General features: G+C 73.0%; 201 protein-coding genes, 12 pseudogenes and 1 riboswitch (1 of these 214 cut by a window edge). Of the genes and pseudogenes, 101 read left to right on the top strand and 112 right to left on the bottom strand.

The window, feature by feature from the left end:
• Window positions 1–625 carry the 5' portion of a hypothetical protein gene (locus tag ACQY0Z_RS29480; protein WP_254586849.1) on the bottom strand. Its footprint begins 221 nt before the window's first position, so only the first 625 of its 846 coding nucleotides appear in the window; its start codon is at window positions 623–625; the stop codon falls past the left edge of the window.
• A 152-nt stretch (window positions 626–777) separates the two neighbouring features.
• Here ACQY0Z_RS29480 and ACQY0Z_RS29475 point away from each other — a divergent pair, with 152 nt between their 5' ends.
• Entirely contained in the window at window positions 778–1,644 is an 867-nt protein-coding gene (locus ACQY0Z_RS29475; protein WP_254586850.1) for an alpha/beta fold hydrolase, read from the top strand.
• Between the two features lie 7 nt (window positions 1,645–1,651).
• Here ACQY0Z_RS29475 and fxsT read toward each other — a convergent pair whose 3' ends face one another.
• The 5 genes from fxsT to ACQY0Z_RS29450 form a co-directional block, all read right to left on the bottom strand.
• Window positions 1,652–5,575, bottom strand: a complete 3,924-nt coding sequence (gene fxsT / locus ACQY0Z_RS29470; RefSeq protein ID WP_439813099.1) for an FxSxx-COOH system tetratricopeptide repeat protein — start codon at window positions 5,573–5,575, stop codon at window positions 1,652–1,654.
• A complete protein-coding gene (locus tag ACQY0Z_RS29465) occupies window positions 5,572–6,903 on the bottom strand; it encodes a TIR-like protein FxsC (protein ID WP_439813098.1) in 1,332 nt (443 codons plus the stop codon). Before ACQY0Z_RS29465 ends, fxsT begins: the two co-directional genes overlap by 4 nt.
• An 89-nt stretch (window positions 6,904–6,992) precedes the next feature.
• Window positions 6,993–7,700 (bottom strand): AAC(3) family N-acetyltransferase, encoded by a 708-nt coding sequence (locus ACQY0Z_RS29460; RefSeq protein WP_189900185.1) that lies wholly within the window; start codon window positions 7,698–7,700, stop codon window positions 6,993–6,995.
• Between the two features lie 58 nt (window positions 7,701–7,758).
• Window positions 7,759–9,906, bottom strand: coding sequence for a radical SAM/SPASM protein FxsBH, inactivated beta-hydroxylase extension form (fxsBH, locus tag ACQY0Z_RS29455; protein ID WP_381726645.1), 2,148 nt, complete (start codon window positions 9,904–9,906; stop codon window positions 7,759–7,761).
• A 186-nt stretch (window positions 9,907–10,092) separates the two neighbouring features.
• Window positions 10,093–10,254: a hypothetical protein gene (locus ACQY0Z_RS29450; protein WP_439813097.1), complete on the bottom strand. Its 162-nt coding sequence runs from the start codon at window positions 10,252–10,254 to the stop codon at window positions 10,093–10,095.
• A 230-nt stretch (window positions 10,255–10,484) separates the two neighbouring features.
• Here ACQY0Z_RS29450 and ACQY0Z_RS29445 point away from each other — a divergent pair, with 230 nt between their 5' ends.
• On the top strand, window positions 10,485–11,369 hold the full coding sequence (locus ACQY0Z_RS29445; protein ID WP_347226024.1) for a DUF4231 domain-containing protein: 885 nt from the start codon (window positions 10,485–10,487) through the stop codon (window positions 11,367–11,369).
• A 15-nt stretch (window positions 11,370–11,384) separates the two neighbouring features.
• On the opposite strand, the gene ACQY0Z_RS29440 is transcribed toward ACQY0Z_RS29445, so the two are convergent.
• The 5 genes and pseudogenes from ACQY0Z_RS29440 to ACQY0Z_RS29420 form a co-directional block, all read right to left on the bottom strand.
• On the bottom strand, window positions 11,385–11,918 hold the full coding sequence (locus tag ACQY0Z_RS29440; RefSeq protein ID WP_189900499.1) for a hypothetical protein: 534 nt from the start codon (window positions 11,916–11,918) through the stop codon (window positions 11,385–11,387).
• A gap of 160 nt (window positions 11,919–12,078) precedes the next feature.
• Window positions 12,079–12,654, bottom strand: a complete 576-nt coding sequence (locus ACQY0Z_RS29435; protein WP_189900193.1) for a dihydrofolate reductase family protein — start codon at window positions 12,652–12,654, stop codon at window positions 12,079–12,081.
• Between the two features lie 129 nt (window positions 12,655–12,783).
• Complete coding sequence (locus ACQY0Z_RS29430) at window positions 12,784–13,194, bottom strand: endonuclease/exonuclease/phosphatase family protein (protein ID WP_337662787.1); 411 nt, start codon at window positions 13,192–13,194, stop codon at window positions 12,784–12,786.
• 58 nt (window positions 13,195–13,252) lie between these two features.
• Window positions 13,253–13,492: pseudogene (locus ACQY0Z_RS29425) on the bottom strand (winged helix-turn-helix domain-containing protein); the annotation flags it as partial.
• Between the two features lie 78 nt (window positions 13,493–13,570).
• Window positions 13,571–13,738 carry a hypothetical protein gene (locus ACQY0Z_RS29420; protein ID WP_189900195.1) on the bottom strand — a complete coding sequence of 56 codons (168 nt, stop codon included), beginning with the start codon at window positions 13,736–13,738 and terminating at the stop codon, window positions 13,571–13,573.
• 219 nt (window positions 13,739–13,957) lie between these two features.
• Here ACQY0Z_RS29420 and ACQY0Z_RS29415 point away from each other — a divergent pair, with 219 nt between their 5' ends.
• Window positions 13,958–14,383: a Zn-ribbon domain-containing OB-fold protein gene (locus tag ACQY0Z_RS29415; RefSeq protein WP_189900197.1), complete on the top strand. Its 426-nt coding sequence runs from the start codon at window positions 13,958–13,960 to the stop codon at window positions 14,381–14,383.
• A 31-nt stretch (window positions 14,384–14,414) separates the two neighbouring features.
• Here the strand turns inward: ACQY0Z_RS29415 and ACQY0Z_RS29410 are convergent, their stop codons facing one another.
• The 3 genes from ACQY0Z_RS29410 to ACQY0Z_RS29400 form a co-directional block, all read right to left on the bottom strand.
• Complete coding sequence (locus ACQY0Z_RS29410; RefSeq protein WP_189900199.1) at window positions 14,415–14,795, bottom strand: PPOX class F420-dependent oxidoreductase; 381 nt, start codon at window positions 14,793–14,795, stop codon at window positions 14,415–14,417.
• 83 nt (window positions 14,796–14,878) lie between these two features.
• On the bottom strand, window positions 14,879–15,604 hold the full coding sequence (locus ACQY0Z_RS29405; protein WP_439813096.1) for a class I SAM-dependent methyltransferase: 726 nt from the start codon (window positions 15,602–15,604) through the stop codon (window positions 14,879–14,881).
• The gene (locus ACQY0Z_RS29400) at window positions 15,597–16,796 is read right to left on the bottom strand and encodes a MalY/PatB family protein (protein WP_439813095.1); all 1,200 of its coding nucleotides are present in this window, start codon (window positions 16,794–16,796) and stop codon (window positions 15,597–15,599) included. The genes ACQY0Z_RS29405 and ACQY0Z_RS29400 overlap by 8 nt, the downstream gene beginning before the upstream one ends.
• A 24-nt stretch (window positions 16,797–16,820) precedes the next feature.
• Here ACQY0Z_RS29400 and ACQY0Z_RS29395 point away from each other — a divergent pair, with 24 nt between their 5' ends.
• Both ACQY0Z_RS29395 and ACQY0Z_RS29390 read left to right on the top strand, forming a co-directional pair.
• Window positions 16,821–17,849, top strand: coding sequence for a hypothetical protein (locus ACQY0Z_RS29395; protein WP_439813094.1), 1,029 nt, complete (start codon window positions 16,821–16,823; stop codon window positions 17,847–17,849).
• A 123-nt stretch (window positions 17,850–17,972) separates the two neighbouring features.
• Window positions 17,973–19,355 carry a S1 family peptidase gene (locus ACQY0Z_RS29390; RefSeq protein ID WP_254586859.1) on the top strand — a complete coding sequence of 461 codons (1,383 nt, stop codon included), beginning with the start codon at window positions 17,973–17,975 and terminating at the stop codon, window positions 19,353–19,355.
• 57 nt (window positions 19,356–19,412) lie between these two features.
• On the opposite strand, the gene ACQY0Z_RS29385 is transcribed toward ACQY0Z_RS29390, so the two are convergent.
• The 6 genes from ACQY0Z_RS29385 to ACQY0Z_RS29360 form a co-directional block, all read right to left on the bottom strand.
• A complete protein-coding gene (locus ACQY0Z_RS29385) occupies window positions 19,413–19,601 on the bottom strand; it encodes a hypothetical protein (protein ID WP_019527206.1) in 189 nt (62 codons plus the stop codon).
• Window positions 19,602–19,756: 155 nt separating this feature from the next.
• Window positions 19,757–20,452, bottom strand: coding sequence for a L,D-transpeptidase family protein (locus ACQY0Z_RS29380; protein ID WP_254586860.1), 696 nt, complete (start codon window positions 20,450–20,452; stop codon window positions 19,757–19,759).
• 202 nt (window positions 20,453–20,654) lie between these two features.
• On the bottom strand, window positions 20,655–21,452 hold the full coding sequence (locus ACQY0Z_RS29375) for an SDR family oxidoreductase (RefSeq protein WP_189900210.1): 798 nt from the start codon (window positions 21,450–21,452) through the stop codon (window positions 20,655–20,657).
• A gap of 63 nt (window positions 21,453–21,515) precedes the next feature.
• Window positions 21,516–22,430 (bottom strand): SDR family oxidoreductase, encoded by a 915-nt coding sequence (locus tag ACQY0Z_RS29370; protein WP_189900211.1) that lies wholly within the window; start codon window positions 22,428–22,430, stop codon window positions 21,516–21,518.
• A gap of 134 nt (window positions 22,431–22,564) precedes the next feature.
• Window positions 22,565–23,194, bottom strand: a complete 630-nt coding sequence (locus ACQY0Z_RS29365) for an MBL fold metallo-hydrolase (protein ID WP_189900213.1) — start codon at window positions 23,192–23,194, stop codon at window positions 22,565–22,567.
• Complete coding sequence (locus ACQY0Z_RS29360) at window positions 23,194–24,279, bottom strand: S-(hydroxymethyl)mycothiol dehydrogenase (RefSeq protein WP_189900215.1); 1,086 nt, start codon at window positions 24,277–24,279, stop codon at window positions 23,194–23,196. Before ACQY0Z_RS29360 ends, ACQY0Z_RS29365 begins: the two co-directional genes overlap by 1 nt.
• A gap of 138 nt (window positions 24,280–24,417) precedes the next feature.
• Here ACQY0Z_RS29360 and ACQY0Z_RS29355 point away from each other — a divergent pair, with 138 nt between their 5' ends.
• A complete protein-coding gene (locus ACQY0Z_RS29355; RefSeq protein ID WP_189900217.1) occupies window positions 24,418–26,172 on the top strand; it encodes an ABC transporter ATP-binding protein in 1,755 nt (584 codons plus the stop codon).
• Between the two features lie 171 nt (window positions 26,173–26,343).
• Complete coding sequence (locus ACQY0Z_RS29350; protein ID WP_019527199.1) at window positions 26,344–26,709, top strand: nuclear transport factor 2 family protein; 366 nt, start codon at window positions 26,344–26,346, stop codon at window positions 26,707–26,709.
• Here ACQY0Z_RS29350 and ACQY0Z_RS29345 read toward each other — a convergent pair.
• Entirely contained in the window at window positions 26,672–27,598 is a 927-nt protein-coding gene (locus ACQY0Z_RS29345; RefSeq protein WP_347226031.1) for a LysR family transcriptional regulator, read from the bottom strand. The genes ACQY0Z_RS29350 and ACQY0Z_RS29345 overlap by 38 nt on opposite strands.
• 162 nt (window positions 27,599–27,760) lie before the next feature.
• Between ACQY0Z_RS29345 and ACQY0Z_RS29340 the strand changes: the two genes are divergently transcribed.
• The 3 genes from ACQY0Z_RS29340 to ACQY0Z_RS29330 are packed head-to-tail and all read left to right on the top strand — an operon-like array spanning window position 27,761 to window position 30,105.
• Window positions 27,761–28,774 carry an alcohol dehydrogenase catalytic domain-containing protein gene (locus tag ACQY0Z_RS29340; protein WP_347226032.1) on the top strand — a complete coding sequence of 338 codons (1,014 nt, stop codon included), beginning with the start codon at window positions 27,761–27,763 and terminating at the stop codon, window positions 28,772–28,774.
• A gap of 27 nt (window positions 28,775–28,801) precedes the next feature.
• Window positions 28,802–29,707: an SDR family oxidoreductase gene (locus ACQY0Z_RS29335; RefSeq protein WP_439813093.1), complete on the top strand. Its 906-nt coding sequence runs from the start codon at window positions 28,802–28,804 to the stop codon at window positions 29,705–29,707.
• Window positions 29,708–29,730: 23 nt separating this feature from the next.
• The gene (locus ACQY0Z_RS29330; protein WP_189900221.1) at window positions 29,731–30,105 is read left to right on the top strand and encodes a nuclear transport factor 2 family protein; all 375 of its coding nucleotides are present in this window, start codon (window positions 29,731–29,733) and stop codon (window positions 30,103–30,105) included.
• Window positions 30,106–30,297: 192 nt separating this feature from the next.
• On the opposite strand, the gene ACQY0Z_RS29325 is transcribed toward ACQY0Z_RS29330, so the two are convergent.
• Window positions 30,298–31,011 carry a TetR/AcrR family transcriptional regulator gene (locus ACQY0Z_RS29325; RefSeq protein ID WP_439813092.1) on the bottom strand — a complete coding sequence of 238 codons (714 nt, stop codon included), beginning with the start codon at window positions 31,009–31,011 and terminating at the stop codon, window positions 30,298–30,300.
• 174 nt (window positions 31,012–31,185) lie between these two features.
• On the opposite strand from ACQY0Z_RS29325, the gene ACQY0Z_RS29320 reads away from it, so the two are divergent.
• Window positions 31,186–32,457, top strand: a complete 1,272-nt coding sequence (locus tag ACQY0Z_RS29320) for a YncE family protein (protein WP_189900223.1) — start codon at window positions 31,186–31,188, stop codon at window positions 32,455–32,457.
• A gap of 49 nt (window positions 32,458–32,506) precedes the next feature.
• Here the strand turns inward: ACQY0Z_RS29320 and ACQY0Z_RS29315 are convergent, their stop codons facing one another.
• The gene (locus ACQY0Z_RS29315; RefSeq protein ID WP_439813091.1) at window positions 32,507–34,480 is read right to left on the bottom strand and encodes a GTP-binding protein; all 1,974 of its coding nucleotides are present in this window, start codon (window positions 34,478–34,480) and stop codon (window positions 32,507–32,509) included.
• A 250-nt stretch (window positions 34,481–34,730) separates the two neighbouring features.
• Between ACQY0Z_RS29315 and ACQY0Z_RS29310 the strand changes: the two genes are divergently transcribed.
• The 7 genes from ACQY0Z_RS29310 to ACQY0Z_RS29280 are packed head-to-tail and all read left to right on the top strand — an operon-like array spanning window position 34,731 to window position 42,334.
• The gene (locus tag ACQY0Z_RS29310) at window positions 34,731–35,204 is read left to right on the top strand and encodes a (2Fe-2S)-binding protein (RefSeq protein ID WP_381730823.1); all 474 of its coding nucleotides are present in this window, start codon (window positions 34,731–34,733) and stop codon (window positions 35,202–35,204) included.
• The gene (locus ACQY0Z_RS29305; RefSeq protein WP_439813090.1) at window positions 35,201–37,570 is read left to right on the top strand and encodes a xanthine dehydrogenase family protein molybdopterin-binding subunit; all 2,370 of its coding nucleotides are present in this window, start codon (window positions 35,201–35,203) and stop codon (window positions 37,568–37,570) included. Before ACQY0Z_RS29310 ends, ACQY0Z_RS29305 begins: the two co-directional genes overlap by 4 nt.
• Window positions 37,567–38,421 carry an FAD binding domain-containing protein gene (locus tag ACQY0Z_RS29300; RefSeq protein WP_439813089.1) on the top strand — a complete coding sequence of 285 codons (855 nt, stop codon included), beginning with the start codon at window positions 37,567–37,569 and terminating at the stop codon, window positions 38,419–38,421. Before ACQY0Z_RS29305 ends, ACQY0Z_RS29300 begins: the two co-directional genes overlap by 4 nt.
• Before the next feature lie 43 nt (window positions 38,422–38,464).
• Window positions 38,465–39,319, top strand: coding sequence for an AAA family ATPase (locus ACQY0Z_RS29295; RefSeq protein ID WP_189900233.1), 855 nt, complete (start codon window positions 38,465–38,467; stop codon window positions 39,317–39,319).
• Window positions 39,316–40,485 (top strand): vWA domain-containing protein, encoded by a 1,170-nt coding sequence (locus tag ACQY0Z_RS29290; protein ID WP_347226037.1) that lies wholly within the window; start codon window positions 39,316–39,318, stop codon window positions 40,483–40,485. The genes ACQY0Z_RS29295 and ACQY0Z_RS29290 overlap by 4 nt, the downstream gene beginning before the upstream one ends.
• A complete protein-coding gene (locus tag ACQY0Z_RS29285; protein ID WP_439813088.1) occupies window positions 40,478–41,620 on the top strand; it encodes an XdhC family protein in 1,143 nt (380 codons plus the stop codon). The genes ACQY0Z_RS29290 and ACQY0Z_RS29285 overlap by 8 nt, the downstream gene beginning before the upstream one ends.
• Before the next feature lie 12 nt (window positions 41,621–41,632).
• Window positions 41,633–42,334: an SRPBCC family protein gene (locus tag ACQY0Z_RS29280; RefSeq protein WP_439813087.1), complete on the top strand. Its 702-nt coding sequence runs from the start codon at window positions 41,633–41,635 to the stop codon at window positions 42,332–42,334.
• 121 nt (window positions 42,335–42,455) lie between these two features.
• On the opposite strand, the gene ACQY0Z_RS29275 is transcribed toward ACQY0Z_RS29280, so the two are convergent.
• From ACQY0Z_RS29275 to ACQY0Z_RS29260, 4 genes are all read right to left on the bottom strand, one after another.
• The gene (locus ACQY0Z_RS29275) at window positions 42,456–42,956 is read right to left on the bottom strand and encodes a metallophosphoesterase family protein (protein WP_381726660.1); all 501 of its coding nucleotides are present in this window, start codon (window positions 42,954–42,956) and stop codon (window positions 42,456–42,458) included.
• 113 nt (window positions 42,957–43,069) lie between these two features.
• Complete coding sequence (locus ACQY0Z_RS29270; protein ID WP_189900243.1) at window positions 43,070–43,249, bottom strand: hypothetical protein; 180 nt, start codon at window positions 43,247–43,249, stop codon at window positions 43,070–43,072.
• 109 nt (window positions 43,250–43,358) lie between these two features.
• Window positions 43,359–43,778, bottom strand: a complete 420-nt coding sequence (locus tag ACQY0Z_RS29265; RefSeq protein WP_189900245.1) for a CBS domain-containing protein — start codon at window positions 43,776–43,778, stop codon at window positions 43,359–43,361.
• 84 nt (window positions 43,779–43,862) lie between these two features.
• Window positions 43,863–46,310: a SpoIIE family protein phosphatase gene (locus tag ACQY0Z_RS29260; RefSeq protein WP_439813086.1), complete on the bottom strand. Its 2,448-nt coding sequence runs from the start codon at window positions 46,308–46,310 to the stop codon at window positions 43,863–43,865.
• Between the two features lie 340 nt (window positions 46,311–46,650).
• Here ACQY0Z_RS29260 and ACQY0Z_RS29255 point away from each other — a divergent pair, with 340 nt between their 5' ends.
• On the top strand, window positions 46,651–48,780 hold the full coding sequence (locus tag ACQY0Z_RS29255; RefSeq protein ID WP_254586153.1) for a SpoIIE family protein phosphatase: 2,130 nt from the start codon (window positions 46,651–46,653) through the stop codon (window positions 48,778–48,780).
• A gap of 333 nt (window positions 48,781–49,113) precedes the next feature.
• Here the strand turns inward: ACQY0Z_RS29255 and ACQY0Z_RS29250 are convergent, their stop codons facing one another.
• On the bottom strand, window positions 49,114–50,490 hold the full coding sequence (locus ACQY0Z_RS29250) for a S1 family peptidase (protein ID WP_381728690.1): 1,377 nt from the start codon (window positions 50,488–50,490) through the stop codon (window positions 49,114–49,116).
• Window positions 50,491–51,062: 572 nt separating this feature from the next.
• Between ACQY0Z_RS29250 and ACQY0Z_RS29245 the strand changes: the two genes are divergently transcribed.
• From ACQY0Z_RS29245 to ACQY0Z_RS29230, 4 genes are all read left to right on the top strand, one after another.
• Window positions 51,063–51,278 carry a hypothetical protein gene (locus tag ACQY0Z_RS29245; protein ID WP_019527181.1) on the top strand — a complete coding sequence of 72 codons (216 nt, stop codon included), beginning with the start codon at window positions 51,063–51,065 and terminating at the stop codon, window positions 51,276–51,278.
• Window positions 51,279–51,398: 120 nt separating this feature from the next.
• Window positions 51,399–52,205, top strand: coding sequence for an HlyD family efflux transporter periplasmic adaptor subunit (locus tag ACQY0Z_RS29240; protein ID WP_189900253.1), 807 nt, complete (start codon window positions 51,399–51,401; stop codon window positions 52,203–52,205).
• A complete protein-coding gene (locus ACQY0Z_RS29235; RefSeq protein WP_189900255.1) occupies window positions 52,202–54,424 on the top strand; it encodes an NHLP family bacteriocin export ABC transporter peptidase/permease/ATPase subunit in 2,223 nt (740 codons plus the stop codon). Before ACQY0Z_RS29240 ends, ACQY0Z_RS29235 begins: the two co-directional genes overlap by 4 nt.
• Window position 54,425: 1 nt before the next feature.
• A complete protein-coding gene (locus tag ACQY0Z_RS29230) occupies window positions 54,426–57,251 on the top strand; it encodes an NHLP bacteriocin export ABC transporter permease/ATPase subunit (protein WP_189900257.1) in 2,826 nt (941 codons plus the stop codon).
• A 4-nt stretch (window positions 57,252–57,255) separates the two neighbouring features.
• Here the strand turns inward: ACQY0Z_RS29230 and ACQY0Z_RS29225 are convergent, their stop codons facing one another.
• Window positions 57,256–57,786 carry an SRPBCC family protein gene (locus ACQY0Z_RS29225; protein WP_189900259.1) on the bottom strand — a complete coding sequence of 177 codons (531 nt, stop codon included), beginning with the start codon at window positions 57,784–57,786 and terminating at the stop codon, window positions 57,256–57,258.
• Window positions 57,787–57,791: 5 nt separating this feature from the next.
• Window positions 57,792–58,130 (bottom strand): ArsR/SmtB family transcription factor, encoded by a 339-nt coding sequence (locus tag ACQY0Z_RS29220; protein ID WP_381728695.1) that lies wholly within the window; start codon window positions 58,128–58,130, stop codon window positions 57,792–57,794.
• A gap of 117 nt (window positions 58,131–58,247) precedes the next feature.
• On the opposite strand from ACQY0Z_RS29220, the gene ACQY0Z_RS29215 reads away from it, so the two are divergent.
• Both ACQY0Z_RS29215 and ACQY0Z_RS29210 read left to right on the top strand, forming a co-directional pair.
• Window positions 58,248–59,258: a Ppx/GppA phosphatase family protein gene (locus ACQY0Z_RS29215; protein ID WP_439813085.1), complete on the top strand. Its 1,011-nt coding sequence runs from the start codon at window positions 58,248–58,250 to the stop codon at window positions 59,256–59,258.
• Between the two features lie 39 nt (window positions 59,259–59,297).
• Entirely contained in the window at window positions 59,298–59,477 is a 180-nt protein-coding gene (locus ACQY0Z_RS29210) for a hypothetical protein (RefSeq protein WP_189900264.1), read from the top strand.
• A 449-nt stretch (window positions 59,478–59,926) separates the two neighbouring features.
• On the opposite strand, the gene ACQY0Z_RS29205 is transcribed toward ACQY0Z_RS29210, so the two are convergent.
• Complete coding sequence (locus ACQY0Z_RS29205) at window positions 59,927–60,535, bottom strand: NAD(P)H-dependent oxidoreductase (RefSeq protein WP_189900266.1); 609 nt, start codon at window positions 60,533–60,535, stop codon at window positions 59,927–59,929.
• A gap of 79 nt (window positions 60,536–60,614) precedes the next feature.
• Between ACQY0Z_RS29205 and ACQY0Z_RS29200 the strand changes: the two genes are divergently transcribed.
• The 3 genes from ACQY0Z_RS29200 to ACQY0Z_RS29190 are packed head-to-tail and all read left to right on the top strand — an operon-like array spanning window position 60,615 to window position 62,503.
• The gene (locus ACQY0Z_RS29200; protein WP_254586150.1) at window positions 60,615–61,628 is read left to right on the top strand and encodes an iron-containing redox enzyme family protein; all 1,014 of its coding nucleotides are present in this window, start codon (window positions 60,615–60,617) and stop codon (window positions 61,626–61,628) included.
• A 46-nt stretch (window positions 61,629–61,674) separates the two neighbouring features.
• Window positions 61,675–62,304: a HemK2/MTQ2 family protein methyltransferase gene (locus tag ACQY0Z_RS29195; RefSeq protein ID WP_439813084.1), complete on the top strand. Its 630-nt coding sequence runs from the start codon at window positions 61,675–61,677 to the stop codon at window positions 62,302–62,304.
• Window positions 62,285–62,503 carry a CDGSH iron-sulfur domain-containing protein gene (locus tag ACQY0Z_RS29190; RefSeq protein WP_439813083.1) on the top strand — a complete coding sequence of 73 codons (219 nt, stop codon included), beginning with the start codon at window positions 62,285–62,287 and terminating at the stop codon, window positions 62,501–62,503. Before ACQY0Z_RS29195 ends, ACQY0Z_RS29190 begins: the two co-directional genes overlap by 20 nt.
• Window positions 62,504–62,842: 339 nt before the next feature.
• Here the strand turns inward: ACQY0Z_RS29190 and ACQY0Z_RS29185 are convergent, their stop codons facing one another.
• Window positions 62,843–63,277: a subtilase-type protease inhibitor gene (locus ACQY0Z_RS29185; protein ID WP_189900274.1), complete on the bottom strand. Its 435-nt coding sequence runs from the start codon at window positions 63,275–63,277 to the stop codon at window positions 62,843–62,845.
• A gap of 456 nt (window positions 63,278–63,733) precedes the next feature.
• Here ACQY0Z_RS29185 and ACQY0Z_RS29180 point away from each other — a divergent pair, with 456 nt between their 5' ends.
• Window positions 63,734–64,903 (top strand): lactate 2-monooxygenase, encoded by a 1,170-nt coding sequence (locus ACQY0Z_RS29180; RefSeq protein WP_439813082.1) that lies wholly within the window; start codon window positions 63,734–63,736, stop codon window positions 64,901–64,903.
• Between the two features lie 54 nt (window positions 64,904–64,957).
• On the opposite strand, the gene ACQY0Z_RS29175 is transcribed toward ACQY0Z_RS29180, so the two are convergent.
• The 4 genes from ACQY0Z_RS29175 to ACQY0Z_RS29160 form a co-directional block, all read right to left on the bottom strand.
• Window positions 64,958–66,592 carry an RICIN domain-containing protein gene (locus ACQY0Z_RS29175; RefSeq protein WP_439813081.1) on the bottom strand — a complete coding sequence of 545 codons (1,635 nt, stop codon included), beginning with the start codon at window positions 66,590–66,592 and terminating at the stop codon, window positions 64,958–64,960.
• A 600-nt stretch (window positions 66,593–67,192) separates the two neighbouring features.
• On the bottom strand, window positions 67,193–67,570 hold the full coding sequence (locus ACQY0Z_RS29170) for a toxin Doc (RefSeq protein WP_033275292.1): 378 nt from the start codon (window positions 67,568–67,570) through the stop codon (window positions 67,193–67,195).
• A gap of 3 nt (window positions 67,571–67,573) precedes the next feature.
• Window positions 67,574–67,819, bottom strand: coding sequence for a hypothetical protein (locus tag ACQY0Z_RS29165; RefSeq protein ID WP_026243285.1), 246 nt, complete (start codon window positions 67,817–67,819; stop codon window positions 67,574–67,576).
• A gap of 130 nt (window positions 67,820–67,949) precedes the next feature.
• Window positions 67,950–70,193, bottom strand: coding sequence for a glycoside hydrolase family 9 protein (locus ACQY0Z_RS29160; protein ID WP_439813080.1), 2,244 nt, complete (start codon window positions 70,191–70,193; stop codon window positions 67,950–67,952).
• Window positions 70,194–70,437: 244 nt separating this feature from the next.
• On the opposite strand from ACQY0Z_RS29160, the gene ACQY0Z_RS29155 reads away from it, so the two are divergent.
• Window positions 70,438–72,816 (top strand): SpoIIE family protein phosphatase, encoded by a 2,379-nt coding sequence (locus ACQY0Z_RS29155; RefSeq protein WP_189900282.1) that lies wholly within the window; start codon window positions 70,438–70,440, stop codon window positions 72,814–72,816.
• A gap of 55 nt (window positions 72,817–72,871) precedes the next feature.
• Here the strand turns inward: ACQY0Z_RS29155 and ACQY0Z_RS29150 are convergent, their stop codons facing one another.
• Entirely contained in the window at window positions 72,872–73,840 is a 969-nt protein-coding gene (locus ACQY0Z_RS29150; protein WP_254586146.1) for an aldo/keto reductase, read from the bottom strand.
• Between the two features lie 82 nt (window positions 73,841–73,922).
• Window positions 73,923–74,447: a flavoprotein gene (locus ACQY0Z_RS29145; RefSeq protein WP_347225189.1), complete on the bottom strand. Its 525-nt coding sequence runs from the start codon at window positions 74,445–74,447 to the stop codon at window positions 73,923–73,925.
• A gap of 165 nt (window positions 74,448–74,612) precedes the next feature.
• Between ACQY0Z_RS29145 and ACQY0Z_RS29140 the strand changes: the two genes are divergently transcribed.
• On the top strand, window positions 74,613–75,245 hold the full coding sequence (locus ACQY0Z_RS29140) for a LysE family transporter (RefSeq protein ID WP_254586145.1): 633 nt from the start codon (window positions 74,613–74,615) through the stop codon (window positions 75,243–75,245).
• Between the two features lie 218 nt (window positions 75,246–75,463).
• On the opposite strand, the gene ACQY0Z_RS29135 is transcribed toward ACQY0Z_RS29140, so the two are convergent.
• Complete coding sequence (locus tag ACQY0Z_RS29135) at window positions 75,464–77,188, bottom strand: SpoIIE family protein phosphatase (RefSeq protein WP_439813079.1); 1,725 nt, start codon at window positions 77,186–77,188, stop codon at window positions 75,464–75,466.
• A 276-nt stretch (window positions 77,189–77,464) separates the two neighbouring features.
• Here ACQY0Z_RS29135 and ACQY0Z_RS29130 point away from each other — a divergent pair, with 276 nt between their 5' ends.
• Window positions 77,465–77,908 carry a nitroreductase family deazaflavin-dependent oxidoreductase gene (locus tag ACQY0Z_RS29130; RefSeq protein WP_189900503.1) on the top strand — a complete coding sequence of 148 codons (444 nt, stop codon included), beginning with the start codon at window positions 77,465–77,467 and terminating at the stop codon, window positions 77,906–77,908.
• A gap of 76 nt (window positions 77,909–77,984) precedes the next feature.
• On the opposite strand, the gene ACQY0Z_RS29125 is transcribed toward ACQY0Z_RS29130, so the two are convergent.
• Window positions 77,985–78,896 carry a cation diffusion facilitator family transporter gene (locus ACQY0Z_RS29125; RefSeq protein WP_337662813.1) on the bottom strand — a complete coding sequence of 304 codons (912 nt, stop codon included), beginning with the start codon at window positions 78,894–78,896 and terminating at the stop codon, window positions 77,985–77,987.
• Window positions 78,897–79,047: 151 nt separating this feature from the next.
• Here ACQY0Z_RS29125 and ACQY0Z_RS29120 point away from each other — a divergent pair, with 151 nt between their 5' ends.
• Both ACQY0Z_RS29120 and ACQY0Z_RS29115 read left to right on the top strand, forming a co-directional pair.
• The gene (locus ACQY0Z_RS29120) at window positions 79,048–80,076 is read left to right on the top strand and encodes a glutathione S-transferase family protein (RefSeq protein WP_439813078.1); all 1,029 of its coding nucleotides are present in this window, start codon (window positions 79,048–79,050) and stop codon (window positions 80,074–80,076) included.
• A 49-nt stretch (window positions 80,077–80,125) separates the two neighbouring features.
• The gene (locus ACQY0Z_RS29115) at window positions 80,126–80,437 is read left to right on the top strand and encodes a DUF4235 domain-containing protein (protein WP_189900291.1); all 312 of its coding nucleotides are present in this window, start codon (window positions 80,126–80,128) and stop codon (window positions 80,435–80,437) included.
• Window positions 80,438–80,571: 134 nt separating this feature from the next.
• Here ACQY0Z_RS29115 and ACQY0Z_RS29110 read toward each other — a convergent pair whose 3' ends face one another.
• Complete coding sequence (locus ACQY0Z_RS29110) at window positions 80,572–80,964, bottom strand: VOC family protein (RefSeq protein WP_254588140.1); 393 nt, start codon at window positions 80,962–80,964, stop codon at window positions 80,572–80,574.
• 249 nt (window positions 80,965–81,213) lie between these two features.
• Here ACQY0Z_RS29110 and ACQY0Z_RS29105 point away from each other — a divergent pair.
• The 3 genes and pseudogenes from ACQY0Z_RS29105 to ACQY0Z_RS29095 form a co-directional block, all read left to right on the top strand.
• A pseudogene (locus tag ACQY0Z_RS29105) lies at window positions 81,214–81,585 on the top strand (STAS domain-containing protein); the annotation flags it as partial.
• 127 nt (window positions 81,586–81,712) lie between these two features.
• On the top strand, window positions 81,713–82,375 hold the full coding sequence (locus ACQY0Z_RS29100) for a DUF4230 domain-containing protein (RefSeq protein ID WP_189900295.1): 663 nt from the start codon (window positions 81,713–81,715) through the stop codon (window positions 82,373–82,375).
• A 70-nt stretch (window positions 82,376–82,445) separates the two neighbouring features.
• The gene (locus ACQY0Z_RS29095) at window positions 82,446–82,922 is read left to right on the top strand and encodes a VanZ family protein (RefSeq protein WP_189900297.1); all 477 of its coding nucleotides are present in this window, start codon (window positions 82,446–82,448) and stop codon (window positions 82,920–82,922) included.
• A gap of 58 nt (window positions 82,923–82,980) precedes the next feature.
• Here ACQY0Z_RS29095 and ACQY0Z_RS29090 read toward each other — a convergent pair whose 3' ends face one another.
• Window positions 82,981–83,256 (bottom strand): hypothetical protein, encoded by a 276-nt coding sequence (locus tag ACQY0Z_RS29090; RefSeq protein ID WP_189900299.1) that lies wholly within the window; start codon window positions 83,254–83,256, stop codon window positions 82,981–82,983.
• Between the two features lie 62 nt (window positions 83,257–83,318).
• Window positions 83,319–84,128: an SDR family oxidoreductase gene (locus ACQY0Z_RS29085; RefSeq protein ID WP_189900301.1), complete on the bottom strand. Its 810-nt coding sequence runs from the start codon at window positions 84,126–84,128 to the stop codon at window positions 83,319–83,321.
• A gap of 126 nt (window positions 84,129–84,254) precedes the next feature.
• Between ACQY0Z_RS29085 and ACQY0Z_RS29080 the strand changes: the two genes are divergently transcribed.
• From ACQY0Z_RS29080 to ACQY0Z_RS29060, 5 genes are all read left to right on the top strand, one after another.
• Window positions 84,255–85,340, top strand: a complete 1,086-nt coding sequence (locus ACQY0Z_RS29080; protein WP_439813077.1) for a PHP domain-containing protein — start codon at window positions 84,255–84,257, stop codon at window positions 85,338–85,340.
• A complete protein-coding gene (locus tag ACQY0Z_RS29075; RefSeq protein ID WP_439813076.1) occupies window positions 85,337–85,993 on the top strand; it encodes an HAD family hydrolase in 657 nt (218 codons plus the stop codon). The genes ACQY0Z_RS29080 and ACQY0Z_RS29075 overlap by 4 nt, the downstream gene beginning before the upstream one ends.
• Before the next feature lie 46 nt (window positions 85,994–86,039).
• Window positions 86,040–87,248 (top strand): FUSC family protein, encoded by a 1,209-nt coding sequence (locus tag ACQY0Z_RS29070; protein WP_254587066.1) that lies wholly within the window; start codon window positions 86,040–86,042, stop codon window positions 87,246–87,248.
• A 311-nt stretch (window positions 87,249–87,559) separates the two neighbouring features.
• A complete protein-coding gene (locus tag ACQY0Z_RS29065; protein ID WP_439813075.1) occupies window positions 87,560–88,591 on the top strand; it encodes an SDR family oxidoreductase in 1,032 nt (343 codons plus the stop codon).
• Between the two features lie 63 nt (window positions 88,592–88,654).
• The gene (locus tag ACQY0Z_RS29060) at window positions 88,655–88,927 is read left to right on the top strand and encodes a hypothetical protein (protein WP_189900309.1); all 273 of its coding nucleotides are present in this window, start codon (window positions 88,655–88,657) and stop codon (window positions 88,925–88,927) included.
• 314 nt (window positions 88,928–89,241) lie between these two features.
• Here the strand turns inward: ACQY0Z_RS29060 and ACQY0Z_RS29055 are convergent, their stop codons facing one another.
• Both ACQY0Z_RS29055 and ACQY0Z_RS29050 read right to left on the bottom strand, forming a co-directional pair.
• A complete protein-coding gene (locus tag ACQY0Z_RS29055; RefSeq protein WP_381725157.1) occupies window positions 89,242–90,528 on the bottom strand; it encodes an ROK family transcriptional regulator in 1,287 nt (428 codons plus the stop codon).
• Between the two features lie 82 nt (window positions 90,529–90,610).
• A complete protein-coding gene (locus tag ACQY0Z_RS29050; RefSeq protein WP_439813074.1) occupies window positions 90,611–91,606 on the bottom strand; it encodes a phosphotransferase family protein in 996 nt (331 codons plus the stop codon).
• A 188-nt stretch (window positions 91,607–91,794) separates the two neighbouring features.
• On the opposite strand from ACQY0Z_RS29050, the gene ACQY0Z_RS29045 reads away from it, so the two are divergent.
• The 3 genes from ACQY0Z_RS29045 (at window position 91,795) to ACQY0Z_RS29035 (ending at window position 95,176) form a co-directional block, all read left to right on the top strand.
• Window positions 91,795–92,283 (top strand): FBP domain-containing protein, encoded by a 489-nt coding sequence (locus ACQY0Z_RS29045; RefSeq protein ID WP_189900315.1) that lies wholly within the window; start codon window positions 91,795–91,797, stop codon window positions 92,281–92,283.
• 100 nt (window positions 92,284–92,383) lie between these two features.
• Window positions 92,384–93,652, top strand: coding sequence for an FUSC family protein (locus tag ACQY0Z_RS29040; RefSeq protein WP_189900316.1), 1,269 nt, complete (start codon window positions 92,384–92,386; stop codon window positions 93,650–93,652).
• Between the two features lie 321 nt (window positions 93,653–93,973).
• Window positions 93,974–95,176: a lactonase family protein gene (locus ACQY0Z_RS29035; protein ID WP_439813073.1), complete on the top strand. Its 1,203-nt coding sequence runs from the start codon at window positions 93,974–93,976 to the stop codon at window positions 95,174–95,176.
• On the opposite strand, the gene ACQY0Z_RS29030 is transcribed toward ACQY0Z_RS29035, so the two are convergent.
• Window positions 95,144–95,872 (bottom strand): DUF2470 domain-containing protein, encoded by a 729-nt coding sequence (locus ACQY0Z_RS29030; protein WP_189900320.1) that lies wholly within the window; start codon window positions 95,870–95,872, stop codon window positions 95,144–95,146. The genes ACQY0Z_RS29035 and ACQY0Z_RS29030 overlap by 33 nt on opposite strands.
• A 96-nt stretch (window positions 95,873–95,968) precedes the next feature.
• Window positions 95,969–96,577: a TetR/AcrR family transcriptional regulator gene (locus tag ACQY0Z_RS29025; protein ID WP_189900322.1), complete on the bottom strand. Its 609-nt coding sequence runs from the start codon at window positions 96,575–96,577 to the stop codon at window positions 95,969–95,971.
• A gap of 111 nt (window positions 96,578–96,688) precedes the next feature.
• Between ACQY0Z_RS29025 and ACQY0Z_RS29020 the strand changes: the two genes are divergently transcribed.
• The 3 genes from ACQY0Z_RS29020 to ACQY0Z_RS29010 are packed head-to-tail and all read left to right on the top strand — an operon-like array spanning window position 96,689 to window position 100,489.
• Window positions 96,689–98,173, top strand: a complete 1,485-nt coding sequence (locus tag ACQY0Z_RS29020) for a cytochrome P450 (protein ID WP_254587062.1) — start codon at window positions 96,689–96,691, stop codon at window positions 98,171–98,173.
• 42 nt (window positions 98,174–98,215) lie between these two features.
• Window positions 98,216–99,628, top strand: coding sequence for a proline--tRNA ligase (proS, locus tag ACQY0Z_RS29015; RefSeq protein ID WP_189900326.1), 1,413 nt, complete (start codon window positions 98,216–98,218; stop codon window positions 99,626–99,628).
• Window positions 99,629–99,658: 30 nt separating this feature from the next.
• On the top strand, window positions 99,659–100,489 hold the full coding sequence (locus ACQY0Z_RS29010; RefSeq protein WP_189900328.1) for a phosphotransferase: 831 nt from the start codon (window positions 99,659–99,661) through the stop codon (window positions 100,487–100,489).
• On the opposite strand, the gene ACQY0Z_RS29005 is transcribed toward ACQY0Z_RS29010, so the two are convergent.
• The 10 genes from ACQY0Z_RS29005 to ACQY0Z_RS28960 form a co-directional block, all read right to left on the bottom strand.
• Window positions 100,458–101,240, bottom strand: a complete 783-nt coding sequence (locus ACQY0Z_RS29005; protein WP_439813072.1) for an MBL fold metallo-hydrolase — start codon at window positions 101,238–101,240, stop codon at window positions 100,458–100,460. The genes ACQY0Z_RS29010 and ACQY0Z_RS29005 overlap by 32 nt on opposite strands.
• Window positions 101,233–102,141 (bottom strand): RNA polymerase sigma factor SigJ, encoded by a 909-nt coding sequence (sigJ, locus tag ACQY0Z_RS29000; protein ID WP_439813071.1) that lies wholly within the window; start codon window positions 102,139–102,141, stop codon window positions 101,233–101,235. The genes ACQY0Z_RS29005 and sigJ overlap by 8 nt, the downstream gene beginning before the upstream one ends.
• A gap of 5 nt (window positions 102,142–102,146) precedes the next feature.
• Window positions 102,147–102,890 (bottom strand): PIG-L deacetylase family protein, encoded by a 744-nt coding sequence (locus ACQY0Z_RS28995; RefSeq protein ID WP_347225197.1) that lies wholly within the window; start codon window positions 102,888–102,890, stop codon window positions 102,147–102,149.
• A gap of 104 nt (window positions 102,891–102,994) precedes the next feature.
• Window positions 102,995–104,296, bottom strand: coding sequence for an alpha/beta fold hydrolase (locus ACQY0Z_RS28990; RefSeq protein WP_439813070.1), 1,302 nt, complete (start codon window positions 104,294–104,296; stop codon window positions 102,995–102,997).
• A gap of 101 nt (window positions 104,297–104,397) precedes the next feature.
• On the bottom strand, window positions 104,398–105,417 hold the full coding sequence (locus tag ACQY0Z_RS28985) for a LacI family DNA-binding transcriptional regulator (RefSeq protein WP_189900338.1): 1,020 nt from the start codon (window positions 105,415–105,417) through the stop codon (window positions 104,398–104,400).
• 111 nt (window positions 105,418–105,528) lie between these two features.
• Entirely contained in the window at window positions 105,529–105,849 is a 321-nt protein-coding gene (locus ACQY0Z_RS28980) for an L-rhamnose mutarotase (RefSeq protein WP_439813069.1), read from the bottom strand.
• A 33-nt stretch (window positions 105,850–105,882) separates the two neighbouring features.
• The gene (rhaS, locus tag ACQY0Z_RS28975; RefSeq protein WP_439813068.1) at window positions 105,883–106,965 is read right to left on the bottom strand and encodes a rhamnose ABC transporter substrate-binding protein; all 1,083 of its coding nucleotides are present in this window, start codon (window positions 106,963–106,965) and stop codon (window positions 105,883–105,885) included.
• A 27-nt stretch (window positions 106,966–106,992) separates the two neighbouring features.
• Entirely contained in the window at window positions 106,993–108,003 is a 1,011-nt protein-coding gene (locus tag ACQY0Z_RS28970) for an ABC transporter permease (RefSeq protein ID WP_439813067.1), read from the bottom strand.
• Window positions 107,996–109,036 carry an ABC transporter permease gene (locus ACQY0Z_RS28965; RefSeq protein ID WP_347225200.1) on the bottom strand — a complete coding sequence of 347 codons (1,041 nt, stop codon included), beginning with the start codon at window positions 109,034–109,036 and terminating at the stop codon, window positions 107,996–107,998. Before ACQY0Z_RS28965 ends, ACQY0Z_RS28970 begins: the two co-directional genes overlap by 8 nt.
• 91 nt (window positions 109,037–109,127) lie before the next feature.
• The gene (locus tag ACQY0Z_RS28960) at window positions 109,128–110,642 is read right to left on the bottom strand and encodes a sugar ABC transporter ATP-binding protein (RefSeq protein ID WP_439813066.1); all 1,515 of its coding nucleotides are present in this window, start codon (window positions 110,640–110,642) and stop codon (window positions 109,128–109,130) included.
• Window positions 110,643–110,902: 260 nt separating this feature from the next.
• Here ACQY0Z_RS28960 and rhaI point away from each other — a divergent pair, with 260 nt between their 5' ends.
• From rhaI to ACQY0Z_RS28910, 10 genes are all read left to right on the top strand, one after another.
• Complete coding sequence (rhaI, locus tag ACQY0Z_RS28955) at window positions 110,903–112,063, top strand: L-rhamnose isomerase (protein ID WP_189900349.1); 1,161 nt, start codon at window positions 110,903–110,905, stop codon at window positions 112,061–112,063.
• A gap of 144 nt (window positions 112,064–112,207) precedes the next feature.
• A complete protein-coding gene (locus ACQY0Z_RS28950) occupies window positions 112,208–114,244 on the top strand; it encodes a bifunctional aldolase/short-chain dehydrogenase (protein WP_439813065.1) in 2,037 nt (678 codons plus the stop codon).
• Entirely contained in the window at window positions 114,241–115,689 is a 1,449-nt protein-coding gene (locus ACQY0Z_RS28945) for a rhamnulokinase (protein ID WP_439813064.1), read from the top strand. Before ACQY0Z_RS28950 ends, ACQY0Z_RS28945 begins: the two co-directional genes overlap by 4 nt.
• Before the next feature lie 75 nt (window positions 115,690–115,764).
• Complete coding sequence (locus ACQY0Z_RS28940) at window positions 115,765–116,520, top strand: (Fe-S)-binding protein (RefSeq protein ID WP_189900355.1); 756 nt, start codon at window positions 115,765–115,767, stop codon at window positions 116,518–116,520.
• Complete coding sequence (locus tag ACQY0Z_RS28935) at window positions 116,517–117,995, top strand: lactate utilization protein B (RefSeq protein ID WP_439813063.1); 1,479 nt, start codon at window positions 116,517–116,519, stop codon at window positions 117,993–117,995. Before ACQY0Z_RS28940 ends, ACQY0Z_RS28935 begins: the two co-directional genes overlap by 4 nt.
• On the top strand, window positions 117,992–118,624 hold the full coding sequence (locus ACQY0Z_RS28930; RefSeq protein ID WP_189900359.1) for a LutC/YkgG family protein: 633 nt from the start codon (window positions 117,992–117,994) through the stop codon (window positions 118,622–118,624). The genes ACQY0Z_RS28935 and ACQY0Z_RS28930 overlap by 4 nt, the downstream gene beginning before the upstream one ends.
• 117 nt (window positions 118,625–118,741) lie before the next feature.
• Window positions 118,742–119,533, top strand: a complete 792-nt coding sequence (locus ACQY0Z_RS28925; RefSeq protein WP_439813062.1) for an ABC transporter ATP-binding protein — start codon at window positions 118,742–118,744, stop codon at window positions 119,531–119,533.
• Window positions 119,534–119,536: 3 nt separating this feature from the next.
• Complete coding sequence (locus ACQY0Z_RS28920; RefSeq protein WP_439813061.1) at window positions 119,537–120,847, top strand: FtsX-like permease family protein; 1,311 nt, start codon at window positions 119,537–119,539, stop codon at window positions 120,845–120,847.
• Window positions 120,848–120,972: 125 nt separating this feature from the next.
• Complete coding sequence (locus tag ACQY0Z_RS28915; RefSeq protein ID WP_439813060.1) at window positions 120,973–121,830, top strand: AAA family ATPase; 858 nt, start codon at window positions 120,973–120,975, stop codon at window positions 121,828–121,830.
• Window positions 121,827–123,212, top strand: coding sequence for a vWA domain-containing protein (locus ACQY0Z_RS28910; protein ID WP_439813059.1), 1,386 nt, complete (start codon window positions 121,827–121,829; stop codon window positions 123,210–123,212). The genes ACQY0Z_RS28915 and ACQY0Z_RS28910 overlap by 4 nt, the downstream gene beginning before the upstream one ends.
• Before the next feature lie 31 nt (window positions 123,213–123,243).
• Here the strand turns inward: ACQY0Z_RS28910 and ACQY0Z_RS28905 are convergent.
• Both ACQY0Z_RS28905 and ACQY0Z_RS28900 read right to left on the bottom strand, forming a co-directional pair.
• A pseudogene (locus ACQY0Z_RS28905) lies at window positions 123,244–123,705 on the bottom strand (DUF6624 domain-containing protein); the annotation flags it as partial.
• 178 nt (window positions 123,706–123,883) lie between these two features.
• Complete coding sequence (locus ACQY0Z_RS28900) at window positions 123,884–125,188, bottom strand: ricin-type beta-trefoil lectin domain protein (protein WP_189900368.1); 1,305 nt, start codon at window positions 125,186–125,188, stop codon at window positions 123,884–123,886.
• Between the two features lie 113 nt (window positions 125,189–125,301).
• Here ACQY0Z_RS28900 and ACQY0Z_RS28895 point away from each other — a divergent pair, with 113 nt between their 5' ends.
• Window positions 125,302–125,706 carry a VOC family protein gene (locus ACQY0Z_RS28895; protein WP_381725196.1) on the top strand — a complete coding sequence of 135 codons (405 nt, stop codon included), beginning with the start codon at window positions 125,302–125,304 and terminating at the stop codon, window positions 125,704–125,706.
• Between the two features lie 10 nt (window positions 125,707–125,716).
• On the opposite strand, the gene ACQY0Z_RS28890 is transcribed toward ACQY0Z_RS28895, so the two are convergent.
• Window positions 125,717–126,076: a cupin domain-containing protein gene (locus ACQY0Z_RS28890; protein WP_189900373.1), complete on the bottom strand. Its 360-nt coding sequence runs from the start codon at window positions 126,074–126,076 to the stop codon at window positions 125,717–125,719.
• A gap of 108 nt (window positions 126,077–126,184) precedes the next feature.
• On the bottom strand, window positions 126,185–127,162 hold the full coding sequence (locus ACQY0Z_RS28885; protein ID WP_189900375.1) for a pyridoxal-phosphate dependent enzyme: 978 nt from the start codon (window positions 127,160–127,162) through the stop codon (window positions 126,185–126,187).
• A gap of 134 nt (window positions 127,163–127,296) precedes the next feature.
• Between ACQY0Z_RS28885 and ACQY0Z_RS28880 the strand changes: the two genes are divergently transcribed.
• Window positions 127,297–127,644, top strand: coding sequence for a tetratricopeptide repeat protein (locus ACQY0Z_RS28880; RefSeq protein WP_189900377.1), 348 nt, complete (start codon window positions 127,297–127,299; stop codon window positions 127,642–127,644).
• 55 nt (window positions 127,645–127,699) lie between these two features.
• Here the strand turns inward: ACQY0Z_RS28880 and ACQY0Z_RS28875 are convergent, their stop codons facing one another.
• Window positions 127,700–129,100, bottom strand: a complete 1,401-nt coding sequence (locus ACQY0Z_RS28875) for a PepSY-associated TM helix domain-containing protein (protein ID WP_189900379.1) — start codon at window positions 129,098–129,100, stop codon at window positions 127,700–127,702.
• 132 nt (window positions 129,101–129,232) lie between these two features.
• Here ACQY0Z_RS28875 and ACQY0Z_RS28870 point away from each other — a divergent pair, with 132 nt between their 5' ends.
• Window positions 129,233–129,877 carry a peptide deformylase gene (locus ACQY0Z_RS28870; RefSeq protein WP_439813058.1) on the top strand — a complete coding sequence of 215 codons (645 nt, stop codon included), beginning with the start codon at window positions 129,233–129,235 and terminating at the stop codon, window positions 129,875–129,877.
• A gap of 39 nt (window positions 129,878–129,916) precedes the next feature.
• Here the strand turns inward: ACQY0Z_RS28870 and ACQY0Z_RS28865 are convergent, their stop codons facing one another.
• Window positions 129,917–131,362: an FAD-dependent oxidoreductase gene (locus ACQY0Z_RS28865; protein WP_189900382.1), complete on the bottom strand. Its 1,446-nt coding sequence runs from the start codon at window positions 131,360–131,362 to the stop codon at window positions 129,917–129,919.
• Between the two features lie 116 nt (window positions 131,363–131,478).
• Between ACQY0Z_RS28865 and trxA the strand changes: the two genes are divergently transcribed.
• Window positions 131,479–131,868, top strand: a complete 390-nt coding sequence (gene trxA, locus ACQY0Z_RS28860; protein ID WP_189900384.1) for a thioredoxin — start codon at window positions 131,479–131,481, stop codon at window positions 131,866–131,868.
• A 255-nt stretch (window positions 131,869–132,123) separates the two neighbouring features.
• Here trxA and ACQY0Z_RS28855 read toward each other — a convergent pair whose 3' ends face one another.
• Together ACQY0Z_RS28855 and ACQY0Z_RS28850 are read right to left on the bottom strand one after the other, a co-directional pair.
• Window positions 132,124–133,161 (bottom strand): LacI family DNA-binding transcriptional regulator, encoded by a 1,038-nt coding sequence (locus ACQY0Z_RS28855; RefSeq protein WP_439813057.1) that lies wholly within the window; start codon window positions 133,159–133,161, stop codon window positions 132,124–132,126.
• An 82-nt stretch (window positions 133,162–133,243) separates the two neighbouring features.
• On the bottom strand, window positions 133,244–133,900 hold the full coding sequence (locus tag ACQY0Z_RS28850) for a TetR/AcrR family transcriptional regulator (protein WP_439813056.1): 657 nt from the start codon (window positions 133,898–133,900) through the stop codon (window positions 133,244–133,246).
• Between the two features lie 122 nt (window positions 133,901–134,022).
• Between ACQY0Z_RS28850 and ACQY0Z_RS28845 the strand changes: the two genes are divergently transcribed.
• Window positions 134,023–134,589, top strand: coding sequence for an NAD(P)H-dependent oxidoreductase (locus ACQY0Z_RS28845; RefSeq protein WP_254587908.1), 567 nt, complete (start codon window positions 134,023–134,025; stop codon window positions 134,587–134,589).
• Window positions 134,590–134,691: 102 nt separating this feature from the next.
• Here ACQY0Z_RS28845 and ACQY0Z_RS28840 read toward each other — a convergent pair whose 3' ends face one another.
• From ACQY0Z_RS28840 to ACQY0Z_RS28825, 4 genes are read right to left on the bottom strand one after another with little or no spacing between them, the layout of a single operon-like run.
• Window positions 134,692–135,831 (bottom strand): XdhC family protein, encoded by a 1,140-nt coding sequence (locus ACQY0Z_RS28840; protein ID WP_439813055.1) that lies wholly within the window; start codon window positions 135,829–135,831, stop codon window positions 134,692–134,694.
• Entirely contained in the window at window positions 135,824–137,956 is a 2,133-nt protein-coding gene (locus ACQY0Z_RS28835) for a xanthine dehydrogenase family protein molybdopterin-binding subunit (protein WP_439813054.1), read from the bottom strand. Before ACQY0Z_RS28835 ends, ACQY0Z_RS28840 begins: the two co-directional genes overlap by 8 nt.
• The gene (locus ACQY0Z_RS28830) at window positions 137,953–138,945 is read right to left on the bottom strand and encodes an FAD binding domain-containing protein (RefSeq protein ID WP_189900395.1); all 993 of its coding nucleotides are present in this window, start codon (window positions 138,943–138,945) and stop codon (window positions 137,953–137,955) included. Before ACQY0Z_RS28830 ends, ACQY0Z_RS28835 begins: the two co-directional genes overlap by 4 nt.
• Entirely contained in the window at window positions 138,942–139,508 is a 567-nt protein-coding gene (locus ACQY0Z_RS28825; RefSeq protein WP_254587904.1) for a 2Fe-2S iron-sulfur cluster-binding protein, read from the bottom strand. Before ACQY0Z_RS28825 ends, ACQY0Z_RS28830 begins: the two co-directional genes overlap by 4 nt.
• Before the next feature lie 280 nt (window positions 139,509–139,788).
• On the opposite strand from ACQY0Z_RS28825, the gene ACQY0Z_RS28820 reads away from it, so the two are divergent.
• Complete coding sequence (locus ACQY0Z_RS28820; protein WP_439813053.1) at window positions 139,789–140,403, top strand: TetR/AcrR family transcriptional regulator; 615 nt, start codon at window positions 139,789–139,791, stop codon at window positions 140,401–140,403.
• Window positions 140,404–140,421: 18 nt separating this feature from the next.
• On the opposite strand, the gene ACQY0Z_RS28815 is transcribed toward ACQY0Z_RS28820, so the two are convergent.
• Window positions 140,422–141,327, bottom strand: a complete 906-nt coding sequence (locus ACQY0Z_RS28815) for a LysR family transcriptional regulator (RefSeq protein WP_439813052.1) — start codon at window positions 141,325–141,327, stop codon at window positions 140,422–140,424.
• Window positions 141,328–141,461: 134 nt separating this feature from the next.
• On the opposite strand from ACQY0Z_RS28815, the gene ACQY0Z_RS28810 reads away from it, so the two are divergent.
• Entirely contained in the window at window positions 141,462–141,695 is a 234-nt protein-coding gene (locus ACQY0Z_RS28810) for a hypothetical protein (RefSeq protein WP_347225210.1), read from the top strand.
• 106 nt (window positions 141,696–141,801) lie between these two features.
• Entirely contained in the window at window positions 141,802–142,992 is a 1,191-nt protein-coding gene (locus tag ACQY0Z_RS28805; protein WP_439813051.1) for a CaiB/BaiF CoA transferase family protein, read from the top strand.
• A gap of 12 nt (window positions 142,993–143,004) precedes the next feature.
• Here ACQY0Z_RS28805 and ACQY0Z_RS28800 read toward each other — a convergent pair whose 3' ends face one another.
• Window positions 143,005–143,652: a phosphoribosyltransferase gene (locus tag ACQY0Z_RS28800; protein WP_439813050.1), complete on the bottom strand. Its 648-nt coding sequence runs from the start codon at window positions 143,650–143,652 to the stop codon at window positions 143,005–143,007.
• 115 nt (window positions 143,653–143,767) lie between these two features.
• Between ACQY0Z_RS28800 and ACQY0Z_RS28795 the strand changes: the two genes are divergently transcribed.
• Entirely contained in the window at window positions 143,768–144,223 is a 456-nt protein-coding gene (locus tag ACQY0Z_RS28795) for an archease (RefSeq protein ID WP_189900410.1), read from the top strand.
• A 51-nt stretch (window positions 144,224–144,274) separates the two neighbouring features.
• On the opposite strand, the gene ACQY0Z_RS28790 is transcribed toward ACQY0Z_RS28795, so the two are convergent.
• Window positions 144,275–144,700 (bottom strand): CBS domain-containing protein, encoded by a 426-nt coding sequence (locus ACQY0Z_RS28790; RefSeq protein ID WP_019521333.1) that lies wholly within the window; start codon window positions 144,698–144,700, stop codon window positions 144,275–144,277.
• A 194-nt stretch (window positions 144,701–144,894) separates the two neighbouring features.
• Here ACQY0Z_RS28790 and ACQY0Z_RS28785 point away from each other — a divergent pair, with 194 nt between their 5' ends.
• Window positions 144,895–146,145 carry an MFS transporter gene (locus tag ACQY0Z_RS28785; protein ID WP_439813390.1) on the top strand — a complete coding sequence of 417 codons (1,251 nt, stop codon included), beginning with the start codon at window positions 144,895–144,897 and terminating at the stop codon, window positions 146,143–146,145.
• A 133-nt stretch (window positions 146,146–146,278) separates the two neighbouring features.
• Here ACQY0Z_RS28785 and ACQY0Z_RS28780 read toward each other — a convergent pair.
• The 5 genes and pseudogenes from ACQY0Z_RS28780 to ACQY0Z_RS28760 form a co-directional block, all read right to left on the bottom strand.
• Window positions 146,279–146,554, bottom strand: a pseudogene (locus ACQY0Z_RS28780) (DUF7507 domain-containing protein); the annotation flags it as partial.
• Between the two features lie 81 nt (window positions 146,555–146,635).
• Window positions 146,636–148,123 (bottom strand): annotated as a pseudogene (locus ACQY0Z_RS28775) (exo-alpha-sialidase); the annotation flags it as partial.
• Window positions 148,124–148,548: 425 nt separating this feature from the next.
• Window positions 148,549–148,896: a VOC family protein gene (locus ACQY0Z_RS28770; RefSeq protein ID WP_439813049.1), complete on the bottom strand. Its 348-nt coding sequence runs from the start codon at window positions 148,894–148,896 to the stop codon at window positions 148,549–148,551.
• 88 nt (window positions 148,897–148,984) lie between these two features.
• Window positions 148,985–149,797 (bottom strand): aminoglycoside adenylyltransferase domain-containing protein, encoded by an 813-nt coding sequence (locus tag ACQY0Z_RS28765; RefSeq protein WP_439813048.1) that lies wholly within the window; start codon window positions 149,795–149,797, stop codon window positions 148,985–148,987.
• Window positions 149,798–149,834: 37 nt separating this feature from the next.
• Entirely contained in the window at window positions 149,835–150,371 is a 537-nt protein-coding gene (locus tag ACQY0Z_RS28760; protein ID WP_189900415.1) for an isochorismatase family cysteine hydrolase, read from the bottom strand.
• A gap of 152 nt (window positions 150,372–150,523) precedes the next feature.
• On the opposite strand from ACQY0Z_RS28760, the gene ACQY0Z_RS28755 reads away from it, so the two are divergent.
• Window positions 150,524–150,946, top strand: coding sequence for a pyridoxamine 5'-phosphate oxidase family protein (locus ACQY0Z_RS28755; RefSeq protein WP_439813047.1), 423 nt, complete (start codon window positions 150,524–150,526; stop codon window positions 150,944–150,946).
• 94 nt (window positions 150,947–151,040) lie between these two features.
• Window positions 151,041–151,487, top strand: coding sequence for a type II toxin-antitoxin system PemK/MazF family toxin (locus tag ACQY0Z_RS28750; RefSeq protein WP_189900417.1), 447 nt, complete (start codon window positions 151,041–151,043; stop codon window positions 151,485–151,487).
• On the opposite strand, the gene ACQY0Z_RS28745 is transcribed toward ACQY0Z_RS28750, so the two are convergent.
• On the bottom strand, window positions 151,462–152,358 hold the full coding sequence (locus ACQY0Z_RS28745; protein WP_439813046.1) for a TIGR02452 family protein: 897 nt from the start codon (window positions 152,356–152,358) through the stop codon (window positions 151,462–151,464). The two genes, ACQY0Z_RS28750 and ACQY0Z_RS28745, sit on opposite strands and share 26 nt — an antisense overlap.
• A 309-nt stretch (window positions 152,359–152,667) precedes the next feature.
• Between ACQY0Z_RS28745 and egtA the strand changes: the two genes are divergently transcribed.
• The 4 genes from egtA to egtD are packed head-to-tail and all read left to right on the top strand — an operon-like array spanning window position 152,668 to window position 157,041.
• Window positions 152,668–154,011 carry an ergothioneine biosynthesis glutamate--cysteine ligase EgtA gene (gene egtA / locus ACQY0Z_RS28740; protein WP_254587353.1) on the top strand — a complete coding sequence of 448 codons (1,344 nt, stop codon included), beginning with the start codon at window positions 152,668–152,670 and terminating at the stop codon, window positions 154,009–154,011.
• Entirely contained in the window at window positions 154,008–155,327 is a 1,320-nt protein-coding gene (gene egtB / locus ACQY0Z_RS28735; protein WP_439813045.1) for an ergothioneine biosynthesis protein EgtB, read from the top strand. The genes egtA and egtB overlap by 4 nt, the downstream gene beginning before the upstream one ends.
• Window positions 155,327–156,082 (top strand): ergothioneine biosynthesis protein EgtC, encoded by a 756-nt coding sequence (gene egtC / locus ACQY0Z_RS28730; RefSeq protein ID WP_439813044.1) that lies wholly within the window; start codon window positions 155,327–155,329, stop codon window positions 156,080–156,082. Before egtB ends, egtC begins: the two co-directional genes overlap by 1 nt.
• Complete coding sequence (gene egtD, locus ACQY0Z_RS28725) at window positions 156,079–157,041, top strand: L-histidine N(alpha)-methyltransferase (RefSeq protein ID WP_347225217.1); 963 nt, start codon at window positions 156,079–156,081, stop codon at window positions 157,039–157,041. Before egtC ends, egtD begins: the two co-directional genes overlap by 4 nt.
• Before the next feature lie 30 nt (window positions 157,042–157,071).
• Here the strand turns inward: egtD and ACQY0Z_RS28720 are convergent, their stop codons facing one another.
• Window positions 157,072–158,322 (bottom strand): extracellular solute-binding protein, encoded by a 1,251-nt coding sequence (locus ACQY0Z_RS28720; RefSeq protein WP_439813043.1) that lies wholly within the window; start codon window positions 158,320–158,322, stop codon window positions 157,072–157,074.
• 212 nt (window positions 158,323–158,534) lie between these two features.
• On the opposite strand from ACQY0Z_RS28720, the gene ACQY0Z_RS28715 reads away from it, so the two are divergent.
• Window positions 158,535–158,750, top strand: coding sequence for a dodecin (locus ACQY0Z_RS28715; protein WP_019521348.1), 216 nt, complete (start codon window positions 158,535–158,537; stop codon window positions 158,748–158,750).
• 13 nt (window positions 158,751–158,763) lie between these two features.
• On the opposite strand, the gene ACQY0Z_RS28710 is transcribed toward ACQY0Z_RS28715, so the two are convergent.
• Window positions 158,764–159,264: a phosphatase domain-containing protein gene (locus ACQY0Z_RS28710; protein WP_381725226.1), complete on the bottom strand. Its 501-nt coding sequence runs from the start codon at window positions 159,262–159,264 to the stop codon at window positions 158,764–158,766.
• Window positions 159,265–159,323: 59 nt separating this feature from the next.
• On the opposite strand from ACQY0Z_RS28710, the gene ACQY0Z_RS28705 reads away from it, so the two are divergent.
• Entirely contained in the window at window positions 159,324–160,343 is a 1,020-nt protein-coding gene (locus ACQY0Z_RS28705; RefSeq protein ID WP_189900432.1) for an MsnO8 family LLM class oxidoreductase, read from the top strand.
• 38 nt (window positions 160,344–160,381) lie between these two features.
• On the opposite strand, the gene ACQY0Z_RS28700 is transcribed toward ACQY0Z_RS28705, so the two are convergent.
• From ACQY0Z_RS28700 to ACQY0Z_RS28685, 4 genes are all read right to left on the bottom strand, one after another.
• Window positions 160,382–161,416: a DUF2382 domain-containing protein gene (locus ACQY0Z_RS28700; protein WP_189900434.1), complete on the bottom strand. Its 1,035-nt coding sequence runs from the start codon at window positions 161,414–161,416 to the stop codon at window positions 160,382–160,384.
• 209 nt (window positions 161,417–161,625) lie between these two features.
• Entirely contained in the window at window positions 161,626–162,375 is a 750-nt protein-coding gene (locus ACQY0Z_RS28695) for a succinate dehydrogenase/fumarate reductase iron-sulfur subunit (RefSeq protein WP_189900436.1), read from the bottom strand.
• Complete coding sequence (locus tag ACQY0Z_RS28690) at window positions 162,372–164,321, bottom strand: fumarate reductase/succinate dehydrogenase flavoprotein subunit (RefSeq protein ID WP_254587348.1); 1,950 nt, start codon at window positions 164,319–164,321, stop codon at window positions 162,372–162,374. Before ACQY0Z_RS28690 ends, ACQY0Z_RS28695 begins: the two co-directional genes overlap by 4 nt.
• 2 nt (window positions 164,322–164,323) lie before the next feature.
• On the bottom strand, window positions 164,324–164,995 hold the full coding sequence (locus tag ACQY0Z_RS28685; protein WP_189900440.1) for a succinate dehydrogenase: 672 nt from the start codon (window positions 164,993–164,995) through the stop codon (window positions 164,324–164,326).
• Window positions 164,996–165,115: 120 nt separating this feature from the next.
• Here ACQY0Z_RS28685 and ACQY0Z_RS28680 point away from each other — a divergent pair, with 120 nt between their 5' ends.
• Complete coding sequence (locus ACQY0Z_RS28680; RefSeq protein ID WP_189900442.1) at window positions 165,116–166,000, top strand: LysR substrate-binding domain-containing protein; 885 nt, start codon at window positions 165,116–165,118, stop codon at window positions 165,998–166,000.
• A gap of 24 nt (window positions 166,001–166,024) precedes the next feature.
• On the opposite strand, the gene ACQY0Z_RS28675 is transcribed toward ACQY0Z_RS28680, so the two are convergent.
• From ACQY0Z_RS28675 to ACQY0Z_RS28655, 5 genes are all read right to left on the bottom strand, one after another.
• Window positions 166,025–166,972 (bottom strand): asparaginase, encoded by a 948-nt coding sequence (locus ACQY0Z_RS28675; RefSeq protein ID WP_189900443.1) that lies wholly within the window; start codon window positions 166,970–166,972, stop codon window positions 166,025–166,027.
• 71 nt (window positions 166,973–167,043) lie between these two features.
• The gene (locus ACQY0Z_RS28670) at window positions 167,044–167,433 is read right to left on the bottom strand and encodes a nuclear transport factor 2 family protein (RefSeq protein ID WP_254587347.1); all 390 of its coding nucleotides are present in this window, start codon (window positions 167,431–167,433) and stop codon (window positions 167,044–167,046) included.
• Window positions 167,434–167,443: 10 nt separating this feature from the next.
• A complete protein-coding gene (locus ACQY0Z_RS28665) occupies window positions 167,444–169,585 on the bottom strand; it encodes a putative bifunctional diguanylate cyclase/phosphodiesterase (protein ID WP_439813042.1) in 2,142 nt (713 codons plus the stop codon).
• Window positions 169,582–170,394, bottom strand: a complete 813-nt coding sequence (locus ACQY0Z_RS28660; protein ID WP_254587345.1) for an SAM-dependent methyltransferase — start codon at window positions 170,392–170,394, stop codon at window positions 169,582–169,584. Before ACQY0Z_RS28660 ends, ACQY0Z_RS28665 begins: the two co-directional genes overlap by 4 nt.
• 280 nt (window positions 170,395–170,674) lie before the next feature.
• Window positions 170,675–171,601, bottom strand: a complete 927-nt coding sequence (locus ACQY0Z_RS28655) for an SCO0930 family lipoprotein (RefSeq protein WP_189900512.1) — start codon at window positions 171,599–171,601, stop codon at window positions 170,675–170,677.
• A 484-nt stretch (window positions 171,602–172,085) separates the two neighbouring features.
• Between ACQY0Z_RS28655 and ACQY0Z_RS28650 the strand changes: the two genes are divergently transcribed.
• Together ACQY0Z_RS28650 and ACQY0Z_RS28645 are read left to right on the top strand one after the other, a co-directional pair.
• Window positions 172,086–172,406 (top strand): hypothetical protein, encoded by a 321-nt coding sequence (locus ACQY0Z_RS28650; RefSeq protein ID WP_439813041.1) that lies wholly within the window; start codon window positions 172,086–172,088, stop codon window positions 172,404–172,406.
• A 46-nt stretch (window positions 172,407–172,452) separates the two neighbouring features.
• A pseudogene (locus tag ACQY0Z_RS28645) lies at window positions 172,453–173,216 on the top strand (DUF4239 domain-containing protein).
• Window positions 173,217–173,687: 471 nt separating this feature from the next.
• On the opposite strand, the gene ACQY0Z_RS28640 reads toward ACQY0Z_RS28645, so the two are convergent.
• Window positions 173,688–174,185, bottom strand: coding sequence for a hypothetical protein (locus tag ACQY0Z_RS28640; protein WP_189900446.1), 498 nt, complete (start codon window positions 174,183–174,185; stop codon window positions 173,688–173,690).
• 336 nt (window positions 174,186–174,521) lie between these two features.
• Between ACQY0Z_RS28640 and ACQY0Z_RS28635 the strand changes: the two genes are divergently transcribed.
• Complete coding sequence (locus ACQY0Z_RS28635) at window positions 174,522–175,187, top strand: class F sortase (RefSeq protein WP_189900448.1); 666 nt, start codon at window positions 174,522–174,524, stop codon at window positions 175,185–175,187.
• A 55-nt stretch (window positions 175,188–175,242) separates the two neighbouring features.
• On the opposite strand, the gene ACQY0Z_RS28630 is transcribed toward ACQY0Z_RS28635, so the two are convergent.
• A complete protein-coding gene (locus ACQY0Z_RS28630; protein ID WP_347225226.1) occupies window positions 175,243–176,082 on the bottom strand; it encodes a polysaccharide deacetylase family protein in 840 nt (279 codons plus the stop codon).
• 147 nt (window positions 176,083–176,229) lie between these two features.
• On the opposite strand from ACQY0Z_RS28630, the gene ACQY0Z_RS28625 reads away from it, so the two are divergent.
• From ACQY0Z_RS28625 to ACQY0Z_RS28615, 3 genes are all read left to right on the top strand, one after another.
• Window positions 176,230–176,691 (top strand): universal stress protein, encoded by a 462-nt coding sequence (locus tag ACQY0Z_RS28625; protein WP_189900451.1) that lies wholly within the window; start codon window positions 176,230–176,232, stop codon window positions 176,689–176,691.
• Window positions 176,692–176,799: 108 nt separating this feature from the next.
• On the top strand, window positions 176,800–178,221 hold the full coding sequence (locus tag ACQY0Z_RS28620; protein ID WP_254588657.1) for an amino acid permease: 1,422 nt from the start codon (window positions 176,800–176,802) through the stop codon (window positions 178,219–178,221).
• A gap of 233 nt (window positions 178,222–178,454) precedes the next feature.
• Window positions 178,455–178,865 carry a PGPGW domain-containing protein gene (locus tag ACQY0Z_RS28615; protein ID WP_189900455.1) on the top strand — a complete coding sequence of 137 codons (411 nt, stop codon included), beginning with the start codon at window positions 178,455–178,457 and terminating at the stop codon, window positions 178,863–178,865.
• On the opposite strand, the gene ACQY0Z_RS28610 is transcribed toward ACQY0Z_RS28615, so the two are convergent.
• Window positions 178,826–179,692: an alpha/beta fold hydrolase gene (locus ACQY0Z_RS28610; RefSeq protein WP_254588658.1), complete on the bottom strand. Its 867-nt coding sequence runs from the start codon at window positions 179,690–179,692 to the stop codon at window positions 178,826–178,828. The genes ACQY0Z_RS28615 and ACQY0Z_RS28610 overlap by 40 nt on opposite strands.
• 57 nt (window positions 179,693–179,749) lie before the next feature.
• Here ACQY0Z_RS28610 and ACQY0Z_RS28605 point away from each other — a divergent pair, with 57 nt between their 5' ends.
• Window positions 179,750–180,223: a MarR family winged helix-turn-helix transcriptional regulator gene (locus ACQY0Z_RS28605; RefSeq protein ID WP_254588659.1), complete on the top strand. Its 474-nt coding sequence runs from the start codon at window positions 179,750–179,752 to the stop codon at window positions 180,221–180,223.
• 265 nt (window positions 180,224–180,488) lie between these two features.
• Here the strand turns inward: ACQY0Z_RS28605 and ACQY0Z_RS28600 are convergent, their stop codons facing one another.
• A complete protein-coding gene (locus ACQY0Z_RS28600; RefSeq protein WP_439813040.1) occupies window positions 180,489–181,652 on the bottom strand; it encodes a CapA family protein in 1,164 nt (387 codons plus the stop codon).
• A gap of 211 nt (window positions 181,653–181,863) precedes the next feature.
• Here ACQY0Z_RS28600 and ACQY0Z_RS28595 point away from each other — a divergent pair, with 211 nt between their 5' ends.
• The 3 genes from ACQY0Z_RS28595 to ACQY0Z_RS28585 all read left to right on the top strand — a co-directional run bounded on the left by ACQY0Z_RS28595 (window position 181,864) and on the right by ACQY0Z_RS28585 (window position 183,885).
• Complete coding sequence (locus ACQY0Z_RS28595) at window positions 181,864–182,409, top strand: sigma-70 family RNA polymerase sigma factor (RefSeq protein WP_189900462.1); 546 nt, start codon at window positions 181,864–181,866, stop codon at window positions 182,407–182,409.
• A 133-nt stretch (window positions 182,410–182,542) separates the two neighbouring features.
• Window positions 182,543–183,055 carry a hypothetical protein gene (locus tag ACQY0Z_RS28590; protein ID WP_189900464.1) on the top strand — a complete coding sequence of 171 codons (513 nt, stop codon included), beginning with the start codon at window positions 182,543–182,545 and terminating at the stop codon, window positions 183,053–183,055.
• Window positions 183,056–183,228: 173 nt separating this feature from the next.
• Window positions 183,229–183,885, top strand: coding sequence for a zf-HC2 domain-containing protein (locus ACQY0Z_RS28585; protein ID WP_347225230.1), 657 nt, complete (start codon window positions 183,229–183,231; stop codon window positions 183,883–183,885).
• A gap of 18 nt (window positions 183,886–183,903) precedes the next feature.
• On the opposite strand, the gene ACQY0Z_RS28580 is transcribed toward ACQY0Z_RS28585, so the two are convergent.
• Together ACQY0Z_RS28580 and ACQY0Z_RS28575 are read right to left on the bottom strand one after the other, a co-directional pair.
• Window positions 183,904–184,767 (bottom strand): Fpg/Nei family DNA glycosylase, encoded by an 864-nt coding sequence (locus tag ACQY0Z_RS28580; protein WP_254587498.1) that lies wholly within the window; start codon window positions 184,765–184,767, stop codon window positions 183,904–183,906.
• 31 nt (window positions 184,768–184,798) lie between these two features.
• Window positions 184,799–186,934 carry a SpoIIE family protein phosphatase gene (locus tag ACQY0Z_RS28575; RefSeq protein WP_254587497.1) on the bottom strand — a complete coding sequence of 712 codons (2,136 nt, stop codon included), beginning with the start codon at window positions 186,932–186,934 and terminating at the stop codon, window positions 184,799–184,801.
• A gap of 166 nt (window positions 186,935–187,100) precedes the next feature.
• On the opposite strand from ACQY0Z_RS28575, the gene ACQY0Z_RS28570 reads away from it, so the two are divergent.
• On the top strand, window positions 187,101–188,522 hold the full coding sequence (locus ACQY0Z_RS28570) for a lipase maturation factor family protein (RefSeq protein WP_254587496.1): 1,422 nt from the start codon (window positions 187,101–187,103) through the stop codon (window positions 188,520–188,522).
• A 4-nt stretch (window positions 188,523–188,526) separates the two neighbouring features.
• On the opposite strand, the gene ACQY0Z_RS28565 is transcribed toward ACQY0Z_RS28570, so the two are convergent.
• The 3 genes from ACQY0Z_RS28565 to ACQY0Z_RS28555 all read right to left on the bottom strand — a co-directional run bounded on the left by ACQY0Z_RS28565 (window position 188,527) and on the right by ACQY0Z_RS28555 (window position 193,209).
• The gene (locus ACQY0Z_RS28565) at window positions 188,527–189,519 is read right to left on the bottom strand and encodes an aldo/keto reductase (RefSeq protein ID WP_347225232.1); all 993 of its coding nucleotides are present in this window, start codon (window positions 189,517–189,519) and stop codon (window positions 188,527–188,529) included.
• Between the two features lie 114 nt (window positions 189,520–189,633).
• Window positions 189,634–192,648 carry an alpha-mannosidase gene (locus ACQY0Z_RS28560; RefSeq protein WP_254587494.1) on the bottom strand — a complete coding sequence of 1,005 codons (3,015 nt, stop codon included), beginning with the start codon at window positions 192,646–192,648 and terminating at the stop codon, window positions 189,634–189,636.
• Window positions 192,649–192,777: 129 nt separating this feature from the next.
• Entirely contained in the window at window positions 192,778–193,209 is a 432-nt protein-coding gene (locus ACQY0Z_RS28555; protein WP_439813039.1) for a DUF3291 domain-containing protein, read from the bottom strand.
• Between the two features lie 324 nt (window positions 193,210–193,533).
• Between ACQY0Z_RS28555 and ACQY0Z_RS28550 the strand changes: the two genes are divergently transcribed.
• A complete protein-coding gene (locus ACQY0Z_RS28550; RefSeq protein ID WP_439813038.1) occupies window positions 193,534–193,929 on the top strand; it encodes a VOC family protein in 396 nt (131 codons plus the stop codon).
• 12 nt (window positions 193,930–193,941) lie between these two features.
• Here the strand turns inward: ACQY0Z_RS28550 and ACQY0Z_RS28545 are convergent, their stop codons facing one another.
• The 8 genes from ACQY0Z_RS28545 to ACQY0Z_RS28510 form a co-directional block, all read right to left on the bottom strand.
• Window positions 193,942–194,424 (bottom strand): GNAT family N-acetyltransferase, encoded by a 483-nt coding sequence (locus tag ACQY0Z_RS28545; protein ID WP_189900480.1) that lies wholly within the window; start codon window positions 194,422–194,424, stop codon window positions 193,942–193,944.
• 52 nt (window positions 194,425–194,476) lie between these two features.
• On the bottom strand, window positions 194,477–194,650 hold the full coding sequence (locus ACQY0Z_RS28540) for a hypothetical protein (RefSeq protein WP_189900482.1): 174 nt from the start codon (window positions 194,648–194,650) through the stop codon (window positions 194,477–194,479).
• Between the two features lie 437 nt (window positions 194,651–195,087).
• Window positions 195,088–196,581 (bottom strand): SDR family NAD(P)-dependent oxidoreductase, encoded by a 1,494-nt coding sequence (locus ACQY0Z_RS28535; protein WP_254587493.1) that lies wholly within the window; start codon window positions 196,579–196,581, stop codon window positions 195,088–195,090.
• Between the two features lie 104 nt (window positions 196,582–196,685).
• Window positions 196,686–198,113, bottom strand: coding sequence for a wax ester/triacylglycerol synthase family O-acyltransferase (locus ACQY0Z_RS28530; RefSeq protein WP_189900486.1), 1,428 nt, complete (start codon window positions 198,111–198,113; stop codon window positions 196,686–196,688).
• A 250-nt stretch (window positions 198,114–198,363) separates the two neighbouring features.
• Window positions 198,364–200,982 (bottom strand): PA14 domain-containing protein, encoded by a 2,619-nt coding sequence (locus ACQY0Z_RS28525; RefSeq protein WP_254587501.1) that lies wholly within the window; start codon window positions 200,980–200,982, stop codon window positions 198,364–198,366.
• Between the two features lie 191 nt (window positions 200,983–201,173).
• Window positions 201,174–202,394 carry a glucose-1-phosphate adenylyltransferase gene (gene glgC / locus ACQY0Z_RS28520; protein WP_189900488.1) on the bottom strand — a complete coding sequence of 407 codons (1,221 nt, stop codon included), beginning with the start codon at window positions 202,392–202,394 and terminating at the stop codon, window positions 201,174–201,176.
• 51 nt (window positions 202,395–202,445) lie between these two features.
• Window positions 202,446–203,597 (bottom strand): glycogen synthase, encoded by a 1,152-nt coding sequence (gene glgA / locus ACQY0Z_RS28515; RefSeq protein WP_189900490.1) that lies wholly within the window; start codon window positions 203,595–203,597, stop codon window positions 202,446–202,448.
• Between the two features lie 37 nt (window positions 203,598–203,634).
• Complete coding sequence (locus ACQY0Z_RS28510) at window positions 203,635–204,372, bottom strand: (2Fe-2S)-binding protein (RefSeq protein ID WP_189900516.1); 738 nt, start codon at window positions 204,370–204,372, stop codon at window positions 203,635–203,637.
• A gap of 228 nt (window positions 204,373–204,600) precedes the next feature.
• Here ACQY0Z_RS28510 and ACQY0Z_RS28505 point away from each other — a divergent pair, with 228 nt between their 5' ends.
• Window positions 204,601–205,740 (top strand): DMT family transporter, encoded by a 1,140-nt coding sequence (locus ACQY0Z_RS28505; RefSeq protein WP_189900492.1) that lies wholly within the window; start codon window positions 204,601–204,603, stop codon window positions 205,738–205,740.
• Window positions 205,741–205,768: 28 nt separating this feature from the next.
• On the opposite strand, the gene ACQY0Z_RS28500 is transcribed toward ACQY0Z_RS28505, so the two are convergent.
• Window positions 205,769–207,034: a transglycosylase family protein gene (locus tag ACQY0Z_RS28500; protein ID WP_254588649.1), complete on the bottom strand. Its 1,266-nt coding sequence runs from the start codon at window positions 207,032–207,034 to the stop codon at window positions 205,769–205,771.
• 429 nt (window positions 207,035–207,463) lie between these two features.
• Here ACQY0Z_RS28500 and gndA point away from each other — a divergent pair, with 429 nt between their 5' ends.
• A complete protein-coding gene (gndA, locus tag ACQY0Z_RS28495) occupies window positions 207,464–208,903 on the top strand; it encodes an NADP-dependent phosphogluconate dehydrogenase (protein WP_189900495.1) in 1,440 nt (479 codons plus the stop codon).
• Between the two features lie 746 nt (window positions 208,904–209,649).
• Here gndA and ACQY0Z_RS28490 read toward each other — a convergent pair.
• Together ACQY0Z_RS28490 and panD are read right to left on the bottom strand one after the other, a co-directional pair.
• The gene (locus ACQY0Z_RS28490) at window positions 209,650–209,994 is read right to left on the bottom strand and encodes a GNAT family N-acetyltransferase (protein ID WP_189907150.1); all 345 of its coding nucleotides are present in this window, start codon (window positions 209,992–209,994) and stop codon (window positions 209,650–209,652) included.
• Between the two features lie 40 nt (window positions 209,995–210,034).
• Window positions 210,035–210,463: an aspartate 1-decarboxylase gene (gene panD, locus ACQY0Z_RS28485; protein WP_189907151.1), complete on the bottom strand. Its 429-nt coding sequence runs from the start codon at window positions 210,461–210,463 to the stop codon at window positions 210,035–210,037.
• A gap of 561 nt (window positions 210,464–211,024) precedes the next feature.
• On the opposite strand from panD, the pseudogene ACQY0Z_RS28480 reads away from it, so the two are divergent.
• The 3 pseudogenes from ACQY0Z_RS28480 to ACQY0Z_RS28470 all read left to right on the top strand — a co-directional run.
• Window positions 211,025–212,249: pseudogene (locus tag ACQY0Z_RS28480) on the top strand (IS110 family transposase).
• A gap of 113 nt (window positions 212,250–212,362) precedes the next feature.
• Window positions 212,363–213,386, top strand: a pseudogene (locus tag ACQY0Z_RS28475) (CoA transferase); the annotation flags it as partial.
• Window positions 213,353–213,750, top strand: a pseudogene (locus ACQY0Z_RS28470) (AMP-binding enzyme); the annotation flags it as partial. The pseudogenes ACQY0Z_RS28475 and ACQY0Z_RS28470, both read left to right, overlap by 34 nt.
• Window positions 213,751–213,814: 64 nt before the next feature.
• Here the strand turns inward: ACQY0Z_RS28470 and ACQY0Z_RS28465 are convergent.
• A complete protein-coding gene (locus ACQY0Z_RS28465; RefSeq protein ID WP_189907142.1) occupies window positions 213,815–214,159 on the bottom strand; it encodes a hypothetical protein in 345 nt (114 codons plus the stop codon).
• Window positions 214,160–214,357: 198 nt separating this feature from the next.
• On the bottom strand, window positions 214,358–214,999 hold the full coding sequence (locus tag ACQY0Z_RS28460; RefSeq protein WP_189907144.1) for a superoxide dismutase: 642 nt from the start codon (window positions 214,997–214,999) through the stop codon (window positions 214,358–214,360).
• 592 nt (window positions 215,000–215,591) lie between these two features.
• Between ACQY0Z_RS28460 and ACQY0Z_RS28455 the strand changes: the two are divergent.
• The 7 genes and pseudogenes from ACQY0Z_RS28455 to ACQY0Z_RS28425 all read left to right on the top strand — a co-directional run bounded on the left by ACQY0Z_RS28455 (window position 215,592) and on the right by ACQY0Z_RS28425 (window position 221,077).
• Window positions 215,592–216,019: pseudogene (locus tag ACQY0Z_RS28455) on the top strand (hypothetical protein).
• Window positions 216,019–216,590 (top strand): annotated as a pseudogene (locus ACQY0Z_RS28450) (GNAT family N-acetyltransferase). Before ACQY0Z_RS28455 ends, ACQY0Z_RS28450 begins: the two co-directional pseudogenes overlap by 1 nt.
• Window positions 216,591–216,863: 273 nt before the next feature.
• A pseudogene (locus ACQY0Z_RS28445) lies at window positions 216,864–217,106 on the top strand (5-methyltetrahydropteroyltriglutamate--homocysteine S-methyltransferase); the annotation flags it as partial.
• A gap of 359 nt (window positions 217,107–217,465) precedes the next feature.
• Window positions 217,466–217,897 (top strand): class I SAM-dependent methyltransferase, encoded by a 432-nt coding sequence (locus ACQY0Z_RS28440; protein WP_189907089.1) that lies wholly within the window; start codon window positions 217,466–217,468, stop codon window positions 217,895–217,897.
• Between the two features lie 54 nt (window positions 217,898–217,951).
• Window positions 217,952–218,129, top strand: a riboswitch (cobalamin riboswitch).
• Window positions 218,130–218,157: 28 nt separating this feature from the next.
• Window positions 218,158–219,183: an ABC transporter substrate-binding protein gene (locus ACQY0Z_RS28435; protein ID WP_439813037.1), complete on the top strand. Its 1,026-nt coding sequence runs from the start codon at window positions 218,158–218,160 to the stop codon at window positions 219,181–219,183.
• Window positions 219,180–220,295, top strand: a complete 1,116-nt coding sequence (locus ACQY0Z_RS28430; RefSeq protein ID WP_189907086.1) for a FecCD family ABC transporter permease — start codon at window positions 219,180–219,182, stop codon at window positions 220,293–220,295. The genes ACQY0Z_RS28435 and ACQY0Z_RS28430 overlap by 4 nt, the downstream gene beginning before the upstream one ends.
• Window positions 220,292–221,077, top strand: a complete 786-nt coding sequence (locus ACQY0Z_RS28425) for an ABC transporter ATP-binding protein (RefSeq protein ID WP_189907084.1) — start codon at window positions 220,292–220,294, stop codon at window positions 221,075–221,077. The genes ACQY0Z_RS28430 and ACQY0Z_RS28425 overlap by 4 nt, the downstream gene beginning before the upstream one ends.
• 340 nt (window positions 221,078–221,417) lie before the next feature.
• On the opposite strand, the gene ACQY0Z_RS28420 is transcribed toward ACQY0Z_RS28425, so the two are convergent.
• Entirely contained in the window at window positions 221,418–221,696 is a 279-nt protein-coding gene (locus ACQY0Z_RS28420) for a hypothetical protein (protein WP_381728070.1), read from the bottom strand.
• Window positions 221,697–222,178 lie beyond the last annotated feature (482 nt).

Raw genomic sequence — 222,178 nt, 5'->3', positions numbered from 1 at the left:
AGTCCAGGTCGGCGGGGGTGGGCCGGTAGGGCTCGAGCCGCCAGCGCGCGGCGGGGTCGGGGGCGTGGAGGGCGTACTGGAAGTCGTGGTCGACGAAGTAGAACGAGACCTCGTAGGCGAAGTCCACGTACGGCTGCACGAGGACGTCGCCGTCGACGGGGGCGGACGCCTCGGCGGCGGGGACGATCCGCAGCCCGTGCGAGTCGGCGCCGAGCCGCGGCTTGACGACGTACCGCTCCGCACGGGGCAGCCGGTGCAGGTCCTCGGGCCGGCCCACGGTGGGGATGACCGGCATCCCGGCGTCGGTCAGGTCCAGCAGATACTGCTTGCCGGCCATGTCCCCGCGCCCGGTCAGCGGGTTGTAGACGGGCACCCCGCCGGCGAGCGCCCGCGCGCGGAACTCCTCGTAGGCGTCGAGATACCCGAGCACGGGCCCGCTGTTGCGCACGACGACCGCGTCGAACCCGCCCATCAGCGCGGCGGCGTCCCGCGGATGGCAGAGCGCGAGGTCGAAGTCCTCGCGCAGCCGGGAGGTGAGAAAGACGTCCTCGTCGCAGTACCGCCGCCCCCGGGCCGGGTAGGCCAGATCGGTGACGTACAGGATGCGGGGGCGGGTGGCGGGCATCGGGGCTCCTCGGGGCGACGTGTGTCGATCATAGGAACGGCTCCGCGGGCCCGGTCGCCGCCCCCTCCCCGTCGTTTCGGCGGTGCGGGGCCCGGGCAGAGTCCGGGCAGCCGGGTCCTGAACCGCGGATCCGGGGAGGGGGAGCTGCTGCGGTGCCCGACCATGTGCGGACGGCGGACGGACGGCGGTTACGGATCGAGGTCTCGGGGGATCCGCGCGGGCGCCCCGTCTTCCTGCTGCACGGCATGCCGGGCAGCCGGGTCGGTCCCAGACCCCGGTCCCTCTTCCTGTACCAGCGGGGCGCGCGGCTCATCAGCTACGACCGTCCCGGCTACGGCGGCTCCGACCGCCGGCCCGGGCGGCGGGTCGCGGATGTCGCCGAGGACGTCGCCCATGTCGCCGACGCCCTGGGCCTGGACCGCTTCGCGGTCGTCGGCCGCTCCGGCGGCGGCCCGCACGCCCTGGCCTGCGCGGCGCTGCTGCCTGACCGGGTGACGAGGGCCGCCGCGATGGTGGGGCTCGCACCGCGCGACGCGCGGGGGCTGAACTGGTTCGCGGGCATGGCGCCGTCGAACGTCACCGAGTTCCGGACGGCCCTCCGCGATCCGGAACGGTTCGCCGCCGACATGATCCCTCGTTCCACGCGCATACGGGAGAACCCCGCACGGCTGCTCGAAGAACTGCGTGAGGATCTCACCGCCGACGACCGGATGATCGTCTCCGACAACACCGTCCGCTCGATGCTGCTGCGCAACTACCGCGAGGCGCTGGGCACTTCGCCCTACGGCTGGATCGACGACGTGCTCGCCCTGACCGGGTCGTGGGGCTTCGACCCCGCGTCGATCAGAGTGCCCGTGCTGTTGTGGCACGGGCAGATGGACGTCTTCTCCCCGGCGTCGCACGCGGCGTGGCTGGCGGAACGCATCCCGCGCGCCACGGCCGTCCTCGAGCCCGCGGCGGCCCATTTCGCCTCGCTCCGGGCTCTCCCCCAGGTTCTCGACTGGCTGCTCTCCGACTGATCCGCCGTCACACCCCGAGGGGCTCGAGGTCCCGGTAGATGCGCTGTTCCCTCGTGGCCAGCCGGGTGATGCCGTTGTCCTCACCGAGCAGCCGGCGCAGCTCCGACAGCGCCTCGTCCCGCAGCGCCCGGGCCTGCGTGTCACGGCCCGACGCCCGCAGGGTGAGGGAGAGGTTGGCGGTCACCGCCAGGGTCTCGGGGTGGTGCTCGCCCAGGACGACGCGCAGCACGGTCAGCGCCTTCTCCTCCCGCGCCAGGGTCTCCTCGACCAGCCCCTTGTCGAACAGCACGTTGGAGTAGTTGACGCTCGCGAACACCGTGTGGGGGTGCTCCTCGCCGAGCACCTCCGTCATCCGGGTCAGCACCTTCAGGAACACGGCCTGGGCCTCCTCCAGATCGCCGCAACCCCAGTGGTAGATGCCGAGGTTGTTGAAAGCGGCCTGGGTGTAGGGGTGGGCCTCGCCCGGCACCTTCACGTACTCGGCGAGCGCTTCGAGGGCCGCCTCGCGTGCGGCCTCCCGCTCGTCCGCCGCGAACAGGTCGGCCGCCATGTTCAGATCGCAGGCCAGGGAGTCGGGCGTCGGAGACTCGTACTGGGCCCGGTACTGCTCCCGGGTCGCGGTGGTGAGCCGCCGGGCGTCCTCGAGCTGACCGTTCCTGCGCAGGGACACCGCCAGAGACTTGGCGCACCGCAGCGTTCCCGGGAACTCCTTGCCCAGGAGGCGCTTGTGCGCGTCGTAGGCGCGCGCCAGCATCGCCACGGACTCCGTGTACTGGCCCACCTCTCTGAGGTCACGGCCGAGACGTTCCATGGATGCCAGGGTGTAGGGGTGCTCCGGGCCGAGGACGTCCATGCGACGGTCCAGGGTGTCCTGGTCGATCTTTCGCGACTCGCCGTACTCGCCGATCATGTGCAGGGCGAGGGCGTAGTTGTTGGCCGCGCTGAGGGTACGCCGGTGCGACTCGTGGAAGATCTGGCCGAAGCCGCGGTGCGCCTGTCGGGCGAGCTCCACCGCCCTGTGGTAATCGCCGAGGGCCGCGAGGTCGATGGCGAGCGACGACATGGTGACGTAGGTGTGCGGGTGGGTGGGTCCGAGAACCCGGGTCTGCTTCTCCAGCAGCTCTTCGTCGATCTCCAGCGCCTCCACGTAACGCCCCTGGGACCGCCGGATGTTGGCGAGCTGGCAGCGCAGGTACAGGTACTGGATGTCGTCCTCGCCCAGCGTCGTCCGCCAGTGGTCGAGCACGTCCTCGGCGAGCCGCCTGGCGGCGGGGAAGTCGCCGCGCTTCCACAGGTAACGGACGCGGTCGATGAGCAGTCTGCGGGTCTCCGTCACCTCGCTGCTGCGGGCCTCGGAGGCCGCGAGGTGCGGCCAGATGAGGGTGAACCGGGTCCAGGTCTCGGGGTCGTCGATGGGTTCGTCGCCGTCGGGACGTGCGCCGGCCAGCACCTGGTGCACCACGCGGCGGGCCTCCCGCTGCTCCTCCTCCGACATCTGCGAGCGGATGACCGCCTGCACCAGGCGGTGCACCTGGATGCTGTTGGTCTTCTGGTCGACCTTGGCGAGGGCGAACCGGCCGATCTCGCGGATGATCCGGCCGAGCAGCAGGCTTTCCTGGAGCGCGGGGTCGTACGGCTTGAGTGCGTCGATCATCTCCTTGCTGTACAGCAGCTTCGAGGAGATGGGTTCGGGGCCGAGGAAGGCGCACAGCTGGAGGAGACGCACAGCCGCGCGGGAGCGCCCCTGCATCTGGGTGATCGAGATGTTCCAGGTGGCGGCGACCGTCTCGTGGTAGTCGGCCGGCTGGTTCATCGCGAGCACCGCGGTGGTCTGCCGGGACAGCTGCTCCAGGTACTGGTCGATGGGGGTGGCGGTCTCGGCGAGCCAGGCCGCCGCCTGTTCCACCGCGAGCGGCAGGTCGCCGACGGCCTCCGCCACCCGCTCGGCCTCCTCGGCCGACAGTCCCCCGTCGGTCCGGCGGATCAGGTGCTCGACGCTCTCCTCGCGCAGGAAGACGTCGATCTGCTCGGCCAGGCCCTGCTGGGCCCAGCCCTGGTTGCGGGAGGTGACGAGGATGTGGCCGCCTCCGCCCTTGGGGAAGTAACGGGCCAGCTGCTCCGGTGAGTCGGCGTTGTCGAAGACCAGCATCCAGCGTTTCGTGGGCAGTCCGCGGGACAGGCGCTGCACGGTCTCCTGGCAGGCCAGGGTGATGTCGTCACCACCGGGGACGCCTATCTGCGCCCCCAGTTCGGCCAGCGAGGCGACGACGTCGTCGATGTGCTCGGCGGACGTCCACCACACCAGGTCGTAGTCGGCCATGAAGCGGTGCACGTACTCGACGGCCAGCTGGGTCTTGCCCACTCCCCCGAGTCCCCACAGGGCCTGGGGCTGGGGCGGTCCGCCGGTGCCGCCGAGCTGGTTGCGCACCCGCTCCAGGATCGCGTTGCGTCCGGTGAAGGTGGCGCTGCGCTGCGGCGCGTTCCAGATGGCCGGCGTGTTCCCGGGGAAGCGGGGTGCGGAGGATGCCGACTCGACGGGCTGGAGGGGCAGGTCGAGTGCGCGCAGCAGGGCGGTCACGCACTCCTCCTCGTCGAGGCGGAGGAGGTCGACGAAGCTCTCCGGGAGGTGCTGGACCTCGTCCACCCGCACCGTGACGACCGGCGGGCGGCCGGTGTCGTCCTGTCGGCCGGTGAGGGCGTGCCGTGCGGAGTCGGCGTGCCGGGACGTCTCGAACACCTTCGACAGCAGCACCACGGTGCGGACGGACGGGTCGGGTGGCGTCACGGGACCGGTCGATATGTCGTGCAGTGTGACGTCGCAGCCCGCCCTGCGCAGCAGATGACGGGCCCAGTCGGCCCAGGTGCGGTTCTCGGCGGCGTAGGCGACGAGGAAACCGGCGGCCGCCGCGTGCGGCCGCCGTCGCACGTAGGCGTCGCGGCAGCGCAGGCGCGTGGACTCGGGGAGCGGCGGCAGGGAGGTGACCTCGCGGTCGGTGACGACGGCGGTCAGGCGCTCGAAGGCGGACAGCAGGGAGTTGGCGATGCCGCTCTCGTCGCCGACCGTGGCGAGGGTCTCCTCGTAGGCGTAGTAGGGGCGGTAGGGGATCTCGACGTTGCCCCAGTAGGCGCTCAGCTCCTGGGCACTGAGTTCGCGGCCGCCGGGCCCCTTGGGCAGGCCCTCGAACCGGGCCCGGGCGAGCGCCCGGCCCGCGTCGACCTTTTCCTTCTCGCCCTCGTCGATGCGCATCGGCACGGGCAGCACCCGGATGCGCCGTGGCCGGTAGCCCTCCTCGATGTTCCGGGCGACGGCGGCGGCGCCTTCGAGGGACTGGTCGCTGAGGGTGAAGCAGTCCACCAGGACGTCGGGCATCTGGATGGTGCAGATGTCGGCGTTGTCGGACAGGCCGGTGCGGCTGTCGATCAGGACGTAGTCGTAGGTCGCCTTCATGTCCGCGCGCAGGGCGTCGAGGAACTTGCCGCCGCCGAGGCGCTCGTAGAAGTTGTCCCATTCGAAGGACGTCACCGTGGTCGAGTACGCCCGGTCCTGCCGTCCCGCGGAGAGGAAGTCCAGCGAGCCGCCGTCCGGGAAGGTCAGGTCGAAGCGTTCGGGGTTCACGGACAGCGCGTGCTGTTCGACGCTCGCATAGGACAGGTGCCAGTCGTCGGGCCGTTCGCTCGGGCCCGTGGTCGCGGCCCAGGCGTAGTCCTCGATGATGTTGATGACGCCCGGGGTGGCCGCCAGCGCCTTGAGGTCCATGAACGGGTGGAAGAAGCGGTGGAGTCCGGGCGCCTCCAGGTCCCAGTCGACCGCCAGGACGCGTTTGCCGTTGGCGGCGAGGATCCACGCCGTGTTGGCCAGGGCCATGGTCCGCCCGGTGCCGCCCTTGTACGAGTAGAACGTGATGATGCGTCCGTCCCGCGCGGCCGTCATGCTTCTCCTTCGTCGTCGGGTTCGCCTGCCGGGTACGGCGGCTGGACGGGCCCCAGGAGCCGTGGCCTCGGTACGTGCGGGCCGGGCGGCGGATGGGCCTCGGCGTGCTTGAGGTACTGCCGGGTGGAGTGCGCCACGACGGCCGGGAGCACGTCGGTGAACGCCTTGAGCGTGGGGACGCCGTTGACCGCGATACGGCAGTCGGTGCGTCTGCCGCGTTCCAGGATGTGCGGCAGCGTCTCCTCCAGGGTCGCGGCCAGTTGCTTCCCCTGCTCGCTGTGGCACTGCAGGTCCGCCCGGTTCCAGGGCACGATAGCGCTGGTCCAGGGGCGCGACGCCCGGTCGAAGTCCCGCAGCCGGCGGCGTCGTTCGTCGTCGGTGAGGGCCCAGCGGTCGACCAGCAGGATGCCGGGACGGGCCTGAGCCTTGCCGTCCGGGCCCGGCCCGGTCTCCCCGGGGACGGTGTCGGTGTCCTCGTCGTCGAAGGAGGAGACGGTGATCCGGTAGTCCAGCGAGCGGATGAGCTCCTGGGCGATCGCGGGCAGCGGCCGGGTCGACTCCGAGTGGTACGGGTTCCAGTCCTGGGCGTCGTCGCCGTAGGGCCCGGGGTCGCGGTTCTCCGGGAGGCTGTGGCGGGTGGGCGCGGCCACGGTGAGATGGATGCGCCGGGGTCCTTCGCCGCGTGGCCGGAAGGCGCTGGGGGTGTGTTCGTAGTCGCGGGGTCTGCTCGGCGGGAGCGCGGTCTGCTCGGCCACCTGGACGATGCGCTGGGCGAGCGTGTAGACGGTCTCCTCGTACTCGTCGCGCAGCCGTCTCAGCTTCATCAGACCGTAGATGCCGTTGGTCGCGTACCGGTCGCCGAAGGAGGAGTGGTCGAGGTGGATGTGGCGTACGGAGTCCGGCAGTTGTGTGTGGTCGATGCCGGTCCACAGGGCGGGCACGATGGCGGACACCTCCCTACCGTCGACGGCCTGGACCCGCAGTTGCCGCTCGTGGAACGCGTACCACTCCCGGCCGCACATCTCGCTGGCGAAGTAGCGCCGGGACAGCAGGGGCACGAACACCCGGCATCGTGCGAGGTTCTCACTCAGGACCTGTGGCCAGCCGTCACCGGAGCTCATCTCGCGGTCCATGAATCCGGCGGGCACGTGCGCGGGCAGGTCGGTGAGCACCATGATGGTGTTGCAGAGGTCCCGGTAGAAGTTGCGCACCCAATGGTCGGGGTCACCGCCGCCGTTGCCCACACGGGGTGTGTGCGCGTAACTGAGGAAGAAATAGGGCTGCTCGTCCCAAGCCCGGCTCCGTTCCCCTCCGGGTACGCTCAACACTTCCCCCCACCCGTTGCCGCCCCCGCCATCCGGGCACCGACCGAGGCCAACAAATGTGCCCCACAACTACCCCCTGCGGACCGCCTGTTTCACGCCAATCGTGCGGTACGGCAAGAGAGTTGGCGAACCGCTTCGTCGACGACGGGACGCATGCGGAACTGGACCACGGGTCGTCCCGACCATTCCCGCCGTACGAGGAGTTCCTTCGGCAGCCGCTCGCCGAGGCGTGCGAAGTCGCTGTCGTCCAGGGCTGCGTCCTCGTACTCGATCCAGTTGCCCTTGTCCTCGACCACGCACCGGTAGGTCCGGCGGGGAGGCGGCGGGGTCGTCCGGTACTCGGCGAGGTGGAGGGCGCTGCACACCTCGAATCCGACGCGCAGCAGGAGGACGCGGGCGTCCGCCGCGTACAGCCGGGCGAGCGGGGAACGATCGCCGAGGTGGCAGTGCGGATGATGACCGTCGAGCAGCTCGGGCGCGCGCGGGCCGAGTCCGGCCAGGGAGGTCTGCGGGTGGGCGCTGCGCACGGAGCCGGGTGTGGTCCGTACGCACTCGGCGAGGGCGCCCATCGTGGGGCACGGGGTGGTGTCCGGATCGTAGGGCGGCATGGCGGCCCGGAACTCCCGGATCTCCTGTTCGTCCAGTCCCGCGATGAGCTGCTGGTGGGCGCGGGAGGTGTCGGAGTTCTCCGGGGTGAAGGCGGGCACCACCAGCGTTCCGCCGGGGCCGAGGGCGTCGAGCAGTGCGTCGCGCACGGTCTCGGGGGCCGCGCCGGTGCCGCTCAGGGACGCGTGCACCATGAGCACACCGCCTCGGGGGACGCCCGCGTTCTCGAGCAGGGTCCGTAACGCCGCCCGGTCAGTCACGCAACAGCCCCGCCTCCGCTCGCAGTTCCTCGACCAGGGCGGCACCGGTCCCGGTCAGGTCCCGGGCCGCAGGACCGTCCAGCTCCTCCAGAGCGGACTCCGCACGGGCGCGGACCCCTCTCGCCAGCGCTTCGACGGCGTCGGTCAGCAGGCTGCCGGCGCGGGTGCCCGGCACATGGAGGTCGGTGGCCCGCCGGAGGGCGGCCAGGCGGGCGAGACGGCCCAGCCGGGGCAGTGCGTCGGCGACGGCGGCCGGTTCGGCGTCGAGTGCCACACCGAGGGCGCCGGTCCCGTCGGCGTCGAGCCGCACTCCGGCGCCGGGGGCGAGCGGGGTGACGGTGTCGGCTCGCAGGGCGTTGGGCCCGTCGGCCCAGGTGGGGTCCTGCCTGGACAGGATGCGGTGGGCCTTGCGCAGTAGTTCCGCGAAGGCGGCCAGTGCGGAGAGGTCCAAGGGCTCGGCCACCTCGGCCTGGAAGCGGTCGCGCCAGGGGTCGGCGTCGTCGACGAGCAACTGCCCGAGTACCGGCACGTCCACGTGGACCGACGGCCGCCACCGGGGGGCGGGAGCATCGCCCTTCACCCTGATCCGCTTGCCGTCCGGCTGGGTGACGGTGAGCGATGCGCCGTCCACCTCCGCCTGGATGCGTGTCGGGGCGGACAGGGTCAGCGTGCCGAGCGTCGGCAGGTGCAGCACGTCGGCGTGGTGCAGCCAGGACAGGCGCAGGGACGAGCGGGCGTGGACGGCGGCCGCCAGCGCTGCCGTCGCGACGCGGGCGGTGATCCCGGCGCCGGCCGGGGCGTGCGCCAGCGAGGCGCGTACATGGCTGTGGGCCAGCACCCGGTCGAGGTGATCGGCGGTCCGTTCGTCGGCGTCCAGGTGGAGCAGGCTCTGCCAGATCGCGTCCCAGTCGGCGTCGCCCGCGAGGCGTTCGTTGAGGTGGGCGAGGAGTTCGCGGTCCCGTTCGAGCTGGGCGAGGCGCAGTTCACCGGCGTCGGTGACGCCCGGGAACAAGGCCCGCTCGGTGATGCGTTCCGCGATGCCGTCGACGAGAGCGCGCAGGTCGGCGCAGAAGACGGACGGATTGTCGAACAGGCGGTCGCTGCTGTAGCGGTGGGCGTACAGGCCGCCCCCGCAGGACTGCACGACGGGGCATCGCCGGCACGTCTCGGAGACGCCCGCGATGCCGAGCCGGCGGGCCTGGACCCCGGGGTGCCGGACGAACTCGTCGAAGCCGTGTCGGAAGACGTCGTACCCGGTGGCCGGGGCGCCGTCGTAGGCGACCTTGAGGGAGTCGGCCTGCTCGAAGGCGCCGTCCGTCTCGACGACGGCCAGGTCGGAGGGAGCCAGTCCCATGGCCTCGGTCAGGCTGGGTCCTCCGCGCAGGGTGCTGAGCACGGAGTCGAAGGTCCTGACCGGCACCTTCTGCCCCTGCTCCAGCCAGCGGTCGAAGACGGCGAGCAGCCAGTCGGCGTACGGCGTCGGGGAGCCGGAGGAACCGCGCGGGGGCGGGGTGTCCCACGTGGAGTGAGGCAGGAGGTAGTCGATGCGGGGCGGGTCGAGCGCGGTGAGCGCCTCGTGGACGGCGAGGGGGTCGTTCTCCACGTCGACGGTGCAGAGCAGCCCGCCGAACAGGTGGCGGTACTCGGGTGCCTGTAACAGCCGGACGGCGGCCAGGACCCGGTCGTAGCTGCTGCGGCCCCGGCGGTCGAGGCGGTGCCTGTCGTTGGCGGCACGGTCGCCGTCGAGCGAGATGCCGACGCGGACGTCGAACTCCTTGAACACGTCCAGGTGACGTCGGCTCAACTGCACGCCGTTGGTGTGGATGGCGAGGTCCAGATCGGTGACCGCACCCACCGTGGAGCGCAGTTCGGCGCAGACGGCACGGAGGCGGGCGGGGCCCGCGAGGAGGGGCTCCCCGCCGTGCAGGATCACGCTGACGGATTCGAGCTGGTGCGACCGCGCGTAGTCGGCGAGCCTGCGGGCGGTCCGTGCGGCCGTTTCCTCGGCCATCACCTTGGGCCGTGCTTCCCAGCTGCGGTCCGCGTGCTCGTAGACGTAGCAGTGATCACATGCCAGATCACAGCGACTGTGGATCTTGAGCACGAGTTGGCGGAGCGGAACGCCCGCGAGGACCGTCATCACGACAGATTATCGCGGTCCCAGGTGTGCGGCGCGCCAAATGCCCTGCTGTCAAACGATGTTGACCCGAACAGCGGCGGCGCGCCGTCCGGGGTCGGCAACGGGCCGCGCCCGGCGGCGAACCGGGCGGGACCCCACCGCTGACGACGGTACCGCTCAGTCGTCGTCTCCGAGGTCCGAGCGGGCTCAGACTCCGGAGTTGAACGTGACCGGCCTGGTCTGCTGCCGGCCGTCGCCGCTCTGGACCCGGGCGGCCGTCCTCGCGGCGGCGCGCGGGTCGATCCCCGCGAGCGGAGTGAGGCGTCGACGGGACACTGAGATGCGCTCGGCGATCATTGGTTCGTTCATCGTTCCGATGTCTCCTTCCATGGGCGCCGGCTTGTCCCCGGTCCAGGGGGGACCTGAGGCCGGTGCCATGGTGGTCCTCGGACAACTGCTGTGGGGACAGCACGGTTCGAGGCGGACCCTACCCCAGGCGCTAGCCATAGGTCGGCCGCCACCGCATACTCGTAAGCCCTCAGCGCGGCCGAAGACTTCGGGGGTGGTCGATGAGCGCCGCTGTTCCTGGGCCCAGCACCATGGTCAGCGACAGAGACCTGCCGCCGTTGTTCCAATCAAGTGATCAATGGGCGATCGCCCGTCGGAGTGAATCCTTTCGCGTCGTACGGACGCAGCTGTTCGTGCTGCTGGCCGCCACCACGGCCGCCATGCTCGCCGAACGTCTCGACAGCCGCGCCCCCGCCGTGGTCGCGGCGGTTCTGTACGCCGCGAGCATCGCCCTTGGCCTGCACATCTCCCGGCGCCGCGCCCGCACCCGCTGGCAGGCGCACCGGGCCGCGGCCGAGCTGCTGAAGTCGCTGGCGTGGCAGTACATGGTCCACGGCGGCCCCTTCCACTCCCGGGTGTACCACCCCGAAGCGCTGTTCGAGGAGCGCCTGGAGGCGCGGCTGCGTGAGCTGCGCAAGGTCGGCTGGCAGGACCCCCGCAACGGGCCCGCCGCCCGGGGCGCGGGACAGATCACGGCCACCATGCGGGCGGTGCGGTCCAAACCGTTCGAGGTGCGCCGGGACATCTACCTCCGTGACCGGCTGCTCGAACAGCAGCTCTGGTACAAGCGCCGCGCTTCCCAGTCCCACCGTGCCGCGGCGCTCTGGTCGTCGGTCACCGCCCTCCTGACCCTGCTCGCCCTCACGGCCGCCGTGCTGCGGGCCCTCGGCCTCCTCGAAGGCTGGGATCTGACAGGCCTGTTCAGTACGGCCGCGGCGGCGGGCGTGGCGTGGCAGGAGCTGCGCCGGCACCGGCCGCTCACCTACGCGCACTCGCTCGTCGAACAGGATCTGGACACCCTGCGGGTCGCCATGACGACGACGGTGACCGAGAGCGGCTGGGCGGAAGCGGTGGCCGAGGCGGAGCGGCTGGTCTCCCCGCAGCACTCGGACTGGCTGGGCACGTTCGGACGGTGACGGCGCCGGGCGCGGTCAGTCGCGCAGGACGCCCGGCTCCCACAGCACGGTGAACGGAACCCCGCAGCGGTGCGCGTACGCGACCACGTCGCCGGTGCCGCCGAGTCCGCGCGCGGGGCGGCCGTCCCACACGGCGACCAGGTGGTCGGCGTGGTCGACGATCCACCGGCCCGCCGCGAAGTACGCCTCCTCGTGCGTCGGCTCGTACGGCAGCTGCACCCGCTCGGTGCAGGCCCGCAGGATGCGCCGGTAGTCGTGCACGGTGGCGGCGTCGCCCAGGTGGGTTTCGTAGTCCATGCCGGGGATCACGGCCGTCACCGGCACCCCGTGCGCCAGGGCGATGTCGGCGAAGAGCTGGTCGGCCCCGGCGGCGAGGCTGGTCAGCGCCTCCAGCTGCACGTCGTCTCCGTGGCCGTCGAACAGCGCGTGCAGTCGTGCCCGCACCGCGGGCAGCGCGGCGGCCGGGATCGAGCGGTGGCCGGTGACGCCGATCCGGGTGACGCCCGTGTTCGGCACGAAGCGTGTCGCCCGGTCGGGGTGGCGAAGGATCGCCTGGGTCGCGGGTGCGGTTCCGGTCACGGCAGGTCCCCTCCCGCGTGCTGGCAGTGACGCCCACTGTAACTCCGGGCCGTACGCGGATGGAGGGGGCCGTACGGGTCGTTGGGCGGTCCGGCGCGCGCCGCTGAGGCTCCTGCCGCGCTCCGGGGCGTCAGTGCGGCGTCGGCCGGTAGACCAGTTCCTGGATGCGGTCGTCCAGGGTGCGGGACTCCAGGAGTTCGAGATCGAAGTCGGCCGCTCCCTCGAAGATGCGGTCCAGGCCCGTGCGGCCGGTGACGACCGGGAAGACCGTCACCTGGAGGCGGTCGACCAGGCCGGCGGCCATCAGGGCGCGGTTCATCGACAGGCTGCCGTGCGAGCGCAGCGGTACGTCGGACTCCTCCTTGAGGCGGGCCACCACGTCGACCGCGTCGCCCTTGGCGAGCGTGGCGTCCGGCCAGTCCAGCGGCTCCTGGAGCGTGTTGGAGACCACGATCGTCGGCAGGGTGCGCATGCGGGTGACCCAGGGGTCGCGGACGTCCGACTCGTCGGTGCTCTCGGCCATCATCTGGGCGAAGGCCCGGTAGGTGTTCGCGCCGAGGACCATGCGCTGCTCCCCCGCGTGCTGGGCGAGCCGGTGGTCGAGGAGCTGCGGGCCCTGCTTGCCCCAGTAGCCGGTCCAGTCGCCGCTCGCGGCGCCGTAGCCGTCGAGGCTGGAGAAGACGTCGAAGGTGTAGGTCGCGGTCATGCGGATCTCCTCGGGAGGTGCGGCGGGGCCGGTCCGGTGGCGGGCGCGGCATGCAGGGGCTGACCCCGTCGCCGTGCGAAGTTCATCGCTCTGCCCGCCACCGTTCCGCAGGTCGTCCGTCTCCGCACGTCAGAAGGTGATCGTCGCCGCCACCGGGAGGTGGTCGCTCCGGGCGGCCGGCAGGGTCCGGGCCGACGTGGCCCGTACTCCGTCGACGAGGATGCGGTCGATGCGGACCACCGGGAAGCCCGACGGCCAGGTGAACCCGAACCCCGCGCCAGCCGTCGCCTGCGCCGAGGTGAAGCGGGAGGTGAACGGGCGCAGGGCACGGTCGTCGGCGGAGTCGTTGAAGTCGCCCGGCAGCAGCGAACGGGGGCGTCCTCCGACCGGATGTGGGTCGTGAGGCGGCGCAGTGCCTCGTCGCGGGCGGCTGTCGCGAAGCCGGCCGTGGGGTTCACCCGTACCGACGGAAGGCGGGCCACGTAGACGGTGAGGGGGCCGTGGCGCGTCTGGGCGGTGGCGCGCAGGTCCCGGGACCACGGCATGATCGCCAGGCTGCGCGCGTGGCGCAGCGGATACACACTTCAGATGCCGACCGTCACCTGGTGGAAGTGGTGGCGGTAGGCGGGCGCCAGGGCACGCTCGTACGCCGGTGCCGTCTCGGGGCTCGGTTCCTCCGCTGCACGCACAGGTCGACCACGCGGGAGTCGCCGTCCCAGCCGTAGTCCCACACGTTGCGCAGCAGGGTCTGGCGGTCCGGCACGATGCCGGGGTGCTCGGCGAACTCCAGGAGCAGCCTCAGCTCGGTCGGGGCGAGGGGGACCTGCTCGCCGGCCCGGTACGAGAGCGTCGCAGCGGCCGGACCGACCGGGGGCCCGGCAGCGCTCACGCCACCGGGCCCCTGGCCGAAGACGGGTCAGCGTCTGCGGGGCCGGTTCGCCCCGATGCCGGCGACGTGCAGAGCGAGGGCCGTCAGCCCCAGCAGCATCACGTTCACCGAGGAGAACACGTCGTTGGTCGCGATGTCCGCCGCGTTGATGAGGAAAGCGATGAAGAACAGCACCGCCGCCACTATGCCGAGCATGAACGAGCTCCTTCCGTAGGGGTGTTGCCCGTATGCCCGGCCTTCGCCGGTGCAGACCCATCACCTTGCCCTCCACAGAAGAGGGTACTGAGTGCCTTTACGCGTGGCACTCAGTGCCATACTCTGTGACCGTGCGCGGTGGCACGGCCACCGGGCAGGCGCGCGTGTCCGGTCCACCGGACACGCGGAAGTCCGGCCGAGTGCAGGGAGTTGACCAGCGTGTACCACTTCTCAGGGAGCGTCGCTCAGCAGGCAGCCGGCTCCACGCGCCTGCTCGAACCGCAGGGCCCCGCAGGGCGCGGCTCCGACCAGGAGGCCATGCTCTTCCAGCGCTGCACCTGGTGCGGCACGGCGATGTACCACCGGCTGCTGTGCCCGGTCTGTCAGGGCAGCGACCTGCGCACGGAACGCAGCGCGGGCTTCGGCACGGTGCGCCACTCGACGGTGCTGCACCGCAACACCCCGGCGGCGCGCAACGTGTCGCTGATAGAGATGGCCGAGGGGTTCGTGGTGCGGGGCCGCGTCATGGGCCCGCCGATCGGCATCCACAGCGGCGACCGGGTACGGCTGTCGACCGCCGAGGACCCGGTGCGGGGCGAGCCTGTGTTCCAGCTCGTCGACGAGCCGTTGCGGGCCTGGACCTGACAGCCCCGACGTCCGGCGGAACGGGCCGAGTTCAGAGGGTGATCCGGATGCCCACCGTGCCGTCCACGCCCCGGCGCAGCCGGCTGCCCAGCAGGGTGAGGCGGCCCATCAGCCCGTACTTGCGCGCGATGAGCTGCCGGTAGCGAGCGGTCGTGGCCGTGTCGCAGATCTCCGCGGTGGCCGGGACCTGGTCGCCGGTCGGATTGCCCCGCAGGTCGCAGGGCCCCACGAGGACGTCCCCGCGGGCGCGGATCCGCTTGACCTTCCACGAGTCGGCGGCGGTCCACACACCGAGCGCGTCACCGTCGCGCACCACCCACACCGGGGTGGCGACGGGCGTGCCGTTCTTCCGGTAGCTGGTGAGCAGCAGGTACTTCCCCGCCCCGAGCCGGTCCCGCAACGCGTCGTCCATGCGTCAAGTCTAGGCCTACTCCGGCATGTCCCGCCGGGAGTTGTCCGCGCGCCACGGCCGGCACGCCGTACTCCGCGGCCCCTCTACGGCCGCCGCGCCACGAACACGAACTCCCGGCCGGGCCGGTCGGGCGCGTCCCGTACGTCCTCCAGCACGTAGCCGTGGTCCGCGAGGTCCGCCTCGACCTCCTCGCGTTCCCGGAACCGCAGCGTCGAGTCCGAGGTCAGCGCCTTCCCCTCCGACGCGAACACGAACGTCGTGCGGAACGAGACCAACGGGCCGTCCACGGCGGTCACTTCGTGCCAGCTCTCCACTTCGCCGACCCCGGGCACGTCGGCGCGCAGGTACGAGTGCTCCCGCGTCCAGCTCTCCCAGGCGCGCCGGGCCGGGTCGCGGGTCTCGAAGACCAGGCGGCCGCCGGGGCGCAGGGCCGCGTGAACACCGCGCAGGGTGGCCCGCCAGGTGGCGGGGTCCGCGATGGCCTGGGCGACGTTGGCCGTCATGGTGGCCAGGTCGACCGTCAGGGGCGGCAGGCCGGTCGCGTCGCCCTCGATCCAGCGGACGCGCCCGGCGCCCGGCTTGGCTCGGGCGACGTCGAGGGAGGCGCCCGCCGGGTCGACGCCCACGACGTCGATGCCCTCGTCGGCGAGGAGCAGCGCGAACACGCCCGTGCCGCAGCCGATGTCCAGCACCCGGCGGGCTCGGAACTCCCGCGCCGTGCGCAGATACCCGTCGAGGTCGCTGCGGTCGGGGTCGAGCGGGTCGTAGAGGGCGGCGAGCCGGGGGTGGGCGAAGGCGGAGTCAGCCACGGGCGCCACCCGCCGGGCGCACGGCGTCCGCCATGCGCCGCACCGCCTCGGTGAGCACCTCGGGCGAGGTGGCGAGGTTCAGCCGGGCGTGGCCCGCGCCGCCCGTGCCGAAGGGCAGGCCGCCGGTGAGCGCCACCCGGCCGTGGTCGAGGAACACCTGGGCGGGGTCGTCGCCCAGGCCGAGGTCGCGGCAGTCCAGCCAGGCGAGGTAGGTGGCGTCGCCGGGGCGGTACCGGACGGCGGGCAGGTGCTCGGCGAGGAGGTCGGTGAGCAGTCGGCGGTTGGCGTCGAGGCCGTCGAGCAGGGCGTCCAGCCAGCCGGTGGCGTCGCGCAGGGCGGCGGTGTGGGCGAGGATGCCGACGTGGCTCGGGCCGTGGCCGACCACCTCCGGCATTCGGGCCAGGTCGTCGCCCGCGCCGGGCCCGGCGACCGCGAGGGCCGCCTTGAGACCGGCCAGGTTCCACGCCTTGGACGCCGACATCAGCGACAGCCCGCGCTCGCCGCCGGGCACGCTCAGGTACGGCACGAAGCGCGCACCCTCGAAGACCAGGGGCGCGTGGATCTCGTCGGCGACGACCCGTACGCCGTGCCGCTCGGCGAGCGCGGCCACCGCGGTCAGCTCCTCGGCGGTGTGGACGGTGCCGGTGGGGTTGTGCGGGCTGCACAGCAGGTACGCGGCCCGGCCCCCGGCCTCGGTCGCACCGCGGAAGGCGCGCTCCAGGACGTCCAGGTCGAGCCGTCCGTCGTCGCCGAGCGGCGCCTCGACGATGCGGCGGTCCGCGTGGCGTACGAAGTCGTGGAAGGGCGGGTAGACCGGCGGGTTCACCACGACCGGGTCGCCCGGTCCGGTGACCAGCCGGAGCATCTCGACCACGCCCAGCATCACGTCCGGCACGATCGCGGTGCGCTCCACGGCGAGCCCGGACCAGCCCCACCGCTTGTCGGCGAAGGCGGCCAGCGCCTCGGCGTAGGCGGTCCCGGCGGGATACCCGGTGTCGCCGGACTCCATCGCCTCGGTGACCGCCCGCACGACCGGCGCGGGCGGCGCCACGTCCATCTCCGCCACCCACACCGGGAGGACGTCCTCCGGGTAGGTCCGCCATTTCATGCTGGTGCGGCGGCGCAACTGGTCGAGGGAGAAGGCCTTGAGGGGATTCGGTTCACCGGACGTATCGTGCGGGATCCTGGTCATGAAGCACACGATAGGGGCCGTGGTGTGGACCCACATCAGGATTTCGGGGCGCCGCCCGGCGACGGCGACGGGGCGGTGCGGGAGATCGCCTGCGACGAGTCGGGGTCGGACGGCGAGAACCTGACCGGCGGGAACACCGACGTGTTCGCGCACGCCGGTGTCCACGTCCCCGCGGCGGACGCGGCCCGCGCGCTGGAAGAGATCCGCGACCGGATCCGCTCCCCCGCCACCGAGTACAAGGCGGCCCATCTGCTGCGCGAGAAGCACCGGGCGGTGCTGGAGTGGTTCCTCGCGCCCGGCGGGCCGCTGCACGGCGCCGCGCGGGTGCACCTCACCGAGAAGTCGTTCTTCGTGGTGGACCGGCTGGCCGGCATGCTGCTCGACGACCCGGGCGCGGCGGCGGAGCTGTACCGGGCGGTACGGGAGGTGCTGGGAGCGGAGGCCCGGCAGCGGTTCCTGTCCAGGGCGAACCAGCTGCTGCGCACCCGTAACGGGGCGGAGCCGGGGTCCTCCGTGCCGTGGTTCTTCGAGACCCTGGACGGGCTGCGCCGGGCGCACTCCGGTACGGACGCGGGTCCGGCGCTGGAGCGGCTGGCGGAGGGGCGCGGGCGGGCCGAGGCGTACCGGGCGGGGCTGCTCGACGGCCCGGCGGTGCGTATCCCGGTCCTCAACCCGCTGCTCCCGGCGATCGTCGCCACGGCCGCGTACTGGAGCGGGCCGGAACGGCGGCCGGTGCGGCTGGTGCACGACCGGCAGAACCTGCTGACGCCGGAGCGCGTCGCGTGGATCGAGGAGACCGCACGGCGGTCCGGTGTCGCCCTCGCGGAGCTGCGCCTGGTCGTCGCGCGGGACGATCCGCGGGTGCAGCTGGCGGACTTCCTCGCCGGGATCGCCCGCAAGGCGGCCGGCGACGCCCTGCGCGGCGACGGCGACCCGGACCTCACGGCGCTGCTGCGTCCCTACGTCGACCCGGCGTCGGTGTGGGGCGACGGCCGAACGGCGGCCACGCTGGGCCTGTCGGTGACCCACTCCTCGGTGCGGGAGGGCGGCTGAGGCGGACCCGGTCCCGCCCGCGGTGAACACGGCGGGCTCCGGAGCCGTATGGACGAGGGGCGCTCTGCTCGAGGGAGGCCCCCGCGGTGCGCGCACCGCGCTGTCGAGGTTCTGGAGCCATGCATGAGGCACGCACGACGACGGGTGGTCCGGCGAGTGACACGGCTGGCGGCTGTCGGCGGACTCCTGCTGGGCGGCACGATGGTCACGCACGCCGTGGCGAGTGAGCCCGGCACGCCCGACGCCGTCCCGTTCTCCACCGCCTCCCCCGCGGACGCGGACACGGCCGGTCCGGGCGCGGGCCTGGTCCAGCGGCTCGGCACGTCCCGCACGGCGGGCAGCTGGGTCGGCGAGGACGGCAGGACGGTCGTCGCGGTCACCGACGAGGAGGCGGCGGCCGAGGTGCGGGCGGCGGGCGCCGAGCCGAAGATGGTGCGGCACAGCATGGACGACTTCGACTCCGCGACCAAGACGCTGAGTTCGGCGCCGCGGGTGCCCGGAACGGCCTGGATGAAGGACTACCGGTCGAACCAGGTGGTGGTGCGCGGCGACAGCACGGTGTCCGGGGACGACTGGTCGTCGCTCACCGAAGTGGCCGACGGGATCGGAGACTTCGTCCGCATGGAGCGGGTCGAGGGCACCTTCACCACCCGGCTGGCCGGCGGGCTGCCGGTGCTGTCGACGGCGGGCCGCTGCTCGGCCGGGTTCAACGTCACCGACGGGCGGCGGGAGTTCATCCTCACCGCCGGGCACTGCGGTCCGCAGGGGTCGGTGTGGTTCTCCGACGACGGGGGCCGGCGGAAGGTCGGCACCACCGTCGGCGGCAGCTTCCCCGGCGACGACTACTCGCTGATCGCGTACGACGGCGGCAAGGCGGGTGAGAACGCCGGGGTGGTCGCGGTGGGCGGCGGCAAGGGCGTGCGGATCACCGGCGTGGCCGAACCGACCGTGGGGCAGCGGATCTTCCGGAGCGGAAGCACCAGCGGGCTGCGCGACGGGGAGGTGACCGCGCTCGACGTGACGGTCAACTACCCGGAGGGCACCGTGGGCGGGCTCATCGAGTCGGACGTGTGCGCGGAGCCCGGGGACAGCGGCGGGCCGATGTTCTCCGAGGGGATCGCGCTGGGCGTCACCTCGGGCGGCAGCGGGGACTGCCGGTCGGGCGGCATCACGTACTTCCAGCCGGTGACGAAGGCGCTGGCGGACCTGGGCCTGAAGCTGATCGTGGCGCCCGAGGCCGACGGCGGCGGGAATCCCTCCCCCGCGCCGTCGCAGGCGCAGGGCGTGGCGGCGCCGGACGCGGCCACGCCGGGGTCGTCGACGTCGGTGCGGGGCATCCTTCCGGACCCGTCGACGCTGGTGTCGCGGCTGGCCGACCCTCGGAACGTGGGTCCGGGGCTGCTGGTGATCGGCGGGAGCCTGGTGGCGCTGGTGGCGTCGCGGTGGATCAGGACCGAGCAGGACCGCAAGGCGTACCGGAGGCAGTACTCGGCGATGTGGGGGTGAGACCGGAAGGGCACCCGTGCGGTCACGGGTGCCCGGTCGTCATGCCGAGGCCGGCCGTCAGGCCGCCTCCGCGGCTGCCTGCGGGAGGGCCGAGGCCCACTCCTGGACCAGGCGCTGGTACTCCTCGCGCTGTTCGACGCTGAGTGTCCCGCCCGACCGGAGCCACAGGGCCCGGATCTCCTCGTTGACCTCGGCAGCCGATCGCTCGGAGGAGGGTTCAACAGTGGTGGACATACCGTGAAGCATACGTCCCGCGACGTGAAGACGCTGTGAGTAATCGCACGCCCATCGGGCAATTCGGACGTGTTGCTGATCACGTCCATCTGCCCTGCGAGGTGGGCGAGTTCACACTCTCGGGCGGGCGGGAGCGCCCGGCCCGCAGACCGGGCACGGGAGGGGACTCAGGTGCCCGGCTTGCGGCCGTACACGTAGACGTCGTCGCCCTTCTTCAGCAGCGACCAGTACTTCTTGGCCGCGGTCTTGGTCATGTTGACGCAGCCGTGGGAGCCGGGCGGGTTCCACATGCTGACGCCGACCGAGTGGAACGCCTGGCCGCCGTCGAAGAACTGGCTGTACGGCATCGGCACGTCGTAGATGGTCGAGACGTGGTTCTTGTTCCGCCAGTAGACCTTCTTCAGGCCGGTGCGGGTCTCGTAGCCGTCGCGTCCGGTGCGCACCGCGACGGGCCCGTAGACGAGCTTCTTGCCGTCCTGGATCCAGCTCAGCTGGAGGGTGAGGTTGACGCAGGCGATGCGGCCCTTGTTGGTGGGGCATTTGCCCGCCTTGTTCGGGTTCTTGCCGACGGCCCTCTGCTTGGTCATCAGGTCCATCACGCCCCAGGTCACGGGGCCGGCGTACCCGATGTTGGGCCGGATGCCGTGCTTGTTCTGGAAGGCGCGGATGGCCTTGCAGTCGGCGGCGGACTGCTTGCCGTCGACCGGGCGGCCGAGGAACTTCTCGACCTTCTTCTGGTACGGCCCCGCCGACGTGGTGCAGCTGGCCGCCTGGGCCGGCGTGGCACCGATCGCGAGCGTGAGCGGAGCCACCAGAGCGGTGACCCCCAGGGCGACGACACCCCGTTTCCTCAAGTCCCCCATGGTCGTTCTGCCTCTCCCGCGGGAACGTGCGCTGGACCGCGCACTCTGCCAGGTAGACGGCGGACGGGGGAAATCGGTTGTACGCGCGACCGGACCGTTGTGTCCGGCACGGCGGGCACGTCGGTATGAGTCGTGTCACGCGGAAGCACGCGGGGCGTGGGGCCGGTCACCGTCCGGCCGGGGCGCGGGGCGCGGGGCCCGGTCATCGCGCCGTGTGGTCCATGACCCGGTGGAAAGCCGGGTTGACGGCCGTGATGCCGCCGTCGACGGCGAGGGTGGTGCCGGTGATCCAGGCCGCGTCACGGGAGGCGAGGAATGTCACGGCCGCCGCGATGTCCTCCGGCTCGCCGACCCGGCGCAGCGGGTAGACCTCGGAGACCGCCGCCAGGTCGTCGTCCCGGCCGTCCCAGGCGCGGGTGCGGACCGTGCCCGGCGCGACGAGGTTGACCCGGACGCCCCGGGGTCCCGCGTGGCCGGCGAGGGTGCGGGTGAGGGAGATCAGGCCGGCCTTGGCGGCGCTGTAGGCGTGGTTGCCGAAGTCCTGGAGCCCGTTGACCGAGCCGACGGTGACGATCGCGCCCCGCCCTGACGCCTCCAGGTGCGGCAGGGCGGCGCGGCAGCAGCGGTAGGCGCCGGTGAGGGTGACGTCCAGGTCCGCCGCCCACTCCTCCTCCGGCTCGTCCTCGAAGCGGGGCGCGTCGGGGGTGCAGTGGGCGGCGTTGTTCACCAGGACGTCGAGCGAGCCGAAGCCGCGTACGGCACGGTCCACCGCCGCGTCGACGGACGCCCGGTCCCGCACGTCGCAGGCGACGGCCTCCACCGTGAGTCCGCGGTCGCGCAGCGCCGCCGCCGTGTGCTCCCCCGCCTCCGGGTCGGCGTCGGCGATCAGGACGCGCGCGCCCTCCTCGGCGAACCGTGTCGCGGTGGCGGCGCCGATGCCGCGCGCCGCCCCGGTGATGAGAACCCCGTACCCAGCGAAGCGCCCTGTGTCCGTCGTCATGGGGGGACGGTAGCGGCTCGGACGATCACCGCGCCCGGCATTTCCGCCTTGCGTCCGGACGGGTCAGCGGTAGCCGGTGACGTCGGCCGGGCGGCCGGGGTCCTGCACCTCGACGAGGTAGCGCCAGGCGTCGGGGCGGCTGCCGTCGAGGTCGGTGAAGCCGTACTCCTGGGCGAGTCCCCCGCTGGACAGGGACGCTCCGTTGAAGCGGGCCACGTCGGGGTCGGCGGCCAGCGCGGCGACGGCGCGGCCCACGTAGCGCGGGGTCTCGGAGATGGCGAAGTGCGGCACCTTCTCCAGCGCGTCACGCCAGTTGTCCTCCCGCACCCCGAAGTGGTCGAGCATGATCTCCGAGCGCAGCCAGCCGGGGGTGAGCGCGACGGCGGTGGCGCCGCGCGGGCCGAGTTCGTGGCCGAGGGCGAACGCCATGCGCAGCACGGAGGACTTGGCGAGGTCGTAGAAGAAGGACACCCGGTAGTGGTCGCGGTTGTAGTCCGCCGTGCCGTCGGTCATCTCGACGACGAGTCCGCCGGGCTGGCGCAGCAGCAGCGGCAGGGCGTGGTGGCTGGTGATCGCGTGGGTCTCCACCGCGAGGCGCAGCAGGCGCAGTCCCTTGTCGAGGTCGTGCTCCCAGACGGGCGCTTCCCAGTCGAAGAGGGTCTCGCCGCCCCAGATGTCGTTGACGAGGACGTCGAGGCGGCCCTGTTCGGCGGCGATCCGGTCGACGAGGGTCTTCACCTGCGCCGGGTCCAGGTGGTCGGTGGGCACGGCGATGCCCCGGCCGCCCGCCTCGGTGACCAGGTCGGCGGTGTCCTCGATGGTCTCGGGCCGGTCGTACTCGGAGCGGCGGGCGCGGGTGGTGCGGCCGGTCACGTACACCGTGGCGCCCGCCGCGCCGAGTTCCACGGCGATTCCGCGTCCCGCTCCCCGGGTCGCCCCGGCCACCAGTGCGACCTTGTCCCGCAACGGCTGTGTCATGCATGGCCTCCCGTGCCTCGGTCCGTCGTACGTCGACGAGCCTGACGGGTAAGCCGGACATCCTCTGTCGCCTTTTCCGCGGTTCCGGCCGTGGGGTCACCCGGACGCGGGAACGTCCGGGTGACCGGGGCGGCTCAGTGGCCGCGGGCGATCCATTCGTCCAGGTGCGGGGCCTCGGCGCCGATGGTGGTCGGGTCGCCGTGGCCGGTGAGCACCTTCGTCTCGGGCGGCAGGGTGAGCAGCCGGTCCCGGATGGAGTCGATGATCGTCGGGAAGTGCGAGAAGGAGCGTCCGGTGGCGCCGGGGCCGCCCTGGAAGAGGGTGTCGCCCGTGAACACCGTGCCCAGGCCGGGGTCGTGGAGGCAGACCGCGCCCGGGGCGTGGCCGGGGGTGTGCAGCACGGTGAGGTCGGCGCCGCCGGCCTCGATGACCAGCCCGTCGGCCAGCCAGGCGTCGGGGTCGCGCTCCGGGTGGGTCTGCTTCCACAGCGGGAGGTCGTCGGGGTGCAGCCAGATCGTGGCGCCGGTGCGCTCGGCGAGGGCGGGGGCGGCGTCGATGTGGTCGTTGTGGGCGTGGGTGCACACGATGGCGGTCAGGCGTCGGTCGCCCACCGCCTCGGCGATGGCGTCGGCGTCGTGGGCCGCGTCGATGACGACGGCCTCGTGGTCGTCGCCGACGATCCACACGTTGTTGTCGACGTCCCAGGTGCCGCCGTCGAGGCTGAACTGGCCGGAGGTGACGAGGCGTTCGATGCGGGCGGTCATCACAGCACCACCACCGAGCGCAGCACGTCGCCGCGGTGCATCCGCTCGAACGCCTTCTCCACCTCGTCCAGGGCGATGGTCTCGGTGACGAACGCGCCGAGGTCCAGGCGGCCCTGGAGGTGCAGGTCGATCAGCATCGGGAAGTCGCGTGACGGCAGACAGTCGCCGTACCAGGAGGACTTGAGGGCGCCGCCGCGGCCGAAGACGTCGAGCAGCGGCAGTTCGATCTTCATGTCCGGGGTGGGCACGCCGACCAGGACGACCGTGCCGGCCAGGTCGCGGGCGTAGAACGCCTGCTTGTAGGTCTCGGGGCGGCCGACGGCCTCGATGACGACGTCGGCGCCGAAGCCGCCGGTGAGGTCGCGGATCGCCTCGACTGGGTCCGTCGTACGGGAGTTGACGGTGTGGGTGGCGCCCATGGAGCGGGCGGTCTCCAGCTTGCGGTCGTCGATGTCCACGGCGATGATCTTCGCCGCGCCGGCCAGCCGGGAGCCGGCGATCGCCGCGTCGCCGACGCCGCCGCAGCCGATGACGGCGACCGAGTCGCCGCGGCCCACGTTGCCGGTGTTGATCGCGGCGCCGATGCCGGCCATCACACCGCAGCCGAGCAGTCCGGCGACCTCCGGCGCCACGGCCGGGTCGACCTTGGTGCACTGTCCGGCGGCGACCAGGGTCTTCTCGGCGAAGGCTCCGATGCCGAGCGCCGGGGAGAGCTCCGTACCGTCGGTCAGGGTCATCTTCTGCGTCGCGTTGTGCGTGTCGAAGCAGTACCAGGGGCGTCCGCGCAGACAGGCGCGGCAATGGCCGCACACGGCACGCCAGTTGAGGATCACGAAGTCCCCGGGCTGCACGTCGGTGACGTCGTCGCCCACCGACTCGACGACGCCCGCGGCCTCGTGGCCGAGGAGGAAGGGGAAGTCGTCGTTGATGCCGCCCTGTTTGTAGTGCAGGTCCGTGTGGCACACCCCGCAGGCCTGGACGCGTACGACCGCCTCGCCGGGTCCCGGATCGGGTACGACGATCGTCTCGATCCGTACCGGCTCGTCCTTGCCGGGTGCGATCACGCCGCGTACTTCCTGCGCCATGCTGCTGACTCCTTCGTCTGTCCGTCTCCCCCGTCGTCTCCCGACCCTACGCGGGAATGATCGGCTCCGCCGCCCACCGTGCGGTGCGTCCGCCCGGGCGACGTAGCCTGAACATCCGTCCGACGCCGAGGGGGGCATGTGAGCATCGCCGGGGATCCGTCCGGCCCGCCGGCCTGGCGGCTGCTGCTGTCGTACGTCCGGCCGCACCGCTGGGGGCTGCTGGGCGGCGCCCTGCTGTCGCTGGTGACCGGCGCGACGGGGCTTGCGCTGCCGCTGGTGGCGCGGGAGCTGATCGACGACCTGGCGCACGACCGGGCGGTGACCTGGGCGCTGTTGCTGATGTCGGCGCTGGTGATCGGAAACACGGTGCTGGGCGCGGTGGGTTCGTACGTGCTGCGGCGCGCGGCGGAGTCGGTGGTGCTGGGGGCGCGGCGCACGCTGTCGTCGTATCTGCTGCGGCTGCGGATCGCGGCCGTGGACCGGACCGAGCCGGGTGATCTGATGGCCCGGATCACCTCCGACACCACGCTGCTGCGGGAGGTGACCACCGACTCGCTGATCGGGCTGGGCACGGGCGGGCTCACACTGCTCGCCACGGTGGCGCTGATGGGCTGGGTGGAGCCGGTGCTGCTCGCGGTCACGCTGGGCGTGCTCGCGGTGGCGGGGACGCTGCTCGGGGTGGTCGTGCCGCGGATCCGGCGGGCGTCGAAGCGGGCGCAGGAGGCGGTGGGCGTGATGGGGGCGTCGCTGGAGCGGGTGCTGGGCGCGCTGCGCACCGTGAAGGCGTCCGGCGCCGAGCCCCGGGAGGAGCGGACGCTGCACGACGCGGCGCGCGAGTCGTGGCGGATGAGCGTGCGGGCCGCCAAGTGGTCGGCCGCGGCGGGCAACACGGCGGGGCTCGCCATGCAGCTCGCGTTCATCACGGTGCTGGCGGTGGGCGGGGCGCGGGTGGCGACCGGGGCCATCGACATCGGGACACTGGTGGCGTTCCTGCTGTTCGTGTTCTATCTGATGGCGCCGATCTCGCAGGTCGTGGGCGCCGTCACGCAGTACCAGGCGGGCAGTGCCGCGCTCGCCCGCATCCAGGAGGCGCTGCGGCTCCCCGCCGAACCGGCCGCGCCGCCCGCCGCGTTGCCCTCCCCCGGCGCCGCGCCGGCGGCCGTCGCCTTCGAGGACGTGCGGTTCCGCTACGCCGAGGATCTGCCGTACGTCCACCACGGGGTGACCTTCTCCGTGCCCCCGCAGGGCCTGACGGCGTTCGTCGGCCCGTCCGGCGCGGGCAAGACGACGGTGTTCTCCCTCATCGAGCGGTTCTACGACCCCGAGTCCGGCGTGATCACGGTGGACGGCCGCGACGTCGCGGACTGGGCCCTGCCGGAGCTGCGGGCGGCGATCGGGTACGTCGAGCAGGACGCGCCCGTGCTGTCGGGTTCCCTGCGCGACAACCTGCTGCTGGGCAACCCGGACGCGGACGAGGACGCGCTGACGCGGGTGCTGAAGACCACGCGGCTCGACGGGCTGGTCGCCCGCCTCCCCCAGGGGCTCGACACCCTCGTCGGCCATCGCGGCACCAGGCTGTCCGGCGGCGAACGCCAGCGGGTCGCCATCGCCCGCGCCCTGCTCCGCCGCCCCCGCCTGCTCCTCCTCGACGAGGCGACGTCCCAGCTGGACGCGGTGAACGAGGCGGCCCTGCGCGACACGGTCGCGGACGTCGCCCGCACGACGACGGTCCTGGTGGTCGCCCACCGCCTCTCCACGGTGACGGCGGCGGACCGCATCGTGGTGATGGACGCGGGCCGCGTCCGCGCGGTCGGCACCCACAGGGAACTCGTCATGTCGGACCCGCTGTACGGGGAGCTGGCGGCCACGCAGTTCTTGGCCACGGCGGGCTGAAGAGGGAAACCGCACCTGGGCGCCCGGCACCGGAGGGGGTGCGGCCACCCGTCCCCCACCCCCCGCCGGCCAGGCGTCGCGCTTGCCCCGGCCCGTCCCGGGGAGGACGCTCGTAGGTGAGGCCTACGTGGCCTGATTCCGGGCCCGGGACCTCCGAGGAGGTGGGTCATCATGACGACCGCGGCACAGCCCGTGTTCGGTACCGACACCCTGCGGCGGGGCGTCGAGGCGGACACGCCCGACATGCTGAAGTCGCTCTACGCGGACGACGCGGAGCTGCGCGTCGTGGATCACGTCAGCGGGCCGAGCCACCCGAAGGTGCTGCACGGCAAGGACGAGATCGCCGCGATGCTGGACGACGTCTACAGCCGCGACATGACGCACGCGCTGGAGGCGTGCGTCGTGCAGGGCGATCACGCCGCCTACTGCGAGAGCTGCCTCTACCCGGACGGTGTGCGGGTGCTCTCGGAGTCGATGCTGACGTTGCGCGACGGCAAGATCACGGGGCAGGTGCTGATCCAGGCGTGGGACGAGTGACACCGGGCGCCGTCGTCCTCGTCGCGTCGACGAAGGTCTCGACGAGCGGGGACGGACGGTCGCCGTCCCAGGCGAGGGCGACCGTGCCGGGCGGTACGTCCGCGAGCGGGACGTAGGCGATGTCGGGGCGCGGGAAGACAGCCGCGACCCACTCCGGCACCATCACGACGCCGCTGCCGGCCCGGACGTACGCCAGGATCTCCTCCATGTCGTGCACGTCCGGGCCGCGCAGCCACCGGGTGCCGTCGGGGCGCGGGTCGGCGTTCCAGACGGCGGACCACGCCGGGGACGCGCCCGCGTAGCGCAGCAGAGGTTCGTCGGCGAGGGCGCGCAGCCCGACCGTGTCCTCGCCGGCCAGGGGGTGCCGTACGGGAAGGACGAGGCAGAGCCCCTCCTGGTAGAGCGGCAGCACCCGCAGCCGCTCCGCGTCGACGGGCAGGCGTACGAAGCCGACGTCGGCGGTGCCGTCGAGGAGGTCGGCGGACTGGCTCCACCACCGCAGCCGGACCAGTTCGATCCGCACCTGCGGCTCCCGCGCGGAGAACGCGTGCAGCGGCGCGGTGATGTCGGAGCTGAGCATGAAGCCGACCTTGAGCACGCCCTCGCCCGCCGCGATCCGCCGGACGCGGTTCTGCGCGGCGCGGGCGACGGCCAGCAGTTCCCGTGAGTCCTGCAGGAACTGCTCGCCCGCGGGTGTGAGGGCGACCTCCCGGCTGCTGCGGCGGAACAGCGTCACGCCGAGGTCGTGCTCCAGCTGCTGGATCTGCCGGGACAGCGCGGGCTGGGTGACGTGCAGGGCGGCCGCGGCCTGCCCGAAGTGCAGCCGCTCGGCGACGGCCACGAAGGAGCGCAGCCGGCGCAGGTCCAGATCCGTCCGTCCGCCGTCCATGCCGCCTTCTCCCCTGCCGCCTGCACCGATGCGCCCACGTCATCGTAGGCACCGAAGGAAGCATTGGACCTCCGGGAAACCCCAGGTCACGCTGGTTACGTACTGCGGGGGGCATCGATCCCCCGTCCGCCTCCCCCTCCCCCTTCTTCTGGAGTGTTCGCCATGATGCGTGCCGCCGTCGCCGTCGGGGCAGGCGCCCCGCTCGCCCTGCAGGACCTGGAAGTGCCCGAACCCGGTCCGGGCGAGGTGCTCGTCAAGGTCACCGCGTGCGGGGTCTGCTTCACCGACCTGAACCTGCTGCGCGGCCACTATCCGTTCGCCCGTTTCCCGGTCGTGCCGGGCCACGAGATCACCGGCGTGGTCACGGCCGTCGGCCCCGGCGTCATCTTCCCCGAGGTCGGCGCCGCGGTGGGCGGGCAGTTCCTGTACGACTCGTGCGGTCACTGCGACTACTGCGTCCGCGGCGACCAGATCCTCTGCCCCCGCAAGGTGATCACCGGCATCGTCGCCGACGGCGGCTACGCCCCGTATGCGGTGATGAAGGCCGGCTTCGTCACCCCGCTGCCGGACGGGCTCGACCCGGTGGCCGCCGCGCCGCTGATGTGCGCCGGGCTGACCGCGTTCAACGGGCTGCGCCAGGGCGGGATCCGGCCCGGCTCGCGGGTCGCCGTGGTGGGCGCGGGCGGCGTGGGCGCGCTGGCCGTGCGGTACGCCGTCGCCATGGGGGCGCGGGTCGCCGTGGTCGGCCGGTCCCGGCGCGGTGAGGACGCGGCGAAGGCACTGGGCGCGGAACTGTTCGTCGCGGCGCAGGAGTCGGACCCGGCGAAGGCGCTGAAGGAGTGGGACGGCGGCGCGGACCTCGTGCTGAACGCCTCCCCGTCGACCGAGGCGGCGACGGCGACGCTGGGCGGGCTCGCCCCGGACGGCACGCTGATGCTGTGCGGGTACGGTCCCGAGCCGCTGGTGCTGCCGACCCAGCCGATGATCCTCAACCGGCTGCGGGTGGGCGCCTCCCCGTCCGGCTCGCCGCACGACCTGCGCGACACCCTGGCCTTCTCGGTCTCGCACGACATCCTCCCGGACGTCACCCCGATCGGCCTGGACGAGGCCCCGGCCGTGCTGGACGCGATGGACGCGGGCACCGCGCGCGGCCGCAGCGTCATCGTCTTTCCCTGACCTCCCCTCCTTGTGACGGAGCACCTCATGTCCTCCCACGTCGTTCTGATCACCGGCGCGTCCAGCGGTTTCGGCGCGTTGACCGCCCGCGCCCTGGCCGACGCCGGGCACACCGTCCACGCCGGGATGCGGCAGACCACCGGCCGCAACGCCCCGGCGGTCGCCGACGCCCGCGCCTACGCCGACGAACACGGCGTCGAGTTGCGCACCGTCGAACTCGACGTCTCCCGGCAGGAGTCGGTGGACGCGGCCGTCGCGGCGGTCACCGAGGAGGCGGGCGGCGTCGACGTGGTCGTGCACAACGCCGGGCACATGGTGCTGGGCCCCGCCGAGTCGTTCACTCCGGAGCAGCTCGCCGAGATCTACGACACCAACGTGCTGTCCACGCAGCGGGTCAACCGCGCGGTGCTGCCGCAGATGCGGGAGCGCCGGGACGGGCTGCTCGTGCGGGTGGGCTCCACCAGTACCTTCGGCGGGACGCCCCCGTATCTCGCCCCGTACTTCGGCGCCAAGGCGGCCATGGACCACCTGGCGAAGAGCTACGCCGTCGAGCTGTCCCGGTTCGGCATCGACACGTCGATCGTGGTGCCCGGCTCCTTCACCTCCGGCACGAACCACTTCGCGCACGCCATGCACCCCGCGGACACGGCGACGGCCGAGGCGTACGACGAGCTGTACGAGGGTCTGATGGACGACGTCGGCAAGCGGCTCGCGGCTCTCGCGCCGCCGGACGCGGACCCCGGCGAGGTCGCCCGCACGATCGTGGCGGTCGTGGACGCACCGAAGGGCGAGCGCCCGTTCCGGGTGACGATCGACCCGGCGGACGACGGCTCGGAACAGGTCAGCGACGTCGCCGACCGGATCCGGGCCGATTTCTACGACCGCATCGGCTTCACCGATCTCCTCACCACCCGGACCCCGGCCGGGGCGTGAGACAGGCTGGTATGACTGGGTGCATGCATGCAGACACCGCCCAGTCGGCCATCGACACGTTCATCTCGGCGTTCAACGCCTCCGACGACGCCTACGTGACCTCGCTGCTGTCACAGGCGCTCACCTCGGACGTGGTCCTCTGGGGTCCGCTCGGCCGCAGCGAGGGCATCGAGGCGGTGGAGCGGTTCGTGCTGGACATCCGGCGGCACCCGGCCGGACCGGGCACGATGGTCCGCTGCTCGGGGGTGGACATGCCGGACGAGTGGGCCCGGTACCGGTGGGTGTTCACCACCCCGGACGGTGGTCCCCGGCTCGCCGGGACCGACGTCGTCCACCTGCGGCGGGGACTGATCGACCAGATGATCGTCTTCGCGGGGGACCTCGCGCCGGCCGTCTGACTCCGTCGCCCCGGGGCGCCTCGACGCCGACCGGTTGACGCTCCGTCAAGCGGTCGGCGTCGGCACGTCCGGTTCGTCCGACGCGTCCGACGCGTCCGGCGGTCCCGGCGCATCCGGCGCAGTCGGCCTCCTCGGTGCCTCCGGTGTCTTCCGCCTCCCCGGCGCCTCCGGCGATCCCGGCGGCTCCCGCGGCTACGACGACTCCGGCGTCTCCCGCGTCTCCCGCGTCTCCCGCGTCTCCCGCGTCTCCGGCGTCTCCGGCGTCTCCGGCGGACGCAGGATCGCCAGCAGCTGCCGGACCAGTTCGTCCACGACCTCGTCGAGGCTCGCCTCGACCCACCCCGCGTTCCAGTCGTGCAGCAGCCCGTTCACGCTGCCGATGAAGCCCGTCGCGGCGAGGCGGTGGTCGCGGGGCGCCGCCTCTCCGCGGGCGACCGCCGCGTCCGCCTCGGCGCAGATCAGGTCGACCCACCGGGCGCGGCGGGCCAGCCGCTGTTCCTCCAGGCGGGGGCTCACCCCGATGATCTCGACGAAGGCGATGCGGATGCGGCGCGGGTCGCGGGTGACGTCGGCGGCGTAGGCGCGGAAGATCGCGGTGGCGCGCTCGGCGAGCGGGGCGTCCCCCGTCGAGGCCGCCGCGGCGAGCACCGCCGACTCGGCCCAGTCGTTGACCTGGAGGTGCAGCGCGGCGAGGACGTCCTCCAGGGTGCGGAACTCCTCGTAGAACTGACGGGTGGACAGGCCGGCGGCCTCGCTGAGGGCGGTGACGGTGGTGTTCCGGTAGCCGGGTCCGGCGCCGAAGAGCTCCAGGGCCGCGTCGAGGAAGCGCCGGCGCCGCTCGGCCTTCCGCTCCTCGGCGGACTTCCCTGCGTACCGGCCGCTCGGTGCGCTCAGTCTGCCCGCCACCGGTTCTCCTCTCGCCGCGCCCGGCAATTTTGTCGTGTCCGCGGTCTTGTGGAGAACCCCTGACCGTCCCTACTTTTCAGTAAGTTCAATCTGAAAGCACGTCTGTTCAGATTCCACTCCCTCCACTTGGCATGTCCCGATCATGGCGCCCCCACCCGCAGAGGAGACCCCGCCATGCCGATCCGCAGCAGGCATCTGTGCACCCTCGCCGCCGCCGTCGTCCTGACCCTCACCGCCCCCGGCGCCGTCGCGAGCGCCGCCGGACAGACGTCCTCCGCGGACCTGTCGTCCTCCGCGGAGCTGCGGGAGGTGCTGTTCGTGGGCAACAACTGGGACGGCACCGCCGACGTCATCGAGTCCGGCGGCGACTTCGGGCGGATCGGCCGGATCAACGTGGTCCCCGACAAGGACCGGCGGATGGCGGAGATCAACGCCAACCCGATCCGCTGGATCTACTTCATGGGCATCCGCAACACCGTCGGCGAGGGCCACGACCAGTTCGTCGACGACATGTACTCCACCCCGGACGGCACCGCGGTGGTGGTCTCCCGGCCCAGCTTCGCGGACGTCGTCTCCCTCGATCTGGCGACCGGACGCGTCAACTGGCGCTTCCCGGTGTCCGGTTACCGCTCCGACCACATGGCGGTCTCCCCCGACGGCACGCGCGTCGCCGTCTCCGCCTCGACGTCCAACACCGTGCACGTCCTGGACATCGAGACCGGCAAGGAGGTCGGCACGTTCAGGACCGGCGACAAGCCGCACGAGAACGTGTTCAGCCGCGACGGCCGCTACATCTGGAACATGTCCATCGGCGAGGTGAACACCGATCTGGACGCGCCCTGGCTGGACTTCACGAAGGGCGACCGCAAGATCACGGTCGCCGACGCCCGGACGTTCCAGCAGGTCAAGGTCATCGACATGCGGGAGCGGCTGGACGCGGCCGGCTTCACCGGTTACTCGGACGCGGTCCGCCCCGCCGCCTTCTCCCCCGACGAGTCGAAGCTGTACTTCCAGGTGTCGTTCTTCAACGGCTTCTTCGAGTACGACGTCACCACCGACCGGATCAGCCGCGTCAAGACCCTGCCGAAGAACCCCTCCACCAGCGAGGACCGCACCACCTGGGTCAACGACTCGCGCCACCACGGCATCACCATGAAGCCCGACGGCGCCAAACTGTGCGTGGCGGGCACCATGGACGACTACGCGACCGTCGTCGACCGCGACACCTTCGAGCACGGCCCGCTGGTCCCCGTCGCCAAGCCGTACTGGGCGACCGTCAGCGGCGACGGGGAGTCCTGCGTGGTCTCCGAGAGCGGCGCCGACCAGGTCACCGCGATCGACTTCGCGACGGGCGAGAAGACCGTGTCGGTCCCGGTCGGCGACCACCCGCAGCGGGTGCGTCTCGGGCATGTGCGGGAGGGCTGGACCGGCCCGTCGGGCGGCTGACCGGCACCCGGAAAGCCGGATGCAACTCGCCACCCTCCGAAAACCGGCATCAACTCCCCACCCGACGCGTCACGTTGAGCAGGTACTCCCTGCGGTCCAGCGGGTTGTGGTCGGTGCGGGGGCGGGACGGCACGGGACCGTGGGTGACGGGCGCGTAGTGGCCGAACCGGCAATCCAGCTCGCCCTCGCCCCGGGTCGGCCCCGGCAGGTGCTGCTCCAGTTCCCGCACCCGCGCCGCCGGCACCGTGCCCTCCAGCACGCACAGCGCGCCGAGGGTGTCCGTCGTGCCGGGCAGCGCGCCGAGGCTGCCCAGCACCGGCAGCAGGGCGCCCAGGGTGTCCCCCGGGGCCTCGATGCGGAAGCGGTGGACGGGCTCGTGCACCACGGTGCCCGCCCGTCGCAGCGCATCCGTCAGGACCAGCGGGGTGAGCCCCCGGAAGTCGGCGCCGGTGCTCGACATGCTCTTGTCGAAGCCCTGGTGGGCGTGGCTCTGGCGGGGGCAGTACCCGCAGTGGGTCATGGTGACCACGCAGTCGGTGACCTGCCAGCCGCGCAGCCCCTGCGCGAGCGTGGCCCGCACGGTGTCCTCGACCGCCTTGAAGAAGGCGTACGGCATGGAGCCCAGTTCGACCTCCAGGCGGAAGTCGACGCCGGAGCCGGGCGGCGCGGGGTCGACGCGCAGGCCGACCGTGGCGAGGAACGGGTTGCCGTCGCCCTTGACGAACTCGGCGGCGGATCCGGTCCCGGCGGGCCGTTCGATGCAGAGCGGAATGGTGCCGCGGAAGGCGACGTCGAGGCCGTACTCCTCGGCGAGGGTGGCCTGGATGACCTCCTTCTGCACCTCGCCGTAGAGCGACACGGAGGTCTCGCGCCGTCGTTCGTCGTGGCGCAGGCCGATCAGCGGGTCCTGCTCGGCGAGCTGCGCGAGGGCCAGGTGCAGCTCGCCGGGGTCGACGCCCGTGCCGGGCACCACGACGGTCTCGAGGGTGGGCGGCGAGAAGAACTGCCGCTGCTCCTTGGGGGGTTCGCCGATCGCGTCACCGACACGGACGTCCGTGAGGCCCCACAGCCGGGCGATCCGGCCCGCCTCCACGGCGTCGGCGCGGCTGTCGGCGCCGTGGTCGAAGACGCTGAGCCCGGTGACCCGCCCCTCCGTGAGGGTCCCCGCGCCGAAGGGGATGCGGTCGCGGGTGCGCAGGGTGCCGGAGAACAGGCGCGCGTAGGCGATCTTCTCCCCCGCGGGTCCCCGCTCCACCTTGAACACCGTGCCGGAGAGCGGCCCGTCGGGCGAGCCGCCGGACGGGGGCAGCAACTCCCGCACTCCGTCGAGCAGTTCGCCGACGCCCGCGCCGGTGACGGCGGAGCCGAGGAACACCGGGTGGACGAGGGCCTGGCGGGTCTGCCCGGCCACGGCCTCCCGCACCCGGGCCGGGGTGAGCGTGCCGTCCACGTACGCGGCGAGCAGGCCGTCGTCGTGGTCGGCGAGGACGTCCAGGGCGGCCGGCACCGGGCCGGGCACGAACCGGGCGTCCCGGGTGCCGAGCCGCTCGGTGGTCCCCATGGGCACGATCGACGGGGTGAGGCGCGCCGCGATCTCACGGAGCAGGTCCGCCTCGCGCGCCCCGCGGCGGTCGATCTTGTTGACGAAGATCAGGGTGGGCAGGCACAGCCGGCGCAGGACGCGCATCAGCACCCTGGTGCGTGCCTGGACGCCCTCGACGGCGGAGAGCACCAGCACGGCGCCGTCGAGCACGCCGAGCACCCGCTCCACCTCGGCGACGAAGTCGGGGTGGCCGGGAGTGTCCAGCAGGTTGACGGTGATGTCGTCGAGCGGGAACGAGACGACGGCGGACTTGATGGTGATGCCGCGCCGGCGCTCCAGCGCGAGGGTGTCGGTGGTGGTGCTGCCGGCGTCGACGCTGCCGATCTCCTCGATCACCCCCGCGGTGTGCAGGAGCCGCTCGGTCAGGCTGGTCTTACCGGCGTCGACATGGGCGAGGATTCCCAGATTGAGCACGTGCACGAAGCGTCATGTCCTTCGAAGAGTGGTGAGTTCCTTCCTGGGGGGACATGAACGGTGCGCGCACGGCCTTCTCCTCGCTTCTGGTCGGGTCTTCCGGCAGTGGACCAGACGGGCACGGGACGCACAACGGATTAATGCTCAACAAAAACCGCCGTCCCGCCTCTCGCCCCGTCACGAACCGTCGCTTTAGAGTGACGCGCATCACGTCCGGCGACCGACCGGTACCCCTCGCACGCTTCTGGGAGGGCACATGACCCGTATCTCGGTGAAGGTGGACGGCACGACGTACGAGGACGACGTGGAGCCCCGTCTGCTGCTGGTCCACCATCTGCGCGACCGGCTCGGCCTGACGGGGACGCCCGTCGGGTGCGACACCTCCAACTGCGGGGCCTGCACCGTCGACCTGGACGGGGTCAGCGTCAAGAGCTGCTCGGTCCTGGCCGTCCAGGCCGACGGCTGTGCGGTGACGACCGTGCAGGGCCTGAGCACCGACGGCGAGTGGACGGGCCTGCAGAAGGCCTTCCACGAACGGCACGCGCTGCAGTGCGGCTACTGCACGCCCGGCATGCTGATGGCGGCCCGTGACCTGCTGAAGGAGAACCCCCGCCCCACGGCCGACGAGGTGCGGCACGCCCTGGAGGGCAACCTGTGCCGCTGCACCGGCTACCAGAACATCGTGCGCGCGGTGCTGGCCGCCGCCTCCGACGAGGAGGTGCGGACATGACCGAGGGCGCCGTCGAGGCCGAGGTGGGCCGGGCGCGGCTGCGCAAGGAGGACGCGCGGCTGCTCACCGGCCAGACGAACTGGACCGACAACATCCAGGCCGCCGGGATGCTGCACCTGGCGATCCTGCGCAGCCCCATGGCGCACGCGCGCCTGGAGCGCGTCGACGTCTCCCCCGCCCGGGAACTCCCGGGCGTGGTGGCCGCGTTCACGGGAAGCGATCTCGCGGAGGGGATGGGATCGCTGCCGTGCGCGTGGCCGGTGACCGAGGACATGGTGCACCCGGACCATCCGCCGCTCGCCGTGGACGAGGTGCGGCACGCCGGCGACCCGGTGGCGGTCGTGGTGGCCCGCGACCGGTACGCGGCGGCGGACGCGCTGGAGGCGGTCGAGGTCGAGTACGAGCCGCTGCCCGCGGTCCTCGACCTGGAGGCGGCGCTCGCCGAGGACGCGCCGCTGGTCCACGCCGACAAGGGCACGAACCGCTGTTACGACTGGCCGCTGAGGGCCGGTGAGGACTACGCGGCGGTCCGCGAGCGCGCCGAGGTGGTGCTCAAGCGCCGCTACCACCAGCAACGGCTCATCGCCAACGCGATGGAGCCGCGCGCGGTCGTGGTCACGCCGCTCGCCGCGTCCGGCGAGTACACGGTGTACTCGGCCACGCAGATCCCGCACATCCTGCGGGTGATGCTCGCCATGGTCACCGGGATACCCGAGCACAAACTGCGGGTCGTCGCGCCCGACGTGGGCGGCGGCTTCGGCTCGAAGCTCCAGGTGTACGGCGAGGAGGCGATCGCGCTGGCGGTCGCGCGGCGTCTCGGCCGGCCCGTGAAGTGGACCGAGTCCCGCTCCGAGGGCTACCTCGCCACCCATCACGGCCGCGGCATGATCCAGGACGTGGAGATCGCCGCCGACCGGGACGGCAGGCTGCGCGGCCTGAAGGTGGACCTGCTCGCCGACATGGGCGCGTATCTGATGCTGGTCACCCCGGGCGTGCCGATCCTCGGCGCGTTCATGTACCCGGCGATCTACAAGATGGACTCCTACGAGTTCCGCTGCACCGGCGTGTTCACCACCCGCACCCCCACCGACGCCTACCGCGGCGCGGGACGCCCGGAGGCGACGTACGCCATCGAGCGGATCATGGACGAGCTGGCCGCCGAACTCGGCATGGACCCGGTGGAGTTGCGGCGCCGCAACTGGATCCGGCACGAGGAGTTCCCGTACGACTCGATCGCGGGGCTCACCTACGACAGCGGCAACTACGAGGCGGCCACCGACAAGGCGCTCGCCCTGTTCGGCTACGACGAGCTGCGCGAGGAGCAGCGCAAGCGCGACGAGCGCGGGGACACCGTACGGCTCGGCATCGGGGTGTCGACGTACACCGAGATGTGCGGGCTGGCGCCGAGCCGGGTGCTGCGGGACCTGCGGTACGCGGCGGGCGGCTGGGAGGCGGCGAGCATCCGCATGCTGCCCACCGGCAAGGTCGAGGTGGTCACCGGGACCAGCCCGCACGGGCAGGGGCATGTGACGTCCTGGAGCCAGATCGCGGCGGACGTGCTGGGCGTGCCGTTCGAGGACGTCGAGGTGGTGCACGGCGACACCCGGGCGGCCCCGCAGGGCATGGACACCTACGGCTCGCGCTCGCTGGTGGTGGGCGGCGCGGCCGTGCACCACGCGGCCCGCAAGGTGGTCGACAAGGCGCGGAAGGTCGCGGCGCATCTGCTGGAGGCGAGCGAGCGGGACCTGGAGTTCACCGGCGGCGTGTTCTCGGTGAAGGGATCGCCGGAGGCGCGGAAGACCATCCAGGAGGTGGCGTTCGAGGCGTTCACCTCGCACGACCTGCCCGACGGCATGGAACCCACGATCAACGCCGGGCACGTCCTCGACCCGGAGAACTTCTCCTACCCGCACGGCACCCATCTGTGCGCGGTGGAGGTGGACACCGAGACCGGCATGACCCGCATCCGCTCCTACGTGTGCGTGGACGACGTGGGCCGGGTGGTCAACCCGATGATCGTCGAGGGCCAGGTGCACGGCGGGCTCGCGCAGGGCATCGCGCAGGCGCTGTACGAGGAGGCCGTGTACGACGACGACGGCAACCTGCTGTCCGGCACGATGGCCGACTACCTGGTGCCGTCGGCCGTGGACCTGCCGGACTTCGTGACGGACCGGACGGAGACGCCCGCCGAGTCGAACCCGCTCGGGGTGAAGGGCGTCGGGGAGGCGGGAACGATCGCCTCCACCCCGGCGGTGGTCGGCGCGATCGTGGACGCGCTGAGGCCGCTGGGCGTGAGGGACGTGCCCATGCCGTGCACCCCGGAGCGGGTGTGGCGGGCGATCCACGGTGAGGAGGACCCGGCATGATTCCCCCCGCGTTCGACTACGTCCGCCCGCACACCGTCGAGGAGGCGGTGCGGGCCCTCGCCGACGGCGGCGAGGACGCGAAGGTGCTGGCCGGCGGGCAGAGCCTGCTGCCGCTGATGCGGCTGCGGATGGCGTTCCCGCAGCTGCTCGTCGACACCGGCCGCGTCCCGGGGCTGCGCGGCAGCCGCATGGAGGGCGACACGCTGGTCGTCGGCGCGATGACGACGCACCACGACGTGCTGCGCGACGCGCTGGTGCGCCGGCACGCCGGTCTGCTGGCCGCCGCCACGGCGACGGTCGCCGACCCGGCCGTACGGCACCGGGGCACCCTCGGCGGGTCGCTGGCGCACGCCGACCCGGCCGCCGATCTGCCGGCCGTGATCCTGGCGCTGGAGGGGGAGCTGGTCGCGGTGGGGCCGCGCGGCCGGCGCACGATCCCCGCCCGCGAGTTCTTCACCGACTACCTGGAGACCGCGCTGGCGCCGGACGAGCTGCTCGTGGAGGTACGGCTGCCGTCGACCGACGGCTGGGGCTTCCACTACGAGAAGTTCCAGCGGGTGGCGCAGGCGTACGCGATCGTCGGCGTGGCCGCGCTGGTGCGGCGCGACAACGGGAGCATCGCCGAGGCGCGGGTGGGGCTGACCAACATGGGCTCGACCCCGCTGCGCGCCCCGGCGGCCGAGGAGGCGCTCGCGGGAGCGGGCGACGCCGCCGCCGTGAAGCGGGCGGCCAGGGAGGCGGCCGAGGGCACCCGGCCGTCGCGGGACACCTCCGCCTCGCCGGAGTACCGGGCGCATCTGGCGCGGGTGCTGACCGGGCGGGCGGTGCTCGCCGCCGCCGGAATGGGGTGAGGGACCCATCACCGCCGAGGAGTGGCCGGGCGGCCCGGAGCAGGTGCGGGCCGCCCTGGAGGAGACGGGCTACCTCGTCGACGAGGGGCTGGCGATCGCGTGCTTCCTGGCACTGCGGCTGAACCGGCCGGTGTTCTGCGAGGGCGACGCGGGCACGGGCAAGACCGCGCTCGCGTCCGCCCTCGCGGAGGTGCTGGAAGCGCCTCTGATCCGGTTGCAGTGCCACGAGGGCATCGACGCCTCGCAGGCCCTGTACGACTGGGACTTCCCGCGTCAGCTGCTGCGGCTGCGGGCGTCCGAGGCGGCCGGGGTCACCGACCCGGAGAAGCTGGAGGGCGCGCTGTACGACCGGCGTCATCTGCTCGCCCGGCCGCTGCTGCGGGCGCTGGAGAGCGCTCCGTGCGTGCTGCTGGTGGACGAGATCGACCGCGCGGACGACGAGTTCGAGGCGTTCCTGCTGGAGCTGCTGTCGGACTTCGCGGTGACGATTCCCGAGCTGGGCACGGTGCGGGCGGAGACGCCGCCGCTGGTGGTGCTCACCTCCAACCGCACCCGTGAGGTGCACGACGCGCTGAAGCGGCGCTGTCTGTACCACTGGTTCGACCACCCGGACCTCGCCCGTGAACTGGCCATCGTGCGGCGGAGGCTGCCGGAGGTCACGGCACGGCTCGCGGAGCAGGTGACGGCGCTGGTGCAGGAGCTGCGGCGGCAGGATCTGGTGAAGCCGCCCGGGGTCGCGGAGACCATCGACTGGGTGCGCGCGCTGCACGCGCTGGGCGCGAGCGAGGTGGACGCGTCCCTGGCGACGGCCACGCTGGGCTCGGTGCTGAAGTACCGCGAGGACGCGGACCGCGCGCGGGGCCTGGACTTCGCGGCGGTGCTGGCGGGGCGGGGGTGACCGCTGTGGCGTCCGAGGCCGCCGCTGATCCGGCCGCGCTGCTCGTCGGGTTCGCCCGGCGGCTGCGCGCGGCCGGGGCGGAGGTGAGCGGGGAGCGGGTACGGGCGTTCCTGCGCGCGACGGAGGCGCTGCGGCCGTGGGCGCGGACGGACGTGTACTGGGCGGGCCGGCTGACCCTGTGCGGCGGCCCGGACGACCTGCCGCGCTACGAGCGGGAGTTCGCGGCGTGGTTCGGTGGCGGCGAGCAGGCCGTCCCGCGTCCCCCGGCCCCGGCGCCACCGCGGCTGCGCCCGGTCCTGCGGAACGCGGCCGTTCCGACCGGGAGACCGGGCGCCCCTGAGGAGCGGGCGCCGCGGCTGCCCGCGCCGGCCGCCTCCACCGACGTGCTGCGCCACCGGGACGTGGCCGAGCTGAGCGCGGCCGAGCGGGAGCAGGTACGGCGGCTGCTGGCGGCGTTCGCGCTGCGCGGCCCGGTGCGGCGCACCGCGCGGCGCCGTCCGGCCCGGCGCGGGGAGAACGACCCGCGCCGCACGGTGCGCGCGCTGCTGCGCAACGGCGGGGAGCCGGTACGTCTCCGGCACCGGGTGCGGGCCGAGCGTCCGCGCCGGGTGGTGCTCCTGGTGGACGTCAGCGGGTCGATGGCGCCGTACGCGGACGCCCTGCTGCGGTTCGCGCACGCCGCCGCGCGCGGAGGGCACACCGAGGTGTTCACCGTCGGCACCCGGCTCACCCGGGTCACCCGCGCGATGGCGCACCGGGACCCGGACGCGGCGATGGCGGCCGTGGCGCGGGCGGTGCCCGACTGGCGCGGCGGGACCCGGCTCGGGGAGCTGCTCAAGGAATTCCTGGACCGGTGGGGGCGGCGTGGGACGGCCCGCGGGGCGGTCGTGGTGCTGCTGTCGGACGGCTGGGAGCGTGGCGATCCCGAGCTGCTCGCCGAGGGGATGCGACGCTTGCACCGGCTGGCGCACCGCCTGATCTGGGCCAATCCGCTGAAGGGGCGGCCCGGTTACGCGCCCCTCGCGGCCGGGATGGCGGCGGCGCTGCCGAGCGTGGACGCGTTCGTCGAGGGGCACAGTCTCGCCGCGCTGGAGCGGCTGGCGGCGGTGGTGCGGGGAGGCCGCCCGCCGGAGGGGATCCCCCGGGAAGGAGCGGATGGTGCGTGACGTTCTGCCGGTGCTCGGCCGCTGGTACGCGGCCGGGGCGCCGTTCGGACTGGCCACGGTCGTCGGGGTGAGCCGCAGCGCGCCGCGTGACCCGGGGGCGGCGATGGCGGTCGGCCCGGACGACGAGGTGGTGGGCAGCGTCTCCGGGGGCTGCGTGGAGGGCGCGGTGTTCGAGCTGGCGCGGGAGGTGGTCGCCGACGGCGAGGCGCGCCTGGAGACCTTCGGCTACAGCGACGAGGACGCCTTCGCGGTCGGCCTGACCTGCGGCGGCGAGATCACCCTGCTGGTGCGGCCGGTGACGCCGGAGCTGGACCCCGCGTTCGGCGAGGTCGCCGCGTCGGTGGCGGCGGGCGAGCCGGTGACGGTGGCGACGGTCACCTCGGGTCCCGCGCGGCGCGGCGCAACCCTCGCCGTGTGGCCCGGCCGGGTCGCCGGCACCCTCGGCACAGAGGGTCTCGACGTGGCGGTCACGGCGGACGCGCGCGGTGAACTCGCCCTCGGTGCCACCGGGCTGCGTCACTACGGCCCCGAGGGGCAGCGGCGCGAGGACGCGGTGGAGGTGTTCCTGCAGAGCTTCGCCCCGCCGCCGCGCATGCTCGTCTTCGGCGCGATCGACTACGCGGCGGCCGTCGCCCGGATCGGTGTGTTCCTCGGCTACCGGGTGACCGTGTGCGACGCCCGCCCGGTGTTCGCCACGGCCCGGCGCTTCCCCGGGGAGGCGGAGGTGGCCGTGGAGTGGCCGCACCGCTACCTGGCGGACACGGACACCGACGACCGCACGGTGATCTGCGTGCTCACCCACGACCCCAGGTTCGACGTGCCGCTGCTGACCGAGGCGCTGCGCCGCCCGGCCGCGTACATCGGCGCGATGGGCAGCCGCCGCACCCACGAGGACCGTGCCGCGCGCCTGCGGGAGGCCGGGCTGAGCGAGGCGGAGCTGTCCCGGCTGCGCTCCCCGGTGGGCCTGGACCTCGGCGCCCGTACGCCCGAGGAGGTGGCTGTGTCCGTGGCCGCCGAGATCGTCGCCCTGCGCTGGGGCGGCTCGGGCGCGCCGCTCACCGCGACCCGCGGTGCGGTGCACCCGCCCCGGCCGGCCGCCGGTCCGTCCGCCGCCCCGCCCGCCGCCCCCGCCTGACAGGAGGAAGTCATGGAGCTGCGTCACGAGTTCACGGTGCCCGTCCCGGTCGACGACGCCTGGAGGGCCCTCCTCGACATCGAACGGGTCACGCCCTGTCTGCCGGGGGCGTCCGTGGAGGAGTACGACGACAAGACGGTGACCGGGTCGGTGCGGGTCAAGGTGGGCCCGGTGACCGTCACCTACAAGGGCACCGCCGTCTTCGAGGAGCGGGACGAACAGGCGCGCCGGGTGGTGCTGGTGGCGGGCGGCAGGGACGCGCGGGGTCAGGGCACGGCCCGCGCCACGGTGACCGGCACGCTGAGCGAGCGGGACGGGGTGACGGCGGTGACCGTGCACACCGACCTGACGGTGACGGGACGGCCCGCGCAGTTCGGGCGGGGTGTGCTGAGCGAGGTGGGCGAGCGCGTCATCGGCCAGTTCGCGGCGTGCCTCGCGGAGCGGCTGACGGAGCGGGCCGAGGAGGCTCCCGAGCAGCCCACGGCCCCCGACGAGGCTTCCGAGCAGCCCACGGCCGCCGGCACCAAGGGGCCCGCGGAGGTCACGACCCCGCGGCCCGCGTCACAGGAGCCGCTCGACCTCCTGCGCACCGCGGGACTGCCGGTCGCCGCGCGGGCCGTCGCGGCGCTGGCGGCGGTCGTGGCGGTGGCCGTGTCCGTGCTGCGGGTACGGCGGCGGAACGCCCGGAAGAAGAACGTCGGCCGGGGTGTGTGAGCCGTACGGGTACGGGTAGTCGCCACGTATCACCTCCGATCGATGGAAGGGGGTCCGTGGAAGAGTCGCATCTACTCGCAGCGCCCGGGCCGTTTCCACCGAGGCGAAGCGGTCCGGACCGTCAACGCGGCGGCAACAGGTGGAGGGCCACCTCCGAGAGCCGGCCGTCGTCGGCCGTGACGGTCATATAGGTGCAGTGGGGCTGTCGGCGGCGATCCGTCGGGGACCCCGGATTGAGCAAGCGAAGTCCCGTGGGAGCCGTGGTGTCCCACGGGATGTGACTGTGTCCGAACACGAGCACGTCGAGATCCGGGAAGCGCTCGGCGCACCGTTTCTCCCGCCCCTGCGCGGGACCCGTCTCGTGGATCACCCCGAAGCGCAGCCCCCCGAGTTCCGCGCGGGCCACCTCGGGGAGCCGGGTGCGCAGCGCGGGGCCGTCGTTGTTGCCGTACACGGCGAGGAGCCTGCGGCTACGGCTCTCCAGCAGGTCGAGGGCGTCGGTGTCGACCCAGTCCCCCGCGTGCACGACGACGTCGGCACGGGGGATCTCCTCCAGCAGTTGCTCGGGGAGCTTCTTGGCGCGTTTCGGCAGATGGGTGTCGGACATCAGGAGCAGACGCACGGTGGGCAGCCTAGACGTGGGGAGCGGTGAGGGGCGCGTACACGCCGCCGGGCCGCGCACCCCGCGGGATGCGGGCCCGGTGAACGGCGACGGGGGTTCGGTCCCCGCGGGAGTCAGTCCTCGCCCCGCACGATGTTCTCCTCGGCCACGACGACCGGTGCGGCCGGCGTGGTGTCCCGGTCGACCGCCGGCAGGCAGGTCCGCAGCGGTTCCTGGCCGCGCAGCCGCCGTGCGCGTGCCCAGCCGGTCTCCGGACGCCGGGTTCGGGGCTTGTCAGTGCTCTCCGCGATCACGTCACATCATCTTCCTTCTGTGGTCACCGGCGGGCCGGGTCCCCCGGCGCCCCGCCGGTCAAACACCGCACGCGGGAAAATGTGCAACTTCGGCACTTACGTGGAGAGTTCACGGGTGCGGGCGGGCGGCCCTGATGTCGGCGAGGGCGGAGTCCGGGTCGCGCTCCAGGGCGACGTCCCCCAACGACAGGACGCCGACCGGGTGTTCGCCGTCGACCACCGGGACGCGCCGTACGGCGTGTTCCCGCATCAGCCGCACCGCGAGGTCCAGCTCGTCGTCGGGCCGTACGGTCACCAGGTCCTCGCTGCACGCGCGGACCACGGTGGTCTCCTCGGGGTCGACGCCGTCGGCGACCGAACGCACGACCAGGTCCCGGTCGGTGACCAGTCCCCGCAGCTGCCCGTCGTCGGTGACCAGCACGGCTCCGAGGTCGTGGTCCCGCATCAGGCGGGCGGCCTGCGCGACGGACGTGTACGGTCCGACGGACACCGGGGCGGCGGTCATGATGTCGCGGACGTACTGGGCCATGGCGGTTCCCTTCCCTCGGCTCGCCCGGCCTCGTCGGCCGGCTCGGTGAAGGGGCCGGGTACCCGCGACGCGGCGGGCGCACCGTCAGTGCCGTACGGTGAACTCCGCCCAGACCTGTTTGCCGCCGCTGACCGGCAGGGTGCCCCAGGCCGCCGACACCGCCTCGACGAGGAGGATGCCGCGGCCCCCGGTGGCCTCCCAGCCGATGCTGGTGGGCTTCACCGGCGAGCGCGGGGACGAGTCCGCGACGGCGATGCGCAGCCGGTCCCCGATCAGGGTGAGGTCGAGGCGGACCTTGCCGTCGGTGTGCACCAGAGCGTTGGTGACCAGTTCGGACACGGCGAGCAGCGGCGCGTCGATCTCCTCGGTGACGCCCCAGGAACGCAGGGTGCGCCGGGTGAAGCGGCGGGCGTGCCCGACCGCCTGCGGGACCCGCCACACCGTCCAGCTCTCCCGCAGCGGGCGGGTGTCCATGCCGTCGTAGCGCATCAGCAGCAGCGCGACGTCGTCGCTGCGGAGCGCCTTGCCGAGCAGCGCGTCCGCGACCGGCCCGAGGTCGGCCGGGTCGGAGGCCCCCACCTGCCGGGCGAACCGCTCCATGCCCGCGTCGATGTCCGAGTCGGGCGACTCGACCAGGCCGTCCGTGGTGAGGGCGACCAGCGTGCCGGGCTGGAGCCGCAGCGGGCTCATGGGGAAGTCGCACTGCCGCACCACCCCGAGCGGCGGGCCGCCCTCCGCCTCGGCGATCTCGGTGCGTCCGTCCGGGTGACGCAGCACCGGCGGGAGATGCCCGGCGCGCACGCACCAGGCGGACCCGGCCTCCATGTCGACGTCGACGTAGCAGCAGGTGGCGAAGAGGTCGGTCTCCAGGTCGACGAGGAGCCGGTTGGCGTGCGAGACCACCACGTCCGGGGGGTGGCCCTCGACGGCGTAGGCGCGCAGGGCGGTGCGCATCTGCCCCATGAGGGTGGCGGCGCCCGCGCTGTGGCCCTGCACGTCGCCGATGACGAGGGCGACGTGGTTGTCGGGCAGCGGGATGACGTCGTACCAGTCGCCGCCGAGCTCCAGTCCGGCGGTGCTGGGCAGATAGCGGGCGACGGCGACCGCGCCCGGCAGCCGGGGCAGGCGGCGCGGCAGCAGCTGGCGCTGGAGCATGCCGACCAGCTCGTGCTCGGCGTCGAAGGCGCGCGCCCGCATCAGGGCCTGCCCTGCCAGGTTGGCGGCGGCGGTGAGGAGGGTGCGCTCGTCCGCGCCGATGTCGTGCGGGGCGTCCCAGCCGACGAGGCAGGCGCCGGCCATGCGGTTGCCGGCGGGCAGCGGCAGTACGGCGAGCCCGCCCGGGCCGACCTCGGCGAGGGCCGGTTCCAGCGGGGAGCCGGCCGGCCATATCGTGGGGCGGCCCTCGCGCAGGGCGGCGGCCAGGGTCGGCATGGTGCGCACGGGTGCGTCGGGCCACTCGGTGCGCCACTCCGACCGCCACACCTCGGGCCAGGCCTCCGGCTCGGGCGGGTCGAGGACGGTGACGACCAGCCGGTCGCTCTCCAGCTCGGCGAGCGCGATCCGGTCGGCGCGCAGCGGGCGGCGTAGGGCGGCCACCACGGCCTTGCCGACGTCCCGCACGGTGACGGCGGTCGACAGGGCGGCGGCCAGGCGCTGCACCCGGGCCACGTCGGTGACGTCGGCGCGCAGCTTGGAGGCGTCGGTGACGGTGCCGACGAGACGGGCCGGACGCCCCTCGCCGCCGTGCTCCAGCCGGCCGCGCAGCCGCAGCCACCGGGGCGGTCCGTCGGGCTGGAGCACCCGGAACTCCAGCTCGCGGTCGCCGATCGTCATGTGGTCGGCCTCCACCACGGACATCAGCGAGGGCAGGTCCTCGGGGACGGTCAGGCCCAGCAGGGTCTCCACCCGTCCGTCGAAGTCGTCCGGGTCCAGTCCGAACAGTTCCAGGACGTCGTCGTGCACCCGGACCCGGCCGGTGTCCATGGCGAGGCTGAAGCCGCCCGGCGGCAGGTCCGCGCCCTCGGCGGTGACCGGCGGCGCGGGGAAGGCGACGGCGTCCGCGACGAGGCCGAGGCACTCCCGGTCGCCGTCGTCGAAGCCGCCGGGCCGCTCGCTCACCGCGAGCAGACAGCCGCCGCCGTCGTGGCGCACGGGCAGCGCGGCGAGGTGGAACTCGCGGCGGGGCGTGCGGCGCGACTGGGACTGGGCGGCGAGGTCCCTCGGGCCGAGCCACACCGCGCGGCCCCGGTGCGCCTCGGCGACCGGGGTGTGGCCGGTGGCGGAGTAGCAGTCGCGCACCCCGCACAGGGTGCGGGGCAGCCCGGCGGCCTCCGCCAGGCACAGCAGCTCGCCGTCCTCGCCGAGGGTGTAGAAGCCCGCGAAGGCGGCCCCCGCGAACACGAGCGCCTGCTCCAGGACGCGGCGCAGCCGGTCGGGCGCCTGGGGGTCGGCCGCGATCGCGCTCAGGGCACCTTCGGCGCGCAGCGTTCTCGTGCTGCGTCCCGCAGCGCCCTCACCGACCACGTTGGCCATTACAGCGCTAAAGGGTCACGGGCGCAGCCCCTGTGCGCGAACGGCGCGCGGCTCGGCCGCGCCGCTTTCCACGCGGGGTTCGCGCCCTGCGCGCGGTTCGCGAGCCCGCGGCGGGGCGTGGCCGGGCCCGCCCGGACGTCCACGGGGCTCGGGGCGGCTCGGCCGCGCCGCTATCCACACGGGTTCGCGCCCTGCGCGCGGTTCGCGAGCCCGCGGCGGGGCGTGGCCGGGCCCGCCCGGACGTCCACGGGGCTCCGCCCCGGAGGAGGGGCTGTTTTTCGCCTTACGGCCCCATTACGGGGTACGTGCAGGGTGCGGACCGTGCGAGGAGGTGGTCGGCGTGTCCGAGGGACAGGTGTCCGCGCAGACGCGCGCCCCCGTCGGCCGTCCGCTGCTGTCGCTGACGCTGGCCGCGCTGATGGACGAGGTGCACGCGCACTCCGGCGCCGTGTACCTGCTCTCCCCCGACCAGCCCGTGCTGGAGATGGCCGTGATGGCGGGCCTGCCGCGCGCCTTCGCCGCGCCGTGGGAGCGGGTCGGGCTGAGCGCGCCGCTGCCCGTCTCCGACGCGGTGCGGGAACGCCGGCTGGTGTGGGTGGGCGGCGGGGAGGAGATGGCCCGTCACTACCCCCGGATCGCGATGGTCCTCCCCTACCCCTTCTGCCTGGCCGCGCTTCCGGTGGCGACGGGGTCGAAGACGTACGGCGCGGCCTTCGTGACCTGGCCGGCCTCGCACCCGCCGGAGCTGTCGGAGTGGGAGCGTGAGCACCTCACCGCCGCCTGCGACCGGCTCGCGGTGCGGCTGGAGCGGGCCGCCGAGAACAGCCTGACCCTCGCGCACGAGCCGGACCTGCTGGCCGCGCCGGTGGTGGGCGGGGCGGCCGGCTCGCTGGGCACGGTGGAGGCGGCCCGGATGGTGTCCCGGCTGCCGTACGGGCTGTGCTCGCTGGATCTGCACGGGCGGGTCGCGTTCGCCAACAACGCCGCGTCCGACCTTCTCGACGTGGCGCCGGACCGGCTGCCGGGCGCGCACCTGTGGGCGGCGGTGCCGTGGCTGAACGACCCGGTGTACGAGGACCGGTACCGGGCGGCCTTGTTCAGCCAGCACGTCACGTCGTTCGTCGCGCTGCGCCCGCCCGACACCTGGCTGTCCTTCCGTCTGTACCCGAGCACGACCGGCATCACCACGCGGATCAGCCGGGCCCGCGCGGTCACGGAGATGAACCGTGCGGCGCCGCAGCCGGGCGCCGGCACGGACCGGCTGGTGACCATCACGCAGGTGCTGAGCCTGGCCGGGTCGCTGACCGAGGCGGTCGGGGTGCAGGACGTGGTGCAGCTGGTCGCGGACGAGATCGTGCCGGCGGTGGGCGGCCAGGGACTGGTGGTGCTCGGCTCGCGTGCGGGCCGGCTGCGGGTGCTCGGGCACCGCGGCTACGCGGAGCCGGCGGTGGTGGAGCGGTTCGACGGGCTGCCGCTGTCCGAGCCGACGCCGGGCGGCCAGGTGCTGCGCACCGGGGTGCCCGCCTTCTTCGAGTCGCGGGAGGAGCTGGAGCGGCTGTACCCGGCGCTGCAGACGCATCCGTCGGAGTTCTCGGCGTGGGCGTACCTCCCGCTGATCGCCTCGGGGCGCCCGGTGGGGACGTGTGTGGTGTCGTACGGGGCGCCGCACCGGTTCGCCACGGAGGAGCGGGCGGTGCTGACGAGCCTCGCAGGGCTGATCGCGCAGGCGCTGGAGCGGGCGATGCTCTACGACGTGAAGCACCGGCTGGCGCACGGGCTGCAGGAGGCGCTGCTGCCGCACACCCTGCCGGCGCTGGACCGTATCGAGGCCGCAGCCCGGTATCTGCCCGCCACCCGGGGCATGGAGATCGGCGGCGACTTCTACGACCTGGTGCCGACCGAGGGCGTGGCGGCGGCGGTGATCGGGGACGTGCAGGGGCACAACGTGACGGCGGCGGGGCTGATGGGCCAGGTCCGTACGGCGGTGCGGGCGTACACGGCGGTGGGGCAGGCGCCGGACGAGGTGATGCGCAGTACGAACCGGCTGCTGCTGGACCTGGGCGCGGAGCTGTTCGCGAGTTGTCTGTATCTGCGGCTCGACCCGGTGCGGGGGCGGGCCGTGATGTCGCGGGCGGGGCATCCGCCGCCGCTGCTGCGCCGCCCCGACGGGCGGGTGCGGGTGCTGGACCTGGCCGGCGGGCCGCTGCTGGGCATCGACGGCACGGCGGTCTATCCGTCGACGGAGGTGGCGCTGCCGCCCGGTTCGCTGCTCGTGCTGTACACGGACGGTCTGGTGGAGTCGCCGGGCGTCGACTTCGAGGACGCGCTCGCCGCGCTGTGCCGGCGGCTCACCGAGCTGGGGGACCTGCCGCTGGACGATCTGGCGGACGCGCTGATGCGGCACGGCCCGCACTCGGCGGACCGGCTGGACGACACGGCGGTGCTGCTGCTGAGGTCCCTGCCGGGTTGACCGGCCCCCGTGACACGGAGGCTGCGGCGCCGCGACCGCGCCTGATCCGGCGCGGTGGCGGAAGCGCCCCTGAGGGGCGCGGGGAACTGCGCGACCAGCCACGGACGACCCGCACCCGGCGCTGACGGGGTGCCGCCGCGCCCACCCTCCCCCACTCTCGGCTTCGCTCGAGCGGGAGGCACCCCCATCACCCTGGGGGCACCTCCCAGGCCCTTGAGGCACTGGGGGGGGAGGCACGACTGTCCGCAGCGGGGCGGTGGCAAGCACGCCTCAGGGGCACGCCCCCGGCCCGCACACGGCCGGGGGCGCCTCACACACATGGGAGCGTGCGGGTCAGTGCGTCCGGGTCAGCCCGGAGTCCTGCCCGGAGTGACGGCCGGAGCCCGTCCCGGTCCGGTCCTGCGCGTCCTGCCCGCCCACGCCGTCCTGACCCACGCCGTCCTGCCCTGCGCCGGCGTCCTGGCCGCCGGCCTGGTCCTCGGCGCCTGCCTGGTCACCGGCACCTGCCTGGTCACCGGCTCCCGCCTGGCCGTCGCCGGCCTCCTGGCCCGCGCCCTGTTCCTGGCCGCCGGCCTGGTCGCCTGCGCCCGCACCGCCGTCGCCGAGGGTCGCGCCGACCGCCTCCAGGGCGGTGGTGACGGGCTGGAAGAAGGTCTCGCCGCCGACCGTGCAGTCGCCGCTGCCGCCGGAGGTGAGGCCGATGGCCAGACCGTCCTGGGTGAAGAGGGAGCCGCCGCTGTCGCCGGGCTCCGCGCACACGTTGGTCTGGATGAGCCCGGTGACCGTGCCCTCGGGGTAGTTGACGGTGGCGTTCAGGCCGAGCACCTGGCCGTCGGCGAGTCCTGTGGTGCTGCCCATGCGGAACACCTGCTGGCCGACGGTCGCTTCGGCGGCCTGGACGATCGGCACCGTCTGGCCGCCGACGTTCACCTCGCTCGGGGCCTCGGTGGCCGGGTCGTTGTAGGTGAGCAGCGCGAAGTCGCCCGCGCCGGGGAACAGCGCCTGGTCGACCGTCGCGATGGGCTCGCCGCCCTGCTGGTCGGACCACTCGTCGCCGGCGGCGGCGCAGTGTCCGGCGGTGAGGATCGCCGGACTGCCGTCGCCCGCGGTGACGTTGAAGCCGAGCGAACAGCGGGCGCCGCCCGCGAAGATGGCGTCGCCGCCGGACGCGAAGGTGCGGAAGGTGCCCGCGGACTTCTTGAGGGTGGCCATGCCGGAGCCGAGGTTCTCGACGGTGGACTCCAGCTGGTCCCACTTGTCGCCGGTGACCGTGCTGTCCGCGGTGACGAGGATCTTGTTGGTGCGCGGGTCGACCGCCCAGGAGGTGCCCGGGATGGACGCCTCCGTCTTCAGCGTGCCGGCGCCGGCCTCCAGTTCGGCCATGCTGTTGTCGACCTCGCGGACCTCCGCGCCCGCGCTGCGGGCCTTGAGGGCCAAGTCGCCCTCGCCGCGCACCACGTTGACGACGAGTCGCTTGTCCTCGCCGTCGTACCAGGCGCCCGCGTACGCGTCGCCGAGCATGCCGGAGAGCCGGGTGGCCAGGTCCGAGGCGTCGCCCGCCTTCAGTGTCTTCGGCGCGGCCGCGACGCCGTCCGACGCGCCGTCCTGGGACGCGTTGGCGTTGGGGAGGAGGATCACGGCGGCGCCGAGGGCCACCACACCGCCCACCGCTATCGCGGCCTTGCGCTTCGGGATTCGCTTGTGACTCAAACTTCTCGACCTCCTGGGGGGACCGGAGTCGTGCCGCCGTCCGGCGGCTGTTCGGGGCGCCTGGACGGTCCTTGGTACGCAAGGGAGTTGAGGGGTGTTCAACGCATCCACGGACGATCACCGTCCGCTCACGGCCGGAAACGCTCGGTGTTCGATTCCCGGTTGAATCCCGGCTTCGGCGAATCTGCACACCGAATGCCCAACCCGGTCACCTGACCCGCCGTCCGTTCACAGGTCGCGTATCCGGGACACGCCTTTGCGGCCGGTGTGTCGCATTACGGCCAGGGGGCGCAAGCGACCGGATGCGTCGATGCCGTGGCCCATGTGAAGAACTCGCTGCCGAGGCGTGCGCCCGTCTGCACGGTTGGGTGCCTCCTGGGCGCAAGTTGCCTGGTGAGACGTGTGAGGGATTGGAAGCGGCCGGTCGCCGCGTGCTTTGATCCATCGCACCGCAAGGCCGTTCCGGGCTCCCGGCGACGGGCGCTCGGAGCGCCCGCGGTCGCGGCCTTCATCTGTCCCCAGAGGGGGGCCGCTCCCCCCTTGTGAAAGTCCATACGAAGGGAAGTTCCATCATGAACTCCACCCCCCAGGTCGAGACCGTCGAGATCGCCGACGCCGAGCTCGACGCCGTTTCCGGCGGTCTGTCCGTCAACGCCGTGAACACCCTCACCGGCGCCCTGGACGGCATCGCCCCGGTTTCCGGCCTGGTCGACACCGCCGTCGGTACCGTCGAGGGTGTCACCGGCCTGAACACGGCCCCGGTCACCAACCTGGTCGCCGGTCTCTGATCGCGTCCTTGTTCCGCCGAGTCCCGGAGCCGTACCCCGGCTCCGGGACTCTGTGGTGCGTCCGCGGTCCTTCCAGTCCTTCCGTCACGTCGCACAGTTCACCCAGGTGAGGGAAGACCCGTGCAATTCCGCCAACAGGCCCTCGCCAAGCTCCAGTCGCCGGAGGATCTCGACCTCCCGGTGCGTTTCGCCCGCCCGCAGGGCTGGCTGGTGCTGTCCGTCACCCTGATCGCGATGGCCGCCGCGTCCGTGTGGGCGCTGACCGGCTCGGTGACCTCCACGGTCCAGGCGCCCGCCATCCTCACGTACGGGCAGGGCAGTTACATCCTGCAGAGCCCCGTCGCCGGCCAGGTCACCGCCGTGCTCGCGCGCGAGGGAGAGCGGCTGCCCGCCAACTCCCCCGTGCTCAAGGTCCGTACACCGGACGGCGACCAGATCGTGCGCACCCTTCAGGCGGGCCGGATCACCGCGCTCGCAGCCAGCGCCGGGCAGATCATCGCGACCGGCGCGGACGTCGCCGCCGTCGAGAAGGTCCGCGGCGACGAACCCCCCTTGTACGCCACGGTGTACGTCCCCGCGCAGAAGGCCGCCGGCATCCCGGCGCACGCCTCCGTCGACCTGACGGTGCAGTCGGTGCCGAGCCAGGAGTACGGCGTGCTGCGCGGCGAGGTGACGAAGGTGGACCGCTCCGCCCAGTCCCCTCGCCAGATCGCCGCGTTCCTGGGTGACAGCCAGCTCGGCGAGGAGTTCACCCGGGACGGCAGGCCGGTGGCGGTCACCGTGAAGCTGAAGCGCTCGTCCGGTACCGAGAGCGGCTACGCGTGGTCCTCGGCCGACGGGCCGCCGTTCGAGCTGACGTCGATGACCCTGGCCACCGGTTCCATCCGGCTGTCCGACCAGCGTCCCGTGGATTGGCTGCTGCCGTGACCACCGCACAGGAGACCCGCGGCAGACGCCGCGCCGCCCCGCCCCGCCGCAAGGTGCCCAAGTCCCGCGCGAAGACGGTCCGCACGCCCACCGTGCTCCAGATGGAGGCCGTGGAGTGCGGGGCCGCCTCGCTCGCGATGGTGCTGGGTCACTACGGCCGCCACGTCCCGCTGGAGGAGCTGCGCATCGCGTGCGGCGTCTCGCGGGACGGCTCGCGCGCCAGCAACCTGCTCAAGGCGGCCCGCAGCTACGGGCTGACCGCCAAGGGCATGCAGATGGACCTGGCCGCCCTCGCCGAGGTGACGGCGCCGGCCATCCTGTTCTGGGAGTTCAACCACTACGTCGTCTACGACGGCATGGGCCGCCGCTTCGGCCGCCGCGGGGTGTACGTCAACGACCCCGCCAAGGGCCGCCGGTTCGTGCCGCTGGAGGAGTTCGACGGCAGCTTCACCGGCGTGGTGCTGGTGATGGAGCCCGGCGACGACTTCACCCGGGGCGGCCGCAAGCCGGGCGTGCTGGGCGCGATGCCGGCCCGGCTGCGCGGCACCGCGGGCACCATGCCCGCCGTGGTGCTGACCAGTCTGCTGCTGGTCGCGGTGGGCGCGGCGCTGCCCGGCCTGAGCCGCACCTTCATCGACGAGTTCCTGATCGGGCAGCAGACGTCGATGCTGGACGTGCTGTTCGCGTCGATGGGCGCCTGCGTCCTGCTGACGCTGCTGCTGACCTGGCTCCAGCAGGCGAACCTGCTGCGCGGCCGGCTGATCTCGTCCACGCTGTCCAGCGCGCGCTTCCTGCGCCATCTGCTGCGGCTGCCGGTGACGTTCTTCTCCCAGCGCAGCCCCGCCGACCTGGTGCAGCGTCTGCAGTCCAACGACGCGGTGGCCGAGACGCTGGCCCGTGACCTGTCGGCGGCGGGCGTCGACGCGGTCGTGGTCGTGCTGTACGCGGTGCTTCTGTACACGTACGACCCGCAGCTCACGTTCGTGGGCATCGGGGTGGCGCTGCTGAACATCCTGGCGATGCGGATCGTGATCCGGCTGCGCGCCACCCGTACGGCGAAGCTGCGCGCGGACACGGCGCGGCTCACCAACACCGCGTACACCGGGCTCCAGCTGATCGAGACGCTGAAGGCGACCGGCGGCGAGGACGGCTACTTCCGCAAGTGGGCGGGGCAGCACGCGACGACGCTGGAGGAGCAGCAGCGGCTGGGGGTGCCGAGCGCGTGGCTCGGCGTCGTCGCGCCGACGCTCGCCACGCTGAACAGCGCGCTGATCCTGTGGATCGGCGGCATGCGGGCGGTCGAGGGGCACATCTCGGTCGGTCTGCTGGTCGCCTTCCAGGCGCTGGTGGCCCGGTTCACGGCGCCGCTGACCCGGCTGAACGGGGTGGCGGGCCGCATCCAGGACTTCGCCGCCGACGTGGCCCGGCTGAAGGACGTGGAGAACTTCCGGACGGACCCGCTGTACGGGCGTCCGGGCGCCGGTGAGTCGACCCGGCGGCTGCACGGCCATGTGGAGCTGCAGAACCTCACCTTCGGCTACAACCCGCTGGACAAGCCGCTGCTGACCGGGTTCGACCTGACGGTCGGTCCGGGTCAGCAGGTGGCGCTGGTGGGCGGCTCGGGCAGCGGCAAGTCGACCGTGTCGCGGCTGATCTCGGGGCTCTACACCCCGTGGGAGGGCGTGATCCGGATCGACGGGCAGCGCATCGAGGACATCCCGCGCGGGGCGCTGGCCGCGTCCGTCTCCTTCGTCGACCAGGACGTGTTCCTGTTCGAGGGGACGGTGCGGGACAACGTGGCGCTGTGGGACCCGTCGATCCCGGACGAGGCGGTGGTCGAGGCGCTGAAGGACGCGGCGCTGTACGACGTGATCGTGCGCCGTCCCGGCGGCATCCACAGCCCGGTCGAGCAGGACGGCCGGAACTTCTCCGGCGGCCAGCGTCAGCGTCTGGAGATCGCGCGGGCGCTGGTGCGCCGGCCGAGCATCCTGGTGCTCGACGAGGTGACCAGCGCGCTGGACGCCGAGACGGAGCTGGTGGTGATGGACAACCTGCGCCGCCGCGGCTGCGCGTGCGTGGTGATCGCGCACCGGCTGTCCACGGTCCGCGACAGCGACGAGATCGTGGTGCTGGACCAGGGCACGGTCGTGGAGCGCGGACGGCACGAGGAGCTGGTGGCGCGCGGCGGCGCGTACGCGGCGCTGGTCAGGGAGCGATGAGATGACTGCCGTGCAGGAGGGGCAGGGCGGCGACGTCGTCCTGGGCGCGCTCGGCGCGCTGGGCACCCCGATCGACTGCTCCGGGTTCGGGAAGCTGGACCTGGAGGGGCCGCAGGTGCTGTGGCTGATCGCGTCGGGCGCCGTGGACCTGTTCGCGGTGGACGCGGAGCAGCAGGGGCACTGGCACCACCTGGGCCGTCTGGAGGCGGGTTCGCTGGTGCTGGGCCCGGTGGCGGGTCCGGCGCACACGCTGGTGGCGCGGCCGCTGCGGGACTGCGTGGTGCACCGCATCGCGCTGCGCGAGCTGTACCAGGAGGCGCACACCCAGACCTGGTCGTACGACGAGTACGGCAACCCTCAGTACGTGCCGCCGACGACGAGCCCGCTGGAGTACGCGCTGGCGCTGGGCGTGGGCCGCAGCCTCGCCGTGCTGTTCCAGGCGCCGATGGCGACGGAGCGGGCGGCGGCGCCCACGGACGACGACGTGTTCTGGATGCAGGTGCCGCCGGGCAGCGTGCAGTACGGCTCGCTGTACGGCGCGGAGGCCGCGGCCGACCTGCTGATGGATCCGTCGCTGTGGCAGAGCATGGTCGACCAGCAGTACCGGCTGATGACCACGCTGGACCGGTGGATCGAGCAGCTGGAGGAGACGCACGAGTCGCGCACCGCGCAGGGCATCGCGGCCGGTGAGGCGGTGCGGGCGCAGGCCGACCGGACGCTGCTCGCGTCGATCGGCAAGCGGTCGGGGCAGCGCACGACGGCCGCGGACGCTGACGCCACGTACGCGGCCTGCGAGCTGGTGGCGCGGGCGGCCGGGATCACCCTGGCCTCGCCGGCGCAGTCCGGCACGGGCGCCGACCGGCTGGACCCGGTGGAGCAGGTGGCGCTGGCCTCACGGCTGCGCACCCGCGTGGTGCGTCTCGAGGGCCGCTGGTGGCGCGACGACGTGGGGCCGCTGGTGGGGCACCGCGCCCTGTCGGGGGCGCCGGTGGCGCTGCTGTGGAGGCGCGGCGGCTATGTGGCCGTGCACCCGTCGACCGGCCGGGAGACCCCGGTGGAGAAGGCGAACGCCGAGGAGTTCGAGCCGCGCGCGGTGATGTTCTACCGTCCGCTTCCCGAGCGGCGGCTGAGCCCGCTGCGGCTGATGCGGTTCTGCATGGGCGGCACCCGGGGCGACCTGACGGGGCTGATGCTGAGCGGCCTGGTGACGGTGGTGCTGGGGGCGCTGGTGCCGCTGGCGACGGGCCGGGTGCTCGGCGAGTACGTGCCGAAGGCGCAGACGGACCTGATCGTGCAGGTGTGTCTCGCGGTGATCCTCAGCAGTGTGGTCGCGGCCGCGTTCATGCTGCTGCAGAACCTCACGCTGCTGCGTCTTGAGGGCCGGGTGGAGGCCACGCTCCAGCCGGCGGTGTGGGACAGGCTGCTCAGGCTGCCCACCCGGTTCTTCACCGAGCGGTCCACGGGTGAGCTGGCGAGCGCGGCGATGGGCATCAGCGCGATCCGCCGGATGCTGGCCGGGGTCGGGCCCACGGTGACGCAGTCGCTCACGGTGGGCGCGGTGAACCTGGCGCTGCTGCTGTGGTTCAGCGTGCCGATGGCGCTGGCCGCCATGGGCATGCTGGTGGTGATCGCGGGCGTGTTCCTGGGTCTCGGCCTGTGGCAGGTGCGCTGGCAGCGGCGTCTTGTGGTGCTCAGCAACAAGCTGAACAACCAGGCGTTCCAGACGCTGCGCGGACTGCCGAAGCTGCGGGTGGCGGCGGCGGAGAACTACGCGTACGCGGCATGGGCGTCGCAGTTCGCGCGCAGTCGTGAGCTGCAGCAGAAGGCCGGGCGGATCAAGAACCTGACGGCGGTGCTGGGCGCCGTGTATCTGCCGCTGTGCACGCTGGGGATGTTCATGCTCCTTGCGGGCCCGGCGCGCGGGTCGATGACGGCGGCGGAGTTCCTCACCTTCAACACGTCGGTCACGATGGTGCTGACGTCGGTGACGCAGCTGACCGGCTCGTTCGTGTCGGCGGTCGCGGCGCTGCCGCTGTTCGAGCAGATCCGGCCGGTCCTCGACGCGACGCCCGAGGTGCGTGCGGCGAGCACTCGCCCGGGGCCGCTGACCGGCGCGATCGAGGCGCGGCGGGTGTCGTTCCGCTACTCCGACGACGGCCCGCTGGTGCTGGACGACGTGTCCTTCGAGGCGCGGCCGGGCGAGTTCGTGGCGGTGGTCGGCCCGAGCGGCTGCGGCAAGTCGACGCTGCTGCGACTGCTCATCGGCTTCGACCGCCCCCAGTCCGGCAGCGTCCTGTACGACGGTCAGGACTTGGCGGCGCTGGACCAGTCGGCGGTGCGCCGGCAGTGCGGTGTGGTGCTCCAGCACGCGCAGCCGTTCACCGGGTCGATCATGGACGTGATCTGCGGCAGCGAGCCGTACACGCCGGAGGAGGCGATGGCGGCGGCCGAGATGGCGGGTCTGGCGGAGGACATCCGGCGGATGCCGATGGGGCTGCACACCATCGTGTCCGGCAGCGGCGCGGTGTCGGGCGGCCAGCGGCAGCGGCTGATGATCGCCCAGGCGCTGATCCGCCGGCCGCGGATCCTCTTCTTCGACGAGGCGACCAGCGCCCTGGACAACGAGACGCAACGCACGGTCATCGAGAGCACCAAGGCGCTGCGGGCGACCCGCATCGTCATCGCGCACCGCCTGTCGACGGTGCTGGACGCGGACCGGGTGGTGGTGATGGAGGCCGGAAAGGTGGTCCAGCAGGGCGCGCCCGCCGAGCTGCTCGCCGACACGCAGGGCCGGCTGCACGAGCTGGTGCGCCGGCAACTGGCCTGAGCGGTCAGTCGTCCGCCCCGGGGTACGGCGCTCCCGAGGGCACCCCGGCCGCCACGTAGGCCTCGTACAGCTCCCTGCCGGGCGCCTCGGGGCCCGCGTGCGGTCCCTCGAAGCGTTCGCCGCGCGCCCACGCGTCGAGTGCGGAGAGGCACACGTCCCAGCCGGCGCTGTTGCGGGCGGCGGTGTTCTCGACGCCGAGCACGTTGGTGAGGGTGAAGCGGGTGCGCTTCTCCCCCAGCTCCTCCAGGTCGAAGTGGATCTCGTCCTCCTCCCAGGTGAAGGAGAGGTGGCGGGGCGGGTCGACGGCGAGGACGCGGCCGGCGGAGTCCTCCAGGGCGGGGTCGCCGCTGAAGGCGACGGCGCCGCCGGGACGCAGGTCGATCTCGGCGCGCGAGGGGAACCAGTGGACGAGTTCGTCGGCGTCGGTGACGAACCTCCAGACCCGGTCGACGGGGTGGTCGTACTCGCGGACGAAGCGGACGGCGGGGCGGCCGTCGTCCAGGGTGAGGAAGGTGCCGGTGGGCTCGGCGGCCATGGCGATCAGTCCTTCGGGGTCGGTTCGGCGGTGTCCGGCGCGGCGTCGAGGCGGCGGCCCAGCGCGTCGAGGCTCTCGCCCCACAGCTTCCGGTACGGCGCCAGCCAGGCGTCGAGGGCGGCGAGCGGGGCGGGGTCGAGGGTGTGCACGCGGCGCTGCGCCTCCTGCCGGACCCGGACCAGACCGGCCTCACGCAGCACCTTGAGGTGCTTGGACGCGCTGGGCTGGCTCAGCTCGCACGCCTGCGCGATCTCCCCGACGGTGCGGGGGCCGGTCCGCAGCAGCGCGACCACGGCCCGCCGGTGCGGGTCGGCGAGGGCGGCCCAGAGGGCGGCGTCGGACATGGCCCCAATATGCCTCATCGGTTATATTCCTGTCAAGGAATGCAATGCGCCGGCGCGTATACGGCGCTCCGCGCGGCCGGTCCGTTGGGCGGGGCGGGAAGTGGGTACCCACGGGCCATGCGGACCAGCGTGGTGGATGTCGGGTCGAAGACCGTCCGGCTCGTCGTGTCGGACACGGAGGGCGGTGCGCCCCTGCCGGTGCACACCGCCAAGTGGCGGCTGCGGCTGTCCGAGCAGGTCACGCCCGGCGGGCCGGTGCCGGAGCGCGCCGTGGAGGACCTGGTGGACGCCGTCGCGGCGGCGGACCGGGCGGCCACGCGGTGGGGCGCCGCCGGTCCCCTCGCCTTCGCCACGGCCGTGGTGCGCGGCGCGCCGAACCGGCAGGAGGTGCTGCGCACGGTCCGGGAGCGGACCGGCGTCGAGCTGTGCACCCTGCCCGGCGAGGTCGAGGCGGAGCTGACCTTCCTCGCCGCGCGCCGCTGGATGGGCTGGCGCTGCGGTCCGCTGGCCATGGTGGACATCGGCGGCGGCTCCCTGGAGGTCGCCTTCGGGCGCGGCCGGCTGCCCGACTTCGCCGCCTCGCTGCCGCTGGGCGCGGCGCGGCTGACCCACGAGTACTTCGAGGACGAGGACCCGCCCTCACCGGACCGGGTGCGCGCCCTGCGCCGGCGGGTCCGCCACCAGCTGCGTGACGCGGCGGCCCGGATCCGCTGGGAGGGCCCGCGCACGGCGGTCGCCACCTCCCGCACCTTCCAGCAGCTCGGCCGGCTGTGCGGGGCGGCTCCCGGACGGCACGGGCCGTTCGTGGAGCGGGTGCTGTCCGCGGCCGACCTGCGCGGGGCGGTCGACCGGCTGGCCGCGCTGCCCGCCGCCGAGCGCGCCCGGCTCCCCGGCATCTCCGCGCCCCGCGCGACGCAGAGCCTGGCGGGCGCCGTGGTGGCGCACACCGCGATGAAGCTGACCGGCCTGGCGACGGTGACGGTCTGCCCCTGGGCGCTGCGCGAGGGGGTGCTGCTGCGCCATGTGGAGGACGGCCCGGCCTGGTGGGCGGAGATGGCCCGGCGCAGCGAGAAGGAGCCGGACGGCGGGGGCCCGGTGCCGCTGCGCATCGCCGCCGCCCGGCACTGAGCGGAACGAGCACGACCAGCACGAGGTGAGGAGACCCCGTTGTCCGAGCACGACGAGACACCTGAGCACACCGAGTCGGCCGTCGAGGAGGTGCTGCGAGAGGTCGAGGAGGCCGAACGCCGCACCCAGGAGCCCGAAGAGGACCGCCACCACGAGGGCGAGGCGGGAGACACGATCACGCCGAACACGGAGGCGCAGGAGGAGGCGGAGGGCGAGTAGCCGGGTGCGCGGGGTTTGCTGCGGGGGCGATGACCGGGAGCCCGCGCCCTGCCCCAGGGGGGCGGGTGACGCGGCCCCGGCGCCCCGCTCCGGGAAGAACGTGACCGCGCCCCCGCGGTCTCTGCGCGAGCGCGGGTGACCGAGCGTCCGCGCTCCCCCACGCGGGAAGCGGATGACCTGGCACCCGCGCGCCCTGCGGCGGAAAGCGGATGACCCGGCACCCGCGCGCCCTGCGGCGGAAAGCGGATGACCCGGCACCCGCGCGCCCTGCGGCGGAAAGCGGATGACCCGGCACCCGCGCGCCCTGCGGCGGAAAGCGGATGACCCGGCACCCGCGCGGCCTGCGGCGGAAAGCGGATGACCGCTCCCCCGCGGCCTACTGCGGGAGGGCGGTGACCGCGTGCTCGCGCCCGCTGCGGGAGGGCGCGTAGCTGGGCGTCGCCCGCGCCCTACTGCGGCGGTGCCCCCAGCGGGTTCGCGGTGAGGGCGCGGGCGACGCCCAGGAGGTTCGCGGCCATCGCGCGGCCCGTCTTCCGTGACCAGTCGTGGCCGCTGCCGCCCTCCAGGAAGCTGGGGCCCGGTCCCGGGCCCTGGTTCCAGTAGGTCCACGCCTGGCCGGGGATGGTGTAGCCGATGTCCTGCAGCCCCCCGGTGATCTGGCTGATCACATGGTGGGCGCCGTCCTCGTTGCCGGTGACGACGACGCCGGCGACCCGGTTGTAGGCGACCGGGCGTCCCTCGTCGTCGGTCTCGGACATCATCCCCTCCATGCGCTCCAGGACGCGCTTGGCGACCGAGGACGGCTGGCCCAGCCAGGTCGGCGAGGCCATCACGAGGATCTCGGACGCGAGCAGCTTCTCGTGCACCCCGGGCCAGTCGTCGCCGTCGTGCACCGCCTCGCTGACCACACCCGGCGCGAGGTCCAGGTCCACGGCGCGCACGACGTCGACCTCGACGCCCTCCCGCTCCAGCTGCTCGGTGACGGTCCGGAACAGCGCCTCGGTGTTGGAGGGTTCCGGGGACTTCTTGAGCGTGCAGTTGATCACCAGTGCCTTCATGGGGTCATGGGGTACCCCGCGCGCCCGCCTCCGCCACGCCGCCGGGCGTTTCCGTGCGCCGTCCGGGTACCCGGGGTCCATGGACGACCCCCGAGACGAACCTCTGCTGCCCGCGCCGCGCGGGCCGCTCAGCCGTGCCGTGACCACGTATCTGCGGGGCGCCGGCCCGCTTCCCTCCGAGGCGGAGGCCGCCGCCGCCCCGGTGTACGGCGAGGACCTCCAGCTGGCCCTCTACCTCTGCTACGAACTGCACTACCGCGGCTTCGCGGACGTCGCGCCCACCCTGGAGTGGGACCCGGACCTGCTGCGCACCCGGGCCGCCATGGAACGGCGCTTCCTTGCCGCGCTCCGTGCGGACGCCCCCCGCCACGACAGCGTGGAGGACGCGCTCGCCGGGATCCTCGTCGAGCCGGTGGACGGCACGGGCGTCAGCCACTTCCTGCGCGACAAGGGCGAGCTGTGGCAACTGCGCGAGTACGCGGCCCTCCGCTCCCTGTACCACCTGAAGGAGGCCGACCCGCACGCCTGGGTGCTGCCGCGGCTGCGCGGCCGGGCCAAGGCGGCGATGGCGGCCGTGGAGTTCGACGAGTACGGCGGCGGCCGGGCCGACCGGGTGCACGCCCAGCTGTGGGCCGATCTGATGGACGACCTCGGCCTCGACACGACGTACGGCCGCTATCTCGACGCGGCCTGCGCGGAGCTGCTGGTCACGGTGAACCTGATGTCCCTGTTCGGGCTCCACCGCACGCTGCGGGGCGCCCTGGTGGGCCACTTCGCGACGGTCGAGATCACGTCCTCGCCCGGGTCCCGCCGGCTCGCCGAGGCCATGCGCCGCACGGGCGCGGGCCCCGCCGCCGAGCACTTCTACGACGAGCATGTGGAGGCGGACGCGGTGCACGAGCAGGTGGTCCGCAAGGACGTCATCGGCGGCCTGCTGGAGGACGAGCCGCAGCTGGAGGCGGACGTCGCGTTCGGTGTGGCGGCCACGGTGTTCACGGAGGACCGGCTCGGCGACCGGCTGCTCGCCGACTGGGGCGAGGGCCGCTCCGCACTGCGTACTCCCCTGTCACGGGAGGTCACCCATGGCTCTTGACCAACGGGGTACTCGGCCGCCTGTGAAAAGTCTGGTACCTCCGGGCGTGTACGCCCCACAAGAGGACACCGAGCTGCTGGCGGCGGCCCTGGCCGACGAGCCGGTGACGCCCGGCGCGGCCGTCCTCGACGTCGGCACCGGTTCCGGTGCCCTGGCCCTGACGGCCGCGCGGCGCGGCGCCCGCGTCACCGCGGTCGACGTGTCACGGCGGGCCGTGTACGCGGCCCGGCTGAACGCGCTGCGGGCCGGCCTCCCGGTCGAGGTCGTCCGGGGCAACCTCTTCGAACCGGTGCGGGGACGGTCGTTCGACCTGGTCCTCGCCAATCCCCCGTACGTGCCCGCCCCCAAGGCGCACCGGCCGCCGCGCGGCGCGGCCCGCGCCTGGGACGCGGGCGGCGACGGACGGCTCGTGCTGGACCGCATCTGCCTCGAGGCGCCGGAGCTGCTGCGGCCGGGAGGGGTGCTGCTGCTGGTGCAGTCCGCGCTCAGCGACCCCGGTGCGAGCGTGGACTGTCTGCGGGCCGCGGGGCTGAAGTCGGCGGTGACGCGGCGGCAGCGGATCGCCTTCGGCCCGGTGTTGCGGACGCGGGTGGAGTGGCTGCGGGAGCGCGGGCTGCTGTCCCCGGACGAGAACGACGAGGAGCTGGTGGTGGTCCGTGCCGAACAGCCCGTCTGAACCTGCGCGTTCGCCGTCCGGCGAGACTCGCCGGGTCGTGATGCGGCGGAAGGGGCCGATGCTGGTGGAGGGGCCGGTCGAGGTGGAGCTCGAGGACGGCTCGGTCGTGTCCTCCGACCGCTTCCAGGTGGCCCTGTGCACCTGCCGCCGCAGCCGCCGCTACCCCTGGTGCGACACCAGCCACCGCGACCGGGCCTGAAGCACTCCTCAGGGGCGCGGGGAACTGCGCGACCAGCCACCGCGACTGCATGCGGAGGCGGGGTGCCTGCCGGTGACGGGGCGCTCAAGCGCCCTGCCGGAGGCACCCCCTAGGGTCGCGGGGGAACTGCGCGACCAGCCACCGCCGACCCGCACCCGGCGCTCCAGGGGTGCCGCCCCTCGCAGCACAGCCGCCCGCGGCGGCGGAAAAGCCCGGAGGCCGGCGGGCGGCCCCACTCCGCCCGCCGGCCTCCCATGGGATCGCACTGCCCGCGCGGTGCCCCGTACTCCCCAGTCCGCGGGCCGCCACGCGGTCACGGGAACCGTGCGATCCCGGTCTCTAGAAGGCGAACACGCTCGAGCCGTGCGCGTTCGTCTCGCAGTCGTTGGAGAAGACGCGCTCGTAGGAGACCCTCTTGCCCTGCCAGACGCCGTCCACGGTGATGACCACCGGGTCGTACACCATCGGACACATGGCGTCCTCGGTGCGCGTCAGCGCGGTCAAGTCACCGCCGACGGCGGCCAGATCCGCGCAGGCCGAGCCGGCGGCCGGGTGGGTGCCGGAGGGGCCCGGCGCACAGGTCAGGGTGACCGCGCGTTCCGGTGTGGCGGTCGTCGCGCTGACTCCCTTGCCGACGGTGAGCACCAGGGCAGAGGGGGCGTAGAGCGCGGACGGGGCATCTCCCGGGGCGGCTAGCGCGGCCCCGGAGAGGGGGGCGCAGACGGCGGTGGCCGTGAGACCCAGGGTGATGGCCCAGCGCGCGGTGTTCCGCATTGTGTGCATCCTTCCGCTTCGTTTCTTCGGTTGCCGGCCCGTGCTCGGTCGGTGCCGGACCGGCGTGCCGGAGTCTGCCGAGTCCCCGGCGGAAACTCACCTCGACCCCACGTATTTCAGTAACATTGCGTATTGAATCAGTGGCGCGAAGTGACCAAGCGAACGCGCGTCGACCCGGTAATCGCACGGCTCCCGCGGCGGAGAAGTGGCCAGATGGCCGAATTCCCGGGGCCCGTTAATCGGCCTGAAACATTCCGATTCCGTCCTGCGCAGGGCGAAGAGAAACCCCTTGCGGTCATGAAAGGGACGCTCCCCGGTCATCCCCGAACACCCCGCGCGCCTCCCGCGGCCGAGGGAACGTCCTGTCACCGGACGCTGGACGCGACCGGCACATACCGGCCAGTATGCGTCGGGGCCACGAGGCACCCCGAGGCACGACGAGACAGGGCGGGACGGATGGCGAAGCACTGGGCCGACTTCCAGTACGAGATCTACCTGAACGGGATGACGGGGGCGGTGCCGCGGCTGCCGACCGACCTGACCCGGCTGGAGGAGCTGACCGAGCAACGCCTCGGGCCCGGACCGGTCGGATACGTCGCCGGCAGCGCGGGCGACGGCAGCACCGCCCGCGCCAACCGGGCCGCTCTGGACCGCCGCCGGATCGTGCCGCGCATGCTGCGCGACGTCCACGAGCGCGACCTGTCCGTGGAGGTGCTGGGCCGTCAGCTCCCCGCGCCGCTCGCCCTCGCGCCGGTCGGGGTGCTGTCGATCATGCATCCGGACGCCGAGCCGGCGGCCGCGCGCGCCGCAGCCGCGCAGGGCGTGCCGTTCGTGCTGTCGTCCGCGTCCAGCACGCCGATGGAGCAGGTCGCGGAGGCGATGGGGGACGCGGAACGCTGGTTCCAGCTGTACTGGCCGAAGGACGTGGAGGTGGCGCGGTCGTTCCTCAACCGGGCGAAGGCGGCCGGGTTCACGGCGCTGGTCGTCACCCTGGACACGCCTCTGCTGTCCTGGCGGCCGCGCGACCTCGACCAGGCGTATCTGCCGTTCCTGCGCGGCGTGGGCACCGCCAACTACTTCTCCGACCCTGCGTTCCAGGCGGGGCTCGCCAAGCCGGTCCACGAGGATCCGGACGCGGCGGTGATGCACTTCGTGGGCATGTTCGCCGACCCGGCGAAGACCTGGCCGGATCTGGCGTTCCTGCGGGAGAACTGGGACGGCCCGATCGTCCTCAAGGGCATCTGCCACCCCGACGACGCCCGTCTCGCGGCCGACGCGGGCATGGACGGCGTGGTGGTGTCCAACCACGGCGGCCGGCAGGTGGCGGGCGCGGTCGCCGCGGCGGACGCGCTGCCCGAGGTGGTGCGGGCCGTCGGCGACCGGCTCGCCGTGCTGTTCGACAGCGGGGTGCGCACCGGCGACGACGTCTTCAAGGCGCTCGCGCTGGGCGCCCGCGCGGTGCTGGTGGGCCGTCCGTACGTCTACGGGCTGGGCCTGGACGGGCAGGCGGGCGTGGAGCACGTGATCCGCTGTCTGCTCGCCGAGCTCGACCTCACCCTCGCCCTGTCGGGCCACGCGGCTCCGGGCACGGTGGGTCCCGGTGATCTCACGGAGGCGGCGGTCTGACGTCCCGTCCGGGGCGGCCCTGGGGGCCGCCCCGGAGGCGCGCGGACCGGCCGGTCAGGACAGGCGGGCGTAGCGGGCGTCGGGGGCCGTCGGGCCGGTGACGGAGAGGGACTCGCTGGACGCGTCGTCGGAGCGGACCGGTTCGGCCGCCCAGCGCTGCTCCACGGTACGGTCGCGCACCTTGACGACGATGTCGGCGTCCGCGTCAGGGGTCGACGGGGTGAGCGCCAACTGAACGTCCCAGCGCGGCACCAGCTCGCCCTGGACCGTGAGGTCGTACCGCACGTCGTTGGCCGTCCGGTCGCCGGAGTCGGCGCAGGCGCCGAGCACGACCACACCGGCGTCCTTGTGGGAGTCCAGGCACAGACCCGGGTCGGCCACGCTGCGCAGCAGCCCGTCCTCCTCGTACGTCCACTGCTGGGTCCACGCCGTGGAGCACTCGGTCAGCCGGGCGCCGGAGCCGTCCTGGGGTTCCTCCCGGGTGTCCAGGCAGAGGCCCGAGGCGATGTTGCGCAGCCGGGTGCGGTCCGGCGCCGAGGGCAGTCCGGCCGCGCCGGGCGGGGAGGCGGACGGCACGGCGGCCCGGCCGCCCGCGCCGGTGGCGCCCGTCGGGTCGGCGGTGCCGCCGTCCGGGGTGGACGAGCCGGCGATGAGCACGCTGACCAGCACGCCCGCGGACACCGCGCCCAGGCCGGTGAGCAGGGTGCGGGTGGAGCGCACCGGGTCGGGCAGCGCCATGGCGAGCCGGTCGGGCACCGGGAACCGGGACAGCAGCCGGTGCCGGGCGCCCGCCCGGCCGTCCCCGTCGCCGCGGCGACGGCGGCGTCCGGCGCGGCCTGAACGCGGTCCTGACGCGGCGCGGCCCGGTCGCGAGTCGAGGTAGCGCCGGGCCCCCCACCCCAGCACCGCCTCCGCGAGGAGCGTGCCCAGTCCCGACTCGAAGTGGCCGAGCTGCTCGGCCGCGTTGCGGCAGTAGCGGCACTCGGCCATGTGCCGGCGCACGTCGGGCAGCAGGTCACCGCCCCGGCGGATGGGCACGTCGAGCAGCCGGTTGTAGAAGCGGCACTCCTGGGTGGGCGCCAGTTCCTGGTGGGCGCGGACCAGTCCCTGGCGGAACTTGTCGCGGGCCTGGTCGAGGGCGCCGGACGCGAGGTCGACGTCCGTGCCGAGCAGTCCGGCGGGCACGGATATCGGCTCGGCCTCGACCTCGACGTGCCAGAGCAGACAGCGGGCGAGCGCGGGCAGGGACCGGAACGCCCGCTGGGCGAGGGCGCGGTTCTCCGGCGTCATGGTCGTCGCCGCGCGCATGCCCCGTCCGCCCGCCGGCTTCAGCAGCCCCGGCAGCACCTCGGCCACATGGTCGTCGGCGGCCCACTCGCGGACCGTGTCCCGCACTCCCACGAGGAGGACGGGACGGAGGGCCACGGCGGACTCTCCGAGGGAGACCCGGTCGAGCACACGGTGCAGGGCGGCCCCGGTGACCATGGCGGCGGTCCGCCCGCCGGAGGCGAGGCACACGGTCGCGTAGTCGTGCATCGCATGCCAGTGGCGCGCCGTCAGCAGGGCGACGGAGCGGGCGGCTTCCGCCTCCGGACGTCCCCGCAGCCGCGCGGCCAGCGCCTCGTCGGACTCCCCGGGATCACCACCCGGCGGGGGATAGGGAGGACGAGGGGGGTGGGGGGTGTGCACTGAGATTGGTTCCTTCCCACAGCGCATGTGACATTCGAGCGTTTCCGACACCGAAAAGGGACGCAGGACTGGTGCATACCTCTTGGTGTGGCGCGGGGGGCGGGAATTGTCGGCGGCGCTTCCGAACCGGTTCATCAACTCGCGAGCGTCCCCGGCCTTTACCCCCTCACGGGTGGCTCACTCTCGCACAACCCGTGCGCGGCCAACAAGGCGGTCGGGCAACATCCCCGCGTTGACAGAAAGTCAAAAGGAGAAAGTGCTACGCACGTCGCGTTCCGGCATTCACGGCCCCTTTTCCAGGACGGTGAGGGGTTCCGTGAAAAGGGATGACGGGAAGGTGTGGCCAAGGTGTGATGCGAAGGTCCGCGCCACTCCCCCGGTGCGTCTTTTCCACGGGTGCGCACCCCGTGTGAACGGCGCGTCCGCACCGCCGGGCCGCGCACGCTGCCGGGGCGCGCGGCGACGCGGTGCACTGGGGGGACCCTTCTCGGAGGTCACGCGCGGCGACGGCGGTACTTCCGCGCGCCCGGCCGCCGGCCCGCTCGCTCCCGCCCCTCGGCCGGCGGCCACGGGAAGGTCCCTCTCACCGGCGGGCGGGCGTCAGATCTGCCAGGACCGCAGCCGGTCGGCGGCGCCGTACACGTCGGTCGCGCCGGAGATCAGGTCACGGGCGAGGTCGACCAGCGCGCCGTAGGGCGGGTCGATGCCGGCCCCGCTGACGTACATGTAGGCGACGGCCGTGGCGCAGGCGAAGCGGGCGTTGGCCGAGGGCAGCGGGCGGAGCACGGCGAGGGTGTGCAGCAGGGCGGCGGCCCGCCAGGCGGCGTCGGAGTTCACGCCGAGCCGGGGCGGGTCGACGCGGTGCCGGGCCACGGCCGCCACGAGGGCGGAGAAGTCGTTGACGGTGGGCTGGTCCGGGAGGACCTCCTCGTGCCTCTGGAGCAGCCAGGGCACGTCGATGTGCAGCACGGGCGGCATCGGTCAGGCGGCCCGGCCCGCGCCCTTGGCGGGCGGTTCGTCGTCGGGGAACGCGGCGGCGAACTCGTCGGCGTGCGTGGCGAAGAAGCGGCGGAAGGCCTCGGCGCCCTCCTGCAGGGCGCGGTGACGGGCTATGTCCGCCGCTGCCGCCTCCCGTACGAGCGCCTTCATGGACGTACCGCGTTCCTTGGCGATCTGCCGCAGGTCCTCGAGCTCGCGGTCGCTGAACTCCACGTTGAGAGCTGGCATGGGATTACGGTACCGCTCGGGTACTGAACAGTAAATACCCGCAGGTCGGAGCGGGTGCGGTGGGGTACCGGAGGGTATGGGCGCGGGCCGGTGACCGCGGTGGTCACCGGCCCGCGCGGGAGGGGGACGGTCAGCCCTGGTCGGCCACGAAGGCGGCCATGCGGGTCAGGGCGGCGTTCCAGTTGACGGTGTGCTCGTTGGTCGACCAGGACTGGATGTCGTCGATGAAGCAGAACTGTCCGACGCAGCCCTGGAGCTTCGACTGGGCGTACGGGTCCTGGATGCTGGAGTTGGGTCCGCCGGACAGGGTGCCGGCGGGCGGGTTGGGCAGGTTCGGGTCGAGCTGGCGGGCGTACCACCGGCTGTGCTGGTTCTTGGCGTGGACCTCGCCGTAGCCGGTGACGTAGGACATGTTCAGGGCGTTGCGGCCGAGGATGTAGTCCATGCTCTGCAGCGCGCCGTCCCGGTACTTGGCCGCGCCGGTCAGGTCGTAGGCGGTGGCGAGGACGACGGCGTTGTTGAGGACCTGGTGGCTGGAGCCCCAGTCGTAGACGTTGCCGTCCGGCGCATACGGCATCCCGTACGGGTGCTCCTTCAGGGTGGCCAGGTAGCGGTCGGCGCCGGCGACCACGGAGCGGCGCACCTTGTCGAGGCCGGGGAGCTTGTTCGGCACCGTGGCGAGGTCGAGCCGGCCGGCGGCGGCGGTGCGCGCCCAGTCGAAGCCGGTCGGGCCGAAGATGTCCGCGGTGTGCACCGGCGAGTTCACCACGTGGTCCCTGAACTCCCGCTCACCGGTGGTGAGGTAGAGCTCGGCGGCCGCCCAGTAGAACTCGTCGGAAACGGTGTCGTCGGGGTAGGCGCCGCCGCCGATGCCGTCGTCCGGGTCGGCGATGCGGTCCGGGTGGGCCAGTGCCGCCGCCCAGGCCTTGCGGGCCGCCGCGAGGGCGCGGTCGGCGAACTGCTTGTCGTAGGGGCGGTGGAGCCGGGCCGCCTGGGCCGCCGTGGCGGCGAGGTTCAGGGTGGCGGCGGTGGTCGGCGGGTGCAGCTCGCGCTTCTGCGGGTCGTCGCCGGGCAGCAGCGGCAGCCCGGTCCACTGTTCGTCGTGGATCTTGTGGTGGGCCATGCCGGCCAGCGGCTCGCCGTCGGGCACCTGCATCTTCAGCAGGAACTCCAGTTCCCAGCGGGCCTCGTCGAGGAGGTCGGGGACCTTGTTGCCGCTCTCGGGGATGTCCAGCGTCCCGTCGCCGAGCTTGTGCACGCGGCCCGTGCGGGCGTGCTGGGCGCGCTCGTAGGTGCTGAGCACCTCCCAGGTGCTGATGCCGCCGTTGACGACGTACTTGCCGTGGTCGCCGGCGTCGTACCAGCCGCCGGTGACGTCGAGGGTGTAGTCGCACTCCCCTGGCCGGCAGGGCACCGCGCCGTCGCCCTGGTTCGGGGCGACGTCGACGTGGCCGGCGGGGCGGCCGTAGCCGGGGCGCAGGTCCTCGCGGATCTCCACGCCGCTGCGCTGGGTGTAGTAGTACTTCGCCGAGTCCAGCCGCAGCCGCTCGTAGATCTTCGCGTCGATGTCGAAGGGGTGGCTGGTCTCGCCGTCCGCCGTCAGGGTGAATCCGGCGCCGCGTCCCCGGTAGGAGCCGAAGTCGACGGAGTGCACGTTCTGCCCGGAGGAGGCGTCGACGCCGCGCGGCACGGTCCGGCCGGTGCGGACCACCCGGCCGCTGCCGTCCTTGAGCTGCCAGGCCAGCTTCTCGGTGGCGTCGGTGACGACCGTGGCGTTCTTCGGCCCGCCGGGCAGATAGCCGACCTGGTTCACCCGCACCCGCGGCCCGGTGTCCGGCTCGTACGGCTCGGGGGCGACGCCGCCGAGCAGCGACACGTCGTCCACGCAGAACCGCCAGGGGGCGGGGCTGCCGCCGAGCTGGAAGCCAACCTGCGCCTGCTCCGTGTCGACCGGCGCGGTGAAGGTGTACGAGTAGGTGTCGCCCGACACGCTGAGCTGCGGCGACACCTCGTGGTAGGTGTCGTACGGGTCCACCTGGAGACCGACGACCGCCCGGACCACATGACCGGCGGGCGAGCCGGTCGCCCTGAAGGAGAAGCGGTACGTCTCCCCCTCCTGGAGGGTGATGTCGTTGTGGCCCACGATCGCGTCCCAGCGGTTGGCGGTGCCGCCGGGCACGTCGGCGCACAGGCGGCCGTCGGAGACGCCCGCGGTGACGCCCTCGGAGGCCCACCAGGGATCGGCGCCGTCGTCGAACGTGCCGTTGCGGATCTGCTCGACCTCGTCCGCCCCGGCCGGGGCGGCGGGCATCGCGGTGAGCGCGGTCGCCAGCAGACCGGTGAGGGTCAGCAGCGCGGTTCTGCGTCGTTTCACGTCTGGGCTCCTCTGCGGAGGTACGGGGGTACGGGAGCGCGAATGGGAGCGCTCCCAACTCCGTGCGCCGCCCATGGTTGTGGCAGATGTGACATCCCGTCAACGGTCGTGACACGAGGAGAGCGCTTCGGGGTGGTACGGAGGCGGTGGCACCGGTTCCCGTTCATGTCGCGCGCGGACGCACTAGGCTGGGACTCTGGCGATACACCGGTTCACGGTGAGTGTGCGCGATGGAGTGGCGACGATGAGGCCGGACGACCCGTTCGACGATGCGGTGACGGCCCGGGCCGTCATCGCCGCCGACGGCACGCTCACGCGGTGGAGCGAGGGAGCGCGCCTGCTGCTGGGACACCGGACGGAGGAGGTCGTCGGCCGCCCCGCCGCCGAGCTGCTGGCCGACAGCACGGGACCGCTCCCGCTGCCGGAGGACCGCTGGAGCGGCACGCTGGTGCTGCGCCACCGCGACGGCGGCACGGTGAGCGCGTGGGTGCTCGCCCACCATCGGCAGCCCTCCGGGGACGGCCCCGGCGAGTGGCTCGCGGTCACCCCGCTGGAGGCCACCGACCACGACCTGCCCGACGATCCGCTGGTCAGGAAGGCCGTCTTCCAGTCACCGTGCGCCACGATGGTCTTCGACCAGGGGCTGCGGCTGCGCGGGGTCAACGACGCGATGGCCCGGCTCCTGGGTCTGCCGGCCGACCATCTGCGCGGGCTGCGGCCCACCGACATCGGGGGCCGGCCGCAGCACAGCGAGCTGGAGCGGCAGCTGCGGCACGTGCTGCGCACCGGACGGCCGCACGACATGCAGACCCATATGAAGGCCAGGGCCGAGGCCCACGCGCACGCCTGGCTGGCGCGGCTGGCGCCGCTCACCGACCGGTCGGGGCGGGTGCGGGGCGTGTGCGTGACCGCCCACGACTTCACCGAGCAGTTCCGGGCCCGGGAGCGGCTGCTCCTGGTCAACGAGGCCAGCTCCCGCATCGGCACCACCCTGGACGTCACCCGCACGGCGCAGGAGCTCGCGGAGGTCTGCGTGCCCGCGCTCGCCGACTTCGTCTCCGTGGAGCTGCTGGAGCCGGAGGAGGGCGGGGGCGAGGCGTCCGGCCGGCTGACCCCGCCGGTGTCGCTGCGCCGGGTCGCCCAGCAGGCGCTGACCCGCGACACCCCGCCGGACTCCGCCCAGGTGGGCGAGGTGACCGTCTACCCGGAGAACTCGCCCCAGGCGGACTCGCTGGCCGCCGGCCACAGCATCGTCGCCTCCGTGCCGGCCGGTGACCTGGACTCCTGGCTGTCGGAGGACGAGACCCAGGCCCGGCGGATCGAGAAGTTCGGCGTGCACGCGATCCTGTCCGTGCCGCTCCAGGCCCGCGGCACCACCCTCGGCGTGGCCGCCTTCGCCCGCTTCAGCCAGCCGGAGGCGTTCACCCACGACGACGTGCTGCTGGCCGAGGAGGTCACCGCGCGCGCCGCCGTCTGCATCGACAACGCCCGCCGCTACTCGCGGGAGCGGGAGACCACACTCACCCTCCAGCGCAGCCTGCTGCCCCGGACGCTGCCGCGCACGGCGGCCCTGGAGGCGGCCACCCGCTATCTGCCGGCCGCGCGCTCCGGGGTGGGCGGCGACTGGTTCGACGTGATCCCGCTGTCCGGGATGCGGGTCGCCATGGTCGTCGGGGACGTCGTGGGGCACGGCATCCAGGCGTCGGCGACGATGGGCCGGCTGCGCACGGCGGTGCGCACCCTCGCCGACATCGACCTCGCCCCCGACGAACTGCTCACCCACCTCGACGATCTGGTGCTGCACCTGTCGGAGGAGGCGGGCGGCGACTCCGGGCCCGGGGAGGTCGGCGCGACCTGTCTGTACGCGGTGTACGACCCGGTGTCGCGGCGCTGCACGCTGTCCCGGGCGGGGCATCCGCCGCCGGTGGTGATCCCGCCGGGCGGGGCCGCGCACCACCTCGAACTGCCGTCGGGGCCGCCGCTGGGACTGGGCGGGCTGCCGTTCGAGTCGGCGGAGTTCGAGCTGGCCGACGACAGCGTGCTGGCGTTCTACACCGACGGGCTGGTCACCTCGCGGGGGCGGGACCCCGGCCAGGGCGAGGCCCTGCTGCTGGAGGCGCTGTCCGGTGCGTCGGGTCCGCTGGACGAGACGTGCGACCGGGTGCTGAACAGCGTGCTGGCGCCGGGTGGCGCGACGGACGACGTGGCGCTGCTGCTGGCCCGGCTGCGGGGGCTGCCGTCCTCGCAGGTCGCCACCTGGGACATCCCGGCCGACCCGGCGCTGGTGGCGCCCATCCGCAAGCAGGTCCTCGACCAGCTCGCCGCGTGGGAGCTCACCGAGGCCTCGTTCACTGCGGAGCTGGTGGTGAGCGAGCTGGTCACCAACGCCATCCGGTACGGCGCCCCGCCGATCCGGCTGCGCCTCATCCATGACGAGGCGACCTTGATCTGCGAGGTCTCCGACGCCAACCACACGGCTCCGCATCTGCGCCGCGCCAAGACCTGGGACGAGGGCGGCCGCGGCCTGCTCCTGGTCGCCCAGCTCACCCAGCGCTGGGGCACCCGCCACACGGCGGAGGGCAAGACGATCTGGGCGGAGCTGACGCTGGCGGACATGGAGTGACCCCGGCGGGGACCGCTTCCGTGGGGGTCGGCGGTCCCCGCCGGGGCCGGACGCGTCAGTGGCCCGCGATCGGGTGGGGCGTGTACGGCTCGGCGAGCTCCTCGAGCTCCTTGTCCGTCAGGGTGAGGTCGACCGCCGCCACCGCGTCCTCGATGTGGGACGGCTTGGCCGCGCCGACGATCGGGGCGGTGACGGTGTCCTGGTGGAGCAGCCAGGCGAGGGCGACCTGGGCGCGGGGGACGCCGCGGGCCTCGGCGACGCGGGCGACCGCCTCGACGATCGCGCGGTCCCCCTCCTGGTAGAGGGTGCTGCCGAACCGGTCGGTGGCGCTGCGCTCCGTGGTGACGTTCCAGTCGCGGGTGAGCCGGCCGCGGGCGAGCGGACTCCACGGCAGCACGCCGACGCCCTGGTCCGCGCAGAGCGGCAGCATCTCCCGCTCCTCCTCGCGGTAGAGCAGGTTGTAGTGGTTCTGCATGGACACGAACGTCGTCCAGCCGCGCAGTTCGGCGGTGTACTGCGCCTTGGAGAACTGCCACGCGTACATCGAACTGGCCCCGATGTAGCGGACCTTGCCCGCCTTGACGGCGTCGTGCAGCGCCTCCATCGTCTCCTCGACCGGGGTGTGCGGGTCCCAGCGGTGGATCTGGTAGAGGTCGACGTAGTCGGTGCCGAGGCGGCGCAGGCTGTGGTCCAGCTCGGTCATGATCGCCTTGCGGGAGAGGCCCGCGCCGTTGGGTCCGGGCCGCATCCGGCCGTGCACCTTGGTGGCGAGGACGACGTCGTCGCGGCGGGCGAAGTCGCGCAGCGCCCGGCCGACGATCTCCTCGCTGGTGCCGTCCGAGTACACGTTCGCGGTGTCGAAGAAGGTGATCCCCGCTTCCAGCGCCTGCCGGATGAGCGGCCGGGACGCCTCCTCGTCGAGGGTCCACTCGTGGTTGCCGCGGCCGGGGTCGCCGTAGGTCATGCAGCCCAGGCAGACGCGCGAGACCTCCAGGCCCGTCGAACCGAGCTTCACGTACTGCATCGTTGCTGCTCCTGCCGTCGGGAACGGTTGCTGTCGCAGGAGCGAGCGTACGTCTTCGCGCGCACTCGAAGAGGAGTGCGGCTCAGGGGCTGTGCAGCAGGTCCAAAGCCAGCTCCCACCCGAACTCCCTTCGCTCGCCTCCCACTTGCGCCTCGCCCGCGTACGGGTCGGCGAAGCGGACGCCCATGCCGCGCAGACGGGCGACGGAGTCCTGGTAGGCGGGGTGGGCGGCGAGCGCTTCGGCGACGCAGGGCAGGACGGCGATCGGCACGCCGAGCCCGGCCGCCTCGCACAGGGTGCCGACGGCGAGGGTGTCGGCGATGCCGGCCGCCCACTTGTTGACGGTGTTGAAGGTGGCCGGGGCGACCACCACGGCGTCGGGGGCCGGGAAGGGGCGCGGGTCGCCGGGCCGGCGCCAGGCGGAGCGGATCGGGCGGCCGGTCTGCGTCTCGACGGCGGCGGCGTCGAAGAAGCCGTTCATCGCCGTCGGGGTGGCGAAGACGCCGACCTCCCAGTCCCGCTCCTGCGCGGCGGTGATCAGCTTGCTGACGTCCGCGGCGACGCCGGCGGCGCAGACGACGACGTAGAGGAAGGGCTTGTCGGTCACTCCGGCACCCTAGCCAGGGAAAACCGATTGCCGGTACCGGGCGGGGGACGTGAGGATCCTGCCCATGTCCACGCACATGTTCCCGCCGCTCCCGTCCGCCCTCGCCGTCGTCGCGGGCCGACAGCAGCGGTCCGGCGCCCGGGAAGGCACGACTCCCCCGCGCCCGTGACCGCCGCGCTGCTCGCGGGGCTGCTCGCCGGCTACGGCATCGCGATCCCCGTGGGCGCCGTCGGCACCTACCTCGTCTCCCTCACCGCCCGTACGTCCCTGCGCACCGGTGTGTGCGCGGCGCTGGGCGTCGCCACGGCCGACGGCCTGTACGCGCTCGCCGCGGTCCTCGGCGGCTCCGCCCTCGCCTCGGCACTGCGCCCGGCCCTGGGCCCGCTGCGCTGGGTGTGCGTCCTCGTCCTGGCCGCGCTGGCGGCACGGGGCGCGGCGGGCGCGCTACGGCAGCACCGCGACCGCCGCCTCACCATGCGGGCCGTCCCGCCGCCTCCGGGCGCCCTGAGGGCGTTCCTGGCACTGCTGGGCCTCACCCTGCTCAACCCGACCACGGTGATCTACTTCGCGGCACTGGTCCTCGGCTCGCAGGGCGGTTCGGCGGCGGGCGCGGCGGAGCGAACGGTCTTCGTGACGGCGGCCTTCGCGGCCTCGGCTAGCTGGCAGGTCCTGCTGGCGGGGGGCGGGGCGCTGCTGGGCCGGGCGCTGACCGGCCACCGGGGGCGGCTGATGACGGCGCTGGTGGCGAGTGGGGTCATGACGGCGCTGGCTCTGCGGATGGCACTCACACCGGCCTGACGGCCGGTCGTCCTCAAGGGCCGGAGGGGCTGCAAGCAGCCCCTCCGGCACTTGAGGAGCGGGGAGCGAGCCGAAGCCCCGGCATTTCAGCCCCCTCGGCGCTTGAGGAGCGGGGTCCGGGGCGGAGCCCCGGGGCCGGGTACGGGAAGGGGCGGCGGGGGCGGGTACGGGAAGGGGCGGCGGGGCGGAACACCTCGTGCGGCACCCCCGCCGCACCCTCACCGCGCCCGCGCCAGCAGCAACGTGACGTCGTCCTCCGGAGCCCTCGGCAGCGTGTCGACGACAGCCGCACACAGCTCCGCCAGCGATGAGTCGCCACCCCGGGCAAGAGCCCCCCGCACCCGCTCCATCCCGACGTCGATGTCATGCTCCCGGTCCTCGACCAGCCCGTCCGAGTACAGCGCGATCAGCCCCCCCGGAGGCAACTCGAGCACCGCCGCCTCATGAGGCGGCAACCCGTACCCCAGCGGAGTGCCATGCGGCAGATCAGGAAACGCGAGGCTCCCGTCGGCCCCGGTGACAACCGGCGGCGGATGCCCGGCCAGGGCAACCGTGCAGGTACGCACCCCCGGGTCGTACACCGCGTACACACAGGTAGCCCCGACGGAGCAGCACTCCGGGTCCGCCTCGTCCGCCTCCACGAGATGCGCGGAGGTCCGGTCCAACCGGGCCAGCAACTCCGCCGGAGGAAGGTCGAGATCGGCCAGCGTACGGATCGCCGTCCGCAGCCGCCCCATCGCGGCCGCGGCGGCGATCCCGTGCCCCACCACGTCCCCGACGACCAGCGCGAGCCGCCCCCCGGACAGCCCGAACACGTCGAACCAGTCCCCGCCGGCGCTGTACTCCGCGTCGGCCGGGACGTAGTGCGCGGCCACCTCCATGGCGTCGCCCCCGTCCACCCGCCGCGGCAGCAGACTGCGCTGAAGCGTGAGCGCGGCGGTCCGCTCGCGGGTGTAGCGGCGGGCGTTGTCGAGGCTGAGCGCGGCGCGGGCGGCGATCTCCTCGGCGAGCAGCCGGTCGCCGTCGTCGAAGGGCGTCGGGTTGTCCGCGCGGACGAGGACCACCACGCCCATCAGCAGCCCGCGGGCCTGGAGGGGGACGATCAGCAGCGAGTGCATGCCGAACCGGCGGATCTTCTCCGCGCGCGCCGGGTCGTTGTCCAGCCAGGTGCCGGGCGAGGTGTCGATGTGCGGCTGCAGCAAGGGCCGGCCCGTGTGCAGCACCTGCGTGAAGGGCGATGCCTCGGGCACGAACACGGCATCCCCGGACGCCCACAGTGACTCGGGGGCGCCGTCGTGGACGGAGGCGACTCCGGCGCGGCGGAAGGTGGGGACGCGGCCGTCGGCGGTGCCGAGCCGTTCCAGCGGCTCCCCGCCGAGCCGTACCGCCTCCGTCAGATCGACGGTGACGTAGTCGGCCAGCAGCGGCACGGTGAAGTCGGCCAGTTCCTGCGCGGTGCGCACGACGTCCAGGGTGGTGCCGATACGCGCGCCGGCCTCGCTGGCCACGGCGAGACGGTCCTGCACGCCGCGTCCGCTGCGTACGTCCAGCACCAGCAGGGCCACGCCGAGCGGAAGGCCGTCGGGGTCGTCCAGGCGCAGGGCGGTGGCGGCGAGGAAGCGGGGCCGCCGGTCGCCCTGGACCACCGGGACGCGGTACGGGCGGCCGATGACGCAGGCACCGGTGTCGAGCACGTCGCGGACGGTCTCCTCCAGGGCGGCGGCGTCACCTGCCAGCGAGGCGCGGGGCGGCCGGCCTAGCCGCTGCTCGCGGGGGATGCCGTCGTACCGGGTGAGGACGTCGTTGGCCCAGACGCAGCGCAGCTCCGTGTCCCACACGGCGAGCCCGAGGCCCGCGTGCGTGAGCAGGGAGCGCAGCACGGGTCCGGCGGGGCCCCGGAGGAGTTCCTCCGGGCCGGGCGGTCGCGGGTCCGGTGCTGCCACGGTCCAGCCTCCCGGGGTCGGTCACACCTTTGCCGCACGTCAGCGCCGCCGAGGGGGCGGCGAGGCGTGGAGGGGCCCCCGTCCATGGAAACGGGGTCCCGCCGCCACGCGCAACTCGCCCGCCCGTCCTGCCCGCACGTCGGGGGTCGGACGGTGTTTCCTGGGCACTGGTCCTCCACGGCCGGGACACGCCCGGCGCGGACGACTTACGGGTGCGGTGGGGCGGAGCGATGACCGGCCCGGCCGTACAACGCGAGAACGATGGGACGGATGCCAATGCCTCTCGAAGGCGAGTACGAGCCCAGCCCGACGGCCTGGGTGCGGGAACAGGTGGAGCTGATCGAGCGGTCCGGCGGCACGGAGGGGACGACGCTGCAGGGCAAGCCGGTCGTCGTGCTCACCAGCCGGGGCGCGAAGAGCGGCAAGCTGCGCAAGACCCCGGTGATGCGGGTGGAGCACGACGGGCGGTACGCGGTGGTCGCCTCGCTGGGCGGCGCGCCCAGGCACCCCGTCTGGTACTACAACCTGAAGGCCCATCCGCATGTCGAGCTCCAGGACGGCCCGCACACATGGGACATGACGGCCCGTGAGGTGACGGGTGAGGAGAAGGCCGAGTGGTGGAAGCGCGCGGTCGAGGCGTTCCCGCAGTACGAGGAGTACCAGAAGAAGACCAGCCGGGAGATCCCGGTCTTCGTGCTGGAGCGCGTCGACCGGGGCTGACGGGGTGCGCGCACCGGCTCGGGAAAGATTCTCGGACCGGCCGCGCATGAAGCCTCGCCCGCCGGGCACACGAGCGTCAGGCCCCGCCGCGTTCCCCCGTCGCGGCGGGGCTTTCCCCTGCCTCCGCCGCCCCGCGCTCGGTGACGTCGAGGAAGACCTGGGCCGCCTCGGGGACCACCCGGACGATGGACCGCTTGATGCGCACGGCGACCTGTTCCACCCGCTCGCTGTCCAGTCCCGGCACCAGGTCGACACGGGCGGCCACCAGGGCGGTGTCCAGCCCGGTCTTCATGGTGAACAGCGCCTCCACGCTGTCGATCTCCGGCTGGGCGCGCAGCAGTTCCCGGATCCGGTCGCCGGTCCGGGGGTCGGCGGCCTCACCGATGAGCTGGTCGCGGGCCTCGCGGCCGAGCCGGTAGGCGACGTAGCCGAGGAGCAGCCCGATGGCGAGCGAGGCGCAGGCCTCCCACACCACCTGCCCGGTGATCATGTGCAGCGCCATGCCGGCCATGGCGAGGGTGACGCCGACGACCGCGGTGCCGTCCTCGGCGATGACCGTGCGCAGCGCCGGATCGCTCATCCCGCCGCCCTGACGGCGTACCTGGTAGAGGGCGCGCAGCAGCGAGCCGCCCTCGGCGAGGAGGGCCACGCCGAGCACGACGAGCCCGGCGACGTAACCGCTCAGGTGCTCCTCTCCCCCGTTCCGCAGGGCGTCGATCCCCTGGTAGAAGGAGAAGCAGCCGCCCATGACGAAGATGCCGACGGCCGCGAGCAGCGACCAGAAGAACCGTTCCTTGCCGTAGCCGAAGGGGTGACGGCGGTCGGCCGGGCGGCGGCTGCGGCGCAGGGCGGCGAGCAGGAAGACCTCGTTCACGCTGTCCGCCACCGAGTGCGCCGCCTCCGACAGCAGCGCGGGGGACGACGCGACCAGGCCGCCCACGGCCTTGGCGGCCGCGATCACGAGGTTGGCGGCGAGCGCCACCAGCACGGTGAGCCGTGTTCTGCGATCCGATCGTGTAGTCACGACGGCCGATTGCCCCGGTCGGCGCAGCTCATACCGTGCGGTCGGGGGAAAACGGGGAACGCGGTGACAGGGACGACGCAGCACCGACGAGTACCGACGACGGAGGGAGGCCACCATGGGCGGCCGCGACGACGCGGGCGGCGGCAACAGTGCGTACGGCAGGAAGGCGTTCAAACGGTCCCGGGCCCACTTCCAGGACCGGATCACCGCGGACGGGCGGGACGGGTGGCCCGTGGAGGCCGGGCGTTACCGGCTGGTGGTGAGCCGCGCCTGCCCCTGGGCGAGCCGGGCGCTGGTGTCGCGGCGGCTGCTGGGGCTGGAGGACGCGCTGTCCCTGGCGGTCGTGGACCCGATCCAGGACGACCGCAGCTGGCGTTTCACCCTGGACCCGGACGGCCGGGACCCGGTGCTCGGCATCCGCTACCTCAGCGAGGCGTACGACCGGCGGAAGACGGATTACCCGGGCGGGGTGAGCGTGCCGGCGATCGTGGACGTGCCCAGCGGGAAGCTGGTCACCAACGACTACCAGCAGATCACCCTGGACTTCGCGACCGAGTGGACGGCCCTGCACCGTGAGGGGGCGCCCGACCTGTATCCCGAGAAGCTCCGCGACGAGATCGACGCGGTGATGGACGACGTCTTCCGGGACGTCAACAACGGGGTGTACCGGGCGGGTTTCGCCACCGGGCAGGAGGAGTACGAGGCCGCCTTCACGAGGCTGTTCCGGCGGCTGGAGTCGCTGGAGCAGCGGCTGGAGCGGCAGCGGTACCTGGTGGGGGACACCATCACGGAGGCGGACATCCGGCTGTTCACCACGCTGGTGCGGTTCGATCCCGTGTATCACGGCCACTTCAAGTGCAACCTGTGGAAGCTGACGGAGAGCCGGGTGCTGTGGGCGTACGTCCGCGACCTGTACCAGACGCCGGGGTTCGGCGACACCGTCGACTTCGACCACATCAAGCGGCACTACTACCAGGTGCACACCGGCATCAACCCGTCCGGCATCGTCCCCCTCGGGCCCGACCTGTCCGGCTGGACGACTCCCCATCACCGCGAGGAGCTGGGCGGCCGGCCGTTCGGCGACGGCACCCCGCCGGGTCCGGTGCCGCCCGGTGAGGAGATCCCGGAGCGGGGCCGCCCCTGACCGACCACCCCCTGACGACCGAGCGACCAGCCGACCTAGGAGGAGCGACGTGGCGAAGAAGAGCAAGAAGGCGAAGAAGAAGATGCCGCTGGCGTACAAGCCGATCGGCTTCGCGCTGGGATGGACCAGCGGCACCGTGGCGGGCATGGCCTTCCAGAAGACCTGGAAGGTGATCAGGAAGGAGGACAACGCACCGGACGCGCTGGACCGTGACCGCCGCTGGGGCGAGATTCTGCTGGCCGCGGCGATTCAGGGGGCGATCTTCGCGGTGGTGCGGAGTGCGGTGGACCGGGCCGGCGCGAAGGCGATCGAACGGTCCACGGGGACGTGGCCCGTTCCGGACAAGGGTGGCCGCGACTGACCCGGTGCCGTCCCGGGGCTCCGCCCCGGACCCCGTTTCTCGAACGCCGGAGGGGCTACAGGTAGCCCCTCCGGCGTTCGAGGACGAGGCCCGCCAGGGCCGTAGGGGGGCAAGGGGCGCAGCCCCCGACACGCTCACCCCTGCTTGGGTGCCGTAGGCACACCCCTCCGCACCGTGAAGCTGTGACCCGCAGGATCGGCATACCCGCGTTCCTCCGCGGCGCCGGCCGCATCACCACTCTCCGTCGGGCGCCCGCCCAGACTCACGATCTTCCGCTCCACCCCGTCCAGGTCATCCGCCACGAACTCGAGGTGCGCCTGAAGAGAGTTCTCGGGCCGCGGCCAGCTCGGGGCGGTCGCGTTCACGTCGCGGCGCAGGGCCAGGCGGAAGCCGTCGGCGGTGCGGAGCTCCACCCGGTTGGCGGTCGCGTCGACGTGGTCCGCCTCCAGCAACTCCTTGTAGAACTCGGCGAGTTTCTCGGGTTCGGCGCAGTCGAGCACCACCACGCCCGTGGTCACCAGTGCCATGTCTCCTCCGCGGAGTCGGGTGCGGGGCGGTCCCGCCCCGTCTGAGGGACGCCTGTCCGCACTCCCCGCTTTCACGCATCGCCGCCGTAGCCTTCGATCAAAGTGGCGAAAAACTCGGTCGCAACACGAAGACATATGTCATTCGAACATGCTCAAATGCAGTCGTCCGCAAGTAACTCGCGTGTCTGGGGCCGGTGTTGGGGTCGGCGGGCCCCCCGGAGCACCCAGTTGGCTGGAGGCGATGGCGTCGTGCGGTTCGAACCCCCGCCGCTGACGCGGCATCTTCGCGTGCGCCGCGACCGGGGCCACACCGTGCTGGAGTTCCACGGTGAGATCGACATCGCGGCGGCGACCGAGATCGCGCCGCACCTCGATCTGGCGACCGCCGACCCGGACGCCCGCGTCGTCGTCGACCTGACCCACATCACGTTCTTCGACCTGTCCGGCCTGCGTCTGCTCTACCGGGCCCGGCACCGTCTCGCCGACGGACGGCTGCAGTTGGTCTGCGTCCACCCCCTGACCCTGCGGATGCTGCGCATCACCGGCCTGACCCGGCTGCTGCCTCCCCGGCCCTCCCTGGACGCGGCGCTGACCGCGCCCGAGTCGGAGCCCGGACCGGTGCAGGAGTCGCGGGTCCGCCCGCCCGTGCGCCCCCTCCGTGCCCCCGATGACGGAGTCCGTCCCCCAACTCCCCCGTCTGTTCCGTGAGATGGCGGGCATGCGGACGGGAGGAAGGAGGGCCGTCGCCATGACGACTCCGGTGAAGCGACCGACCGCGCGCGTGCCCGGCTGGGTGAAGGCACTGGGCGCGACGGTGGTGGTGCTGGCCGTGCTGTTCGCCGGCATCCGGCTGAGCGTACTGCCGGGCCTGAAGGACCTGTTCGGCACGGAGACCCGCGACCGCTCGGGGCCCGCGCTGCTGGAGTCCATCCAGGACATCAGCCGCTACGACGCCGCCTCGGGCAACTTCCAGGTGGTGGTGGACCTGGAGAAGGACACCAAGTACCTGCCGGACGCGATCCGCGGCAGCCGCACCCTGTACGTGGGCGCGGGCGCCGTCGACGCGTACGTGGACCTCGGCGGGCTGAAGGAGGGCGACGTCCGGGTGGACGAGGACCGCACCTCGGCCGTCCTGCGGCTGCCCCATGCCCGTCTCGGCACCCCCGCGCTGGACGTGGACCGCTCCTACGCCGTCTCCAAGCAGCGCGGCCTGCTCGACCGGCTCGGGGATCTGTTCTCGGACAACCCCAACAGCGAACAGGCCGTGCAGAAGCTCGCCGTGCGGCACATACGGGAGGCGGCCGAGGAGAGCGAGCTGACCGCGCGGGCGGAGACCAACACCCGGCAGATGCTCCAGGGTCTGCTGCGTTCCCTGGGGTTCGAGCGGGTGCGGATCACCTTCGCTAGCTGACCGGACTGTGCCGCCCGACCGGGGGTAACCGCCGTAGCACTCACGCACCTTGACGACTGGAGGACTTCCGATGGCCCGCGCCGCCCCCCAACCGCTCCCGCTGCCCCTCAGGCTTCTGGTGCTCCTGTGCGCCTTCGCCGTGATGGTGGTCTTCGCGGTGGTGCTGGCCCGGCTCACGCTGCAGCCGTCCCCCGCCTCGGAGGCCCTGACGCACACCAATCTGCACCCGGGCCGCTCCCTGCGGGCCTACCTGGACCAGCCGGGGCTGCGCGACGCGGTCAAGCAGATCGGCGGCAACATCCTGCTGGGCGTGCCCTTCGGGGTGCTCGCGCCGGTCGTCGCGCCGCGCACCCGGGGCTTCCTGCGAATCCTCGTCCTGACGGCCGTGGTGATGCTGCTGGTCGAGGTGGCGCAGGGCCTGCTGGTCACCGGCCGCGCCTTCGACATCGACGACGTCATCCTCAACACGGCCGGGGCGCTGCTCGGTTATCTGCTGATGGGCCGGCGGATGAGCAGGGCCGTGCACGCGCGCCGCAAGAAGGAGTGACCCCGCCGCACGGCACGCCGTACGCCTCCGTCCCCCGCGGGCGGAGGCGTACGGCCGTTCAGGGCTTCTCCTTCTGCTCCTCGCGGACCCGGGGGGCCTGGCGCGAGGACCAGGTGAACTTGTCCCCGCCCACCCAGCGGACCGTGTCGGGGTCGTCCAGGTCGTGCACCGTGATGCCGTACGCGGCGGCCGCCTGCAGCACGTCGGTGATGGACCTGGCCTCGCCGACGACCTGTCCGTCGATCTCCACGATCCGGAACGGCGGGTCTCCCGGCTGCACCCCGAGCACCGTGATCCGCGGCTGTGACATGTACGGACTCGCGCTTTCGGTCATGCATCGAGAGTAGACCCAAACGGCATGATCACGGCTTCCCGGACATGACCACCCGAGGTCGCTCAGGGGCGGCGCCACTCGTGGCTGGTCAGGTGGGATCCTGCCTGCGGTCCCATGCGGAGCATCCCGCCGTCCACGCTCCACGAGGCGCCGGTGACGTACGAGGCGTCGGGGCCGGCGAGGAAGGCGATCACCGCGGCGACCTCCCGGGCGTCGCCGGGGCGGCCGAGGGGGATGCCGGGGCGGCTCTCGGTGTGCGGGTCGGTGTCCTCCTGGCCGGTCATCGGGGTGGCGATCTCGCCCGGCGCGACCGCGTTCACCGTGATGCCGTGCTCGGCCAGCTCCAGCGCCATCACCTGGGTGAGCAGCCCGAGACCGCCCTTGGCCGCGCAGTACGGGGCGGCCCCCACGCGCGGCTGGTGCTCGTGCACCGAGGTCACGTTGACGATCCGGCCGCCGTCGCCCTGCCGGATCATGTGCCGCGCCGCCTTCTGCGAGCACAGGAACGGGCCGAGCAGGTCGACGTCGAGGACCTCGCGCACCTTCTCGGGCTCCAGGTCGAGGAAGGGCGTCATGGTGCCGGTGCCGGCGTTGTTGACCAGCACGTCGACGCGTCCCAGCCGGTCGCCCAGCTCGTCCACCGTGTCGGCGGCGCCGGGCAGCTCGGTGAGGTCCAGGTGGGCGACCTCGGCGCGGCAGCCGTGCGCGCGCACCTCCTCGGCGGTCTCCTCCGCGCCCTCGCGGTCGGTGAGATACGTGATCCCTACGTCCATGCCGGCGGCGGCGAGCCGTACGGCGGTGGCCCGGCCTATGCCGGAGTCCGCGCCGGTGACCAGGGCGACCTTGCCGTTGACGGGGGTGGAGAGGGACATACGGGCCTCCTCGTCGTCGGTGTCCGGGGTGCCGGGTCGCAGTACCCGTGGCGGCGCGCGCCAACCACCCCCGGCGCGGCGTGCGGCTCCGTACGCGCTGGGGAACCCTGGAGCGAGGAGGTGACCATGGACCCCGTGGAGGCGCTGGAGGACATCGCGTTCCTGCTGGAGCGGTCGCTGGCCCCGACGTACCGGGTCAGGGCGTTCCGCACCGCGGCGCGCACGCTGGCGGAGCTGGGCCGGGACGAGGTGCGCGAGCGGGCGGCGGCCGGGACGCTGGAGCGGCTCAAGGGCGTGGGGCCGAAGACCGCGCAGGTGGCGCGGGAGGCGCTGGCCGGGGACGTGCCGGAGTATCTGCGGAAGCTGCGCGAGCAGGCGGAGGCGGAGTCCGCGGACCGGGCGGGCGGGGAGCTGCGGGCGCTGCTGCGCGGGGACTGCCATCTGCATTCGGACTGGTCGGACGGGGGCAGCCCGATCGAGGAGATGGGCCGTACCGCCGCCGCGCTGGGCCACGAGTGGGCGGTGCTGACGGACCACTCCCCCCGGCTGACCGTGGCGCGCGGCCTGTCGGCGGAGCGGCTGCGGGAGCAGCTGGACGTGGTCGAGGAGCTGAACGGGACATGGGCGCCGTTCCGGCTGCTCACCGGCATCGAGTGCGACATCCTCGAGGACGGCTCCCTCGACCAGGAGCCGGAGCTGCTGGATCGGCTGGACGTGGTCGTGGTGTCCGTGCACTCCAAGCTGCGGATGGACGCCCGGTCGATGACCCGCCGGATGGTGGCGGCCGTGCGGAACCCGCACTCCGACATCCTCGGGCACTGCACCGGCCGGCTGATCAGCGGGCGCGGGCGGCCGGAGTCGGAGTTCGACGCGGACCAGGTGTTCGCGGCGTGCGCGGAGACCGGCACCGCCGTGGAGATCAACAGCCGGCCCGAGCGGCTCGACCCGCCCCGGCGGCTGCTGCGGCGGGCGGTGGACGCGGGGGTGCTGTTCTCCGTCGACACGGACGCGCACGCGCCCGGGCAGCTGGACTGGCAGATCCTCGGGTGCGCCCGCGCCGAGGAGTGCGGGGTGCCGCCGGAGCGGGTGGTGACCACCTGGTCGCTGGAGGAGCTGCTCGCCTGGTCGCGGGAGCACAGGACGCCCGCGGGCGTGGCGGGCCGACTCGGTGGTACCCGTACGGGTCCGCGAGGAGAGGAAGGACCTTCATGACACGGGCGGCGGTCTTCGACGTCGACGGCACTCTGGCCGACACCAACCATCTGCACGTCACGGCCTGGTGGGAGGCGTTCCGGCAGGCCGGGCACCAGGTGCCCATGCACGCCGTCCACCGCGCCGTGGGGCTGCCCTCCACCGATCTGATCGCGCATCTGCTGGGCGAGGACCGGGACACCTCGCGGGACGCGGAGCTGAGCGCGGCGCACAAGACGCTGTACGGGCAGTACTTCGACCGGCTGCCCGCCCTTCCCGACGCCGGGCGGCTCCTCGAGCGGCTGCACGACGGCGGCTGGACGGTGGTGCTCGCCACCTCGGCCGGCGGGGCGGAGCTGGACGCGCTGCGCCGCGCGATCGGCGCGGACCGGGCGATCTCCGCGACGGCGAGCGCCGACGACGTCGACGAGGGCAAGCCGGCGCCCGAGCCCGTCGAGCACGCGCTGGAGCTGGCCGGGGCGCCCGCCGAAAACGCGGTGTTCGTGGGCGACACGGTGTGGGACATGCGGGCGGGGACGCGGGCCGGGGTGCGCTGCGTGGGCCTGCTGTGCGGCGGCATCCCGCGCGCCGACCTGACGGAGGCGGGCGCGGACGCGGTGTACGACGACCCGGCGCACCTGCTGGCGTCGCTGGCCGACTCTCCCCTCGCGTGAGATTCCGCATGCTTGCCCACCGGTCCGGCAGGGAAACCGCAGGCCCATGACGCGGGTGATCGACGGGACGGGAAGCGACAGAGCGACGTCGGGGCGGCTGGCCCGGGCCGTGGACGCGGTGCGCTGGGAGGCGAACTCGGTGGGCCGGGCGGCGCGGGCCGTCGTGCGCGGGCCGGGGCGGGAGAGGGACCTGCTGGTCCAGTCGCTGAAGGCGGCGCTGGCGGCGCTGCTGGCCTGGCTGGTGGCGCAGGTGTGGCTCGGCGACCCGATGGCGCTGATGGCGCCGTGGGTCGCGCTGGTGCTGGTGCAGGCCACCGTGTACAGCTCGCTGGTGACGGGGGCGCGGCAGTTCGCCGCGATCTGCATCGGCGCTCTGGTGGCATCGGGCGCGCAGGCGGTCACCGACGACAACACGGGCGCGCTCGCCCTGTCCGTACCGGTGCTGGTGCTGCTGTCGAACTGGCGGCGCTTCGGCGACCAGGGCATCTACGCGGCGACCACGGCCGTCTTCACCATCGCCTCGGGCACGGTGAGCGTGGAGGCGGTGGGGCACCGGCTGGGGCAGGCGGCGCTCGGCGCGGTCATCGGCGTCGCGGTGAACGCGTTGGTCCTGCCGCCGGTGCATCTGCGGGACGTACGGGAGAACCTGGCGGCGCTGGCCCGGGAGGCGGGCGAGGTGCTGAGCGCCGTCGCGGAGGACCTGCGCGAGGGCGAGTGGGACGCGCAGACGGCGGTCGGCCGGCTGAACACGGCGAAGCGGCTCCAGGACCGGCTGGACGCGCTGCGCTCGGCGCGCGGCTGGAGCAGGGAGAGCCTGCTGCTGACGTCCGGGTGGCTGCGCAAGCTGCACCGGGCGCCGACGGAGGCGCTGCCGTCGGAGGACGAGGACGAGCGGCTCGGCCGGATCACCGGCCACGTCATGGCCCTGACCCGCAGCCTGGCCGTCGCGGCGGACGAGGAGCGCTCCGCCGCCGCGCCCGACCCGGAGGTGCTGCGCTCCTACGGGAAGCTGCTGGAGCTGCTCGGGGACAGCTGCCGTGCGGAGGCGGACCGGCTGCTGGGTGAGGAGGAGCCCGGTGACCCGCTGCTGGACGAGCGGACCGGCGCGGCGATGCGGGAGCTGCACATCTCGCTCCAGGAGGGCCTGACCCAGGAGGCGGTACAGGGCGCGGCCCGGACGGCGGTGCTGGGCACGCTGGTGCTCCAGGCGGAGAACCTGTGGGCCGACCTGAACCCGGAGGCGCGGGGCCGCTGACCGGCGCGGCCGGGTGGTGACACACGTCACCGCTCGATACGGCCGCGGGCGGAACACAGCGAGGCTGTTGCCCGTTGAACAGACCGTGGGTGCGGATGGGACAGTGTCCCCGGGCCTCACCATCCGCCCACAGGGACGATCGTTCGGCTGAAGCCCTGTGGTGCCTTTCGCCGAGAGGCGACCGCCATGCGCACCCACCTGTTTGCCGCCCCGGCCGTGATTCCCCCGTCACGGCCGGGGCTCTTTTTCGTGCCCGCGCACGGGGTACCCGGACCGCTCCGCGGAAGCAGTGCGGCCGGAGGGAGCGGAACGTGAGCAGCGCAGCGGGACTCAAGGTCGTCGTCACGGGCGCCACCGGGAACGTCGGGACCAGCGTGGTGCGGGCCCTCGTGGAGGAACCCGAGGTGGGTTCCGTACGGGGGCTGGCGCGGCGGATTCCCGACTGGTCTCCGCCGAAGACGGAGTGGGCGGCGGTGGATCTGGCCTCGGACCGGTTCGACCTGGTGCGGGAGTTCGCCGGCGCCGACGCGGTGATCCATCTGGCCTGGGCGTTCCAGCCCACGCACGACCCGGCGACCACTTGGCGCAGCAACGTGCTCGGCAGCATGCGGGTGTTCGACGCGGTGGCCCGGGCGGAGGTGCCGACGCTGGTGCACGCCTCGTCGGTGGGGGCGTACTCCCCCGGCCCCAAGGACCACGCGGTGGACGAGTCGTGGCCGACGCACGGCTGGCCGGACGCCGCGTACTGCCGCGAGAAGGCGTATCTGGAGCGGGCCCTGGACATCGTGGAGCGCGACCGGCCCGCGCTTCGGGTGGTGCGGATGCGGCCCGCGTTCCTCTTCAAGCGCGAGTCGGCGAGCGAGCAGCGGCGCATCTTCGGCGGGCGCCACCTGCCGGGGCAGCTGGCGCGCCCCGACCTGCTGCCGTTCCTGCCGGACATCCCCGGCCTTCGGATGCAGGTGCTGCACACGGACGACGCGGCGCAGGCGTACCGGCTGGCGGTGCTGTCCGCGGAGGCGCGGGGTCCGTACAACCTGGCGGCGGAGCCGACGGTGGACGTGGATCTGCTGGGCGAGATGTTCGGGACGCGCCGGGTGCGGCTGCCGCGCGCGGCGGCCCGGTCGGCGGTCGCGGCGGCGTGGGGACTCCGGCTGCTGCCGGCCTCCCCGCATCTGTTCGACGCGGTGCTGCGGCTGCCGCTGATGGACTGCACGCGGGCGCGGGTGGAGCTCGGCTGGCGGCCGACGCGCGCGGCGACGCAGGTGGTGGAGGAGTTCCTGCTGGGCATGCGGCAGGGCGCCGGGGAGAGCACGGCGCCACTGCACGGCAGCGCCGTCGGCTGAGGCGCGCTTGCGCGGGGCTGTGCGGGGTACCCGCGAGGGCCGTACGGATGAAGGGAGAGCGTCGTGACCGACCATCGCCTCGAAGGCCCCGGTGAGAACGGCGTGGGCGTCCCCCGGGACCTGCCCGACCAGCAGGCCGGCCCCGACGAGGACCCCTGGGAGGTCGCCCCGGCCGCGGCGGAGCGGGAGAGCGAGCGCAAGTCCGAGGAGTCGGACGGCCCGGACTCCGAGGAGGACGTCCCCGACACGGACGAGGCAGGCACGGGCCGCCAGGGCGCGCCCCATTCGGCGGCGTCCTACCCGGAGGCACCGGTACCGGACGAGTCGACGGGCTGACGTCCGGGGCGCGCGCCAACTGGGTGCCGGTGCCACCGGGGCCGGTTCGGGGCGGCTGCCGCCCCGAACCCGCAGAGCGCCGGGTACCTCAGCCCGGTACGCGGTCCCCGGAGAGCCCGCGCCAGGCAGGCACCGGCACCGCCGGGCCCGGTTCGCAGGCGCGGGCCGGCCGCGCCGCGTCCGTTCGCGGCGGACGCCTGGCCGGAGCGGACCGCCACGCGTCTCCGCGCGCTTGCGGGGCCCGGGCGCCGGGCGGGGCGCTGCCGGGCCCGGTTCGGGGTGCGGGCGCCCCGAGGGAACACGCCGTCAGGCGCTCAGCGCGGCACCCGGTCCCGGAGGGCCTCCCGCCAGGCCGGGGCCGGGACCGTCGGGTCCGGTTCGGGGCGGCGGCCGCCCCTGTCGAAGAAGTCGGCCAGCGGCAGGATCGCCGCGCCGACCGTCACCGCGTCCGGGCCCAGCTTTCCGAGTTCGATCGTGACCCGTTCCGCCGGATGGCGCAGTGCGTACGAGAGGGCGTGGCGGCGGACCGCAGGCAGGAAGCGGGAGCCTAGCTGGAGGCCGGCCCAGCCGCCCATGAGGATACGTTCCGGCTGGAAGAGGTTGATCAGGTCGGACAGGCCCGCGCCCAGGTACTCGGCGGTCTCCTCCAGCACCGCGAGGGCGACGGGGTCGGCGTCCGCGCCGTCGGCCGGGTAGGCGGCGGCGAGCATCGCGGTGAGCGCCGTCTCCTCGTCGGTGTCCTCCGGGACCCGGCCGCCCTCCTCGCGCCAGCGGGCCAGCAGCGATTCCGCGCCCGCGTACGCTTCCAGGCAGCCCGGCGCGCCGCACCTGCAGCGGCGGCCCCGGACCCGTACGGTCAGGTGCCCCCACTCCACCGCCCGGCCGTGCCGTACCTCCGGCGTGACCAGGCTGGCGCCGACGCCGGAGCCGAAGAGGACCACGAGGGCGTTCTCCGCGCCGCGTCCCGCGCCGAACCACATCTCCGCCTGGCCGAGCGTCCGGGCGCCGTTGTCGATGAAGTACGGCACGCCGTCGGGCAGCGGAGAGCTGTCACGCAGCAGGGACTCCAGCGGGACCGCGTCCCAGCCGATGGTCTGCCCGTGCACGACCGCGCCCCGTTCGGCGGTGCGCTCGACGATGCCGGGCACACCGATGCCGACGCCGAGAAACCGCTCGGGCGCCAGTTCCGCCGCGGCGAGCACCTCGTCGATGCCGGAGCGGATGTGGTCCACGATGACCTCGACCTCGTACCGCTGCTGCTCCAGCGGTCGTTCGGTGCGGGCCAGCTCGGTGAGGGCGAGGTCGAACAGCTCGACGCGGACGCGGGTCTCCCCGACATCGACGCCGATCATGTGACCGCTCGTGGGGGCCACGCGCAGCAGGGTGCGGGGGCGGCCGCCGTCGGAGTCGACGCTGCCGGCCTCCTCGACCAGTCCGTCGGCGATCAGGTCGGCGACGACGTTGCTGACGGAGCCGGAGCTGAGGCCGGTCGCGGGGCCGAGTTCGAAGCGGCTGAGGGGGCCGTCGAAGTAGAGCCGCTGCAGCACGGCCGTACGGTTGGCCCGTCTGAGGTCGCGCACCGTGCGCCCGTTGCCCGCCATGTGGCTCCCCTCCCATGCACCCGGCCCGACCTGCAACATACCTCCGGGCGGCGCCCCGGCGCGACTTTCCCTCCCCCTTAGTTCACGATGTGAACTTACTTGCCTTGTCGATTTCCTCCAGGGTGGCCGTCAGGTGCGGGCCGACCCTCTCCCGTACCCGGCGCGCGTCCTCCGCGCCCACCGCCCGGGGCACCGTCTCCGTCAGCATGATCAGGTCGAGGTAGGCGCGGTACAGCGCGAGGCGCAGCCGGGCGTCCTCGTCGAGGACCGCGGGGCCGCCCTCCTCCGTGTAGCCGGCGAGGAACGCGTCGTCCCGCTCGATGTCGTCGAGGAGCGCCAGGGAGACGAAGTCGGCGAGGGGGTCACCCCAGAACATCCGCTCACCGTCGATGAGTCCGCCGATGCGGGCGGGTGCGTCCGGACCGTCCCGGTCGACCAGGATGTTGCCGGGCCACAGGTCGAAGTGGACCAGCACCGGCACGGTGACCGCGTCCAGCGCGGGAGCGGCGGCCCGGAACACGGCGGCCACCTCGTCCACGGGGCAGGGCAGCCAGGGCCGGTGGTCGTGGGCGTCGGCGAGCACGGCGTCGGTCATCGCGGTGAACGCGGTCCGCCAGTCGGGTGCGAGCGGGCCGAGGGCGCCCGTGGGGTAGCCGTACGCGGTGCCGGTGACCCGGTGCAGCCGCGCCACCTGGCGGCCCAGTTCCGTACGGAGGGCGTCGCGCTCCTCGTCGGAGGGCGCCGCCTCGGGCCAGGGCACGCCGGGACACGCGGTGAGCAGCAGGTGCGGTTCGGCGTCGTCCGGGGCGAGGGACACGGCGCGCGGCGCGGGCACCCCGGCCCGCTCGGCCCCGGCGCAGAAGTCGGCCTCCGCGACCAGAAGTCGCCTCTCGTGGCGCAGTCCGGGAACGGTGGGCGGCGGCGGGACCTTCAGGACGTAGCGGGTACCGTCGGACAGGAGGATCTCCTCGACGGTGTTGTAGGTGCCTCCGGCCAGCGGACGCACGCCGGACAGAGCACCCGGCGGCAGACCGGCGTCCGCGAGCACCCTGCGGGCCCGTTCCCAGGAGTCCCCCATCGGGCGTACCCCTCCCCCTCGGCGACTGCGGTACAGCGTACGGCGCGCTTCCGGGCGGGATGCCGGGACGGTGGGCGGCGGACCGCGCGCGGCGGAAAACCGTTGGCTCCGGCGCGGGACGGGTCCCTACGCTGGCCGCCGAAACCTAGACCCCCTAGGTTTGACGGAACATCACAGGAGACGCCCTCATGAAAGCTCTCACCGAGCGGGACATCCGCGGTTCGTTCATCAACTGCTCGAAGGGTGAGGCGAAGCGGCTGCACGTGCCCCGGGACCTGGACGGGCGTCCGTGGGACGACCTCGACTTCCTGGGCTGGGGCGATCCGGGCGCGCCCGACCGCAGCTATCTGGTCGTCGAACGGCAGGACGAGCTCGTCGGAGTGGCGATGCGCTTCCAGCCGGCCCAGCGGGGCTTCCTCCACCGCAGCATGTGCTCCCTGTGTCTGACGACCCATCCGCGCGGCGGGGTGTCGCTGATGACCGCGCGGAAGTCGGGCCCGGCGGGCCGCGAGGGCAACTCGGTCGGCGCGTACATGTGCACCGACCTGGCCTGCTCCCTGTATCTGCGCGGCCTGAAGGTGCCGGAGACCGGGGCGCGGTTCGAGGAGAGCCTCACCCTGGAGGAGCAGATCGACCGTACGCGGCAGAATCTCCTCGCCTTCATCGACAAGCTGTGACCCCGTCGGGCGACGGGGTGTGGTCCCGTTGCCGTACCCCGGGCGACTGCCGTCACGGCAAACACGTTCGTCACACGCGTGGAGGGGGAACCGTCCGAGGATGCACGTCGTACGCCAGATGACCGCGCCTGCCGTCCGGTGGCTCAAGCAGCACCGTGATCCGCTGACCGTGCAGACGGTGCGGTCGGCGGCCGCGGCGACCATCGCCTACGTCATCGCGGTCCGCCTGAGTCCGGAGGCCGCGCCGCTCACCGCTCCCCTGACGGCGCTGCTCGTCGTCCAGGTCACCCTGTACTCGACCCTGAGGATGGGTCTGCGCCGGGTGAACTCCGTGGTGACGGGCGTGGTGCTGGCGATCCTCTTCAGTCTGCTGGTGGGTCTGACCTGGTGGAGCCTCGGGCTGCTGATCCTCGCGGCGCTGATCGCCGGCCACATCGTGCGGGCGGGCGAGTTCGTGCCCGAGGTGGCGATCAGCGCGATGCTGGTGCTCGGCGTGACCGCGCACGGCGACACGGCCTGGGCGCGCATCGTGGAGACGCTGATCGGCGCGTTCGTCGGGATGGGGTTCAACCTGCTGCTGGCGCCCCCCGTATGGGTGGAGGAGGCCGGCGAGTCCATCGAGGAGCTGGCGCGCCGGGTACGGCAGCTGATGCTGCGGATCGGCGAGGAGGCCGCGGGCCGTCCGCCCGCGGCGCGCGCGGCGGCCCGGCTGCACGAGGCGCGGCGCCTCGACCACGACATCAGCGAGGTGGACGCCGACCTGCGGCAGGCGGAGGAGAGCCTGCGGCTCAACCCGCGTGTCCGGGAGGGGCTGCTGCACCGGGTGGTGCTGCGTACGGGTCTGGACACGCTGGAGATCTGCACGGTGGTGCTGCGGGTGCTGGCCCGCACGCTGACCGACCTGGCGAAGGAACGGGAGCCGGAACGTCTCTTCTCGGAGGAGACGGGCCAGGTCTTCGAACAGCTGCTGGCGGAGATCGCCGACGCGGTGGTCAGCTTCGCGGTGCTGGTCACCACGAGCGTGAGCGCCAACGCCGAGTCGGCGGAGGAGCGGCTGTCCTCGCAGCTGCGGCAGGCGGCCGGCACCCGCGACAAGCTGGCGGAGCTGCTGTACGAGGAGGCGCGGCGCGACCGGGACCGGTGGCAGTTGCTGGGCGCACTGCTGACCGAGGTCAACCGCATCCTCGACGAGATGGACACCGAGCACCGCACCCGCCGCCTGTTCGAGGAGCTGGACCGCCACTCGCGGGAACAGCGCGAACGGCTCCCCCGAATCACCCGCATGCGGGACCGGCTGTCCGGTCTCCTGGGCCGCATCCGGGGCCTGTTCCGCCGCGACCGGGAGGGGAAGGCGGCGGGGCGGGGCTGAGGGGACGGCGACGAGGCCCGCCGTGCACACCCCGTTGTCTTTTTCGCGGTCCTGCAAGAGGGCCGCTGGCCTCCGGGCCCGGCATGACTGTTGCCCCCCGGGCCCCGGCAGGCGGGCCACCCCCGTGCATCTGCCTCCGGGCCCTTGGAAGGCGTGCGCCCGGAAGGACGCGTGTCTCCGTGCCCGGAGGGCGGGGGCCCGCGCCCCTGCGGAAACGGCCGCGTCCCGCCCGCGCGAGCGGGTTTCCCTTGCGTTCGACCCGTGATCGACGCCAAGGTTGCCCGAGGCGAGCGGGACGGGAGACGACCTGAGGTGCGTGTGATGACGAGGGCCGGATGGAGCAGGCGTCGCTTCGTGGGCGCGTTCGCGGGGACGGCCGCCGGGATGTCGCTGCCCGCCTGCGACGGCGGCTCCCACCCGTCCGACGCCCCGACCCCGCCGGCCCCGGCCACGGTGACCGGCCCGCCCACGCCGAGCGCGACGCCCTCGGGTCCGCGCCCGCTGTACCTGGGCACGTACACCTCGGTCGACGGCGGCGGCGAGGGCATCGGGACCGCGACGTACGACCCGGCGACGGGGCGGATCAGCGGCGGGGGCGTCATCGGCGGGGTGGGCGACCCGTCGTTCCTGGCGGTGCACCCGGACGGCCGGACGCTGTACGCGGTGAACGAGCGGGAGGACGGCGCGGTGACCGCCGTACGGCTGTCCGACCGGAAGGTGCTGGGGAGCAGCGCCACCGGCGGGTCCGCACCGTGCCATCTGTCGGTGCATCCCGGCGGGGAATTCCTGCTGAGCGCCGACTACGGCTCGGGCACGGTCGCGGTGCACCGGATCGAGGCGTCGGGCGCGCCGGGCGGGCGCACGGACCTGGTCACCCACTCGGAGCCGGCGCCGGGCCCGGGTCAACAGGGCCCGCACGCGCACCAGTTCCTCACCGCCCCGGACGGCGGCCACGTCCTCGCCGTGGATCTGGGCACGGACACCGTGTACACGTACCGCCTCGACGAGAAGGCCGGCACCCTCACCGAGGTGTCGCGGGCGACCGCGCGGGCCGGCGCGGGACCGCGCCAGCTGACCTTCCACCCCGGCGGGCGGTACGCCTACCTCGCCAACGAGCTGGACGACACGGTGACGGTGTGCGCGTACGAGCCGCAGTCGGGGCGGCTGACGATCGGGGAGCCGCAGCCGACGGGCTCGGACCCGCAGGCCGGCACCAACTACCCGGCGCAGCTCGTCGTCACCGGCGACGGCCGGTGGGCGTACCTCGCGAACCGGGGCCACGACAGCGTCGCGCGGTACGCCGTCGAGGAGGACGGGGCCCGGCTGCGCCTGCTCGGCACGGTGCCGGTGGGCGGCGACTTCCCGCGCCACATCGCCCTCTCCCCCGACGGCGGGCTGCTGTTCACGGCGAATCAGAAGTCGGGCGACGTCAGCGTGTTCCGCGTGGACGCGGACAGCGGTGAGCTGAGCCCGGCGGGCGAGCCGTTCGCGTCACCCGTCGCCGTCTGCGCGCTGCCCCTGTAGCGGACGGGGGCAGGACGCGGCGGCCGCCTGCGACAGCAGGACGTGCATCCGCTCGGTGAGCTGCGAGACGTCATCGGCGGGCGCGTGGAACGCCAGTCGTGCGTCACCGTCGGTGCGGGCGCGTTCGATGCGCAGGGTCAGTCCGTGCCGGTCCACGGCGAGCGGCCGTACCCGGACCGCGCCCTGCAGGCTCGCCGGGTCGACCAGGCGGGTGAGGCGGTCGACGGCGTCGGCGTGGCAGTCCGCGAGGTGGGTCAGCAGCCGCGCCTCGGCGCCGGCCAGCGGGTCGGGCGCGGCGGCGGCGAACTCGTCGGCGCCGACCATCAGCGCGCCGGAGGGCCTGCGCAGGACCACACGGGTGGGCCGCAGCTCCAACCGGCCGCCCTCGACGGAGAACCACCCGGCGATCCACACCCGGGAGCGGACGCGGTCGCGCACGGGGACGGGGGCGACGTCGGCGAACTCCAGCACGGCGGACGGCTCTCCGCGCGGCGCGCAGACCGCGGCGGCGAGCAGGGCGCCGTCCTCGGGCACCTCCAGCAGCACCCGCCCGTCGTCCGTCACGGTGTGCGCGCCGACCAGTTCCTCGCGGGTGCCCTCCGCGGTCACCGTGCAGGACCATGCGGCGGCGAGCACGGAGCGGGCCCGCTCGGCCGCGCCCGGTGCGGCGGCCCAGCCGTGCGTGTGGTCACCCATTCCCAACCTCCTATTAGGTAAGCCTTGCCTAACCTATCGAAGATCGAGGCGTGCGCCAACCGGCCCCGGTGATCTTTGCGGAACTTTCAGGGGCACTCAGGGCGTGAGGACGCCCAACAGCGCACGCGCGCACAGGTCCCGTACCTGGTCGCGCTCCAGTCGCGCCCCGCGCAGCCACTCCAGACAGACGGCCGTGGTGAACGCCAGCCAGCCGCGCACCGCGAGCCGGGTGTCCGGCCGCTCCTCCAGCGCGGGACCGAACTCGGGGTCGGCGGCGAGCGCGGCGAGGATCTGCCGCTCCTGGGCGGCCAGCGCCCGCCGGTAGACCCGCCGCACCGCCTGGTCCCCCGCCGCGTCGGCGCGATGGAAGGCGCGGTAGCCGTGCGCGTGGGACTCGACGTACTCCAGATAGGCGTCGAGCCCGGCGGTGAGCTGCTCGCGCACCGGGACGCCCGGCACCGGCGCCGTCATCCGCAGCATGCGCTCGCTCTCGCGCTCCACCACGGCCGCGAAGAAGTCACGTTTCGCCGGGAAGTAGTGGTAGAGCAGCCCGCGCGACACCCCGGCGATCTCGGCGACCTGCTCGATCCACACCTCGTCGTACGGGCTCTCGGAGAACAACCGCGCACCCACGGCGAGCAGTTGCTCCCGGCGTTCCTCGGTGCTGAGCCGGCGGCGCGCCCGCCCGCCCTGGTCCACGGCCATTCCCGCACTGTAGTTGACGCCGGTCCGGCCGTCGGATCAGACTAAGACCGCGTTATTGAACTCACGTGCAACACGTCGCCACTCGCTCGCCGGACCGAAGGAGACCGTGTCATGGCGGAGACGACGGCACGGGCCGCTGTGCCGAAGGGATTCCGCAGCGCGGAGCAGGGCTGGCCCGCACTGCACCGCATACCGCGTCCGCCGTACCGGCTGCCGCTGCTCGGCGACGTCGTCGGGGCGAGCAGACGCACGCCCGTGCAGGACTCACTGCGGCTCGGCCGCCAGTTGGGGCCGATCTTCCGGCGCCGGGCGTTCGGCAACGAGTTCGTGTTCACCTGGGGTTCCCGGCTGGTGGCCGACCTGGCCGACGAGTCGCGGTTCGCCAAGCACGTGGGTCTGGGCGTGGCCAATCTGCGCCCGCTCGCGGGCGACGGCCTGTTCACCGCGTACAACCACGAGCCCAACTGGCAGCTGGCGCACGACGTGCTGGCGCCCGGGTTCAGCCGGGAGGCGATGTCCGGCTACCACCCGATGATGCTGTCGGTGGCGGCGCGGCTGACCGAGCACTGGGACCGTGCGGCGGCGGACGGCCGGTGGGTGGACGTGCCCGGCGACATGACCAAGCTGACGCTGGAGACCATCGCGCGCACCGGCTTCGGGCACGACTTCGGCTCTTTCGAACGGTCCCGCCCGCACCCGTTCGTCACGTCGATGGTCGGCGCGCTCTCGCACGCGCAGCGGCTGAACAACGTGCCGCCGCCGCTGGCCCCGCTGCTGCTGCGCCGGGCGAACCGGCGCAACGCCGAGGACATCGCGCGCCTCGGCCACATCGTCGACGAGGTGGTCCGCCGCCGGCGTGCGGACGGACACGGGGACGGCGACCTGCTGGACCGGATGCTGGAGACGGCGCACCCGGTCACCGGGGAGCGGCTGTCACCGGAGAACGTGCGCCGCCAGGTCATCACCTTCCTGGTCGCCGGCCATGAGACCACCTCCGGGGCCCTGTCCTTCGCCCTGCACTACCTCTCCCTCCACCCGGAGGTGGCGGACCATGCCCGCGCCGAGGTGGACCGCGTCTGGGGCGACACGGACACGCCCGCCTACGACCAGGTCGCCCGCCTCCGCCACGTCCGCCGCGTCCTCGACGAGTCGCTGCGGCTGTGGCCGACGGCGCCGGCGTACTCGCGTGAGGCGACGCGGGACACGGTGCTGGCGGACGAGCATCCGATGCGGCGCGGCGCGTGGACGCTGGTGCTCATCCCGATGCTGCACCGGGACCCCGAGGTGTGGGGCGCGGACGCCGACCGCTTCGACCCGGACCGCTTCGAACCGTCGGCGGTACGCTCCCGCCCGCCCCACACCTACAAGCCCTTCGGCACGGGCGCCCGCGCCTGCATCGGCCGCCAGTTCGCCCTCCACGAGGCGACGCTGATCCTCGGCCTGCTCCTCCGCCGCTACGACCTCCACCCGGACCCGTCGTACCGCCTCCGCGTGACGGAACGGCTGACGCTGATGCCGGAGGGACTGCGGCTGCGGGCGGTGCGGCGGACTGCCGGCAGGGCGGGGATCCCGGCGCAGCGGACGTACGGGAGTTAATCGGGTCGCGCCTCGGTGGGGCCGCGTCCTACTCTGCGCGCCATGGCGAAAGCACCCGTTCTCACACCCCGGGCGGACGACTTCCCCCGCTGGTACCAGGACCTGGTCGGCAAGGCCGAACTGGCCGACAACGGGCCGGTGCGCGGCACCATGGTCGTCCGGCCGTACGGGTACGGCCTGTGGGAGCGGACGCAGCAGGAGGTGGACGCCCGGATCAAGGCGGCCGGCGCGCAGAACGCGTACTTTCCGCTCTTCATCCCGCAGTCGTACCTGACGAAGGAGGCCGAGCACGTCGAGGGCTTCGCGCCCGAACTGGCCGTGGTCACCCATGGCGGGGGCAAGGAACTGGAGGAGCCCGTCGTCGTCCGCCCCACGTCCGAGACGATCGTCAACGACTACTTCTCCAAGTGGGTGCGGAGCTACCGCGACCTCCCGCTGCTGATCAACCAGTGGGCGAACGTGGTCCGCTGGGAGCTGAGGCCGCGGGTGTTCCTCCGTACGACGGAATTCCTGTGGCAGGAAGGCCACACGGCACACGCCACCTACGAGGACGCCCGCGACTACGCGGCACGCATCCACCAGGAGGTGTACGCCGACTTCCTGGAGAACGTCCTCGCCATGGATGTCGTGCCGGGGCGGAAGACGGTCAGGGAGCGGTTCGCCGGCGCGGTCAACACGCTCACCCTGGAAGGCATGATGGGCGACGGCAAGGCCCTCCAGCTGGCCACGAGCCACGAACTGGGCCAGAACTTCGCCAAGGCCTTCGGGACGCGCTACCTGTCGAAGGACGGCCGTGAGGAGTACGTCTGGCAGACCTCGTGGGGTTCCACGACCCGGATGGTCGGCGCGCTGGTGATGACGCACGGCGACGACGACGGCCTTCGCGTCCCGCCGCGTCTGGCCCCGGTCCAGGTGGTCGTCGTGGCCGTCAAGGGCGACGACGCGGTCCTGGACACGGTCCGCGGGATCGGTGACCGGTTGAGGGCGGCCGGCATCCGCGTGCACGTCGACGACCGCACCGACACGCCGTTCGGCCGCCGCGTGGTCGACTGGGAGCTCAAGGGGGTGCCCGTACGCGTCGAGGTCGGGCCCCGTGACGTGGACAACGGGACGGCCGTGCTGGTCCGCCGCGTACGGGGAAGCAAGGAGCCGACGCCGGTCGGGGCCCTGTCCGAGATCCTGCCCACGGTGCTGGAGGAAGACCAGGCGCTGCTGCTGGCGCAGTCCCGTGAGCGTCGCCGCGACCGCACCGTCGAGGTGACCACGGTCGAGGAGGCCGCGGAGGCGGCGCGCACCGGCTGGGCGCGCATCGCCTGGGACACCCTGGGCGTGGAGGGTGAGGCCAGACTCGCCGAACAGGGCGTCACCGTGCGGTGTCTGGTCGCCGCGGACGGTTCCGTTCCCGCCAGCGACGACCAGCCCGGCACCGTCGCCGTCGTGGCACGCGCCTACTGACCCGGGAGTGCCTGGGAGAAGGGGAACGGTATGGAGCCGTCAGAACTGCGTCGCGCGGTCGAGGCGGGGCGGGCGACCGCTTCGGGGCTGGGCCTTCGGGTCGACGACGCGACCGTCGTCCACAACTCGGACCGCGTCGCCCTGCGCCTGGTCCCGTGCGACGTGCTGGCCCGGGTCGCGCCTTCGGGACTTCTGGCCGACTCCGAGTTCGAGGTGGAAGTCGCCCGCCGTCTCGCCGACGCCGGCGCGCCGGTGGCTGAGCTGGATCCCCGGGCCGAGCCACGGGTCCATGTGCGTGACGGCTTCGCCGTCTCGCTCTGGACCTACTACGAACCCATGGGACCGGAGATCGCGCCGGCCGACTACGCGGACGTGCTGCTGCGACACCATGCCGCCCTGCGGCAGATCGATCTGGACGCACCTCATTTCACCGACCGGGTCGCCGTGGCCCTGCGAGAAGTGAGCGACCGGGAGCGGTCTCCCGAGCTGCCGGATGCCGACCGGGCGCTCCTCAGCGACACGCTCGGCGGGGTGAGCGCCTCGATCAGCAGCGACACGGCCGGCCACCAGCTGCTGCACGGCGAGCCTCACCCGGGCAACCTCTTGAACACCAGGAGGGGGCCGCTTTTCGTGGACCTCGCCACCTGCTGCCGTGGACCGGTCGAGTTCGACCTCGCCCATACGCCCGACGACGTGGCACAGCACTATGCGGAGGCCGACCCCGACCTGATCCGCCGGTGCCGCGCCCTGACCTGGGCGATGTTCTCCGCCTGGCGCTGGCGCCAGGACGACCGGATGCCCGACCGGGAACACTGGAGGGTGGCGGGCCTCAACAAGGTTCGCGCCGCACTGAGTACGTGACCCCCGGTGCCGCGTGCTCGATCGGCCCGTCGTACCGGGCCGCCACGCGGGCGACCGCCTGCTGGGGTGTCAGGAAGCGGCCGACGTGGGTGACGATCAGGCGGCGTGCTCCGGCCGCGCGGGCCGTGTCGCCCGCGTCCTCGGGGGTGTGGTGCACCTGTTCGCCCTCGGACGGTGGCCGGTCGCTCTCCGCCTCGCACAGCAGCGCGTCGCACCCCTGGGCCAGTTCCGTGAGGCTCGGGCACGGGGCCGTGTCACCGGAGTAGACGAGGGACGCGCCCGCCGTCTCGATGCGTACGGCGAAGGCCGGGATGCCGTGCGACACCGCCCTGCTGGTCAGCCGGAGCGGGCCGACCGTCGCCTGGTGGCCGTCGTACAGCTCGGTGACCTCGAAGGCGGATTCGACCGGGCTGCGGGACGGGGTGTTGGTGAGGAAGTGGGCCAGGCGGTCGGCGGTGCCGGGCGGGCCGTGGAGCGGGATCGGCGAGGCGAGGTCGATGTCCGCGAACAGGGCGCCGTAGTACGCCGTGAGCAGGTCCGCGCTGTGGTCGGCGTGGAGATGGGATATCCAGATCGCGTCGAGCTGGTCCAGCCTCACGTACCGCTGGAGCGGGCCGAGCGTCCCGCTGCCCGCGTCCATCCAGACATGGGTGTCCCCGCTCGACACCAGATAGCCCGAACACGGGTTGTCCGCCGTCGGGTAGGGCGTCGCGCAGCCCAGGACCGTGAGGTCGAGGCGTCCGTCAGACATGCGAGGTGTCCTCCTCGTCCGGAAGGGTCAGACCCCGCAGCCGCTCCGGGTCCGCCAGGATGTACAGGGCCGTGATGCGGCCCTCGTGGACCGTGGCCGCGAGGACCGAGCCGACGCGGCCGTCGGCCACGCCGACCAGGCCAGGGACGCCGTTGACCAGGACCATGCGGGCGGCCGCGTTGGAGCGGGAGAACAGCATGGCCGACTCGGCGACCCGCCGGGCGCCCTGGAGACGCTTGGAGCCGGCCGCGCCCTGAACGAGCGCGCCCGCGTCCGCGCGCAGCACCACGTCCGGGTGGAGTACGGCGAGCAGTGCCTCGAAGTCGCCGGTGCGCGCGGCGGCGCGGAACGCGTCGAGGGCTTCACGCTGCCGGGTCGCGTCCGCGTCGGACGGCGGCGCGGTGTCGCGGACCCGGCGGCGGGCCCGGCTGGCGAGCTGCCGGGTCGCGGCAGGGGTGCGCTCCAGCACCGGGGCGATGTCGTCGAAGGGCACGGCGAACAGGTCGTGCAGCACGAACGCCAGCCGCTCGTCGGGGGCGAGGGTCTCCATGACGACCAGCAGGGCGATGCCGACCGAGTCGGCCTCCAGCGCCTCCTGCTCCGGGTCGGCGCCGGACAGCGGCCGGATCACCGGGTCCGGGACGAACGTGTCGTCCATCGGCTGCTCCCGGCGCGCCGTGCGCGAGCGCAGCAGGTCCAGGCAGATGCGGCCGGTCACCGTGGTCAGCCAGCCGCCCAGGTTGTCGATCTCACCTGGCTCCACGCGGCCCAGACGCAGCCACGCCTCCTGCACGGCGTCCTCCGCCTCGGCGAGCGAGCCGAGCATGCGGTAGGCGACCGCCTTGAGGTGGCCGCGGTGCTCCTCGAAGCTCCGCGCGAGCAGTTCCGTGTCCTCCCCCACCACGCTCACCTCGGGAACAGCTCGAAGGCGACCGCCGGAACGCCGGCGAACCGCTTGCCCGTCTCCTCGGCGAAACCGGTCAGCAGCGTGCGCGCGTACGTCTCCGGGTCCTCGTCGGTGAGCGCCTCGATGTAGGTGCGGTGCTCCAGCAGGGAGCGCACCGCCCGCTCCAGTCCGGCGGTCGCGTCCACCGCGTGGGTGGGCGAGCTCGAACCGGCGACCGCCACCCAGCGCACGCCGTCCCAGGGCTCCAGCCCCTGCTCGGTCAGCTCCGGGAAGATCCACCGGTTGCCCGCGTCGCCGGCCGCGTCGAGCACGGCGCGGCCGACGGCCACGTGGTCCGGGGTGTTCCAGGCGGTGCCGCCCCAGGTGTCCCGGTGGTTCAGGGTGATCACCAGCTCGGGCCGGTGGCGCCGGATCTCCGCCGCGATGTCCCGGCGCAGGGCGGGGCCGTACTCGATCACGCCGTCCCTGTGGTCCAGGAAGGCGACGTCGGACACCCCCACCACGGCCGCGCTCGCCCGCTGTTCGAGCTCCCGGAGCGGCGCGCACCTGGCCGGCTCCAGGGTGTCGATGCCCGCCTCGCCGCGGGTCGCCAGCACGTAGGAGACCTCTCGGCCCGCGTCGGTCCAGGCCGCGACGGCCGCCGCACAGCCGTACTCCAGGTCGTCCGGGTGGGCCACCACGGCCAGAGCGCGCCGCCAGTCGTCGGGCATGGGCTGGAGTTGACTGATCGTCGGCTCGGTCATGTTCCGCAGATTAGCCCCCGCCACCGACAGTGCACGGGGGCGCGCGGCTGCCCCCTTGGCCCCCTAGGGCCGCTAGGCACCCTGGAGGTCCGACGTCCTCGCGGTCAGGCGTCGCCGCGCGCCAGGGCGAGCAGGCGGTCCAGGACGCGGGGGCCGCCGGTGCGGACGCCGTCGTGCTCGAACTCGTCCGTCACCCAGGTGCGCAGGCCGCGGACCGTCCGGGCGGTGGCCAGGGAGTGCGCGGTGTCGACGTACATGTCGTCGTGGTAGACGGCCGCGGCGACCGGCACCTCGTTGGCGGCCAGGCGCGCCGGGTCGTACAGCGGGGTCCAGTCGGTGCGGGCCGCGAGGAGTTCCGCGGTCTCGCGCAGCGGCCGCAGCGCGGGGTCGCAGTCGAACATCCAGGGGTGAATCGTTTCCCCGGTGAACAGCACGGGCTGGTCGCCGGCGAGTGCCTTGGCCGCGTCGAACCGCGGGAACTCGGCGCGTACCCGTTCGGCGGACCAGGCGGTGGGGCGGGCGTCCTGGGCGTAGATGGCCTCGTGGATCAGCGCGTGGAGCGGATGTCCGGCGAAGGACAGCAGGCCCTGGACCTCCTCCTGGAAGGCGTCGGAGAGCCGCGGGCCGGACGGGGTGGGGACGAAGGCGTCCTCGAGGAGGAAGTGCAGGCGGTGGCTGCCGTCGCCGCCGCCCAGCATCATGCCGAGGGACTGGAACGCCTCGACGGTGAACCGGTAGCCGTTCGGCAGGACCACGTCGTGGGTGAGGAGGTGGTCGGCGATGCGGCGGGCGCGCTCGACGTCCTGCGGGTACCGGGCGTAGTGGGCGGCGACCTTGCGCTCGATGCGTGGGTAGGCGGCCCGGTAGACGTCGTCGGCGTGCGCGTCGAGGGAGGGCAGGCCGCCGGTGATCAGGGCGGTGTCCAGTCCCTCGGGGGCCATGGACAGGTAGGTGACGGTGCAGAAACCGCCGAAGCTCTGGCCGAGCACGGTCCAGCGGGCGCCGCCGGTGACCTGCGGGCGGATGGCCTCGCAGTCGCGGACGATCGCGTCGGAGCGGAAGCGGGTGAGATAGCCGGCCTGCTCGGCGGGGCCGCCGCGCAGCGGGAGCGTCTGCCGGTTGGCGGGGGTGGAGGCGCCGGTGCCGCGCTGGTCGAGGAGGAGGACCCGGTGGTCCTCCAGGGCGCGCCCCAGCCAGGCCTGCTTCCCGATGAAACGGTTCGCCCCGAAGCCCGGGCCGCCCTGGAGGTACAGCAGCCAGGGCAGGTCCCGGTCCGCCTTGTCCCGGGCGACGACCTCGCGCGCGTACAGCTCGATCGTCTCCCCGGAGGGGTCGTCGTGATCGAGGGGCACGGTGAACCGGCGGTCGGTGAGGACCACTCCGGGCTGGCGGTAGGTGTCGGTCAACGGTACTCCCGGGACGAACGGATTGTCGGGCCGCGACCCAGTTCAGCACATGTTCCTGCGGCCAACGACCCCGGGATCATGAAAAAGTTCCTGCATTGCGGTCAGCGCGCCGACAGGCTGGAGCGCCGTACGACCAGTTCGGGGGCGAGCACCACGCGGCGGTGCTCGTGGGGGGCGCCGGTGTCCTCGGTCTCCTCGAGCAGCAGCTCGGCGGCCAGCGCGCCCATGGTGACGGCGGGCTGGCGTACGGAGGTGAGGGGCACGGCCGCGGCGGCGGCGAACTCGATGTCGTCGTAGCCGACGATGGCGAGGTCGTCGGGGACGCCGACGCCGGCCGCGTACATCGCCTGGAGCACGCCGAGGGCGAGCAGGTCGTTGGCGCAGAACACGGCGGTGGGACGGCGGGCCAGGCCGAGGAGGCGGGCGCCGGCGTCGCGTCCGGCGGCGACGTCGAGCCGCTCGGTGGGCAGTTCGTGCAGGCTGTCGGGGCCGAGCCCGGCCTCGGCGAGGGCGTTGAGCGCGCCGGTGCGGCGGTCGCGGACCTGGTTGAGTCCGGGAGGGCCGCTGACGTACGCGAGGGAGCGGTGCCCGGCGTCGACCAGGTGCCGTACGGCGAGGGCGCCGCCGGCCACGTCGTCGACGGAGACGGAGCACTCGGTGGTGCCCTCGGCGACCCGGTCGACCAGCACGAAGGGGATGCCGTGCCGGCGGAACGCCTCGATGTTGCGGCCGGTGGCGTCGGCGGGGGTGAGCAGCACGCCCCGTACCCGCTGCTCGGCGAAGAGCGACAGGTACTCCGCCTCCTCGCCGGGGCTCTGGGCGCTGTTGCAGACCATGACGCCGAGGCCGGCCTTGCGTGCGGCCCGCTCGGCGCCGCGCGCCACGTCGACGAAGAAGGGGTTGCCCATGTCGAGGACGAGCAGGCCCATGATGCGGCTGCGTCCGGCGCGCAGCTGGCGGGCGGACTCGCTGCGGACGTAGCCGAGCCGGTCGATGGCGGACAGCACCCGGGCGCGGGTCTCGGCGGCGACCGTGTCCGGACGGTTGATCACGTTGGAGACGGTGCCGACGGAGACTCCGGCGACGCGGGCGACGTCCTTGATACCCACCGACTGGGCCATCGGGCAGGGACCTCCAGGGATACGGGGAGACAGGGGGCGGCGCGGGCGGGCCCTCACACTACCCGCACGTCCGCCCCTTTTCGGTCACGGGCCGGGCGGGGCCCATGGCCGTCAGTCGAGGTGGAAGACCTCGGTGAGCGGGGTCATCGCCTCGTCGGGCCGGGAGCCGTCGAGGGACTCGAAGAAGGGCGCCATCTCGGCCTGCCAGCGGGCGTTGACCTCGGTGGCCTCCATGCCGGCCTTCGCGGCCTCGAAGTCGTCGGTCTCCAGGTATCCGACGAGCAGGCCGTCGTCGCGCAGGAAGAGGGAGTAGTTGTGCCAGCCGGTGGCCGAGAGCGCCTCGCGCATCTCGGGCCACACGGCGGCATGGCGTGCGCGGTACTCGTCGATGCGGTCCTGGCGGACCTTGAACAGGAAGCAGACGCGTCGCACGGAGTACCGCCTTTCCGGAGAGCAGCCCGGGGGTCAGAAGTCGAACTGGTCGATGTTCTCGGCGTTGAAGACGGTGGGCTTGCCCAGATTGATCACGCCGTCCTCGCCGATCGTGTACTCGCCCATCGCGCCGGCCGTGAAGGTCTCGCCCTCCTGTCCGGTGATCTGGCCGGAGGCGAGCGCGATCGCGGTACGGGCGGCCAGTTCGCCGAGCTTCGACGGGTCCCAGAGCTCGAACGCCTCGACGGTGCCGTTCTTGACGTACTTGCGCATGTCGTTGGGGGTGCCGAGGCCGGTCAGCTTGACCTTGCCCTTGTACTTGGAGCCGGACAGGTACTGGGCGGCGGCCTTGATGCCGACGGTGGTCGGGGAGATGATCCCCTTCAGGTTCGGGTACTCCTGGAGCAGTCCCTGGGTCTGCTGGAAGGACTGCTGGGCGTCGTCGTTGCCGTAGGCGACCTTGACCAGCTTCATGTCCTTGTACTGGGGGTCCTGGAGCTCGTCCTTCATGAACTCGATCCAGGTGTTCTGGTTGGTCGCGGTCTGCGCGGCGGACAGGATCGCGATCTCGCCCTTGTAGCCGATCTGTTCGGCCAGCAGCTGCACCTCCGTGCGGCCGAGGTCCTCCGCGGACGCCTGGGAGACGAAGGCGTTGCGGCAGTCGGGCTTGGTGTCGGAGTCGTAGGTGACGACCTTGATGTCGTTGCGCATGGCCTGCTTGAGCGCGGTGCACAGGGCGCCAGGGTCCTGCGCGGAGACGGCCATGGCGTCGACCTGCTGCTGGGTGAGCGTGTTGACGTAGGAGACCTGACCCGCGGTGTCGGTGGCGCTGGTGGGGCCGACCTCCTTGAAGCTGGAGCCGAGCTCCTTCACGGCCTTCTCGCCGCCCTTGTCGGCGGAGGTGAAGTACGGGTTGTTGACCTGCTTGGGCAGGAAGCCGACGGTGAGGCCCTTCTTGGTGGCGGCGTCCGGGTCGGCCTTGCCGGCGGAGGCGGCGGCGCCGCCCTCGTTCTTGACGTCCTCCTTGGTGGTGCCGCCGCACGCGGTTGCGGCGAGGGCGAGGGAGGTGACGGCGGCGAGGGCCGCACAGGTACGGCGGAGGGATGCGGTGCGCATGGCGGGTTCCTTAAGGGCGAGGAGAGGTCAGGAGGTCGGTGCGGGCGTCTTGGGGTCCGGGGCTGTGGCCGCCCTCCGTCCGGCGCGGGCGACGGCGATCTGCCGGGCGACGCGCGGGCCGAGGACGGACAGCACGAGCAGCACGCCGGTGACGACGATCTGGGACTGGGCGGAGACGTCCTGGAGGCTCATCACGTTCTGCAGGGCGCCCAGCAGGAACACGCCGGCGATCGCGCCGCCGAGGGTGCCCTTGCCGCCGTCGAAGTCGATGCCGCCGAGCAGCACGGCGGCCACGACGGACAGTTCGAGGCCGGTGGCGTTGTCGTAGCGGGCGCTGGCGTAGTGCAGCGCCCAGAAGACGCCGGTGAGCGCGGACATCAGGCCGGTCACCGTGAACAGGACCAGCTTCTGCCGCTTGACGCGGATGCCGGCGAACCGTGCGGCCTCCTCGCCGGCCCCGATCGCGAACAGCGACCGTCCGAACGGGGTGGCGTGCAGGGCGACGACGGCGATCGCGAGCAGCGCCAGGAAGGGCAGGAAGGCGTACGGGAGGAAGGTGTCGCCGATGCGTCCCGCGGCGAAGTCCAGGTAGGCGGAGGGGAAGTCGGTGACCGCGTCGGAACCGAGCACGATCTGTGCGATGCCCCGGTAGGCGGCGAGGGTGCCGATGGTGACGGCGAGCGAGGGCAGCCCGAGGCGGGTCACCAGCAGGCCGTTGACCAGGCCGCAGACCACGCCGAGGAGCAGGCAGAGCGGGATGATCGTCTCGATGGCCATGCCCTGGTTCCACAGGGCGCCCATCACCGCGCCGGACAGGCCCGCGGTGGACGCCACGGACAGGTCGATCTCGCCGGACACCACGAGCAGCGTCATGGGCAGCGCGATCAGCGCGATCGGCAGGGTGTTGCCGATGAGGAACGACAGGTTGAGGGCGTTGCCGAAGCCGTCGACGGTGGTGAACGACAGCAGCAGGACGACCACGAGCAGGGCGCCGACGACCGTGTCCCAGCGAACGGCGCGCGTGAGGGAGTCAGGCATGGCGGGCGTTCCTCTTCTTCAGGGCGGTGGCCACGCGCAGCGCGACGATCCGGTCGACCGCGATGGCGAGGACGAGCAGGATGCCGTTGACGGCGAGCACCCACACGGAGCTGACGCCGAGCGCGGGCAGCACGCTGTTGATGGAGGTCAGCAGCAGCGCGCCGAGGGCGGCGCCGTAGACGCTGCCGGAGCCGCCGGTGAAGACGACGCCGCCGACCACGACCGCGCTGACGACGGTGAGTTCGTAGCCGCTGCCGGTGCCGGAGTCGACGTTCCCGAACCGGGCGAGGTACATCGCCCCGGCCAGTCCGGCGAGGGCGCCGCAGAAGGTGTACGCGGCGAGGATGCGCTTGCGCACGGGGATGCCGGCGAGCCGGGCCGCCTCCGGGTTGGAGCCGAGCGCGTACAGCTCGCGCCCGCCGCCGAAGTGCCGCAGGTAGTACGCCGTCGCCACCAGCACCGCGAGCGCGATCAGCGCCAGGTAGGGCACGGCGGAGAGGCCGCCGGAGCCGAAGTCGACGAACCCGCCGGGGAGATCGGCGGCGGTGATCTGGCGGGAGCCGACCCAGACGGAGTCGACGCCGCGGATGATGTACAGCGTGCCGAGGGTGACGACGAGCGCGGGCACCTGGCCGAGGGACACGAGCAGGCCGTTGAGCAGGCCGAAGCCGATGCCGAGCAGCACGGCGAGGGCGACGGCGACGACCGGGTTCCCGCCGCCCTGGAGACAGGTGCCGGCGGCGAAGGCGCTGATGCCGAGGGTGGAGCCGACGGACAGGTCGACGTTGCGGGTGATGACGACCAGGGCCTGGCCGGTGGCGACCAGCACCAGGATGGTCGCGTTCAGCAGGAGGTCCTTGACGCCCTGCTCGGACAGGAACGCGCTGTTGCCGGCCTGGGTGACGGCGATCATCACCAGGAACACGGCGAGGATGGCGAGTTCGCGCATCTTGAAGACGCGGTCCACCAGCCGGGTGGCGCCGGCCTTCGGCACCTCGGCGACGGGGGCTTCGTCGGGGGCGGTGACCGTCATGCCGTGCCCCTTCCGTTCGCTGCTCCGCCCGTGCGGCGCACAGGCGCGGGCGTGGTGTTCGTCTGCGGGGCGGCGGCCGCACGCGTCTCGGTCACGCGACCCTCCCGGTGGCTGCGGCCATCACGGTTTCCTCGGTGGCGTCGGTGCGGGGGATCTCGGCGGTGAGCCGGCCCTCGTGCATCACCAGCACGCGGTCGGCCATGCCGAGGATCTCGGGCAGGTCGGAGGAGATCATCAGGACGGCCACGCCGTCGGCGGCGAGCTGCGACAGCAGCCGGTGCACCTCGGCCTTGGTGCCGACGTCGATGCCGCGCGTGGGCTCGTCGACGATCAGCACCTTCGGCCCGGTGGCGAGCCACTTGGCGAGGACGACCTTCTGCTGGTTGCCGCCGGACAGGGTGTTCACCGTGTCGGCGATCCGGGCGTACTTGACGCGGAGCTTCACGGCCCAGTCGAGGGAGCGGCTGCGTTCGGCGCCGCGGTCCATCAGGCCGGCCATCACGGTGGTGCCGAGGCCGGTGAGGCCGATGTTGCGCTCGATGGACATGTCCATCACCAGGCCCTGGGCGCGTCGGTCCTCGGGGACCAGGGCGAGCCCGGCGGCCATCGCGGTGGACGGGGCGCCGTTGGTGAGCTTCCGCCCGTCGACCTCCACCTCACCGGCGTCCCAGCGGTCGACGCCGAACACCGCGCGGGCCACTTCGGTGCGTCCGGCGCCGACCAGTCCGGCGAGTCCGACGATCTCGCCGCGCCGCACGTCGAAGGAGACATCGGTGAAGACGCCCTCGCGGGTGAGGCGGCGCACGCTCAGGGCGACCTCGCCGGGCGTCACGTCCTGCTTGGGGTAGAGCTCGGCCAGGTCGCGGCCGACCATGCGGCGGACCAGGTCGTCCTCGGTCATGCCGTCGAGCGGCTCGCTGGCGATCCAGGCGCCGTCGCGGAGGGTGGTGACCCTGCGGCAGATCTCGAAGATCTCCTCCAGGCGGTGCGAGATGAACAGGACGGCCGCGCCCTGGTCGCGCAGTGCGCGGACGACGCCGAAGAGGCGGGCGACCTCGCTGTTGGTGAGGGCGGCGGTGGGTTCGTCCATGATCAGGACGCGGGCGTCGAAGGAGAGCGCCTTGGCGATCTCGACGATCTGCTGGTCGGCGATGGACAGTCCGCGGGCGGGCCGGTCCGGGTCCAGTTCGACGCCTAGCCGCCGCATCAGGGCGGCGGTGGCGTCGTGCGTCGCCTTGTGGTCGATGCGGCGCAGGGCGCGGCGCGGCCGGCGGCCCATGAAGATGTTCTCGGCGATCGACAGGTCGGGGAAGAGCGTCGGCTCCTGGTAGATCACGGCGATGCCGGCGTCGCGGGCGTCGCCGGGTCCGTGGAAGACGACGGGCTCGCCGTCGAGCAGCACCTGGCCGGCGTCCGGCCGGTGCACTCCGGCGAGCGTCTTGATGAGCGTGGACTTGCCGGCTCCGTTCTCTCCGGCCAGGGCGTGCACCTCCCCGGAGAACAGCTCCAGGGAGACGTCCCGCAGCGCGCGGACCGCGCCGAAGGACTTCGAGATGCCCTTGAGCGCGAGGACCGGGGCCGGACCCGTGTCGGACGGGTGGGTCATGAGGGCTCCTCGACGACGTCGGCGGGTCGGCCCTGACGACGTCGTGAAAGGTTTCAACTGGGTTGCCGGGACGTTAGGCGCGTCCCGCAGGTCACGTCAATGGGTCACGGTCGAAAAACTTTCGACAGGTTCGGGTCACGCGCAGGTCACGGGAGGCGGGAGCGGCCGGAGGGGTTGACACCCCTTCGGGAGACCCCTAGCTTCGTGTCCTGAATCGTTTCACTCTGGTCGTGACGACCCGATGGCACAGGAGCCCTGACGTGACCGAGCGCGCCGCGGTGAAAGCCGCCCTCAAGACCCAGGCAGTCGAGACGCCGTCGTGGGCGTACGGCAACTCGGGCACCCGGTTCAAGGTGTTCGCGCAGCAGGGCGTCCCGCGTGATCCGCGGGAGAAGCTGGACGACGCGGCCAAGGTGCACGAGTTCACGGGCGTGGCGCCGACGGTGGCGCTGCACATCCCCTGGGACAGGGTCGACGACTACGCGGCGCTGGCCCGGCACGCCGAAGAACGCGGGCTGCGGCTCGGCGCGATCAACTCCAACACCTTCCAGGACGACGACTACCGGCTCGGCTCCGTCTGCCACCCGGACGCGGCCGTGCGCCGGAAGGCCGTGGACCATCTGCTGGAGTGCGTCGACATCATGGACGCGACCGGGTCCAAGGACCTCAAGCTGTGGTTCGCGGACGGGACCAACTACCCGGGGCAGGACGACATCCGGGCCCGGCAGGACCGGCTGGCGGAGGCGCTCGCCGAGGTGTACGAGCGGCTCGGCGACGACCAGCGGATGCTGCTGGAGTACAAGCTGTTCGAGCCGGCGTTCTACACGACGGACGTCCCCGACTGGGGGACGGCGTACGCGCACTGCCTGAAGCTGGGGCCGAAGGCGCAGGTGGTGGTGGACACGGGGCACCACGCGCCGGGCACGAACATCGAGTTCATCGTGGCGACGCTGCTGCGGGAGGGGAAGCTCGGGGGGTTCGACTTCAACTCGCGGTTCTACGCGGACGACGACCTGATGGTCGGCGCGGCCGACCCGTTCCAGCTGTTCCGGATCATGTACGAGGTGGTGCGCGGGGGCGGGCTGTCGGGGGACGTGGCGTTCATGCTGGATCAGTGCCACAACGTGGAATCGAAGATTCCGGCGATTGTGCGGTCCGTGATGAACGTGCAGGAGGCCACCGCCAAGGCGTTGTCGGTCGACCGGGACGCGTTGGCGGCGGCACAGCGGGAGGGGGATGTGCTGGGGGCGAACGCCGTGTTGATGGACGCGTTCAACACGGACGTGCGTCCGCTGCTTCGGGAGGTTCGGGAGGAGATGGGGTTGGATCCCGATCCGATGGGGGCGTATGCGCGGTCGGGGTGGGCGGAGAAGATCGTTGCCGAGCGGGTGGGGGGTCGGCAGGCGGGGTGGGGGGCGTGACGTTCTGATTCGTCGCCGGGTGCGGGTCTGTGGGGGCTGGTCGCGCAGTTCCCCGCGCCCCTGAGAGAGCGTTTCGCCCGCCCTCTCTTCAGTTCCGCGCGCCCCTGAGGTATCCACTCCCCCTCTTCACAAGGAACGGTTGTCATGGTTCACAGCGAAGTCGCTGCTCTGCTTGCTCGGTCGCATCGGTTGGGCTCCGATCCCCGGAACACCAACTACGCCGGGGGGAACGCCTCCGCCAAGGGGCGGGACGTCGATCCCGTCACCGGGGGTGACCTGGAGTTGATGTGGGTCAAGGGGTCCGGGGGTGATCTCGGGACGCTGACCGAGGGTGGGCTGGCCGTGTTGCGGCTGGACCGGCTGCGGGCGCTCGTCGACGTGTATCCGGGGGTGGAGCGCGAGGACGAGATGGTCGGCGCGTTCGACTACTGCCTGCACGGCAAGGGCGGCGCCGCGCCCTCCATCGACACCGCGATGCACGGGCTCGTCGACGCCGCCCACGTCGACCATCTGCACCCCGACTCGGGCATCGCGCTGGCGTGTGCCGCCGACGGGGAGAAGCTGACCGCCGAGTGTTTCGGCGACACCGTGGTGTGGGTGCCGTGGCGGCGGCCCGGGTTCCAGCTCGGGCTGGACATCGCCGCCGTCAAGGCCGCCAACCCGCAGGCCATCGGGTGTGTGCTCGGGGGGCACGGGATCACCGCCTGGGGTGACACCTCCGAGGAGTGCGAGCGGAACTCGCTGCACATCATCCGCACCGCCGAGCGGTTCCTCGCCGAGCGGGGCCGGCCCGAGCCGTTCGGGCCCGTCGTCGAGGGGTACGAGGCTCTGCCGGAGGGCGAGCGGCGGGAGCGGGCCGCTGCCCTCGCGCCGTACGTGCGGGCGATCGCCTCGCAGGACCGGCCGCAGGTGGGGCACTTCGACGACTCCGACGCCGTGCTGGACTTCCTGGCGCGGGCCGGGCATCCGCGGCTGGCCGCGCTGGGGACGTCGTGCCCGGACCACTTCCTGCGCACCAAGGTGCGTCCGCTCGTGCTGGATCTGCCGCCGTGCACGCCGCTCGACGAGGCGGTGACCCGGCTGGAAGAACTCCACGCGGACTACCGGCGGGAGTACGCCGCCTACTACGAGCGGCACGCCGAGCCGGACTCCCCCGCGATGCGCGGCGCCGACCCGGCGATCGTGCTGGTGCCGGGCGTGGGCATGTTCAGCTTCGGCAAGGACAAGCAGACGGCGCGGGTGGCCGGGGAGTTCTACCTCAACGCGATCAACGTGATGCGCGGCGCCGAGGCGGTGTCGACGTACGCGCCGATCGAGGAGTCGGAGAAGTTCCGCATCGAGTACTGGGCCCTGGAGGAGGCCAAGCTGCGGCGGATGCCGGCGCCGAAGCCGCTGGCGACGCGGGTGGCGCTGGTGACCGGGGCCGGCAGCGGGATCGGGAAGGCCATCGCGCGGCGGCTGTCCGCCGAGGGCGCGTGCGTCGTCGTGGCCGATGTGAACGGCGAGAACGCGGCGCGGGTCGCCGAGGAGCTGGGCGGGCCGGACAAGGCCGTCGCGGTGACCGTGGACGTGACGGACGAGGAGCAGATCGCCGCCGCCTTCCGGGAGGCGGTGCTGGCCTTCGGCGGGGTGGACCTGGTGGTGAACAACGCCGGGATCTCCCTCTCCAAGCCGCTGCTGGAGACGTCCGCGAAGGACTGGGACCTTCAGCACTCCATCATGGCCCGGGGGTCGTTCCTGGTGTCGCGGGAGTCGGCGCGGGTGATGATCTCCCAGCGGCTGGGCGGGGACATCGTGTACATCGCCAGCAAGAACGCCGTGTTCGCCGGTCCCCACAACATCGCGTACTCGGCGGCCAAGGCCGACCAGGCGCACCAGGTGCGGCTGCTGGCGGCGGAGCTCGGTGAGCACGGCATACGGGTCAACGGCGTCAACCCGGACGGTGTGGTGCGCGGTTCGGGGATCTTCGCGGGCGGCTGGGGTGCCCAGCGCGCGGCCGTGTACGGGGTGCCGGAGGAGAAGCTGGGCGAGTTCTACGCGCAGCGGACGCTGCTGAAGCGGGAGGTGCTGCCCGAGCACGTGGCCAACGCCGTGTTCGCGCTGACCGGCGGCGACCTCACCCACACCACCGGACTGCACGTCCCGGTCGACGCCGGCGTCGCCGCCGCCTTCCTGCGATGAGCGGCGGCGTGGGGGCGTACGCGGCGGTCGACCTCGGCGCGTCCAGCGGGCGCGTCATGGTCGGCCGGGTGGGCCCCGGCAGCCTGGAGCTGACGGAGGCGCACCGGTTCCCGAACCGTCCGGTGCGGGTGCCGGAGGGGCTGCGCTGGGACGTGCTGGGGCTGTACGCCGGGGTGCTCGACGGGCTGCGGGCGGCGGGAGACGTGGACTCCGTCGGCATCGACGGCTGGGCCGTCGACCACGGGCTGCTCGACGCGGACGGGGCGCTGCTGGGCAACCCCGTGCACTACCGCGACGGGCGGACCGACACCGTGGCGGAGAAGGTGTGGGCGACCGTGCCGGCCGCGGAGCTGTACGCGGCGACCGGGCTGCAGTACGCGCCGTTCAACACGCTGTACCAGCTCGTCGCGGCCCGAGACACACGGCAGTTCGCGCAGGCGGAGCGGCTGCTGCTGATGCCCGACCTGCTCGCGTACTGGCTGACCGGGGAGCAGGGCACCGAGCTGACCAACGCCTCCACCACCCAGCTGATCGACCCGCGCACCCGGACCTGGGCGCACGGCGTCGCGGAGCGGCTGGGCATCGACCTGGGGCTGTTCGCGCCGCTCAGGCTGCCGGGCGATCCGGCGGGAGCGCTGCGGCCGGAGGTGCTGGAGGAGACCGGCCTTGCCGGGCCGGTGCCGGTGACGGCGGTCGCCTCGCACGACACGGCGTCCGCGGTGGCCGCCGTACCGGCGGACGGTGAGCGGTTCGCGTACATCTGCACCGGCACCTGGTCGCTGGCCGGGCTCGAGCTGGACACGCCCGTGCTGACCGAGGAGAGCCGGGCCGCCAACTTCACCAACGAGCTGGGCCTGGACGGCACCGTCCGCTACCTGCGCAACATCATGGGGCTGTGGCTGCTCCAGGAGTGCCTGCGCGCCTGGGGCGAGCCGGACCTGGGCGCGCTGCTGCGGGAGGCGGCCGGGGCGCCGGCGCTGCGGTCGGTGGTGGACGCCGGGGACACCGCGTTCCTTGCGCCCGGCCGGATGCCGGAGCGGATCGCGGAGGCGTGCCGCGCGTCGGGGCAGCCGGTGCCGGACTCCCCCGCCGCGACCGTGCGCTGCATCCTCGACTCGCTCGCCCTCGCCCACCGCACCGCCGTCGAGGACGCGCAGCGGCTCGCCGGACGAACCGTGGACGTGGTGCACGTCGTGGGCGGCGGCACCCGCAACGCGCTGCTGTGCCAGCTCACCGCCGACGCCTGCGGGCTTCCGGTGGTGGCCGGGCCGACCGAGGCTGCGGCCCTCGGCAACGTACTGGTGCAGGCCCGCGCCCAGGGCCGGGTCGGTGATCTCCCCGGCATGCGACGGCTGTTGGCCGGCACCCAGCCGCTCACCCGGTACGAGCCGCGCGGCGACACCCGGCGCTGGGAGGCGGCGACCGCGCGGCTCGCCGGACGGTGACCCGGGTCTCCCCCCGGGCCCCGGACCCGCACTACCCTGCCCATCACCTGATGATCGACTGGACGAGGAGCCGCGATGCGTGTCGCCCTGTTCCTGACCTGCGTCAACGACACGCTTTATCCGGACACCGGCCGTGCCGTGGTGAAGCTGCTCACCCGGCTGGGCGTCGACGTCGACTTCCCCGAGGCGCAGACCTGCTGCGGCCAGGCCCACTACAACACCGGCTACCGGCACGAGGCGGAGCCCATGGCCCGTCACTTCGCCGACGTCTTCCGTGAGTACGACGCGGTCGTGACACCGTCCGGGTCGTGCGGGGCGATGGTGCGGGAGCTGTACCCGCGCATGGGTGAGCGGGCCCGGTCGGAGGGGCGGGGGGACGGTCTCGCGACGGTGCTGGCGCCGGTGGTGCCGAAGACGTACGAACTCACCGAGTTCCTGGTGGACGTGCTGGAGGTGACGGACGTCGGGGCGTACTACCCGCACCGGGTGACGTACCACCCGACCTGCCACGGGCTGCGCTCGCTCGGGCTCGGCGAGCGGCCGCTGCGGCTGCTGCGCGCGGTGAAGGGTCTTGAGCTGGTGGAACTGCCGGGTGCGGAGGAGTGCTGCGGGTTCGGCGGCACGTTCGCGCTGAAGAACGCCGACGTGTCGGCGGCGATGGGCACGGACAAGGTGCGCAACGCCGAGTCGACGGGCGCGGAGGTGCTGTGCGCGGCGGACAACTCCTGTCTGATGCACATCGGCGGCACGATGACGCGGCTGCGTACCGGCATGCGGCCGGTGCACATCGCGGAGATCCTGGCGAGCACGGAGGAGGACCCGTCCGTATGAGCGGAACGTTCGTCGGTATGCCCGCTTTCCCGGCGGCGGCCCGGGAGGCCGTGCGCGACACCACCCTGCGGGGCAATCTGCGGCACGCCACGCACACCATCCGCGCCAAGCGGGCGCGTGCGGTGGCCGAGCTGGACGACTGGGAGCGGCTGCGGCAGGCCGGGAAGCGGATCAAGGACCGCACGCTGCGTCATCTCGACCGCTATCTAGTGCAGTTGGAGGAGTCGGTGACGGCGGCGGGCGGTGTCGTCCACTGGGCCGCCGACGCCGACGAGGCGAACCGGATCGTCGCGGAGCTGGTGAAGGCGACCGGTGAGACGGAGGTCGTCAAGGTCAAGTCGATGGCCACGCAGGAGATCGCGCTCAACGAGGCGCTGGAGGCGCAGGACATCCACGCCTACGAGACCGATCTGGCCGAGCTGATCGTGCAGTTGGGCAAGGACCGGCCGTCGCACATCCTGGTCCCGGCGATCCACCGCAACCGCGGGGAGATCCGCGACATCTTCACCCGCGAGATGGGCGAGTGGGGCCGTCCCGCGCCCGAGGGGCTCACGGACACGCCCGCCGACCTCGCGGAGGCGGCACGCCTTCATCTGCGGGAGAAGTTCCTGCGCGCCAAGGTCGGCATCTCCGGCGCCAACTTCATGGTCGCCGAGACCGGCACGCTCGTCGTGGTGGAGTCCGAGGGCAACGGGCGGATGTGCCTGACCCTGCCGGAGACGCTGATCTCGGTGGTGGGCATCGAGAAGATCGTGCCGACCTGGCAGGACCTGGAGGTGTTCCTGCAGACCCTCCCCCGCTCCTCCACCGCCGAGCGGATGAACCCGTACACGTCGATGTGGACCGGCACCACGGACGGGGACGGGCCGCGGAACTTCCATCTGGTGCTGCTGGACAACGGGCGCACCGACACCCTCGCCGACGAGGTGGGCCGGCAGGCGCTGCGCTGCATCCGCTGCTCCGCCTGCCTGAACGTCTGCCCGGTGTACGAGCGGGCGGGCGGGCACGCGTACGGGTCGGTGTACCCGGGTCCGATCGGCGCCATCCTCAGCCCTCAACTCCGGGGCACGGCAAGCGAGATCGACGCATCGCTGCCGTACGCGTCGTCGCTGTGCGGGGCCTGCTACGAGGTGTGCCCGGTCGCCATCGACATTCCCGAGGTGCTGGTGCATCTGCGGGAGCGGGTGGTGGAGGGCGGCGAGGCCGTCCGGGAGGGCAACAAGGTGCGGCTGCGTCCGGCGAAGGGGCACGCGGCCGAGCGGGCCGCGATGCGGGCGGCCCGCTGGGCGCTCACCCGGCCCGGCGCCCTGCGCACCGGCCAGCGGCTCGCGTCGCGTACGCGGCGGCTGCATCCGCGCACGCTGCCGGGGCCCGGCCGGGCGTGGAGCGGGACGCGGGACCTGCCGCCGGTGCCGGCGGAACCGTTCCGGGACTGGTGGCAGCGGACGCGCGGCGGGAAGGACGGTGCGAAGTGAGCAGCAGGGAGCGGATCCTGGGCCGGGTGCGGCGGGCCCTGGCGGACGTGCCGCCGGGTGAGGACGTACCGGTCGAGCGGGACTATCTGCGCGAGCACGGGGAGCGGACCGTCGAGGAGACGGTGGACCTGCTGGCGGAGAATCTGGCGGACTACCGGGCGGTCGTGCACCGGACCGACACCGGCTCGCTGCCGGGCGTCGTCGCGGAACTCCTGTCCGCGCGGGGCGCGTCGACCGTGCTGGTGCCGCCCGGCCTGGACGAGGGCTGGCTCGCGGCGGCCGAGGTGACGCGGGTGCCGGACGAGGCGGGCAGCACCCCGCACGAGCTGGACCAGGTCGACAGCGTCCTCACCGCCTGCGCCGTGGCGATCGCCGAGACCGGCACGATCGTCCTCGACGGCTCCCCCGACCAGGGCCGCCGCCGGATCAGCCTGGTCCCCGACCACCACATCTGCGTGGTACGCGTCCCTGATCAGGTGGTGGCGTCCGTCCCGCAGGCCCTCGAACGCCTGGACCCCGCCCGCCCGTTGACCTGGATCTCCGGCCCCTCCGCGACCAGCGACATCGAGCTGGACCGGGTGGAGGGCGTGCATGGGCCGCGCACTCTGGAGGTCGTCCTGGTCCGGTGAACCACCGCCCGAGGGGTGTCGCTGCGTACACCCCGGGACGGGCACTGCGCCCCGTGTGGGCCGCTCCTCTCCTCCGTAGCGTCGTGACCAAGGCACAGGGCGTGCCCGACGGAGGAGATGACGATGGTGCGCAACAGGGCGCGGCACGACCCGCGCACGGAACCGGCCGCCGAGGCGCTGCGCCTGGTCAAGGTCACCAAGTCGTACGGCACGGCGGAGAACGCCGTGACCGCGCTGGAGGGGGTGACGCTGGGCCTGGCGCGGGGCACGTTCACGGCGGTGATGGGGCCGTCCGGCTCCGGCAAGTCGACGCTGCTGCAGTGCGCGGCGGGTCTGGAGCGGCCGGACGCGGGGATCGTACGGGTGGACGGGACGGAGCTGACGGGCGCCGGTGAGGCGGAGCTGACGAGGTTCCGGCGCGGGCGGGTCGGGTTCGTGTTCCAGCAGTACAACCTGCTGGAGACGCTGACGGTGGCGCAGAACACCGTGCTGCCGCTGAAGCTGGCGGGCCGCCGGGTGGGCCGGCGGCGGGCGACGGAGATCCTCACGGCCGTGGGGCTCGGCGACCGGCTGGGGCACCGCCCTGACCAGCTGTCCGGCGGTCAGCGGCAGCGGGTGGCGATCGCGCGGGCGCTGGTCGCCGAGCCGCGGGTGATCTTCGCGGACGAGCCGACGGGGGCGCTGGACACCCGCAGCGCGCGGGACGTGCTGGCGCTGCTGCGGGAGGCGGTGCGGGTGCACGGGCGGACCGTGGTGATGGTGACGCACGACCCGGTCGCCGCCTCCTGGGCGGACAGTGTGCTGTTCCTCGCGGACGGCAGGCTGGCCGGACGGATGGACACGCCGACCGCCGACGCGGTGGCGGAGCGTCTTGCGCACCTGGGTGACGACGCGCCGGTGGGGGTGTGAGCGATGCTCGTACTGGCTCTGCGGTCGGTCCGGCAGCGGCCCGGACGGTTCCTCGCGACGCTGCTGTCCGCCTTCCTGGGCGCGGCGATCGTCATGGCGTTCAACTCGCTGCACGACACCGCCGGCGCGCCGGGCGTCGACGCGGTCAGCTCGGAGACGCTGCGGACGGCGGCCGGGGTGGTCGGCGGGTACGGCACGCTGCTGGTGTTCTTCGCGGTCGCGTCCGCGCTGACGGTGAACGTGCGGCAGCGGGCGGCCGAGCTGGAGCTGCTGCGCCGCTCGGGGGCGACGCCGGGGCAGCTCCGGCGGATGGTGGTGGGCGAGGCCCTCGCGGTGGCCCTGGTGGGTACGGCCGCTGCGGTGCTGCCGGCCGTGCTGGGCGGGCGGCTGCTGGTGGAGCTGTTCCAGGACACGGAGCAGGTCGCCGCGTCCGTGGACCACTCGTTCGGGGCGGTGGCGCTGGCGTCCGGCGTCTTCGTCACGCCGGCCGCCTCGGCGGGCGCGGCGCTGCTCGCGCTGCGAAGGGTCACGCGGGGGCGGCGGCGCACCGTGCGGCGGCGGCCGGTGTTCGCGTGGGCGGCGCTGACGGCCGGGGCGGTGGCCGCGTCGTCCACGTTCGCCTTCTCCTCGACGGACGAGATGCTGATGGCGTTCCCGGCGCAGGGCGCGATCCTGCTGTCGGTGGGGTTCGCGCTGATGTCGCCGCGTCTGCTCACGGGTGTGCTCGGCCGGCTCACGCTCGGCGGGGCGAGCGGCTGGCTCGCGGTGCGGAACCTGCGGCGGCGGGCCGGTGAGCTGTCCGGCATCCTGATGGCGCTGATCCTGTTCACGGCGGTGTCCACGGCGACGCTCACCATGCAGGCGGTGGAGAGCGACGAGGTCGCGGCCTCGGGGCTGGTGAAGTCGGTCGACGCCAAGAACCTGGAGACGCTCAACTACACCGTCGTCGGCATCATCGTGGTGTTCGTCTGCGTGATGCTGGTCAACTCCCTGTACGCGGCGACCACGTACCGGGGCCGGGAGTTCGGGCAGCAGCGTCTCGCCGGTGCGACGCCCGGTCAGGTGCTGGGCGTGGTGGGTGTCGAGGGGCTGGTCCTCACGGTGGTCGGGCTGCTGTTCGGCACGCTGGCGGCGCTGGCCGGGATCGTGCCGTTCACCGTCGTCCGCAGCGACGCGGTGCTGCCGGGGCAGTTGACGGGCGTGTGGACGGCCGTGGCCGCGGTCGGCGCGGCGGCGACCGTCGGGACGAGCCTGTTCACGGCGCGGCGGGTGCTGCGGACGCCGGCGGTGCGGGCGGTGGGCGTGGCCGCGTGACGGTGCGGGCATGTCATCGGGCGAGCGAGCGCGTGACACAGCAGTGAGCAAGCGCTTAGATAGGTGTCCGGGCATCCACGCGGTGCCCGGACACCGTCGTTCCCGCGCCCAGCCGGAGGCCGCAGTTGTTCACTTCCGTCGACGACGTCTCCGCACGCCTCGCCGAGACCGGCTATCTGGCCTCCCCCGCGGTCGCCACCACCGTCTTCCTCGCCGCCCGGCTCGGCAAGCCCCTGCTGGTCGAGGGCCCCGCCGGGGTGGGCAAGACCGAGCTGGCCAAGGCCGTCGCCCGCGCCTGCGACGCCCGTCTCGTACGGCTCCAGTGCTACGAGGGCGTGGACGAGTCGCGCGCGCTGTACGAGTGGAACCACGCCAAGCAGCTGCTGCGGATCAGCGCGGGCCGCGGCGAGACCTGGGACGAGGCCCGCACGGACATCTTCAGCGAGGAGTTCCTCCTCCCCCGTCCGCTGCTCACCGCGATCCGCGGGGACGACCCCAAGGTGCTGCTGATCGACGAGACGGACAAGGCGGACGTCGAGATCGAGGGACTGCTGCTGGAGGTGCTCGGCGACTTCCAGGTGACGGTGCCCGAGCTGGGCACGGTGACCGCGACCCGCCGGCCGTTCACCGTCCTCACCTCCAACGCGACCCGGGAGCTGTCCGAGGCGCTGCGCCGCCGCTGCCTGTTCCTGCACATCGGGTTCCCGGACGCGGAGCTGGAGCGGCGGATCGTCCGGCTGAAGGTGCCGGGCGTGGACGCGGCGCTGGCGGAGTCCGTGGTGCGGGTGGTGGGGGCGCTGCGCGCGATGGACCTGCGCAAGGCGCCGTCGGTCGCCGAGACCGTCGACTGGGCGCGCGCCCTGCTGGCGCTCGGCGCGAGCACGCTCGACGAGACGGTCGTACGGGACAGTCTGGGCGTGGTCCTCAAGCACCAGGACGACATCCAGAAGGCGGCGGCCAAGCTCGACCTGGACGCGCTGTGACCGCCGACGCGGACACGGATCTCGCGGACACGGACCTGGTGACCCGGCTGACCGGCCTGGTCGACGCGCTGCGCGGGCACGGGCTGCGGATCGGCACCGGGGAGACCGTGGACGCGGCGCGCGCGGTGGAGGCGCTGGGCCTCGCCGACCGGGAACTGCTCCGGGAGGGCCTGGCGGCGACCCTGCTGCACGGCGCCGGCGGACGGCCGGTGTTCGACGCGGTCTTCGACCTGTACTTCCCGCGCGGGGTGGGGGTGCCGGACGGCGTCGGCGGCGAGGCCGACCGGGAGGCGCTGCGCGCCCGGCTGGCGGAGGCGCTCGCCGCGAACGACAGCGCGGCGCTGGCCCGGCTGGCGGTGGAGGCGGTCGACGGCTTCGGCGGGTACGGGGATTCGCCCGGCTCGGACGGCTGGTCGTCGTACCGGACGCTGGACCGGCTGCGGCCGCAGACACTGCTGGCGCGTGTGCGGGACGAGGTGCGGGGGCGGGACGGCGCCGGGAGCTTCGCCGACCGGCTCCTCGAGGACGAGATCCGGCGCCGTATCGAGGAGTTCCGGCGGCTGGTCACCGCGGAGGCACGCCGCCGGGCCGCGGAGCGCCGGGGCCGCGACGAGATCGCCCGCCGCGCGCTCGCCCCGACGGCCGACCGGGTCGACTTCCTGCTGGCCGGCAAGGACCGGCTGGCGGAGCTGCGGCGGACGGTCCAGCCGCTCGCCCGCAAGCTGGCGACCCGGCTCGCGGCACGCCGCCGCAGGGCCGCGCGCGGCGCCATCGACCTGCGCAGGACGCTGCGCGGCTCGCTGTCGACGGGCGGGGTGCCGGTGAAGCCCGTCCTGCGGAGGCGCCGGCCCGCCCGGCCCGAACTGGTGCTGCTGTGCGACGTGTCGGGCTCGGTCGCCGGGTTCTCCGACTTCACGATGCTGCTGGTGCAGGCGCTGCACGACCAGTTCTCCAAGGTGCGGGTGTTCGCCTTCGTCAACCGTGTCGACGAGGTGACCGGCCTGCTGGTGCACGGGGCCGCCGACCCGGAGGGCCTGAACGCCCGCATCCGCGCGGAGGCCCGGCTCACCGCGTGGCACGACAGCAGCGACTACGGCGCCGCGCTGGGCGAGTTCACCGACCGGTACGCCGACGCCGTCGGCTCGCGCACCACGGTGTTCGTCCTGGGCGACGCCCGCACCAACATGGCCGACCCCAACCTCCCCGCCCTCCAGGACCTCACCCGCCGCGCCCGCCGCGTCCACTGGCTCAACCCCGAACCCCGCACCCTCTGGGGCACGGGCGACTCCGCCGCCCCGGCGTACGCGGAACTGGTGGACATGCGGGAGTGCAGGAACGCACGGCAACTGGACGCGCTGGTGGGGAGGTTGCTGCCGGTGTGAGGGGGAGGGTCCTCAGGCCGGGGGCTTGTCGGGCCGGGGCGTACCTGGCCACACAGTCGGCGAAGGGCTCGATGCCGACCTCGGCGCGGAGGGCGTCCACGCGCCCGGGGTCCTCGATGGGCCAGGGCACCGGTGAGCCGTCCTTCACCCCGGCGATCTGCGTGCCGCAGAGCTGCTTGCGGCCCTCGTTGAGGAGGGTGCGGTCGCGGAGGAAGGCAAGGTCCCGCGGGCTTGCGAGGCCCGCCTCGACGGCCTGTTCCAGCAGGCGCGGGGCGCGGCGCCGGACGTCGAGCCGGCGGTCGGCGTGCTGGGCGATGAGCCACGCGGCGCGCGCGGCCTCCTCCCCCGCCAACTCCGCCATGGGCCGGCCGTACTCGTCCATGATCTCGCCGAGCCGGTCGCCGTGGGGTGCGGTGAGGCGGCGCCGGGCCTGCTGCTCGGCGGGGTCGTCGCTGTACCCCGTGGCGGCGGCACGGTGGTCCGCCGCCGCCATGTCCTCGAGTTCCGCCGCGAGCGGCAAGGTCCTGTGTCACTCCCCACTCCCCTGTGCACGGGCCGTCTTGGTCACCGGCAACTGTAAGGCGCATACGGGACGTAATGATCATTCCGTGGAACGGTGACGCAGGGCCGCGCGGGCGGCGACAACGGATCCACCGCTGCGGCTCTCGGTTTCACGCCGCCGTCGGTGTCCAGCGTTGGGCTGCGGTCCTGTTGCAGTCCCAGATCTGGAGCTGCGTGCCGTCCGCCGTGGAGCTGCCCGGGTCGTCGAGGCAGCGGCCCGACTGGGGGTTGATCAGGGACGAGTCGGGGCCGGGCATCCAGCGTTGGGCGCCGGTGCCGTTGCACTGCCAGAGCTGGACCTTGGTGCCGTTGGCGGTTCCGCCGCCGCTGACGTCGAGGCAGCGGCCGAGCGCGCGCAGGGTGCCGCCCTCGCCCGGGACGTACGTCCAGCGCTGGGCGGGCGTGCCGTTGCAGGTGTAGAGCTGGACGGGTGTCCCGTCGGCGGTGGCGGCGGCGCGGACGTCGACGCACTTGCCGGGGATGCCGGAGCGGAAGGCGGCCGTCTGCGACACCCCGCCGGTCGCCAGGGCCGCGTGCACGAGATCGGCCGCCGCGCGCATGCCCGCCTCGTTGGGGTGGTAGGTGGACCGGCCCTGCGCCGGACGGTACGACTCCACCCACGGGCTCGCCGAGCACGCGTCGTGACCGCGGCTCGCGCCCGCCAGGTCGACCAGGGTGGCGCCCGTCGCGGCGGCGGCGTCGGCGGTGGCGGCGGCCAGGCGGGCGGCGATGCTCCGTTCGTACGCGGCCTGTTCGCCGGTCAGGGGTGCGACCGCGCATGTGCCGGAGTCCGGCAGCAGGGTGAAGTAGGTGACGAGGTACACGCGGGCCTGGGGCGCCACGGCGTGGACCGAGCGCACGATGTCCCCGATGCGGCCCGGGAGTTCGGGGAAGGTCCGCTCGATCGAGTCGCGGTCGACGGTCGGGCAGCCGGAGCCGCCGCTCGCCTGGCAGGAGTAGGCGTTGACGCTGCCGAGGTAGTTGACGTCGTTGCCGCCGACGGTGACCGTGACGAGCCGGGTGTCGGGGGTCACGGCCTGGATCTGCGGCGGACGCGTGCCCTGGTAGTCCCTCAGCACGTGCCTGGTCGTCGCGCCGCTGCACGACACGTCCGTCAGGTCCGCGCCGATCTCGCGGGCCACGAGGCTGGGGTAGTTGACGGCGGACCGGGCGCAGGCGTCCGCGCCGTCGCTCGACTGGAGGGGCGGGATACCAGGGCCGGCGGCGAACGAACTGCCCAGCGCCACATAGCCAGTTCCGGCGTCGGCGGCCACGGCGGGCGCCTGCGCGGAGACCGGCTGAGCGGCGGTCACGGCTGGGGCGGCGACCACTGCGGCCCACGCCGCCGCCAGGGCGGACACGGCTCGCGCCCACGTCCGGATCGATAAACGGTTGGTGGCGCGCGAACCCGGCATCGGCATCCTCCACGAGAGCACGTGAGAGTGACACAACGTTGTAAACGGACCCTAGCGGCGACCTCGGGCCGCGCCAAGACCGTCGACTCCTCATGTCGGGAGAGGATCGGCGCATGGCCGATTCCTCAGCGGAGATCAACGCCCTCGTCGTCGACGCGACCGACCCCGAGCGGCTCGCCGCGTTCTGGTCGGAGGTGCTCGACAGGCCGATCGTGGGCCGCACGGGCCCCTACGTCTGGCTGCGCCGGGAGAACGGCCTGGTACTGGGCTTCCAGCGCGCAGGCACTTCCAAGTCCGGCAAGAACCGGATGCACGTCGACATCGCCTCCCCCGACCCCGCCGCCGCGCAGCGCCGGATCGAAGGGCTCGGCGGCAGGCGTCTGGAGGGGTACGAGGACGGAGGCTTCCTGGTGATGGCGGACCCCGAGGGGAACGAGTTCTGCGTCCTCCCCACGGGGCCCGTCGACCTCGACGACGAGGGACGCGCGCACTACCTGGACCGGCCGGCCGGCCGGTGACGGAAGGCGCCTAGTCCGCCTTCGCGTAGTCCTTCGCCATGGCGCCCGCGAAGTCGTGGACCACGACCTGTTCGTCGCCGACGACCCACGCGTCGTGGCCCGGCGGGCACACGAAGACGTCGCCCGGGCCGACCTCGCTCTCCGCGCCGTCGTCCATGCGGATGTGCATACGGCCCTGGAGCACGTAGCCGTTGTGGTGGATGCCGCACGACTCCGTGCCGGCGATCGGGCCGACCGACTCGGACCAGCGCCATCCCGGCTCGAACGTGGCGACCGCGAAGTCGAGCCCCGTCAGATGGACGGCTTCGAGGTGGCCCCTCGGGAAGTCGCGCCGCTCGTCGGGCTTGTCCAGCGTCTTCACCTCGAGCATTGCCCCTGCTCCCTTCCGGTGAACGGCCCGGTACGGCGAGGGCCGGGCCTACCCCCTCATCGTCCGCCCGTCCACCCGGGGCCGCCATCTGGGTGAGGGGCCACCGGCTCAGTCGGCGGGGGCGCAGAGGCGGGCGAAGCGTTCCGTGTCGACGTTGCCGCCGGAGAGGATCAGGCCGACGCGGGGCGGGAGCGGGCCGGCGCGGCCGGTGAGGAGGGCGGCCAGCGGGGTGGCCCCGCTCGGTTCGAGGACGATCTTCAGCCGGGTGAAGGCGAACCGCATCGCCTCCTTGACCGCCTCGTCGTCGACCAGCACGACGTCGTCCAGCAGGCGGCGGTTCACGGCGAAGGTCAGCTCGCCGGGCGTGGGGACGGCCTGCCCGTCGGCGATGGTGCGGGGCACGGGCACGGTGACGCGCCGGCCCGCCTCCAGGGAGCGCCGGGTGTCGTCCCCGTCCTCCGGCTCGACGCCGATCACCCGGGTCGCCGGGCGCAGGCCCTTCACGGCGGTGGCGCTCCCGGCGATCAGTCCCCCGCCGCCGACCGGCGCGACCAGCGCGTCCAACTCGCCCGTTTCTTCGACCAGTTCGAGCGCTGCGGTGCCCTGGCCCGCGATCACGTGGGGGTGGTCGTAGGGCGGTACGAGAGTCAGGCCCCGCTCGGCGGCGAGGGACTCGGCGATGGCCGCGCGGTCGCCGGTGTAGCGGTCGTAGGAGACGACCGTCGCGCCGTACCCCTCGGTGGCCGCGCGCTTGGACGGCGGGGCGTCCTCCGGCATGACGACGACCGCCGTGGTGCCCAGTTCGCGGGCGGCGAGGGCGACGGCCTGGGCGTGGTTGCCGGAGGAGTAGGCGACCACGCCCCGCGACAGCTGCTCCGGGGTGAGCCGGGAGACGGTGTTGTAGGCGCCGCGGAACTTGAAGGCGCCGACCCGCTGGAAGTTCTCGCACTTGAGGTGGACCTCGGCGCCGACGAGCGCGTCCAGGGTGCGGGAGCGCAGCACGGGCGTGCGGTGGGCGACGCCGCGCAGGCGTGCGGCGGCGGAGCGGACGTCGTCCAGGGTGATCGGCGGGGTGGTGGTCGTCACGCGGTCCCTCCGGAGGCAGTCGGTGCGGTCAGCCTACGCATCCTGCACCGGCCGCGCCGCTGGTCACAGGGGTGCGGAGAGGAAGGGAATAGCGGGGCGTCCGGGCCGGTTGTGGGGCGCGAAGGAGGTGCCGGGTGAACACGACGTACTACGACCACGGAACGCACGCCGAGCGCTGGGAGCGCGCGGGGATGTTCTTCGACGCCAAGGACTACTACTCCGCCGCGCGGGTCCTGGGCAGCCTGGTCGAGGAGGTGCCGGAGCAGACCGGGCCGCGCCTGCTGCTCGCCCGCGCCTACTACCACTCGGCCCAGCTGCGCCGTGCGGAGGCCGAGTTGCGGACCATCCTGGACCGCGACCCGGTGGAGCACTACGCCCGTCTGATGCTCGGCCGCACCCTGCAGCGGCAGGGACGGCACGACGAGGCGCAGCCGCACATGCGGCTCGCGGCCGCGCTGGCCGGCGACTTCGACGAGATCTGAGCGCGCACGCGAGACCGGTGCCCGGTTCCCCTCGGGGAGCCGGGCACCGCGCGTGTCAGCGGGGCGCGGGACCGTACGTCCGGCGGCCGCGCCGGTGGGCGATCTCGCCGAGCACGACATCGAGGGCGAGGAAGACCGCCAGCGGGATGCCGAGCAGCGGGAGGAAGTACCCCAGGACGGCGATCAGCGCGAGCAGCGGCACGAGCAGCTGCGGCGGCACGTGCTGCCACGCTCCCCGGGGGACCGGCCGGCCGAAGGCGGAGCCGCGGCCCCGCTGCCACCACAGGCGGTAGCCCCACAGGATCAGCAGGATCAGGGTGAGTGCGAGCAGCATCAGGGCGACCTGGTTGACCAGGCCGAACAGGGTGCCGGTGTGCAGGTCGATGCCCCACCGGGTGAGCTTGGCGAGGACCGGGTAGTCCTCGAAGCGCACCACGTCGGTGACCTGTCCGGTGCCCGGGTCGACGGCCACCGCGTCCTGCTTCACCGGCCAGCTCCGCTGGATCTGCCGCACCACGTACGCGGACGTCGCGTCGGCGGGCGGCACGATCTCCACCGGGTTGCCCAGGCCCTCGGCGCGCGCCGCCGCGAGCACCCGGTCCAGGCCGACGCCGTGCGCCGCGTCGCCGCCCGCTCCCCCGGCCGTTCCGTGCCCCGCGTGCTCACCGGCCGTGGCGGACACCGCCGGGGTCTCCTGACCGAGGGCGGTACGCAGGTCGCCGATGTGGCCGCCGGCGTAAGCGGACCAGGTCAGGCCCGTCGCGGAGAGGAACACGAAGCCGAGCGCGGCCCACGCGCCCACCCCGCCGTGCAGGCCGAGGGTGCGGCGGCGTCCAGTGGCTCCCCGGAGCTTGCGCTGCGCACGTCGGCGCGTGAACCACAGCACGAGCCCGCCACAGGCGGTCACCCACAGCCAGCTCGCCGCCAACTCGCTGTAAAGCCTCCCGGGTTCGCCGAGGCGCAGGTCGCGGTGGAACTCGTCGATCCAGGTGCGCAGCGGCAACGCGCCGGTGGATCCGTACTGTTCGAGCTCGCCGCGGACCCGCGCGGTGTACGGGTCGACGAACACGGCGAGCGTGTGGCCGGGGTCGACGCCCGGGACGCCGGAGAGCAGCACCCTGGTGGTCGCGCCGGGCTCCGGTGAGGGGCGTACGGCGGCGATCTCGCCGTCGGGACGGGCGGCGCGGGCGGCGGCGATCTGCTCGGAGAGGGGCAGTTCGCGGTCCCCGACAGGGACGGTCAGCTCGTCCGCGTAGAGGATCTTCTCGGCCTGGAAGGAGGCGGCGTACAGCAGGCCGGTGAGGGCGGCGACCAGGAGGAACGGCGCCACCAGGACGCCCGCGTAGAAGTGCAGGCGCAGCACGAGCGGGCGGAGGGTGGACACGGCGTTTCTGCCCGGCGCGGGGGCGGGGGGTGAGGGGGCGTCGTCGGTGGCGGGCGTGGGGGTGGTGGTCATCGGCGGTGTTCTCCCGGAGGACGGGTTCGACGGGTGCTGCCGGTGCAGGGGTCGGGGCGGGAGGCCGTCGAGTTCCCGGGAGGGGTGTGTGAGCTGAGGCACACCAGATGAAGGTCATGCGATGCTGGCGTGATGGAGACTCCGAGCGATCGCGTGCCGTTGGCCGAGCGGGTCGAGCAACTTCTCGCCGAGGAGGGGCCGTTGCCCATCGTCGCCGCCGGGCATCCGGTGCTGCGCCGCCCCACCGTGCCGTACGACGGACAGCTGGACGACGCGCTGCTGACGCGGTTCGTGCAGGCGCTGCGCCTCACCATGCGCACGGCGCCCGGTGTGGGTCTCGCCGCGCCGCAGGTGGGGGTGGGGCTGCGGATCGCGGTGATCGAGGACCCGGCGCCGGTGCCGGAGGAGGTGCGCATCGCGCGCGGGCGGGAGCCGCAGCCGTTCCGGGTGCTGGTGAACCCGGGGTACGAGGCCGTCGGCACGGAGCGGGCCGCGTTCTTCGAAGGGTGTCTGAGCGTGCCCGGCTACCAGGCGGTGGTGGCGCGGCACGCGGCGGTGCGGCTGACCGGGCAGGACGAGCACGGGCGGAAGCTGGACGAGGAGTTCACCGGCTGGCCCGCCCGGATCGTGCAGCACGAGACGGACCATCTGGACGGCACGCTGTACCTGGACCGGGCCGAGCTGCGCTCGCTGTCCTGCAACGCGGCGGCAGCCCGGTACTGGGGGCAGCCGACGGCCGAGGAGGCGGCGGGGGCGCTGGGCTTCGACCTGCCGTAGCCGTGCCCGCCCGGCCTGAATCTCCGGTCGTCGCGCCGGTCAGGCGTCGCGGTACGCCTCCAGCAGCCGCAGCCAGACCTCGCTGATCGTGGGGTACGACGGGACGGCGTGCCACAGCCGGCCGACCGGGACGCGTCCCGCCACCGCGACGGTCGCCGCGTGGATCAGCTCGCCGACACCGGGCCCGACGAGGGTGACGCCGCGCACGATCTCGTCCTCGAGGTCGACGACCATGCGGGCGCGGCCCCGGTAGCCGTCGCCGTACAGGCTCGCGCCCGCCACCGACGACAGGTCGACGTCCACGGCCCGCACCCGGTGGCCTGCCTGTTCGGCCTCGGCGAGGGTGAGGCCGACGGAGGCCGCCTCCGGGTCGGTGAAGACGACCTGCGGGACGGCCGCGTGGTCGGCGGTGGCGGTGTGCGCACCCCACTTCTCCGTCTGCGCCGGCTCGCCCGCCGCCCGGGTGACGATGGCGGCGCCCGCGATGCGCGCCTGGTACTTGCCCTGGTGGGTGAGCAGGGCGCGGTGGTTGACGTCGCCGACGGCGTACAGCCAGTCGTGGCCGGTCACCCGGAGGCTGTCGTCCACGTCCAGCCACGACCCGGGTGCGAGGCCGATCGTCTCCAGGCCGATGTCGTCGGTGCGGGGGGCGCGGCCGGTGGCGAAGAGGATCTCGTCGGCCTCGATCCGGTCGCCGGTGTCGGTGAGGACGACGACGGTGCCGTTCTCCCTGGTCACGGCCTTCACGGAGGTGCCCGTACGGACGTCGGCGCCGGCCTCGGTGAGGGCCTCGGCGACCAGCTCGCCCGCGAAGGGCTCCATACGGCCGAGGAGGCCGTCGCCGCGTACCAGCACGGTGACGCGGGAGCCGAGCGCCTGCCAGGCGCAGGCCATCTCGGTGGCGACGACCCCGCCGCCCACCACGACCAGCCGGCCGGGCGCGGAGCGGGCGCTGGTGGCCTCACGGCTGGTCCAGGGGCGGACCTCGTCGAGGCCTGGCAGGTCGGGGAGCTGGGCGCGGCTGCCGGTGCAGACGGCGACGGCGTGCCGGGCGGTGAGGACGCTCTCGCGGCCGTCGGGGCCGGTGACGGTGACGGTGCGCGGGCCGCTGAGGCGTCCCCGGCCGCGGTACAGGTCGGCGCCGGTGCCCTCGAGCCACTGGACCTGGCCGTCGTCCTTCCAGCCGGAGGTGAAGGAGTCGCGGCGGGCGAGCACGGCGGCGGTGTCCAGGGGGCCCTGGACGGACGCGCTCAGTCCCGGCAGGCGGCGGGCGTCGGCCTGGGCGAGGACCGGGCGCAGCAGGGCCTTGCTGGGCATGCAGGCCCAGTAGGAGCACTCGCCGCCGACCAGTTCGCTCTCCACCACCGCGGTGGAGAGCCCGGCCGCGCGGGTGCGGTCGGCGACGTTCTCCCCGACCGGTCCGGCGCCGATGACCACGACGTCGTAGGCGGTCGCTTCCGTGTGCGTCGATTGCGTTTCCGTCATGGCGTCAGTCTGGTGGGTGGTGTGCCAGGTGGCCACATGGGTAGGGGCGCGGAATACGTGACCGGTCGGCCGTGTTGTGCCGACTCCCGAGCCGACAGCAGGAAGAGGGCCAGATCATGAGCGCCACCGTCGAACTCACCAAGGAGAACTTCGACCAGACGGTCACCGAGAACGAGTTCGTGCTGATCGACTTCTGGGCGGAGTGGTGCGGGCCCTGCAAGCAGTTCGCACCGGTGTACGAGAAGGCGGCCGAGGACAACCCGGACCTGGTGTTCGGCAAGGTGGACACGGAGGCGCAGCCCGAGCTGGCCGCGGCCTTCGGTATCCAGTCGATCCCCACGCTGATGATCGTCCGCGACCAGGTGGCGGTGTTCGCCCAGCCGGGCGCGCTGCCGGAGGCCGCACTGACGGACGTCATCGGGCAGGCCCGGAAGCTGGACATGGACCAGGTGCGGCAGCAGATCGCCGAGCAGCAGGCGCAGCAGCAGGGTGGTCAGGGCGCCTGAGGCGCCTTGTTGCGGGGGGCGCGCCGATCAGAACGGGCGGCGGGCGGTCGTGCCGCCGAGGGCGGCACGGGTGTCGCGCGGCCGACGACCTGCTGACACCGGGTTCCGGAACACCCTCCGGCCTTTTCCCCGATACATGGCCCGGCGCGATGCAGCGGGCCGGGGGCGTCGCGCAGCCCGGCGCCTGCGGGGTGCCGTCGCGCCGACCCGTGCCGCCCCAGCGGCACGACTGCCCGCGGCCGGCGGACAGCTGCGTCAGCTCGATTCTCGGCGGATCACCGTCGCCCCCAGCACCTTGTGCGCCTCCGGTGCCGCCGACGGGTCGTGGACCGCTCGGTCGACCAGGTCGGCCAGTTCCTGCCCCGAGGGCAGTTCCAGGTGGACCGTGCTCAGCCGGGGCCGCAGCAGTCGCCCCAGCATCAGGTCGTCCGCGCCGACCACCGCCGTCTCCTCGGGGATGCGGATCCCCGCGTCCTGCAGCGCCCGCATCAGCAGCATCGCGTACTCGTCGTTGTACGTGAACACCGCGTCGAGCCCGAGCTCCCGCCATCGCGCGGCCAGCGAGGCCGCGGCCTCCTCGTCGTGGGCCAGCGGCAGCTCCGTCACCGTGGCGTCGCTGCCGCGCACAGCGGCCCGTACCCCCGCGAGCCGCGGAGCGGAGAACGTGTCGAGCCCCCGCTCGCCCGGCACCACCACGCCGATCCGCCGGCGCCCCGTGTCGAACAGGTGGGCGCCCGCGCTGTACCCGACGACGTCGTGGTCCATCAGCAGCGCGTGCGCGCCCTCCACGGTCTCGGGGCCGAGGGTGACGACGGCCCGCGCACCCGAGCGCTTGAGCACCTCGACGCCGCGCGGGCCGAGCCCGGAGCCGGGCACCAGGACGGCGACCGGGCGCAGCTCGGCCCAGGCGCGGGCGGCCTCGTCGTCGTGGACGCCGACGGTGCTGTACTGGACGACCGTGTAGTCGAGCAGGCTCAGCGCGGCCTGCAGCTCGTTGATGAACCTGCTGTACAGCGGGCCCACGGGGAACGCCGGCGCGGGCATCAGGACCATACGGCTGTGCCCGGCGCGCAGGCTGCGGGCGGCCGCGTGCGGCACGTACCCGAGTTCGCGCGCGGCCTCGCGGACGCGGCGGCGGGTGGGCTCGCTGATCCGGACGGCGCGGGCGTTGTTCAGCACGTAGGAGACGGTCGCGCGCGAGACGCCGGCCAGGCGGGCCACATCGGCGCTCGTCGGCACGGAGCGCGTCGGTGCGGGGGTCGCGGGCGCGGGCGGGTTCGGTATCTGCACCATGACGTACGGCATCTTCGCAGAAGCCGTAACGCGCCCTTCATTCGGGGGAGTTGAGGAGTGCGGGCGGGTGTGTCCGGGGAGGTCAGGCGGTGGTGCCGGTGATCCGGTCGACGAGGTCGGTCCACGCGTCCTCGAGCCGCTGCGCCGGCATGCCGCACTGGTGCATCAGGTGGTGGACCAGCGCGGGGTCGAGCTGGGCCAGCAGCGTGTGGGCGAGCACGTCGCAGTCGGCGTCGGGGACCGCCTGGCGCAGCAGCATGGAGACATGGTGGTGCCGCACCCGGTAGGGCGGGACGGTGAAGCGGCGGCCCGCGTCCGGCTCGGCCGCGAGCTGGAGGTTCAGGTCCTCCACGGTGCGGCGCAGGGCGGCCCGGCCGAAGGCGCGCAGCCGCTCGGCCGGGGGCGCGCCCGGGCCCAGCGGCGGGGGGCCGTTGAGGAAGGCGGCCTGGAGCTTCTTCTCGCTGTGGTCGAGGAGGGCCATCAGCAGGCCCGTACGATCGCCGAAGCGGCGGAACACGGTGCCCTTGCCGACACCCGCCGCGGCGGCGACCTCCTCCATGGTGACGGCGTCGGCGCCGCGCGCCGCGACGAGTCCGGCGGCCGCCTCCAGCAGCCGGGCCCGGTTGCGGGCGGCGTCGGCGCGCAGGCAGGGTTCGTCGTCGTCGAGACCCAACTGCAGCAGCTGCGGGGACTCGGCGGGCTCCTGGGGGGTCGGTGCGGACGGCGGCGCGGCGGACATGAAGCCAGCGTAAAGCATCGGGAATGAAACTGGACCGTGGTCCGGTTAAAGTGCTACAACTGCAAAGCGGACCCCGGTCCGCATTGTGTCGCAGGTCATAGTCCACCCCCTGGAGTTTCCTCATGTCTGTTCGCATCCTCGCCCTCGTCGGCAGCCTTCGCGCCGGTTCGCACAACCGTCAGCTGGCCGAGGCCGCCGTGAAGCTCGCGCCCGAGGGCGTCGAGATCGCGCTCCACGAGGGACTGGCGGAGATCCCGTTCTACAACGAGGACATCGACGTCGAGGGCGGCGTGCCGGCCGCCGCCGCCCAGCTGCGCGAGGCCGCCGCGGCCGCGGACGCGCTGCTGCTCTTCACCCCCGAGTACAACGGCACCATCCCGGCCGTGCTGAAGAACGCCATCGACTGGCTGTCCCGGCCGTTCGGCGCCGGCGCCATCAGCGGCAAGCCGGTCGTCGTGGCGGGCACCGCCTTCGGCCAGTACGGCGGCGTCTGGGCGCAGGACGAGACCCGCAAGGCCGTGGGCATCGCCGGCGGCAAGGTCCTCGAGGACGTCAAGCTGGCCATCCCCGGCTCCATGACCCGCTTCGCCGAGACCCACCCGGCGGACGACTCCGAGGTCGCCGAGCAGCTGGCGGAGGTCCTCAACCGCCTGCACGCCCTGGTCCACGGTGAGCAGACCGCGGCCTGACGCACACCCCCGAAGGGGCCGGAAGCCACGGCTTCCGGCCCCTTCACCGTGCGGTGACGCGGGCCCCACGACCCTTCACACCGGCAACCGGCCGGCCATCCCTCACGCCGCCTCCGGCGTCCTCCGCCCCTCCCGATGGATCGGCGCGCTCGTCGTCGTCAGCGGCACCCCCGTGCCGCCGTGCCGTGTCGCCACGATCTCCGCCGCTATGGAGAGCGCCGTCTCCTCCGGGGTGCGGGCGCCCAGGTCGAGGCCGATCGGGGAGTGCAGGCGGGACAGGGCCCGCTCCCCCACCCCCGCGTCCCTCAGCCTGCGCAGGCGGTCCGTGTGGGTGCGGCGGGAGCCCATCGCGCCGACGTACGCGACCGGCAGCTCCAGCGCCACCTCCAGCAGCGGCACGTCGAACTTGGCATCGTGCGTCAGCACGCACAGCACCGTGCGGGCGTCGGTGCGCGTGGTGCGCAGATAGCGGTGGGGCCAGTCGACGACGACCTCGTGCGCCTCCGGGAAGCGGGCCCGGGTCGCGAACACGGGCCGCGCGTCGCACACGGTGACGTGGTAGCCGAGGAACACCCCCACCCGTACCAGCGCCGCCGCGAAGTCGACCGCGCCGAAGACGATCATCCGGGGCGGCGGCACGGACGACTGCACGAACAGGGTCGGGCGGCCCGCGCAGTACGCGTCCGCGCCCGGCCCCACCGTGACCGTCCCCGTGCTCCCCGCGTCCAGCAGGTCACCCGCCGCGGCGGCAGCGGCGCGGTCCAGTTCCGCCGCGCCGCCGAGCCCGCCCTCGTACGTGCCGTCGGGCCGGACGAGGAGGGCCCGGCCCAGCAGGTCCGCCGGGCCGTCCGTCACCCACGCCAGCGCGCCCGGCCCGCCCCCGGGCAGGCCCGTCAGGACGGACTGCAGCACCGGCCGGACGGGGCTGTCCGCTCCGACCGGCACGACCAGCACCTCGATCGTGCCGCCGCAGGTCAGGCCGACCGCGAAGGGGTCCTCGTCGCTGTACCCGAACCGCTGGGTCCTGGCCCGCCCGTCCGCGAGGGCCTCCTGGCACAGGTCGTACACCGCGCCCTCGACGCACCCGCCGGACACCGAGCCGATCACCGAGCCGTCGCCGTCGACGGCGAGGGCCGCGCCGGGGCCGCGCGGCGCGCTGCCGCCCACGGAGATCACCGTGGCCACGGCGAACTCCCGGCCCGAGGCCAGCCATCCCCGCAGGTCGTCGGCGAGGTCAAGCATCCGCGTCTCCCGCCCGCAGCACCCGGTCCGGACAGATCGGCAGGCCGCGGTGGCGCACCCCTGTGGCGTGCCACACCGCGTTGGCGACGGCGGCCGCCGCGCCCACGATGCCGACCTCGCCGATGCCCTTGATGCCGACCGAGTCGTCGGGGTCGTGGTCGTCGACCCAGACGGCCTCGACGTCCGGGGGCACGTCGGCGTGGGTGGCGACGTGGTAGCCGGCCAGGTCGGCGCCGTAGAGCGCGCCGGAGGCCTGGTCGCGGACCGCCTCCTCGTGCAGGGCCATGGAGATGCCCCAGACCATGCCGCCGACGAGCTGGTTGCGGGCGGTCAGCGGGTTGACGATGCGTCCTGCGGCGAAGACGCCGAGCATCCGCCGCACCCGGACCTCGCCCGTGGTGACGTCGACGGCGACCTCGGCGAACTGGGCGCCCCAGGTGTGCCGTTCCTTCGCCGCGAGGGCGGCGATCGCCGCGGTGGTGTCGGACCGTACGGTGATGCCCTCCGGGGGCAACTCCACGCCCGGCAGCAGGCGTTCGCGCAGTTCCTCCGCGGCCGCGGCGACCGCCCAGCCCCAGGAGCGCGTGCCCATGGAGCCGGCGGCGATGCCCGACGGGCCGAAGTCACTGTCGCCCAGGCGTACTTCGATCCGCTCGGCCGGAACCCGCAGCGCGTCGGCGGCGATCAGGGTGAGTGCCGTACGCGCCCCGGTGCCGATGTCGGAGGCGGAGATGCGGACCGTGAAGGTGCCGTCGGCCTTCGCGGTGACCGCCGCCGTGGACGGCAGGGTGCCCGCGGGGAAGGACGCGGCGGCCGTGCCGGTGCCGACCAGCCACCGCCCGTCGCGGCGCACGCCGGGGCGTGGGTCGCGGGCGTCCCAGCCGAAGCGGCGGGCGCCCTCGCGGAAGCAGGCGGCGACGTTGCGCCCGGCGAACGGCAGTCCGCTGACCGGCCCGGTCTCCGGCTCGTTGCGCAGCCGCAGTTCGATCGGGTCGAGACCGCACTTCTCGGCCAGTTCGTCGAGGGCGCACTCCAGCGCGAACGACCCCGGCGCCTCGCCGGGCGCCCGCATCCAGGTCGGGGACGGCACGTCCAGCCGTACGACGCGGTTCTCGGTGCGGTGGGCGGCGGCGTCGTACATCGTGCGGGCCACGCCCGCGCCCGGCTCGACGAACTCGTAGACCGTGGAGGTCTGGTTGAGCGAGGTGTGCTCCAGGGCGCGCAGGCGTCCGTCGGGGCCGGCGCCCAGGCGGACGCGCTGCACGGTGGGGCTGCGGTACCCGGTGACGGAGAACATCTGGCGCCGGGTCAGCGACACCCGTACGGGGCGGCCGAGTTCGGCGGCGGCCATCGCGGCGGCCACCTGGGGCGCGCGGACGCCCTTGCTGCCGAAGCCGCCGCCGACGTGCTCGGAGCGGACCCGCACCGCGGCCGGGTCGAGGGAGAACATCCGGGCCAGTTCGTCGGCGACCCAGGTGATGCCCTGGTCGGAGTCGACCATGTCGAGCCGGCCGCCGTCCCACCACGCCGTCGCCACGTGCGGCTCCATCATGGCGTGGTGCTCCTCGGGCGTGGTGTACTCCGCGTCCACCACGTGCGCGGAGGCGGCGAGTTCGGTCTCCAGGTCGCCCTTCTCGGTGGTGCCGGGCATGTGGCCGTCGGCGGCGTACGCGTCGGGCCGGTCCGCGGAGAGAGCGACGTCGTGCGGCTCCTCCTCGTACGTGACGGTGAGGGCGTCGGCGGCCGCCCGCGCCTGCTCGGGCGTCTCGGCGACGACGAGGGCGACGGGCCAGCCGGCGTGCGGCACACGGTCGTGCTGGAAGACGACGGCGGTCGGGTCCGGCGGGATGCCCAGCATGCCGACGTAGTCGCTGTTCAGGCGGGCGGCGTTGCCGTGGTGGAGGACGGTGAGGACGCCCGGCATGGCGAGCACCGGGCCGGTGTCGACCGACCGGATCCGGCCGCGGGCCACCGTGGACAGCACGAGCACGCCGTGCGCGAGCCCGGCGAACGGGATGTCGCCGCCGTAGCGTGCGGCGCCGGTGACCTTGTCGCGGCCCTCGACGCGGGTGTGCGCGGTGCCGACCAGACCCGGTGCGGCGGGGCGCTGGGGTGCGACGGTCATCGGGAGGTCTCCTCGGCGAGTTCGGTCAGCACGGCCACGACGAGGTTGCGCAGAAGGGTCACCTTGTAGCCGTTGTGGGGCAGGGGGCGGGCCGCCGCGAGTTCGGCGTCGGCCGCGGCGGCGAAGTACTCGGCGGAGGCGGGCGCGCCGACGAGGATCCGTTCGGCGAGGCGGGCCCGCCAGGGCCGGGAGGCGACCGCGCCAAGAGCGAGGCGGGCGTCGCAGATGACGCCGTCGTCGATCTCCAGCGCGGCGGCGACCGAGCCGATCGCGAAGGCGTACGAGGCGCGTTCGCGGACCTTGCGGTAGCGCGAGCGGGCGGCGACGCGGGCGGGCGGCAGGGTGACGTGGGTGATGAGCGCGCCGGGCGGCAGGACGGTCTCGCGGTGCGGGGTGTCGCCGACCGGCAGGTAGAAGTCGGTCAGCGGGGCCTCGCCGGCGCCGTCGGCGGTCCGCCAGGAGACGACGGCGTCGAAGGCGGTGAGCGCGACGCCCATGTCGGAGGGGTGGACGGCCACGCAGTGCTCGGACGCGCCGAGGATGGCGTGGTTGTGGTGCTCCCCCTCGATCGCCGGGCAGCCGCTGCCGGGTTCGCGTTTGTTGCAGGGCCGGGTGATGTCGGTGAAGTAGCCGCAGCGGGTGCGCTGGAGCAGGTTGCCGCCGACGGTGGCCATGTTGCGGAGCTGCCCGGAGGCGCCGGCCAGCACGGCCTGGGTGAGCGCCGGGTAGCGGTCGCGGATCAGCGGGTGCGCGGCGAGGTCGCTGTTGGTGACGGTCGCGCCGATGCGTACGGCGCCGTCGTCGTCCGTCTCGATCCGGTCGAGCGGGAGGGAGCGGACGTCGACGAGCCGGGCGGGGGTCTCGACGCCGTTCTTCATCAGGTCGACGAGGTTGGTGCCGCCGCCGAGGCAGCGGGCGTCCGGGTCGGCGTCCAGCAGGGCGACCGCGCCGGTGACGTCGTCGGCGCGCCGGTAGTCGAACTCCCTCATGCGGCGGTCTCCTCGGTGGGCTTCTCGGCGGACGCCTCGGCGGCGGCACGGGCGACCGCCCGCGCGATCTGGCCGTAGGCGCCGCAACGGCAGAGGTTGCCGCTCATACGTTCCTTGATCTCCTCGGTGGTCAGGGGCGGCGGCCCTGCCTCGGGCCGTACGTCCGCGGTGACGGCGCTGGGCCAGCCGGCGGCGTGCTCCTCGATCATGGCGACGGCCGAACAGATCTGGCCGGGCGTGCAGTAGCCGCACTGGAAGCCGTCGAGGTCGAGGAACGCCTGCTGCACCGGGTGCAGCCGGTCCCCCTCGGCGACGCCCTCCACGGTGGTGATCTCACGGTCCTCGGAGGCGACGGCCAGCTGGAGGCAGGAGACGGTGCGGCGGCCGTCGACGAGGACGGTGCAGGCGCCGCACTGCCCGTGGTCGCAGCCCTTCTTGGTGCCGGTCAGGTCGAGGCGGTCGCGCAGGGCGTCGAGCAGGGTGGTGCGGTGGTCGACGGTCAGCGTGTGTTTCTCGCCGTTGATGTTCAGGGTGACGGTGCTGGACGACGTGGGGGGCGTCATGGACGGCCTTCTTTCACGGGTATCTCAGGAGTCACGGGATCGGAAAGGACGGGGCGTGCGGGCGCGGTGCTGTGCAGGGCGTACGGACTGCGGGATGGTGTGCCGTGCGCGGTCGTGCGGACGCGGCGGTGGCTCGGGGCATGCGGAAGGGCCGTCCCGTGCCGCCCGGGTCCGCCGATACGATGGACGGGAAGCGGACAGCTGTCCGTTACTCAGAACGTAGTGGACAGCTGTCCGCTTATCAAGGACGGGTTTCGATCACGGCCCGGAAGGAGGACCGGTGGGCGAGCACAAGGACACGTCCCGGGGCGCGGAGACACCGCAGCGGGCGGACGCGCAGCGCAACCGCGAGCGCATCCTGGCCGTCGCGGTCACCGAGCTGACCCGGTCGGCGGACACCCCGCTGAGCGTGATCGCCAAGAAGGCGTGCGTCGGACAGGGCACGTTCTACCGGAACTTCCCCAGCCGCGAGGCGCTGGTCATGGAGATCTACCGGCACGAGCTGCGGCAGGTCGCCGAGAGCGCGGACCAGCTGCTGGGCACGCGGGAGCCCGACCGGGCGCTGCGGGAGTGGATGGACCGGCTGGCCCGGTTCGGCATGACCAAGGCGGGCCTCGCGGACGCGATCCGGCAGGCGACCAGCTCCCCGGACGGCCCGGCGAAACCCGGCCACGACTCGCTCCTCCAGGCGACGGACCGGCTTCTGAGAGCGTGCGAGGAGGCCGGGGTGATCCGCCCCGGCGTGTCCGCCGACGACCTGATTCTCGCCCTCGGCGGACTCTGGCAGCTCGACCCCACGAGCGACTGGCAGCCGCGGGCGGCCCGACTGTTCGACCTCGTCATGGACGGGCTGCGGGTGGGGGCGCCGGGGCGGAAGGAGACGGACGCCCCGTAGGGGATGGTCGACGGCTCGTCAGGCGAGCGCCGTGGGGGCGAGTTCCCGCAGTTCGCGGAGGGCCGCAGCGACGGCCGGGCGGGCGTGACCCCCCGTCCGGGTGGCGGTGAGGAGCCTGCGGTGCGGGTCGCCCGCGCAGCGGACGCGGGTGATCGGCAGGTGCGGGGTGACGTGAGCCATGCGCGGGATCAGGGCCACGCCGAGGCCGTGGGCGACGAGGTGTGCCGTGGCGTTCCAGTCGCCCGCGTGGTGGACGACTTCGGGGGCGAAGCCGGCGGCCCCGCACGCGGCCATCACCTGGAGCCGGCACGGGCTCTCCGGCACCGGGGCGATCCACGGCTCGTGGGCCGCCTCGGCCAGGTCGACGCGGTCCCGTCCGGCCAGCGCGTGCGCGTCCGGCACCACCAGGTCGAACGGGTCGTCCAGCAGGGGCTGCTGGTCGAACCGCGTGTCGCTCATCGGCGGGTTGTGCGGGGTGGACTCCACCACGGCGAGGTCGGCGGCGCCCTCGAAGAGCAGGTCGAAGATGGCCGGAACGACGGCCTCCGTGATGCGGACCGAGAGCCGCGGGTGCCGCTCGCCGAGCCGGGCCGCCATCGGCGCGAGCAGCACCGAGACGGCCACCGGGAACCCGGTCACCCGCAGCACCCCGGCCGGATCGCCGTGGTCGGAGCGCAGATCCAGCTCGGCCTGGTCCCAGCGGGCCTGGATGGCGTCGGCGTGCGCGAGCAGGGACTCGGCGGCCGGGGTGAGGCGCACCCCGCGGCCCTGGGGTTCCAGCAGGTCGACGCCCAGGTCACGGGCGAGCTGGCGGATCTGCTGGGATGCGGCGGAGGGTGTGAAGTGCAGGGCGCGGGCGGCCGCGGTGACCGTGCCGTAGTGGGCGACCGCCCTCAGGACGTGGAGCCGGCGCAGGTCAATCATGAAGTCGAGGCTTCACGGTGGTGTGCACAAAGTCAACCTGGACGTGAACATAATCGACGGCGCACTCTTGAGGTGTCGCGACCGACAGCAGGCACACGAGTCACGTGAAGCACGTGGGAATCCAAGGAGTCGCCATGACCAGCACGACCGGCGCCACGGGTACGACCGGCACCGCCTGCCCCTACTGCGGGTGGCCGGACCGCGCGGAGCCGTTCCAGGTCGTCTCGCGGCACGCCACCGGGGCGGGCAGCACGGTCTGGACGCGCTGCGGCTGCGGGTCGCTCCAGGTCCGCGCGGTGGACGCGCGCGGCATGCGCATCATGTCGCGCAGCCGCCCCGCCGACGTACCGGCGCCGGGCGGGCGTTGAGGGCCGACGTTGACAGGCGGTTCGCCCTGGTCGTACTAATCGCGTAGTGATCGCGTACCGGCCGACGGAGGCCGGTGACCGGGGCGCCCGGGCGCGGACAGGAGGCGTGGACGTGCGGAGACTCCCCTTGTCCGGGGTGACGGTGGTGACCGTGGAGCAGGCGGTGGCCGCGCCCTACGCCACCCGGCAGCTGGCCGACCTCGGCGCCCGGGTGATCAAGGTGGAGCGGCCGGGCGAGGGGGACTTCGCCCGGCGCTACGACACCACCGTGCACGGCACGTCCAGCTACTTCGTGTGGATCAACCGCTCGAAGGAGTCCCTCACGCTCGACCTGAAGGATCCGCGCGGGCGGGACATCCTGCACGAACTGCTGGCGGACGCCGACGTGTTCGTGCAGAACCTGGCGCCGGGCGCGGCCGGCCGGCTCGGTCTGGACGCCGAGGCGCTGGGCCGCCGCCATCCGCGTCTCGTCCCCTGCACGATCTCCGGCTGGGGCACGACCGGGCCGTGGGCCGACCGCAAGGCGTACGACCTGCTGGTGCAGTGCCAGACGGGTCTGGTGTCGCTCACCGGCACCCCCGAGGAGACCGCCCGCACGGGCATCTCCGTCGCCGACATCGCCGCCGGGATGTACGCGTACAGCGGTGTCCTCACCGCCCTCTACACCCGCGCCACCACCGGCGAGGTGCACCCGGTGGAGGTGTCCCTGTTCGAGGCGCTGGCGGAGTGGATGGGCCAGCCCGCCTACTACACCCGCCACGGCGGCACCCAGCCGCCCCGGCTGGGCACCCAGCACGCGACGATCGCCCCGTACGGCACGTTCCGGGCGGCGGACGGGCGCGAGGTGCTGTTCTCCATCCAGAACGAGCGGGAGTGGGCGGCGCTGTGCCGGGAGTTCCTCGGCCGGCCCGAGCTGACGGACGACCCGCGGTTCGCGACGAGCTCGGACCGTGTGGCGCACCGGGACGAGCTGAACGCGATCGTGGGTGAGCGGTGCGCCCGCGACGACGCGGAGGAGCTGCTGAAGGACTTGGAGGGAATCGGCATCGCCTGCGCCGGGGTCAACGACGTCGAGGCGTTCCTCGACCACCCGGTGCTGGCGGCGCGCGACCGGTGGCGCGAGATCGGGGTGCCGGGCGGCACGGCGGAGGCGCTCCTGCCACCCGCCGACCTCGCCGGGATCCCCGCCCGCATGGACCCGGTGCCGGCGGTGGGCGAACACACGGAATCGATTTTGCGGGATCTGGGGCGCACGGCTGAGGAGATCGAGGGGCTGCGGGCGGACGGGGTGGTCTGAGAGCTCGGAGGGTTACGGCTGATGCTCGCGCAGTGCCCCCAAGACCTCCTCGTCCGTGAGCTGGTCGAACTCGTCGTACCACTGCCCGACCGCCATGAAGGCGGCCGGTTCGTGGAGGGTGATCAGGTCGTCGGTCTCGGGGCGGAGGGTGGCGGCGCCCTCCGGGGAGGCGACCGGGACGGCCAGGACCAGGCGGGCGGGGTCGCGGGCGCGCAGGGCGCGCAGGGCGGCGCGGGCCGTGGAGCCGGTGGCCAGGCCGTCGTCGACGACGATCACCGTGCGGCCGCGCGGGTCGGGCGCGGGCCTGCCCTGCCGGTAGAGCCGTTCGCGCCGGAGGAGTTCGGCGCGCTCCCGTTCGACGACGGGCGCGAGGTCGGCCTGCGTCAGACCCAGGGCGCGCAGCGCCTCCTCGTCGAAGACGGGGACGCCGTCGCCGGCCATCGCGCCGACGCCGTACTCCTCGTGGCGGGGCGCGCCGATCTTGCGGACGACGAGCACGTCGAGGGGCGCGCCGAGCGCCTCGGCGACCTCGGCGGCGACGGCGACGCCGCCGCGGGGCAGCGCCAGGACGAGGGGGTCGGGCAGGGCGCCGGCGTCCTGCCTCTCCCGCAGCCGCGCGGCCAGTTCCCGGCCGGCCTGCCGGCGATCACGGAACCGCATGACGGTGACCTCCCTCCGACGGTCACGACCCGGTCGGCACCCGCGTACCCCTTCCCCCGGTGCGCGAAGCACCGCCGCGGGGCATGGGGTCCGCACGCTCGGGCAGTCGTGGTGCATGGTCGGTGACACGAGTGACTCCGGGCAGGCGCCGCGGCGGGACCGCAGCGGGCACCGTTCGGTGGCGCAGGAGGACGACGTACGCATCGAGGCCTGGGCGGCGAGCCGCGAGCACTGCCTGGCCGAGGCCGTGGTGGCGATGGTGGAGTGCTTCGCCGACGTGTCCGGCGTGAGACCGACCGGGGTGGACCGCATCCGGCTGGACGAGACGGACGACGACGACCTGCTGGCCGCGCTGCTGGACGAGGTCCTGTACCGGCTGGAGGCGTACGGCGAGGTGCCGGTGGACGTGGAGGCCGACGAGGCCGAGGGCGGCCTGGACGTACGGCTCGCGGTCGCGGCCCTCACGGACGTGCGGGTCACCGGGGAGGTGCCGGTGGACATCGGCTGGGACGATCTGCGGCTGTCGCCGGGGCCGTACGGCTGGTCGTGCGCGGTGACGGTCGGCGGCTGAGGCCGCCGGCCCCGCTCAGTAGGTCGGCACGGCGAGGTCGCCGGCCCCGCTTCAGTGGGTCGGCGTCGCGCGGCTGATGTCCGCGAGCGCGGAGTGCGGGTCCTCCTCGGCGGCGAGGTCGCCGAGGCTGACCACGCCCACGGGGCAGCCGCCGTGCTCCACCACGGGGAGCCGCCGCACGGCGTGTTCCCGCATCAGCTCGACGGCGTGGTCGGTCGTGTCGTCCGGGTCGAGTGTCACCAGCGGCGGGCGGGTGCACAACGAGCCGACGGTCGTGGCCTCGGGGTCGTGCCCCTCGGCGACGCCGCGCAGCACGATGTCGCGGTCGGTGAGCACGCCGAACAGGTCGCAGTCGTAGGAGACGAGGACGTCACCGACGTTCTGCTCGCGCATCAGCCGCGCCGCCTGCGTCACCGAGGTCATCGGCTCGACGGAGGTGGTGTGCGCGGACATCACGTCGCGTACGCGCGTGGTCATGGGGCGCCTCCCGGTGCGTGGTCACGGTCGCCGTGCGGTCGCGGTTCTCCCTCTGGAGCCCGCGTAGCCCGCCGCGCCGGGAGTAAACCGGTCCGGTTTGCCCGCGGCGGCCCGGCTCGCTTGGATGGGCCGGTCCCCGGCGGCCCGTCGGGGCGGAATCGGCGGGGGCGGAAATCGGCGTGAGCGGGGGGCGGGTGGACGGGCGGCGGTCGGCGGCGTGGCGGTTCGGGTGGCTGTGGACGGCGTACGGGGTGAGCACCTTCGGCACGCGGTTCGCGTTCGACGCGTTCGCGCTGGTCGCGCTGCTGGTGCTGCACGCCGGTCCGGCCGAGGTGTCGCTGCTGGCGGCGGTGGGGCCGGCGGTCGGCGCGGTGCTGTCGGTGCCGCTCGGGCCCTGGGTGGAGTACCGCCGCAAACGCCCGGTGATGATCGCGACGGACCTCGTGCGATGCGCGGTGCTGCTGAGCGTGCCCCTCGCGTACGCCCTCGACGCGCTCACCGTGGCACAGCTGCTGGTGGTCTCGGTGACGGTGGCGGCGGCCGACATCACGTTCCAGGCGGCGGTCGGCGCGTACGTGAAGGACGTCGTGCCGGGCGAGGAGTTGCTGCGCGCGAACGGGCGGCTGGAGTCGACGACGTGGACCGCGACCATGCTGGGGCCGCCGCTGGGCGGGGCGGCGATCGGCTGGTTCGGCCCGGTGACGACGGTCGTCGCCGACGCCGTGAGCTATCTGCTGTCGGCCGGTGCGCTGGGCGCGGCGGGCGGCGGCGACCGGCGTCCCGAACGCCCGGACCCACGGCCCCGGCTGCGGGCCGGCGACCTGCTCGACGGGTGGCGGTACATCCTGCGCAGCCGTGAACTGCGTCCGCTGTTCCTCAACACGGTGCTGGTCAACGGCCTGATCATGGCGTCGTCGCCGCTGCTGGTCGTGCTGATGGTGGGCCCGCTGGGCTTCGCTCCGTGGCAGTACGGGCTGGCGTTCGCGGTGCCGTGTGTGGGCGGGCTGGTCGGGTCGCGGCTGTCGCGGCGGCTGGTGGCGCGGTTCGGGGCGCGGCGGGTGCTGGGCGTGGCGGGAACGCTGCGGGCGTGCTGGTCGGTCGGGCTGGCGTTCGTGGGTCCGGGCGCGGCGGGGCTGATCCTGGTGATCGTGATCGAGTTCGGGCTGATCACGAGCATGGGCGTGTTCAACCCGGTGTTCGCCACGCGCCGGCTGGAGCGGACGCCCGCGGACCGGGTGGTCCGCACGCTGTCGGCGTGGTCGGCGACCGGCAAGGCGTCGGTCGCCGTGCTGACGGCGCTGTGGGGACTCCTGGCGAGCGTCACGGGCCCCCGCACGGCCGTCGCGGTCGCGGGCGCCCTGCTGCCGGCCACGGCGCTGCTGCTGCCGCGCCGGCGCGAAGAGGCGCACCAGGAGCTGGACAGGGAGGCACAGGCCAAGGCCTAGGTGTTCGTCTGCCTTGGGTCGCGGCGTTCTCCGCCACGTGGTGTTCTCCGCTGGGGTGAACGCCGCGGCCGCAGTTCTTTCGATCCGGTTCGCGTCTGTCCGGTCGCCGGGGCCCGGGAGGTGTGGCCGGGGGTCAGTGGATGTCGATACGGTCCCCGGTCACGGCCGTGGACACCTCCGTCCCGTCCGGGGCTGTGGCGGACACGGTCAGCCGCGGTGCGAAGCCCTGGTCGAGGTCGGTCCGGGTGACGGTCCGTCTGCCGCTCTTGCAGACGTAGTCGGCGCCGGGGGCGAGCGTCGCGGCGCCGCATGCGGTGAGATCGGTCAGGTCCCCGTTCAGCCTGACATCGGTCAGCGTGGTGTTGCCGGGGTTGGACACGCGGGTCCAGTACACCATCGTGTCTCCGACAGGACCGGCCGCTCCCGCTGCCTGGAGGTTGTCCAGGACGGGCAGGGCGGAGATCTTCGGCGTCGCGGGGGCGTCGGCCGCCGCGGTGACGCGGAAGGTGCCGGTCCCGTAGGCGTGTGCGTCACGGACCGAGTAGACACCCTTGGCCGTGTGGGTGCCGACCGCGGTGAGGGGCACGTCGACCGTGACCTTCACGGTGGCGCCCTGACCCGGGTTGAGGGCGGGCATCGCCGCGGCGGTGGAGGTCCAGCCTTCGGGAAGGTCGAGGTTCACGGTGCCCGCGGGCAGAGGACGGTCGTTCTGGTTGGCCACCCGCACGTCGAACTGGTTCTTCTCACCCGCCTTCACCTGTGCCGGTGCGGTGACCGTGACCGGGGCGCAGACCCCGCCGAGCCACTTCAGGTCGAAGGACGAGTAGGAGATGTGCTGGTAGCCCTGTCGCTCCCAGAGCATGCCGACGCGGGGATCGGGCCCGGTGCCGTCCGACAGCGGGGTGAGCGTGGAGTAGGCGGACGCTCCCGTGGCGACGACCTTGCGGACCGGCCAGGTCTTCCCGTCGTCGCAGGACATCTTCACGGTGAGGTTGCGCCGGATGCCGGTGTCCTCGGTGTTGCTGAACAGCAGCCACTTCGACCTGGGGTGGTCGCCCGGCACGTCCGGCGCGAAGCGAGTGATCGACCCGTTGTTCGCCGGGTCGGGCAGCGCCGTGTCCCGCTGGAACGGGCCGTAGGTGACACCGCCGTCGGTGGAGTGCGCGATCGTGCGGTAGGGCGCCGACCGGTTGTTGAGCAGGATACGTCCGTCGGACAGTTCGACGGTCTTGTTCTCGTCCCCGCCGCCGGCGGTGGGTGTACCGGCCTTCCACGTCTCCCCGTGGTCGTCGCTGTAGACGCTGACCACGCGGTTGGCGCCGTCGGCCCGGACGGCGTACTGCTGGATCAGCCGTCCCTTGCGGGGGCCCTGCCGCAGTTGGATGCCCTCGCCGGAGGCCGCGAACATGCCCGCCCAGGCCGGGTTCTTGATCTGCGCGGTGATGCGGCGGTGCTTCCAGGTCAGGCCGTCGTCGTCCGAATAGCTGTAGTCGGTCTGCTGGATGTTGGGGTTGCTCTCGTCGTTGCCGGTTTCCGATCCGGCGAAGCCACGGTTCACCGTGGACGAGTAGAAGAGGAAGATGCGGCCCGTCTCACGGTCCACGAGGAGACTGGGGTCCCCGTTGCCGTTGGGCGCCGGCTCGCTGCGGACGGTCTGCTGCGACTGCCAGGTGGCGCCGCCGTCGGTGCTTCGCCGGATCACCACCGAGATGTTGCTGGGCAGATCGGCCATCGAGGGCCGGGCGTCGTACGCCGCGATCAGGGTGCCCTTGACGGTCCTCGTCAGAGCCGGGATGCGATAGACGGGTGCCCCGTCGTTGCGGGTCGCCAGGTCCTGGGTGACCAGACCGTCGGCTGCCACCTGGCGCTGCACGGGCTTCTCCGCGGCAGCTGCCGGAGCGCTCTGCGCGCCTCCGGAGGCGGCCAGCACGGCGGTCACGGTGAAGGACAGCAGGAGAGGAACGCTTCTTCGCTGCATGGAATCCCTTTCAGGAATGGAGGATCCGGATCCGCCGGATGCACTGCCGCTCGCCGGCCGCACCTGTATGCCAACAGCACGCCAGCACAGGACAGCAGACGTCTGATGTTCGGTGCTCGCACGTTAATGAGGACACCCGTTCCGGTCAACAGGTCTGCCGCGAACGGCCTTTCGGCGTTCGTCCGGGACCGCGCTCGCGTGTACCGGCCGGCCGACGCCCCACAGCCCCCGGGGGAATGCGGCATGACTGGGCCTCACCCGCCCGAGCGCGACAACAGAACAGCCTGAGCTGCGCCGATACCGTTGCGAACGGCAAGGTGTGGCAGGCGCTCAGCTCAGCGTTCAGAACGTTGAGGGGCCCGGTGTCGTCGCAGGGGACTCGGTCGAGGGGACAGTCGTCGCCCCACTGGAACGTGAGGCCGTGTTCAGCGGTGGCCGAGGACGTTGACCACACGGCCGTCGGGGTCGCGGACGAAGAAGCGGCGGACGCCCCACTCCTCGTCCTGGAGCGGGTGGACGATCTCCGCTCCGCTCTTCCGCACCGTCTCGTACACCGCGTCCACGTCGTCCACCTCCACGCTGAGGTGGGGGTGGACCGGTGCCGTCGCGTCCCCCGTCATGACGCTGAGCTGTGCCGTCGGGTTGGAGGGGGACGCCAGCGTCCGGATCCAGCCGAGGTCCATGACCTCATCCAAGCCGAGCAGGCTGTAGAACTCCCCGTTCTTCCCCGGGTCCTCGGAGTGGAGGTTGGGCACGACACGGCGGACGGTCATCGATGGCTCCCTCGGTTCTGTCGGGTCCGGCGGGCGGCGGTTGTGGACCCCATGAGCAGCACGCGCCGCGTCGGGGGACGCCCCCAGGCTAGCCATCACGCGGCGCTCGGGCTCGTACCCCAGCCGCCTCGGCCGCCTCCTCGACGCGTGCGGCCACCCAGGCCAGGAACTCCCGCACGTCGTCGCCCGGCAGGACTGCCGCCTTCGCGCGGGGACGTTCGAAACTGCGCAGCGCCTCGGCGATCAAGGGCTCGAAGGCGGGCTCGGACGCGGCGACGATCTCCCCCGCCCGGCGCTTGGGGAACCAGTGCCCGGTGCGGCAGTGGACGGTGGCGCGGCAGCCGTTGAGCACACGGTTGTCGGCCAAGTGGCCGTCCCCGTCGGCGTGTTCGCGTACGGAGGCGCGGAGTGCGGCGAGCACCGTGGGCCGGTCCGGGGCGGCGATCACGTCCCGCGCCGGCGCGCCGTACAGCGGGAGTCCGGCCTGGTGGGCGACGGAGCGGTCGATGACGTACCAGAAGTCGGACGCGTCCGCGGGGTCGTAGTCGGCTCGTTCGGGCAGGGCGGGGCCGGTGTTGAGGTCGAGCAGGTAGCCCGCCTCCCCCGACGGACGGGCGGCGAAGTCGGCCGTGTAGACGACGAGTTCGAGGCCGGCGGCGGGGCAGGGAAGCGCGGGGTGGGCCAGTGTCTCGGCGAGCGAGATGAGGTCCGCGCGGGGCAGGGCGGGGTCCACCACGACCGTCACATCGACGTCGCTGCGCCCGTGGCGGTAGTCGCCCAGGGCGAGCGAGCCGACGGCGAGGACGCTCGCCAGACGGTCGCCGCAGACGGCGGAGGTGCGGCGGACCAGCTCCTCCAGGTAGGCGCGCAGTTCCGGCGGCGGGAGGGAGGGACGGCTCATGCCCCCAGTGTCACCCCGGCCGGGCGCCCGGTCCGGGTCACGTCCACAGCTCGGCGCTGTCGCACACCCGTGCGCCCATGTTGCGCTCCATCATCCGCAGGGCGGCGTCCGCCAGATCCTCGTGGATGTGCGCGACGGCGTCCCGGGGGACGGTCACCCGGAAGTGGCGGATGTGCGCGTCGAGCGAGGAGTACAGCACGCACTGCTCGGTCACCTGCCCGACCAGCACCAGCTGGTCGATGCCCTGCTGCGTGAGCAGATAGCTGAGCGGCGTCTCGAAGAAGATCGAGTGCCGGGCCTTGACCACGAACAGCGACGACTCGTCCGGCACGAGCGGCTCGACCAGACGCGCGTGCGGCCCCGCCAGCGCCTTGTCGAGCAGCTCCCCGTGGTGGGAGCGCCACTCGCCGAAGTTGTCGTTCACGTAGATGACCGGTGCGTCCTGCCGCCGTGCCCGCTCCAGCAGCCCGGAGATCTTCGGGACCACCGTCTCGGCGGACGGGAGCAGCTGGTCGGCGTCCGGGTGGTCGTAGGTGTTGATCATGTCGATGACGATCAGTGCGGTCTTGCCCATGTCTCCAGGGTTCCACCGGGGCGGGTGGTCAGGCATCTTCACCTGGGCCCTTCACCGCGCCCTTCACCCGGGCCGGGGCAGCGGCCGTACTCCGACGTCAACGGGGCCGTCCGGCCCTAGTCCGGGCCCGTTCCGCGGCCGACGATGGGGAAATGATCCAGAGCGATGGCTTCCGGGCGCTCGACCGGCAGGAGTGCCTGCGCCTGCTGGGCAAGGTGCCCGTCGGACGCGTCGTGTACACGCGGCACGCGCTTCCCGCCGTGCTGCCGGTGAACTTCACCCTGGACCCGGACGGGTCCGTGGTGCTGTGCACCTCCGCCGGCTCCGACCTGGTGCGGGCCGTCGACGGGGTGGTCGTGGCGTTCGAGGCGGACGACTTCCACACCGGGCGGCGGTCCGGGTGGAGCGTGGTGGTGACCGGACGGGCGGAGGTGGTGACCGACCCGGCCGAGCACGAGCGGCTGCTGCGCACGGGCCCCCGGTCGTGGATGCCGCTGCGGGACGGCGTGTTCGTGCGGATCGAGAGCGAGATGGTGACGGGGCGGGGACTGACGGGGGTCGGCGGCAGACCCTAGCCGCCTCTCCTGCGCGCCCCTCGGCCCGTCAGCCCCCTCAACCGATCAACCCCCTTGATCAGTACCGCCGGACGGGTGACGTACGGTACGCCCTGTGACCGCCTACACCCCTGAAGACACCCCGGGCCGTTACGGCCCGTACGCCACCGTCGAGACCGAGCCGCGTTCCGTGGGCCGGGTGCGCACCGAGTACTCGCCGGCGTACGACGGCGACCCGGACCCCGGCGAGATCGTCTGGACCTGGGTCCCGTTCGAGGAGAACGACGGCCGGGGAAAGGACCGGCCGGTGCTGGTCGTCGCGCGTGAGGCGACCGGCACGTTCCTCGCCGTGCAGCTGTCGAGCAAGGGGCACGCCGGGGACCGGGACTGGGTGCCGATCGGCAGCGGGCCGTGGGACCGGTCGGGGCGCGACTCCTGGGTGGCCGTGGACCGGGTGCTGCGGCTGCACGAGCAGGGCATGCGCCGGGAGGCGTGCGCGCTGGACCGGATGCGGTTCAACTCGGTGCGGCAGCGGCTCAGGGAGCGTTACGGCTGGCAGTGACCTGCGCAGACGCGTCCGTCAGGTCCGCGACCCTCCGGTCGGACAGGTCCGCGAAGGTCCGCTCGAACGCCGTTCGGGTCGCGCCCTCGCGGGTGCGGTCCAGGATGCCGAACACCACGTGGGCGAAGGCGCCCTCGAAGCGCCCGCCGGGGCCCAGGTGCGTACGGAACGCCTCCGCGACCTGGGCCGGGTCGTTGCGGAACACTCCGCAGCCCCAGGCGCCGAGCACCAGCCGCCGGTAGCCGTGGTGGGCCGCCGTCTCCAGCACGCGGCCCGCGCGGTGCACGAGCACGCCGGGCACCTCCCCCACGCGCTCGGGCGCCTTGGAGCGGATCACGCCCGCGTTCGGCGCCGGTGACGTGAGGAAACCGGCCGTGAACGGGGCGTCCAGCAGGGCGCCGCGGTCGTCGCGGAACACCGGCACGGCCGGGGCGTGGATCACCCGGTCGGTGTAGAACGGGTCGCGGTGGGCGCGGTGGTGCTCGTAGAAGCCCGGCGCCCGCAGCAGGCACGTGTACAGCGCGGAGGCGCGGCACAGGGCCTCCTCCTGGGCCTGCGCGCCGTTGAGGTAGCCGCCGCCCGGGTTGCGTGCGGAGGCGAAGCTGAGGACGGCCACGGGGTCCGGTGCGCCCGGGCCGGTGGTGAGGCGGCGGGCGGCCGCCAGGCTGCTCTCGCCGGTCACCTCGAAGCGGGCGGGCGCCGGATCGGACTCCGGCACCGGAACCGGGTCCGGCCCGTGCAGCGTGGTGCCCTGCCGGGCCGCCTCCACGGCCGCTCCGATCTCCACCTCGCAGCCGTCGGGCGCCCGGTAGACGCCTTCCGCCACGATCCGCTCGGTCTCCCGGGCCGTCCCCCGCAGACGCGCGCTCACGGCGCCACCCCCGTAGCCGCCGTGACCGCGCCCCCGGCGCCCAGCGCGTTCCCCCTCGTCGTGCTCACCCAAGCATCCTGAGCGATGCTGGTGAGGCGGCGCAACGAGGTTTTCGCCGCCCCGGACGGTCCGGGACCGGAGGCGAAAAGCCCCGGTGGCAGGCGCGAGGCGGAGGTGACCGACCTCTTACGCCCCGCCGGGCGCCCTTGTGCGCGGCGGTCCGAGGGTTTTGGGTGGACGCGTTGGTGCCGGCCCGGACCGACCAGGCAGCGGGCCGGCGACATGGTGGTGTCTCAGGAGGATTCCCGCATGTCAGATCCGTCGAGCGGCTGTGCGCCCTCCCGCACGGCCGTCACCGAAGCCGAGGCGGAGGCCCTGATACGGGGCATCTGCTTCAAGACCGGACCGCCCCGCCGTATCGGTGTGGAGGTCGAATGGCTGGTCCACGAGTCGCGCGACCCGCGGCTCCCCGTCTCCCGTGAACGACTCGAAGCGGCCTACGCCGCCCTGCGCGGGGTGCCCCTGCGGTCGGCGCTCACCGTCGAGCCCGGCGGCCAGCTGGAGCTCAGCTCGCCGCCCGCCGCGTCCCTCACCGAGTGCCTGACCACCGTCTCCGCCGACCTGGACGCCGTACGCGCCGTCCTGGGCCGGGACGGGCTCACCCTGGCCGGCATGGGCCACGACCCCTGGCAGATTCCCCGGCGGTACCTCCGGCAGCCGCGCTACGACGCGATGGAGGCAGCCCTCGACCGCACCGGCGCGGCCGGCCGCTTCATGATGTGCACCTCCGCCTCGGTGCAGGTGTGCGTGGACGCCGGGTACGAGGAACCCGGCCCGCTCGGGCATGTGCGCCGCTGGTGGATGGCGCATCTGCTGGGCGCCGTCCTGGTGGCGGTCTTCGCCAACTCCCCCGTCTCCGCGGGCCGGCCCACCGGCTGGCTCTCCACACGGCAGCTGCGCTGGGCGCAGATCGGCGCCGGACGGGCCGGAGCGCCCGCGCTGGACGCCGACCCGCGCACCGCCTGGGCCCGGCATGTGCTGGACGCGCCCGTGATGTGCGTGCGCCGGGACGACGACGGGCCGTGGGAGGTGCCGGAGGACCTGTCGTTCCGGCACTGGACGCGCCGCCGGGCGCCGCGCGCGCCCACCCACGACGACCTGGACTACCACGTCACTACGCTGTTCCCGCCGGTCAGGCCGCGCGGCCATCTGGAGCTGCGGATGATGGACGCGCAGCCCGGCGAGGACGGATGGACCGTGCCGCTGGCGGTGACGGCGGCGCTGTTCGACGACCCGGAGGCCGCCGAGACCGTGTACCGCACGGTGAAACCGCTCGCCGAGCGGACGGGCGGGCTGGCCGCCCCGCGGAACCCGCTGTGGAGCGACGCGGCCCGTGACGGGCTGGCCGACCCGGAGCTGCGGGAGGCGGCGGCCGTCTGCTTCGCGGCGGCGCTGGCCGCCCTGCCCCGGCTCGGGGCCGCGACCGCCCTGGTCGACCGGGTCGCTGCGTTCCGGGACCGCTACGTCGCCCGGGGCCGCTGCCCCGCCGACGACCTGCTCGACGCGTGGCGCGCGGCCCACGACGGGCGCCCGGACGGATCCGGCGCGCCCCTGCTCACCCCCCACCCGTACGGGAAGGACACCCCCTCATGACCGACCCCGCCCTCGACGCCGAAACCCTGCGTGAGCGCGCGGTCGCCTCGCTGGTCGTCGCGCGGGACCGCACCACGCTGCTGACCAGCTGTGTGGAGGAACCCGACCTGACCGCGCAGCACTCGCCGCTGATGTCGCCGCTGGTGTGGGACCTGGCGCACATCGGCAACCAGGAGGAACAGTGGCTGCTGCGCGCGGTGGCCGGGCACGAGGCGATCCGCCCCGAGATCGACAGCCTCTACGACGCCTTCGAGCACCCACGCGCCGAACGCCCCAAGCTGCCCCTGCTGTCGCCCCAGGAGGCCCGCCGGTACGCGGCCGACGTGCGCGGACGTGCCCTGGACGTGCTGGAGCGCACGGCGTTCGACGGCACCCGGCTGACCGAGGCCGGGTTCGCCTTCGGGATGATCGCCCAGCACGAGCAGCAGCACGACGAGACCATGCTGATCACCCACCAGCTCCGCAAGGGCCCGGCCGCGCTCACCGCGCCCGACCCGGAGCCGGTGACGCCGTACACGGGACCGGCGGAGATCCTGGTGCCGGGCGGTCCGTTCACCATGGGCACCTCGGCCGAGCCGTGGGCCCTGGACAACGAACGGCCCGCGCACCAGCGGGAGGTGGCGCCGTTCTGGATCGACGCCACGCCCGTCACCAACGGGGCCTACCAGGCGTTCGTCGAGGACGGCGGCTACGAGGAGCCGCGCTGGTGGACGTCCGAGGGCTGGGCGCACGTGCGCCGGGCCCGCCTCACCGCGCCGCTGTACTGGCGCCGGGAGGGCGGTCAGTGGCTGCGGCGCCGCTTCGGCGTCACGGAACCGGTGCCGCCGGACGAGCCGGTGCTGCACGTGTGCTGGTACGAGGCGGACGCGTACGCCCGCTGGGCGGGGCGCCGGCTGCCCACCGAGACCGAGTGGGAGAAGGCCGCCCGGCACGACCCGGCCACGGGCCGCTCGCGGCGCTACCCGTGGGGCGACGCCGACCCGACGCCCGGGCACGCCAACCTCGGCCAGCGCCATCTGCGCCCGGCCCCGGCCGGCAGCTATCCGGCGGGCGCGTCGCCGCTGGGCGTACGGCAGTTGATCGGGGACGTGTGGGAGTGGACGGCGTCCGACTTCCTGCCGTACCCGGGCTTCCGGGCGTTCCCGTACCGGGAGTACTCGGAGGTGTTCTTCGGGCCGGAGTACAAGGTGCTGCGCGGCGGTTCGTTCGCCGTGGACGCGGTGGCCTGCCGGGGCACGTTCCGCAACTGGGACCACCCGATACGGCGGCAGATCTTCTCCGGGTTCCGCACCGCCCGCTCGGCGGGGGACGCCTGATGTGCCGTCACCTGGCGTACGTGGGCCCGGCGGAGCCGCTGGGCACGCTGCTGGTGGGGCCGGAGCACGGGCTGTACCGGCAGTCGTGGGCGCCCCGCCGGCAGCGGCACGGCACGGTCAACGCGGACGGCTTCGGCGTGGGCTGGTACGCCGACGGCGACCCGGTGCCGGCCCGCTACCGGCGGGCCGGGCCGATCTGGGCGGACCTGTCGTTCGCGGACCTGGCGCGGGTGGTGCGCACGGAGGCGCTGCTCGCCGCCGTGCGGGACGCGACGCTGTCGGGCGCCGACGCGGAGGCGGCCGCGGCCCCCTTCGCGTCCGGGGCGTGGCTGTTCAGCCACAACGGCGCGGTGCCGGGCTGGCCCGGCTCGCTCGCGCCGCTGGCGGCCACCCTGCCGGCCGAGAATCTGCTGTCGCTGGAGGCCCGCAACGACTCGGCGTTCGTGTGGGCGCTGGTGCTGGCCCGGCTGCGGACCGGCGACGCGATGGGGCAGGCGCTGGCCGACACGGTCGCCGAGGTCGCGGCGGCGGCGCCGGAGGCCCGGCTGAACCTGCTGCTCGCCGACGGCGCCACGATCACCGCGACCGCGTGGGGGGACACCCTGTGGTACCTCGCCCGGCCCGGCGGGGGAACCGTGGTCGCCTCCGAGCCCTACGACGACGACCCGCACTGGCAGGAGGTGCCCGACCGCACCCTGCTCGCCGCGAGCCGCACCGACGTGCTGCTCACCCCGCTCAAGGAGCCCCTCACGTGAGTCCGTTCCGCCTGACCCGTACCCTCCCCGAGGACGCCGCCGGCGCCGCGCTGCGCGCCGACGTCCGCGCGGGACTGACCGGCAGCCCCAAGACGCTGCCGCCGAAATGGTTCTACGACGCCCGGGGCAGCGAGCTGTTCGAGGAGATCACCACGCTGCCCGAGTACTACCCCACGCGCGCCGAGCGGGAGATCCTGCTCGAACGCGCCGACGAGATCGCCGCCGTGTCCGGCGCCCGCACCCTGGTCGAACTGGGCTCGGGCTCCTCGGAGAAGACACGGCATCTGATCGCCGCCCTCGACGAGCTGCGGACGTACGTCCCGGTCGACGTCAGCGAGTCCGCGCTGACCAGGGCGGGGCAGACGCTGGCCGCCGAGCGGCCGGGGCTCGACGTGCACGCGCTGGTCGCGGACTTCACCGCCGAGCTGACCCTGCCGGAGACGCCGGGGCCGCGCCTGGTGGCGTTCCTCGGCGGCACCATCGGCAATCTGCTGCCGGACGAACGGTCCGCGTTCCTCTCCAAGGTGCGCGCCCTGCTCGCCCCGGGCGACGCGCTGCTGCTCGGCACGGACCTGGTGAAGGACGAGAAGACACTGGTCCGGGCGTACGACGACGCGGCCGGGGTGACGGCCGCGTTCAACAAGAACGTGCTGAACGTCGTCAACCGGGAACTGGGCGCCGACTTCGACCCGGACGCCTTCGACCATGTGGCGGTGTGGGACGCGGAGCACGAGTGGATCGAGATGCGGCTGCGCTCGCGCACCGCGCAGTCCGTGAAGATCCCGGCGCTGGAACTGGTCGTGGACTTCGCGGAGGGCGAGGAGCTGCGCACCGAGGTGTCGGCGAAGTTCCGGCAGGAGGGAGTGCGTGCGGAACTGTCGGCCGCGGGGCTCGACTTGACCCGGTGGTGGACGGACGGAGAAGGGCGGTTCGCGCTGTCGCTGAGCGTGGCCCGCTGAGGATGGCCGGGTGGGCCTCACCCTGCGGACTCACTCGAAGGCGAGGGTCTCCGTGATGCGCCGCGAGGCGCGCTCGGCCTCCTTCTCGGGGTCGGCGCCGGTGAGCACCTTCGTCATGTACTCCTTGATCGGGTTGTCGGCCTCGACCACGCTCCACCGGGGCGTGGCCGGGGTCGCCCGGCCACGTGCGGCGCCGGCCGCCATGGCCTCCAGGCCCTCCTCCCCCGCGACCGAGTCGGCGAGGTCCGCCTTGTTGGGGACGTAGTTCATGGTGCGGGCGAGGTCGGTGTTCCAGCGGGCGCCGGTGAGGGCGGCCACGACCTCGACGGCGGCGTCCTCGACGTCGGTGGCGGCCGGGACGACGAGGTCGGAGCCGCCGGTGAAGACGGCGCCGGGGCGGCCGGGTTCCTTGCCGGGGACCGGGAAGTAGCCGATCGTGTCCTCGAGTGCGGGGTTCTGCTGGACGATGGCGCGGACCAGTCCGGTGACGGCGACGATCTGGGCGACGTTCCCCTCGGCGAACACGCCCGCCTGGGGCGGGTGTTCCTCGTCGGCGTCGACGGGGCCGTCGCCGAGCTTCTGCAGCCGGCGGTAGAAGTCCATGCCGCGCAGGGCCGCCTCGCTGTCGAGGGCGCCCTTCCAGACGCCGCTGCCTTCGGTGGCGAGTTCGCCGCCCTCCTCCCAGATGAACCCGGCGAGGGTGTACCAGTCCTGTCCGGCGAGGTAGATGCCCTGGGTGTCGCCGGTGTCGAGCCGTTCGGTGGTCTCCAGCCACTCGTCGCGGGTCTTCGGCGGGGTGACGCCGGCCGCGCGGAACAGGTCCTTGCGGTAGACGACGACGCGGTTGGCGGCGTACCAGGGGATGCCGTACTGCTGTGAGCCCCAGCGGCCGGGTTCGGCGAGGCCGGGCAGCCAGTCGTCGCGGCCCCAGTCGCGCATGGACTCCAGGGTGAGGTCGAGCAGGCCGTCGCTCTCGGCGTACGCGGACACCTGGGTGTTGCCGACCTCGATGACGTCCGGACCGTCCGGGTCGTCGCCGCGCAGCGCCCGCTGGACCTTCTCGCCGACGCCCGTCCACTCCTGGATGCGGATGTCGAGGTCGAGCGTCTCGTGCTCGCGCTCGAACTCCTCCGTGAAGCGGTCGAGGAAGTCCTGCGAGGCGCTGTGCTGCATCAGCCAGACGGTGACGGTGCGCCGCTCCGCCGCGCTGTCGGACATCACCCCGCAGCCGGTGAGCAGGGAGGCGGACACACAGACGAGGGCGAGCAGGCGGCGTCTCACGTGGGGTCCTGTTTCTGTCTGGCGGACAGGGGCGGGCCCGGCGTGGGGGGCGAGCCGGAGCTCGGACGGGTGCCCAGCATCTTGGTATGGACCAATGCCCGGGTCAAGGGCGTCAGGCGAACGGGGCCGACGCCTCGCGCCAGGACACGGGGTGGGGCACGGTGGAGTGACGTGTGCCACTGGCGGGCCAGCCGCCGTGAGAGGAGCAGAGCATGTCGAACCACACCTACCGGGTCACCGAGATCGTCGGCACCTCGCCCGACGGCGTGGACGCGGCCGTCCGCAACGGCATCGAGCGGGCCTCGCAGACGCTGCGCAATCTGGACTGGTTCGAGGTGACGCAGGTGCGCGGGCAGATCGAGGAGGGGCGCGTCGCGCACTACCAGGTGGGCCTGAAGGTGGGCTTCCGGCTCGAGGAGACGGACTGAGCCGTACGACCGCTCAGGTGCGGCCCTCGCGCTCCTGCGCGTCCTTCAGCTCGTCCGAGGGGGTCGCCCAGCGCGCGTGGACGACGGTGAACCCGGCCCGGCGGGCGTCCTCGCAGACCAGCTCGTCGTCGTCGACCAGCATCCGCACCTCCCCGGTGCGGGCCAGGCGGCGCAGCACGGCCAGTTTGGTGATCCGGGCGGGCCGCCGGTCGGCGTTGCCGCGCATGTGCAGCTCCCCCTCGGGCAGCCCCTGCGCGGCCAGCCAGTCCTGGGTGTCGCGGCGGCAGCGCTCGGGGCGGCCGGTGAGGTAGACGATGTCGCACGTCCCGGCGCTCTCCCGCACCAGCGCGATCCCCTCGGCGAGCGGCGGGTCCTCGGGCGCGGCGGCGAAGAAGCCCTCCCAGTCGCGGGGCCTGCGCTCCAGGAAGTGCTGGCGGTGCGCGGTGGAGGCGAGGGTGTTGTCGAGGTCGAACACGGCCAGCGGACGCTGCGCGCGGTCGGTGCGGTGGGTCACGCCCCCACCCTAGAGGGGCACTCCAGGAATCCTGGCGGCTCCCCCGTGTTGAACCCGGTATGAGTTCCGTGATCGCCGCGACCCGCTTCTCCGTCCTCGACCGCTCACGGGTGCGTGAGGGGCACACCGCGCCCGAGGCTCTGCGGGACACGGTGGATCTCGCGCGGGAGGCGGAGCGGCTCGGGTACCACCGGTTCTGGGTGGCCGAGCACCACGGGGTGCCCGGGGTGGCAGGGTCGGCTCCGACCGTGCTGGCGGCCGCCGTCGCGGGGGCGACCCGCACGATCCGCGTCGGCACCGGCGGGGTCATGCTGCCCAACCACCGACCGCTGGTCGTGGCCGAGCAGTTCGGGGTGCTGGCCTCGCTGTTCCCGGACCGGATCGACATGGGCCTGGGACGCTCCGTGGGGTTCACCGACGGGGTGCGCAAGGCGCTCGGGCGCGACAAGGACGACGCGCAGGACTTCGCGGTCCAGCTCGACGAGCTGCTCGGCTGGTTCGCGGGCACCTCACCCACCGGGGTGCACGCCCGGCCGTCCGAGGGGCTGACCGTGCCGCCGTTCGTGCTGGCGATGGGCGAGGGCGCGGACATCGCCGCCCGCGCCGGGCTGCCGATGGTCATCGGGGACCTGCGCGACCGCGACCGGATGCGGCGCGGCGTCGACCGCTACCGCGAGCGGTTCCGCCCCTCCGCGTGGGCGGACGAGCCGTACGTGGTGATCTCGGGGACGGTGGCGGTGGCGGACACGCCCGAGCGGGCCCGGCGGCTGCTGGTCCCGGAGGCCTGGTCGATGGCGTACTCCCGCACCCACGGCACCTTTCCGCCGCTGCCGCCGGCCGAGCGCGTCGAGTCCGTCGCCATGACCGCCAAGGAGCGCGGCTTCTACGAGGCGGGGCTGGCCGGACAGCTCGCCGGCACCGAGGAGGAGGTCGAGCGGGAGCTGGAGGCGGTGCTGAAGGACACCGGCGCCCAGGAGGTCCTCGTCACCACCAGCACCTACGACCGTGACGCACTGCTGGACTCCTACCGGCGGCTCGCCGCGCTCGCGGGGCTCGACGGCAGCGCGAAGCGCCGGTGAGCACACCGGCGCTTCGCGGGGAGAGCGAGGACGGGGGCCTACCGCTCGCGGCCCCGGCCCGGGATGTCACGGCCGCGGCCGGGGGTGTCCCCGCGGTCCTTGCGGCCGGACTCGTCGGTCATCTCCGTCTCGGCCTCGATGCGCTCCTTGCGCACCCGGCCGCGCACGGTCTCGTTCGTGACCTTCTCCTCGGTGGTCATCCGGACGCGCTCGACCGGCACGGCCTCGGTGGTGACCACCGGGCGCTCCTCGTGCAGCGTGACCTCGTGCTGGTCCTCCTTGAAGGACGGCCCGGACATGGCCTCTTCGCGGTTGGCGTCCGTGATCGGCTCGCGCTCCACGCGTACTTCCTCGTGACGGACCGGGACGGTCTGCTGGACCTCCTCGGTGACCACGTACTTCCGCAGGCGTGCCCGGCCGCTCGCGTGGCGTTCGACGCCGACGTGCATGCGCTCCTCGGAGCGCGTCATCGCGTCGCCCGTGCCGCGCGTTCCGGCCTCGCCGCGGTGGGACATGGCGCCGGCCGCGCCGGACCGTTCGGCGCTGGTGCCCTTGGCGCCCGCCGTGGAGGACATGCCGCCCTGCGTGCCCGTCATGCCGGCCGCACCGGAGGTGCCCGACGTGCCGGACGTGTCGCCGCGGCGTCCGGTCGCCGTGCCCGCGGCGCCGGCAGCTCCGGCCGCTCCCGCGGCGCCGGCGGTCCCGGCCTTGCCCGTGGTGCCGTCGCTGTCCTTGGGGTCACTGAGGACGTTGTCCCAGTTGATGCCGTAGTACTCGTAGAGCCGGTGCTCCTCGTCCACCGACAGGTGGCCGCCCGCGTCGATGTCCACGCTGGGCGCGCCCTTCACCTTGTCCTTGGGGTAGGGCACCTCGAGATGGTCCTGGACCATGGAGGCGTCACGGATGGGTACGAACGACTCGCTGGAGCCGAACATCCCGGTCTTGACGGTCACCCACTCGGGGCGTCCACTCGCGTCGTCGAGGAAGACGTGCTTCGCGTCGCCGATCTTGTTGCCGTCCCCGTCGTACACGGGGTGATCCAGCAGGATCGAGATCTCTTCGCGGGTGATCATCTGTCATCACCCTCCTCTCAGGTCACTCCTCTCCGGTTCTCCTGATCAGGAGGTAAAAAACAGGACGAAAGTAATTAATCGCACTTTATTTTCCACAGTGCGACAGGAGGCTGACAGAGGGGTGTCCGGGAACGCGAGACGGGGCCGGAAGGAGCACCTTCTCCCGGCCCCGCCCGTCCGCACCGTACGGCGAACGTCTGTGGGGGCGGCTACCGCTTGCCCGCCTTGCGGGCGGCCCGCAGCCACTCCTTGTTCATGCCCGTGATGGAGGTCAGCGGGATGCCCTTGGGGCAGGCGGTGGCACACTCGCCGGCGAGGGTGCAGCCGCCGAAGCCCTCCTCGTCCATCTGCGCCACCATGTCCAGCACCCGGGTCTCCCGCTCGGGGGCGCCCTGCGGCAGCACGTTCAGGTGGTTGATCTTGGCGGAGGTGAACAGCATCGCCGCGCCGTTGGGGCAGGCCGCCACGCAGGCGCCGCAGCCGATGCACTCGGCGTGCTCGAAGGCGAAGTCCGCGTCCGGCTTGGGCACCGGGGTGGCGTGCGCCTCGGGGGCGGCGCCGGTGGGGGCCGTGATGTAGCCGCCGGCCTGGATGATGCGGTCGAAGGCGGAGCGGTCGACCACCAGGTCCTTGATCACCGGGAAGGCCGCGGCCCGCCACGGCTCGATGTCGATGGTGTCGCCGTCCTTGAAGGACCGCATGTGCAGTTGGCAGGTGGTGGTGCGCTCGGGCCCGTGGGCGTCGCCGTTGATGACGAGTGAGCAGGCGCCGCAGATGCCCTCGCGGCAGTCGTGGTCGAAGGCGACCGGGTCCTCGCCCTTGAGGATGAGCTCCTCGTTGAGGGTGTCGAGCATCTCCAGGAAGGACATGTCCGGGGAGACGTCGTCCACCTCGTACGTGGACATGGCGCCGTCGGCGTCGGCGTTCTTCTGGCGCCAGACGCGCAGGGTGAGCTTCATGCGTAGCTCCGCTGGGTGGGGTGGACGTACTCGAAGACCAGGTCTTCCTTGTGCAGGACCGGGGCCTCGCCGGTCCCGGTGAACTCCCAGGCGGCCGCGTAGGAGAACTCGTCGTCCTTGCGGGCGGCCTCGCCGTCCGGCGTCTGGGACTCCTCGCGGAAGTGGCCGCCGCAGGACTCGGTGCGGTGCAGCGCGTCGAGGCACATCAGCTCGGCGAGCTCCAGGTAGTCGACGACGCGGTTGGCCTTCTCCAGCGACTGGTTGAACTCCTCGCCGGTGCCGGGCACCTTGAGGCGCCGCCAGAACTCCTCGCGGATCTGCGGGATGCGCTCCAGGGCCTTGCGGAGGCCGGAGTCGGTGCGGGCCATGCCGCAGAACTCCCACATCAGCTCGCCGATCTCGCGGTGGAAGGAGTCCGGGGTGCGGTCGCCGTCCACGGACAGCAGCCGCTCGATGCGCTGCTCGGTCTCCGTCAGTGCCTCCCGCACGGCGGGGTGGCCGTCGGTCACCTCGCCGAGCTTGGGGTTGCGGCCGAGGTAGTCGTTGAGGGTCGCCGGCAGCACGAAGTAGCCGTCGGCGAGGCCCTGCATCAGCGCGGACGCGCCGAGCCGGTTGGCGCCGTGGTCGGAGAAGTTGGCCTCGCCGATCGCGAACAGGCCGGGGATGGTGGTCTGGAGGTCGTAGTCGACCCACAGGCCGCCCATCGTGTAGTGCACGGCGGGGTAGATGCGCATCGGCACCTCGTACGGATCCTCGTCGGTGATCCGCTGGTACATGTCGAAGAGGTTGCCGTACTTGGCCTCGACGGCCTTGCGGCCCATGCGCCTGATGGCGTCGGCGAAGTCGAGGTAGACGCCCTGGCCGCCGGGACCGACGCCCCTGCCCTCGTCGCAGACGTTCTTCGCGGCGCGGGAGGCGATGTCACGGGGCACCAGGTTGCCGAAGGACGGGTAGATGCGCTCCAGGTAGTAGTCGCGCTCGTCCTCGGGGATCTGCGCGGGCGGCCGGGTGTCGCCCTTGGCCTTGGGCACCCAGATGCGGCCGTCGTTGCGCAGCGACTCGCTCATCAGCGTCAGCTTCGACTGGTGGTCGCCGGTGCGCGGGATGCACGTGGGGTGGATCTGGGTGAAGCAGGGGTTGGCGAAGTACGCCCCGCGCCGGTGCGCGCGCCAGATCGCGGTGGCGTTGGAGTTCATGGCGTTCGTCGACAGGTAGAAGACGTTGCCGTAGCCGCCGGACGCGAGGACGACGGCGTCCGCGAAGTACGTGGAGATCTTCCCGGTGATCAGGTCGCGGGCGACGATGCCGCGGGCCCGGCCGTCGATGACGATCAGGTCGAGCATCTCGGTGCGCGGGTGCATCTCCACGTTGCCGGCGGCGATCTGCCGGCTGAGCGCCTGGTAGGCGCCGAGGAGGAGCTGCTGGCCCGTCTGGCCGCGGGCGTAGAAGGTGCGGGAGACCTGGACGCCGCCGAAGGAGCGGGTGTCGAGCAGGCCTCCGTACTCGCGGGCGAAGGGCACGCCCTGCGCGACGCACTGGTCGATGATCTCGACGGAGATCTGCGCCAGGCGGTGCACGTTGGACTCGCGGGCGCGGAAGTCGCCGCCCTTGACGGTGTCGTAGAAGAGCCGGTGGATGGAGTCGCCGTCGTTGCGGTAGTTCTTCGCGGCGTTGATGCCGCCCTGCGCGGCGATGGAGTGGGCGCGGCGCGGGGAGTCCTGGTAGCAGAACTGGACGACGTGGTAGCCCTGTTCGGCGAGCGTGGCGCCGGCGGAGCCGCCCGCGAGGCCGGTGCCGACGACGATGACGGTGTGCTTGCGCCGGTTGGCGGGGTTGACCAGCTTGGCCTCGAAGCGGCGCGTGTCCCAGCGCTCGTGGATCGGTCCGGACGGGGCCTTGGTGTCGGCGACCGGGGCGCCGGTCGAGTAGTCGGTGTACGAGGTCATGGTCAGCTCACCACTCCGGTCATGACGCCCACGGGGACGGCGAGGAAGCCGGCCGTGAGCAGCAGCGCAAGGGCGTTGGCGGTGGTCTTCAGGGCGCGGTCGCGGGTGCGGCTGCCGGCGCCGAGGGTCTGGGCGGCGCTCCAGAAGCCGTGCCGGATGTGCAGGCCGACGGCCAGCATCGCGACGATGTAGATGGTGTTGCCGTACCAGGTGGAGAAGGTGTCCACGACGTTCTGGTAGGGCTTGCCGGACTCGAAGCCGCCGGAGTGGACGGTGCCGGTGGTCAGGTCGAGGATGTGCCAGACGATGAACAGGGCGAGGATGATCCCGCCCCAGCGCATGGTGCGCGTGGCGTAGCTCGCCCGGGCCTTCTTGTGCACGTACTTGGCCGGGCGCGCCTTGATGTCGCGGCGGCTGAGCTGGTACGCGGAGACGGCGTGCGCGACCACGGCGAGGACCAGCACCACGCGGACGGCCCACAGCGTCCACTCGTAGTGCATGAACGGTTCGCCGATCGTGCGCAGCCAGTGGGCGTAGTGGTTGAACTCCCCGGCCCCGAAGAAGATCTTCAGATTGCCGAGCATGTGGACGACCAGGTACAGCAGCATGATCAGGCCGCTGACCGCCATCACTGTCTTCTTGCCGACGGTCGAGTCCCACACGGTGCGTGCCATGGACGGCCGTCGGTCCGTCCGCGTTGCCAGAGCCATGTCACCAGACGCTAGGGCCGGAGGGCCCCATCGGTCCAAGACATGGTACGGCTGGATTCGATAGGGGACGTCTATCATGGCTGGATGCAGTTCCAGCAGCTCCAGTACTTCGTCGCGGTGGCCGAGACGCGGCACTTCACGCGCGCCGCCGAGCTGGTCCACGTCGCCCAGCCGTCCCTGTCGCAGCAGATCAAGGCGCTGGAGCGGGAGTTGGGCGCGGATCTGTTCCGGCGGGCGCGCGGCAACATCACGCTGACCGACGCGGGCGAGGCGCTGCTGCCGCTGGCCCGGCGGATCCTGGCGGACGCGGACACCGCGCGGCACGAGGTGCAGGAGGTGGCGCAGCTGCGCAGCGGCCGGGTGCGGCTCGGCGCGACCCCGAGCCTGTGCACGGGCCTGCTGCCGGACGTGCTGCGCGCCTTCCACGACCGCTATCCGGGCGTACGGCTGCTGATCGAGGAGGGCGGTTCGCACGACCTGGTGCGCGAGCTGGCGCGCGGTGCGCTGGACCTGGCCCTGGTGGTGCTGCCGCTGCCGACGCCCTCCCCCGCGCTGACCACGGTGGAGCTGCTGCGGGAGGACCTCGTGGTGGTGTCCTCGCCGGACGCCCCGCGTCCCGGCCGGGGGCGGCGCGCGGTGCGCATCGCCGATCTGGAGGGCGAGCGTCTGGTGATGTTCCGGCACGGCTACGACCTGCGGGAGCTGACCGTGGCCGCGTGCCGGGCGGAGGGGTTCGAGCCGGAGTTCGCGGTGGAGGGCGGGGAGATGGACGCGGTGCTGGGGTTCGTGCGGGCGGGCCTGGGCGTGGCGGTGGTGCCGCGGATGGTGGCAGCCCGCTCCGGTCACGGTCTGCGGGTCACCCCGCTGGCCCGCCCCGGCCTGCACCGCGCGATCGCGCTGGCCCACCGCAGCGACGTGGCGCCGCCCCGGGCGGCGCGGGAGCTGCAGGGGATGCTGCTGGAGCGGTGAGCGCCGCCCGCGCGGCCCCCGGTGTCAGAGGGTGGCGCGGACCGAGCCGACCCGCTTGCCGTGGCCCAGGACCGGCGCGGTGGCGAGGTCGCGGAGGGTGTCGTCGGCGTCCACGTCGACGCCGAGGCGGCGCAGCGCGGCGACCATCACCACGGGCCGGGCGCGCTGGGAGCCGTCGGCGATCTTCAGCGCGACCGCCGAGCCGTCCGGCAGACCGAGCGCGTAGACGCCCTCGGCGCCGTCCTTGGCCACGGCGCCCGGCAGGGCCCGCATCAGCCGGGTCACGTCCCGTCCGGTGCCGCCGACGTACTCGGGGTGTGTGCTCATCGCCTTCACGACGCGGTGTTCGAGAGTCCCCTCGGGCGCGGAGGCCAGACGCCCGAAGGCGCGCGCGAGGCCGCTCAGGCTGATCGCGAACAGCGGCGCGCCGCACCCGTCGACGCCCGTGGCCGTGACCTTCTCCCCCGCGAGCTCCTCCACCGTCTCGCGCAGCCGCACCTGGAGCGGGTGTTCCGGGTCGAGATAGGTGGCCGTGTCCCAGCCGCCTGCGACGCAGGTCGCGAGCATCGCGGCGTGCTTGCCGGAGCAGTTCATCGTCAGCGGGGCCGGTTCGCCGCCGCCGGCCAGATGGGCGCGCAGCGCTGCCTCGCCGATCGGCAGACCCGGCGTGCACCGCAAGGCGTCCGTCGTGAGCCCGGCCGACGCGAGGATCTCCCGTACGCCCTCCACATGGATGTCCTCGCCGGAGTGGCTGGCGCAGCTCAGCGCGAGGAGCCGGCCGTCCAGGTCGAGCCCGGCGCGCAGCATGCCGAGCGCCTGGAGGGGCTTGTTGGACGAACGCGGGTACATCGGGGCGTCGACGTCCCCGACCCGCACCTTCTCGGCCCCGTCGGGCCCGGTCGCCAGAACGGCCCCGTGATGCACGGACTCCAGGAACTCACCGCGCCGGACCTCGGCCACCACGCTGTACATACGGCCTTTCTCCCAACACACCCTCAGGGGCGCGGGGAACGGCGCGCCCAGCCCGAACGATCCCGCACAGGCTAGATCACCTCAGGCGGCACCGGCGTGCCCTGGTGGTAGTACAACCTCCACCCGGCCCCGTCCTCCCGCTCGCGCCACAGAGAACTCCGCCGCGCACGCCGCCCCTCGAAGCAGGTCTCGTACGTCAGGTGCACGACCCCGGGCGCCAGCAGCACGCCCCGGAAGTCGGACGGCTCGTACACCGAGCCACCCTCCGCGCTGCCCGGGTGGTCCGCCAGCTCCGCGACCATCACCTCGTACGTATAACGCCGCCCGGACGCGCCCACTTCGACGAACTCGGGATCCAGCAGGCGCGTCGTCCCGGCGCGGGAGGCCCGCACGGCCGGGTCCATCAGCCGCAGCTCCCCCTCGATCGCCGCCCGGACCGCCTCCGTCTCCTCGTCCGTCACGGTGCGCACCTCATCCCGTCGCGTCCACCAGCGCCAGCTCGTGCAGCCGCTCCGGCGGGCCCGGGCGGGCGTAGTACCAGCCCTGGGCCGTGTCGCAGCCGAGGATGCGCAGCTGCTCGGCCTGCGCCCCGGTCTCCACGCCCTCCACGGTGACCGCGAGGTCGAGGCTGTGGGCGAGCGAGACGATCCCCTCGACGATCTTGAGGTCGACCGGGTCGGCCGGGAACTGCTGCATGCTCTGCGTGAAGGAGCGGTCCAGCTTGAGGACGCTCACCGGGAGACGGCGCAGGTTGGCGAGGTTGGAGTAACCGGTGCCGAAGTCGTCGAGGGCGATGTCGACGCCCATCTCGGCGAGCCGGCGCAGCGGCTTGAGGAGGTCGTCGTCGGCGCCGATGAGGGCGGACTCGGTGACCTCCAGGCACAGCGCGTCGGGCGCGACGCCGGTGCGCTCCAGGATCTCGACGGTGTCCTGCACCAGGCCCGGGTGGGTGAGCTGGCAGGGCGAGAGGTTCACGTTGATGCGCAGCGGGCCCAGCGCGTCGCCGCCGTTGGCGTCGCGCCACTCGCGGGCCTGACGCACCGACTGCTCCAGCACCCAGCGGCCGAGCGGCACGATCAGTCCGGTGTGCTCGGCGAGCGGGATGAAGCGGTCCGGGGACAGCACGCCGTGCTGCGGGTGCAGCCAGCGCACCAGCGCCTCCGCGCCGCGGACGCTGCCGTCGCCGAGGTGCACCAGGGGCTGGTACTCGATGAAGAACTCGCCGCGGTCCAGGGCGGTGGGCAGCGCCGTGGTGAGGCCGTGCCGGGTGATGGCGCGGGCGTCGGCCTCCGGGTCGGCCAGCTCGAAGCGGTTGCCGCCGGCCGCCTTGGCCCGGTACATCGTGATGTCGGCGCTGCGCAGCACCTCCGCCGCGCTGCGCTCGCCGGCCGGGCCCTCGACGACGCCGATGCTGCCGCGGACGGTCAGCTCCCGGCCGTCGATGCTGATCGGGGCGAGCAGGGCGTTCATGATGCGGCCGGCCAGCTCGTCGACCGTGCGGCGGGTGTCGGGGCCTGTGGTGAGGGCGACGAATTCGTCGCCGCCGAGCCGGGCCACCATCTCGCCGGGCGCGGTGGCGCAGGACTGGAGCCGGTCGGCGACCTCGACGAGCAGCCGGTCGCCGGCCGCGTGCCCGAGGCTGTCGTTGACGGTCTTGAAGCCGTCCAGGTCGAGGTAGCACAGCCCGAACCGCTGGCCGGGTCCGGCCGCGAGGGCCTTCTCCAGGCGCTCGAAGAAGAAGGTGCGGTTGGGCAGCCCGGTGAGGGCGTCGTGCGTGGCCTCGTAGCGCAGCCGGAGGTTGAGCAGCCTCCGCTCGGTGGTGTCCTCCATGAGGGCCAGCTGGTACTGGGCTTCGCCGTCGGCGTCGCGCAGCAGGGAGACGGTCAGGTTGGTCCACAGGACCGTTCCGTCAGGGCGGTAGAAGGCCTTCTCGACGTGGTAGTGCTCGCGCTCGCCGTTCACCAGCTCCTCGTAGAGCCGCCAGGTCTGCGGGGCGTCGTCGGGATGCGTCCAGTCCCGGACGTTGCGGCCCAGCAGGGCCTGCTCGGTCAGGCCGAACATGCGGCTGAGGGCGCCGTTCACCTGGAGGACGTTGCCCTCGAGGTCGGCGATGCCGATTCCTATGGCCGCGCCTTCGAAGACCGCGCGGAACCGCGTCTCCGTGGCGTGCAGGGCCTGTGCGACGACGCCCTGCGCCTCCAGCGCGGCCTTGGCGATGGCCTCCTGCTCGGACAGCGTCCGCTCGCGCAGGGCCTGGGCGAAGCCGGCCGCCATGGCGTGCTGCAGGCGTGCGCTGCGCGTCCTGAGGGTCTCACGGTCGCCGTCGTCGCCGCAGTAGAGGACGAGGTAGGCGTCGACGCAGTCGAGGGTGCGGCTCAGCGCCTCGGGGTCCGTGCAGTGCGCCTCGACGAGCGCCACGCCGGCGTCCCGGCCCGCCTCCGCGTCGAAGGACCGGGCGCGCAGGGCCTCGCTCAGCCGCCGGGCGACCGGGAGCAGCCGCTCCTCGAACTCGGGGCGGGTGGCGGCGGTCGAGGTCACCGGGTACACGGCCCGGCTCCAGATCGTCGCGAACCGGCGCAGTCTGCCCTCCGGCCCGTCCGGCTCCGCGCTCACGCCGTACGCCCCACGCCCGCGAGACCGGAGAAGGCGTAGGGATCCTCGTCCTCCGGTACCGTGTCGGGACGCCATCGCGGCATCGGCACCAGTCCGGGTTCCACCATGTCGTACCCCTCGAAGAACCGCGCGATCTCGTCGCGCGTGCGCATGATCAGCGGGTTGCGCATGTCTCGGTACACGTCGACCGCCCCCTCGGCCCGCTCCGGCGGCAACGGGATCCCCTCGTACGTCGCATGGGTGAGCACCAGCATGCTCCCGGGCGCCAGGGCCTCGCGCAGTTCGGCCACCGCCCCGTACGGGTCGTCCGCTTCTTCCACGAAGTGAAGTATGGCAACGAGAAGCAGCGCGACCGGCCGATTCAGGTCGATCAGACGGCCGACTTCGTCACTGCCGAGAATTTCCTGGGGTTTGCGGAGGTCGGCCGCGAGGACGTCCGCGCGGTCGTTGCCCTCCAGGACCACTTTGCTGTGCGCGACCGCCACCGGGTCGTGGTCCACGTACATCACCCGGGCCTCGGGGTCGGCCGCCTGGGCCACCTCGTGCACGTTCCCGAACGTGGGGATCCCGGAGCCGATGTCGAGGAACTGGGTGACCCCCTCGGCGACGGCGAAGCGTACCGCCCGCCGCATGAACGCCCGGTTGGCCTGCATGACCTTGGGCAGTCCCGGCATGAACTCCATGGCCCTGCGGGCGGCTTCCCGGTCGACCTCGAAGTTGTGCGAACCGCCCAGGTAGTAGTCGTACATCCGGGAGACACTGGGCACCGTGACGTCGATGCTCCGCGGGGCCCAGGCGGGACGCTCCATGTATCTCTCCAAGGCGTAGGCGATCCGGTGTTCGAGCAGAGGCTACTGATCGCCCGCCAACAGGGCGACCCCAAACGGAAATTGACCATCCGTTCCCGGTCACTGCCTCTGGCACGTGCCTGATTTGCGACTGCACAGGATCGTTACGTGACGTGATCACGTCACTCCGGAGTGTTCCGGCGTGCGGGAGGAACGGGGGAAAACGGTCCGCCCCTCCGCGGATTCGCGGAGGGGCGGACTCGGGGCCGGCGGCGCCGGGGTCGGCACCCTGGGGAGGTCGTCACTTCTCCGGCGCGCCGACCGGCTTTCCGTCGGGCCGCACGGCGTACCAGGTGCCGCCCACGCCTTGACCGTTGGTGTCACCGGGGGCCTTGTCGCCGGCGAAGGTGTAGATGGGCCAGCAGTTGATCGTCTGCTGCTCGGCGCCGTCGGGCCGGGTGAAGGTCATGTACCCCTTCTTCTGGATGCCCTTGGTGTCGTCGAAGTCGACCGGCGAGACGATCGGCCACTTCTTCACGCAGTCGCCGGTGCAGTTCGAGACGGGCTCCGGCCACGCCTCGTCCTTCATGAAGCGGTAGACCGTCATGCCCTTCTCGTCGACCACGATCTCGCCGAGCTCGGGGTCCTCACGGGTCGACAGCCCGGGCAGATCGGCGGACTGCGCCTTCTTGCCCTCCGGGGTGAAGGCGAACCACTTGCCGCCCACGCCCTGGCCCTTGACGTCACCGGCGTTCACGTCCTTGACGTACCGGTACGCCGGCCAGCCGTCCACGGTGAGCTGCTTGGTGCCGTCGGCGCGGGTGATCTCGCCGAGCAGCGCCTTGTCGATGCCCTCGCCCGCCGAGGCGTCGTCCGCCGGCACCGGCGGCCAGGTCTTCGCGCAGTCCCCGTCGCAGTTGGACTTGGGCGGGTTCGCGGAATCCTGGTCGAACCGGTAGAGGGTCAGGCCCAGTTCGTCGGTCACCACCTTGCCGAGCTTGGCGTCGGTGGCCACGTTCAGCTGCCCCGCCGTGTTGGCCGGCTGGCTGGGGGCCGGGGAGGTCTGGCCCGCCTGCGCGCCGCTGCCGATGCCGCCGAGGTCGCCCGGCGCCGTGATCCCCACGTTCTGGCTGGAGGGCGGCTGGGTGTCCTGACCGCACGCCGTCGTCAGGGTCAGCACCGCCGCGGCGCTCACCACCAGTGAGGCGGTCCGCCAGGAGGTCTTCATCGTCAACTCCAGATGCTCGCAGAGGTGTCGCAGCGCTCCGCCGCGCCGCCGCTCGACGAGGGGTACGCACGGCGGCACAGGTTGTGTTCAACGGCGGCCCGTTTTTCTTTTCTTAACTCCTTCGTGGCATTCCCCTGGCTCTCGTGCGTGGCACGGCTTCGGACGACTCATGATCTTCGTCGTGCAAGCACTCGTACCGACCCAAACCCGTACCGCGGCGCGCGCGTTGGTCGTGGTCACGCTGCTCTGGGCGTTCGCCGGCGCGCCCGGCCAGGCTGCGGCGGACGCCTGCGCGTACGCCTCGACGGGCCCGGGCGGCACGGAGGCGGTGGCGGCCGCGGGCCACATCGACCGGTACGTCCCGCCCTGCTCCCCGCCTCCGCCACCCACCCCCACGCCGACACCGACGCCCACACCAACTCCTCCCCCACCGCCGCCCTCGCCGACGCCGGCCCCTCCGGGGCCGAAGCCCACGCCCATGCCCATGCCCACGCCCACGCCCACGCCCACCGTGCGGCCCGTCACGCCGCCCAAGGCGCGCCCCACCCCGACGCCTCCACCGCCGACGCCGACGGTCAGGCCGCGCCCGACGCTCCGTCCGGCACCGCCGCCCCCACCGCCACCGCCGTCCCCGGAGCCGTCCGCGACCCCGAGCCCCCGCCCGGCCCTGCGGACCGTCACCTACCCGCGCCACCGCGCGACCGAGGTGAAGCGGCCCGCCCGGAGCATCACGTCGCCGCTCGTCTTCGTCCTGCTCATCACCACCCCGGCGGTGGTCGCCGTGGCCGCCCTGCGCCCGCGCTGACGACCGCCCGCACCACCGATCGCCCCTCTCTTCCTGGAGGCACCTCTTGCCGGAATGGCTTGTTCTCACCCTCGCCATGCTCGCCGCCTGCGCCGTCGTGGTGATCATCACGCTTCTCAGGCACCGGAGGGCGGCCGAGGACGAGGACCCCAGCGAGACACCGGACGTCATCGAGTACATGACGATGTGGATCGGCGTGGTGTACGCCATCGTGCTGGGTCTCGCCATCGCCGGCGTCTGGGAGGGCCACAGCGCCGCCCAGGACGACGTCCGCGCCGAGGCGGTCGCCCTGCACGAGGTCTCCGAACGGGTACGGGTCTACCCCGCCGAGATCCGCGACCGGATCCGTGACGATGTCAACGCCTATGTCGGACACGTCGTCACCAGCGAGTGGAAGACCATGGCGGACGACGACCGGCTGACCGACGAGGGCGACGAACTGCTCGACCGGCTGCGCCGGGACGTGACCGACTACGAGCCGCGCACCGACTTCGAGGCGCAGGCCTACCAGCCGCTGGTGGACCAGGTGGCCGCCGCCGACCAGGCCCGCAGCGCCCGCGCGGAGTCGACCGGGGCGACCATCCCGGCGTGGTGTGGTTCGGCCTGGTCACGAGCGCCGTGGTCACCATCGGCATGATCTTCGCCCTGCAGATCCGGCGCACCCGCCGCGAACTGATCCTCGCCGGGCTGTTCTCGGCGCTCATCGCCTTCCTGCTGTTCCTCATCTGGGACTTCGACGCGCCCTACAGCAGGGGCCTCGCCGCGACGACGGAGCCGTTCCTGCGGCTGTTCCCGGAGGTCAAGAGCTAGGCAGTAAGCGCGGCGGCCGCCCCCGACCGCGGCGGTCGGGGGCGGCCGTCACACAGGGGCCTCACCGGTGTTCATCGCCGAACACCGAACTCCCCGGTCAGCGCGCCGCTTCCCGCCGGGTAGCCGCCCGTCGCCGCCCGGCGCGGACGGTGAAGCGCACCGTCACCTCCCGACCGGGGCGGACGGTGACGTCCTGGTGCTGCTCGGGCTCGCCGGCCACCGTCGGCACGGCGTGAGCCGGCCACCGTCAGCACGGCGTGAGCCGGCGACCGTCAGCACGACGTGAGGACGAGCGCGACAAGGCGGTGTACGACACGCTGATCCGCAGGACCCGGGCCACGGCGGAGCGCGGAGGCCACCCGCCGCGGGTGGATGTGAGCCCCGCGCGCGCGACCGCGCCCCGGACACCGTCAGGGTCCGGGGCGCGGACTTCGGGCACGTGCAGAACGGTGGGCCGAGGGGAACAGCGCCTCAGATCCGCTTCTCGGCGCGGCGGCGCATCCAGAAGAAGCCGCTGCCGACGACCGCGGCGGCCACCAGCGATCCTCCGATGGCCATGTCGGTGGGGGTCGCGCCGGTGGTGCTGCTGCCGCCGATGCCGCCGCGGACACCGCCGATGACGGTGAAGGCGGCCGGACGGGTCAGGGGGCGGCCGGAGCAGTGGACGGTGATGGAGTAGGAACCGGGACGGGCGTTCTCGTCGATGGTGGCGGTGCCCCTGGCCGTGTCGTCGCGGTTGTTGATCGGCGTCAGGTTGGTCCGCTCGAAGACCTCCGAGGTGGCGTGGCCACCGTGGGGGCAGCCGTCGACGGTGATGGTGAGCTGGCCGCCCCGGGCGATGACGCTGGGCTGGGCGGTGATGTTGGACGGGTTGGCGATCCGTCCGCCGTCGGCGACGGCCGCCGGGGCGGCGACCCCGAGGACGGCGACCGCCGCTCCGGCGGCCGCGAGGGCACGTGTGTTGCGCATGGTGATCCTCCGCGGGAGACGCCCCGGGTCCCGTCCCCGGTCCGATCGGCGAGAAAGCGCCTCCCGGAAAGACCCTCAGTTGCCCTGCGCCGCCGCGCATTTCGGGAATGGTCCGTACGGTTGAGGGCCACCCCCGCCCCTCCCGTGCGGGCGGGGCCATCACCGCAGGTCACGGACCGTCAGAAGATCTTCGTCTGGACCGCCTCGGATGGCGCACGCCGCCCGCCCGGGGGCCACCCGTTCGCCGCCGTCCCGTCGCCGGTGGCGCACCCTCCGCTTAGCGTTCACGTCATGCGCGAGTGACACGGCGACGGCCGTGTCGAGAGGGGAAGGCGAATGTCAGCTTTCGAGCCGGCCGAAGCCGAAGAGGAGGTGCGCCCGAGGAGGCGCGCCCCGTGGGGCGTGATAGCGCTGGTCCTGCTCACCGGCCTCGCGCTGCTCCGCAACGGCTCCGGGGAGTTCGACGTGGGCCCGCCGCAGCCGGCCGGTGCGGCCGCCGCGGACAGCGCGACCCCCGGCGCCGTCGTCGGCGCGCTGCCGCCGCTGCCGTACGCGGTGCCGGACCGGGTGCGGATTCCGGCCATCCAGGTGGACGCGCCGATCGTGCCGGTGGGTCTGGACGCGGAGGGCTGGGTGGACGCGCCGCCGCCCGAGGACCCGAACCTGGCGGGCTGGTTCACGGGCGCGGTCTCGCCGGGTGAGAAGGGCACGTCGGTCGTGGTCGGGCACGTGGACAACGCGCAGGGCCCGGCGGTGTTCTACGGTCTGGGCGCGCTGAAGAAGGGCAACCGGGTCGAGATCGCCCGCAAGGACGGGAAGACCGCCGTGTTCGAGGTCTACGGCGTGGAGGTCTTCGCGAAGAACGACTTCCCCGGCGACCGGGTCTACGCGTCCAAGGGGACGGCCGAACTGCGGGTCATCACCTGCGGCGGCGGCTTCACCCAGCAGGACGGCTACGACGGCAACGTGGTCGCCTTCGCCCGCCTGGCCGAGGTCGTCTGAGCCGCTCGCCGAGCCGCCCCCGCCCGCAGCACGGGCGGGGGCGGCTCGGCCGTTCTCAGACGTACTCGCGGCGGGGGACGGTGACGTGGTAGCCGGAGTCCAGCAGGTGGGGCAGGTAGGAGCGCAGGGCCTTCACGCTCTGCGAGCGGTCGCCCCCGGCGTCGTGGGAGAGCACCACGACGCCGGGGGCGGCGCCGTCCTCGACCCGGCCGACGATGGTGCGGGTGCCGGGTTCGGTCCAGTCGAGGGTGTCGAGGGTCCAGGCGAGCGGCTCCATGCCGAGTTCGGCGCCGAGTTCGAAGGCGGCGCGGTTCCAGGCGCCGTAGGGGGCGCGGAACCATTCGGGGCGGGCGCCGTAGTGCTTCTCGACGACGTCGCTGGTGCGTTCCATCTCGGAGCGGATGGTGCGGCGGCGGAGCTTCGTCAGCAGCGGGTGCGACCAGGTGTGGTTGCCGACGACGTGCCCCTCGTCGGCCATGCGGGCCAGCAGGTCGGGGTTGTACTCGGCCATCTCGCCGCACACGAAGAACATCGCGCGCACCTCGTACCGGGCCAGGGTGTCGAGGATGCGGGGGGTGTAGCGGGGGTCGGGCCCGTCGTCGAAGGTGAGCACGACCGTGCGGCCGTTCTCCGGGACCTTCAGCAGCGGCTCCTCGCGCACCAGGGTCCTGCCGGGCGCGGTGCGCGGGGGGCCGTAGCCGGTCAGGGGCCGCAGCCGGTACTCGGAGGGCCTGAGCGGGCGGCGGGCCGGGGGCGCTCCGGCGGCGGGCGGGGAGGCGGTCGCGCCCCGGTTCCCGGCCCCCGGCGCGAGCGCCGCGGCGATGCCTGCCGCGCCCAGCGTGGCGGCACCGGCGAGCAACGCCCGGCGCCGGGTGAGCAATTGATCCTTCTGCATGACTCATGAGTCGCCCCGCGGGGGTCCGGCACAGCGCCGCGACACCGGTGCGGCGGCACCATTTCACCTGATCGGCGCAGCATACGGCGGAGTTTCCCGGGGACCTCGCGGTGTCCGGGCGGGCGGCGCTCCGATAGCCTCGCGGTCGTGACGGAACAGCAGTCCCATCGGTTCGAGCGGGGCACGGACGGCCCGAAGGTGATCGTGGCCGGCGTGGACGGCTCCGACTCGTCGCTGCGCGCGGCGGCGTACGCCGCGGGTCTGGCGCGGCGTCAGGGCGCGCTGCTCGCCATCGTGTACGTGCAGCCGGTGCTGGCGGCCGGGGCGGCGCTCGGCGCGCCGGTGGCGGACACGACGGAGGAGATAGCGCAGGATCTCGCGGCGCAGATCCGGGAGTCGATGGAGCGGATCAAGGGGATCTTCGACATCCGCTGGGAGTTCCACACCTTCCGGGGCGACCCGTACAACGGCCTGGTGAAGGCGGCGGACGACCTCACGGCGGACGCGGTGGTCGTGGGCGCGTCCGAGCAGGCGGGGCACCGGTTCGTGGGGTCGGTTGCGGTGCGGCTGGTGAAGGCGGGGCGCTGGCCGGTGACGGTGGTGCCGTAGTCCGGTGAAGGCGGGCCCCGCGGCTCGCGTGGTGTCTTCCGTCGGCATCGCCCCGGGGGGATCATGAGCCCTCGTCAGCCGCTTGCCGAACGCGAAGAGGTGAGGCGCATGGCCGGGCTCCGGACGGGCGAGGGGATTCTCCGCCGCAAACCGATCGAGCACATCGAGGAGACGGAGGTCGGCCGGGGTCCCCGGCTGGAGCGCACCCTGGGCCTCTGGCAGCTCACCGCGATCGGCGTGGGCGGCATCATCGGCGCGGGCATCTTCACGCTCGCGGGGACGGTCGCGAACGGCACGGCGGGGCCCGCGGTGCTGTTGTCGTTCCTGATCGCGGGCGTGGCGAGCGCGGCGGCGGCGCTGTCGTACGCGGAGTTCGCGGGGATGATCCCGAAGGCGGGATCGGCCTACACGTACGGGTACGCGGTGCTGGGCGAGCTGGCGGGCTGGTTCATCGGCTGGGACCTGCTGCTGGAGTACACGGCGATCGTCGCGGTGGTCGGCATCGGCATCTCCGGCTACTTCGGCTTCCTGGTCAACGAGATGGGCGCCGACCTTCCGGCCTGGATGCTGGGCGCGCCCGGCACCGGGGACGGGCACCGGGTGGATCTGTTCGCGGCGCTGCTGTGTCTGCTGATCGCGGCGCTGCTGAACCTGGGCATCAAGAACGCGGCGCGGTTCGAGACGGTCGTCGTGGTGCTGAAGGTACTGGTCGTGCTGCTGGTGATCGGCGTCGGCGTGTTCCACATCCGGGCGGAGCACTACGAGCCGTTCTTCCCGTTCGGCGTCGGCGGGGCGTTCACGGGTGCGGCGACGGTGTTCTTCGCGGTGTTCGGCTACGACGCCATGTCGACGGCGGCGGAGGAGTCCAAGGACGCGCAGCGGCACATGCCGAAGGCGATCATCTACTCGCTGATCATCTCGATGGTGCTGTACGTGGCGGCGTGTCTGGTGCTGACGGGCATGCAGGACTACAAGGACATCGACCCGGAGAGCGGCTTCTCCACGGCGTTCAAGTCGGTGGGGCTGAGCGGTCTCGCGGACGTGATCGCGGTGGGCGCCATCATCGGCATCCTCACGGTGATGTTCACGTTCATGCTGGGCGTGACCCGGGTGTGGTTCGCGATGTCCCGGGACGGGCTGCTGCCCCGCTGGTTCGCGAAGACGCACCCGAAGCGGCATGTGCCGACGCGCGTCACCTGGATCGTGGGGGTGGCGTCGGCCGCCATCGCCGGGTTCCTGCCGATCGGCGAGGCGGCGGAGCTGACGAACATCGGCATCCTGCTGGCGTTCGTGGTGGTGTGCACGGCGGTGATCGTGCTGCGCTACCGGCAGCCGGAGCTGCCGCGCTCCTTCCGCACCCCGTGGATGCCGGTGGTGCCCGCGGTGGGCGTGGCCTTCTCGCTCTGGCTGATCACGTTCCTGCAGTGGCAGACCTGGGCACGGTTCGCGGTGTGGTTCGCCATCGGTCTGGTCGTCTATTTCGGCTACTCCTACCGGCGTTCGGCGCTGGCGCGGGCGGGCCGGGATTAGGGCCTGTCCGGCGGATCGGGTCGGGGGAAAGGAGCGGCGCCTTGCAACCCAGGTGAGCGGGGTCTGGTGCGTCGAGCCGCAAGGCGGAGGAGGGAGCCGGCGCGAGGGGGGTCCCTCCCGCGCGAGCGAAGCCGGGCCCCGGAGTGCCCGTCCCAGGAGGAAGCCCCCTGCACCACCCCCGAACCGGAAGTCCCGCGATTGAACTCGGGGCAGTCCGGCAGCACCATGGACAGGTGGGCAGGCGAAATCTCGTACGCAGGGGAGTTGCGCTCGCGGCTGGGTCTCTGTTGCTGCTGGTCGGGGTCGCGCTCCTGGTTCTGCCCGGCCCGGGACTGCTGCTCGTCCTCGCAGGGTTGCTGGTCCTCGCTGACCAGTTTCCTGCCGTGGCTCGCTACGTCGACCCCGTACGTCGGCGTGCGATGAGAGCGGCCAGGGAAAGCGTCTCCACTCCGCTGAGGATCACCGGTTCCTGCCTCGCAGCAGCAGCCTTGCTGGCAGCAGGTCTGTTCTGGGGAATCATGCCTGCCCTGCCCTTCGGCGGCTGGCCCACGGGCGCCGGGCTCATCCTGTCGGGTGTCGTCCTCGTCGCCCTGCTGGTGTACAGCTATCGCACGACCCGCGCCGGCGCCGGCGACGGCACCTGACAAGGGGCGGCCACGGCGCTTCCCAGGAAGTCGAGCAGGACGCCGATGAACGCGTCGGGGCGTTCGATGGCCGAGTAGTGGCCGGTGCCCTCGATGGTCGCCGTACGGCCGTCGGGGACGGCGCCGGCCAGGCGCTCGGCGGCGGCGTGCAGATCGGCCGGCTCGAGGGAGCCGTTGACGGCGAGCAGCGGGACGTGGATCTCGCCGACGCGGTCGAAGGAGCCGGTCACCGGCACCAGCCAGTCCTTCTCGCCCGCGCTGTGCTTGGAGAGCGTGTGCAGGGCCGGCTCTCGGACGCGGCGCAGGATCTCCGGGTCGATGTCGTCGGCCGAGCGGCCGGGGCCCGGCACGAGCCGCAGGAAGGCGTCGAGCCAGGTGGTCACGTCCCCGGTGGCGAGCGCCCGGGCGATCGTCTCCTGGAGTTCCTGGTGCCAGGGGTCGGTGGAGCGGAAGTCGCCGGTCACGGCCCCCGCGGTGACCACCGCGCGGACGAGGCCGGGGTGTTCGAGCACGGTGTCGGTGGCGATCACGCCGCCCATGGAGAGGCCGACGAGGACGGCGGGTCCGGCGTCGAGGTGGCGCAGCAGCGCGGCCAGGTCGTCGGCCCAGCGGAAGGGCGCGGTGGCGTTGGCGGAGAAGCCGTGGCCGCGGGTGTCGGGGGCGACCACCCGGTACCGCTCGGCGAGGACGGGCACGTGGTCGTCCCAGATCCGGTGGTCGACGAAGCCGGAGTGGAGCAGGACGACGAGGTCGCCGGAGCCGGTGTCGCGGTAGGCGAGGTCACCGTCGGCGGACGGAAAGGTACGGAGGTCCGAAGCACCAGTCATGACAACCAAGGTGTCATGTCGGGGGCACTTTGACAACTGGGATGTCATGATGGGCGGGTGACGGACCACGAGACCCCCCTCCCGCCGGACGAGCTCGGCCGGCGCCTCACCGAGGTGTACGACCTGGTCGGCCCGCTGTACCGGCGCGCCCAGCGCAGCGTCGAACGCGGCCTGACGGACGGTGAACTGTCCCTCGGCGTGCGCGCCGTGCTGACGCTGCTGCACCGCAACGGGCCGATGACGGTGCCGCAGATGGGCAGGGCGCAGGCGATCAGCCGCCAGTTCGTGCAGCGCATGGTGAACGAGGCGGCGGAGCAGGGGCTGGTGGAGAGCATCCCCAACCCGGCCCATCGCCGCTCGTCTCTCATCCGCCCGACGGAGAAGGGCGCGGCGGCCATCGGCGAGGTGCTGCGCCGGGAGCACGCGCTGCTGCGGGAGACCGGCGGCGGCCTGACGGACGCCGAGGTGACGGCGTGTCTGCGCGTGCTGGGCGAGCTGCTCAAGGCGCTGGACCACGTCGACGACGACTGACGCGCGCGGCCGGTGCGGCCAGCCCGGCCGTTCGAGATGCTCCCTTCAACGACGTGGGGCCCATGGTGGGGAACCCGTCCGAAAGGGTGATCGAGATGTCCGCGACGTCTCCCCGGTGGGCCGCCACCACACCGCCACGACCTGGTGGGTGCCGTCCGCCTGGGCGGTGGGCGGCGTCCTGGTGGGGGCGCTCGCCGCCCGGTTCCGCCGTGGACGCCGACCCCGGTCGGGGCAACCCGCCCCCGCGGCCCAGGGGTGACGTCCCTCAGCCCTCCCCGCCCGCCATCACCAGCCCGTCCTTCGCCGCGCCCCTGCTGAGCACCACGTCGCGGATGCGGTCGCGGACGGCGTGCAGTTCCGCGCCCTGGGCGAGGGCCGCGTTGACGTCGACGACCCGGCCGGCGTCGATGTCGTACAGCTGGGGCACGAACTCGGCGCGGGTGACCTCCCAGCGGGCGCCGGGGCGGGACGGCGGGGAGAAGGTGAAGCGGGCGACCGTGGACTGGTTGCCGCGCGGGTCGTGCGCGCCGTCGTGGTTGGTCATCTCGCCGGCGATCTGGTCACCCATCCCGTAGACCACCCAGGTGCCGTTGACCTTCTCGTACGCCTGCGGGACATGGGCGTGGGTGCCGAGGATCAGGTCGACGTCCGGGCGGTTCCCGCTCTTCGAGGCGGTGAGGGAACGGGCGAGGGAGAGCTGCAGGTCGTCGGGCGCGTCCTGCCACTCGGTGCCCCAGTGCAGGGAGACCACCACGACGTCCGCCCCGGCCTTGCGGGCGGCCCGGGCGTCGTCGACGATCCGCCGCTCGTCGGTCAGGTTCACGGCCCAGGGCCGGTCCGGGGGCAGCGGGATGCCGTTGGTGTCGAAGGTGTAGGCGAGGTGCGCGACCCGGGCGCCGCCCGCGTCCAGCAAGGCCGGTGCGGCGGCCTCCCGCGCGGAGCGTGCCGAGCCGGCGTGGCGCAGGCCCGCCCGGTCCAGGGCGTCGAGGGTGCGGCGGATGCCTTCCTCGCCGTCGTCCAGGGAGTGGTTGGAGGCGGTGGAGCAGCCGTCGTAACCGGTGGCGGCGAGTCCGGCGGCCACCTCGGGCGGCGACCTGAAGAGGGGGTAGCCGCTGTAGTCGCCGTCCGCGCCGTAGACCGTCTCCATGTGACACAGCGCCAGGTCCGCTTCGGCGACGACGGGGCGGATGCCGGAAAGCATCGGCCGGAAGTCGTAACCGGCGCCGCCCGCGTCGAACGCGGCCTGCTCGATGACGGAGGTGTGGGGCAGGACGTCGCCCGAGGCGACCAGGGTGAAACCGCGGTGGGCCGTCGCCGAGGGGGCCGGACGCCCCTGCGCCGGCGGTGTGTGGTCGCGGGCCTGGCAGGCGGCGCCCGCGGCGAGGACGGCCGTCAGGACGAGGGCCAGCTGTCTGCTGCGTGCGATCATCACGTCACCCCGCTGTGGTCGTATTTATGGATGAACAGGTAAAATGCCACATCGCTGCGGGTGGTGCTCCGACACGCTCTTTAGGCCGTCCGGCGTGCGAGAACGGCCGTCACGACCGTTCGTCGAACCGTTCGTCGACGCGATCGACCGTCCGTCGCACACTCCTGTGCACGCCCTGTCCCCCGGCGGCGGGGTGCGTTGCCATACGGCCATGACGGCCGGAACGACACTCACGAACGGGACCACCGCCGAGCACGAGCTCGCCGCACTCCAGCGGGAGCACGGCCGGCCCCTCTTCGCGCTGCTGCTCCGGCTCTGCGACGGGGACCGGCAGCGCGCGGAGGACCTGGTCCAGGAGACGCTGGTACGCGCCTGGCAGCACCCCGAGGCCCTGCGCGCCGAGAACTTCGACTCCGTACGCCCCTGGCTGCTGACCGTGGCGCGACGGCTCGCCATCGACGCTCGCCGGGCCCGGCAGGCGCGGCCCGCCGAGGTCGGCGACGCCGTGCTGGAGAACGCCCGGGTGATCAGCGACCACGCGGAACGCGCCGCCGCGACGCTCGACGTCCGGGAGGCTGTGAAGACTCTCACTCCCGAGCACCGTGAGGTCCTGGTGCTCGTGTACTTCCAGGGGGCGAGTGTGGCGGAAGCCGCGGCAGCCCTCGGAATCCCGCCCGGTACGGTGAAGTCCCGCGCGTACTACGCGCTGCGCGCCCTGCGCCGGGTGCTTCCGGGCTACGCCTCCGACATGCGGTGAAACCAACCGTCGGGTCAAACCTCCGTAAAGCGCCTTGCCGTGGAACCCGGTTGGGGATCGGCTGTCCTCATCCGTGTTCCGGACCGGGATCCGGGCTCGGGCGACGCGCACGCACCGGAGGAGGCAGGAAGGGATGCTGCACAGAGGTCGAGAGAGCACGGGCGGCGACGGCGAACCCGTCGTCCCCATGGCCTGGTTCTACGCCGAGTACATCGCGGACGAGCTGCTGCGCACCGGCGACCTCATGCCGCCGACGTCCGTGGAGTTCCGGGCCGGCCGGGACGCGCTGGCGCTGACCGTCTTCCTGTCCGACACCGACGGTGAGCTGTCCGGCATCCGGGTCATCACCCAGCTGGAGACCTGGCTGTCGCTGACCGCCTACGACCAGCCGTGGCAGGAGTGGGTGCAGGATCGGCTGGACGACCTGGCCGCGGACGCCGCCGCCTCCGGCACGGGCGGCCCCGGCCCGGACCTGGAGCTGGCCGTGGAGGCCTGGCGGTGGCTGCGGGAGACGGAGCTGCTGGCCCCGGACCTGAACGCGGTGCCGGGCGGCGCGGCGGCCGGCGAGGACGAGGGACCGAAGGTGTGGACGCCGGCGTGGCAGCTCGGACTGCCGCTCGGGCACCTCGCCATCCACCTGTTCTAGATACCGTTCCGGCCAGTTCCGAGGTCCGCGGAAAATCCGACCAATCCGCGGGCCCGAGGTCTCCGAATCCTTAGGTCACGATTCGGTGCGCCGCTGAGTCATCCGGCTGCCTGGTGCGTACCGGTGGGAGCAAGGAGTGACCCCACCCGCACCCAAAGGCACGAGGATTCGGCATGCAGTCCCTGGAGAGGCATCGCGACGTCGGCGCCTACGCGCTCGGCGTGCTGGACGAGGCGGAGGCGTTCCGCTTCGAGGACCACCTCATGGAATGCCCCAGCTGTGCCGTCCAGGTGACCGAGTTCGGCCCCGCGACACGCCAGTTGATGCTCTACCGCAGCGCCACCCCGCGCACCGTGCATCCGACGGCGCAGCCCTCGCCGCGGATGCTGGACCGTCTGGTCGCCCAGGTGTCCGCCCGGCGGCGCGTCGGACGGCGCCGGATGCTGCTGGCGCTGGCCGCGTCCGTGGTGCTGGCGGTGTCCGCCCCGGCGGTGACGGTCGTGGCGCGGGGCGACGACGGGCCGCGCCCGCTGACCGTGGAGGCGACCGACGAGCGGTCCGGGGTGTGGGCCGAGGTGCGGATCGAGGACCGCGACTGGGGCAGCAGCGTGGAGCTGCGGGTGAAGGACGCGGCGGGACCGCGCGACTGCGTCCTGGTGGGGATCGGCCGCGACGGCTCCGAGAACGTCATGACGAACTGGGCCGTGCCCCGGCACGACGCCCGCCCCAACACCGTCCCGGGCGGCTCGGCGATGCGCTCCGACCAGTTCGAGCGGTACGAGGTGCGCTCGATGGAGGGCGAGACGCTGGTGGTGCTGCGGCCGCGCTGACACGCCCGCCGCGAGGGCTCATTTCAGCAGCCGGGACAGCCTCCGGTCGGCCAGCGGCTTGCCGCCCGTCTGGCAGGTGGGGCAGTACTGCAGCGAGGAGTCGCTGAACGACACCTCCCGGATGGTGTCCCCGCACACCGGGCAGGGCTCGCCGGTGCGGCCGTGCACCCGCAGGCCGGTCTTCTTCTCCGCCTTCAGCCGCCCGGCCGCCAGCCCGCGTGAGCGTTCCACGGCCCCGGTGAGGGTGGTGCGCAGCGCCTCGTACAGCCGGGCCGTCTCCTCCGGGGTGAGCGAGGAGGCCAGCTTGAACGGGGACATGCGGGCGGCGTGCAGGATCTCGTCGCTGTAGGCGTTGCCGACGCCCGCGATCAGGCTCTGGTCGCGCAGGGCGCCCTTGAGCCGGCGGCGCTCCCCGGAGAGCAGCTCCGCCAGGCGCGCCTCGTCGAAGTCGTCGGCCAGCGGGTCGGGACCGAGCCGCGCGATGCCCGGGACCTCCGCCGGGTCCGCCACCACGTACACGGCGAGCCGTTTCTGGGTGCCGGCCTCCGTGAGGTCGAACCCGGCTCCCGTCTCCAGGGCGACGCGCAGCGCCAGCGGGCCCTTGCCGGGGCGCGGCACGCCGCTGGGCAGCGGGTCCTTCCAGTGCAGCCAGCCCGCGCGCGCCAGATGGGTGACGAGGTGCGGGCCGCCGTCCGTGGCCAGCGCGAGGAACTTGCCGTACCGCCGCACGGCGGTGACCTCGCGGCCCTCGACGGCGGTGAGCGGCGGGTCGTAGGTTTTCAGGACGCTGATCGCCACGGGCAGCGCCCGGACGATCTCGTGGCCGGTCAGGTGCTCGGTGAGGAAGTCCTTGAGCGCCTCGACCTCGGGGAGTTCCGGCATGCGACAAGGGTGCCACCGGCGGCGGGTGTTCTCAGCCCGTGCCGGGCTTCTGGCCCGTGGCCGGTTCCGGGTCCTTCTCGACCACGAACTCGCTCCACACGCACTTGCCGCCGCCGCGCGCCTCCACGCCCCACAGGTCGGTGAGCGTCTCCACCAGCAGCAGGCCCCGGCCGGAGACTCCGCCCTCCCCGGCCTCCCGGCGGCGGGGCAGGGCGCTGGAGGAGTCCTCGACCTCGACGCGCAGCCGCCGCTCGGCGCCGTCGAGCACCCGGAGGGTGACCTCGGCGGACCCCTCGGTGTGCATCAGCACGTTGGTGATCATCTCGTCGGCGACCAGTTCGATCTCGTCGGCCCGGTCCCGGGCGCCCCACGCGGCGGCCGCGGTGCGGATCATGCGCCGGGTGTCGGACAGCGCCTCCGGGTCGCCGGGCGGCACCAGCTGCTTGAGCCGGCCGCCGGAGCGGGGGCCCTCCGGTTCGCGGCGGCGCAGCAGGAGCAGCGCCACGTCGTCGTCGCCGCCGCGCTCGTCGGCCACGTCGATCAGCCGGTCGGCCAGGTCCCGTACGCCGTCGGGGCCGACGGCGATCAGCGCGGCGAGGGTCTCCACGCCGTCGTCGAGGTCCGCGCCGGGCTGCTCGACCAGGCCGTCGGTGCACAGCACCAGCGTCTCCCCCGGCTCCAGCTCGATCCGCCCCACCGGGTAGTCGAGGCCGCCGAACTCGGCGGACAGGCCGAGCGGCAGCCCGCCCGGCACGGGGACCCGGCGGCAGGAGCCGTCGGCGCGCCGCACCATCGGGTCGATGTGGCCCGCGCGGACCGCCTGGATGACGCCGGTGGACAGGTCGACCTCGGCGTAGAGGCAGGTCGCGGAGCGGTCGGTGTCGAGTTCGTGCAGGAAGACGGAGGCGCGGGCCATGACGGTGGAGGGCGTGTGGCCCTCGGCGGCGTAGGCGCGCAGCACGATGCGGAGCTGGCCCATGACGGCGGCGGCGTGCGTGTCGTGGCCCTGGACGTCGCCGATGACGGCGCCGACCCGGCTGCCGCCCGCGGTGCCGCCGGGCAGCGGGATCAGGTCGTACCAGTCGCCGCCGATGTCCCGGCCGAAGGCGCCGCCGAAGGTGGCGGCGCGGTAGCGGACCGCGAGGTCGGCGCCGGGCACGCTGGGAATGGTGCGGGGCAGCATGGCCTGCTGGAGCCCCTGCGCGAGGTCCATCTCCTGCTCGTAGAACATCGCCCGCTGCAGGCTCTGGGAGATGCTGCTGCCGAGCGCCACCAGGATGTTGCGCTCCTCGGCGGTGAAGCCGCGCCGGTCGCTGTAGAGCAGGCCCATCGCGCCGATCGGCCGGGCCTGCACGATGAGCGGCAGATAGGCGGCCGAGGTGATGTTCAGCCCGGTGATGCCCCGCCACAGCTCGGGGTAGCGCTCGGCGAACTCCTCCGGGGACTCGATGAAGCGGGGGCTGAGGGTGCGGACCGCCTCGCTCATCGGGTACCGCTCGTCGATCCCGGTGAGTTCGGTGCCGGGCACGAAGCTGCCCGCGGGGCCTTCCGCGATGAGCCGGATGCGGCCGGCCTCGACCAGTCCCATCACCAGGCTGGTCGCGCCCAGATGGGTGAGGCCGTGGGTGTCCTTGAGGACGTCGATGACGTCCTGCACGGTCCGGGCGTGGGCGAGCGCGGCGGTGGTCAGCTGGACCACGTTGGTCTGCTGGCGGCGGAGGTCCTCCTGGAGGGCCTGGTCGCGCCGGTCGCCGCTCTCGCGCAGTTCCTGGGTGGCGTCGCGGACGATGCCGATGATCCGGTGCGGCCGGCCGTCCTTGTCCCGCCGGATGTAGCCCTGGGTGTGGGTCCAGCGCAGGGAGCCGTCGCGGCAGCGGATGCGGAAGTAGGCGCCGTAGTTCTCCTGGCCGGAGTTGAGGGCGCGGGCCACCACGGCGTCCAGCCGCCGCGCCTCCGCGGGCGGGACGCGGACGGCGAGGGTCTCCGGCCGGTCGTCGTACTCGTCGGGGCGCACGTCGAAGATCTCGTGCGCCCGGGCGTCCATCTGCATCACCCCGGCGTCCAGGTCCCAGTCGAAACTGCCCATGCGGTTGAGCGCCAGGATCGGATCCGGGTGTTCCGGCCAGTCGTCCGGGAGTGACACGGGGCTCGCTCCCCGATCAGCCATGGGGCCACCTTGCCAGGAATCGGGTGATTCTTCGACCGCTGGGTCACCTGGGGACACGGGTATCCCGGGGCGCCGGGTGGTACACGGGTAGTCACAGGGAGTAGGGCGACACACGGAGCCCGGAAGCACCGGTCCGGCGGGCCGGCGCGGGACGGAGGGTGCGGCGGTGGAGTGGTTCGGCGCGACCGAGTACTGGACGAGCCGGCTGGTGTTCCAGAAGGGGCTGGCCGCGCTGTACCTGGTCGCGTTCCTGGCCGCGGCGCTGCAGTTCCGCGCGCTGATCGGGGAGCGGGGCATGCTGCCGGTGCCGCGCTTCGTGGCGCGGGTGCCGGTGCGGCGCTCCCCCAGCCTGTTCCACCTGCACTACTCGGACCGGTTCTTCGCCGGGTGCGCGTGGGCGGGGTGCGCGGTGGCGGCGGCGCTGCTCGCGGGGGTGGACACGCTGGTGCCGCTGTGGGCGGCGATGCTGCTGTGGCTGGTGCCGTGGGGCCTGTATCTGTCGATCGTGAACGTGGGGCAGACCTGGTACGCGTTCGGCTGGGAGTCGCTGCTGCTGGAGGTGGGGTTCCTCGCGGTGTTCCTCGGCAACGACGAGGTGGCGCCGCCGGTCGTGGTGCTGTTCCTGCTGCGGTGGGTGCTGTTCCGGGTGGAGTTCGGCGCCGGGCTGATCAAGGTGCGCGGCGACGAGTGCTGGCGCCGCCTCACCTGTCTGTACTTCCATCACGAGACCCAGCCGATGCCGGGCCCGCTGAGCTGGTTCTTCCACCACCTCCCGAAGCCGCTGCACCGGGCCGAGGCGGCGGCGAACCATGTGACGCAGCTGATGGTGCCGTTCCTGCTGTTCGCGCCGCAGCCGGTCGCGTCGGTGGCGGCCGCGCTGATGATCGTCACCCAGCTGTGGCTGGTGCTGTCCGGGAACTTCGCCTGGCTGAACTGGATCACGATCGTGCTGGCGCTCCCCGCCGTGGCCTGGCCGTCCGACCCGCCGCCGGTGGGCGACGCCCCGCTCTGGTACGTGGTGGTCGTGCTCGCGGTGTCCGCGCTGCTGCTCGCGCTGAGTTACGCGCCGGTGCGCAACATGCTCTCGCGGCGCCAGGTGATGAACCGGTCCTTCGATCCGCTGCACCTGGTGAACACCTACGGGGCGTTCGGCACGGTGGGCCGGGTTCGGCACGAGGTGGTGCTGGAGGGCACGGCGGACGAGGTGCCCCGGGAGGACTCCGACTGGCGGGAGTACGAGTTCAAGGGCAAGCCGGGCGACCCGAAGCGCTGGCCGCGCCAGTACGCCCCGTACCACCTGCGGCTGGACTGGCTGATGTGGTTCGCCGCGCTGTCCCCCGCCTACGCGAGCCCGTGGTTCGGGGGCCTGGTGGAGCGGCTTCTGGAGAACGACCCCGACACCCTCCGCCTGCTCCGCCGCTCCCCCTTCCCCGCGGACGCCCCGCCCCGCCACATCCGCGCCCGTCTGTTCCGCTACCGCTTCACCACCTGGCGGGAACTGCGCGAGACGGGCGCCTGCTGGGAGCGGACGTACGTCCGTGAGTTCCTGCCCCCGACGCGGCTGGCGGGGAGCGCGCGGAAGCCGTAGACGCTCACAGCAGGCCGGCCGCGCGCAGTTCGTCCCACAGGGCGTCCGGGACGGGTTCCTCGAAGCGGTCGGCGCAGTCGTCGACCTCGGCGGCCGAGCGGGCGCCGACCAGGACGGCGGCGACCGCCGGGTGGGCGGCGCAGTGGGCCAGGGCGGCGGCGCGCAGTGAGGTGCCGTGGCGTTCGGCGGCCTCCTTGATACGCAGGGCGCGGTCCAGGAGGCCTGCGGGGGCGGTCGTGTAGTCGTAGGTGGCGCCGGGCCGGGGGTCGGCCAGGAGGCCGGAGTTGAAGGCGCCGCCGACGACGACGGACACCCCGCGCTCCAGCGCGGCGGGCAGGAGTTCGGCGGCGGCGCTGTGGTCGAGCAGGGTGTGCCGGTTCGCGCACAGCACCACGTCGACGTCGGTGTCGCGGACGAAGCGGGTGAGCATGGCGGTCTGGTTCATGCCGGCGCCGACGGCCCCGACGACGCCCTCGGAGCGAAGTTGTTCGAGGGCCGGGTAGGCCTCGCGGAAGGCCTGGTCCCCGTGGTCGTCGGGGTCGTGGAGGTAGACGACGTCCACGCGGTCCAGGCCGAGGCGTTCCAGGCTCGCCTCCAGGGAGCGGCGGACGCCGTCGGCGCTGAAGTCCCAGACACGGCGGTGGGTGGCGGGGACGGCGAAGCCGTGGGCGAGGTCGTCGCCGCCCGCGTCGGACGGTTCGAGGCGGCGTCCCGCCTTGGTGGACACGGTGTACGTCTCGCGGGGCAGCTCCCGCAGGGCGGCCCCCAGGCGGCGTTCGGCGAGGCCGAGGCCGTAGTGCGGGGCCGTGTCGAAGTAGCGGACGCCCCGCCGCAGCGCGGCCCGCACGGCCTCGTACGCCTGCTCCTCGGTGACCGGGGTGTAGAGGCCGGCCATGCCCGCGGTGCCGAGGGCGAGCGGGGTGACCTCCACACGGCTGCGGCCCAGTCTGCGGCAGACCGGCCGGGACGGGCCCGTCGGGGCTCCGGGATCGCTCATGCCGGGCTGCTCCTTGTCGTGATCACGGACCGGGCGCGGCCGGGCATACGGGGCCCGCGGCCGCGCGCCCCGCCGTCGCGCGGCGGGTACGGCGGCCGGGGCCCCGTCGCCCGGTCACGCCCGCTTCAGCCGCAGCGTCCTCAGCTCGAAGGGCCGCAGCCGTACGGCGATCCGCCCGGCGTCGACGGCGGGCGGTGCCGTGTCCGCGAGGGGGCGTTCCAGCAGGTCGGTCACCTCCACGCCGGCGACCGGGAAGCCGGCCGTGAGCGTGGCGTCGGCGCGGGCGCCGTGCGCCTCGTGGAAGCGGACCACCACGTCACCGCTGCCGTCGTCGGCGAGCTTGACCGCCGTGACCACCACGGAGTCCCGGTCGACGGTCACCAGCGGCGCCACCTCGCCGGCCCCGTCGAGGCGCCGCTCGGGCAGGTTGACGCGCCAGCCCTCGCGCACCGCGTCCCCGACGGTCGCGCCGGGCACCAGGGCGTGCCGGAAGCGGTGCACGCCCTGGTCGGTCTCGGGGTCGGGGAAGCGGGGGGCGCGCAGCAGGGAGACGCGGACGGTGGTGGTCGTGCCGCCGTCGGTGCGCACCGCGCGCGTCACGTCGTGGCCGTAGGTGCCGTCGTTGACGACCGCGACGCCCCAGTCGGGTTCCTGGAGGTGGACGAAGCGGTGGTTGCACGCCTCGAACTTGGCGGCCTCCCAGGAGGTGTTGGTGTGGGTGGGCCGGAAGAAGTGCCCGAACTGCGTCTCGGAGGCGTAGCGGTCGGCGTGCAGGTCGAGCGGGAAGGCGAGCTTGAGGAACTTCTCCGTCTCGTGCCAGTCCACCTCGGTGTCCACCACCAGCCGCTTCTCCCCCGGCGGCAGGGACAGCACCTGGGTGACGCGGGAGTCGCCGAAGGTGCGGACGATCCGCACCGAGGCGCCGTCGTCGCCGGGGATGACCTCGTCCGCGTCGGTCAGGTCGGTGACGGTGTTGCGGTAGAACTCGTCGACGTCCCAGGCGTCCCACATGTTCGGCAGGTCCTGGTGCAGCTGGAGCAGGTTGCCGGTGCGGCCGGGGGCGACGGTCTCGCGCCCTGTGGCGAGGTCCACCGCGGAGTCGACCAGGCCGCGGGCGTCGACGCCGACCCTCAGCAGGCCGTTGTCCAGGACGTGTCCGCCGTCGGGGCGCTCCGCGCGCGTGGTGCGCCCCGACGCCTCGGCCGGGCGCGCGCCGCCCGCGGGGACGCCGGCGCGGGTGTGCGGGGCCGCGTTGAAGACCAGCGGCACACCGCCCTCGCCGGCCAGGGCGCGCTGGGCTGTGTCGATGATCGCGTTCAGCTCGTCGGCGACGCGGGCGTAGGTGGCGCGGGCCTCGCGGTGCACCCAGGCGATGGAGGAGCCGGGCAGGATGTCGTGGAACTGGTGCAGCAGCACCGTCTTCCAGATCCGGTCCAGGTCGGCGTACGGGTAGGGGAAGCCGGTGCGCACGGCGGCCGTGGCCGCCCACAGCTCGGCCTCCCGCAGCAGGTGCTCGCTGCGCCGGTTGCCCTGTTTGGTTCCGGCCTGGCTGGTGAGGGTGGCGCGGTGCAGTTCGAGGTACAGCTCGCCGACCCAGACGGGCGGTTCGGGGTTCTCCGCCTCGGCCTTGGCGAAGAAGGCGGACGGGGTCTCCCAGGTGACCGTGGCGGAGCCTTCGAGGTCGCGCAGCCGGGCGGCCTTGGCCGCCATCTCACGGGTGGTGCCGCCGCCCCCGTCGCCCCAGCCGGTGGGCGCGAGGGAGTGCCGGGCGGTCCCCTTGTCCTTGAAGTTGCGGACGGCGTGGGCGATCTCGGCGCCGCGCATCGAGCAGTTGTAGGTGTCGACGGGCGGGAAGTGGGTGAAGATCCGGGTGCCGTCGATGCCCTCCCAGCGGAAGGTGTGGTGCGGGAAGCTGTTGGTGCGGGACCAGGAGATCTTCTGCGTGAGCAGGTACCTGGAGCCGGCGGCCTTGATGATCTGCGGGAGTCCGGCGGCGAAGCCGAAGGTGTCCGGCAGCCACGCCTCGTCGTTCTCGATGCCGAACTCGTCGAGGAAGAACCGCTTCCCGTGCGTGAACTGCCGGGCCATGGCCTCGGAGCCGGGCATGTTGGTGTCGGACTCCACCCACATGCCGCCGGCCGGCACGAACCGGCCGTCCGCCACGGCCTTCTTCACCCGCGCCCACACCTCGGGCCGGTGCTCCTTCACCCACGCCCACTGCTGCGCCTGCGACATGGCGAAGACGAAGTCCGGCTCGTCGTCGAGGAGGGCGGTCATGTTCGCGGCGGTGCGGGCGACCTTGCGCACGGTCTCGCGCAGGGGCCACAGCCAGGCCGAGTCGATGTGCGCGTGCCCGACGGCGCTGATGCGGTGCGCGGACGGCACGGCGGGCGCGGCGAGCACGTCGGTGAGGCGTGAACGGGCGTGCTCCGCCGTGCCGTTGACGTCCTGGAGGTCGAGGGCGTCGAGGGCGCGCCCGACGGCGCGGAGGATCTCCCAGCGGCGGGGCGAGTCGACGGGCAGCTCGGCCATCAGCTCGCCGAGCACCTCGAGGTCGGTGACCAGGTGCCACACGGTCTCGTCGAGGACGGCGAGGTCCATGCGGGTCAAGGTGTACTGCGGGTCGCTGCCGGCGGTCTCCAGGTCGCCGAGCGTGGTCGGCCGGAAGGGGCGGTAGTCCATGATGACGGGGTTGGAGGCGGCCTCGACGTGCAGGCGCACCTCCTCCCCGCCCTGGACGGGAGCGCCGATCCGCACCCACTGGTTGCGCGGGTTGAGGCCCTTCACGGGGGTGCCGTCGGGGCGGTAGACCAGCCCCTCGCACTGGAATCCGGGCATGTTCTCGTCGAAGCCCAGGTCGAGGATCGCCTCGACGGTGCGGCCGGCCCACGCCTCGGGGACGGTGCCGGTCACCCGGAACCAGCTGGTGCCCCAGGGAGCGCCCCAGCGGGATCCGACGGTGATCGGCTCGACGTCGGCGGCCAGTCCCTCCGCGACCGGGACCGGCTCCCCCGGCGCGTGCCACACCGCCACCTCCAGGGGCACGGACTCGGGGTACACGGCGGGTCGGACGCGCTCGTCGAGGACCCGCCTCAGACGGGCTTCGACCAGGGTGCGGTCGTCATGCATGCGGCGCTCCATGGTTGTGGCCGGTTCGCTGCCCTACGGGATTCCGCCCGCGAGGCGGGACCCCCGGGTACAACTCCCCTCCCACGGCCCCCTCGAACCGCCTCCCGCACCGGCCCGCGTACGGGCGGGTCAGCGGGCGCCGGAGGCCGTGCCGCGGCCCTCGGCGTCGGCGCGGGCCTGGGCTTCGAGACGGCGCTCGGCCTCCGCCCAGTCGATGGGCAGCGCGTCGGCGGGGACCTCCCAGAAGGTGAAGGTGGACGTGCGCATGGTGTCCCGCAGGCAGGTCATGACGCTCTTGTGCGGCTCGGTGCGGGCGTAGGTGTGGAGGGCCTCGCGGCTCTCCCACGCGGACAGGGTGAAGAAGGTGCGGCGCAGCGGTCGGGCCACCAGGGACGCGCCGAGCGCCCCGGGCGCCTGCCGGACCTGGCCCCAGGCGGCGAGGGACTGCCGGAAGAACCGGGGCACGTCCTTCAGCGACCGCACCTCGAAACGGGAGGCCATGACCAAGGCCCGCGTGTCGGGCCGGGCGGGGTTGGGTGTGACCCAGGGAAGAGTAGGCACGGTGCACTCGCCTCCATGATTGGGTAGTGGCACTATCCATCCTATGGGGCGCCGCTCCCCCGTGCCATGCATTGAGGCGCGCGGCGTCCTGCACCTTGGGCGCCAACCGGCCCTCCGCCGTACCCCGTTGCCCCGGCCCGGGGACACGAACTAGGGTCGGTCGCGTGACTGCCGGGTCGGCCTTGGGCCTTTCACGAGAGGCGTCCCCGGCTCCGGAGTGAGTCCGGGGCGGGCGCGTGCGCCTCCGTCGTCGGTCGTTCCTTCCGCCCGCCGTGCTTCCGCCGGCGGGGATCGACGATCCGACTCCTGAGACGAGGGACGACCATGTCCGCAGCACCGCACATCGAGTTGAACCACACCGTCGTCCACGCCCGTGACCGCCGGCGCTCCGCCGAGTTCCTCGCCGGCATCCTGGGTCTGGAGGTGGGGGCGCCGTTCGGGCCGTTCCTGCCGGTCGACCTGGGCAACGGCGTGACCCTGGACTACTACGAACTGCGCGACGAGCCCGTGCAGTCCCAGCACTACGCGTTCCTGGTGCCCGAGGAGGCGTTCGACGGCATGATCGTGCGCCTGGAGGAGGCCGCGGTGACGTACTACGCCGACCCGCAGCACACCCAGCCGGGGCGGGTGAACGGCCTGTTCGGCAGGAGGGGCGCGTACTTCGAGGACCCGGACGGCCACAACATGGAGATCATGACCCGGCCGTACGTACACCCCTGAGCGCGCCCGAGGTCAGAGCGGCCGGTACATGATGTGCAGCCCGACCCGGCCGTGCCGGGGGTGGTCGAAGGCGTCCGGGACCGTGCCCAGGACGGTGAAGCCGAGCGAACTCCACAGCTTCACCGCGGGGTTGGTCTCGACGACGGCGTTGAACACCATGCCCCGGTATCCGGCGTCGCGCGCCTCGGCCAGCACGTGCTCGGCCAGCAGCCGTCCGGTGCCCCGGCCCGCCCGGTCGGGGTCGACCATGAAGCCCGCGTTGGCGATTCGGGCGGCGGGGCCGCCGTAGTTGGGGGTGAGACAGGCGGAGGCGACGACGGTCCCGTCGTCGTCCTCGACGACGTACACCCGTTTCGCGGGGCTCATCCACAGGGCCCGGGCGTCCTCCTCGGAGGTGCCCGGGTCCCAGGTGTAGGTCTCGCCCGCCGCGACGATGCGGTGCCAGAACGGCCAGATCTGCGGCCAGTCGTCGGGGCGCGCTTCCCTGATCAGCATGGTCGCGAGTCTGGCACGCCCGGTGCGGGCGGGGGTGCGGGGGTGACGTGTGTCAGTCGACGCTGGGGAGGATGTGCGGCTCGGCGAGGTCCTCCTCGTACCCGGCGAGGCGGATGGGGGCCGAGCGGGCCCACACGTCGAGGCTTCCGAGTTCTCCTGGCCGACGGCCGGGACGCTCCGTGCGTTCGTCGGGGCGCTGTTCGAGTTTCGTCTGCTCCGGTGTCACCGCGCACTCCTTATGTGTCGGTCACCCTCAGGACGTACCGTGCCGGCCCTGCGGCCGGCGCCCGGTGCCCGAGCGGGTCTGTGTCCAATGCCGTTCGGACGCGGTGGCGCCGGTCGTACGAGGGAGAGCGGGCCATGGTGAACCGGCAGTCCCATGACGGATCGTGGGTGCGGGTAGAACCCTTGCTGCTGCTGTCCGTCCGACCCAGATTAACCAAATGAGCGGCCCCCTGCTCGATGGGGCTGCAAACTGGCTGTAACAATCACATGACGGATCGACCATCATCAGGCACTATGTCCGGGCATGTCGTGACGGAATGCGCACGGCAGCTCACTCGAACGGAGTACGCGCGTCCCGAAGTACCGGACAAGTCCGGACGGCCGGGGCGCCGTTCGGGCGCCGCCGGCCGTCGTCGGACGCATCGGTGCCGCCTGGGGTCACCAGCGGCCGGGCGCGTAGTCCTTCAGGAAGACGCCGTACAGGTCCTCGCCCGCCTCGCCGCGCACGATCGGGTCGTAGACGCGTGCCGCGCCGTCGACCAGGTCGAGCGGGGCGTGGAAGCCCTCCTCGGCGAGGCGCAGCTTGTCGAAGTGCGGGCGCTCGTCGGTGATCCAGCCGGTGTCGACCGAGGTCATCAGGATCTTGTCGGAGTCGAACATCTCCTGGGCGCTGGTCCGCGTCACCATGTTCATGGCCGCCTTGGCCGCGTTGGTGTTGGGGTGCCCCGCGCCCTTGTAGCCGCGGGCGAACACGCCCTCCATCGCGGACACGTTGACCACGTAGGCGCGGTTCGAGGACGAGCGGCGCGCCGCCTCGGCCATCGACGGGCGCAACTTGCTGATCAGGATGAACGGAGCCGTGTAGTTGCAGAGCTGGGTCTCGAGCAGCTCCACCGGGGAGATCTGCTCGATGGTCTGCACCCAGGTGTTGGAGTCCACGACGTCCGGCAGCAGGCCGCCCGCGTCGATGGCGGTGCCGTCCCGGTGCCGCTCCACGCTGGCGTTGCCTGCGACCAGGGCGAGGTCGGCCACGGCCTGTGCGTCCAGGTTGCCGGTCCCGGCGGGCAGCGCGGTCAGGCCGTCCACCGCACCGGAGTTGAACGCTCCGATGACGTGGTGGGCGGGCAGCTCGCCGGCCGGCAGCGGGGCGCTCTCGCCCTCGACGAGCGCGGCGTAGGCGGAGGGCAGGCGGCGCACCGTCTGCGTGGCGTTGTTGATCAGGATGTCCAGCGGGCCCTGCTCCGCGACCTGGTCGGCGAGCGCGACGACCTGGCCGGGGTCGCGCAGGTCGATGCCGACGACCTCCAGGCGGTGCATCCAGTCCGCGGAGTCGTCCATCGCCTTGAAGCGGCGGATGGCGTCCTTCGGGAAGCGCGTGGTGATCGTGGTGTGGGCGCCGTCGCGCAGCAGCCGCAGCGCGATGTACATGCCGATCTTGGCGCGGCCGCCGGTGAGCAGCGCCCGCTTGCCACTGAGGTCGGCGCGGGCCTCGCGGCGGGCCCGGTTCTCGTCGGCGCACCTCGGGCAGAGCTGGTGGTAGAAGTAGTCGACCTCGACGTACCGCGTCTTGCAGACGTAGCAGGAGCGGGGACGCTGGAGTATCCCCGCGATCCGGCCCGGCTCGACGCGGGAGGACGGCAGGATGCCCTCGGTCTCGTCGTCGATGCGCTCGGCGGAACCGGTGGCGGTGGCCTCGGTGACCGCCTTGTCGTGGGCGGTCTTGGCGGCCCGGCGCTCCTGGCGGCGGCGCTGCTTGACCGTGCGGTAGATGTGCGAGGTGGCCCGGCGCACCTTGACCGCGTCCGGGTGGTCCACGTCGAGCTTGTCGAGCTCCTCGAGCACGCTCAGGCAGACGGCCAGCCGCTCCGGGTCGATGCCCGGCCCGTACGCCACCTCGTCCGTGGTCTCGAGGCCGTCCTGTGTCACCGTCATCGCCGCTGCCGTTCCCGCTTCGGTTCTCGCGGCGCTCCGTTCGCGTCCGCTGTCGAACGGGGGATTTTACGGAGCGCCGGGCCGCAGCACCAAACCGCTCGCGCTCAGTGATCGCAGGCCACGGTGAGTGCCGCCACCTCCTCGGTCACCGCGCGGGCGAGTTGGCCGAGGTCCTCGACGGCCGCGCCGTCGGCGACCAGCCCGTAGTGGACGCGTCCCCGGTAGGTGGAGACGGCGACCGCGAGGGAGTGGCCGGGGGCGAGCGGCGCGAGCGGGAACACGGCGCCGAGCGGGTCGCCGCCGAGGCGCAGGCCGAAGCCGGGCAGCGGCACGCTGGTGACCAGGACGTCGAACCAGAGCCGGGCCGCCTGCCCCAGCAGCGGACCGCCGAGCCGGTGTCCGAGCGGCGGCACGTGCTCGGCGAGCAGCGCCACCGCGCCCGCGCCGCGGTGCGGGCCCGCCTCCTTGTTGCGGTCCATGGCGGTGCGGACCCGGGTCAGCCGGGTGACCGGGTCCTTCTCGTCGACCGGGAGCCGTATCAAGTACCCGGAGAGCCGGTTGCCCTGCGGGTGGGCGGTGCGGGGGCGGCGCCGGGAGACGGGGACGAGGGCGCGCGGGGCGACGCCGTCGCTGCCGTCGCCCCGCTCGTCGAGCCAGCGGCGCAGCGCGCCGGCGACGACCGCGATGAGGACGTCGTTGACGGTGCCGCCGGCGCTCTTGCGGATGCGGTGCACGTCGTCGAGGTCGACGACCACGCCGGCGGTGCGGCGGGTGCCGCTGGGGGCGCAGGTGAGGGCGGGCGAGGAGCGCATGTCGAGGGTGGACCGGGCGACGGCGGCGCCGATGTCCAGGGCCCGGCCGGCCTCGGCGAGGGCGTCGCGCACCATGCCGGGCACCTCGCGGACGTCGGGGACGACCCCGCGGGGCGGCTCTGCGGGCCGCGGCCGGGGCGTGGGCAGGTCCGTCGGGTCCATCAGCGCGGCGGCGAGGGTGAGGGCGCGCAGTCCGTCGGCGAGGGCGTGGTGGAACTTGAACAGGACGGCGAAGCGGGCGCCGCCCTCCTCCGGCAGCACGTGCGCCTCCCACGGCGGACGGGCGCGCTCCAGGGGGCGTCCCATGAGGTCGCCGGCGGCGGCGTGGAAGTCGGCGACCGGTTCGTGCAGCCGGACATGGTCGAGGGGGTCGAAGCCGGGGTCGGGCTCGCGGGCGGCGCCGCCGAAGGCGAGCGAGTCGCGGACGACGGAGGTGAGCGGGCGGCCCAGTGCGGCCGTGAGCGGTTCGCCGGGGGCGGGCCAGGAGCGGCGCAGCGCGGAGAGCGGGCGCCGCAGTCCGAGGGGCTGCCAGGTGTCGCGGATGCGCATGCGCAGCCCGGGCACGGCGGCGGACCGGGCGGCGAGGAGGTCCGCCGCGTGGGCGGCGGCGGAGGGCGAGCCGGCTGTGAAGACGCCGAGCGCCGCGAGATGCATGGGGTGGCCGGCGGACTCGAGGTTCCAGAACGCCAGGTCGAGGGGGGCGAGCGGGTCTGCGGTCATGGGCGGGGCCTCGCATCGACGACGGGAACGGATCAGCAGTCAATCGCTCCCGGCCGATTACGGTCAAGTACGATCTGGCTACCCATAGTTAACAGCATGTGACGTCCCCGCCCCTTCCGCTGCTACGGCGAAAGGGGCGGGGACGTCGTGTTCTGCGGGGCCCGTGGGGCGTTCCGGCCGTCCGGCGGGGTGACGGACGCCACCCGGACGCACGCCACCCGGACGGGCGGGAGCCCCGCTCAGCGGGCCGTCACTCGGTGGCCGGGCAGCCCGCGGGCCGGGCCCGGGAGGCGTCCCGGATCAGGTCCCGCTGCGCGGCCCGCACCCGCTCCACGTCGGGCTTCAGCACCCGCCGGTCGTAGGTGAGCAGACCGTTCAGCTCGCCCTCCACGTCGGAGATCTGGGTGTAGACGGCGCCGTTGCCGCCCCGGCACACCAGCGCCCGCACCTCGCCCAGCTTGGTGAGGTAGTCGTCGGTGTAGGTGGCCGGGTCGACGTCGACGTACGACTGCTGCACGGGCCAGGCGTGGCCGGGCACCGCGAGGCCGAGGCCGCCGTACTCACCGCTGACCAGGGCGCGTTCACCGTCCGGCCGGGGCGGCAGGGCGGGGCTCGGGTAGCCGTGCTCGTCCATGATGTCGCCGGTGCCGCCGTCGGCGCCCAGGTTCAGCCCTGACTGGTTGTTCACCAGCCGGCTCGGGTCCCAGGACTTGGCCTGCGCGGCGATCCGGCCGACGTCGTACTGGCCCCAGCCCTCGTTGAAGGTGACCCACATGACGATGGACGGGCTGCTGATGTGCTCGTCGATCATCTCCTTCATCTCGCGCTCGTAGCGGGCACGGGCCTCGGCGTCCGGGGTGCGGGCGTCCCGCATGGAGGGCATGTCCTGCCACACGAGCAGTCCGAGGCGGTCGGCCCAGTGGAACCAGCGGTCGGGTTCGACCTTGATGTGCTTGCGCACCGAGTTGAAGCCGAGCTGCTTGTGCACCTTGAGGTCGTGGGCGAGGGCCTCGTCGGTGGGCGCGGTGTGCAGGCCGTCGGGCCAGAAACCCTGGTCGAGGGTGGCCATCAGGAAGACGGGCTTGCCGTTGAGGACCGTGCGCGGCACCCCGTCGATCTTCTCGACGGCGATGGAGCGCATGCCGAAGTAGCTGTTCACCCGGTCGGCGCCGACCTTGACCTTCAGGTCGTACAAGAAGGGGTCGTCGGGCGACCACAGGCGCGGATTCTTGATCTTCAGCGTGAGCGGCTGTCCGGTGCGGCCGGTGGCCGTGGCGACCTTGCGCCGTCCGTCGTACGCGGTGGCCGTGACCGGCAGGCCGTCGCGGACACCCTTCGCCTCGACGGTGAGCCGCTCGCCGGGCACGTCGGGGATCAGCTTCAGGGAATCGACGTGGTCGCGGGCGACGGGCTCCATCCAGACCGTCTGCCAGATGCCGGAGCTGGGCGTGTACCAGATGCCGCTGGGGTCGAGCCGCTGCTTGCCCATCGGCGGGTTCTCACCGTCGGCGGCGTCGGTGGGGTCGTAGACGCCGACGATCAGCTCCTGGGGGCCGCTCCGCTTCAGCGCGTCGGTGACGTCGACGGAGAACTTGTCGTAGCCGCCCTCGTGCGCGGTGACCTTGGCGCCGTTGACGTAGACCTCGGCGCGCCAGTCGACCGCCTGGAAGTTGAGGCGCAGCCGCTTGCCGGAGCCGATGTGCCAGTCGCGCGGGACGGTGAAGGTGCGGCGGTACCACATGCGGTCCTCGTGCCGCTGGATGCCGGAGAGCTGGGACTCCACCGGGTACGGCACCAGGATGCGTTCCTTCAGCGTGCGGCCCACGGGCGGACGCTCGCCCTCCTCCGCGGCGGCGAACTGCCAGCGGCCGTTCAGGTTGCGCCACTCGGAACGGGCGAGCTGGGGGCGCGGGTACTCGGGGTGGGCGTTGCCGGGGCCCACTTCGTCGGCCCACGGGGTGCTCAGTTCATGGGTGGAGCGGTTGGGGCCGCTGCTGAGGAAGGCGTCCACGGGGTCGCCGTCGGTGGCCTTCAGGCCCCCCTGGCCGTCGTACTGGATGTCGGCGGTGCCGCGCGCGGTGCCGGTCTTGTTGCCGACGACGGGTTCCGCGAGGCTGACGAGCAGCGCCCTCGGGTCGTCCGGGTCGGGTTTCGCCGAGGTGAGCGGCCATCGGGCGCCGCCGATGACCGCGTTGACGTGATCCGTGAAGCCGGCGGGCGGTGTGGCGAGGGGCTTGGGGAAGTCCAGCTTGAGCGTGCGTCCGGAGGCGAGGACGGTGGCGGCGAGGGCGCCGTCGTAGTCGAAGCCGTCCGGGAGGCGGAACGCCGACCGGGGCACCGGCTCCTTGGCGCCGCCGGGCGGGGTCCAGCGCAGATGGAAGTTGGAGCCGCCGTAGTGCTCGAAGTACTCGACCTTGATGTCGTGGGCGCGGCCGGCGGTGAGCTGGACCGGCTCGGAGGTCTGTTCCTTGTCCCAGTCGTCGATCCAGTGGTCGATGACGAGAGCGCCGTCGACCCACAGCCGGAAGCCGTTGTCGGAGCTGACCGAGAAGGTGTGGGCGCCGGTGGTCTCCGGCACGATCTTGCCGGTCCAGCGGACGCTGACGTCGTCGGCCTGGCCGGTGGTGAGGCTCAGGCGCGGTTCCAGGTTGTCGAAGTCGAGCTGCGGGTCGAAGGCGACGGCCTTGAGTTCGTGGAAGTCGAAGGCGCCGGGGGCGGAGTGGGTCCAGTACTCGCCCTTCAGCCCGTGGATCTCCACGGGGTCGTCCTCGGCGGCGGCCGAGGCGGGCCCGGTCGCGGTGAGGCCGGTGACGCCCAGCGCGGTGGCCAGGAGCAGGGCGAAGCGGTTCCTGAGTCGTCCGATGCGCACGGATCCTCCGTCGGTGAGGAAGTGACGGCTCTCGCTGTGCAGGTGTCGCATGTTCTGTTCTGTGTGTTGTCAGTCCCGTACAACGTTGTCAAAGAACAGCACTTGGCATAACAGCACGGATTCCTCCATGAGTCCAGGGACATGACAAAGGCCCCGGTCGTCACGCGTGACCGGGGCCTCGTCGAGAACCGCTACGGCACCAACTGCCCCTTCCCGAGGGCGATCACGCCCCCCTTGGAGACGGTGTACAGCTCCGCGTCGCGCTCCGGGTTGACGCCGATCGTCGCGCCCGGCGGCACCTCGACGTTCTTGTCCAGCACCGCCCCGCGCACCACCGCGCCCCGCCCGATGTGCACGTTGTCGTGCAGCACCGATCCCTGCACCACCGCCCCGGGATCGACCACGACCCCCGGCGACAGCACGGACCGTGTCACCTGCCCCCGGATGAGACAGCCGGCGCTGATGATGGACTCGCCGGCGATGCCGCCCGCGTTGAACCGGGCCGGCGACAGCTGCCCGGAGTGGGTGTAGACGGGCCACTGACGGTTGTAGAGGTTGAACGCGGGGCGCTCGGCGATCAGGTCCATGTGCGCGTCGTAGTACGCGTCGAGCGTGCCGACGTCACGCCAGTAGCCCTGGTCGCGGCTGGTCTCGCCCGGCACGTGGTTGGTGCTGAAGTCGTACAGGTGGGCCTCGCCCCGCTCGGTGAGCTGGGGCAGGATCGAACCGCCCATGTCGTGCACCGAGTTCTCGTCCTCGGCGTCCCGCTGGAGGGCCTCGACGAGCGCCTTGGTGGTGAAGATGTAGTTGCCCATGGAGGCGAACACGCTGTCGGGGTCGTCGGCCAGGCCGGGCGGGTCGGCGGGCTTCTCCAGGAAGCGCTCCACGGTGAGCCCGTCGGTGCCCGGCGTGATCACGCCGAACGAGGACGACTCCGTGCGCGGCACCCGGATCCCGGCCACGGTGACGCCGGCGCCGCTCTCGATGTGCTGGTTGAGCATCTGGCGCGGGTCCATGCGGTACACGTGGTCGGCGCCGAACACCGCCACGTACTCCGGGCGCTCGTCGTAGATCAGGTTCAGCGACTGGAGGATCGCGTCGGCGCTGCCCAGGTACCAGCGGGGGCCGAGCCGCTGCTGGGCGGGGACCGGGGTGACGTAGTTGCCGAGCAGGCTGGACATCCGCCAGGTGGTGGTGATGTGCCGGTCCAGCGAGTGCGACTTGTACTGCGTGAGCACGCAGATCCGCAGGATGTCGCCGTTCACCAGGTTGGACAGCACGAAGTCGACGAGGCGGTACGTGCCGCCGAAGGTGACCGCCGGTTTGGCGCGGTCCGCCGTGAGGGGCATCAGGCGCTTGCCCTCGCCGCCCGCCAACACGATTCCCAGGACCGAAGGACCACCACGACGCATGGCCGCTCCCCTCACGCCGAGTTTTCCCATGACTGCCCCGGACGGGCCGCTTTAGGCCTGCCGGAAGATCTCCTCGTACAGCCCGGCCGTGCGGCGGGCCACCGCGTCCCACCCGAACTCCGTCACCGCGCGCTCCCGTCCCGCCTCGCCCATCGCCCGCGCGGTGTCCGGGTCGCCGAGCACGGCGTCCAGCGCCCGGGTGAGCCCCGCCTCGAAGTCGTCGTCCACGTCCATGAGCAGCCCGGTCCTGCCGTGGTCGACGACCTCCGGGATGCCCCCGACACGGGAGGCGACCACGGCGGTGCCGCACGCCATCGCCTCCAGGTTGACGATGCCGAGCGGCTCGTACACCGAGGGGCAGGCGAACACGGTCGCGTGCGTCAGCAGCTGGATCACCTCGGGCCGGGGCAGCATCTGCGGGATCCAGTGCACGCCGTCGCGGACCCGGCTCAGCTCCTCGTACAGCTCGCGGAACTCCCGGTCGATCTCCGGGGTGTCCGGGGCGCCCGCGCACAGCACCACCTGCGCGGCCGGGTCGAGGGCGCGCACCGCCCGCAGCAGATGGGGCACGCCCTTCTGCCGGGTGATCCGGCCGACGAACAGCACGTACGGGCGCGAGCGGTCGAGTCCGACCCGGTCCAGGACGTCGGTGCCGGGGTCGGGGCGGTACAGGGAGGTGTCGATGCCGTTGTGGACGACGTGCACCCTGGCCGGGTCGAGGGCCGGGTAGCAGCCGAGGATGTCGTCGCGCATGGCGCCGGACACGGCGATCACCGCGTCGGCGGCCTCGTAGGCGGTGCGCTCCGCCCAGCTGGAGAGGGCGTAGCCGCCGCCGAGCTGCTCGGCCTTCCAGGGGCGCAGCGGCTCCAGCGAGTGCGCGGTCACCACGTGCGGGATGCCGTACAGCAGCTTGGCGAGGTGGCCGCCGAGGTTGGCGTACCAGGTGTGGGAGTGGACCAGGTCGCGGCCTTCGAGGGCGGCGGCCATGGCGAGGTCGGTCGAGAAGGTGCGCAGGGCGTCGTTGGCGCCGTCGAGCGCGGACCAGGAGCGGTGGCGCAGCACGCCGTCCGCGCGGCCCTCGCCCCAGCAGTGCACCTCCAGGTCCACCAGGGACCGCAGCTCCCGGGCCAGGAACTCCACATGGACCCCGGCGCCGCCGTACACGTCCGGGGGGTACTCCCGGGTCAGCAGTCCCACTCGCACCCTGAACCCCCTGTCTGCGCGGACGTCCCTCCCATGGTCACGCAGTCGGGGCGCGCGGGGAAGAGCGGGGCGGCCGCACGAAGCAGCAGTCGCCGCAGACGCCTCCGCCGGGGACGCGGTAGTAGAGGCAGCAGCTGCGGCGGCGGAAGGCGCTGCCGGTGAGGGTGCCGGCGCCGGTGAGGAGGGGGTGGTCGAGGAGGTCGCCGGCCAGGCGGGTGGCGCGGGCGGCGGCGTCGGGGCGGGCGTGGCGGGTGATCTCGCGGGCGGCCGCGGCGAGGGCGGAGGCGGCATTGCCGCGCAGAAGGGCGGGCGCGATTCGGTGGCGGGCGCGCAGGGCGGCGGAGAGGGGTTCGAGGTGTCCGCGCAGGACGACGTCGGCGAGGGTCGCCGCGTCACCGGGGAGGGGGCGGACCTCGGGGAGGTGGAGGTCGTCGGGGGCGCTGCCCTCGGGGTCCCAGCGGAGCGTGCTCGGTGCGAGGTCGGGGACGGCGCCGTGGAGGGCGGCGCAGCCGAGGGCGACGGACCACAGGCGTGCGGCCAGCCCCTGATGCGCCACGGAGGCGGCGACGCGGGGCTCTTGGGTGCGGAGTGCGGCGGCGACGCGGCGCACGCGGACGGTCAGGGGGTCGGTCGCGGGGGTGTGTTGAACACCGGGGCGGCGGGGGCCGTATGCCTGGTCGAGCGTGGGAAGGTGACGGTCGGCGTCCTCCCCCGCGCGCAGGACGAAGAAGCCACCGAGGGCACGGAGGGCGGTGAGGCGCGGGTCGAGGTCCACGACGTACAGGAGTACCAAGTCCCTCGGGGGTGGTTGTCAGGGGCCTCGGCCTTACGACGCCCACCCAGGGGATGACAGGGGCGTCCTCGTACTCCATCGGCAGTAGGACGCATTGGGTGCTCAGGGACGACGACGGGGAACACCCTGACGCGGCAAGGTGTTGGTCATGGAAGCCGACCGTTCGCCGCGCCGGGCAGACCGCCCCCGCCTCACGCAGAGGAGCAGCCGATGAGCGCCCTCGCGTTGTCCGTGCTCCTCTCGTTCGTGTCCGCGGTGGCGTACGCCGGGGGCGCGATCGTGCAGGAGCAGGTGGCGCTCTCCTCGACCGGCGCGCGGCAGTACGCCCCGCTGCGCCGGCCGGCCTGGTGGGCCGCGGTCGCGCTGAACGGTCTGGGCGCGCTCCTTCATGTGGTGGCGCTGGCCTACGGCCCGCTGAGCCTGGTCCAGCCGCTGGGGGCCCTCACGATCGTGTTCGCGCTGCCGATGGCCGCGCTGTTCGTCAACCGGAAGGCCGGGGCGACCGCCTGGCGGGGCGCCCTGATGGCGACGGTGGGTCTCGCGGGTCTGCTGGCGCTGGTCGGCGCGTCGGGCGCGCAGTCGCTGGACGGCCCGCAGCGGGTCGCGGCGGCCGTGGTGACGGCGGCGGCGGTCGTGACGCTGATGGTCGCGGCGCGCGCTGCGCACCGTCATCCGGCGGTGCGCAGCATCCTGCTGGCGACGGCGGCCGGTGTCGCGTTCGGCATGTCCTCGGTCTTCACCAAGACGGTCGCGGTGGACTGGACGGGCGGGGTGTCGGCGGGCGACCTGCCGTCCCTCGCGGTGATCGGCGTGCTGGCGACGGCGGGCATGCTGCTGTCCCAGGCCTCCTACAAGGGCGCGGGCCTCGCGGCCCCGCTGGCGACGCTCACCGTGGTGAACCCGGTGGTGGCGGCCGCGGTCGGCATCACGATGTTCGGCGAGACGTTCCGGTACGGCGCGACGGGCACGGCGTTGGCGCTGAGCTGCGGGGTGGTGGCGGCGGGCGGTCTGATCCTGCTGACCACGGAGCGGCTGGCACGGGAGGGGGCTGTCCGGGCGGTGCCTGTTCCGGTGACCGCCCAGTCCCGGCCCGTTCCGGTGGTCGCGGGGCGGGAGGCCCGGGACGCGGAGGATGCCGCCGCCGAGCTGCTCCTCGCGGAGCTGAAGGTGCCGGAGGACGTGACGCTGCCGGAGGTCGTCCCGTCGCCGGTCACCGTGCCCGCGGCGGCCGCCGGGCCGGACGCGGTGGACCCGGCGGCGGTGCCGGTCATGCCGTACGCGCCCTTCTACGGCGGCCCGTACGTGCCGCTGCCGACGGGCGACCGGCATCTCGCGCGCGTCAGATCGTGACCGCCGGCTCAGACCGTGACCGCGCGCGTCAGATGTTGACGCCGCCGGCACGCAGGTAGGCGAGTGGGTCGACGTCCGACCCGAATCCGGGCCCCGTCCGCACCTCGAAGTGCAGATGCGGGCCCGAACTGTTGCCCGTGGAACCGGACCGCCCGATGCGCTGTCCCGCGCCGACGGACTGGCCGTCCTTGACGGAGATCGCCGACAGATGGGCGTACTGGCTGTACCGGCCGTCGGCGTGCCGCACCACGACCTGGTAGCCGAACGACCCCTCCCAGCCCGCGGCGACCACGGTGCCGGCGCCGACCGACTTCACGGGCGTGCCGGTGGGGACGGGGAAGTCCACGCCGGTGTGGTAGCCCTTCGACCAGGAGGACCCGGCCTTGTGGTACGGGGTGCCGAGGGCGGCGCTGACGGGGGCGACGCGCTTGGCGCCGTCGGAGGAGGACGAGGCCGAACCGGAGCGGTCGGCGCGCTCCCGGGCCCGCTTCTCGGTCTTCTTGTTCTCGGCGTTCTTGCTGCTCTCGGCCTTCTTGCTGTTCTCCGCCTTCTTGCTGTTCCCGGTCTTGGGGGCGGCGGTCTTCTTGCCGGACGGTTCCGGCGAGGGGGTGGAGGGCTTGGCCGTACGGCTCGAGGCGGTGCTTCCGCCGGTGAGCCTGAGGCGCTGGCCGGGGAGGATGAGGTCGGGGTCGGCGCCGATGGTGGATCTGTTGGCCGCGTAGAGCCCCTGCCAGCCGCCGCGGACGTCTTCCTGTTGGGCGATGCCGGAGAGGGTGTCGCCGCGGACCACGGTGTACATCTCGGCGCGGCCGGCACGGGCCTGCGGCGTGGTGTTCGGCCGGACGTCCTCCACGGAGGTGCGGCGGTCGTCCCGCCGCGTCCGGTCGGCGGCGGGGCGGATGTCCGGGTCGGCGCCGTCGCGGGTGAGTCCGGCGCGTACGGAGCAGGTCGGCCAGGCGCCGGGGCCCTGTCCGTCGAGGACCTTCTCGGCGATCGCGATCTGCTGGTCCTTGGTGGCCAGATCCGCTCGCGGCGCGTACCGGGTGCCGCCGAACGCCTCCCAGGTGGACTGGCTGAACTGCAGTCCGCCGTAGTAGCCGTTGCCGGTGTTGATGTCCCAGTTGTCGGTCGACTCGCAGGCGGCGACCTTCTCCCAGGTGTCCACGTCGGCGGCCTGCGCCGTTCCCGTGCCCATGAGCGGGAGGGCCATGCCCGCGCCGCCGGCGGTGACGGTGAGCGAGGCCCGGTTGATCCTGTTCGGCTGATACCGGCGGTGCCGGCCGCGCACGGCCATGGAATCCCCCTCGACAATGCGTCAGGAGGGGAAAAAGTAAGCGCTGCGAACAGGCCGTGACAAGGCGGCTATCGGCCGCACAGATGCGCCAAATGGCGTGGAAGATACGCCCGTTGCGCCCCCGTTTGCCGTCGGAGGGGAGCGTGCGCGGGCGCCTGCCGCCGGGCGCGGGAGCGTGTCGCGGCGTGCGCCGGACGGGCGCGCGGAGGGTGCGGCCTGACGTTCCGGGAGGGTGGGCCGTGGGTGACCGGCCGGAACGCTGAGTACGGAGGGCGCTTTCGCGCGTATGTGCCTGCGCGGGTCCCGAAGACCCGCGATGCGCACGCGAGTGCGGCACGCAAGGATGGTCGATGTCAGGACCGGCGGGCGTCCACCCGGCAGCACCGGCACCCGGCGGCACCGATACCGAGGTCACCAGGAGCAACCTTTATGAGCAGTTCAGCGCAGATCGGCGTCACCGGGCTCGCGGTCATGGGCCGCAACCTCGCACGTAATTTCGCCCGCAACGGCTACACGGTCGCGGTGCACAACCGGACCGCGGCCCGCACGCACGCGCTGGTGGAGGAGTTCGGTCACGAGGGGAGCTTCGTGGCGGCCGAGACGGCCAAGGAGTTCGTGGCGGCGCTGGAGCGGCCGCGGCGCCTGGTCGTGATGGTGAAGGCCGGCGAGCCGACGGACGCGGTGATCGAGGAGTTCGCCCCGCTGCTGGAGCCCGGCGACATGATCATCGACGGGGGCAACGCGCACTTCGCGGACACCCGCCGCCGGGAGCGTGCGCTGCGCGAGCAGGGCATCCACTTCGTCGGCATGGGCGTGTCGGGCGGTGAGGAGGGCGCGTTGAACGGCCCGAGCATCATGCCGGGCGGCCCGAAGGAGTCGTACGACTCGCTGGGCCCGATGCTGGAGAAGATCTCCGCGAAGGCGAAGGACGGCTCGCCGTGCGTGACGCACGTGGGTCCGGACGGCGCGGGTCACTTCGTGAAGATGGTGCACAACGGCATCGAGTACGCCGATATGCAGCTGATCGGTGAGGCGTACCAGCTGCTGCGCGACGTCGCCGGGTACTCCCCCGCGCAGATCGCGGACATCTTCCGCACCTGGAACCAGGGCCGGCTCGACTCGTACCTGATCGAGATCACCGCGGAGGTGCTGTCGCACGTGGACGCGGCGACGGGCAAGCCGTTCGTCGACGTGGTGGTGGACCAGGCGGAGCAGAAGGGCACGGGGCGCTGGACCGTGCAGATCGCCCTGGACCTGGGCGTGCCGGTGTCGGGCATCGCGGAGGCGGTGTTCGCGCGCTCGCTGTCGGGGCACGCGGCGCTGCGGGAGGCCTCGCAGGGGCTGGCGGGTCCGAAGCCTACGCCGATGGGCGAGGCGGAGGCGTCGGCGTTCGCCGACCGGGTGGAACAGGCGCTGTACGCGTCGAAGATCGTGTCGTACACGCAGGGCTTCCACGAGATCGCGGCGGGCAGCGAGGAGTACGGCTGGGGCATCGACCTCGGCGCGGTGTCGGCGATCTGGCGCGGTGGGTGCATCATCCGGGCGGCGTTCCTGGACCGCATCCGGGCCGCGTACGACACGCGGGCCGACCTGCCGAGCCTGCTGTCGGACGAGACGTTCGCCCGCGAGATCGCGGAGGCGCAGGACGACTGGCGCGAGGTCCTGATCGCGGCGACCCGCCAGGGCGTCCCGACACCCGGCTTCGCGGCGGCGCTCGCGTACTACGACGCGCTGCGCGCGGAACGGTTGCCGGCTGCGCTGACGCAGGGGCAGCGGGACTTCTTCGGGGCGCACACGTATCGGCGGGTGGACCGGGAGGGGTCGTTCCACACGCTGTGGGGTGGGGATCGGTCGGAGGTGTCGGCGTAGAGCCTGCGGGTGCGGGTGCGGGTGCGTGGGGGCTGGTCGCGCCGTTCCCCGCGCCCCCCCGGGGGGCTGCGACAACCCCCGCCCGTGCGGGCCGGTGGGGGCTGATCGCGCCGTTCCTCGCGCCCCCGGGAGCGGCTGTACCGCGCCCGAAGGGGCGCGGGGAACGGCGCGCTCGGCCCCCACGCACCCGCAGAGGCGGGAGAAGGCTGTCCCCTCCCAGGGGCGCGGGGAACTGCGCGGCCAGCCCCCACGCACCCGCACGGACCGGGGGCGGCCGGCCCCACCGAAGCCTCCGGAGCAGTGGGACCGCTGCACACCCAGGGGCGCGGGGAACGGCGCGACCAGCCCCCACGCACCTCAGGTCAGCGGAGGCCCCGGCTCCGGAGTCGGAGGCGGCTCAGGCCCCGGAGGAATCGGAGACGGCGGCGGCTCGGGCGGCGGCCCCGGCGGCTGCGGCCCAGGCCCCGGCGGCGGCTGAGGCGGCTCAGGCGCGGGCCCCGGCTCGGGCGCGGGCCCCGGCTCGGGCGGCGGCGGCTGCGCGGGATCCGGCCCCGGAGCGGGACCGGGCGTGGGCCCCGGCGGAACAGGATCCGGGTACGGGTTCGTCATGACGCGTAACCTCCGACCGTTCGGTCGACATGGGCTCTGGTCTGGACTACTCCCCACGCCTACCCGGCGCCCCCGCCCACACTCACCCGAGCGCGTGACGGAACGACGGCCGCCCGGGTGCGCCCACCGCACCCCGGTCAGAACCGCTCAGGATGCTCCGCCAGCCACCGCTTGGCCCCGCGCAACAGCTCCGGATCAGCGGCAGGCGCCTCCTCCGGATGCCGGGCGGCCCACCGCACGACGTACGGACACAGCGGCGCGACCACGACACCCTCACGCGCGGCAAGGCCGTACAGCTCACGGGCGAGCGACCCGGCGATGCCCTTCCCCTCATGAGCGGGCTCGACGACGGTGTGCACGGGAACCAGCGCGGGCGCGGGCTCGTCGAGGACGAAGTACTCGATCCGCCCGACCACCTCACCGCCCTCGACCGCCTCGAGCCGCCCGGCACCCCGGTCGTCGCGGATCTCGACACCACCCACGCCCGTCACACTCCTCTTCTTCGGCTGTCTCCGACGCCACTCAGGCCGTGGCCGTGGCCACGGCCTGCGGGCTGCGCTCCTGGTCCGACCCAGGCACCGGCTCGGACGGATCGGCGCCGAGCGCGACGATACGGTTGCCGCCGTCCACATGGACGACGCGCGGCTCCAGTGCCCGCGCCTCGGCGTCGGTCACCTGGGCGTAGCTGATGATGATCACGAGGTCGCCCGGGTGCACGAGGTGGGCGGCGGCCCCGTTGATCCCGATCACACCGGACCCGCGCTCCCCCTCGATGACGTACGTCTCGAGCCGGGCGCCGTTGGTGATGTCGACGATGTGCACGAGCTCACCGGGCAGCAGATCGGCGGCGTCGAGCAGATCGGCGTCGATCGTCACGGATCCCACGTAGTGCAGGTCGGCCTGGGTGACGGTGGCACGGTGGATCTTGGACTTGAAAAGAGTACGCAGCACTTCGGACTCCTGTATGACGGCTCCCTGCCAGCTTTGTGCAGGTCAAGGGCGTCCTTCACTGTACACCGGCACGCATCGCACTCGGAGATCCCGGAGAACATGGACCCCTCTCGGGTAAGAAGGCTCCTCGCCTGCGCTTCCGTCCAATTCAGACTGTCGCACCATGGCCGACCAGGCACCGACCCGAACCTCTGTCCCGGAATGCTGCGGACTCATGCTGACCGGATGCTGACTGACCTGACGATGCGCCAGGCCGCGACGCCCTGGTCCGCGCGGCCATCACCGAAGCCGGGTGCGAGGTGGCCGATGCTGTCACCGCCTAATGGGAGCTACGGAGCCGGGGGATGCTTGGTTCCGTAGTTGCCAGGAGGTGAGCACTATTGCCGCCGGAAGCACGGACTTCTGCTGTCAGACCGTGCCCCTGTTGGTGGCCGGGAGGCCAGACCGCTGATGGGGTGGCGTGCCCGCCCTGCGGGGCGTGAGCACTGGATCCATTAGGCCGCGCGCCGAGCCTTCCGCAGGCTACGCCGCAGGATCAGGAACGGACTTGGGGAGGGCTTGTTGCTGCTGATCGGTGACGACTGGGCCGAGGACCACCACGATGTCGAACTCCAGGACGAGGCTGGCCGCAAGCTGGCCGCCGCGACCTTACCCGAAGGCGTGACGGGCATCGGCCGGCTCCACGAACTCATCGCACGTCACGGCGGTGAGCTGGACCCCGGGAAGGTGATCGTTGGCATCGAGACCGACCGGGGCTCGTGGGTTCAGGCCCTAATCGCCTCTGGCTACCAGGTCTACGCGATCAACCCCCGGCAGGTGGCCCGGTTCAAAGAGCGGGTATGCCTCCTCCGGGGCCAAGAGCGACAAGGGCGACGCGCACGCGCTGGCCGACATGGTCCGCATCGACCGCGACCAGCTGCGGCCGGTGGCCGGGGACAGCGACCAGGCCCAGGCCGTCAAAGTCGTCGCCCGCGCCCACCAGACCCTGGTCTGGGAGCGAACTCGCACCTTTCAGCGGCTTCGCAGCACGCTGCGCGAGTACTTCCCCGCCGCCCTGAATGCCTACTCCGACCTCGCTCTGACCAGCACCGACGCACTAGAACTGCTGATCAAGGCCCCCACGCCGGACAGGGCGGCCAAGCTGACCCGCACGCAGATCACCGCCGTCCTGACCCGCCACCGCCGACGCAACCGCGACGCGAAGGCGGCCACCATCCAGACCGCGCTTCGCGAACGACAGCTCGCACTGCCCGAGCCGGTCACAGCGGCCTACGCGGCCGCCGTGACCGTTCACGCGCGGCTGATCATCGCGCTGAACGAGCAGATCGCCGCGATGGAAGAAGAGGTGAAGGCCCATTCTCTGAAGCACCCGGACGCTGAGATCTACCTCTCGATGCCCGGCATCGGGGAAATCACCGGTGCCCGGGTGCTCGCCGAGTTCGGAGACGACCCCGCCCGTTACGCCTCCGCGAAGGCCCGCAAGAACTACGCCGGCACCAGCCCGATCACCCGCGCCTCCGGCAAGAGCCACACCGTCCAAGCCCGCTACGTCCGCAACAACCGACTCGCCGACGCCCTCCAGCGCCAGGCTTTCTGCGCACTGCAAGCATCCCCCGGCGCCCGCCGCTACTACGACAGACAACGCGCCCGCGACGTCGACTACAACCCCGCCCTGCGCCAGCTCGGCAACCGCCTCGTCGGCATCCTCCACGGGTGCCTCAAAACCCGCACCTCCTACGACGAAGCAATCGCTTGGTCGCACCACGCACACCCCCATGCCGCTTGACCTCAAACGGCATGGGGTGTCTGACAGCGCGTGGCGGAGCGCCATACGCCCCACGGTGCTCCGCCGCGCGGCGGCGTCACCAGGACCCGGGCCGGATGACCACCGCCAGGACCTCCGGTCCGCCGTTCACCTCCGCCGACGGGGTCGTCTTCGACCTGGAGACGCTCCACCCGGGCGCGTGGGCCGCTTTCTGGCACACCCTCGGCGCACCAGCGAACGCGGTACGGCGCGGCTGGCGGCCCTTCCAGTTCCGGTACGCCACGGCCTGCGCGCCCTTTCCCCAGGAGCTGCACGCCTCGGCCCGCGGCCACCGCTGGGAGCGCGCCCAGGAAGCGGCCCGGTCCTCCGGAGCCGAGGTGTGCGCCCTGAACACGCTCACCGAACGGGCCGCCGAGCACGACGGGTCTCCGCCCTGGAAGCTGACGGCGCACGAGGCGTCGTACCCCGGATCCGGTGCACCACCGCCCGTCGACGCCACGCTGGCCGGGCTGACCGTCTTGGAGGACGGGCGCTGGATCCAGGCGCCGCTCACCGCGCATCTGCTGAGCCTGCTCGGCGCCGAAGTGGTGCGGATCGAGCAGCCAGGCGGTGATCCGCTGCGCGGCATGCCGCCGACCTGCTCGGGGGTCTCGGCCCGCTGGCTCGCACTCAACCGGGGCAAGAAGGCCGTCGAGGTGGACATCAAGTCCGCCGCGGACCGCGAGCGGCTGCGCGCGATGGCAGCGGACGCCGATGTGTTCCTGCACAACTGGGCGCCCGGCAAGGCCGCCGCGCTCGGCCTGGACAACGAAGACCTGACCGCCGCCAACCCCGCGCTCGTCCACGCGTACACCAGCGGCTGGGCCGACCGGCTGCCCGGGGCTCCGATGGGCCACCGACTTCATGGTGCAGGCCCGCGCCGAGGTGAGGGAGGCGGTGCGACCCGCGGACGAGTCGCCCGTACCGTCCCTGATGACACTGCTCGACGTACTCGGGGGACTCCTCGCCACCGAGGCCGTCCTCGCGGGCCTGCTGCTGCGTCAGCGCACGGGAATAGGCATGCGGGTGGACTCGTCACTGCTGGGGGCAGCCGACGTACTGACAGCGCCGGCCCGGGCACGCGCCTCGGTCTCATCGACGAGGAGGGCACGCTCCGGGTCGTCGGACGGCTGAAGGACGTGCTGATCCGCGGTGGTGCGAACATCAGCCCGCCGAGGTCGAGGTCGAACTGGCCGCGCACCCGGCGGTCCGGGACGTGGTCTGCGTCGGCGTGTCCGACCCGCTGATGGGCGAGCGGCTCGCGGCCTGCGTCGTGCCCAGGGACGAGGCGGCGCCCACGCTGGAGGAACTGTGCGCCCACCTGGATAGGCCAGGTCTGGAACGACGCAAACACCCCGAGCGCCTGCTGGTGCTGAGTGAGCTGCCCCTGACGCCGGCCGGCAAGCCGGACCAGGCGGTACTGCGGGAACGGTGCACGCCCGAAGCGGAGCGACAGCAGCAGCCTTTGGCTTCGGCCGACTGACCCGCCGGACGACAAGGGCGCTCGGAGTGTTCCCCGAGCGGCCCTTGTCATCCGGCGCCACGGCTCAGGAGGCGTTCATCGCCTTCTCCAGCGTCGTCGCCGCGTTCTTGTAGAAGGTCAGCAGATCCATGCCCTTGTCCGGGTAGTTGACGATCCCCACCTGGCGCGCGCCCGAGTCGGGCAGCACGGTGCCGGTCGTCATGTGCACGTTGTCGGGCACCAGTTGGGGCTTCTTCCTGGACAGGTCGGACAACTGCTCGGCCGTCACGGCCTCGGGTCCGTACGTGCCGACCACCTCGGCCCCGGCCAGCTTCGCCGACCAGGCGGAGAAGACCTGGACCACGATGGTGGGCGCCTTGCCGTCCGGCCAGGCGCTCTTGGACTTGGTCTCCCGGACGGGCCGCCGCACGTTCGGCCACGCGATGGCTGGGCACCGGAATCACGGCGCCATGGACGCCGGCCGGTTCGAGCGCGTCCAGGACGTGCAGCCCAGACACGCCGGAAGGGCCTCCGACCGGGTCGTCCCGGCCGGAGGCCCTTCCTTGTGCCGCCTGCAGGTGAAGGGTGAGAAGACGATCACGAGCAGGACGTCATACGGCCCTCGCGGTCAGGGATTCAGCAGCAGCACGTCGGCGCGGGACTTGGCGGCCTCATAGCGCCTGGCCACGTCCTGCCAGTTGACGACGGCCCACATGGCGTCGATGAAGTCGACCTTCTGGTTCTTGTACTGGAGGTAGAAGGCGTGCTCCCAGGCGTCGAAGACCAGGATCGGGATGGAGCCCTGGCCCACATTGCCCTGGTGGTCGTAGACCTGCTCGACGATCAGCCGGCCGCTCAGCGGCTCGTACGCCAGGACGCCCCAACCCGAACCCTGAGTGGTCGCGGCGGCCTTGGTGAGCTGCGCCTTGAAGCCGGCGAAGGAGCCGAACGACTCGGCGATCGCGTCCGCGAGGTCACCGACACCGTCGGCGGCCAGGGGCTCGCCGCCGCCGTCACCAGTCATGTTGTGCCAGTAGATCGAGTGCAGGATGTGGCCGGAGAGGTGGAAGGCCAGGTTCTTCTCCAGGCCGTTGATCGAGCCCCACTGCTCCTTGTCCCGAGCCTCGGCGAGCTGCTCCAGCGTGTCGTTGGCGCCCCTGACGTACGCAGCGTGGTGCTTGTCGTGGTGCAGCTCGATGATCTCCGGACTGATGACCGGGGCGAGCGCCGAGTAGTCGTAGGGCAGCTCCGGGAGCGTGTACACCGCCATGTCCAACATCCTCCGATGTTATTGCAACTCGTATGCAGTTGCACGCTACCAGCAATAGTGGCAATCAATGAACAGGCGCTGGCCCTAGGGCCGTGTCACCGGAACCCCGACCGGCGCACGACGAACGACGGTGCGGCCGATCTCGCGTGCGGCACCCGAACCCACCCCTCTGCCACGAACCCCCTGGTCACGGCGACCCGTTCGTCGCGTTCGGCACACGAATGGCGGACGATCCCCAGCCGACACCTCCATCACCTGGACGCAGGAAGCGGGCCCGCTCCCCGCTCCGTCGGCCAAGACGCGAATGGCGGCGGACTCGTCGCGGCCGAGGGCCTTGAGCGGGACGGACCGTGCGACATCCGGCGGGCCACCCCAGCCGTGGGCGCCGACCCGGACGATTTTCGCCGTGATGACCCATGGCAGCCCGGGCGGGGGCACTGCTGCGCGCCTCGGGACCAGGGGCTGCACCGGAGGAGTCAAGGCCGCATCCCCCCTGGGGGCGGCCATGTGCGCGGAGCCGGTTCGGTGCACGTCATCGGAGATTTTATTGCACACTATTTGCAACAACTTATATGAGGCAGAGAGGTCACCGATGAGGTCTGCGCTGGCGCCGGGCATCGAGTCGTCCTGCAGCAAGACGGGAGCGGACCCGGTCACGCACCTCGGGGACACGCTGGACGACGCGGTCGCGGAGTGCTTCGACAAGGCGGCACGGGTCTTCGGGCTGCCGTATCCGGACGGTCCGGCCATCGAGGCGTTCCCGCCTGCGCCGAGCACGGCGTGAGCGCCTTGGTCGTGGTCGGCTGTGTCGCCGCGAACTCGCGGGTACGGTCGCCGACCGAGGAGCACCGTCTGGCGGCGGGCGCCGAACTGCGGATGCCGCCGCTGCGGCTGTGCACCGACAACGGCGCGATGACCGCCCCCGTCGGCGACCTTCTCGTACGGACGGGCGCCGCACCGGCACCGCTGGAGTACGCCGCACTGCACCCCGTCGTCATGGGGAAGGCGGTGGCCGCCTGATGACCACGGACATCCGTGTGCACCGGGACGCCGGGATACTCACGCACACCGAGTCACTGCGTTCGGTGTACGTCGACGCCTTCTGCGCCCCGCCCTGGCACGAGGACGAGGCGCAGACAACCGAGTTCGCCTCCCGGCTGCCGGCGGACGTGCGGCGTGCCGGGTTCACCGCCGCGACCGCCGTGCGCGACGGGGAGATCGTCGGCTTCGCCACCGCGTGGACCACTCCGTCCCCCTCCCCACCGACCGCGGCTATCCCCGGGCGGCCGCCGGCCTCGGCAACGACCGCACCGCCGACTGGCTGTGCGGAGCCCGGGAAATCGACGAACTCGCCGTCCGGCCCACCGCCCGCGGCACAGGCCTCGCCGCCCGCCTCCTCGAAGCGGTGACCGCAGACGCGCCCGAGGGGCGGGCATGGCTGCTCACCTCGGTCCGGAACGGGCGGGCCATGGCCTTCTACCGCCGCCACGGCTGGACGCAGGCCACCCACCTCTCCCCCGACGGCAAGGGCATCGTCGTCTTCCTCGTCCCGCGCCACCCCGCCCGTTCCCTCGCCCCGCTCCACCTGTGAGCCTTCGGAGCCCCGCCTTGCCCACCGCTCAAATCCGCCGCCATTTCCTCGACATCGTCACCGAGCGCGCCACAACGTGGTCCTCGGCGCCCCACTGGGAACCGATGCCCCGACCTTGCTGTTCGTCAAGCACTGGCCCAGGGCGGCGAGGTCCTGGCACCGTTCCGGGCGCGTGACAGGGGTCACCGCCCGGATCACGGACGTCCGCGTTCCTGAAGCACGGGAGGCGAGGTCGGCACGGTTCGCCGCCAGGTCGGCGGCGATGGCGTCGGTGCCCCGGAACTGGCCTCGCACGGCTACCCGCGCGAGGCCGGACCGGGTGTCTACGACATCCACTCCCCGCGCGTCCCGAGCACTGAGGAGGCCGCGGACCTCCTGCGCACCGGTCTACGGGCCATCCCGGCCGAGCGGCTGTGGGTCAACCCCGACTGCGGCCTGTAGACCCGTGCCTGGCCCGAGACCCGGGCCTCGCTCGAATACCTGGTGGCCGCCGCCCGCACCGTCCGTGACGAGCTGCACGAGCGGCTCGGGATGGGGCTCGGCACGATCGGCGTCGTCCTGGCCGTGGCATCGCTCGTGCAGTTCTCCGGCGGCATCGTCGGCGGAGCCCTAGCGGACCGCACTGCGCCGCAGCCCTCGCTCCGATGCCGTGGTCTTCGGCCAGCAGCGGCTGGCCGCGGGCCGGAGCGCCTGCGCGAGCGGCGTGCTGGTCGGGCAGTTGTACGGCCTCGGCGAACGGACCGGACACACCGGTTGGTTCCTGCTGTTGGCAGCCGCCCAGTGTCTGCTGCTTCCCCCTCTTCTGCTCACGCTGCGCCGCCGCACGGCGCGGCGACCTCTCCCCGACGACGACCACGAAGGAGCACTGACACGCGATGACACGGACGGGCGGCTTCCAGGACGATGACTTCTGGACCGAGTTCCACGACTTCCCCTTCTCCGAGCAGCGCCACGAGCGGGCAGAGGAACTGCTGGACACCTCTCCCCTACTGACCTTCCCGCAGGGTTCGCGCGTACTGGACCTGGGGTGCGGACCGGGGGTGTTCACCGTGCCGCTCGCCCGCCGCGGCCACCGCGTGACCGGAGTGGACGTGGACGAGTGGGCGCGGCGGCGCAGCGAATGGGTTCTGGTCCGGGGCGAGCGGGTGACGCGGGCCACCTTGACGTGGTTCGTGTACAGCGCGGTGGAGCTGCGGCGGATGGCCGAGGAGGCAGGGTTCGACCGCGTGGAGGTCTTCGGTGGGTTCGACGGGCGCCCCTACGGCGAGAGTACCGAGCGGCTCCTTCGGGCGGTCCGCGAAGCGTGAGGGGGCGCGGGGCATGCGGCCGGGTTCGCACGCCCTTTTGCCGTCGGCTCGGAGGAACGTAGGATCACCTGGTCATCGCCGCGACGGGAGACAGGAAGCCGGTGCGAATCCGGCACGGTCCCGCCACTGTGACCGGGGAGCGCCCCTCCAGCATGCCACTGCGCTGTGCGCGGGAAGGCGGAGGGAACGTCGATCCGGGAGTCAGGACACTGGTCCGTCGCGGGCCCGATCCGAGGAGCGCGGACTCCAGGAGGCTTCACGTGTCCCCTTTGTTCACCCCTGCCCGCCCGCGCGGGTTCCTTCGTGCCGCGGCCGCTGCCGTGGCTCTCTCGTCAGTGCTGCTGATCACCGGCTGCGGCTCGTCCGACGGGACCGACGGTGACGGGAAGGCCACCGCGGCGGCACTGGCGGGCTTTCCCGTCACCGTCGACAACTGTGGCGTGAGGACGACCTATGACGAGCCTCCGTCGCGGGTGGTCACCATCCACCAGCACCCTGCGGAACTCATGCTCGCCCTCGGGCTCAAGGACCGCATGGTCGGCACGGCCTTCCCCGACTCCGCCGTCCTGCCCGAGCTGAAGAGGGATTACGAGGCGATCCCCGAACTGGCGGAGAAGGAACCGTCGTTCGAGAAGATCCTGGACGCCGAACCCGACTTCGTCTACGGCGGCTACGGCAGTGCCTTCGCCGAGAACGAGGGCCGCTCCCGCAAGGCGTTCGCCGACGCCGGCATCGACACCTACCTCAACCGTGAGTACTGCGGCAGGAAGCGGGCGACGATGAAGGACACCTACGGCGAGATCCGCACCATCGGCAAGGTCTTCGGTGTCCCGGACCGGGCCGACGAGCTGGTCACGGACCTGCAGACCCGCGTCGGCAAGGCCGCAGCCAAGGTCGAGGGCGAGCCCGAGGTGCCCGTCTTCGTCTACGACAGCGGCGACAAAAGCGCCTTTACCGCGGGCGGCAAGAGCCTGGGTACGGAGCTGATCCGGCTGGCCGGCGGCGAGAACGTCTTCGCCGACCTCGACGACGTCTTCGGCGACGTCTCCTGGGAGCAGGTCGTCGAGCGCAAGCCCGAGGTCATCGCCCTCTACGACTACGCCGGCTCCGGAAGCGTGAGAGAGAAGAAGAAGTTCCTGCTCTCCCAGCCCGCGCTGGCCGACGTACCCGCCGTCAGGAACAAGCGCTTCGTCGTCCTGCCGCTGACCGCCACCCTGGTCGGCATCCGCTCGGCCTACGCGGTCGAGGACCTGGCCCGCGGGCTGCACCCCGAGAGCTTCCGGTGACCCAGGCCGCCACCGGCACGCCCGCCGAGCGGACAGTTCCACGGCGGGAGGCCACCGGGTCAGGACCGGGCCGTACGCGGCAGGCCGTCATCCTGCTGGCCCTCACCGCGTTGCTCGTCGTCTCCGCCACGGCGGGCCTGACGATCGGCTCCGTCCAGGTGCCGCCCGTCCAGGTGTGGGGCATCGTGACGCACGCGCTGGGCGCCGACTGGCAGGATCCGGACTGGTCAGGGGCGCGGGAGACCATCGTGCTGGACGTGCGGGCACCGCGGGTCCTGCTGGGCGCGGTCACCGGAGCCGGCCTGGCGGTGATCGGCACCGCTCTGCAGGCTCTGGTGCGCAACCCGCTCGCCGAGCCGTACCTGCTCGGCGTCTCCTCGGGAGCATCGCTCGGCGCGGTCTCCGTGATCGTGTTCGGGTTCACCCTCTTCGGGCCGGTCTCCCTGTCGGTGGCCGCCTTCGTGGGCGCCCTGGCCGCGCTTGTGCTCGTGTACGCCACCGCCCGCACCGGCGGACGCATCACCGCGTCACGGCTCGTGCTGTCCGGAGTGGCGATCGCCGCGGTGCTCACCGCCGTGCTCCACCTGCTGTTGCTCAGCACCGGCCGCGGCAACGAAGCTCGCGCGGTCCTCGCCTGGACCCTCGGCGGCCTCGGCGGCGTCAACTGGAGCACGCTGTGGCTGCCGAGCACGGCCCTGCTGCTCGGTGTCGGCGTCCTCATGGTTCATGCCCGCCACCTGAACCTGCTGCTGGCCGGCGAGGAGACGGCGACCACGATGGGCCTGGACGTCGCCCGCTTCCGCGCCCGGCTGTTCGTCCTGCTCTCCCTCGTCACGGGCGTGCTGGTCGCGGCGGCCGGGCCGATCGGCTTCGTCGGGCTGATGATGCCGCACATCGTGCGCCTGTTCGTCGGCGGCGACCACCGCCGGGTCCTGCCGACGGCGGCACTCGGCGGAGCGGTCTTCCTCGTCTGGGCCGACATCGCCGCACGGACGGTCGCCGCACCGATGGAGATACCCGTCGGCGTCCTCACCGCCCTGTGCGGCGGGCCGTTCTTCCTGTGGCTGATGCGCCGGGACGCCCGGCGCGGCACCGACCGAGGAGTGGCATGACCGCGACCGAACTGAGCGTCGACGGCGTCACGCTCACCGCCGGAGCCCGCCACCTGGTGCGCGACGTCTCCCTGACCGCCCGCCCGGGCGAGACCATCGGGCTCGTCGGCCCCAACGGCAGCGGGAAGTCCAGCCTCCTGCGCGCCGTCTACCGCGTCCTGCGCCCCGACACCGGCCAGGTCCGCGTCGACGGGGACGACGCCTGGTCGCTGCCGGTGCGGCAACTGGCCCGCACCGTGGCGGCAGTGGTCCAGGACTCGGCGGCCGACTTCGACCTCGCCGTCCGTGAGGTCGTCGCCATGGGCCGCACCCCGCACAAACGGCTCCTCGCCGGCGACACCCCCGAGGACGTCGAACTCATCGACTCCGCCCTCCTCGCGGTCGACGCCGTCCACCTTGCCGACCGTCCCTTCGACCGGCTCTCCGGCGGCGAGCGCCAGCGCGTACTCATCGCGCGCGCCCTCGCCCAGCAGCCCGCCCTCCTCGTCCTCGACGAACCCACCAACCACCTCGACATCCGGCACCAACTGTCCGTGCTCGGCGCCCTGCGCCGCCTGCCCGCCACCGTGCTGCTCGCCCTGCACGACCTCAACCTGGCCGCCTACTACTGCGACCGCCTCTACGTCCTGCACCAAGGCGAGGTCACCGCCTCCGGACCGCCCTCCGAGATTTTCACCCCCCAACTCCTGGCCGAGGTCTACGGAGTGGCGGCGGAAGTCACCACCCATCCGCGCACGGGCGCCCCTCAGGTGACCTTCCTCCCCGAAGAGCCACGCAGATGAAGGCTCCATCCACACCCATCCGCGCCACCTGGGACGGAACGGGGAGCGTGGCCGACACCTCCAGGGCACCGAGGTTCCCAAAAGGGTGCTGGTCTTTGCGGGAGCCGATGCCATGCTCTGGTCGACCGCGGAGAGTTCCTGGCCGGCGTGCCCCGTACCGGTCGCAGAGGTCGCGTCGTCGCCCCGTCGGTGCTCCAGGTACTCGAAAGTGGGGAACTCGGATGCAACGATGCCCATGACGGACTCAGAAACCCGCCGTCCAAAAGCCCCGCCGGGCCGCACCTACGGGGCTTCTCGTGGAATGCCACTGTGACAGGCGCTCTCACGCATCTGTCACCAACTACGCCGACTCCCCCACCTTGCGGTGCTTCAGCTTCGCCGGCTTGTGCGTGTTGGAGTGGATCTGCTCATGCACCCGGTAGACATCGTCCGCCACAACGTTGTGGATGTTCACTGCCCGGGCTTCCCCGTTTCGCAAGCCGCAGCCCACCATCATGACGATCTCAAGCGCGAGATACTCGTCAGCGGCGGTCAGCGCCTTCTTCACGTGGACGAGGGGCGGGATAACCACTTTCCGGCGGACGTACTCTTGGACCGCCTGCACAGGATCGTCCGCCATGGCCCCCTGCCACAGGCGTCCCGCAGGATCGCCTTCAGAGTGCGGAAGCTGTTCACCTGGTTCCGCGGCCCACCCGCTCGGCCTCCAACTCGTCCAGGAAACGCTCGACCACGATCGGCGTGACAGAGTTCAGCTTCCTTGATCCGAGACAGGGAACGATGTGCACGTTAAGAGAAAGACGACGGCCCCGTCCGTTGGCGAAATTCGCCGGGAACTCGGTCAGCAGACGGTCGCGGAATACGCGAAGCAGTGGCGGCCCCGGCAGCGCAGGATGACGGAGTACTCCACGGGTGGCACGTGGACAACTCCATCAGGACTTAATCATGGTGCGCAGCACTCCGGACTCCTGAAAGACGGCTCCCTGTCTGCATTTTGCAGGTCAAGGGCTTTTTCCACACTCTGCAACGAGTCGCACGTCCGGGCAGCTTCCCCCAGGTCTCTCAGAACTCATGCTGACCACTGCCGACTCTTCTGATGGATCG

This window comes from Streptomyces sp. P9-2 (assembly GCF_051903975.1).
In the GTDB taxonomy this organism is placed as follows: domain Bacteria; phylum Actinomycetota; class Actinomycetes; order Streptomycetales; family Streptomycetaceae; genus Streptomyces; species Streptomyces cellulosae.
This window is presented reverse-complemented; position numbering and strand designations above follow the sequence as displayed.

Excerpts from the sequence above, each read along its gene's own strand:
- ACQY0Z_RS28985 (WP_189900338.1), bottom strand. The coding sequence starts at position 105,417 with ATGGCCCAGTCGGTGGGTATCAAGGACGTCGCCCGCGTCGCCGGAGTC.
- ACQY0Z_RS28535 (WP_254587493.1), bottom strand. The coding sequence starts at position 196,581 with ATGACGGTGACACAGGACGGCCTCGAGACCACGGACGAGGTGGCGTAC.
- ACQY0Z_RS29100 (WP_189900295.1), top strand. The coding sequence starts at position 81,713 with ATGACGACTCCGGTGAAGCGACCGACCGCGCGCGTGCCCGGCTGGGTG.
- ACQY0Z_RS29410 (WP_189900199.1), bottom strand. The coding sequence starts at position 14,795 with ATGGACGACGCGTTGCGGGACCGGCTCGGGGCGGGGAAGTACCTGCTG.
- ACQY0Z_RS29460 (WP_189900185.1), bottom strand. The coding sequence starts at position 7,700 with ATGGTGCACGCGTCCCTGAGCGGCACCGGCGCGGCCCCCGAGACCGTG.
- ACQY0Z_RS28800 (WP_439813050.1), bottom strand. The coding sequence starts at position 143,652 with ATGCGGTTCCGTGATCGCCGGCAGGCCGGCCGGGAACTGGCCGCGCGG.
- ACQY0Z_RS29390 (WP_254586859.1), top strand. The coding sequence starts at position 17,973 with ATGAGGCACGCACGACGACGGGTGGTCCGGCGAGTGACACGGCTGGCG.
- ACQY0Z_RS28765 (WP_439813048.1), bottom strand. The coding sequence starts at position 149,797 with ATGAGCCGTCCCTCCCTCCCGCCGCCGGAACTGCGCGCCTACCTGGAG.
- ACQY0Z_RS29265 (WP_189900245.1), bottom strand. The coding sequence starts at position 43,778 with ATGGCCCAGTACGTCCGCGACATCATGACCGCCGCCCCGGTGTCCGTC.
- ACQY0Z_RS29080 (WP_439813077.1), top strand. The coding sequence starts at position 84,255 with ATGGACCCCGTGGAGGCGCTGGAGGACATCGCGTTCCTGCTGGAGCGG.
- ACQY0Z_RS28620 (WP_254588657.1), top strand. The coding sequence starts at position 176,800 with ATGGCCGGGCTCCGGACGGGCGAGGGGATTCTCCGCCGCAAACCGATC.
- ACQY0Z_RS29180 (WP_439813082.1), top strand. The coding sequence starts at position 63,734 with ATGGCGAAGCACTGGGCCGACTTCCAGTACGAGATCTACCTGAACGGG.
- ACQY0Z_RS28595 (WP_189900462.1), top strand. The coding sequence starts at position 181,864 with ATGACGGCCGGAACGACACTCACGAACGGGACCACCGCCGAGCACGAG.
- ACQY0Z_RS29400 (WP_439813095.1), bottom strand. The coding sequence starts at position 16,796 with ATGACCAGGATCCCGCACGATACGTCCGGTGAACCGAATCCCCTCAAG.
- ACQY0Z_RS29055 (WP_381725157.1), bottom strand. The coding sequence starts at position 90,528 with ATGGCGGGCAACGGGCGCACGGTGCGCGACCTCAGACGGGCCAACCGT.
- ACQY0Z_RS29220 (WP_381728695.1), bottom strand. The coding sequence starts at position 58,130 with ATGTCCGACGCCGCCCTCTGGGCCGCCCTCGCCGACCCGCACCGGCGG.
- ACQY0Z_RS29075 (WP_439813076.1), top strand. The coding sequence starts at position 85,337 with ATGACACGGGCGGCGGTCTTCGACGTCGACGGCACTCTGGCCGACACC.
- ACQY0Z_RS28810 (WP_347225210.1), top strand. The coding sequence starts at position 141,462 with ATGACCAGCACGACCGGCGCCACGGGTACGACCGGCACCGCCTGCCCC.
- ACQY0Z_RS29040 (WP_189900316.1), top strand. The coding sequence starts at position 92,384 with ATGCACGTCGTACGCCAGATGACCGCGCCTGCCGTCCGGTGGCTCAAG.
- ACQY0Z_RS29170 (WP_033275292.1), bottom strand. The coding sequence starts at position 67,570 with ATGCCGCCCGTGCTGCACATCGACGTGCCCTGGCTGCTCCAGAGGCAC.
- ACQY0Z_RS29095 (WP_189900297.1), top strand. The coding sequence starts at position 82,446 with ATGGCCCGCGCCGCCCCCCAACCGCTCCCGCTGCCCCTCAGGCTTCTG.
- ACQY0Z_RS29045 (WP_189900315.1), top strand. The coding sequence starts at position 91,795 with ATGAAAGCTCTCACCGAGCGGGACATCCGCGGTTCGTTCATCAACTGC.
- ACQY0Z_RS28590 (WP_189900464.1), top strand. The coding sequence starts at position 182,543 with ATGCTGCACAGAGGTCGAGAGAGCACGGGCGGCGACGGCGAACCCGTC.
- ACQY0Z_RS29070 (WP_254587066.1), top strand. The coding sequence starts at position 86,040 with ATGACGCGGGTGATCGACGGGACGGGAAGCGACAGAGCGACGTCGGGG.
- ACQY0Z_RS28630 (WP_347225226.1), bottom strand. The coding sequence starts at position 176,082 with ATGCAGAAGGATCAATTGCTCACCCGGCGCCGGGCGTTGCTCGCCGGT.
- ACQY0Z_RS28690 (WP_254587348.1), bottom strand. The coding sequence starts at position 164,321 with ATGACCTCGTACACCGACTACTCGACCGGCGCCCCGGTCGCCGACACC.
- ACQY0Z_RS28640 (WP_189900446.1), bottom strand. The coding sequence starts at position 174,185 with ATGCGCAACACACGTGCCCTCGCGGCCGCCGGAGCGGCGGTCGCCGTC.
- ACQY0Z_RS29360 (WP_189900215.1), bottom strand. The coding sequence starts at position 24,279 with ATGGCGCAGGAAGTACGCGGCGTGATCGCACCCGGCAAGGACGAGCCG.
- ACQY0Z_RS28830 (WP_189900395.1), bottom strand. The coding sequence starts at position 138,945 with ATGAGGGAGTTCGACTACCGGCGCGCCGACGACGTCACCGGCGCGGTC.
- ACQY0Z_RS29085 (WP_189900301.1), bottom strand. The coding sequence starts at position 84,128 with ATGTCCCTCTCCACCCCCGTCAACGGCAAGGTCGCCCTGGTCACCGGC.
- ACQY0Z_RS28815 (WP_439813052.1), bottom strand. The coding sequence starts at position 141,327 with ATGATTGACCTGCGCCGGCTCCACGTCCTGAGGGCGGTCGCCCACTAC.
- ACQY0Z_RS29120 (WP_439813078.1), top strand. The coding sequence starts at position 79,048 with ATGGGCGGCCGCGACGACGCGGGCGGCGGCAACAGTGCGTACGGCAGG.
- ACQY0Z_RS28960 (WP_439813066.1), bottom strand. The coding sequence starts at position 110,642 with ATGACCCACCCGTCCGACACGGGTCCGGCCCCGGTCCTCGCGCTCAAG.
- ACQY0Z_RS29420 (WP_189900195.1), bottom strand. The coding sequence starts at position 13,738 with ATGCTCGGCATAGTGGCGGCGGTGCTGTTCTTCATCGCTTTCCTCATC.
- ACQY0Z_RS28680 (WP_189900442.1), top strand. The coding sequence starts at position 165,116 with ATGCAGTTCCAGCAGCTCCAGTACTTCGTCGCGGTGGCCGAGACGCGG.
- ACQY0Z_RS29260 (WP_439813086.1), bottom strand. The coding sequence starts at position 46,310 with ATGGCCAACGTGGTCGGTGAGGGCGCTGCGGGACGCAGCACGAGAACG.
- ACQY0Z_RS28500 (WP_254588649.1), bottom strand. The coding sequence starts at position 207,034 with ATGGCCGTGCGCGGCCGGCACCGCCGGTATCAGCCGAACAGGATCAAC.
- ACQY0Z_RS28550 (WP_439813038.1), top strand. The coding sequence starts at position 193,534 with ATGTCCGCAGCACCGCACATCGAGTTGAACCACACCGTCGTCCACGCC.
- ACQY0Z_RS28650 (WP_439813041.1), top strand. The coding sequence starts at position 172,086 with ATGCCCACGCCCACGCCCACGCCCACCGTGCGGCCCGTCACGCCGCCC.
- ACQY0Z_RS28900 (WP_189900368.1), bottom strand. The coding sequence starts at position 125,188 with ATGCCGGGTTCGCGCGCCACCAACCGTTTATCGATCCGGACGTGGGCG.
- ACQY0Z_RS28715 (WP_019521348.1), top strand. The coding sequence starts at position 158,535 with ATGTCGAACCACACCTACCGGGTCACCGAGATCGTCGGCACCTCGCCC.
- ACQY0Z_RS29050 (WP_439813074.1), bottom strand. The coding sequence starts at position 91,606 with ATGGGGGACTCCTGGGAACGGGCCCGCAGGGTGCTCGCGGACGCCGGT.
- proS (WP_189900326.1), top strand. The coding sequence starts at position 98,216 with ATGGCGAAAGCACCCGTTCTCACACCCCGGGCGGACGACTTCCCCCGC.
- ACQY0Z_RS28440 (WP_189907089.1), top strand. The coding sequence starts at position 217,466 with ATGACACGGACGGGCGGCTTCCAGGACGATGACTTCTGGACCGAGTTC.
- ACQY0Z_RS28530 (WP_189900486.1), bottom strand. The coding sequence starts at position 198,113 with ATGACCGCAGACCCGCTCGCCCCCCTCGACCTGGCGTTCTGGAACCTC.
- ACQY0Z_RS29205 (WP_189900266.1), bottom strand. The coding sequence starts at position 60,535 with ATGAAGGCACTGGTGATCAACTGCACGCTCAAGAAGTCCCCGGAACCC.
- ACQY0Z_RS29300 (WP_439813089.1), top strand. The coding sequence starts at position 37,567 with ATGATTCCCCCCGCGTTCGACTACGTCCGCCCGCACACCGTCGAGGAG.
- ACQY0Z_RS29090 (WP_189900299.1), bottom strand. The coding sequence starts at position 83,256 with ATGACCGAAAGCGCGAGTCCGTACATGTCACAGCCGCGGATCACGGTG.
- ACQY0Z_RS29280 (WP_439813087.1), top strand. The coding sequence starts at position 41,633 with ATGGAGCTGCGTCACGAGTTCACGGTGCCCGTCCCGGTCGACGACGCC.
- ACQY0Z_RS28545 (WP_189900480.1), bottom strand. The coding sequence starts at position 194,424 with ATGCTGATCAGGGAAGCGCGCCCCGACGACTGGCCGCAGATCTGGCCG.
- ACQY0Z_RS28635 (WP_189900448.1), top strand. The coding sequence starts at position 174,522 with ATGTCAGCTTTCGAGCCGGCCGAAGCCGAAGAGGAGGTGCGCCCGAGG.
- ACQY0Z_RS28865 (WP_189900382.1), bottom strand. The coding sequence starts at position 131,362 with ATGACGGAAACGCAATCGACGCACACGGAAGCGACCGCCTACGACGTC.
- fxsT (WP_439813099.1), bottom strand. The coding sequence starts at position 5,575 with ATGACGGCCGCGCGGGACGGACGCATCATCACGTTCTACTCGTACAAG.
- rhaS (WP_439813068.1), bottom strand. The coding sequence starts at position 106,965 with ATGCGCACCGCATCCCTCCGCCGTACCTGTGCGGCCCTCGCCGCCGTC.
- ACQY0Z_RS29110 (WP_254588140.1), bottom strand. The coding sequence starts at position 80,964 with ATGGCACTGGTGACCACGGGCGTGGTGGTGCTCGACTGCGCCGAACCC.
- glgC (WP_189900488.1), bottom strand. The coding sequence starts at position 202,394 with ATGCGTCGTGGTGGTCCTTCGGTCCTGGGAATCGTGTTGGCGGGCGGC.
- ACQY0Z_RS28855 (WP_439813057.1), bottom strand. The coding sequence starts at position 133,161 with ATGGTGCAGATACCGAACCCGCCCGCGCCCGCGACCCCCGCACCGACG.
- ACQY0Z_RS29245 (WP_019527181.1), top strand. The coding sequence starts at position 51,063 with ATGAACTCCACCCCCCAGGTCGAGACCGTCGAGATCGCCGACGCCGAG.
- ACQY0Z_RS28995 (WP_347225197.1), bottom strand. The coding sequence starts at position 102,890 with ATGACCGAGCCGACGATCAGTCAACTCCAGCCCATGCCCGACGACTGG.
- ACQY0Z_RS28945 (WP_439813064.1), top strand. The coding sequence starts at position 114,241 with ATGAGCGGCGGCGTGGGGGCGTACGCGGCGGTCGACCTCGGCGCGTCC.
- ACQY0Z_RS29035 (WP_439813073.1), top strand. The coding sequence starts at position 93,974 with ATGACGAGGGCCGGATGGAGCAGGCGTCGCTTCGTGGGCGCGTTCGCG.
- ACQY0Z_RS29375 (WP_189900210.1), bottom strand. The coding sequence starts at position 21,452 with ATGACGACGGACACAGGGCGCTTCGCTGGGTACGGGGTTCTCATCACC.
- gndA (WP_189900495.1), top strand. The coding sequence starts at position 207,464 with ATGAGCAGTTCAGCGCAGATCGGCGTCACCGGGCTCGCGGTCATGGGC.
- ACQY0Z_RS28770 (WP_439813049.1), bottom strand. The coding sequence starts at position 148,896 with ATGACCGTCCGCCGTGTCGTGCCCAACCTCCACTCCGAGGACCCGGGG.
- ACQY0Z_RS29380 (WP_254586860.1), bottom strand. The coding sequence starts at position 20,452 with ATGGGGGACTTGAGGAAACGGGGTGTCGTCGCCCTGGGGGTCACCGCT.
- ACQY0Z_RS28660 (WP_254587345.1), bottom strand. The coding sequence starts at position 170,394 with ATGGAGCGTCCCGCCTGGGCCCCGCGGAGCATCGACGTCACGGTGCCC.
- ACQY0Z_RS28580 (WP_254587498.1), bottom strand. The coding sequence starts at position 184,767 with ATGCCGGAACTCCCCGAGGTCGAGGCGCTCAAGGACTTCCTCACCGAG.
- egtC (WP_439813044.1), top strand. The coding sequence starts at position 155,327 with ATGTGCCGTCACCTGGCGTACGTGGGCCCGGCGGAGCCGCTGGGCACG.
- ACQY0Z_RS28825 (WP_254587904.1), bottom strand. The coding sequence starts at position 139,508 with ATGACGCCCCCCACGTCGTCCAGCACCGTCACCCTGAACATCAACGGC.
- trxA (WP_189900384.1), top strand. The coding sequence starts at position 131,479 with ATGAGCGCCACCGTCGAACTCACCAAGGAGAACTTCGACCAGACGGTC.
- ACQY0Z_RS28565 (WP_347225232.1), bottom strand. The coding sequence starts at position 189,519 with ATGAGCGATCCCGGAGCCCCGACGGGCCCGTCCCGGCCGGTCTGCCGC.
- ACQY0Z_RS29230 (WP_189900257.1), top strand. The coding sequence starts at position 54,426 with ATGACTGCCGTGCAGGAGGGGCAGGGCGGCGACGTCGTCCTGGGCGCG.
- ACQY0Z_RS28585 (WP_347225230.1), top strand. The coding sequence starts at position 183,229 with ATGCAGTCCCTGGAGAGGCATCGCGACGTCGGCGCCTACGCGCTCGGC.
- ACQY0Z_RS28850 (WP_439813056.1), bottom strand. The coding sequence starts at position 133,900 with ATGTCCGCCGCGCCGCCGTCCGCACCGACCCCCCAGGAGCCCGCCGAG.
- ACQY0Z_RS28420 (WP_381728070.1), bottom strand. The coding sequence starts at position 221,696 with ATGGCGGACGATCCTGTGCAGGCGGTCCAAGAGTACGTCCGCCGGAAA.
- ACQY0Z_RS29200 (WP_254586150.1), top strand. The coding sequence starts at position 60,615 with ATGGACGACCCCCGAGACGAACCTCTGCTGCCCGCGCCGCGCGGGCCG.
- egtA (WP_254587353.1), top strand. The coding sequence starts at position 152,668 with ATGTCAGATCCGTCGAGCGGCTGTGCGCCCTCCCGCACGGCCGTCACC.
- ACQY0Z_RS28600 (WP_439813040.1), bottom strand. The coding sequence starts at position 181,652 with ATGATCGCACGCAGCAGACAGCTGGCCCTCGTCCTGACGGCCGTCCTC.
- ACQY0Z_RS29445 (WP_347226024.1), top strand. The coding sequence starts at position 10,485 with ATGGTCAGCGACAGAGACCTGCCGCCGTTGTTCCAATCAAGTGATCAA.
- ACQY0Z_RS29030 (WP_189900320.1), bottom strand. The coding sequence starts at position 95,872 with ATGGGTGACCACACGCACGGCTGGGCCGCCGCACCGGGCGCGGCCGAG.
- ACQY0Z_RS28505 (WP_189900492.1), top strand. The coding sequence starts at position 204,601 with ATGAGCGCCCTCGCGTTGTCCGTGCTCCTCTCGTTCGTGTCCGCGGTG.
- ACQY0Z_RS28705 (WP_189900432.1), top strand. The coding sequence starts at position 159,324 with ATGAGTTCCGTGATCGCCGCGACCCGCTTCTCCGTCCTCGACCGCTCA.
- ACQY0Z_RS28890 (WP_189900373.1), bottom strand. The coding sequence starts at position 126,076 with ATGCTCGAGGTGAAGACGCTGGACAAGCCCGACGAGCGGCGCGACTTC.
- ACQY0Z_RS28425 (WP_189907084.1), top strand. The coding sequence starts at position 220,292 with ATGACCGCGACCGAACTGAGCGTCGACGGCGTCACGCTCACCGCCGGA.
- ACQY0Z_RS28685 (WP_189900440.1), bottom strand. The coding sequence starts at position 164,995 with ATGGCACGCACCGTGTGGGACTCGACCGTCGGCAAGAAGACAGTGATG.
- ACQY0Z_RS29335 (WP_439813093.1), top strand. The coding sequence starts at position 28,802 with ATGTCCTCCCACGTCGTTCTGATCACCGGCGCGTCCAGCGGTTTCGGC.
- ACQY0Z_RS28965 (WP_347225200.1), bottom strand. The coding sequence starts at position 109,036 with ATGACGGTCACCGCCCCCGACGAAGCCCCCGTCGCCGAGGTGCCGAAG.
- ACQY0Z_RS29185 (WP_189900274.1), bottom strand. The coding sequence starts at position 63,277 with ATGCGGAACACCGCGCGCTGGGCCATCACCCTGGGTCTCACGGCCACC.
- ACQY0Z_RS28460 (WP_189907144.1), bottom strand. The coding sequence starts at position 214,999 with ATGGCGGTGTACACGCTCCCGGAGCTGCCCTACGACTACTCGGCGCTC.
- ACQY0Z_RS29435 (WP_189900193.1), bottom strand. The coding sequence starts at position 12,654 with ATGACCGCGACCTACACCTTCGACGTCTTCTCCAGCCTCGACGGCTAC.
- ACQY0Z_RS28950 (WP_439813065.1), top strand. The coding sequence starts at position 112,208 with ATGGTTCACAGCGAAGTCGCTGCTCTGCTTGCTCGGTCGCATCGGTTG.
- ACQY0Z_RS28875 (WP_189900379.1), bottom strand. The coding sequence starts at position 129,100 with ATGACCACCACCCCCACGCCCGCCACCGACGACGCCCCCTCACCCCCC.
- ACQY0Z_RS29150 (WP_254586146.1), bottom strand. The coding sequence starts at position 73,840 with ATGCAGTACGTGAAGCTCGGTTCGACGGGCCTGGAGGTCTCGCGCGTC.
- ACQY0Z_RS28695 (WP_189900436.1), bottom strand. The coding sequence starts at position 162,375 with ATGAAGCTCACCCTGCGCGTCTGGCGCCAGAAGAACGCCGACGCCGAC.
- ACQY0Z_RS29340 (WP_347226032.1), top strand. The coding sequence starts at position 27,761 with ATGATGCGTGCCGCCGTCGCCGTCGGGGCAGGCGCCCCGCTCGCCCTG.
- egtB (WP_439813045.1), top strand. The coding sequence starts at position 154,008 with ATGACCGACCCCGCCCTCGACGCCGAAACCCTGCGTGAGCGCGCGGTC.
- ACQY0Z_RS28755 (WP_439813047.1), top strand. The coding sequence starts at position 150,524 with ATGATCCAGAGCGATGGCTTCCGGGCGCTCGACCGGCAGGAGTGCCTG.
- ACQY0Z_RS29305 (WP_439813090.1), top strand. The coding sequence starts at position 35,201 with ATGACCGAGGGCGCCGTCGAGGCCGAGGTGGGCCGGGCGCGGCTGCGC.
- ACQY0Z_RS28845 (WP_254587908.1), top strand. The coding sequence starts at position 134,023 with ATGTCTGTTCGCATCCTCGCCCTCGTCGGCAGCCTTCGCGCCGGTTCG.
- ACQY0Z_RS28575 (WP_254587497.1), bottom strand. The coding sequence starts at position 186,934 with ATGGCTGATCGGGGAGCGAGCCCCGTGTCACTCCCGGACGACTGGCCG.
- ACQY0Z_RS28970 (WP_439813067.1), bottom strand. The coding sequence starts at position 108,003 with ATGCCTGACTCCCTCACGCGCGCCGTTCGCTGGGACACGGTCGTCGGC.
- ACQY0Z_RS29320 (WP_189900223.1), top strand. The coding sequence starts at position 31,186 with ATGCCGATCCGCAGCAGGCATCTGTGCACCCTCGCCGCCGCCGTCGTC.
- ACQY0Z_RS29025 (WP_189900322.1), bottom strand. The coding sequence starts at position 96,577 with ATGGCCGTGGACCAGGGCGGGCGGGCGCGCCGCCGGCTCAGCACCGAG.
- ACQY0Z_RS28920 (WP_439813061.1), top strand. The coding sequence starts at position 119,537 with ATGCTCGTACTGGCTCTGCGGTCGGTCCGGCAGCGGCCCGGACGGTTC.
- ACQY0Z_RS28895 (WP_381725196.1), top strand. The coding sequence starts at position 125,302 with ATGGCCGATTCCTCAGCGGAGATCAACGCCCTCGTCGTCGACGCGACC.
- ACQY0Z_RS29385 (WP_019527206.1), bottom strand. The coding sequence starts at position 19,601 with ATGCTTCACGGTATGTCCACCACTGTTGAACCCTCCTCCGAGCGATCG.
- ACQY0Z_RS28935 (WP_439813063.1), top strand. The coding sequence starts at position 116,517 with ATGAGCGGAACGTTCGTCGGTATGCCCGCTTTCCCGGCGGCGGCCCGG.
- ACQY0Z_RS29310 (WP_381730823.1), top strand. The coding sequence starts at position 34,731 with ATGACCCGTATCTCGGTGAAGGTGGACGGCACGACGTACGAGGACGAC.
- ACQY0Z_RS29365 (WP_189900213.1), bottom strand. The coding sequence starts at position 23,194 with ATGACCGCCCGCATCGAACGCCTCGTCACCTCCGGCCAGTTCAGCCTC.
- ACQY0Z_RS29370 (WP_189900211.1), bottom strand. The coding sequence starts at position 22,430 with ATGACACAGCCGTTGCGGGACAAGGTCGCACTGGTGGCCGGGGCGACC.
- ACQY0Z_RS28655 (WP_189900512.1), bottom strand. The coding sequence starts at position 171,601 with ATGAAGACCTCCTGGCGGACCGCCTCACTGGTGGTGAGCGCCGCGGCG.
- ACQY0Z_RS29225 (WP_189900259.1), bottom strand. The coding sequence starts at position 57,786 with ATGGCCGCCGAGCCCACCGGCACCTTCCTCACCCTGGACGACGGCCGC.
- ACQY0Z_RS28560 (WP_254587494.1), bottom strand. The coding sequence starts at position 192,648 with ATGCATGACGACCGCACCCTGGTCGAAGCCCGTCTGAGGCGGGTCCTC.
- ACQY0Z_RS29165 (WP_026243285.1), bottom strand. The coding sequence starts at position 67,819 with ATGCCAGCTCTCAACGTGGAGTTCAGCGACCGCGAGCTCGAGGACCTG.
- ACQY0Z_RS28790 (WP_019521333.1), bottom strand. The coding sequence starts at position 144,700 with ATGACCACGCGCGTACGCGACGTGATGTCCGCGCACACCACCTCCGTC.
- ACQY0Z_RS28760 (WP_189900415.1), bottom strand. The coding sequence starts at position 150,371 with ATGGGCAAGACCGCACTGATCGTCATCGACATGATCAACACCTACGAC.
- ACQY0Z_RS29130 (WP_189900503.1), top strand. The coding sequence starts at position 77,465 with ATGCCTCTCGAAGGCGAGTACGAGCCCAGCCCGACGGCCTGGGTGCGG.
- ACQY0Z_RS28925 (WP_439813062.1), top strand. The coding sequence starts at position 118,742 with ATGACGATGGTGCGCAACAGGGCGCGGCACGACCCGCGCACGGAACCG.
- ACQY0Z_RS28675 (WP_189900443.1), bottom strand. The coding sequence starts at position 166,972 with ATGTACAGCGTGGTGGCCGAGGTCCGGCGCGGTGAGTTCCTGGAGTCC.
- ACQY0Z_RS29330 (WP_189900221.1), top strand. The coding sequence starts at position 29,731 with ATGCATGCAGACACCGCCCAGTCGGCCATCGACACGTTCATCTCGGCG.
- ACQY0Z_RS29215 (WP_439813085.1), top strand. The coding sequence starts at position 58,248 with ATGCGGACCAGCGTGGTGGATGTCGGGTCGAAGACCGTCCGGCTCGTC.
- ACQY0Z_RS29350 (WP_019527199.1), top strand. The coding sequence starts at position 26,344 with ATGACGACCGCGGCACAGCCCGTGTTCGGTACCGACACCCTGCGGCGG.
- ACQY0Z_RS28940 (WP_189900355.1), top strand. The coding sequence starts at position 115,765 with ATGCGTGTCGCCCTGTTCCTGACCTGCGTCAACGACACGCTTTATCCG.
- ACQY0Z_RS29450 (WP_439813097.1), bottom strand. The coding sequence starts at position 10,254 with ATGAACGAACCAATGATCGCCGAGCGCATCTCAGTGTCCCGTCGACGC.
- ACQY0Z_RS29020 (WP_254587062.1), top strand. The coding sequence starts at position 96,689 with ATGGCGGAGACGACGGCACGGGCCGCTGTGCCGAAGGGATTCCGCAGC.
- ACQY0Z_RS28700 (WP_189900434.1), bottom strand. The coding sequence starts at position 161,416 with ATGATCACCCGCGAAGAGATCTCGATCCTGCTGGATCACCCCGTGTAC.
- ACQY0Z_RS28870 (WP_439813058.1), top strand. The coding sequence starts at position 129,233 with ATGGAGACTCCGAGCGATCGCGTGCCGTTGGCCGAGCGGGTCGAGCAA.
- ACQY0Z_RS29010 (WP_189900328.1), top strand. The coding sequence starts at position 99,659 with ATGGAGCCGTCAGAACTGCGTCGCGCGGTCGAGGCGGGGCGGGCGACC.
- fxsBH (WP_381726645.1), bottom strand. The coding sequence starts at position 9,906 with ATGACGGTCCTCGCGGGCGTTCCGCTCCGCCAACTCGTGCTCAAGATC.
- ACQY0Z_RS29155 (WP_189900282.1), top strand. The coding sequence starts at position 70,438 with ATGAGGCCGGACGACCCGTTCGACGATGCGGTGACGGCCCGGGCCGTC.
- ACQY0Z_RS28835 (WP_439813054.1), bottom strand. The coding sequence starts at position 137,956 with ATGACCGTCGCACCCCAGCGCCCCGCCGCACCGGGTCTGGTCGGCACC.
- ACQY0Z_RS28610 (WP_254588658.1), bottom strand. The coding sequence starts at position 179,692 with ATGACTGGTGCTTCGGACCTCCGTACCTTTCCGTCCGCCGACGGTGAC.
- ACQY0Z_RS29005 (WP_439813072.1), bottom strand. The coding sequence starts at position 101,240 with ATGTCTGACGGACGCCTCGACCTCACGGTCCTGGGCTGCGCGACGCCC.
- ACQY0Z_RS29345 (WP_347226031.1), bottom strand. The coding sequence starts at position 27,598 with ATGGACGGCGGACGGACGGATCTGGACCTGCGCCGGCTGCGCTCCTTC.
- ACQY0Z_RS28840 (WP_439813055.1), bottom strand. The coding sequence starts at position 135,831 with ATGCTTGACCTCGCCGACGACCTGCGGGGATGGCTGGCCTCGGGCCGG.
- ACQY0Z_RS28795 (WP_189900410.1), top strand. The coding sequence starts at position 143,768 with ATGGTCGGTGACACGAGTGACTCCGGGCAGGCGCCGCGGCGGGACCGC.